This is a genomic window from Amycolatopsis sp. NPDC114504 (genome assembly GCF_055633595.1).
Window position 1 is genome coordinate 991665 of the sequence record NZ_JBVKDU010000003.1, and the last position, 186516, is coordinate 1178180.

The 186516-nt window shown below is 70.9% G+C and carries 171 protein-coding genes, 1 tRNA gene and 1 riboswitch; of the genes, 75 read left to right on the plus strand and 97 right to left on the minus strand.

What is annotated here, in order from left to right; all coding sequences use genetic code 11:
* Positions 1–163: 163 nt before the first annotated feature.
* Both ACZ7PG_RS26115 and ACZ7PG_RS26120 read right to left on the minus strand, forming a co-directional pair.
* Positions 164–1486 (minus strand): sensor histidine kinase, encoded by a 1323-nt coding sequence (locus tag ACZ7PG_RS26115; RefSeq protein WP_470241688.1) that lies wholly within the window; start codon positions 1484–1486, stop codon positions 164–166.
* Entirely contained in the window at positions 1483–2199 is a 717-nt protein-coding gene (locus tag ACZ7PG_RS26120; protein WP_470241689.1) for a response regulator transcription factor, read from the minus strand. The genes ACZ7PG_RS26115 and ACZ7PG_RS26120 overlap by 4 nt, the downstream gene beginning before the upstream one ends.
* Before the next feature lie 148 nt (positions 2200–2347).
* Here ACZ7PG_RS26120 and ACZ7PG_RS26125 point away from each other — a divergent pair, with 148 nt between their 5' ends.
* From ACZ7PG_RS26125 to ACZ7PG_RS26135, 3 genes are read left to right on the plus strand one after another with little or no spacing between them, the layout of a single operon-like run.
* Positions 2348–3442, plus strand: a complete 1095-nt coding sequence (locus tag ACZ7PG_RS26125; protein ID WP_470241690.1) for a LolA family protein — start codon at positions 2348–2350, stop codon at positions 3440–3442.
* Positions 3439–4425, plus strand: coding sequence for an ABC transporter ATP-binding protein (locus ACZ7PG_RS26130; protein WP_470241691.1), 987 nt, complete (start codon positions 3439–3441; stop codon positions 4423–4425). Before ACZ7PG_RS26125 ends, ACZ7PG_RS26130 begins: the two co-directional genes overlap by 4 nt.
* The gene (locus ACZ7PG_RS26135; protein WP_470241692.1) at positions 4422–5300 is read left to right on the plus strand and encodes an ABC transporter permease; all 879 of its coding nucleotides are present in this window, start codon (positions 4422–4424) and stop codon (positions 5298–5300) included. Before ACZ7PG_RS26130 ends, ACZ7PG_RS26135 begins: the two co-directional genes overlap by 4 nt.
* Positions 5301–5318: 18 nt before the next feature.
* Here ACZ7PG_RS26135 and ACZ7PG_RS26140 read toward each other — a convergent pair whose 3' ends face one another.
* From ACZ7PG_RS26140 to ACZ7PG_RS26150, 3 genes are read right to left on the minus strand one after another with little or no spacing between them, the layout of a single operon-like run.
* A complete protein-coding gene (locus ACZ7PG_RS26140; RefSeq protein ID WP_470241693.1) occupies positions 5319–6326 on the minus strand; it encodes an ABC transporter ATP-binding protein in 1008 nt (335 codons plus the stop codon).
* Entirely contained in the window at positions 6326–7951 is a 1626-nt protein-coding gene (locus ACZ7PG_RS26145) for an ABC transporter permease (protein ID WP_470241694.1), read from the minus strand. Before ACZ7PG_RS26145 ends, ACZ7PG_RS26140 begins: the two co-directional genes overlap by 1 nt.
* Complete coding sequence (locus tag ACZ7PG_RS26150; protein ID WP_470241695.1) at positions 7927–8979, minus strand: thiamine ABC transporter substrate-binding protein; 1053 nt, start codon at positions 8977–8979, stop codon at positions 7927–7929. The genes ACZ7PG_RS26145 and ACZ7PG_RS26150 overlap by 25 nt, the downstream gene beginning before the upstream one ends.
* 22 nt (positions 8980–9001) lie before the next feature.
* Positions 9002–9110, minus strand: a riboswitch (TPP riboswitch).
* 32 nt (positions 9111–9142) lie between these two features.
* Between ACZ7PG_RS26150 and ACZ7PG_RS26155 the strand changes: the two genes are divergently transcribed.
* Positions 9143–9427 carry a 4a-hydroxytetrahydrobiopterin dehydratase gene (locus ACZ7PG_RS26155; RefSeq protein WP_470241696.1) on the plus strand — a complete coding sequence of 95 codons (285 nt, stop codon included), beginning with the start codon at positions 9143–9145 and terminating at the stop codon, positions 9425–9427.
* Positions 9428–9502: 75 nt separating this feature from the next.
* Positions 9503–9631, plus strand: coding sequence for a hypothetical protein (locus ACZ7PG_RS26160; RefSeq protein ID WP_257926468.1), 129 nt, complete (start codon positions 9503–9505; stop codon positions 9629–9631).
* A gap of 201 nt (positions 9632–9832) precedes the next feature.
* Here the strand turns inward: ACZ7PG_RS26160 and ACZ7PG_RS26165 are convergent, their stop codons facing one another.
* Both ACZ7PG_RS26165 and ychF read right to left on the minus strand, forming a co-directional pair.
* Positions 9833–10183 carry a hypothetical protein gene (locus ACZ7PG_RS26165; RefSeq protein WP_470241697.1) on the minus strand — a complete coding sequence of 117 codons (351 nt, stop codon included), beginning with the start codon at positions 10181–10183 and terminating at the stop codon, positions 9833–9835.
* Entirely contained in the window at positions 10180–11262 is a 1083-nt protein-coding gene (gene ychF / locus ACZ7PG_RS26170; protein WP_470241698.1) for a redox-regulated ATPase YchF, read from the minus strand. Before ychF ends, ACZ7PG_RS26165 begins: the two co-directional genes overlap by 4 nt.
* A gap of 102 nt (positions 11263–11364) precedes the next feature.
* Here ychF and ACZ7PG_RS26175 point away from each other — a divergent pair, with 102 nt between their 5' ends.
* On the plus strand, positions 11365–12756 hold the full coding sequence (locus ACZ7PG_RS26175; protein ID WP_470241699.1) for an AlkA N-terminal domain-containing protein: 1392 nt from the start codon (positions 11365–11367) through the stop codon (positions 12754–12756).
* A gap of 7 nt (positions 12757–12763) precedes the next feature.
* On the opposite strand, the gene ACZ7PG_RS26180 is transcribed toward ACZ7PG_RS26175, so the two are convergent.
* From ACZ7PG_RS26180 to ACZ7PG_RS26190, 3 genes are read right to left on the minus strand one after another with little or no spacing between them, the layout of a single operon-like run.
* A complete protein-coding gene (locus tag ACZ7PG_RS26180; protein ID WP_329055352.1) occupies positions 12764–12955 on the minus strand; it encodes a DUF1737 domain-containing protein in 192 nt (63 codons plus the stop codon).
* Positions 12956–12964: 9 nt separating this feature from the next.
* Complete coding sequence (locus tag ACZ7PG_RS26185) at positions 12965–15916, minus strand: AAA family ATPase (RefSeq protein ID WP_470241700.1); 2952 nt, start codon at positions 15914–15916, stop codon at positions 12965–12967.
* Positions 15913–17064 (minus strand): exonuclease SbcCD subunit D, encoded by a 1152-nt coding sequence (locus tag ACZ7PG_RS26190; RefSeq protein WP_470241701.1) that lies wholly within the window; start codon positions 17062–17064, stop codon positions 15913–15915. The genes ACZ7PG_RS26185 and ACZ7PG_RS26190 overlap by 4 nt, the downstream gene beginning before the upstream one ends.
* A gap of 226 nt (positions 17065–17290) precedes the next feature.
* Between ACZ7PG_RS26190 and ACZ7PG_RS26195 the strand changes: the two genes are divergently transcribed.
* Both ACZ7PG_RS26195 and ACZ7PG_RS26200 read left to right on the plus strand, forming a co-directional pair.
* Entirely contained in the window at positions 17291–18205 is a 915-nt protein-coding gene (locus tag ACZ7PG_RS26195) for a DNA recombination protein RmuC (protein ID WP_470241702.1), read from the plus strand.
* Positions 18206–18441: 236 nt separating this feature from the next.
* Entirely contained in the window at positions 18442–19350 is a 909-nt protein-coding gene (locus ACZ7PG_RS26200) for a DUF6542 domain-containing protein (RefSeq protein WP_470241703.1), read from the plus strand.
* Between the two features lie 298 nt (positions 19351–19648).
* On the opposite strand, the gene ACZ7PG_RS26205 is transcribed toward ACZ7PG_RS26200, so the two are convergent.
* Entirely contained in the window at positions 19649–20644 is a 996-nt protein-coding gene (locus ACZ7PG_RS26205) for a 4-hydroxy-3-methylbut-2-enyl diphosphate reductase (RefSeq protein ID WP_470241704.1), read from the minus strand.
* A 151-nt stretch (positions 20645–20795) separates the two neighbouring features.
* Between ACZ7PG_RS26205 and ACZ7PG_RS26210 the strand changes: the two genes are divergently transcribed.
* The 6 genes from ACZ7PG_RS26210 (at position 20796) to ACZ7PG_RS26235 (ending at position 25299) form a co-directional block, all read left to right on the plus strand.
* Positions 20796–21533, plus strand: coding sequence for a lipid droplet-associated protein (locus ACZ7PG_RS26210; protein ID WP_470241705.1), 738 nt, complete (start codon positions 20796–20798; stop codon positions 21531–21533).
* Positions 21530–22777 (plus strand): exodeoxyribonuclease VII large subunit, encoded by a 1248-nt coding sequence (xseA, locus tag ACZ7PG_RS26215; RefSeq protein WP_470241706.1) that lies wholly within the window; start codon positions 21530–21532, stop codon positions 22775–22777. Before ACZ7PG_RS26210 ends, xseA begins: the two co-directional genes overlap by 4 nt.
* Before the next feature lie 32 nt (positions 22778–22809).
* Positions 22810–23181 carry a hypothetical protein gene (locus tag ACZ7PG_RS26220; protein ID WP_470242417.1) on the plus strand — a complete coding sequence of 124 codons (372 nt, stop codon included), beginning with the start codon at positions 22810–22812 and terminating at the stop codon, positions 23179–23181.
* Positions 23178–23405, plus strand: coding sequence for an exodeoxyribonuclease VII small subunit (locus ACZ7PG_RS26225; protein WP_439383565.1), 228 nt, complete (start codon positions 23178–23180; stop codon positions 23403–23405). The genes ACZ7PG_RS26220 and ACZ7PG_RS26225 overlap by 4 nt, the downstream gene beginning before the upstream one ends.
* 84 nt (positions 23406–23489) lie before the next feature.
* Positions 23490–24539 (plus strand): class II fructose-bisphosphatase, encoded by a 1050-nt coding sequence (gene glpX, locus ACZ7PG_RS26230; protein WP_470241707.1) that lies wholly within the window; start codon positions 23490–23492, stop codon positions 24537–24539.
* A gap of 10 nt (positions 24540–24549) precedes the next feature.
* Positions 24550–25299 carry a S1 family peptidase gene (locus ACZ7PG_RS26235; protein ID WP_470241708.1) on the plus strand — a complete coding sequence of 250 codons (750 nt, stop codon included), beginning with the start codon at positions 24550–24552 and terminating at the stop codon, positions 25297–25299.
* 1 nt (position 25300) lies between these two features.
* Here ACZ7PG_RS26235 and ACZ7PG_RS26240 read toward each other — a convergent pair whose 3' ends face one another.
* Both ACZ7PG_RS26240 and ACZ7PG_RS26245 read right to left on the minus strand, forming a co-directional pair.
* Complete coding sequence (locus ACZ7PG_RS26240; RefSeq protein ID WP_470241709.1) at positions 25301–26290, minus strand: NAD(P)/FAD-dependent oxidoreductase; 990 nt, start codon at positions 26288–26290, stop codon at positions 25301–25303.
* A 65-nt stretch (positions 26291–26355) separates the two neighbouring features.
* A complete protein-coding gene (locus ACZ7PG_RS26245; RefSeq protein ID WP_470241710.1) occupies positions 26356–26706 on the minus strand; it encodes a hypothetical protein in 351 nt (116 codons plus the stop codon).
* A 256-nt stretch (positions 26707–26962) separates the two neighbouring features.
* Between ACZ7PG_RS26245 and ACZ7PG_RS26250 the strand changes: the two genes are divergently transcribed.
* Positions 26963–28360 (plus strand): class II fumarate hydratase, encoded by a 1398-nt coding sequence (locus tag ACZ7PG_RS26250; RefSeq protein WP_470241711.1) that lies wholly within the window; start codon positions 26963–26965, stop codon positions 28358–28360.
* 4 nt (positions 28361–28364) lie between these two features.
* Here the strand turns inward: ACZ7PG_RS26250 and ACZ7PG_RS26255 are convergent, their stop codons facing one another.
* Positions 28365–29390, minus strand: coding sequence for an aldo/keto reductase (locus ACZ7PG_RS26255; protein ID WP_470241712.1), 1026 nt, complete (start codon positions 29388–29390; stop codon positions 28365–28367).
* A 99-nt stretch (positions 29391–29489) separates the two neighbouring features.
* Here ACZ7PG_RS26255 and ACZ7PG_RS26260 point away from each other — a divergent pair, with 99 nt between their 5' ends.
* The 5 genes from ACZ7PG_RS26260 (at position 29490) to ACZ7PG_RS26280 (ending at position 35667) form a co-directional block, all read left to right on the plus strand.
* Positions 29490–30350 carry a helix-turn-helix domain-containing protein gene (locus ACZ7PG_RS26260; RefSeq protein WP_470241713.1) on the plus strand — a complete coding sequence of 287 codons (861 nt, stop codon included), beginning with the start codon at positions 29490–29492 and terminating at the stop codon, positions 30348–30350.
* Between the two features lie 51 nt (positions 30351–30401).
* Positions 30402–32081, plus strand: a complete 1680-nt coding sequence (locus ACZ7PG_RS26265) for a PstS family phosphate ABC transporter substrate-binding protein (protein ID WP_470241714.1) — start codon at positions 30402–30404, stop codon at positions 32079–32081.
* Positions 32082–32121: 40 nt separating this feature from the next.
* A complete protein-coding gene (locus tag ACZ7PG_RS26270; RefSeq protein WP_470241715.1) occupies positions 32122–33654 on the plus strand; it encodes an ATP-dependent DNA ligase in 1533 nt (510 codons plus the stop codon).
* A gap of 135 nt (positions 33655–33789) precedes the next feature.
* Positions 33790–35082, plus strand: coding sequence for a S53 family peptidase (locus ACZ7PG_RS26275; protein WP_470241716.1), 1293 nt, complete (start codon positions 33790–33792; stop codon positions 35080–35082).
* A gap of 144 nt (positions 35083–35226) precedes the next feature.
* A complete protein-coding gene (locus tag ACZ7PG_RS26280; protein ID WP_470241717.1) occupies positions 35227–35667 on the plus strand; it encodes a hypothetical protein in 441 nt (146 codons plus the stop codon).
* 42 nt (positions 35668–35709) lie between these two features.
* Here the strand turns inward: ACZ7PG_RS26280 and ACZ7PG_RS26285 are convergent, their stop codons facing one another.
* The 3 genes from ACZ7PG_RS26285 to ACZ7PG_RS26295 all read right to left on the minus strand — a co-directional run bounded on the left by ACZ7PG_RS26285 (position 35710) and on the right by ACZ7PG_RS26295 (position 37481).
* Complete coding sequence (locus ACZ7PG_RS26285) at positions 35710–36084, minus strand: hypothetical protein (RefSeq protein WP_470241718.1); 375 nt, start codon at positions 36082–36084, stop codon at positions 35710–35712.
* A complete protein-coding gene (locus ACZ7PG_RS26290; protein ID WP_470241719.1) occupies positions 36081–36428 on the minus strand; it encodes a hypothetical protein in 348 nt (115 codons plus the stop codon). The genes ACZ7PG_RS26285 and ACZ7PG_RS26290 overlap by 4 nt, the downstream gene beginning before the upstream one ends.
* 168 nt (positions 36429–36596) lie before the next feature.
* Complete coding sequence (locus tag ACZ7PG_RS26295; RefSeq protein WP_470241720.1) at positions 36597–37481, minus strand: NBR1-Ig-like domain-containing protein; 885 nt, start codon at positions 37479–37481, stop codon at positions 36597–36599.
* Positions 37482–37559: 78 nt separating this feature from the next.
* Here ACZ7PG_RS26295 and ACZ7PG_RS26300 point away from each other — a divergent pair, with 78 nt between their 5' ends.
* From ACZ7PG_RS26300 to ACZ7PG_RS26310, 3 genes are all read left to right on the plus strand, one after another.
* On the plus strand, positions 37560–38192 hold the full coding sequence (locus ACZ7PG_RS26300; protein ID WP_470241721.1) for a Pr6Pr family membrane protein: 633 nt from the start codon (positions 37560–37562) through the stop codon (positions 38190–38192).
* Positions 38189–38812, plus strand: a complete 624-nt coding sequence (locus ACZ7PG_RS26305; protein WP_470241722.1) for an MBL fold metallo-hydrolase — start codon at positions 38189–38191, stop codon at positions 38810–38812. The genes ACZ7PG_RS26300 and ACZ7PG_RS26305 overlap by 4 nt, the downstream gene beginning before the upstream one ends.
* A 319-nt stretch (positions 38813–39131) precedes the next feature.
* Positions 39132–39560, plus strand: coding sequence for a hypothetical protein (locus ACZ7PG_RS26310; protein WP_470241723.1), 429 nt, complete (start codon positions 39132–39134; stop codon positions 39558–39560).
* Positions 39561–39624: 64 nt separating this feature from the next.
* Here the strand turns inward: ACZ7PG_RS26310 and ACZ7PG_RS26315 are convergent, their stop codons facing one another.
* Positions 39625–40140 (minus strand): hypothetical protein, encoded by a 516-nt coding sequence (locus ACZ7PG_RS26315; RefSeq protein WP_470241724.1) that lies wholly within the window; start codon positions 40138–40140, stop codon positions 39625–39627.
* Positions 40134–40601: a DUF309 domain-containing protein gene (locus ACZ7PG_RS26320; RefSeq protein ID WP_470241725.1), complete on the minus strand. Its 468-nt coding sequence runs from the start codon at positions 40599–40601 to the stop codon at positions 40134–40136. Before ACZ7PG_RS26320 ends, ACZ7PG_RS26315 begins: the two co-directional genes overlap by 7 nt.
* Positions 40602–40656: 55 nt before the next feature.
* On the opposite strand from ACZ7PG_RS26320, the gene guaB1 reads away from it, so the two are divergent.
* Positions 40657–42096 carry a GMP reductase gene (guaB1, locus tag ACZ7PG_RS26325; protein WP_470241726.1) on the plus strand — a complete coding sequence of 480 codons (1440 nt, stop codon included), beginning with the start codon at positions 40657–40659 and terminating at the stop codon, positions 42094–42096.
* Positions 42097–42145: 49 nt separating this feature from the next.
* Here the strand turns inward: guaB1 and ACZ7PG_RS26330 are convergent, their stop codons facing one another.
* On the minus strand, positions 42146–43438 hold the full coding sequence (locus ACZ7PG_RS26330) for a PhoH family protein (RefSeq protein WP_470241727.1): 1293 nt from the start codon (positions 43436–43438) through the stop codon (positions 42146–42148).
* A gap of 234 nt (positions 43439–43672) precedes the next feature.
* Between ACZ7PG_RS26330 and ACZ7PG_RS26335 the strand changes: the two genes are divergently transcribed.
* On the plus strand, positions 43673–43960 hold the full coding sequence (locus tag ACZ7PG_RS26335; RefSeq protein ID WP_470241728.1) for a hypothetical protein: 288 nt from the start codon (positions 43673–43675) through the stop codon (positions 43958–43960).
* A gap of 202 nt (positions 43961–44162) precedes the next feature.
* Positions 44163–44411, plus strand: a complete 249-nt coding sequence (locus ACZ7PG_RS26340; protein WP_470241729.1) for a hypothetical protein — start codon at positions 44163–44165, stop codon at positions 44409–44411.
* Positions 44412–44461: 50 nt separating this feature from the next.
* On the opposite strand, the gene ACZ7PG_RS26345 is transcribed toward ACZ7PG_RS26340, so the two are convergent.
* Positions 44462–45238, minus strand: coding sequence for an isoprenyl transferase (locus tag ACZ7PG_RS26345; protein ID WP_470241730.1), 777 nt, complete (start codon positions 45236–45238; stop codon positions 44462–44464).
* 113 nt (positions 45239–45351) lie between these two features.
* Between ACZ7PG_RS26345 and trhA the strand changes: the two genes are divergently transcribed.
* Positions 45352–45993, plus strand: coding sequence for a PAQR family membrane homeostasis protein TrhA (trhA, locus tag ACZ7PG_RS26350; protein WP_470242418.1), 642 nt, complete (start codon positions 45352–45354; stop codon positions 45991–45993).
* A gap of 27 nt (positions 45994–46020) precedes the next feature.
* Here trhA and ACZ7PG_RS26355 read toward each other — a convergent pair whose 3' ends face one another.
* The 9 genes from ACZ7PG_RS26355 to ACZ7PG_RS26395 form a co-directional block, all read right to left on the minus strand.
* Positions 46021–47256, minus strand: coding sequence for a tyrosine-type recombinase/integrase (locus ACZ7PG_RS26355; RefSeq protein WP_470241731.1), 1236 nt, complete (start codon positions 47254–47256; stop codon positions 46021–46023).
* Positions 47257–47281: 25 nt separating this feature from the next.
* The gene (locus ACZ7PG_RS26360) at positions 47282–47467 is read right to left on the minus strand and encodes a helix-turn-helix domain-containing protein (RefSeq protein WP_465449507.1); all 186 of its coding nucleotides are present in this window, start codon (positions 47465–47467) and stop codon (positions 47282–47284) included.
* Positions 47468–47479: 12 nt separating this feature from the next.
* Complete coding sequence (locus ACZ7PG_RS26365; protein ID WP_470241732.1) at positions 47480–49084, minus strand: replication initiator; 1605 nt, start codon at positions 49082–49084, stop codon at positions 47480–47482.
* A complete protein-coding gene (locus tag ACZ7PG_RS26370; protein WP_470241733.1) occupies positions 49084–49470 on the minus strand; it encodes a hypothetical protein in 387 nt (128 codons plus the stop codon). The genes ACZ7PG_RS26365 and ACZ7PG_RS26370 overlap by 1 nt, the downstream gene beginning before the upstream one ends.
* Complete coding sequence (locus ACZ7PG_RS26375) at positions 49467–51020, minus strand: FtsK/SpoIIIE domain-containing protein (protein ID WP_470241734.1); 1554 nt, start codon at positions 51018–51020, stop codon at positions 49467–49469. The genes ACZ7PG_RS26370 and ACZ7PG_RS26375 overlap by 4 nt, the downstream gene beginning before the upstream one ends.
* Positions 51021–51354: 334 nt before the next feature.
* Positions 51355–51606: an AMED_5909 family protein gene (locus tag ACZ7PG_RS26380; RefSeq protein ID WP_470241735.1), complete on the minus strand. Its 252-nt coding sequence runs from the start codon at positions 51604–51606 to the stop codon at positions 51355–51357.
* Positions 51587–51862, minus strand: coding sequence for a hypothetical protein (locus ACZ7PG_RS26385; RefSeq protein ID WP_470241736.1), 276 nt, complete (start codon positions 51860–51862; stop codon positions 51587–51589). The genes ACZ7PG_RS26380 and ACZ7PG_RS26385 overlap by 20 nt, the downstream gene beginning before the upstream one ends.
* A gap of 243 nt (positions 51863–52105) precedes the next feature.
* On the minus strand, positions 52106–52558 hold the full coding sequence (locus ACZ7PG_RS26390; protein ID WP_470241737.1) for a hypothetical protein: 453 nt from the start codon (positions 52556–52558) through the stop codon (positions 52106–52108).
* A 22-nt stretch (positions 52559–52580) separates the two neighbouring features.
* Entirely contained in the window at positions 52581–52805 is a 225-nt protein-coding gene (locus tag ACZ7PG_RS26395) for a hypothetical protein (RefSeq protein WP_470241738.1), read from the minus strand.
* 236 nt (positions 52806–53041) lie between these two features.
* Here ACZ7PG_RS26395 and ACZ7PG_RS26400 point away from each other — a divergent pair, with 236 nt between their 5' ends.
* Both ACZ7PG_RS26400 and ACZ7PG_RS26405 read left to right on the plus strand, forming a co-directional pair.
* On the plus strand, positions 53042–53785 hold the full coding sequence (locus tag ACZ7PG_RS26400) for a DUF5919 domain-containing protein (RefSeq protein ID WP_470241739.1): 744 nt from the start codon (positions 53042–53044) through the stop codon (positions 53783–53785).
* Positions 53786–53793: 8 nt separating this feature from the next.
* The gene (locus ACZ7PG_RS26405; protein WP_470241740.1) at positions 53794–54264 is read left to right on the plus strand and encodes an NUDIX hydrolase; all 471 of its coding nucleotides are present in this window, start codon (positions 53794–53796) and stop codon (positions 54262–54264) included.
* 65 nt (positions 54265–54329) lie between these two features.
* Here the strand turns inward: ACZ7PG_RS26405 and ACZ7PG_RS26410 are convergent, their stop codons facing one another.
* The 3 genes from ACZ7PG_RS26410 to ACZ7PG_RS26420 form a co-directional block, all read right to left on the minus strand.
* The gene (locus ACZ7PG_RS26410; RefSeq protein WP_470241741.1) at positions 54330–55274 is read right to left on the minus strand and encodes a hypothetical protein; all 945 of its coding nucleotides are present in this window, start codon (positions 55272–55274) and stop codon (positions 54330–54332) included.
* A complete protein-coding gene (locus ACZ7PG_RS26415; RefSeq protein WP_470241742.1) occupies positions 55271–56323 on the minus strand; it encodes a DUF262 domain-containing protein in 1053 nt (350 codons plus the stop codon). The genes ACZ7PG_RS26410 and ACZ7PG_RS26415 overlap by 4 nt, the downstream gene beginning before the upstream one ends.
* A 757-nt stretch (positions 56324–57080) precedes the next feature.
* Entirely contained in the window at positions 57081–57554 is a 474-nt protein-coding gene (locus ACZ7PG_RS26420; protein ID WP_364386490.1) for a carboxymuconolactone decarboxylase family protein, read from the minus strand.
* A gap of 297 nt (positions 57555–57851) precedes the next feature.
* Between ACZ7PG_RS26420 and ACZ7PG_RS26425 the strand changes: the two genes are divergently transcribed.
* Entirely contained in the window at positions 57852–58700 is an 849-nt protein-coding gene (locus tag ACZ7PG_RS26425) for a PRC and DUF2382 domain-containing protein (RefSeq protein WP_470241743.1), read from the plus strand.
* A 51-nt stretch (positions 58701–58751) separates the two neighbouring features.
* Here the strand turns inward: ACZ7PG_RS26425 and ACZ7PG_RS26430 are convergent, their stop codons facing one another.
* Both ACZ7PG_RS26430 and ACZ7PG_RS26435 read right to left on the minus strand, forming a co-directional pair.
* Complete coding sequence (locus ACZ7PG_RS26430; protein ID WP_470241744.1) at positions 58752–60641, minus strand: acyl-CoA dehydrogenase family protein; 1890 nt, start codon at positions 60639–60641, stop codon at positions 58752–58754.
* An 80-nt stretch (positions 60642–60721) separates the two neighbouring features.
* On the minus strand, positions 60722–62092 hold the full coding sequence (locus ACZ7PG_RS26435) for a glycoside hydrolase family 28 protein (protein ID WP_470241745.1): 1371 nt from the start codon (positions 62090–62092) through the stop codon (positions 60722–60724).
* Positions 62093–62264: 172 nt separating this feature from the next.
* Between ACZ7PG_RS26435 and ACZ7PG_RS26440 the strand changes: the two genes are divergently transcribed.
* Both ACZ7PG_RS26440 and ACZ7PG_RS26445 read left to right on the plus strand, forming a co-directional pair.
* Complete coding sequence (locus tag ACZ7PG_RS26440) at positions 62265–63401, plus strand: DUF6745 domain-containing protein (RefSeq protein WP_470241746.1); 1137 nt, start codon at positions 62265–62267, stop codon at positions 63399–63401.
* A gap of 18 nt (positions 63402–63419) precedes the next feature.
* On the plus strand, positions 63420–63863 hold the full coding sequence (locus tag ACZ7PG_RS26445) for a hypothetical protein (protein WP_470241747.1): 444 nt from the start codon (positions 63420–63422) through the stop codon (positions 63861–63863).
* A gap of 108 nt (positions 63864–63971) precedes the next feature.
* Here ACZ7PG_RS26445 and ACZ7PG_RS26450 read toward each other — a convergent pair whose 3' ends face one another.
* The 11 genes from ACZ7PG_RS26450 to ACZ7PG_RS26500 all read right to left on the minus strand — a co-directional run bounded on the left by ACZ7PG_RS26450 (position 63972) and on the right by ACZ7PG_RS26500 (position 73702).
* Positions 63972–64529 carry a hypothetical protein gene (locus ACZ7PG_RS26450; RefSeq protein ID WP_470241748.1) on the minus strand — a complete coding sequence of 186 codons (558 nt, stop codon included), beginning with the start codon at positions 64527–64529 and terminating at the stop codon, positions 63972–63974.
* Between the two features lie 78 nt (positions 64530–64607).
* Positions 64608–66575 carry a thioredoxin domain-containing protein gene (locus ACZ7PG_RS26455; protein WP_470241749.1) on the minus strand — a complete coding sequence of 656 codons (1968 nt, stop codon included), beginning with the start codon at positions 66573–66575 and terminating at the stop codon, positions 64608–64610.
* A gap of 22 nt (positions 66576–66597) precedes the next feature.
* On the minus strand, positions 66598–67320 hold the full coding sequence (locus ACZ7PG_RS26460; protein WP_470241750.1) for a hypothetical protein: 723 nt from the start codon (positions 67318–67320) through the stop codon (positions 66598–66600).
* Positions 67320–68465 (minus strand): hypothetical protein, encoded by a 1146-nt coding sequence (locus ACZ7PG_RS26465; protein WP_470241751.1) that lies wholly within the window; start codon positions 68463–68465, stop codon positions 67320–67322. Before ACZ7PG_RS26465 ends, ACZ7PG_RS26460 begins: the two co-directional genes overlap by 1 nt.
* Position 68466: 1 nt before the next feature.
* Positions 68467–69735: a hypothetical protein gene (locus ACZ7PG_RS26470; protein ID WP_470241752.1), complete on the minus strand. Its 1269-nt coding sequence runs from the start codon at positions 69733–69735 to the stop codon at positions 68467–68469.
* A gap of 15 nt (positions 69736–69750) precedes the next feature.
* Complete coding sequence (locus tag ACZ7PG_RS26475; RefSeq protein ID WP_470241753.1) at positions 69751–70623, minus strand: phage distal tail protein; 873 nt, start codon at positions 70621–70623, stop codon at positions 69751–69753.
* Positions 70624–72120: a phage tail protein gene (locus ACZ7PG_RS26480; RefSeq protein WP_470241754.1), complete on the minus strand. Its 1497-nt coding sequence runs from the start codon at positions 72118–72120 to the stop codon at positions 70624–70626.
* Positions 72121–72134: 14 nt separating this feature from the next.
* On the minus strand, positions 72135–72284 hold the full coding sequence (locus tag ACZ7PG_RS26485) for a hypothetical protein (RefSeq protein WP_284750608.1): 150 nt from the start codon (positions 72282–72284) through the stop codon (positions 72135–72137).
* Positions 72285–72343: 59 nt separating this feature from the next.
* Positions 72344–72760 carry a hypothetical protein gene (locus tag ACZ7PG_RS26490; protein WP_470241755.1) on the minus strand — a complete coding sequence of 139 codons (417 nt, stop codon included), beginning with the start codon at positions 72758–72760 and terminating at the stop codon, positions 72344–72346.
* Entirely contained in the window at positions 72757–73233 is a 477-nt protein-coding gene (locus ACZ7PG_RS26495) for a phage tail tube protein (RefSeq protein WP_470241756.1), read from the minus strand. The genes ACZ7PG_RS26490 and ACZ7PG_RS26495 overlap by 4 nt, the downstream gene beginning before the upstream one ends.
* A 46-nt stretch (positions 73234–73279) precedes the next feature.
* On the minus strand, positions 73280–73702 hold the full coding sequence (locus ACZ7PG_RS26500) for a minor capsid protein (protein ID WP_470241757.1): 423 nt from the start codon (positions 73700–73702) through the stop codon (positions 73280–73282).
* Between the two features lie 123 nt (positions 73703–73825).
* Here ACZ7PG_RS26500 and ACZ7PG_RS26505 point away from each other — a divergent pair, with 123 nt between their 5' ends.
* On the plus strand, positions 73826–75193 hold the full coding sequence (locus ACZ7PG_RS26505; RefSeq protein WP_470241758.1) for a 3' terminal RNA ribose 2'-O-methyltransferase Hen1: 1368 nt from the start codon (positions 73826–73828) through the stop codon (positions 75191–75193).
* Positions 75190–77679 carry a polynucleotide kinase-phosphatase gene (locus tag ACZ7PG_RS26510; protein ID WP_470241759.1) on the plus strand — a complete coding sequence of 830 codons (2490 nt, stop codon included), beginning with the start codon at positions 75190–75192 and terminating at the stop codon, positions 77677–77679. The genes ACZ7PG_RS26505 and ACZ7PG_RS26510 overlap by 4 nt, the downstream gene beginning before the upstream one ends.
* Here the strand turns inward: ACZ7PG_RS26510 and ACZ7PG_RS26515 are convergent, their stop codons facing one another.
* Both ACZ7PG_RS26515 and mca read right to left on the minus strand, forming a co-directional pair.
* Positions 77680–78006 (minus strand): hypothetical protein, encoded by a 327-nt coding sequence (locus tag ACZ7PG_RS26515; RefSeq protein WP_470241760.1) that lies wholly within the window; start codon positions 78004–78006, stop codon positions 77680–77682. It lies immediately after the preceding gene.
* Positions 78003–78914, minus strand: coding sequence for a mycothiol conjugate amidase Mca (gene mca / locus ACZ7PG_RS26520; protein ID WP_470241761.1), 912 nt, complete (start codon positions 78912–78914; stop codon positions 78003–78005). The genes ACZ7PG_RS26515 and mca overlap by 4 nt, the downstream gene beginning before the upstream one ends.
* Before the next feature lie 136 nt (positions 78915–79050).
* Between mca and ACZ7PG_RS26525 the strand changes: the two genes are divergently transcribed.
* From ACZ7PG_RS26525 to ACZ7PG_RS26535, 3 genes are all read left to right on the plus strand, one after another.
* A complete protein-coding gene (locus ACZ7PG_RS26525) occupies positions 79051–79494 on the plus strand; it encodes a DUF4307 domain-containing protein (protein ID WP_470241762.1) in 444 nt (147 codons plus the stop codon).
* Between the two features lie 195 nt (positions 79495–79689).
* Positions 79690–80193 (plus strand): transcription elongation factor GreA, encoded by a 504-nt coding sequence (gene greA / locus ACZ7PG_RS26530; protein WP_470241763.1) that lies wholly within the window; start codon positions 79690–79692, stop codon positions 80191–80193.
* A 50-nt stretch (positions 80194–80243) separates the two neighbouring features.
* Positions 80244–81056 (plus strand): MBL fold metallo-hydrolase, encoded by an 813-nt coding sequence (locus tag ACZ7PG_RS26535; protein WP_470241764.1) that lies wholly within the window; start codon positions 80244–80246, stop codon positions 81054–81056.
* 1 nt (position 81057) lies between these two features.
* Here ACZ7PG_RS26535 and ACZ7PG_RS26540 read toward each other — a convergent pair whose 3' ends face one another.
* Positions 81058–81534, minus strand: a complete 477-nt coding sequence (locus ACZ7PG_RS26540) for an Lrp/AsnC family transcriptional regulator (RefSeq protein ID WP_470241765.1) — start codon at positions 81532–81534, stop codon at positions 81058–81060.
* Between the two features lie 120 nt (positions 81535–81654).
* On the opposite strand from ACZ7PG_RS26540, the gene hppD reads away from it, so the two are divergent.
* From hppD to ACZ7PG_RS26570, 6 genes are all read left to right on the plus strand, one after another.
* The gene (gene hppD / locus ACZ7PG_RS26545; RefSeq protein WP_470241766.1) at positions 81655–82854 is read left to right on the plus strand and encodes a 4-hydroxyphenylpyruvate dioxygenase; all 1200 of its coding nucleotides are present in this window, start codon (positions 81655–81657) and stop codon (positions 82852–82854) included.
* Between the two features lie 123 nt (positions 82855–82977).
* Positions 82978–83538 carry a YbaB/EbfC family nucleoid-associated protein gene (locus ACZ7PG_RS26550; RefSeq protein WP_470241767.1) on the plus strand — a complete coding sequence of 187 codons (561 nt, stop codon included), beginning with the start codon at positions 82978–82980 and terminating at the stop codon, positions 83536–83538.
* Between the two features lie 11 nt (positions 83539–83549).
* Positions 83550–83858 carry a type VII secretion target gene (locus ACZ7PG_RS26555; RefSeq protein ID WP_470241768.1) on the plus strand — a complete coding sequence of 103 codons (309 nt, stop codon included), beginning with the start codon at positions 83550–83552 and terminating at the stop codon, positions 83856–83858.
* Positions 83858–87775: a hypothetical protein gene (locus tag ACZ7PG_RS26560; RefSeq protein WP_470241769.1), complete on the plus strand. Its 3918-nt coding sequence runs from the start codon at positions 83858–83860 to the stop codon at positions 87773–87775. Before ACZ7PG_RS26555 ends, ACZ7PG_RS26560 begins: the two co-directional genes overlap by 1 nt.
* Positions 87732–88625: a hypothetical protein gene (locus tag ACZ7PG_RS26565; protein WP_470241770.1), complete on the plus strand. Its 894-nt coding sequence runs from the start codon at positions 87732–87734 to the stop codon at positions 88623–88625. The genes ACZ7PG_RS26560 and ACZ7PG_RS26565 overlap by 44 nt, the downstream gene beginning before the upstream one ends.
* Before the next feature lie 2 nt (positions 88626–88627).
* Positions 88628–89473: a ferredoxin gene (locus ACZ7PG_RS26570; protein ID WP_470241771.1), complete on the plus strand. Its 846-nt coding sequence runs from the start codon at positions 88628–88630 to the stop codon at positions 89471–89473.
* Here ACZ7PG_RS26570 and ilvA read toward each other — a convergent pair.
* Positions 89458–90660 (minus strand): threonine ammonia-lyase, encoded by a 1203-nt coding sequence (ilvA, locus tag ACZ7PG_RS26575; protein ID WP_470241772.1) that lies wholly within the window; start codon positions 90658–90660, stop codon positions 89458–89460. The genes ACZ7PG_RS26570 and ilvA overlap by 16 nt on opposite strands.
* Before the next feature lie 95 nt (positions 90661–90755).
* Here ilvA and ACZ7PG_RS26580 point away from each other — a divergent pair, with 95 nt between their 5' ends.
* On the plus strand, positions 90756–91028 hold the full coding sequence (locus ACZ7PG_RS26580; RefSeq protein WP_470241773.1) for a hypothetical protein: 273 nt from the start codon (positions 90756–90758) through the stop codon (positions 91026–91028).
* 55 nt (positions 91029–91083) lie between these two features.
* Here the strand turns inward: ACZ7PG_RS26580 and ACZ7PG_RS26585 are convergent, their stop codons facing one another.
* The 6 genes from ACZ7PG_RS26585 to ACZ7PG_RS26610 form a co-directional block, all read right to left on the minus strand.
* Entirely contained in the window at positions 91084–92241 is a 1158-nt protein-coding gene (locus tag ACZ7PG_RS26585; protein ID WP_470241774.1) for a cystathionine gamma-synthase, read from the minus strand.
* Positions 92242–92275: 34 nt separating this feature from the next.
* On the minus strand, positions 92276–92719 hold the full coding sequence (locus ACZ7PG_RS26590; RefSeq protein ID WP_470241775.1) for a hypothetical protein: 444 nt from the start codon (positions 92717–92719) through the stop codon (positions 92276–92278).
* A gap of 43 nt (positions 92720–92762) precedes the next feature.
* Entirely contained in the window at positions 92763–93173 is a 411-nt protein-coding gene (locus ACZ7PG_RS26595; RefSeq protein WP_470241776.1) for a hypothetical protein, read from the minus strand.
* Positions 93174–93560: 387 nt separating this feature from the next.
* Positions 93561–95090, minus strand: a complete 1530-nt coding sequence (locus tag ACZ7PG_RS26600) for a hypothetical protein (protein WP_470241777.1) — start codon at positions 95088–95090, stop codon at positions 93561–93563.
* A gap of 129 nt (positions 95091–95219) precedes the next feature.
* Positions 95220–96590 carry a cystathionine beta-synthase gene (locus ACZ7PG_RS26605; RefSeq protein WP_470241778.1) on the minus strand — a complete coding sequence of 457 codons (1371 nt, stop codon included), beginning with the start codon at positions 96588–96590 and terminating at the stop codon, positions 95220–95222.
* Positions 96591–96934: 344 nt separating this feature from the next.
* Entirely contained in the window at positions 96935–97879 is a 945-nt protein-coding gene (locus ACZ7PG_RS26610; RefSeq protein WP_470241779.1) for a pentapeptide repeat-containing protein, read from the minus strand.
* 521 nt (positions 97880–98400) lie between these two features.
* Here ACZ7PG_RS26610 and ACZ7PG_RS26615 point away from each other — a divergent pair.
* The 14 genes from ACZ7PG_RS26615 (at position 98401) to ACZ7PG_RS26680 (ending at position 119882) form a co-directional block, all read left to right on the plus strand.
* Entirely contained in the window at positions 98401–100668 is a 2268-nt protein-coding gene (locus ACZ7PG_RS26615) for a VWA domain-containing protein (protein WP_470241780.1), read from the plus strand.
* Between the two features lie 28 nt (positions 100669–100696).
* Positions 100697–103819, plus strand: a complete 3123-nt coding sequence (locus ACZ7PG_RS26620; RefSeq protein ID WP_470241781.1) for a tubulin-like doman-containing protein — start codon at positions 100697–100699, stop codon at positions 103817–103819.
* A complete protein-coding gene (locus ACZ7PG_RS26625; RefSeq protein ID WP_470241782.1) occupies positions 103816–106029 on the plus strand; it encodes a hypothetical protein in 2214 nt (737 codons plus the stop codon). Before ACZ7PG_RS26620 ends, ACZ7PG_RS26625 begins: the two co-directional genes overlap by 4 nt.
* Positions 106026–107033, plus strand: coding sequence for a protein kinase family protein (locus ACZ7PG_RS26630; protein ID WP_470241783.1), 1008 nt, complete (start codon positions 106026–106028; stop codon positions 107031–107033). The genes ACZ7PG_RS26625 and ACZ7PG_RS26630 overlap by 4 nt, the downstream gene beginning before the upstream one ends.
* On the plus strand, positions 107030–108130 hold the full coding sequence (locus tag ACZ7PG_RS26635) for a P-loop NTPase family protein (RefSeq protein ID WP_470241784.1): 1101 nt from the start codon (positions 107030–107032) through the stop codon (positions 108128–108130). Before ACZ7PG_RS26630 ends, ACZ7PG_RS26635 begins: the two co-directional genes overlap by 4 nt.
* A 10-nt stretch (positions 108131–108140) precedes the next feature.
* Positions 108141–109754 carry a hypothetical protein gene (locus tag ACZ7PG_RS26640; protein ID WP_470241785.1) on the plus strand — a complete coding sequence of 538 codons (1614 nt, stop codon included), beginning with the start codon at positions 108141–108143 and terminating at the stop codon, positions 109752–109754.
* Positions 109747–110619: a DUF4231 domain-containing protein gene (locus ACZ7PG_RS26645; RefSeq protein WP_470241786.1), complete on the plus strand. Its 873-nt coding sequence runs from the start codon at positions 109747–109749 to the stop codon at positions 110617–110619. The genes ACZ7PG_RS26640 and ACZ7PG_RS26645 overlap by 8 nt, the downstream gene beginning before the upstream one ends.
* Positions 110616–111854 (plus strand): toll/interleukin-1 receptor domain-containing protein, encoded by a 1239-nt coding sequence (locus tag ACZ7PG_RS26650; protein ID WP_470241787.1) that lies wholly within the window; start codon positions 110616–110618, stop codon positions 111852–111854. The genes ACZ7PG_RS26645 and ACZ7PG_RS26650 overlap by 4 nt, the downstream gene beginning before the upstream one ends.
* A gap of 8 nt (positions 111855–111862) precedes the next feature.
* On the plus strand, positions 111863–112855 hold the full coding sequence (locus ACZ7PG_RS26655) for an AAA family ATPase (protein WP_470241788.1): 993 nt from the start codon (positions 111863–111865) through the stop codon (positions 112853–112855).
* A gap of 406 nt (positions 112856–113261) precedes the next feature.
* Positions 113262–113819, plus strand: a complete 558-nt coding sequence (locus ACZ7PG_RS26660; protein WP_470241789.1) for a hypothetical protein — start codon at positions 113262–113264, stop codon at positions 113817–113819.
* Positions 113810–116545: a hypothetical protein gene (locus tag ACZ7PG_RS26665; protein WP_470241790.1), complete on the plus strand. Its 2736-nt coding sequence runs from the start codon at positions 113810–113812 to the stop codon at positions 116543–116545. Before ACZ7PG_RS26660 ends, ACZ7PG_RS26665 begins: the two co-directional genes overlap by 10 nt.
* 128 nt (positions 116546–116673) lie before the next feature.
* On the plus strand, positions 116674–117894 hold the full coding sequence (locus tag ACZ7PG_RS26670; RefSeq protein ID WP_470241791.1) for an acetyl-CoA C-acetyltransferase: 1221 nt from the start codon (positions 116674–116676) through the stop codon (positions 117892–117894).
* Between the two features lie 37 nt (positions 117895–117931).
* The gene (locus ACZ7PG_RS26675) at positions 117932–119479 is read left to right on the plus strand and encodes a hypothetical protein (RefSeq protein WP_470241792.1); all 1548 of its coding nucleotides are present in this window, start codon (positions 117932–117934) and stop codon (positions 119477–119479) included.
* A gap of 58 nt (positions 119480–119537) precedes the next feature.
* Entirely contained in the window at positions 119538–119882 is a 345-nt protein-coding gene (locus tag ACZ7PG_RS26680) for a hypothetical protein (protein WP_470241793.1), read from the plus strand.
* Positions 119883–119926: 44 nt separating this feature from the next.
* Here ACZ7PG_RS26680 and ACZ7PG_RS26685 read toward each other — a convergent pair whose 3' ends face one another.
* The 4 genes from ACZ7PG_RS26685 to ACZ7PG_RS26700 all read right to left on the minus strand — a co-directional run bounded on the left by ACZ7PG_RS26685 (position 119927) and on the right by ACZ7PG_RS26700 (position 124695).
* Positions 119927–121462, minus strand: a complete 1536-nt coding sequence (locus ACZ7PG_RS26685; RefSeq protein WP_470241794.1) for a DHA2 family efflux MFS transporter permease subunit — start codon at positions 121460–121462, stop codon at positions 119927–119929.
* Between the two features lie 65 nt (positions 121463–121527).
* Positions 121528–122796, minus strand: a complete 1269-nt coding sequence (locus ACZ7PG_RS26690; RefSeq protein ID WP_470241795.1) for a YeeE/YedE family protein — start codon at positions 122794–122796, stop codon at positions 121528–121530.
* A gap of 167 nt (positions 122797–122963) precedes the next feature.
* Entirely contained in the window at positions 122964–123656 is a 693-nt protein-coding gene (locus tag ACZ7PG_RS26695) for an LppU/SCO3897 family protein (RefSeq protein ID WP_470242419.1), read from the minus strand.
* Between the two features lie 205 nt (positions 123657–123861).
* Positions 123862–124695, minus strand: a complete 834-nt coding sequence (locus ACZ7PG_RS26700; RefSeq protein WP_470241796.1) for a Bax inhibitor-1/YccA family protein — start codon at positions 124693–124695, stop codon at positions 123862–123864.
* A 320-nt stretch (positions 124696–125015) separates the two neighbouring features.
* On the opposite strand from ACZ7PG_RS26700, the gene ACZ7PG_RS26705 reads away from it, so the two are divergent.
* The 4 genes from ACZ7PG_RS26705 (at position 125016) to ACZ7PG_RS26720 (ending at position 130990) form a co-directional block, all read left to right on the plus strand.
* Positions 125016–126476: a collagen binding domain-containing protein gene (locus ACZ7PG_RS26705; protein WP_470241797.1), complete on the plus strand. Its 1461-nt coding sequence runs from the start codon at positions 125016–125018 to the stop codon at positions 126474–126476.
* Positions 126477–126940: 464 nt separating this feature from the next.
* The gene (locus tag ACZ7PG_RS26710) at positions 126941–127618 is read left to right on the plus strand and encodes a class F sortase (RefSeq protein WP_470242420.1); all 678 of its coding nucleotides are present in this window, start codon (positions 126941–126943) and stop codon (positions 127616–127618) included.
* Positions 127619–127718: 100 nt separating this feature from the next.
* Positions 127719–129713: an SDR family oxidoreductase gene (locus ACZ7PG_RS26715; RefSeq protein WP_470241798.1), complete on the plus strand. Its 1995-nt coding sequence runs from the start codon at positions 127719–127721 to the stop codon at positions 129711–129713.
* Between the two features lie 116 nt (positions 129714–129829).
* Positions 129830–130990, plus strand: a complete 1161-nt coding sequence (locus ACZ7PG_RS26720; protein WP_470241799.1) for a cell division protein DivIVA — start codon at positions 129830–129832, stop codon at positions 130988–130990.
* Positions 130991–131155: 165 nt separating this feature from the next.
* On the opposite strand, the gene ACZ7PG_RS26725 is transcribed toward ACZ7PG_RS26720, so the two are convergent.
* The 4 genes from ACZ7PG_RS26725 to ACZ7PG_RS26740 form a co-directional block, all read right to left on the minus strand.
* Positions 131156–132481 carry an amidase gene (locus tag ACZ7PG_RS26725; RefSeq protein ID WP_470241800.1) on the minus strand — a complete coding sequence of 442 codons (1326 nt, stop codon included), beginning with the start codon at positions 132479–132481 and terminating at the stop codon, positions 131156–131158.
* A 39-nt stretch (positions 132482–132520) separates the two neighbouring features.
* Positions 132521–133123, minus strand: a complete 603-nt coding sequence (locus ACZ7PG_RS26730; RefSeq protein WP_470241801.1) for a helix-turn-helix transcriptional regulator — start codon at positions 133121–133123, stop codon at positions 132521–132523.
* A 63-nt stretch (positions 133124–133186) separates the two neighbouring features.
* On the minus strand, positions 133187–133441 hold the full coding sequence (locus ACZ7PG_RS26735; protein ID WP_470241802.1) for a WXG100 family type VII secretion target: 255 nt from the start codon (positions 133439–133441) through the stop codon (positions 133187–133189).
* Positions 133438–133695 carry a WXG100 family type VII secretion target gene (locus ACZ7PG_RS26740; RefSeq protein WP_470241803.1) on the minus strand — a complete coding sequence of 86 codons (258 nt, stop codon included), beginning with the start codon at positions 133693–133695 and terminating at the stop codon, positions 133438–133440. The genes ACZ7PG_RS26735 and ACZ7PG_RS26740 overlap by 4 nt, the downstream gene beginning before the upstream one ends.
* 180 nt (positions 133696–133875) lie before the next feature.
* Between ACZ7PG_RS26740 and ACZ7PG_RS26745 the strand changes: the two genes are divergently transcribed.
* Both ACZ7PG_RS26745 and ACZ7PG_RS26750 read left to right on the plus strand, forming a co-directional pair.
* The gene (locus ACZ7PG_RS26745) at positions 133876–137124 is read left to right on the plus strand and encodes a BTAD domain-containing putative transcriptional regulator (protein ID WP_470241804.1); all 3249 of its coding nucleotides are present in this window, start codon (positions 133876–133878) and stop codon (positions 137122–137124) included.
* Positions 137125–137310: 186 nt separating this feature from the next.
* Complete coding sequence (locus ACZ7PG_RS26750) at positions 137311–140934, plus strand: BTAD domain-containing putative transcriptional regulator (RefSeq protein WP_470241805.1); 3624 nt, start codon at positions 137311–137313, stop codon at positions 140932–140934.
* A 137-nt stretch (positions 140935–141071) separates the two neighbouring features.
* Here ACZ7PG_RS26750 and ACZ7PG_RS26755 read toward each other — a convergent pair whose 3' ends face one another.
* Genes ACZ7PG_RS26755 through ACZ7PG_RS26775 form a run of 5 tightly spaced genes read right to left on the minus strand, consistent with a single transcriptional unit; the run spans position 141072 to position 146003 of the window.
* Positions 141072–142439 carry a GH1 family beta-glucosidase gene (locus ACZ7PG_RS26755; RefSeq protein ID WP_470241806.1) on the minus strand — a complete coding sequence of 456 codons (1368 nt, stop codon included), beginning with the start codon at positions 142437–142439 and terminating at the stop codon, positions 141072–141074.
* Positions 142436–143251: a carbohydrate ABC transporter permease gene (locus ACZ7PG_RS26760; RefSeq protein ID WP_470241807.1), complete on the minus strand. Its 816-nt coding sequence runs from the start codon at positions 143249–143251 to the stop codon at positions 142436–142438. The genes ACZ7PG_RS26755 and ACZ7PG_RS26760 overlap by 4 nt, the downstream gene beginning before the upstream one ends.
* Positions 143248–144153, minus strand: coding sequence for a carbohydrate ABC transporter permease (locus ACZ7PG_RS26765; protein WP_470241808.1), 906 nt, complete (start codon positions 144151–144153; stop codon positions 143248–143250). The genes ACZ7PG_RS26760 and ACZ7PG_RS26765 overlap by 4 nt, the downstream gene beginning before the upstream one ends.
* Before the next feature lie 5 nt (positions 144154–144158).
* Positions 144159–145415, minus strand: a complete 1257-nt coding sequence (locus ACZ7PG_RS26770) for an ABC transporter substrate-binding protein (protein ID WP_470241809.1) — start codon at positions 145413–145415, stop codon at positions 144159–144161.
* 9 nt (positions 145416–145424) lie between these two features.
* A complete protein-coding gene (locus ACZ7PG_RS26775) occupies positions 145425–146003 on the minus strand; it encodes a helix-turn-helix transcriptional regulator (protein ID WP_470241810.1) in 579 nt (192 codons plus the stop codon).
* 150 nt (positions 146004–146153) lie between these two features.
* Between ACZ7PG_RS26775 and ACZ7PG_RS26780 the strand changes: the two genes are divergently transcribed.
* The 3 genes from ACZ7PG_RS26780 to ACZ7PG_RS26790 are packed head-to-tail and all read left to right on the plus strand — an operon-like array spanning position 146154 to position 148661.
* Positions 146154–147338, plus strand: coding sequence for a glycoside hydrolase family 3 N-terminal domain-containing protein (locus ACZ7PG_RS26780; protein ID WP_470241811.1), 1185 nt, complete (start codon positions 146154–146156; stop codon positions 147336–147338).
* Positions 147339–147384: 46 nt separating this feature from the next.
* Positions 147385–148254, plus strand: coding sequence for an oxidoreductase (locus ACZ7PG_RS26785; RefSeq protein WP_470241812.1), 870 nt, complete (start codon positions 147385–147387; stop codon positions 148252–148254).
* A complete protein-coding gene (locus ACZ7PG_RS26790; protein WP_470241813.1) occupies positions 148254–148661 on the plus strand; it encodes a type III secretion system chaperone family protein in 408 nt (135 codons plus the stop codon). Before ACZ7PG_RS26785 ends, ACZ7PG_RS26790 begins: the two co-directional genes overlap by 1 nt.
* On the opposite strand, the gene ACZ7PG_RS26795 is transcribed toward ACZ7PG_RS26790, so the two are convergent.
* Complete coding sequence (locus ACZ7PG_RS26795) at positions 148639–150006, minus strand: MFS transporter (RefSeq protein ID WP_470241814.1); 1368 nt, start codon at positions 150004–150006, stop codon at positions 148639–148641. The two genes, ACZ7PG_RS26790 and ACZ7PG_RS26795, sit on opposite strands and share 23 nt — an antisense overlap.
* A 49-nt stretch (positions 150007–150055) precedes the next feature.
* Here ACZ7PG_RS26795 and ACZ7PG_RS26800 point away from each other — a divergent pair, with 49 nt between their 5' ends.
* Entirely contained in the window at positions 150056–151003 is a 948-nt protein-coding gene (locus ACZ7PG_RS26800) for an Lrp/AsnC family transcriptional regulator (protein ID WP_470241815.1), read from the plus strand.
* Positions 151004–151010: 7 nt separating this feature from the next.
* On the opposite strand, the gene ACZ7PG_RS26805 is transcribed toward ACZ7PG_RS26800, so the two are convergent.
* Positions 151011–151259 carry a hypothetical protein gene (locus ACZ7PG_RS26805; protein WP_470241816.1) on the minus strand — a complete coding sequence of 83 codons (249 nt, stop codon included), beginning with the start codon at positions 151257–151259 and terminating at the stop codon, positions 151011–151013.
* Positions 151260–151581: 322 nt separating this feature from the next.
* On the opposite strand from ACZ7PG_RS26805, the gene ACZ7PG_RS26810 reads away from it, so the two are divergent.
* The 3 genes from ACZ7PG_RS26810 to ACZ7PG_RS26820 all read left to right on the plus strand — a co-directional run bounded on the left by ACZ7PG_RS26810 (position 151582) and on the right by ACZ7PG_RS26820 (position 153831).
* A complete protein-coding gene (locus ACZ7PG_RS26810) occupies positions 151582–151758 on the plus strand; it encodes a zf-HC2 domain-containing protein (protein WP_470241817.1) in 177 nt (58 codons plus the stop codon).
* Positions 151759–151804: 46 nt separating this feature from the next.
* A complete protein-coding gene (locus ACZ7PG_RS26815; RefSeq protein WP_470241818.1) occupies positions 151805–152458 on the plus strand; it encodes a class I SAM-dependent methyltransferase in 654 nt (217 codons plus the stop codon).
* Positions 152459–152799: 341 nt separating this feature from the next.
* The gene (locus tag ACZ7PG_RS26820) at positions 152800–153831 is read left to right on the plus strand and encodes a chitinase (protein WP_470242421.1); all 1032 of its coding nucleotides are present in this window, start codon (positions 152800–152802) and stop codon (positions 153829–153831) included.
* Here ACZ7PG_RS26820 and ACZ7PG_RS26825 read toward each other — a convergent pair.
* The 5 genes from ACZ7PG_RS26825 to ACZ7PG_RS26845 form a co-directional block, all read right to left on the minus strand.
* Positions 153822–154577, minus strand: coding sequence for a thioesterase II family protein (locus tag ACZ7PG_RS26825; protein WP_470241819.1), 756 nt, complete (start codon positions 154575–154577; stop codon positions 153822–153824). The genes ACZ7PG_RS26820 and ACZ7PG_RS26825 overlap by 10 nt on opposite strands.
* 107 nt (positions 154578–154684) lie before the next feature.
* Positions 154685–155509, minus strand: a complete 825-nt coding sequence (locus tag ACZ7PG_RS26830) for a dioxygenase family protein (protein WP_470241820.1) — start codon at positions 155507–155509, stop codon at positions 154685–154687.
* Positions 155510–155587: 78 nt separating this feature from the next.
* On the minus strand, positions 155588–156406 hold the full coding sequence (locus tag ACZ7PG_RS26835) for a helix-turn-helix transcriptional regulator (protein ID WP_470241821.1): 819 nt from the start codon (positions 156404–156406) through the stop codon (positions 155588–155590).
* Positions 156407–156630: 224 nt separating this feature from the next.
* Positions 156631–157776, minus strand: coding sequence for a thioester domain-containing protein (locus ACZ7PG_RS26840; protein WP_470241822.1), 1146 nt, complete (start codon positions 157774–157776; stop codon positions 156631–156633).
* Positions 157777–157976: 200 nt separating this feature from the next.
* Entirely contained in the window at positions 157977–158603 is a 627-nt protein-coding gene (locus ACZ7PG_RS26845) for a TetR/AcrR family transcriptional regulator (protein ID WP_470241823.1), read from the minus strand.
* A gap of 59 nt (positions 158604–158662) precedes the next feature.
* On the opposite strand from ACZ7PG_RS26845, the gene ACZ7PG_RS26850 reads away from it, so the two are divergent.
* Positions 158663–159883, plus strand: a complete 1221-nt coding sequence (locus tag ACZ7PG_RS26850; protein WP_470241824.1) for a cytochrome P450 — start codon at positions 158663–158665, stop codon at positions 159881–159883.
* 1 nt (position 159884) lies between these two features.
* Here the strand turns inward: ACZ7PG_RS26850 and ACZ7PG_RS26855 are convergent, their stop codons facing one another.
* Positions 159885–162650, minus strand: a complete 2766-nt coding sequence (locus tag ACZ7PG_RS26855; RefSeq protein ID WP_470241825.1) for a toll/interleukin-1 receptor domain-containing protein — start codon at positions 162648–162650, stop codon at positions 159885–159887.
* 168 nt (positions 162651–162818) lie between these two features.
* Between ACZ7PG_RS26855 and ACZ7PG_RS26860 the strand changes: the two genes are divergently transcribed.
* Complete coding sequence (locus ACZ7PG_RS26860; RefSeq protein WP_470241826.1) at positions 162819–164591, plus strand: NAD-binding protein; 1773 nt, start codon at positions 162819–162821, stop codon at positions 164589–164591.
* 1 nt (position 164592) lies between these two features.
* Here ACZ7PG_RS26860 and ACZ7PG_RS26865 read toward each other — a convergent pair whose 3' ends face one another.
* The 7 genes from ACZ7PG_RS26865 to ACZ7PG_RS26895 form a co-directional block, all read right to left on the minus strand.
* Positions 164593–165063, minus strand: coding sequence for a hypothetical protein (locus ACZ7PG_RS26865; RefSeq protein WP_470241827.1), 471 nt, complete (start codon positions 165061–165063; stop codon positions 164593–164595).
* Between the two features lie 298 nt (positions 165064–165361).
* Positions 165362–165438 (minus strand) — tRNA-Leu (locus tag ACZ7PG_RS26870).
* A gap of 43 nt (positions 165439–165481) precedes the next feature.
* Positions 165482–165844 carry a hypothetical protein gene (locus ACZ7PG_RS26875; protein WP_470241828.1) on the minus strand — a complete coding sequence of 121 codons (363 nt, stop codon included), beginning with the start codon at positions 165842–165844 and terminating at the stop codon, positions 165482–165484.
* Entirely contained in the window at positions 165841–166833 is a 993-nt protein-coding gene (locus ACZ7PG_RS26880) for a hypothetical protein (RefSeq protein WP_470241829.1), read from the minus strand. Before ACZ7PG_RS26880 ends, ACZ7PG_RS26875 begins: the two co-directional genes overlap by 4 nt.
* Positions 166830–169172 carry a hypothetical protein gene (locus tag ACZ7PG_RS26885; protein WP_470241830.1) on the minus strand — a complete coding sequence of 781 codons (2343 nt, stop codon included), beginning with the start codon at positions 169170–169172 and terminating at the stop codon, positions 166830–166832. Before ACZ7PG_RS26885 ends, ACZ7PG_RS26880 begins: the two co-directional genes overlap by 4 nt.
* Positions 169169–170386, minus strand: a complete 1218-nt coding sequence (locus ACZ7PG_RS26890; protein WP_470241831.1) for a hypothetical protein — start codon at positions 170384–170386, stop codon at positions 169169–169171. The genes ACZ7PG_RS26885 and ACZ7PG_RS26890 overlap by 4 nt, the downstream gene beginning before the upstream one ends.
* Positions 170387–170425: 39 nt before the next feature.
* A complete protein-coding gene (locus tag ACZ7PG_RS26895; RefSeq protein ID WP_470241832.1) occupies positions 170426–171166 on the minus strand; it encodes a Crp/Fnr family transcriptional regulator in 741 nt (246 codons plus the stop codon).
* Between the two features lie 179 nt (positions 171167–171345).
* Here ACZ7PG_RS26895 and ACZ7PG_RS26900 point away from each other — a divergent pair, with 179 nt between their 5' ends.
* The gene (locus ACZ7PG_RS26900) at positions 171346–171876 is read left to right on the plus strand and encodes a Pycsar system effector family protein (protein ID WP_470241833.1); all 531 of its coding nucleotides are present in this window, start codon (positions 171346–171348) and stop codon (positions 171874–171876) included.
* Positions 171877–171882: 6 nt separating this feature from the next.
* On the opposite strand, the gene ACZ7PG_RS26905 is transcribed toward ACZ7PG_RS26900, so the two are convergent.
* The 6 genes from ACZ7PG_RS26905 to ACZ7PG_RS26930 all read right to left on the minus strand — a co-directional run bounded on the left by ACZ7PG_RS26905 (position 171883) and on the right by ACZ7PG_RS26930 (position 177467).
* Positions 171883–172572: a Crp/Fnr family transcriptional regulator gene (locus tag ACZ7PG_RS26905; RefSeq protein ID WP_470241834.1), complete on the minus strand. Its 690-nt coding sequence runs from the start codon at positions 172570–172572 to the stop codon at positions 171883–171885.
* A gap of 114 nt (positions 172573–172686) precedes the next feature.
* Positions 172687–174021 (minus strand): ricin-type beta-trefoil lectin domain protein, encoded by a 1335-nt coding sequence (locus tag ACZ7PG_RS26910; protein WP_470241835.1) that lies wholly within the window; start codon positions 174019–174021, stop codon positions 172687–172689.
* A 156-nt stretch (positions 174022–174177) separates the two neighbouring features.
* Positions 174178–174675, minus strand: coding sequence for an SLATT domain-containing protein (locus ACZ7PG_RS26915; RefSeq protein ID WP_470241836.1), 498 nt, complete (start codon positions 174673–174675; stop codon positions 174178–174180).
* A gap of 33 nt (positions 174676–174708) precedes the next feature.
* Entirely contained in the window at positions 174709–176043 is a 1335-nt protein-coding gene (locus ACZ7PG_RS26920) for an NAD(P)/FAD-dependent oxidoreductase (protein WP_470241837.1), read from the minus strand.
* Positions 176044–176127: 84 nt separating this feature from the next.
* Positions 176128–176811, minus strand: a complete 684-nt coding sequence (locus ACZ7PG_RS26925; RefSeq protein ID WP_470241838.1) for a uracil-DNA glycosylase — start codon at positions 176809–176811, stop codon at positions 176128–176130.
* Complete coding sequence (locus ACZ7PG_RS26930) at positions 176808–177467, minus strand: endonuclease V (RefSeq protein WP_470241839.1); 660 nt, start codon at positions 177465–177467, stop codon at positions 176808–176810. The genes ACZ7PG_RS26925 and ACZ7PG_RS26930 overlap by 4 nt, the downstream gene beginning before the upstream one ends.
* Before the next feature lie 31 nt (positions 177468–177498).
* Here ACZ7PG_RS26930 and ACZ7PG_RS26935 point away from each other — a divergent pair, with 31 nt between their 5' ends.
* On the plus strand, positions 177499–178992 hold the full coding sequence (locus tag ACZ7PG_RS26935) for a S10 family peptidase (protein WP_470241840.1): 1494 nt from the start codon (positions 177499–177501) through the stop codon (positions 178990–178992).
* Between the two features lie 15 nt (positions 178993–179007).
* Here the strand turns inward: ACZ7PG_RS26935 and ACZ7PG_RS26940 are convergent, their stop codons facing one another.
* The 7 genes from ACZ7PG_RS26940 to ACZ7PG_RS26970 all read right to left on the minus strand — a co-directional run bounded on the left by ACZ7PG_RS26940 (position 179008) and on the right by ACZ7PG_RS26970 (position 186384).
* Positions 179008–179778: a hypothetical protein gene (locus tag ACZ7PG_RS26940; protein WP_470241841.1), complete on the minus strand. Its 771-nt coding sequence runs from the start codon at positions 179776–179778 to the stop codon at positions 179008–179010.
* Positions 179779–179832: 54 nt separating this feature from the next.
* Positions 179833–180555: a hypothetical protein gene (locus ACZ7PG_RS26945; protein WP_470241842.1), complete on the minus strand. Its 723-nt coding sequence runs from the start codon at positions 180553–180555 to the stop codon at positions 179833–179835.
* A gap of 165 nt (positions 180556–180720) precedes the next feature.
* Positions 180721–182442 (minus strand): S8 family serine peptidase, encoded by a 1722-nt coding sequence (locus ACZ7PG_RS26950; protein ID WP_470241843.1) that lies wholly within the window; start codon positions 182440–182442, stop codon positions 180721–180723.
* Between the two features lie 73 nt (positions 182443–182515).
* On the minus strand, positions 182516–183514 hold the full coding sequence (locus ACZ7PG_RS26955) for an ABC transporter ATP-binding protein (RefSeq protein ID WP_470241844.1): 999 nt from the start codon (positions 183512–183514) through the stop codon (positions 182516–182518).
* Positions 183507–184502, minus strand: a complete 996-nt coding sequence (locus ACZ7PG_RS26960; protein ID WP_470241845.1) for an ABC transporter ATP-binding protein — start codon at positions 184500–184502, stop codon at positions 183507–183509. Before ACZ7PG_RS26960 ends, ACZ7PG_RS26955 begins: the two co-directional genes overlap by 8 nt.
* Positions 184503–184508: 6 nt before the next feature.
* A complete protein-coding gene (locus tag ACZ7PG_RS26965) occupies positions 184509–185462 on the minus strand; it encodes an ABC transporter permease (RefSeq protein WP_470241846.1) in 954 nt (317 codons plus the stop codon).
* Positions 185455–186384: an ABC transporter permease gene (locus tag ACZ7PG_RS26970; protein WP_470241847.1), complete on the minus strand. Its 930-nt coding sequence runs from the start codon at positions 186382–186384 to the stop codon at positions 185455–185457. Before ACZ7PG_RS26970 ends, ACZ7PG_RS26965 begins: the two co-directional genes overlap by 8 nt.
* Between the last annotated feature and the right edge of the window lie 132 nt (positions 186385–186516).

The following is a 186516-nucleotide window of genomic DNA, read 5'->3' on the forward strand; positions in this document are numbered from 1 at the left end:
ACCACCGAGCAGAGCCCGCCCGCCCTGGGGGTCCGCCCCGCTCCAGCGTATCGGGGCGGTCCGACGAAACCCGCTCGAAGATCGCCGCCGGTGCCCGGTTGTCCACATCACGGCGAGGCTGTGGGCAACCCGGCAACCCGGCAACTGCCGAGCACCCGGGCTCTCAGCCGGCCTCGCCGGCCGCGGCCGCGCGCCAGACGACCACGAACCGCGCTCCGCCGTCCGGCGACTCCCCCACCTGGACCCGGCCGCCGCGCCGACGGACCGTCTCCGCCACCATCGCCAGCCCCAGGCCCGTCCCACCCGACGACCGGGCCCGGTCGTCCGCGATCCGGTAGAAGCGGTCGAACACCTTCTCGCGGTGCTCCGGGGCGATGCCCGGGCCGTCGTCGTCGACCACCACCCGCACCGATGACCTCGACGCCAGCACCGACACCACGATCTCGCCGCGCGCGTAACGGCACGCGTTGCGCAGCAGGTTGTCCAGCACCAGCTCCACCTCGGCGTGCGCGGACGACGCCCAAGCCTGCGCGACCGCGTTGCTCACCCGCGTCTCCGGCGCCCCCGCCGGCAGCCGCGCCACCGCCGCGCGCACCTCGCTGACCAGCTCGACGGGCGAAGCCGGCGGCACCTCCCCCGCGTCCGACCGGGCCAGCGACAGCAGCCCGTCCAGCAGCGACGACAACCGCTCGGCCTCCGTGAGAATGTCCGACAACGTCTCCTGGGACAGCTCCGGATCCGGGTTCGTCACCGCCACCTCGGCCTGCACCCGGATGGACGCGACCGGCGACCGCAGCTCGTGCGCCGCGTCGCCGGTGAACCGCCGGAGCCGGTCGCTGGCCTGCTCCTGCCGCTCCATCAGCGCGTTGAACTCCTCCGCCAATGCGCGAAGCTCGTCGTGCGAGTCCGGCAGCGCCAGCCGCGCCCCCGGCGGCAACGCCCGGACCGAACCCCGCATGCGCGCCACCGGCCGCAGCGACAGCCGCACCACCAGCCACGTCGCGAGCCCCGCCACCAGCGCCCCGACCGACGCGACGACCACCAGCCACACCCCGCCGTAGTGCACCGCGGCGGAGAACCCCACCAGGCCGGCGCCCGCGACGACCAGCCGTTGCGACCCGTCGGGCGCGCTGACGACCGTGGCCAGGTACCGCGCGCCGTCGCGCTGGACCGGCTGCCCGGCCTTGAGCGTCGAGACGTCGTACGGTGTAAGGCCGGTCGGGGTGCCGCCGTCGACCGGCGTGCCCGCGGTGTCCAGCACCCGCAGCGTCACCGGCGCCGCGCCGGACAGCGGCCGCCCGGCGCTCACCTCGGCACCCGCCGGGCCCAGCGCGCCGGACAGCTCGCGGTCGACCGAGTCGATGAGCAACGGCGACAGCTTCGCCGCGGCCAAAGCGGCCAGCCCGAGCAGGCAGCCCAGGGTGATCGTCGCGGCCAGCACGGTGATCCGGACCTGCAGGGACCGGCCCCGCCACCAGGAGATCACGGGGTGATGACCTCGTCGAGCTGCGCGTCGGAGGCCAGGTAGCCGTGCCCGCGCACGGTCCGCAGCAGCGCGCCGGCGCCGACCGCGTCCAGCTTGCGGCGCACGTATCCGACGTAGACCTCGACGAGGTTGCGCGTCACGGCCTGCTCCTCGCCCCAGACCGCGCGCAGCAGCTCGTCCTTCGTGACGACCGTCCCCGCCCGGCCGACGAGCACCTCGAGCAGCGCGAACTCGCGCGGGCTCAGCCCGACCTCCTCGCCGTTCCAGTGCACCTGCCGCAGCCCGCGGTCGACCGCCAGCGCGCCGAGCCGCAGCGTCCCCCGGCCCGCTTCCGGGCCGGCGCGGCGCAGGGTCGCGCGGACCTGCGCGACCAGCACGACGAAGGAGAACGGCTTGACGAGGTAGCCGTCGGCACCGAGGTCGAGGCCGTCAGCCTGGTCGATCTCGCCGTCCTTGGCCGAGACGAGCAGCACCGGCGTCAGGACGCCGTCCTTGCGCAGCCGCTCCAGCACGCGGTAGCCGGACAGGCCCGGCAGCATGATGTCGAGCAGCACGACGTCGAACGAGCCGGTGCTCGCCAGCTGCAGCCCGGTGGGGCCGTCCGCGGCCGTGACCACGTCCATGCCCTCCGCGCGCAGCCCGCGTTGCAGCGCCTTCCGCACGCCCGGTTCGTCGTCGACCACCAGCACCCGAGGTTTCACGAGGTTCATCATGGCCGGTTTCCGCAGGTCGTGCGTCAGCTCTCAGCGCGATCTCAGCCGGAGAGGGAGAACCTTCAGGGGTATCTCAGTCTCGAGAGGGAAGCGTCGGAGCCAGGGAGCCGGGCACACTCGGGCTCGGGAACACCACAGGGAGAGACGCATGAAACCGAAGACGAAGGGCATCACCGCCGCGGTCGTCGGCACCGCGCTCGGTGCGGGCGGGCTCGCGTTCATCGCGATGCCGGCCAGCGCCGACGACAAGCCGGCACTGCCGCAGGTGAGCGCCGAGGACCTGGTCCAGTCGGTCATGAAGGCCAAGCCGGGCGCGTTCGACGGCACGGTCAAGATCAGCAACGACCTGGGGCTGCCGTCGGTGGGGAACGCGCTGCCGGGGGCGTCGGCGCTGAACATCGACTCGGCGCACATCTTCAGCGACGGCGCCGGCAAGAGCCGCCTGGCCGCCACGCAGGGGGCCAGCCAGGAGACCGTGGTCCACGACGGCACGACCGTCTGGGACTACAGCTCCAAGACGAACACCGCGACGAAGGTGACGATCCCGGCCGACGTCGCCAAGCAGAAGGGCGCGGGCAGCGAGAAGACGCCCGACCCGATCACCGCGTCGACCGAGCTGCTCGCGAAGGTCCGCGAGAGCAGCACGGTGTCGGTCGACGGCACGGCGACCGTCGCCGACCGCCCGGCCTACGAGCTGGTGCTGACGCCGAAGCCGAGCGAGCGGACGCTGCTGCGCGAGATCCGCGTCGCGGTCGACTCGCAGACGCGGATGCCGCTGCGGGTGTCGGTGCTGAGCAACGGCACGTCGACGCCGGCGCTCGAGGTCGCGTTCAGCGAGATCCAGTTCACGCAGCAGCCGGCCGACCTCTTCACCTTCACCCCGCCGAAGGGCGCCAAGGTGCAGGAGAAGACGCCGACGGTGGACGACAAGGACAAGGCCCTCGCCGAGCAGGCGAAGGACAACGTCAAGGTCGTCGGCGACGGCTGGGACACCGTCGTCACGGGCAAGGTCCCGGCCGACGCGCTGAACGCGGCGCCGAAGCAGCAGTCCGGCCGTGAGGGCCGCGGCAACGCCGACCCGAAGGCGCTGCTCGAGCGCTTCGCCAAGAAGGTCAGCGGCACCTGGGGCAGCGGCTACCTCGTCACCACGAAGGTGGGCACCGCGGTGCTGACCGACGACGGCCGGTTCGCCGCCGGTGCGGTGCCGGAGCAGGTCCTCTACGAAGCGCTGGGCCAGAAGTGACCAGCACCACTGTGGAGTCCGGGGCGGACGTTTCTTCGGAAGCGTCCGCCCCGGCGGTTCCCCTGGCGGCACGCACGCGGGGGCTGCGCAAGGTCTACGGCAGCACCGTCGCCGTGGACCACGTCGACCTCGACATCCCGGAAGGCGCGGTCGTGGGGATGCTCGGGCCGAACGGCTCGGGCAAGACGACCACCATCCGGATGCTGCTCGGCCTGGTCCGGCCGACCGAAGGCGAGGTCGAGCTGCTCGGGCGCAAGATGCCCGACGCCGCCGCGCACGCGCTGCCGGACGTCGGCGCGCTGGTCGAGGGGCCGGGATTCCACCCGTTCCTCTCCGGGCGCGACAACCTGCTGCGCTTCGCCGCGGCCGAACCGCGGCTCGCGTCGGCCGGGATCCCGGCCGCGGTCGACTCGGCGCTCGAGCGCGTCGGGCTGACCGTCGCCGCGCGCCGACGGTACAAGGGCTATTCGCTCGGCATGAAGCAGCGGCTCGGGCTCGCCTCGGCGTTGCTCGTGCCGCGGAAGATGGTCGTGCTCGACGAGCCGACCAACGGCCTCGATCCCGCGGGTACCAGGGAGATCCGCAGGATCGTCGCCGAGCTGCACGCTTCCGGCGTCACCGTGCTCGTGTCGTCGCACCTGTTGGCCGAGGTGGAGGCGACGTGCACGCACGTCGCCGTGCTGCAGTCCGGCAACGTCGTCGCGCAGGGCGAGCTGACCGAGCTGCTGGAGTCGGGGAACGCGGCCCTGCTGGTCCGCACGCCCGACGCGGAACAGGCCGTGGAAGTGCTGCGGGAGCACCGGATCGGCGTCCGGCTCACCCCGGACGGCGTCCGGGCCGACCTCACGGCGGCGGAAGCGCCGCGGGTGCTGCAGGTCCTGGTGGGCGCGGGGGTCGCGGTCCACGAGGCGACGCGGGCCCGCACCGGGCTGGAAGACCTGTTCGCCCGGCTGACGGAGTCCACTGTGGAGGGATCGGGATGACCGCCGTCCTGGAAGCACCGGCGGCCCGCACGGGCCACGACACGGTGCCGCTGACCCGGCTGCTCGCCGCGGAGCTGCGCTGGATCTTCCGGCGGCCGCGGACGCTGGCCGTGCTCGGGCTTCTCGCGCTGATCCCGGTGATCATCGGCATCGGCCTGACGCTGGTCGACGAGAACGCGGCGAACGGCGGCGGCCCGGACGAGGGCGGCGGCGCGCTGCTGGCCTCCGCCGTCAACAACGCGTTCGTGCTGCCGATCGCGGCGGTCGTGCTGTCACTGGCGCTGCTCCTGCCGCTGGCGTCGGCGATGGCGGGCGCGGACGCGATCGCCGGCGAGACGGCGCACGGCACCCTGCGCGGCTGGCTGATCGCGCCGGTCGGGCGGGGCCGGTTGCTCGCGGTGAAGGCGTTCGGCGTCGCGACGGTGTCGGTGGTCTCAGTGCTGGCGATGTGCTTCACCGGCGTGGTGACCGGGCTGATCATCAACGGCACGGACTCGCTGTTCACGCTCTCCGGCACGACGTTGACGCTGGGCGGCGCGCTGGCCCGGATCCTGCTGATGGCGGGCTGGGTGGTGCTCCAGCTGTGGGCGGTCGGCGCGGTGGCGCTGGCGATCTCCAGCTGGACCGAGCACCCGATGCTGGTGGTGGCGTCGGTGCTGGCGGCCGACATCGTGTTCACGATCCTCGGTTTCCTGACGTCGCTGGACTGGCTGCACCCGTTCCTGCTGACGAAGGACTGGTCGGTGGCCCCGGCGGAGGTCCTGCAGGACCCGATGGGCGCCCAGATGCTGGGCGAAGGCGCTTTGCGCGCGGCCTGCTACATCGTGATCGGCCTGTCGCTGGCCTACGCGCGACTGTCCACTCGCGACGGCTGAGTCTCCCGGACGGCGTCGTCAGCCCACCAGCGCGACGCCGTCCGGGTCGAACTCCAGCTTCACGGAGTCGCCCGCCCGCAGGTCCGACGCGGCGGGCGCGACGGCGTCCACTGTGGATTCCTCGAGCTTGACGACGAGCCGGACGTGCTCGCGGCGGTGCACCGCCGCGACGACCTCGCCCGCCACGCCGTCGGTAGCCACCCGCAGTGCGTGCGGCCGCAGCCCGAGCCGCACCGGGCCGTCGTCGACGTCCGGCAGCGCGACGTCACCCAGCTCCGTGTGCACGACCCCGCCGGCCACGACGCCGTCCACGAACGTCGTCACGCCGAGGAACCGGGCCACGTCGTCGTCCGCCGGGCTGCGCCACACGCGGCGGACCGCGCCCTCCTGGCGGACCTCGCCGGCGTCGAGCACCGCGACCCGGTCGGCCAGCGTGAACGCCTCCTCCTGGTCGTGCGTCACCAGCAACGCCGTGATCTTGCTGCGGCGCAACAGGTCCGCCAGGTCGATGGCCAGCTGCTCGCGCAAGCCGGCGTCCAAACCGGACAGTGGCTCGTCCAGCAGCAGCAGTCGCGGCTTCGGCGCCAGCGCCCGGGCCAGCGCCACCCGCTGAGCCTGGCCGCCCGACAACTCCGTCACCCGGCGCTTTTCGAAGCCGGAGAGGCCGACCAGCGCCAGCAGTTCGGCGACGCGCGGGGCCCACTGCGCGCGGGGTACGCCGTGCATCCGCAGGCCGAACGCGATGTTCGCGGCGACGTCGCGGTGGCCGAACAGCTGGCCGTCCTGGAACACCAGCCCGAACCCGCGCCGGTGCACCGGCACCGCGCCGAGATCGTCGCCGTCCCAGCTCACCGAGCCGCGGGCCGAGGGCTCCAGCCCGGTGATCGCGCGCAGCAGCGTCGACTTCCCCGAGCCGGACGGGCCGAGCAGCGCCAGCACCTCGCCGTCGGCGATGTCGAGCCGCGCGTCGCGCACCGCGGCGAACGATCCGTAGTGGACGGTCAGGTCCCGCACCGACAGCGCCATCAGAACTCTCCCACCCGGCCACGTCCCAGCCTGTCGATCAGCGCGACCGCCAGCACCGTCACGAGCATCAGCAGTGCGCACGCGGCGTACGCCATCTGGTTGTTCAGCTCCCCCGGCCGTCCCATCAGCGACGCGATCGCGACCGGCAGCGTCGGCGACGTCGGCCGGGCGAGGAAGCTCGTCGCGCCGAACTCGCCGAGGGCGACGACGAACCCGAACCCGGCCGCGGCGACGAGCGGCCGCAGCGTCAGCGGCAGGTCGATCTCCCGCCACACGCGCAGCGGGCTCGCGCCGAGCGTCGACGCGGCCTGCCGCAATCGGACATCGACCGAGCGCAGCACCGGCAGCACCATCCGCACGATCAGCGGGATGATCACCAGCGCCTGGGCCAGCGGGACCAGGTAAGGCGACGTCCGGAGGTCGCCGGGCAGCGCGTCGAGCGTCACGAGGTAGCCGAACCCGACGGTCACCGCGGACACCCCGAGCGGCAGCATCAGCACGGCGTCCATGGTCTCGCCCACGCCGCGAGCGGCCTTCGCGGGCGACCGGCGCAGCGCGACGAGCACCACGGACGCGAGCACGCCGACGACCATCGCGAGCAGCGTCGCGTCGATCGCCACCTTCAGCGAGTTCACCGCCGCGTCCCAGCCGGACACCTGCAGCGCGCCCTTCTCCCCGGTGCTGGTTAACGCTCGATAACCGGCGAGGCTCCAGCCGTCGGAAGTGGAGACCGACTCGACGAGCAGCGCGACGATCGGCGTCAGCAGCAGGGCCAGCACGGCGCCCGCGGCACCGACCACCGGCCACTCGCCGCCGCGCGGGCGCCGGGACGTGCCGACGCCGATCCTGGCGCCGTCCTTGCGCCGCCGGGCCAGCCCGCCGAGGACCAGGGTGGCGACCACGGCAGCGAACTGGATCAGCGACAGCGCCGCCGCGCCGGAGAGATCGAGGAGGTCGACGGTCCGCAGGTAGATCTCGGTTTCCAGGGTCCGGTACTTCGCGCCGCCGAGGATGAGGACCACGCCGAAGCTGGTGGCGCAGAACAGGAACACGACGGCCGCGGCGGACGCGATCGCCGGCGCCAGCGCGGGCAGCGTCACCGAGCGGAACGCCCGCCACGGTGACGCGCCCAGCGCGCGGGCGGCGTCGGTCGTGCGCGAATCCAGCCGCGCCCAGAGCCCGGCGACGGTCCGCGCGACGACGGCGACGTTGAAGAACGCGTTGGCCAGCACGATCGGCAGGACGCCGCCGTCCGGCCACAGCGCCCGGAACGCCAGGCCGACGACGACGGTCGGCAGCACGAACGGCACCAGCACCAGCGTCCGCGCGAGGCCGACGCCGGGCAGCTTCACCCGGGCCAGCAGGAACGCCACCGGCAGCCCGGCGAGCACCGCGACGACGGTCGACGCCGCCGCGCTGCCGACCGTGAACGCGGCGAGCTGCCAGGTCCGCGCGTCGCCGAGGACGACGTCGAGGCCGCCCGCGGCGAACCCGCGGCCGATGATCGCCAGCACCGGCCACGCGAAGAACACCACCAGGAAGCCGATCGGGACCAGACCCAGCAGCGCCAGGCCGATCCCACGGGCCGTCCTTGGCGGCGCTAAGACTGCACGAGCGTGCGCCATTCGCCGATCCACTTCTCGCGTCCGTCCTGGACCTGGTCCGCCGTCAGCGCCTGCGGCTTCTGCGGCAGCGGCGCGACCTGCGCCCAGCCCGCGGGCAGGTCGACGCCCTGGCGCGCGGGGTAGACGTACATGTTGGCCGCGACCGTCGCCTGGAACTGCTGGGAGAGCAGGAAGTCGACGACCTTGCGCGCGCTCTCGGCCTGCTTGCCGTTCGCCAGCACGCCCGCGTACTCGACCTGCCGGTAGCAGGTGTCGAGCAGCGCCTTGGTGCGCGGCTTGCCGTCGTCGCCGACCTCCGCCGCCGGCGAAGAGGCGTACGAGACGACGATCGGGCGCGGGCCCTTGCCGGACGAGCCGGAGAAGTCCTTGGTGTAGGCCTCTTCCCAGCCGCTGACGACCTTGAGCCCGTTGGCCTTCAGCTTCGTCCAGTAGTCCTTCCAGCCGGCCTCGCCGTACTTCGCGATGGTGCCGAGGAGGAACGCGAGCCCGGGCGACGCCGTCGCCGGGTCCTCGGCGACCAGCAGGTCCTTGTACTTCGGGTCGGCCAGGTCGTCGTACGACGCCGGCGCCGCGATGCCCTTGCTCGTGAAGTAGTTCGTGTCGACGTTGACGCAGACGTCGCCGACGTCGACCGCGGACAGCCGGTGCTCGGGGTCGACGGCGTAGCGCTGCGGCCCGCGGTCGGCCTCCGGGCTGGTGTACGGCTCGAAGACGCCTTCCTTGAGCGCGCGCGAAGCGAAGGTCGAGTCGACGCCGTACGCGACGTCGCCGATCGGGTTGGCCTTCGTCAGCACGAGCTTGTTGGTTAGCGAACCGGCGTCGCCCTGCTTGAGCACGGAGACCTTGATGCCCGACTGCTTCTGGAAGGCGTCGAGCACCTCCTGCGGCGCCAGGAAGGAGTCGTGCGTCACGAGGGTGACGGTGGGCGTCTGCTGCGTGGCACCGTCACCGTCCGACAGCGAGCACCCCGCGGCGACGGCGCTGACGACGGCGATGGCCGTCGCGGCGCGCACAGCCCTGCGTTTCATCTACCCCTCCTGCACTTCGCCGGACGAGGAGGGAAAGCCCTCCCTTCGCCGGCATGATCCGGTCAGGTGCGAACGGTCGCGGGTGACCCCGCCTCTCAGCCCGGCTCGACCGGACTCCCGTGGCAACCGTGCAGCGTAGTCCAGGACGTACGACCATGGAGACATGACGGAAATCTTGAGCGACTCCGAGGCCGACGAACGCTTGAGCGCGGACTGGACCAGGTCCGGGAAGGTCATCTCCCGCGAGGTGGAGCTGGCGAGCTTCCCGCAGGCGATCGAGGTGGTGGACCGCGTCGCGGTGCTGGCCGAGGCCGCCGACCACCACCCGGACATCGACATCCGCTGGCGCACGCTGACGTTCCGCCTCAGCACGCACTCGGCGGGCGGGTTGACGGCGAAGGACTTCTCACTGGCGTCGGAGATCGACGCGGTGCTTTCTTCTTTGTGATCCCGGTTACGCTGAGTGCACTTTTCCGCGGTTTCGACGTCTCTCGGTAAACGACTTTTGCTAGGAGAGACGGCTATGACGCAGGCGATCGTGGTAGGCACGGCGGCATTCGCGACGATGGTGGCAGCGGCCGGAGGTGTGCTCTGGTTCACCGTCCGGGGCCGTCGTCACCCGGATGCCGGTGAGTTCGATCACAGCCGCTAACAAACGGCAAGATCAGCGCGCTGAGCAGGGCGGAAGCATCGGATTTCGGCCCTAGGAAGCGCCATGAACAGCACCGCCACCGCCCCCCTCACCGCCGCCCAGCGCGCCTGGATCAACGCCCTCGCCCCCGCGGTGGTGCTGATCGCGATCGCGCTGATGGGCCTCCTCGGCTGAGTCAGCCTCGCGCCGTCGCCCTGATCTTCAGAGCGGCGGCGCATTCGTCTCCGGGCGCTCGATCCGATCCACGGACGGGAGCTCCCCCGGGACCTCGTCGCTCGTGGTCCAGTACTCGAGGCCGGACAGCCGCCCGTCGTCGGTGAACACGATGAGCCCGCCGTCGGGCGCGTCCGCCTCCACGACCACCCGTTCGGTGAGCCGGGCTGCCGGCAGCTTTTCGTCCACCGCGAGGTCGATCGTCGGGCACCCACAGCCACACCGGCCGGTGACCCACGCCGTTTCCGCCTGGGCCCGCAGTTCGGCCGCGCCCGGGACGTCGCCGGCGAGCAGGAAGGTCAGCACCTCCCGCTCGCGCGGCGTCAGCGGACGGCTCATACGTTGAAGCGGAACTCCACGACGTCACCGTCGGCCATCGTGTAGTCCTTGCCCTCCATGCGGACCTTGCCCGCCGCGCGGGCCGCCGCCATCGAGCCGTTGTCCATCAGGTCGTCGTACGAGACGATCTCCGCCTTGATGAACCCGCGCTCGAAGTCCGTGTGGATGACGCCCGCGGCCTGCGGCGCGGTCGCGCCCTTGGGGATCGTCCAGGCGCGCGACTCCTTGGGGCCCGCCGTCAGGTACGTCTGCAGGCCGAGCGTGTGGAAACCCGCGCGGGCCAGGGCGTACAGGCCCGGCTCCGGCTGGCCGACCGACTCGAGCAGCTCGCGCACCGACTCCTCGTCGTCCAGCTCCAGCAGCTCCGCCTCGACCTTCGCGTCGAGGAACACCGCGTCCGCCGGGGCGACCAGCTTGGCCAGCTCCTCGCGGCGGGCGTCGTCGGTCAGGATCGCCTCGTCGGCGTTGAAGACGTACAGGAACGGCTTCGTCGTGAGGAGGCTGTGCTCGCGAAGCAGCTCGAGATCGACGTCCTTCTGCGCGGAGAAGAGCGTGCGGCCGCTGTCGAGGATTTCCTTCGCCTTCTGCGCGGCCTCGAGCGCGGGCTTCGCTTCCTTCTTGGTCCGCGCTTCCTTCTCCAGGCGCCAGACGGCCTTCTCGAGGGTCTGCAGGTCGGCCAGGATCAGCTCGGTGTTGATCGTCTCGATGTCGCTCATCGGGTCGATCCGGCCGTCGACGTGGATCACGTCGGGGTCGTCGAACACGCGGATGACCTGGCAGATCGCGTTGGCCTCACGGATGTTCGCGAGGAACTTGTTGCCCAGCCCGGCACCCTCGGAGGCGCCCTTGACGATGCCCGCGATGTCCACAAAGGACACCACAGCCGGCACGATCTTCTCCGACTTGTACAGCTCCGCCAGCTTGTCCAGCCGCGGGTCCGGCAGCGGCACGACGCCGACGTTCGGCTCGATCGTCGCGAACGGGTAGTTCGCCGCGAGCACGTCGTTGCGGGTCAGCGCGTTGAACAGGGTGGACTTGCCGACGTTGGGCAGGCCGACGATACCGAGGGTCAGACTCACGATCCCGCAGTCTACGTGCCACGCCCGACCGGGGCCCAAGCGCCCAACGCCGCGTCGGATTTCCGCCAGCGACGGCGCTGACCTGCTGGCATGCTCGGATCCATGGTCACCGAAACGCTCGCACTCTGGCGGGACGCCGAGCGCTGCTACCGCGTGGTCACCGCCCGCGATCCGCGCTTCGACGGCCAGTTCATCATGGCGGTGCGCACCACCGGTATCTACTGCCGGCCGTCCTGCCCGGCGTCGACGCCGAAGGAGCGCAACGTCCGCTTCTTCCCGACGTCGGCCGCCGCGCAAGCCAACGGCTTCCGCGCCTGTCGCCGCTGTCTCCCCGACGCCGTGCCGGGTTCGCCGGACTGGAACGTGCGCGCCGACCTCGCGGCGCGGGCGATGCGCCTGATCTCCGACGGGACCGTGGAGCGCGAAGGCGTCCCGGGCCTCGCGCGGCGGCTCGGCTACTCGGAACGTCAGCTCGGCCGGGTGCTGACCGCCGAGCTGGGCGCGGGCCCGCTCGCGCTGGCCCGGGCGCACCGCGCGCACTCGGCCCGGCTGCTGATCGAGATGTCGGGGCTGCCGCTGACGGACGTCGCGTTCGCGGCCGGCTTCTCCAGCGTCCGGCAGTTCAACGAGACGATCCGCGAGGTGTTCGCGACGACGCCATCGCAGCTTCGCGCCTTCGCCGCGTCTCGACGTGGACGCCAGGGCGACGTCAGCGGGACGCGCCTCAGCCTGCGGTTGCCGTTCAGGCCGCCTTTCGACGCTGCCGGGCTGCTTCGCTTCTTCGCGACTCACGCCGTTCCCGGTGTCGAGGAGGTGACGTCGACGTCCTACGCGCGGACGTTGCTGCTCGCGCACGGCACCGGCGTCGTCCGGCTGACGCCGGAGCCGGACCACGTGCGCTGCGAGCTGCTACTGACCGACCTGCGAGACCTCGGCAGCGCGGTCAGCCGGGTGCGACGGCTGCTCGACCTCGACGCCGACCCCGCGGCGGTCACCCGGGTCCTCGGTGCCGACCCGGCGCTGGCCCGGGTCGTGACGGCCGTGCCGGGGATCCGCGTCCCGGGCACCGTCGACGGTGCGGAGCTGGTGGTCCGCACGCTGCTCGGCGACCGGGTTCCCGCGGCGCTCGGCGAGGAAGTGACGGGCGAGTGGGGCGTGACGCGCTTGTTCCCGTCGGCGGACCGGCTCGCGGCGGTCATGCCCGACCACCCTGGCATCGCCGCGCTGGCCGAAGGCCGCCTGGACGTGCACGTCGGCCGGGACGCGGCGGAGCTGCGCGCCGAACTGCTCGCGTGCCCCGGGATCGACGGCGCCACCGCGGACTCCGTGCTGATGCGCGTACTGGGCGCGCCGGACATCCTGCCGGCCGCGGACCCCGCCGTCCGGCGTGGCGCCGGGGCACTGGGCATCCCGCCGGACTCGCTGCCCGAGCGAGCCCGGGAGTGGACGCCGTGGTGCTCCTACGCCGGGATGTACCTCCGGCAGGCCGCCTGACGCGACGTCAGCCCTGCTCGCCGTGCCACAGCAGGGCCTGCGCGACGATCACCTGGGTGCCGTCGAACGTCGCGGCCGGCGAGCCGTGCAGGCGGTAGCCGAGGTCGAGCGCCTCACTGACGCGGTGGCAGAACTTCGCGTCGTCCGGGCCGGTGAGCAGGCGGTAGCGGGGCAGGCCGTTCGGCGGCTGGTCGGTCATGACTTCCACTCAACCGGCGCGCACCTCCACTGTCGAGCCGGTGCGGGACTTGCGGACCCGCAGCCGCGTCGGGATGCGCTGCCGCAGCTCCTCGACGTGGGACACCAGGCCGACCACCCGGCCGCCCGCGCGCAGCTCGTCGAGGATGTTCATCACGACGTCGAGGGTCTCGGCGTCCAGCGTGCCGAAACCCTCGTCGACGAACAGCGTGTCCAGCAGCGCGCCGCCGGTCTCCCCGGCGACGACGTCGGCCAGCCCCAGCGCCAAGGCCAGCGACGCGAGGAACGACTCGCCGCCGGACAGCGTCTTCGCCGGTCGGATGGTGCCCGAGTAGTCGTCGAGGACGTCGATGCCGAGCCCGCCGCGGGTGCCGCGGGCGCCGGCCGCGTCCGAGTGCACGAACGAGTACCGCCCCTGGCTCATCGTCCGCAGCCGGTGGGTGGCGGCGACCGCCACCTCTTCGAGCCGCGCCGCCAGCACGTACGACCGCAGCGACATCTTCCGGCTGTTCTGCCCGCGCCCGTTGACGACGTCCGCGAGCGCGCGCAGCTCGGCGTACGCTGCTTCGGCCGGTGCGAGGCCGGCGAGGGCCTTGCGCAGGAGGCCCGCCAGCCGGGTCAGCTCCTCGTGCTGAGCGGTCGCCACCCGCAGCGCCGCGTACGCGGAGTCGGCCCGCGCCCGGGCCAGCTGAGCCGCGTCGGCCGCGCGGTCGACGTCCGCGACGTCGTCCGGCGAGATCCCGAACAGGTCCGGCTCGGACAGCAGTGCCCGCGCTCCCGCCGCGGCCGCTTCGGCCTCGGCGATGCCCTGCTCGAGCTTCTCGATCTGCTCGTCCGGCAGCATCGCGGCCCGCGCCTTCTTCAGCGACGCGAACCCCTTCGCCTCGACCGCCGTCTCGACCAGCGCGCGCTGCTGGGCGACGCGCTCCCGGGCGCCCGCGACGGCCGTCCGGGCCTCGCCGACCCCTTCGAGAGCCTCGGCCAGCCCGACCAGGTGCTCCCGCCGGGCACCGACGTCCGCGAACTCACCGCGCCCGGCGACGAGCCGGCGTTCGCGCTCGGCCAGCCGTTCTTCCAAGGCCCGGACGTCGGTCGTGGCCTCGGTCGCCGCCTGCTCGGCCCGGCGGCGACGTTCGGTCCGCAGCTCCAGGTCGCGTTCCAGGAGGACGACCTGTTCGCCGAGCTTCGCCTTCCCGGCCGCCTGCTGCGTCAGCGAAGCGACCGACGCGCGGGCTTCGGCCAGCTCGGCCGTGATCGACTCGGCCGTGCGCTCGCCCAGCCGCTCCAGCAAGCCCGCCAGCCGTGCTTTCGCCTCTTCCAGCGCGACGACGACCCGCTGCCGCATCGCGTCGGCGGCCTGTTCGGCCTCCTCGGCGGCGCGTTCCTCAGCCGGGTCGACGAGTTCGACGTCCCGGTCCGCCGGCGCCGGGTGCTCGGCCGACCCGCAGACCGGACACGGCGCGCCGGCCGGCAACGCGGCGGCCAGTTCGGCCGCCATCCCGTCGAGCCGCCGCTCGCGCAGGTCGAGCCGGTGCTGCCGGGCCGCCTGATGCGTGTCGACGACCTCGCGCAGCTTCGCCTCGCCTCGCTCGACCTTCGCTCGCGCCTCGGGCAGCTCCGCCGCGTCACGCGCGAAAGCCCTCAGCTCATCGACTTTGGCTTTGGCGCCCTCGAGCTTCGCCTCGGCTTCGGCCGCTTTGACGGCGTCCGCCCGCAGCTTGGCGAGCTGGCCGGGGAGGGCGGCCAGCTCGGTCGTCAGCTCTTCGACCTGCTGCCCGGCCGTGACCGCGGCCAGCTTCCGGTCGTCGCGCCGCATGACGTCGAGCTGCTGCTGTTCGGCCTCGGCGACGAGCTCCGCGACCGCGCCGGCCTCTTCCCGCGCGGTGGCCGCCCGCGCCTTGAGGTCGCCGGTGGCCCGGGTGCCGAACTCCCGCAGGTCCGCGCCGCGTGCCTTCTCCGCCTGCTCGGCTTCGGCCAGCTCCGCCGTGCGCCGGTCCAGCAGCTCGGCCTCCACGGCGACCCCGGCGGCCCGCCGCGCGGCCGCGACCTCCTGGGCCCACTCGGCGCGTTGCGGAGCCTGCTCGGTGATCTCGAGGAGCCGCAGGTGCGCGGTGCGGACCCTGCGGATCTTCTCCGCGTCGGCCCGCTCTTCCTGCAGGTGGACGTCCGCGCGCTGAGCCGCCGCGCGCGTGCGCTCCTCCTCGGCCGCGACCTGCGCGGCACGTTCGGCGGACGCCGCCAGCACGGTGCCGACCCACTCACCGACGTCGGTTTCCGGTGGGTCCTGCTGAGCCTCCTGTGCGTAGCGCGCCAGCAGTTCCCGCACTTTTCCCTGCTGCTGGTCGAGTTCCCGGCCCCGCTCGACCCGCAGGTCGGCGAACCAGCGCTCGACGTCGGCGAAGCGCTCGGTGCCGAAGAGCCGCTCCAGCAGCTTCTCGCGCTCGGCGGTGTCCGAGCGCAGGAACCGGGCGAACTCGCCCTGCGGCAGCAGCACCACCTGGAAGAACTGGGCCGCGGTCATCCCGAGCAGCCGCTCGACGGTGCGCGCGACCTCCTCGATCCGGATCAGGCCCTCCGGCGGGAGCCCGCCCGGCGCGGCGCCGACCCAGCTCAGCGACACCCGCGCCTGCTGGGTGGTGGTGCCTTCGCCGCGCCGCTTCGGCCGCTGGTACTCCGGGTTGCGGACGATCTTCAGCCGGTGGCCCTGCACGGTGAGCTCCAGCGCGACCTCGGTGACCTGGTCGCGCTCGGCGAGGTCGCAGCGCAGCCGCTTGGCCTCGTTGCGGGCACCGGGAACCACGCCGAACAGCGCGAACGCGATCGCGTCGAGCAACGTGGTCTTGCCCGCGCCCGTTTCGCCGTGCAGGAGGAAGAGGCCGTCGGCGCCGAGCACGTCGAAGTCGACCACTTCGCGTGCGCAGTACGGCCCGAAGGCTTCGACCTCCAGCCTGTGCAGCCTCATTTCGCGAGGGCCCCCCGGTCGGCCGCTTCCAGTGCCTTGAACAGGAGCTGCTCTTCGCTCTCGGTCGGCGCCGCACCGCGGCAGTCGTCGAGGAAGCTGCGCGAGATCTCGATGTCCGACCGGCCGCGCACGGCGTCGGAGTAGCGCAGCGGGGCGCCGCTGTACCCGCCTTCGGGCTCCCATTCCAGGTGCACCGCATGGGGAAACCGCCCGCGCAGCCGCCGCATCGCGTCCACCGGGCGGACCGGGTCGGTGACCGTGACCGAGAGGAAGTGCTCGAGGAGCTCGTCGTGCGCCGGGTCGACGAGCAGGTCTTCGAGCGGCCCGCGGAGGGTCGCCAGCGCCCTCGGGACCGGCAGTTCGTGCCGGCGGACCTCGGCGAGCCCAGTCTCGTCCAGATCGACCAGCCAGACCGATTTGCGTTGCCGCGCCTCGGAAAACGAGTACGCCAGCGGGCTTCCGGAGTACCGCAGGTGCTCGGCGAGCGTCTGCGGGCCGTGGAGGTGGCCGAGCGCCACGTAGTCGACGCCGTCGAAGACCGAGCCGGGCACCTGCTCGACCCCGCCGACCGCGATCGTGCGCTCGGACTCGGTCGGTTCGCCGCCGGTGACGAACGCGTGCGCGAGCACGACCGACCGGACGCCCGGCCGGGTCTCGAGGTCCGCGCGGATCCGCCGCATGGCCTCGGTGAGCACGCCGGTGTGGCCGCGCGCCTCCGGCACGCCCAGCGCGTGGCGCGCCGGTTCCGGCTCCAGGTAAGGGATTCCGTAGACGGCGACCGGGCCGTGAGCGTCGTCCAGCAGCACCGGCTCGGCCAGCCCCGCGATGGTGGTGCGCAGGTGCAGCCCGCCGGCCGCGGCGAACTCCGCGAAAGCGCCGAGCCGCGGCGCGGAGTCGTGGTTCCCCGGGGTGACGACCAGCTGCGCGCCGGCGGCGCGGATCCGCGCGACCGCCGCGGTGGCCACCCGGACGGCCTCGGCCGACGGCACCGCGCGGTCGTAGATGTCGCCCGCCACCAGGACGGCGTCGATCGCCTCGCCGGCCACGAGATCGGCGAGGTGCCCGAGCACCGCTTCCTGTTCCGCGAGCAGATCGGCGCCGTGGAACGTACGGCCGATGTGCCAGTCGGAGGTGTGCAGGAATCTCACGAGGGCCAAGGTACGACCCGCCTCCGACGAAATCGCGCAGGCTCGCCGCCTCCTCACTCGAACGTGTGTACTAACACGAGAGTGCCGATTCGGACACGCCCTGCGTGGATTCGATTTGTTCGCAGGTCAGCTACCCAGAGCGACGGATCGGGTGCGGTTTTTGTCGGTGGGGTCCGCCATGATGTCTGCGCGGTCGGATCCAGGCGGCCCGGAGGGAGGAGGCGAAGTGGCGACAGTGCTGACCACCGCGGCGATCGTGCTCGCGGTCCTGCTGCTGTTCGCCGTCGCGGTGCTGTGGCGGCTCTACAACGACGGGATGCGCCGGGCGGACGCGGCGGCCCGGCAGGTGGCGGCCGAGCGGGCGAAGTCGGACCAGCAGCAGCTGGCGCTGCGCCGGTACGAGGTCGCGTTCGCCTCGATCAGCGGGCGCGGCGAACTGGGCGAGCAGGTGCTGGTGGAGACGGCGCGGGCGCTCGGGCTGCGCGAGAACCTGCACTTCACCCTGCAGACGGACGTCGGGGGCGGCGGCTCGGCGAAACCGGACATGGTGCTGCGGGTGGGCGGCGACCGCACGGTGCCGGTGGACGCGAAGGCGAGCATGGCGATCTGGGCCGAGGCGGTGGAGACCGACGACCCGGCCGAGCGGATCGACGCGTTGCGCGCGCACGTCCGCCAGGTCCGCTCCCGGGCGGCCGAGCTGGCGGGCAAGGGCTACCAGCGCTGGGCCGACGCGATCTACGGGACGATCATGTTCATCCCGTCCGACGCCGCCGTGGTCGCGGCGCTGGACACCGACCCGGAGCTGCTGCGCTGGCTGATCGACCGGCGGGTGTTCCTGTGCGGCCCGACCGGGTTCGGGGTGCTGGCGTCGGCGGCCCTGTTCGCGGCGAGCGACCGGACATTGGAGGCCGACGTCGAGCAGGTGCGAGCCGGAGCGGCGGCGGCCCACCGCGCGGCGGGCGGCGCGGTGGAGGCACTGAACCTGTCGAGCACGCACCTCCAGCGGTTCCTGTCGGCGCGACGGCGCGAGATGGAAGCACTGGAGACGTTCCGGGCGACGGTGGCACCGCTGACGGACGCGGCGGGCAGCCCCTCGGCGGTCCCCCAGGTGCGGAAGGGGGACGAACTGGCGGCCAGCTGAGCTCACCGCGCTCCTGCGCCGGCGGCGACCGACGCGCTGTCGCGAGCCTCCCACCTGCGACGATCCACGGACACCCGGCCACGTGAAGGAGACAAACCGGAAGCGCTCGCAAAGGACTGGACCACGTCACAGCAGCACCCGGCGGACCACTCGGGTCACGCCGCCGGGTGGCGATACACCCACGTCGGCGGCGGTGCTGGCAAGATCTTCACAACCACGAGATACGGTGTTGTGCTGTGACCGCGATTCGCGATCGCCAGAGCGATCCAGATGCCGACGACGTCCACGTGCCGTGGGACGAGCGTCCAGTCGTCGGTTCGAGGCGCGGGTTGCCGTGGTGGGCGGCGGTCCTGGTCGGCCTCGTCCTGGCGATCGTGGGTGCCCTCATCGGCAAGCCGAGCCAGACCAGCATCCCGGTGATCTTCACGGTCTGCTACATCGCCGGGGCCGTCATCGCGGTCTGCGCGGTGCGGCGCCGCGGGCTGTTCGGGCCGATGGTGATGCCGCCGCTCGTGCTGGCCGTGACCGTGCCCGGCGTGATCCTGCTGACCTCGGGCTCCGAGGGCGACGACATGCTCTCGAAGGTGCTGAGCATCGGCACCCCGCTGATCAACGGCTTCCCGATCATGGCGATCACGACCGGCATCACGCTGCTGATCGGGTTCGTCCGGATCTTCCGCGAACGCGACCCGGACGCCCCCAAGAAGGGCAAGGCGGCCGACCGCCGGTCGTCGGATGAAGACGACGAGAAGCCCTCGACGCGCGCTGCGGCGACGTCGGCGGGCGGTCGTCCGCGGCCGCCCGGGTCGAACCGCACCGGCCAGACACCGCTGCCTCAGGGCGCACGCCGCGGCCGGGACGGCGAACCGCCGCGACGCCCCCGTCCGCCCGCGGACGGCGAACGCCGCACCCCGCGAGCCGGCGCCCCGGCCGAACGCGACCGCGGCGCACGCAAGCCACCCCCGGCAGGCCGCCGCACACCACCGCCCGCGGAGAGCGACCCCCGCCGACGCGGCGACGCCCCCCGCCGACGCCCCCGCCCGCCCGAGGACGGCGGCCGCGACAAGCCACCGCCCCGCCGCCCCTCCGGCGAACGGGGAGCCCCACCCCGCCGCAATCGCCCCTGGGACGACGAAGAGCGCTGACGACCACCGAAGAGGCGGTCACCTTCCACGGAAGGTGACCGCCGTTTTGCGTCGCGAGTGATCGCCGACGGACCCGCGTGATCGAGGACCGAGCCGACGTGGCCGCGGACGGAACCGCGCGGCCGAAGACCGGACTCGCGGGCGCGAAAGCCGAGCCCTCGCGGCCACGGACGCAACCGCGCGCCCGAAAGCCGTACTCGCGTGACTGCGACCCGAACCAGCGTGATCAAAGACCGCACCCCACAACGCAGTCCGGCGGCGAGCCGCACCCGCGACCCGCCGCCGAACCGACCGAACCTCAGACCTTCCGAAGCTCCTTCGGCGGCGCGAAGGTGATCTTCTCGTTCGCGGTAGTCACCTCGTTGACGTCGCCATAACCCCGCTCGGCCAGCCAAGCGAGCAGCTCCATCACCAGCTCGTCCGGCACCGACGCCCCCGACGTCACCCCGACCGTCGTCACCCCGGACAGCCACGCCTCGTCGACCTCGTGGGCGAAGTCGACCAGGTACGACGCCCTGGCCCCCGCCTTCAAAGCCACTTCGACCAGGCGCTTCGAGTTGGACGAGTTCGTCGACCCGACCACCAGGACCAGGTCGCACTCCGCCGCCATCGCCTTGACCGCGACCTGGCGGTTCGTCGTCGCGTAACAGATGTCGTCGCTGGGCGGGTCCGCCAAGCCCGGGAAGCGCTCACGGAGCTGGTCCACGCGCTCCATCGTCTCGTCGACCGACAGCGTCGTCTGGGACAGCCAGATCACCTTCGACGGGTCGCGGACCTCGACCTTGTCGACGTCCTCCGCCTTGTCGACCAGCTGGACCTTGTCCGGCGCCTCGCCGGCCGTGCCCTCGACCTCTTCGTGGCCCTCGTGGCCGATCAGCAGGATGTCGTAGTCGTCCTTGGCGAACCTGTTGACCTCCTTGTGCACCTTCGTCACCAGGGGGCAGGTCGCGTCGATCGTGCGCAGGTTCCGATCGGCCGCCTCCGCGTGCACCATCGGCGAGACGCCGTGGGCGGAAAACACCACCAGCGCGCCCTCGGGCACTTCGGACGTCTCGTCGACGAAGATCGCGCCGCGCTCGCGCAGCGTGTCGACCACGTGGCGGTTGTGGACGATCTCCTTGCGGACGTACACCGGGGCGCCGTAGACCTCGAGCGCCTTCTCGACGGCGATCACCGCGCGGTCGACGCCGGCGCAGTAACCACGGGGTTTGGCGAGCAGCACCCGCTTGCCGGAAGCGGTGCCGGTGATCGTCGGGGTACCCGCGGGCTCGATTCCGGGACTCGCTGAACTCATGGCACCCAGCGTACGGGCAGTCCCGAGACGAACTCGAAGTCCCTTTCGGGTGAGCTTCGTCCCCCTACCGTGCTGTGCCCGGCGTCACGCAACGCGCCCAACTCCACCCGTTCGGTTGGGCAGGATGGCGGATATGCGGCAGGCTGGACGCATGAAGCCATTCCCGCTCCCCCTCCGGGTCGCCGCGGGCCTCGCCGTCTCCACCGCCGAGCGGGTTCGTGAGCTTCCCCGGCAGCTCGCCGGGCTCCCGGTGACCGTGGTCAGCCAGGTGCTGCAGGCCTCCATGCGTGTCCAGCAGCACGTCACCGAGCTGGCGATCAAGGGCGACAACGCCCTGTCGAGCCTGCGCCCCGTCGAGGACGCCCCCAGCTGGGCGACCTTCGACGAGGACCTCCAGCCCGACGTCCCGCCCCTGCGGCCGAACCTCGCGCCGGTCGCCGACGTGCCGGAGCCGCGCTCCGAAATCAACGGTCACATTCCGTCAGCGGCCGAACTCGAAGCGGAGTTGGGCGATCCGTGGGCCGAAGAGGAACGCGCGCTCGCCGAGGACCACGCCGACGGCGAGAACGACGCCGCGGAGGACGCGACCAAGCCGAAGCCCGGCACGCCCAAGATCGACAAGAAGGCCAAGGGCGACATCCCCCGGACCAGCGCCGGCGGGTACGACGGCCCGGCCGGGCTCACCGGCTACGAGCAGCTGACGCTCCCGCAGCTGCGGGCCCGCCTGCGCCAGCTCTCGATCCCCCAGCTCGAGACGATCCTCGAGTACGAGCGCGCGCACGCCGACCGCTCGTCGTTCACCGGGATGCTGTCCCGCCGGATCGCCAACGCGCGCAAGGCCGACCAGGCCAAGGAGAACGACGAGGAAAACGGCACGGAAGGCCGGTGAGCACCGAGTCCGCCGCGGCACCCTCGAGCACCGCCGAAAACCCGTGGCCGGTCCGGACGGTCGCGCGCAAGATCGGCGACTGGATCCACCGGCTCGGCAGCGTCTGGGTCGAAGGCCAGGTCACGCAGGTCAACTCGCGGCCGAACACGCAGACCGCGTTTCTGACGCTGCGTGACCCTTCGGCGGACGTCTCGATGTCGGTGACCTGCCCGAACTGGCTGATCCGCGAGATGGAGCCACCGCTGCGCGAGGGCGCGAGCGTCGTCGTGCACGCGAAGCCGTCGTTCTTCTTCGGCCGCGGCACGATCAGCCTGCGCGCCGACCAGATCCGTGCGGTCGGCATCGGCGAGCTGCTGGCCCGGATCGAACGCCTGAAGAAGCTGCTGACCGCCGAAGGCCTCTTCTCGGCGCAGCGCAAGCGGCCGATCCCGTTCCTGCCGAAGGGCATCGGGCTGATCACCGGCCGCGCCTCGGCGGCCGAGCGGGACGTGCTGGTCAACGCGCAGGCGCGCTGGCCGCACGTCCAGTTCAAGGTGTTCAACACCGCGGTGCAGGGCTCGCAGGCCGTCCCGCAGGTCATGCGCGCGCTGCGCATCCTGGACGCCGATCCCGAGGTCGACGTCATCGTCATCGCCCGCGGCGGCGGCAGCGTCGAGGACCTGCTGCCGTTCTCCGACGAGGCGCTGTGCCGCGCGGTGTCCGCGGCCGGGACGCCGGTGGTCAGCGCCATCGGGCACGAGCCCGACACCCCGCTGCTGGACTACGTCGCCGACCTGCGCTGCTCGACGCCGACCGACGCGAGCAAGCGGATCGTCCCGGACCACCGCGAGGAGACCGAGCGCGTCCGGCAGATGCGCGACCGCGGCCGGCGCGCGCTGCACGGCTGGGTCGACACCCAGACGCGGCTGCTCACGCAGCTCCGCAGCCGTCCGGCGCTGGCCGACCCGCTCGGACCCGTCCAGCGGCGCCAGGACGACGTCGACGTCCACCGGGAACGCGCGCGCCGCGCCATGCTGACGCTGCTCGCCAAGGACCAGGCCGAGCTGGCGAGCGCACGGGCCCGGCTCACCGCCCTCGGCCCGGCCGCGACGCTGGCCCGCGGCTACGCGGTCGTGCAGTTCCTCGACGCCGAAGGCAACCTCCAGGTACTCCGCTCCGTCTCCGAAGTCGAGGCCGGTGCCCAGCTGCGCGTGCGCGTGGGCGACGGTGCGATCGGCGCGGTGGCGGAAGGAGCACAGGGGTGACGCTGAAGGCGGCGACGTTCCTCCCCCTCACCATGGACGCGGCCCGGCGGTTGGGCTCGCGTCCGCTGCTGGACCAGGCGATGCGCACCGACCGGGCGGCCGCCGAGTGCTGGACGGCGCTGCTCGCCGGCTGCGGCGGCGCCGCGCGTCGCGAGCTGGGGCCGCAGCTGCGCCGGCTGTCCGAGGCGACGTCGACGCAGGTCGGCTCGCGCTGGTGGTTCGCCGAGGGCGCCGGGCACCGCAAGCGGGTGGCGGGCGCGCAGGAGAACCTCGAAGAGGCGATCGCGGAGGGTGACGGCCAGGAGTTCGCGCTGGCGTTCGTCGGGTACGACCACGCGATGGCCAGCGCGGTAGTGTGCGCCTCCAGCAGCGCAAGCCGGAAGGTCGGAGAACGCCCAGCGTGAGTGAAGCAGCCAGCGAGGAACTCGGCTACGAGCAGGCCCGTGACCGCCTCGTCGAGGTCGTCCGCGAGCTCGAAGCCGGTGGCCTGTCCCTCGAGCAGTCGCTCGCGTTGTGGGAGAAGGGCGAGAAGCTCGCGAAGGTCTGTGAGCGCCATCTCGAAGGCGCCCGCGAGCGCATCGAGGCTGCTCTGGCGTCCGTCGAGGACGAAACCAGCGACAGCCAGTGACGTTTGCCATGCTTTCGGCATCGGGAAACCGGACAGGGATCTGACAGACTGTTGACCCGCCAGTTCCACGATCCGGGAGGCCTGATGTCCACGGAGCAGCGCCGTCGTGAAGCACCCGACCGCAACCTCGCGATGGAGCTGGTCCGCGTGACCGAGGCCGCCGCGATGGCGGCCGGCCGCTGGGTCGGCCGCGGCGACAAGATCGGCGGTGACGGCGCGGCCGTCGACGCGATGCGCCAGCTGGTCTCGACGGTGTCGATGCGCGGGGTCGTGGTGATCGGCGAGGGCGAGAAGGACGAAGCGCCCATGCTGTTCAACGGCGAAGAGGTCGGCAACGGCGACGGGCCGGACTGCGACGTCGCGGTCGACCCGGTCGACGGCACGACGCTGATGGCCAAGGGCATGCCGAACGCGATCGCGGTGCTGGCGGTCGCCGAGCGCGGCGCGATGTTCGACCCGTCCGCGGTGTTCTACATGGAGAAGCTGGCCGTCGGGCCGGAGGCGGCGGGGAAGGTCGAGCTCGGCGCGCCGATCGCGGAGAACATCCGGCGCGTCGCCAAGGCGAAGAACAGCAGCGTCGGCGACGTCACCGTGTGCGTACTGGACCGCCCGCGCCACGACGGGATCATCAAGGAGATCCGCGACGCCGGCGCGCGGATCCGGTTCATCTCCGACGGCGACGTCGCGGGCGCGATCGCCGCGGCCCGCCCGAGCACCGGCGTCGACATGCTGATCGGCATCGGCGGCACGCCCGAGGGCATCATCGCGGCCTGCGCGATGAAGTGCCTCGGCGGCGAGCTGCAGGGCCGGCTCTGGCCGAAGGACGGCGCCGAGCGCGAGAAGGCCATCGGGGCCGGGCACGACCTCGACCGGGTGCTGCTGAACGACGACCTCGTGCGCGGCGACAACGTCTTCTTCTGCGCCACCGGCGTCACCGACGGTGACCTGCTGCGCGGCGTCAACTACCGCGAGGGCGGCGCCACGACGCAGTCCATCGTGATGCGGTCCAAGTCCGGGACCGTCAGAATGATCGACGGCTACCACCGGCTGGACAAGCTACGGGCGTACTCCTCGGTCAACTTCGACGGCCACCTGGACGCGCTCGACGACGACGTCGTTCCCCCGCTGCCGTAGAAGGAGATCCGTGACCAGGCGACTGCTGGCCCTGCTGGTCCTGATGTTCGCTCTGGTCCCCGCCACCGCGTCGGCCGAACCCGCCATCGTCGGGGGCGGGAACGCGGACCAGCCGTACCCGTTCGCGGTGTCGCTGCACTCCTCGACCGGCAAGCTGTTCTGCGCCGGCGCGCTGATCGCCCCCACCTGGGTGGTGACGGCCGCGCACTGCGCGTTCGACAAGGCCCCGGCCGGGATCTCGGTGCGGACGGGAACGAACGAGGTCGGCCAGGGCGGCGAGGTCGGCCAGGTCGCCGACGTCGTCGTGAACCCGGCCTTCAACACCGAGAGCCCGGCGGGCGACATCGCGCTGCTGCGCCTGGTGACGCCGGTGAAGGCGGCCCCGATCGCCGTGGCGGCGACCGCGGCGCCGGGCACGGCCACCCGGATCCTCGGCTGGGGCCAGACCTGCCCGAAGGTGAACTGCGGCCAGATCCCCACGACGCTGCAGCAGCTCGACACGCACATCGTCGAGGGCGCGAAGTGCACGTCGGTGTTCGACGGCACGGCCGAGCTGTGCACGGACAACCCCGGCGGCAAGTCCGGAGCGTGCTTCGGCGACTCGGGTGGCCCCGAGGTCGTCCGCGACGGCGACCACTGGCTGCTCGTCGGCGTCACGAGCCGGCCGGGCAACAACGACCCGGTGTGCGCGTCGGCGCCGTCGATCTACACGTCCGTCGTCGCGTACGCGCCGTGGATCGCGGAGAAGACGAAAGCCTGACCTACTCGGCGTTGCTGGAGTGGCCCGGGAACAGGTGGGCGTCCGGGTCGAGCGCGACGGCGATGTTGTTGACGGCCGTCGCGGCCTCGCCGAAGCCGGTCGCGATCAGCTTGACCTTCCCCGGGTACGCGGCGACGTCGCCGGCGGCGTAGACGCGCTCGCGCGGGGTCGCCATCGTCGAGTCGACCGCGATGGCGCGGTGGTCGATCTCCAGGCCCCAGCTCTCGATCGGGCCGAGGTCGGCGGTGAACCCGAGCGCCGCGACGACGGCGTTGGCCGGGAGCCGCTCGTCGCCGGCGCCCTTGATCGAGAGGTCGACGGCTTCGAGCGCGCCGCTCTCGTCCTCGACGAACCGCGTGACCTCGGCGTCGGTGATGATCCGGGTGCCGAGCTCGCGCGCCTGCCGGACGATCGACTCGGCCGCGCGGAACTTGGCGCGGCGGTGCACGAGCGTCACGCTCGCCGCGACCGGGTGCAGGGCGAGGATCCAGTCGAACGCGGAGTCGCCGCCCCCGACGACCACGACGTGCTGCCCGGCGTGCACCTGCAGCGACGGGACGAAGTGGACCATGCCGCGGCCGAGCCAGCCATCGCCGGCGGGCAGCGGGCGCGGGGTGAACTCGCCGATGCCCGCGGTGATGAGGACGGCACGCGCGCGAAGGGTCTCGCCGCCGTCGAGGGTCAGCTCGACTCCGTCGGCTTGGCTTTCCAGCTTCTCGGCCTTGCGTCCGAGCAGGTACTTCGGCTTGAACGGTGCGGCCTGCTGCACCAGGCCGTCGACGAGGTCGCGCCCGCGGACCTCGGCGAACCCGCCGACGTCGTAGATCATCTTCTCGGGGTACATCGCCGTGACCTGACCGCCGGGCTCGGGCAGCGAGTCGACCACCGCCATCGAAAGGCCGCGGAACCCGGCGTAGTAGGCGGCGAACAGGCCCGTCGGGCCCGCGCCGATGATCACGAGGTCGTAAGAGTCCCCAGAAGCTTCAGTCATGCTCGCTCCAGCCAGTGGTGGATGGCGGTGATCGAGAACACATCCGATCCTAGCGGGATCGGAGTTCACTCGACGTGGTGCGACACCGGCGCCCCGACGACCGGCGCCCGCCGTGGGGTGGGCGGCGGACGGCGCTGAGCGCGACGGCGGCGGTCGCGGCGCTGCTCGGCTGGCTGGTCCTCGCCGTGTGGCTGGGACTGCCGTCGGCCGAACCGGTCGGCTTCCTCCCGTTCGTCTTCGGCGCGTTCGCGGACCTCGCCGGGTTCGGCCGCCGGCCGGCGCGAGCGGGCCTCCTGCTCGCGCTCCTCGCGTTGCTGCCAGTGCTCGGAGCGTGGACGGCGATCGGCGATGAAGTCCTGCTTTCGCCGGGGGAGGGAACCGGTCGCAGCCGCGTTCGCGCACCAGCACAGAGGCAAGTTCGGCCACCGATCCACAACCTCGGACGATTGTGGACAAGTCGGCGGCCGGCCACCAGGAACGCCGGTTTTGCCGGTGACCGCCGGTAGACTGGCCAAGGGGACGCCCCCCGGAGAGGGCGGGGGTGGTCCTGGGCTCCGGCGCCGCGCACTGCCACCACTTCACCTACGCCTGGCCATCGGACCGAGCCGCGAGCGGCGCAGGGTGCGCAACGCCACCACGCGGTGACCCGCGAACAGGTCCAGAATCGGTGTCATGGCTGACCAGGAATACCGGATCGAACACGACACCATGGGCGAAGTCCGCGTCCCGGTCGACGCGCTCTACCGGGCGCAGACCCAGCGGGCCGTCGAGAACTTCCCCATCTCCGGCCGGGGCCTGGAGCGCGCCCAGATCCGCGCGCTCGGCCTGCTCAAGGCCGCCGCCGCGCGCGTGAACCAGAAGCTCGGCGTGCTCGACGCCGACGTCGCCGACGCCATCGCCAAGGCCGCCGACGAGGTCGCCGAGGGTGCCCACGACGCGCACTTCCCCATCGACGTCTTCCAGACCGGGTCCGGCACCTCGTCGAACATGAACGCCAACGAGGTCATCGCCACGCTGGCGAGCAAAACCCTCGGCCGGGACGTGCACCCGAACGACCACGTCAACGCGTCGCAGTCCTCCAACGACACCTTCCCGACGACCATCCACGTCGCCGCGACCGAAGCCGTCATCAAGGACGTCATCCCGGCGCTCGAGTACCTGGCCGGCGCGATCGAGGTCCGGGCCGCGGAGTGGGCCGACGTCGTGAAGTCCGGCCGCACGCACCTGATGGACGCCGTCCCGATCACGCTGGGCCAGGAGGCCGGCGCGTGGGCGTCGCAGATCCGGTTCGGCATCGAACGGCTGAAGTCGGGCCTGCCGCGCCTCGGCGAGCTGCCGATCGGCGGCACCGCCGTCGGCTCGGGCCTCAACGCGCCGGACGGCTTCGGCTCGAGCGTCGCGGTCGAGCTCGCCACCGTGACCGGCCTGCCGCTGACCGAGGCCCGCGACCACTTCGAGGCGCAGGCGACGCAGGACAGCGTCGTCGAGACGTCCGGGCACCTGCGCACGCTCGCCGTGTCGCTCAACAAGATCGCGAACGACCTGCGCTGGCTGGGTTCCGGCCCGCGCACCGGGCTGGCCGAGCTGGCGCTGCCGGACCTGCAGCCGGGCTCGTCGATCATGCCGGGCAAGGTGAACCCGGTGATCCCGGAGGCGACGCTGCAGGTGGTCGCGCAGGTGATCGGCAACGACGCGGCCGTGGCGTTCGCTGGCGCCGCGGGCAACTTCCAGCTGAACGTCAACCTGCCGGTGATCGCCCGCAACGTCCTCGAGTCGGCCCGCCTGCTCGCCGCCGTCTCGCGGCTGCTGGCGGACAAGGTCTTCGCGGGCATCACCGTGAACACCGAGCGCACCCGCACCTACGCCGAGGGTTCGCCGTCGATCGTGACGCCGCTGAACAAGTACATCGGCTACGAAGAAGCCGCGGCGGTCGCGAAGCAGGCGTTGAAGGAGCTGAAGACGATCCGCGAGGTCGTCCTCGAGCGCGGGTATGTGAAGGACGGCAAGCTCACCGAAGAGCAGCTCGACGAAGCGCTCGACGTCCTCCGCATGGCCCGCGGCGGCAAGTGACCCGCTACCGCCGGCGCAGGCGCGAATCCGCCAGCGCCGGCGGGGTGTAGTCCTTCTCGGCCGAGTTGAGGTCGGTGCCCGGCGGGACGATCTCGTCGATGCGGTCCAGCACCTCGTCGTCCAGCACCAGGTCCGCGCCGGCAATCAGGTCGTCGAGCTGTGCCGGCGTGCGCGGGCCGATGATCGCCGACGTCACGCCCGGGTGCGCCCGGACGAACGCCGTCGCCAGGTGCGTGAGCGGCCGGCCCAGGTCGTCGGCGATCTTCTTCAGCTGCGCGATGGCCTCGAACTTGACGGCGTTCTCCGGCAGCGCCGGGTCGAACTTGTGGATCTGCAGCGTCCGGCGGCCGTCGGAAAGGTCCACATCGGACGGTTTCAGGTACTTGCCGGACAGCCAGCCGCTGGCCAGCGGGCTCCACGTGAGCACGCCCATGCCGTACTTCTGCGCGGTCGGCAGCACGGCAGCCTCGATCGCCCGGTTGAAGATCGAGTACGGCGGCTGCTCGGCGCGGAACCGCGCCAGGCCACGCTTTTCCGCCACCCACTGGGCTTCCACGATCTGCTCGGCCGGGAAGTCCGACGACCCGATCGCGCGGACCTTGCCCTGCCGCACGAAGTCCGTCAGCACCGACAGGGTTTCCTCGATGTCGGTCGTGGGGTCCGGCCGGTGGACCTGGTAGAGGTCGACGTAGTCGGTGTCGAGCCGCCGCAGGCTGTCGTCCAGCGCCCGCGTCAGCCAGCGCCGCGACAGACCGCCCTGGTTGGGGTCGGCCCCCATCTGGAAGAAGCCCTTGGTGGCCAGCACGACCTCGTCGCGGCGGCCCTTCAAGGCCTTGCCGACGATCTGCTCGTTCTCGCCGTCGCTGTACATGTCCGCGGTGTCCCAGAAGTTCACGCCGGCGTCGAGCGCCGTGTGCAGCATCCGGACGCCTTCTTCGTGGTCCGGATTGCCCCACTTGCCCAGCATCATCGCGCCGAACGCGTACTCGCTGACCGAGATGCCCGTGCCGCCCAAAGTTCGTCGTTTCATGCCACCACTCTGGAAGCGGCGAAGCGGACGGACCAGGTCACGCCCAACCTGGGTCCGGCAGTACCAGGCGGGGAGCCGTGAGCCGGGGATACTGGAGGCATGAGTGACGCAGCCGAGCTGGGCGCCTTCCTGAAGGCGCGTCGCGCCGCACTGGACCCCGCGGACCTGGGCCTGCCGCAGGGGATCACGCAGCGGCGGGTGAAGGGCCTGCGCCGCGAGGAGCTGGCGCAGCTGTCCGGCATCAGCGTCGACTACTACACGCGGCTGGAGCAGGGCCGCGCGAAGAACGTCTCGGACGCGATCCTCGACGCGCTGGCCCGCGCGCTGCGGCTGAACGCCGGCGAGGAGTCCTACCTGCGCAACCTCGCCGCACCGAGGCGCCGGGACGAACGCGCACCGCAGCTGGTGCGGCCCGAGCTGCAGCAGCTGCTCGACGCCATCCAGGCGCCCGCGTTCGTCTTCGGGCGGTACATGGACGTGCTGGCCTGGAACGCGCTCGGCGGCGCGGTCGCGTTCGCCTTCGCCGACCTGGACGAGCGCAACATGCCGAAGCTCATCTTCACCGACGAGCGCGCGAAGCAGCTGCACCCGGAGTACGACGCCGTGTGCCGCGAGCTCGTCGCTAACCTGCGCGCGGAGAGCGGCCGGCACCCCGGAGACCCGCGGTTCGCGCAGCTGATCGGGGAGCTGTCGCTGGCCAGCGAGCAGTTCCGGAAGCTGTGGGCCGAGCACGCCGTGCTGGAGAAGGCGCAGGGGTGGAAGGTGCTGATGAACCCCGTCGTCGGCGAGCTGCGGCTGCGCTACGAGACGCTGCGCCTGCCGCAGGACCCCGACCAGGGCATGGTCGTCTACCACGCCGAACCGGGGTCGGAGACCGAACGTGCACTCGGCCTGCTGGCCAGCTGGGTCGCCGATGAACGACCGGTGAACACTCGGTCGTCGCAACCCCACGCCGGGTGAGCGCTCCTTAGGCTGCTTCACCTGGGGAGTCAGGGGTAGAGGAGCAGCACGGTGGGCGTCGGCGCGACGATGCAGTCCCTCGCCGAAATCCTGAGCTCGGACTCGGGCAGCCTCGTCCTGGGCCTCGCCGCGCTGGTCGCGATCGCCGCGCCGTTCATCGACCGCTACTTCATCCGTCGGCGCCGGCTGACGTTCCGGGTGCTCTACAACTCCAAGATCGGGTTGTCCCCGATCGACCTGCACGACGGCGAAAACGGCTCCGCGCAGGCGGCCCCGCAGCTGGAGCAGGTCGCGCGGCTGCTCGACCGGATGAGCATCGTCGTCATCCGGGTGCACAACACCGGCAGCTTCGACATCGCGCCGGGCGACTTCGAGATCCCGCTGTCGTTCACCTTCGGCAACCGGATCGTCTGGGACGCGCGCGTGTCCGATGCCACCGACGACGGCCTGCGCCAGCACGTCCGCGACGGCCTCGAGTTCTTCACCCGTGAGACGCCGCAGAAGCCGGTCGAAGGCGTGAAGCTGTCCCGCGTCCGCGCGCTGCTGCCGAAACGGTTCGCCGGGCTCGCCGCGGCCGAGGCACCACCCGAGGCGCCCGAGTGGCACGGCGTCCGGTTCGCGCGGCTTTCGTTGAAGCGCAAAGAAAAGTTCAAGCTGGTCGTCGTGCTGCGGGAGTCCGACGGGTACGAGGGCGAGATCAGCAAGGAGATCGACCACCACGCGCGGCTCGCCGCCGGCCGGATCAAGGACGACCGCAAGCAGCGCCGGTTCGGCTGGCCGGTCATCACGACGGCGGTCGGGGTGCTGCTGACCGGCGCCCTGCTGGCCACGCTGGTCGTCTCGTGGTCCCGGCCGGGCGACTCCGCGCAGTGCGCGACCGGCAAGCTCTCGGTCGAGGGCTCGAGCGCGTTCGTGCCGATCATCGACAGCATCGCCGCCGAGTACCACGGCCAGTGCGACGGCGCCGCGATCACGACCCGCGCGACCGGCAGCGTCACCGGCGTCCGCGCGCTCGCCCCGGTCGGCACGGCGGGCAAGGACGAGCTGGCGGTGCTCTCGGACGGCCGGTCCGGCGAGGCGGGCCCCGATCTGGAGGCGAAAGCCGTCGCGGTGGTCGTCTACAGCCTGGTCGTCAACCGCGCCGCCGGCATCGACAAGCTAACGACCCAGCAGGTCAAGGACATCTTCAGCGGCCGGGTGCGGAACTGGGACCAGCTGCGGCCGGGCCCGTCGGTGCCGATCGGGATCGTCGGGCGCGGGCAGGAGTCGGGCACGCGCAAGACGTTCGAGCAGAAGGTGCTCGGCGGCGCGGAGGACCGGCTGACGTCGGACTCGTGCCGCAAGCCGGAGCGCGACCCGGCCGCGGCGACCACGCGCTGCGAGCGCGGCACGACCGCCGAGGTGCTCACCGAGGTCGCCGCGGTGCCGGGCGCGATCGGGTACGCCGACGTCCCGGCGGCCAAAACAGCCGCGGCGCGCGACCAGCAGGTGACGGTCGTGCAGCTCGACGGGCACTACCCCGACGTCACGACCGTCGGCGCCGGGTACCGGTTCTGGACCGTCGAGTACCTCTACACGAAGGGCGTACCGGACGGCGAGAGCGTGCTGAAGCGGTTCCTGGACTACCTCGCGAGCCCGACCGCGCGGGCCGAGCTGCAGGACGCCGGGTACACCCCGTGCGTGACCAAGGACGGGCTGCTCGACCCCCTCTGCACCAGGCCGGACATCTAGACGTTCTGAAATTGTCGGTGGTCCGGGTCATGATGTCCGGGTGTTGCTCAGCGAGATAGTCCGGGCGTCCGCCGAACTGGCGGCGACGCGGTCCAGGAAGGCGAAGATCGCCATCCTGGCCGTTCTGCTGCGCGCGGCCGAGTTCACCGAGCTGGCCACGGTGATCGCGTACCTGACCGGGCAGACGGCGCAGGACCGGCTGGGTGCGGGCTGGCGCACCCTTGCCGGGCTCGGCGCGTCGCCCGCCGCGTCGCCGGTGATCACGGTGCTGGAGGTGGACGCGGCCTTGACAGAGGCCGCCGGCGTAGCCGCGGGCACCGGCTCTTCGACGCGACGGCAGGACGTGCTGCGGGCGCTGTTCGCCCGGCTCACCGAGGAGGAGCAGCAGTTCCTGTTCCGGCTGGTCACCGGCGAGCTGCGGCAGGGCGCGCTGGAAGGCGTGATGGTCGACGCGATCGCGGCGGCGGCCGAGGTGCCGGCCGTCGACGTGCGGCGGGCCTTCATGCTGTCCGGGAAGCTCGGCGTCACCGGCGTCGCGGCGCTGACCGGCGGGCAGGCGGCGCTGGCGGAGTTCCGGCTGACGCTGGGGACGCCGATCAAGCCGATGCTGGCGTCGCCGGCGGAGTCGCTGGACGAGGCCGTCGCCGAGCACGCCGAGGCGATCGTCGAGTACAAGATGGACGGTGCGCGGATCCAGGTGCACCGCCAGGGTGACGAGGTGCACGTCTGGACGCGGACGTTGCGCGAGATCACCGGGAGCGTGCAGGAGCTGGTCGAGCTCGTGCGGGCGCTGCCGTGCGAGTCGGTGGTCCTGGACGGCGAAACCCTGGCGCTGACCGACGCGGGACGGCCCCGGCCGTTCCAGGACACGATGAGCCGGTTCGGCAGCACGCGGGACGAGCAGGTGAAGGCGCTGCTGCTGCGGCCGTACTTCTTCGACTGCCTGCACCTCGACGGCGTCGACCTGCTGGACGCGCCGCTGTCCGAGCGCAACGCGGCGCTGCGCAAGGTCGCCGGGGCGCACGTGATCCCCGGCGAGGTGGGCGTTTCGCGCGCCGCCGAGGTGCTGGAGGCGGCGATGGAAGCCGGGCACGAAGGGGTGATGGTCAAGGACCTGGCGTCGCCGTACGCGGCCGGGCGGCGCGGGCGCGCGTGGCTGAAGGTCAAGCCGGTGCACACGATCGACCTGGTGGTGCTCGCGGCGGAGTGGGGCCACGGGCGGCGCACGGGCACGCTGTCGAACCTGCACCTGGGCGCCCGCGACCCGGACGGCGGCCCGCCGATCATGGTGGGCAAGACGTTCAAGGGCATGACCGACGAGATCCTGGCGTGGCAGACGACGACGTTCCAGGAGATCGAGACCCACCGCGACGACTGGACGGTGTACGTCCGGCCGGAGGTCGTGGTGGAGATCGAGCTGGACAGCGCCCAGGTTTCGACGCGCTATCCCGGTGGCCTGGCGCTGCGGTTCGCGCGGGTCGTCCGCTACCGCCCGGACAAGGAGGCGGGAGACGCGGACACGATCGACACGGTCCGCGGCCTGTTGCACGGCGACCGTTCGGAAGGGAGCTGACTACGAAAGTATCGATCACGACATCGGACGTCTCCGCGGTGCTTTCCTCCTAAAAGGAAAGACGAAAGTCGATGTTGCCTTCTCCCTCTGCTGAGCAGAGTGGCTGACGGAGTTTCCTTCGGCCAGGGAGAAAGCATGAGATTGCGCGCTGTGTCCGGCTTGCTCGCGAGCACCACCCTGCTCGTGACCGCGTTCGCGGCGCCCGCCGGCGCCTCGCCCGTGCCGAGCACGCCGAACGCCGGGCACCAGCCGTCGAAGCACCACTTCACGGCGGCCGCGCAGTCCTTCGTCGGCGCCGACACCGTGCAGAAGCGCGTCGCCAAGCTGGAAGCGGCGATGGCGTCGCTGCCGAAGGAGAGCACCGCGTACAACGCGACGAAGCTGTGGAACGCCGGCATAACCGGCGCGGGCAGCACTGTCGCGACGCTGGTGTCCTTCGGTGACGACCAGGTCAAGCAGGTCCTCGACACGTACTCGAAGAACCACGGCCTGCCGCCGGCGAACGTCGAGGTGATCGAGCCGTCCGGCGCGGTGCCCGCGTGCACCGACCCCGGCGTGGACACCGCCACCTGCCAGGGCTGGGGCGGCGAGACCGACCTCGACGTCACGATGATGCACGCCATGGCGCCGAACGCGAAGATCATCGTCGCGGCGACGCCGGTCGCCGAGACGCAGGGCTTCACCGGCCTGCCCGAGATGATGCACGCCGTCGACTACATGACCGAGCACAAGCTGGCCGACGTCATCTCGATGAGCTTCGGGACCACGGAAGAGAACTTCCCGTCGTTCGACTCGATCAAGACGCTCGACCCGGCGCTGGAGCGCGCGAGCAAGGCCGGCGTCACGATGGTCGCCTCCTCCGGCGACGACGGCCCGACCGGCGGCTACCTCTACGGCCCGGGCAACTACCCGTACCGCGTCGCGAGCTGGCCGGCGTCCGACCCGCGCGTCACGACGCTCGGCGGCACGCAGCTGCACCTCGACGCGAACGGCGCCCGCACCAAGGCCGACGACGTCGTGAACGTCGCCGACAACGGTTTCTCCGAAGGCGCCGGGCTGTCGAAGACCTACGCGCGGCCGAACTGGCAGGACGGCGTCAAGAAGATCACCGGCAGCAAGATGCGCTCGTTCCCGGACATCAGCATGGAAGGCGTCTACGGCACGTCGCAGTCCGCGCCGCTGTTCGCCGGCGTGCTCGCGCTCGCGGTGCAGGCCAGACACGGCAGGCTCGGCCAGATCAACCCGGCGCTGTACACGAAGCTCGGGCCGCAGGGCATGAAGGCGGGCATCGTCGACGTCACCGAAGGCGACAACAGCCAGGACGGCGTCACCGGATTCACCGCGGCGAAGGGCTTCGACGTCGCCAGCGGCTGGGGCACGGTCGACGCGTCGGTCTTCGTCCCCGCACTGGTGAAAGCGCTGCGCTGACAATTTCACCAGAATCGCCGAAGTTCGGTTTATTCGACGCGTGAAATGTCAGGAATTTTACCGACAGGACGAAGATCCGGTCACCGCTACGATGCTGCTCCCTGAAGACCCGCTCAGTCCCCGAGCGGTCATGGAGGAGCACAAGTGGCAAGCAAGGAAGAGATGAAAGCGGCGATCCACGCGGCTTTCGACGGGGCTGTCGCCGACGGGCCCGGTTACACCAAGGTGTACGGCGCGGAAATCAAGCAGAAGAACTTCATCGTTTTCCGCACCACCACCGTCAGCAATTTCGCGATCGGTTTCCGGCCGGGCTCGACCGACCTCGTGATCGTCCCGCTCGAAGAAAAGAGCGGGACGATCACGGCGGGCACCCCGCTGACGATCACGGACGCGAACCGCGCTTCGGTCAAGAAGCGCGACCTGCAGGGCCGGTTCGTCATCAAGACGACGGACGGGCAGAGCTTCAAGCTCAGCATCATCCCCTCCGTGCCGAAGCTCCTCGCCGCCAGCTACCAGCTGCCCGTCGAGCAGAAGGCCGAGTACGAGGCGTTCACCACCCTCCGGGACGCCCTCACCGCGGCCTGACGACCGAGCGCCCCGGTGCACCACACCGGGGCGCCACCGGACTCAGTAGCAGCGGTCCGACCTGATCGCGTACGTGTAGTTGTTGGACAGGTTGGACGTCACCTCGAACCGGATCTTGTGGTAGACGGGCGGGTCGCCGAGCACGCCGTGCGAGACCGTGTGCTCCTTGCCCGGGGCGATCGCGCCGCTCCACAGGCCCCGGTCGAAGACGTCTTCGACGATCTGGACGAGCATCCCGCGGTAGTCGCTGTTGTGCACCGTGATGTCGATCTTCTGCCCGGCGCTCACCTCGACGACCTTCGTCGCCCCGCCCATCAGCTGGCCGCCGCTGCACACCTTCGTCGCGGCGGACGCCGACGGCGCCACCAGCAGCGTCGCGGCCAGGGCCACCACCGGGACGACCAGCTCGCGGATCATCGGTTCCCCACCTTCGTCTTGACCACAGTGGACGTTTCGGCGATGTCGATGCCGAACTTCATCGAGCCGCCGCAGTAGGCGTGCTTGCCGTTCTTGAAGTAGAGCGTCAGGTCGCCCGCGCACTCGAAGACGCGGATGTCCCAGGTGCGCTCGCCCGGCCACAGGCAGATGGCGTCCTTGCCGGCCCGGCGCATCCAGCCGTGGTACCCGGATTCGCACGTGATGATCGGATCACTCGCGACGACCCCCGTCGCCGGAGCCGAGGCCGACGCCGGGCCGGCGGGCAGCAGTCCCGCGACGAGCGCGGCCCCCGTGACGGCCGCGACCCTCAGATACGGACGCATGGATTTCCTTCCCCTGCAAGAAAAGATGAAATGGATTCGCCCAGGAGATCCGGACACCGACGACGGTAAGGACCGCCGATGGACCGGGGAAGGGATGTCCTGGCCAAAAGCCAAAGCAGGACCGTCCGCGCAGGTCAGCGAATTGACCGGCGCCATTGAAAGCCAAATTCAGGGCACGACGGGCAGCGAGAAGAACACCGCGCGGGCGTCCGGCAGCAGCAGGTGCCCTTCGGCGTCGGCCATCTTCCAGTAGACCTGGCAGTGCCCGGGCGACGGCGGCGCCTGCACCTCGACGGAGATGCGCACGAGGTCGCCGGGGGCGGCGTAGGGCACCGGCACCCGGTCGGGCGTGCGGCACTCTCCGGGGCTGCCGAACGAGCCGGAGCGGACGAGGTACCGGCCGATCCATCGGACGGATCCGGCGTTGCGGAACTCCCAGGTCTTGACGAACCGGCTGCCCGCCGGGACGGGCGTGCCGTCCGGGTAGGTGACGTCGGCGACCAGCTCGGACACGTCACCGGCGCCGGCGGGCACCTCGGCGAACGCCCCGCCGAACACCAGCGCCAGCCCGCCCACCAGCACGACGGCGACCCCGGCGACCAGCCCGTAGACGGCCCGGCGCCGGCGTGGCGACGCGACCGGAACGTCGGCGAGCCCGGCCTCGGCAATCTCAGCGTCGGCGATCCCAGCACCGGCGAGCCCGGCGTCGGCGAGCTCAACGTCTTCCGGATCCGGCTCGCTCGCGGCCTCCCAGTACCCGCGCCACTCCAGCCGCGCCGATGTCTCGTCCTGGCCCAGCACCCCGACCGCCAGTACCCGCACGAACTCCCACGTCGTCTCCCAGCTCGGCAGGTGGCGCCCCCGGGCCGCCGCCGACAGGGCGGACTTCGACGCCAGCGCACCGAGCTCGGTGCGCATCCGGTCGTACGACGGGTCGCCCGCCGCGCGCTTCAGCTCCCACAACCGGCGGGCGAACCCCGCGACCGGCCCGGTTTCCTCCGCCGGGCCCAGCGCGGTCCGCCCGCGCCGCCCCGGCGTGCGTTCGACGTCCATCTCCGCCGACAATAGGACGCGCACCGGGTGACCGGCTCGACTCGATCGGGTGGTCCACAGTGGAACTATCCTCCGGACATGCGCAGCGAAAAGCTCACCCGCGCCTGGTTCGCGGTCACCACGCTGGTCGCGCTCACCGGTCTCGTCACCCAGGTGATCGCCACCGCGACGGATCCCGGCGGCCGGCTCGCGAACCTGCTCTGCTTCTTCACCATCGACTCGAACCTGCTGGTCGCCGCCACCTCGGCGCTCGTCGCCCTGGGTGCGGCCCGCAACAAGCTCTTCGCCGTCCTTTGGCTCGACGCGCTGGTCGGCATCATCGTGACGGGCATCGTCTACCAGGTCGCCCTCGCCGGCCTGTACGAGCTGCACGGGCTTCCGTTGTTCGCCGACACCGTGCTGCACAAGGTCACGCCGATCCTGTTCGTGCTCGGCTGGCTCGTCGCCGGCCCGCGCGGCGCCCTGACCTGGCGCACGGTCTGGTGGTCGCTGCTCTACCCCCTGGCCTGGCTCGCCTTCACGCTGCCGCGCGGCGCGATCACCGGCTTCTACCCGTACCCGTTCGTCGACGCCGGCGCGCTCGGCTACGGCCGCGTGACCCTCAACTGCATCGCCATCGGCCTGTTCTTCACCGCACTGGCCATCGGCGCGCTGCTCCTGGACCGCCGACTGTCGAACACCCGGCCTACCGCGTTAGGGTCGGGCGCATGACGGCGATCGTGCAGAACCTCGTGACGTCCGGCACCTTCCAGCTCGACGGCGGCAGCTGGGACGTCGACAACAACGTCTGGATCGTGGGCGACGACACGACGGTGATCGTGATCGACGCGGCCCACGACGCGAAGGCGATCGAGAACGTCATCGGCGAGCGGAAGCTGGCGGCGATCGTCTGCACCCACGCGCACAACGACCACGTCAACGCCGCCCCGGAGCTCGCCGCGGCCACCGGCGCGCCGATCCTGCTGCACCCGGACGACCGGGTCCTGTGGGACCAGACGCACCCGGACCGCGCGCCGGACGGCGAGCTGACGGACGGCCAGACGATCACGATCGCGGGCACGGCGCTGAAGGTCATCCACACGCCGGGACACGCGCCGGGCGCGGTGTGCCTGTACGCCGAAGAGCTGGGCGTGCTGTTCACCGGCGACACGCTCTTCCACGGCGGCCCTGGTGCCACGGGGCGGTCCTATTCGGACTACCCGACGATCGTGAAGTCCATCCGCGAGAAGCTGTTCACGCTCCCGGACGCGACGAAGGTGCACACCGGCCACGGCGATGGCACGACGCTGGGCGCGGAGAAGACCGCGTCGACCGGCTGGGACGAGGCCTAGGGGCTCGGCGGTGGGCCATCGCCACTCCCGCGAAGTGCATTTCAAGAAGAAAACGCACTATTCGACGCCGTAGCCGACACCGGTGACGCTGATTTCGCAGGTAGCGGCACGCCGCGCGGAGGTTCCGTTTCCAGGGACCCTTCGGGCACGGGTAAAACGTCCGGGGCCGGTTGACGCCGTCCAGTCACGGCTGGCACTTTCGGCCTGGCGAGAGCGTCTCGCCCGACTGGGGTGACGATTCCGGCGCTCTCGGCAACTGGGGTTGGTCTACAACTCGCCCGGATTTCCGTGTGCGAGTGCGAGAAATGGGAGTCACACAATGCGCAACAAAATCGCGGCCTTGGTCGCGACGACCGCTTTCGTCGCCGGCGGCACACTCCTGACCGCGACGTCGGCGTCGGCGACCGTGGACCCGCCCGGCGGCAGCTGGGACCACACGTGGACCACCACGGACGGCAACAAGGGTGGCACTGTCTACGTCGAAGAGAACGGCGACGTCGTGTCCGTCTGCGACTCGTTCGCCGACGGACTTGCTGCCCGGGCGCGTGTCTCCGTCCAACAGGGTTCGGGCGCCTACTACGAGCGTTACACGCTCGTCGCCTCCGGTGGACTGGGATCTTGCGCCACGGCCAGGGCTTCTGATGGCGGCACGCACGACCTCCCGGAACACGTGAGCATCGGCGTCACGGTCTACCTGGGTCCGGACTTCCAGCACGCGAGCGACCACTATTACCTCAACGATCACTAGGCAGCCCTGTCCGGACGGCCCGGCTGGTGGATCCCGGCCCGGGCCGTCCGTGCTGGTTGCGGTATCAGGACGTGTGCTTCCGGGCGACGAGGGCGAACTCCTCGATCGCCCGGTCGAACGCGGCACTGGCTTGCCGGACCGGCGCCGGCAGGAACTCCCGGTCGAACTTCTCGTCGGCGTCGAGTTCCCACCGGGTGTGGTGGAGCTCCATCTCCTTCTTGCGGAGCAGGTTCGCCTGCGCGACCAGCTCGTCCGGCCCGCTCATCACGAGCAGCCCGTAGAACGCGCGTATTTCGGTGCGGGCCGTGTAGTAGCCGTCTTCGAACTCGACCTCCCGCTGCGCGTCCGTCTCACGTTCCTTGCCGAGCGTCCGGCGGCGGTGGACCACGTTGATGTCGATGATGTGCTTGCGCGCCCGCGTCGCGGCCTCGATCAGTCCGGCGCAGCGGTCGGCGCGGTCCTGCCGCAGCTTCGCGCGTCGCGCCGCGTTGAGCTTCAGCGGTTCGAGCAGCGCGCCGAGCGTCACGCCGATCAGCGACGCCACCGCGGCGATACCCGCGGCCCCGGCCGCGGTCAGCACGTCAACCGCGGCGACGTCGGCGACACCCGCACCCGCTTCTTCGCCTCTTCGGCCAGCGTGAGGGCCCACTCCTGCAACCCGGCGACGTCGATCCCGTGCGGCGGCTCGCCTCGGTACGGCTCGATGTTCGCCGCGCCGCGCTCCAGCAGCGACGCCGCTCCGGCCGTGTTGCCGCGGGCCGCGTGCGTCAGGCCGACCGCGAGCTGGGCCATCCCGCGCCACAGCTCCCGATCCGGCCCGTCGGTCGTCTTCCACGCGTCCTCGAAGACCTCGTGCGCGTGGAACGGCTTGCCGTCGTCGAGCAGCTGCTGGGCCTCCGCAAGCGTTTGCGCCGGGGTCCGCGCGATGCCTTCCGGCTGGCGCTCGACGCCGTCGGCGCCGTACGGCAGCGGCCGGCCGAGGCCGTCGCGCGGCCGCGCGTTGCGGGCCCGTCCTTCGGTGTCCCGGTCACGGCGGCTCATGCTCCGATCCTCCCACGTTCGCCGTTCGCGCCCGGGCCACGTAGCCTGGGGACTCGTGCGTTTCCTCGACGGCCACCGGCCCGCCCACGACCTGACCTACGACGACGTGTTCCTGCTGCCGAACCGTTCGGACGTGGAGTCCCGCTTCGACGTCGACCTCTCCACCGCGGACGGCACCGGCGCGACCATCCCGATCGTCGTCGCCAACATGACCGCGGTCGCCGGCCGCCGGATGGCCGAGACCGTCGCCCGCCGCGGCGGGCTGGTGGTGCTCCCGCAAGACGTCGACACCCACGCCGTCGCCGAGATCGTCGGCTGGGTGAAGAGCCGCCACACCGTGTGGGACACGCCGCTGGTGCTGACCGGCGGCGACGCGGTGGCCGACGCCCTCAACCTGGTCCACAAACGTGCTCACGGCGCCGTCGTGGTCGTCGACGGCGAAGGCCGCCCGGTCGGCATCGTCGACGAAGCGGCCTGCGCGGGTGTCGACCGCTTCGCGCGTCTCGCCGACGTCGCGGAGCCGGCGGCTGTCGCGGTGCCGCTGACCACGCCGGCGCGTGAGGTCTTCGAGCGGCTCCACAGCCACGGCGCCCAGCTCGCCCTCGGCCTGGACGCGGAGGGCCGGCTCGCGGGCGTGCTCACCGCCGTCGGGGCGCTGCGCGCGGACATCTACACCCCGGCGGTCGACGGTGCGGGCAAGCTGCGCGTCGCCGCCGCGGTCGGCGTCAACGGCGACGTCGCGGCGAAGGCCGAAGCCGTGCTCGGCTCGGGCGTCGACGTGCTGGTCGTCGACACCGCGCACGGGCACCAGGAGAAGATGATCGCCGCGCTGAAGGCCGTCCGGTCGGTGTCGCCGCAGGTCCCGGTGGTCGCCGGGAACGTCGTCACGGCCGAGGGCACGCGCGACCTGATCCAGGCCGGCGCCGACGTCGTCAAGGTCGGGGTCGGGCCGGGCGCGATGTGCACGACCCGGATGATGACCGGCGTGGGCCGCCCGCAGTTCTCGGCGGTCGCCGACTGCGCGGCCGCGGCGCGCGAGCTGGGCAAGCACGTCTGGGCCGACGGCGGCGTCCGCCACCCCCGCGACGTCGCGCTGGCGCTGGCCGCGGGCGCGTCCGCCGCGATGGTCGGCTCGTGGTTCGCCGGCACCTACGAATCCCCCGGTGACCTGCGGTTCGACGAGCAGGGCCGGCCCTACAAGGAGTCGTTCGGCATGGCGTCGAAGCGCGCTGTCGGCGCGCGGACGCGCACGGACAACGTCTTCGAGCGCGCCCGCAAGGCGCTGTTCGAGGAGGGCATCTCGTCGTCGCGGATGTCGCTCGACCCGGCCCGCCCCGGCGTCGAGGACCTGCTGGACTCGATCGGCTCCGGCGTCCGCTCTTCGTGCACGTACGCGGGCGCGCGCACCCTCGAGGAGTTCCACGAGCGCGCCCTGCTGGGCGTCCAGTCGGCGGCCGGCTTCGCCGAAGGCCGCCCGCTTCCTTCCGGCTGGTAAACGCCGTGAAGGCCACCTCGAACCGAGGTGGCCTTCACGGACTTCAAGCTCAGCCGTGGTCCTCCAGCATCTCGGTGACCAGGGCCGCGATCGGCGAGCGCTCCGAGCGCGTCAGCGTGACGTGCGCGAACAGCGGGTGGCCCTTCAGCTTCTCGATCACCGCCGAGACGCCGTCGTGCCGGCCGACGCGCAGGTTGTCGCGCTGCGCGACGTCGTGCGTGAGCACCACCCGCGACGCCGTGCCGAGCCGCGAAAGCACCGTGAGCAGGACGTTCCGTTCAAGTGACTGCGCTTCGTCGACGATCACGAAAGCGTCGTGCAGCGAGCGGCCGCGGATGTGCGTCAGCGGCAGCACCTCGAGCATGCCGCGGTCGAACACCTCGTCCAGCACTTCCTGGCTGACCAGCGCGCCGAGGGTGTCGAACACCGCCTGCGCCCAGGGCTGCATCTTCTCGCTCTCGGACCCGGGCAGGTAGCCGAGGTCCTGGCCGCCGACCGCGTAGACCGGCCGGAACACCACGACCTTGCGGTGCTGACGGCGTTCCATCACGGCTTCGAGCCCGGCGCACAGCGCGAGCGCCGACTTGCCGGTGCCGGCGCGGCCGCCGAGGGAGACGATGCCGACGTCGGAGTCGAGCAGCAGGTCGAGCGCGACGCGCTGCTCGGCGCTGCGGCCGTGCAGCCCGAAGGCCTCACGATCGCCCCGCACCAGCCGGATGCGCTTGTCCGCCGTGACCCGTCCCAGCGCGCTGGACGTGCCCGCGAGCAGCCGCAGCCCGGTGTGGCAGGGCAGCTCGGAGACGTCGTCCATGCCGTACTCGACCGGATCGACCGTGGCGCCGCCGAACAACGTGTCGAGCACGTCCTGCTCGACGTCGACGTCCGCCATGCCGGTCCAGCCCGACGGCGTGACCTCCTGCGCGCGGTACTCGTCGGCTTCCAACCCGACCGCACCCGCCTTGACCCGCAGCGGGATGTCCTTGGTCACCAGGGTGACCGCCGGGAACTCCGCCGCCAGGTTGAGCGCGCAGGCGAGGATCCGGTGGTCGTTGGAGTCGGTGCGGAACCCGACCGGGAGCACCGTCGGGTCCGAGTGGTTCAGCTCCACCTGCAGCGTGCCGCCGTGGTCCCCGATGGGGAGCGGCGCGTCGAGCCTGCCGTACTGCCGGCGCAGGTCGTCGAGCATGCGCAGGGACTCCCGGGCGAACCAGCCGAGCTCCGGGTGGTGGCGCTTCGCCTCCAGTTCACTGATGACGACCAGCGGAAGCACGACTGCATGCTCGGCGAAGCGGGTCACCGCCCACGGGTCCGAAAGGAGGACCGACGTGTCGAGCACGTACATGTGCTGCTGGGATTCGGGCGAGGTCGAGGCTTTCTCCGGGCCAGGAACGGCACCGGTCGAAGAACGGCCAGAGGCCTTACGGGGCAAACGCTGCGCAGTCACGACGGCATCTCCCTCGAGGGCGTGTGCACCTCACGCCCGCACTCGCTGGGCCGGGCACCTCCCTGGCTGGACCACTCCCTCTGACCGGTGGGTCAGGTGGCGCGGCCACGAGGGCCGGGTGCCGGCCCCCTCGTGCGTCTCGTGGGCGGCTGCGCCGCCCCCTCGATCACCGTCACGACCAGGGCCTCCCGCGAGGACCCGCACGGAACGCGTGCCCTCACCTCGGAAGGTACCCACGAATCCGAGATCGCGCAGGGAGCCAACACGGTGATTCGCCAGATCGTCACCTCACTGTCGGTCGTCCGACATCGACAGCTGGTGATGGTCACCGTGGGTGACCAGGTCCCCATTCGATGCACACACGTCGGAATGATCTTGGGAAAATTGCTGACCCGACGTATTCACAAGATCAAGGGATGAGCTTTTACCACGTTCGGAGCAACGCCGCATTTTGCGCCACGAAGAGAGAACCGTACCGAGTGAAAGCGCCTGCGTCAGGCTCACACAATGGGCGTACAGGTCGTACGAGAAGCCCGATAAGCGAGTAATTTTTTGACTGCGGGACACACCACCGGTCCTCCGGTGCCCCGGATCCCAACAGTTCTACCTAGGAGTGTGCGAAGTGCTGAAGAAGGCTGGTTTCGTGGCCGCCACCGCTGCGGGCCTCATGATGATCGGCAGCACCGCGTTCGCCGCCACGGGCGACCACGGCGGCACCCCGGACCCGACGTTCGGCGACGCCTACGCCACGTTCATCGAGGGCGGCGGCGCCCTGGGCTACGGCGCGGCCTCCCTGGTCGCCGGTGCCTACGCGGGCATCGCCACCACCCCGGCGCTGATCCTGCACTCGCTGGAGCACCACCACCACTGAGTGTGGCTTGCGAAGGGCCCCGGAGTTCGCTCCGGGGCCCTTCGGCGTCTCTACGATCCGAATCGCCGGTGCCGCCAGGCGTAGTCGCGCATGGCGCGCAGGAAGTCGACGCGGCGGAATGCCGGCCAATACGCTTCGGTGAACCAGAATTCCGAATGCGCGGACTGCCAGAGCAGGAATCCGGAAAGGCGTTGTTCACCGGAAGTCCGGATGATGAGGTCCGGATCCGGCTGCCCCGAGGTGTAGAGGTGCTCGGAGATGTGGTCGACGTCCAGGATCTTCGCGAGCTCGTGAATGGTCGTGCCCTCGTCCGCGTGCTGGAGCAGCAACTTGCGGACTGCATCGGCGATTTCCTGCCGCCCGCCGTAACCGACCGCGACGTTGACCTCCATCCCGGTCCGCCCCTCGGTGCGCGCGGCGGCTTCGCTGAGTCGCTTCGCGACCTCGGTGGGTAGCAGATCGAGGGCGCCGACGATCCGCAGCTGCCAGCTCTTGCCGGGCGCGGCGAGCTCGTCGGTGACGTCGGTGATGATCTTCAGCAGCGGCGTGAGCTCGTCCGGGTCGCGGTTGAGGTTGTCGGTCGAGAGCAGCCACATGGTGACGACCTCGACGTCGGCCTCGTGGCACCAGCTCAGGAAGTCGGCGATCTTCTTCGCCCCGGCCCGGTGCCCGTCCGCGACGTCCGAAAAGCCGGCTTCACGGGCCCAGCGGCGGTTGCCGTCGAGCATGATGGCGATGTGCCGCGGATGCCGGCCGGCGGCCTGCTGGATGAGGCGCCGGCCGTAGGCGCTGTACAGGACGTCGGACAAGAAGGAGCGCACACTCACGTCGAGGAAGCCTACGCACCCGGTGTGAGGCGCGTGACTTGACCGCTGCCCGGGAACCTACGGTCCCGTAACCTGGTCGGGTGAGCCTGACGACGGAACCACCCGAGCCCGTAGTGGACCTCCGCCCCCGGCTGCGCGGGCACATCCACTTCTGGACGTTCTTCGGCGCCGTCGCGGCAGCGGCGGCACTGATCAGCCTGGCGGCGTCCACAGTGTCTTCGACCGCGGCACTGGCGACGTCGGTGTACGGCCTGACGGTCCTGGGGCTGTTCGGCGTGAGCGCGCTGTACCACCGCCGCCTGTGGAGCCCGCGAGCGTACAAGTGGATGAAGCGCGCGGACCACTCGATGATCTTCTTGTTCATCGCGGGCACGTACACCCCGTTCACCCTGCTGGCGATGTCCAAGCCGACGGGCTACGTGGTCCTGACGATCGTCTGGGGCGGCGCGGTTCTCGGCGTGGCGTTGAAGATGCTGTGGCCGCACGCACCGCGGTGGCTCGGAGTGCCGATCTACATCGCGCTCGGCTACGTCGCGGTGTTCGTGTTCCCCGAGCTTTTCACGCACGCCGGCGTGGCGGCGGTGGTGCTGCTCTGCGTGGGTGGGCTGTTCTACACCCTGGGGGCGGCGTTCTACGGGTTCAAGTGGCCCAACCACTGGCCGGATACCTTCGGGTACCACGAGTACTTCCACGCGTGCACCGTGCTCGCGGCGATTTCCCACTACATCGCGATCTGGTTGGCCATGTACGCCTAGCTGCGGTTTTACCCTTGTGGATCTTCCTCAGGCCGCCGCCAGGCCGTCTCTGAACAGGGCGTCGACGGCGTTGCGGGTGCGCTCGTGGCTGGTCGGGAGCAGGTGCGTGTAGACGCGCAGGGTGAAGCCCGGGTCGGAGTGGCCGAGGTAGCTGGACAGGGCCTTGATGGACTCGCCCGCGTCGAGCAGCACCGAGGCGTAGAGGTGACGGAGCGCGTGCATCCCGTCCGCCCGGGTCGGCTTCTCGACGCCGGCCTTCTTGAGCGCAGGTAGCCAGACGCTCAGCCGGAAACCGCCACGCCGGAACGGCAACCCGTCGTAGTCGACCATCAGCAGCTTCACGGTGACCGGCTTGCCCTCGGGATGCACCCACGGAAGCGTGATCTCAGTGGCGGGGAACCGCTCGGCGTACTCGTCCAGCGCGGACAGCAGCTCACCGCCGATAGGCACCTCTCGCGTCTTGCCCCGTTTCGGCGGCGCGAAGCACAGGACGTTGTCGACGATCCGGACCTGCCGCTCGATCTGGGCGATGTTCCGTTCCCGGTCGACGTCGTCCAGGGAGAAGCCGAACACCTCACCCTGCCGCAGGCCGATCCCAGCGGGAATCCGGACGACCGGCTTGAACCGGACGGGCAGCGCGTTCAAGACGGCTTGTGCCCGCCCCGGACGCCAGGGCTGCACCTGCCGCAGATCCGCCCGAGGCCGAGTCACGCTCGACGCTTGAGCCGGGTTGCTCACGATGAGCTTGTCCTCCTTCGCGAAGCTGAGAATGGACACGAGGTGGGTGAAGTACAGGACCCGCGAGCGCGTGCTCACCTCGCGATCCTGCAGCCAGCGAAGCCAGGCTTGGACGTCACTGGGCTTGACCGCCCCGATGGTCTTCGCCTTGAAGAACGGCTTCAGGTGGTTGGCGAGACGGCTGATTACCCGCTCCCGCGTCGTGTGATCGAAGGTCTGCGCCGCGACCCACCGATCCGCAACGACCGCGAACAGCGCGCGCCCGGCCTGTGGGTCGACGTACTTGCCTTCCCGCTTGTCCGACTCGACCTCGATGAGGAAGTTCTCCGCACGCTTCTTCTGCTTGTCCGCGAACGACTTCGAACGCTCGTTGTTGTCCGGATCGAGGTACCGCACCTTGTACCGCAGCCCGATGCCGTACAGCTCGGAGCGCTCCATGACCGGCTTGTCGTTGTCATTGAAGAGCAGCCGTCCGGTTTCCGGGTTCCGCGCCTGGCGGTACCACCTGTCCTGAATATGTCCCATGTGGACTTCCCTTTCTCGAAACTGGTTACGCGGCTTCGGTGGCCCAGGCCCGCACGGAGGCTGGGTTGTAGCGCAGGTGCCGGCCGATCTTCTTCACCGGCGGACCTTCACCGCGCCATTTCCACTGGTAGAGGGTCTTGACCGGAACGCCGAGATAGTCGGATACGTCGTCGACGGACCAGAGGCGTTCGATGCTGTGGACGTTGTTCATTGCTCCCCCTTGTCACGCTGCGAGCTGAGTTGCCGAAGTTTCCGGATCAGTCCCCGCTGGTCCAGAGGCGGCGAGTAGCGCCCGGTCGTACTCGGCCTTCCACGTGATCCGTTCCGCGATCGCGTGCATGACGAGGTGATCGCGGGGCGGGACGTGCGGGTCTCCGGGCTCGACCTTCCGCCAGGCCAGCCGGGCCGGGTCCGGTTGTGGCTTCTCGATCCCGATCGCCGCCAATGCCTGCTGGACGAAGGCCTTTCGGTCGGCCTTGTGGTCGTCGAGCGTCTTGCCCGACCACTTCCGCGACACCAGCACCCGCCGTCCCGGCAGCCCGAGCGTCGTTCGCCGGTGGGCCCGGCCCTTGCAGTGCCCCGGAGTGGTCTTGCTGCCCGCGCCCTTGGGCTGGACCCCGTACAGCAGCCACACCGCGCAGCGCGGCGAGCACGGCGTGACCGACAGCTCGGCGTGCAACCGGTCGTGGTGATCCCGCAACCGCGCCGTGTCCGCCTCCACCACCTCACCGGTGGACTTGGTGAGGTACTTCGTGAGGTAGCCGATATGGCGGCCGGCCTCTTCGGTGCCGCCGAGGATGCCCTTGGAGTGCACCTGCTGTCCGAAGGTGACGACGTGCGCGGGGGCCTCGACCTCTTCCACGGCGTCGTCCCAGGTGGTCAGCGGTTCGCGAGTGTCCGGGTCGAGGAACGTCCGGGTGTCGCCGTCCCAGACCGGCAGCCGATCGACGTAGACGACCTGGTCGTGCGACGGCCACCAAACCTGGTGATAAGTGGCTTCGGTGACCTGCCGGATGACGTCGTGCGGGATCGCACCGCGGATCGCCGCGTGCAGGTGCGGCGCGGTGCGCTTCTGGGGTTCGACGGTGGCGAAGTACTGGGCGTCCCAGCCGACGACCCGGCGGAGGTTCTGCCACCACCGATCGACCAGCGCCGAGAAGTGCACCGCATCCCGAGCCGCCCGCCGGTAGTCATACCGAGACGGGTCGACCGGGGCCCCATCGCGAACCGGGCCGTAGGAATCGCAGGTCAGGGTCACGAACATGGACGGCCGGAACTTCCCCGCGTACTCCCGCCCCACTGTGGTCTTGCTGACCTTTTGGCGCGGGAGGTTCGGTGCGTCCTGCCGCCGCTTCGTTGACCGCTTCACGCCCCGCTTGGTCGGGAGGTCGAGGGCGGGCAGTCGACCTCGCATCCCGAGTTGCCGAAGTTCCGCATCAACCCCGGTGATCTCCTCCCGCAGATCCTCGGTCTCCGCCTGGTCCTGCTCGACCACCTCCCGATAGGCCGCAACCAGATCGGCGCGGTAGGTCAGCAACTCCTTGTGATCCTCGGAGGGAGCTGCGGCGGTGAGGTTGGGTTCTTCGGTCATGTGCCAGCCCTCGCGGCACTGGGCCTGCCGAAGCGCCTTCGCCTTCCGCGCACACGGCAAGCACACCGACTCAACGGTGGAGCCGCACGGCACGGGTACGTAGCGCAGTTCGCCGGTTTCGGTGTCGCCGACCTCCATTGTGAACGGGCGGACGCAGACGCCGTGCTTCTCCGCCGTCGCCCGGATCACGTCAGCCGCCAGCGGTACCCGCATCCGTTCCGCGCGTGTCTCGCTCATCAGGCCGCCACCTCCCCAGGCGACGACCAGTCGCGCAGCAGGTACACCGGCATGTCCTGCTGCGCCCCAACCGGGAGATCCGGGAACGTGCTCGGGTCGAACTGCACCACACCGAACACCCGGACCGGGATGCCGCACGGCGTCCGCCCGGTGATCGACAGATGCACCCACCTCCCCTCACCCAGCCGCCACAACCGCGCCGAGACGTCCTCGAGCGTCTGCGCCCACACCAGCAACGCCCGCGAGACCTCGGGCAGGCCGTCCGCGTCGAGCTGGACCCTGATCGGGCTGGACCAGGCGTTGACGTCGACCGACGCGGCCGGCGGGAGCTGGTGGGAGTCGAGGTGATCGCGGATGGCGTCGAGGAAGATCATCAGCCGGTTCATGCGGCCACCCCCTCGCCGCCGTGCCGCAGATCCGCGACACCCCCGTTCGTCACGTACGCCTCCAGCGCCTTGACCGTGTCGTCGGAGACCCACCCGGCGCGGATCCGCAGCGGCTCGCGGATGCCTTCGCCCCAGACGTAGCCGACACCGGCCTCCGAGTCGCCGATGCGGTTCGCCCACGCGCCGCGCTCGTATGCGCCGTCACCGAGCACCATGCCCACGTGCGTCTTGGACGTGACTCGCAGGCACACTCGCCGGGTGAACAGCTCCCGGACCGGGACGGTGTCCTTCGTCGGCTCCTGGACGTAGCCGCGGACCGAGATCCCCAGCGCCCGCCCTTGCGTCGTCAGGAGCGCGACACGCTCCACAATGGCCTCACGGGTCTTGCGGTCGGTGTACTTCGTGAGCGCGCCGATCTCGTCGAACTCCAGTAGCTCCAACGGATACTCCGTCGACACCGGGATCATGCGCAGCCGACCGGCGAACGCGCGCTTGCGGGATTCCATCTCCTCCACCAGGCCGTCAAGGACTTCCACCGCGTCCTTCCCACCGACCGCGTAGCGGGAAAAGATCCCGCGTCCATAGGCGAGTTCCATGCCCTTCGGGTCGATACCGGACATCCGCACCACCCCGAACCTGATCGCCGACGCGGCGGCCACGAGCGGGCACCACATCACAGAGTTCTTGCCCGCACCCGACGCACCAGCGACGAGACAGTGCGCGCCCGAACCCAGCAGCGGCACCCGCCAGTCACACCCGTACTCAGTCCGCCCCGCCCAGACGTTGCGCAAGTCCACGCCGGTCGAGTCGACACCGTCAGGTACCTGGGGGCCGGTCACCCCGCCGCCGAGCAGGTCACGTCGCTGGAAGTCGATCGACACCACGTTGGGAGCCAGCTCACGCACCTGGCAGCGAGCGACCTTCCGCGCGACAGCCAAAGCGCGGGCGGCGTCGTCGAAGTCCTCCGGCTTCTGCCCGGCCACCAGCTCCACCCGCACCTCATCCCAGGAGGCGCGGGAGCGGACGCCAAGCACCCTCGGAGTCCGCGCGTTCGGCTGGTTCGAGGTCGAGCGGGACAGGGCGCGCCGTCGGCCGACGAGGTTCACGTTCACCACCACCGGCAGCGCCTCGTCCCGCACCGACAGGCCGCAGGCGTGCAGCCACTCCGGCAGCTTCCGCCCGTAGACCGCCCAGCGGGCCCACCAGGAGCGCAGGAAGCGCCAGCACCACTGGTCGAACGAGACAGGGCCGATCGCCCACCACGTCGCCAGGACTACCGCGATGCCGCCCAGGACCAGGGCGAGCGACAGCCAGCCCAGTAGGTCGCACCAGACATAGACGGCGATCACGGCGAGGCTTGTCCGCCACCGCGTCACCACCTGGGCGAGCATCCAGACGACGGCCTTGCACAGCCACCACAGGGCCACGAACACCACAGCCGCCGCAGCCAAGGCTTCCACCACCGAGGCCAGGGCGCGGCCGATCTTGTGCAGCACCCACACGCCGAGCCCCAGCCCAGCCAGAGCTACTACCGCGAAGCCGGGAGACATCACCGACTACCCCCGTTCACACGAAGATCCAGCGGCAGCATCCCCAAGCAGGGAGCGCACTGGGTTTCGCCGGGCAGCAGTTTGGCGAATCGTTTGCAGGAGGCGCAGCGCGTTTGGGTGACCCCCGTTGACGCTCGCCCGTTGTCATCGTTTAGCGTTGCCATTGTTCACTTCCGCTGGTTGTGGACAGCGCAGGAGCGGCAAGGTTGGTAGCCAGGTTCCGCTTCTGCGCCTTACGGATCACACGCACCCGAATCAGGACGTGCTTCATCGCCGCACGTCATCGCGTGCGTTTTTCGTTACTACTGTTGACTTTCCAGTCGTCTACATGCGACTACTCAGCAGACTTGCCTTTCGCCTGAAGTTCTGCTGAGATCTCACCCGCCTGCCGTTCCTCATATCCGGCCCAGTACAACGCCTCGTGGTGATGACCCCGGTCAACGTCCGCGATCGCCTTGTACAACCGCGCGTTGCCGAGCCGGAACGCCAACCACACCGACCGGTTCGCATCGTTCGGAGGGCGGCGGTCCATCACGACCTCGTGGGCGTCCCGCAGCGTCTTCGGCTCAGCCTTCCGCACGATCACGCCTCCCCGCGCGAGCTTCCAGCAGCGCCGCCAGTTCGTCCGCGTGGTCGCGGAGCTGCCGCAGGAACGCCACCGTTTCCGGCCACGTCTCCTGGTCCTGCGGAGGGACCAGCGTCAGCACGAAGGACACGCCGGCCAGTACCAGGACCGGTGGAGAAGACAGCTCCGGACCGGTCTCCTCCACCGTCACCTCGATGCCCGGGCCGACTGCCCAGCGCACTCCCAGCCCGTCCATCACCGCCGTGTCCTGCTTCACTTGCCCAATCCCTTGCCAGTTCTGCGAACCCCTCAGCCGCTGACTCCAACGCGGCCACACACCACCACGGCAACCCACGTGACTGCGCCAGCTCATGCCACGCCCGCGACACCCGCCGGGCAGCGTTCGCGGTGTTCGTCGCGCTCATCGGCGATAGCACCGCCCGGCCGTGTTCCCACGCGGCCATGTAGTCGCGGTACGCCTGCTCCCACGCTTCGACCTGCTCGCGGAAGCTCATGCCTCTCACGCTGCCTTCGTCGTCTCACCGGTCCCGCCGGACCGGGACGGCTTGGCATTGGTGGCGGCCTGCTTGAAGCCGGTCGCCCGGAAGACGTAGGACTGGTACTTGAACTCGCCCTGCCCAGCCACACGCGGCTCGGCCGTCAGGCCGTCCAGCTCGATCGGCCGCATCCCCGGCAACGCCTCCGACGTCGTCGGCACCGGCTGCACATCAGCGAGAAGCGTGATCTCGAACGAAGCACGCTTCGCCCGCGTCTCCGCCGGGTCGGTCACCATCACCTTCCACTGCCGCTTACCCGTGATCTCGTCGACCCGCTGCCGCACCGGGCGGTTCGCGGCCCGGTCTTCGCGCGACTGATACTCGTTGTCGGGCGACACTTCGCCTACCATGACGAGGCCCTGGGTGAACGCGTCGTCGAAGTCGATGCCGAACCGGTGTCCCTTGTCGATAGCCATGCTGAATCCCTTATGTCGTCGGTTAGTTGGTAGCTTCGGGCGTCTCTCCGCCTCGTGCCGCTGCGGCGTCCAGTGCCGCGCTGACCTTGTCCAGTTCCCTCCGCAGTACGGCGATGGCGTCGGAGTCCACGAGCAGGACCACTGGGAACGCCTTGCCGAACCGGACCTCCGCGCGGTTTGCGTACGTCAGTGCCCTGGCACGAATCGGCAGATCAGCCGTGACGTGGATCTGAACCGTGTCGCGCATGCCACGCCGCGCCTACGCCGCACGTCGGCGAGGTACCGCCCGCTTGTCCGAGCCAGCCGGCCGAACGGCGGTTTCAATGGTCACGCCTACCTCCTCGGTGTCCTGGCACCGGGCCTGCCCCGGCAACCTGACACCCAATCTCCGCCAAACCGCGGGACGTGATCACCACGTGGCGGGACATCTCGGGACGTCCCTGGTACCGTCGAAGACGTCCCTACACGTCCCAAGGGGTGCCGATGCCGAACGAACGCCTGCGCGACGCGCTACTGCGCAACGGCCTGACGCTGGAGCAGATAGCCAAGGCCGTCGGGGTCGATCAGAAGACCGTCGAGCGCTGGATCACCAAGAACCGGACGCCCTACCCCAAGCACCGGCACAAGATCGCCGCCATGGCGCGCGAGTCGGAGACCTACCTGTGGCCGGACTCCGTGGCCCCGGAGCGCAAGGCCGAGACAGCCGCCGCCGAGCTGGTGCAGGTCTTCCCGCACCGCAACGCCGTCCCTGTCGAACTGTGGGACAGGCTGATCAAGGAAGCATCGGAGACTGTCGAGATCCTGGTACACGCTGCGCTGTTCCTGGTGGAACGCCCGCGGTTCATCAAGGACCTGAACGCCAAGGCCGCGGCCGGCGCTCGAATCCGGCTCGTGTTCGGAGACCCCGAAGGCGACAGCGTCGCCCTGCGCGGCGAGGAAGAACAGCTCGGCGACGGGACGCTTGCGGCACGCATCCGCAATGCGCTGGCGTCCTACCGGCCGCTGGTCGGAGTCGACGGGGTGGAGATGCGGTTCCACAACACGACGCTCTACAACTCGATCTTCCGGTTCGACGACGAGATGATCATCAACACGCACGTTTACGGGTTCCAGGGAGCCCACGCCCCATCCCTCCACCTGCGGAGACTCTCCGCCGGGGACCTCTTCGAAACGTACTCGGAAAGCTTCGAATCAGTCTGGAACCTCGCCAAGCCGGCCACTTTCTAGGAGGCAGCATGACCCGAGTCGACTACTACAACGACCCGAACGCACCCAAGGCCAACAGCATCGCGGTAGCAGTATCGGCGTTCATCCAGGACAACGAAGGCCGGATTCTGATGATCAGGCGCACCGACAACGACCTGTACTCCATCCCAGGCGGCCAGCTTGAACTCGGCGAGACACTGGCCGAGGCCGCAGTTCGAGAGGTCCGAGAGGAGACCGGTATCGAATGCGAGGTCACGGGTGTGATCGGCCTGTACTCCGACCCCAAACACGTAATCGCCTACGACGACGGGGAAGTCCGCCAAGAGTTCTCGATTTGCTTTCGCGCCATCGCGACAGGCGGCAAGTTACACACTAGCAGCGAGAGCAAAGAAGTCTTTTGGATTGATCCGGCGAAGCTGTGCGACCTAACGATTCACGAGTCGATCCGACTACGGCTCAAACACGCCACCGAAGGTCGTTCGAGTCCACACTTCACGTGAGCGCGCCCCAGGTTCCTGGAGCTATACCACCGCACCGAGATGAACAGCTGACCAATAGGATAAACCTACAGTACGTCGGTGCTTCGCCAGTCCACTGGAACGCCCATCCCGTTTCTTCTAACAACAGCTTCCCGATTCACCGTCGCTCTGACTATCGCCTGCTTCCACGCTACATCGATACTATCACTCACCTTTACGGCACGCCCAGAACCTTCCTTTTTCTCACTAAACTTTCTGCCAGCCAGGTTGATGAATCGAAGGCCTAAGGTCGCCTGCAATTTCGTTTTCCCGATCAGGAAATTGCTGTCACCCTCATTTAGCAGCCTCGCTGCACGACTAGCAAGAAGGTCAAAGCTCATGGCGATGGCGAGGGCGTCGTTTGAAAAGGCTGTTAGATCGCTCGGCTGTATGCTTGCCCTAACATCATGCGCAGCGTTATTCCTGTTACGCTGAAGGGTCTCATAAGCTTGCCGCAAAGGCAGGCCACCAAATCCGCAGCGAGCCGCCAAATCCGACATCTCTCCCCACGGATCAGCTACGTGAAGCGCTCCCATGATCGACGAGACCTCGTCCGCAGTCACATTCGAACCGCTGTACCCAAAAGTATAGTGACTTAGCTGAAGTGCCCCAGTACCAGTACTAGCCACCGCCTCGGCAACCTTCTGCACAAGGGCGACTGGATCGCCGCCAACTTTACTCGCTAGCGAAGCCTGGAGTATTGTCGATCTGAAAGCTCCAATAGTGGCAGAATTCTGCAGGGACTTTGGCAAAGTTGAGAACTGAACGACCGTTCTACTTACGTGGTCCAACAGCTCAGCACTACGATTCCGCAAGAAGTCTTCGAGCGACGTGAATGCGACCACCATCAAACCGTTACGCAACAGCCCAGCTCGCCGATTATGTAGCAAATCCGTCAATGGTCCGTCGACGAGCCAGGTCTGACTAACAGCCTCGCGAACCGTGTCGATTCTCTCTATCAGCTTCTGCCGCGCGGGCGATGCCACACTCATTTCGCATGCGCCTTCAGCAAATCCGTCATTTTGGCGATGCGCAGCTTGACTCGAGCAGGAGTGTTTGTTGCAACGCGAACAGACGCCTCGAATTCAGGATCAGCGAACAGATCGCGCGTCGCCCTTACCACTTTACCGGAACGGGCAATCAGACTCTCGGCCTCACTTTCACTTAGCGAGTCGACAGCGACCATTTGTGCGTCGTACATACCCGCCAAAGCCTGGTCCCGCCAAGTGCCTTTATCAGGTCGCTTGAAAGCGTGCGGCCCCCAGATGGTTTGGCATATTTTTAAGCTTCGAAGGAAGCTAGCCGAGTACTCATCGATTCTCCCCTTGTCCGCCTTCTGATGCATCGCCATAAACCGATCCATTGATCGACGGAAATCCCCCGAGAAATTCCGCCATTGCTCCCTGAGCGTTAAGAACCTCAACACGAACTCGACATCGGTCATGTCGCGATAAGAACTCGACTTCTCGTCCCTTATTTTTAGTTGCAGCTTCAAAAACGACTGCGAGGAAAGGTGGAAGATAAGGTCATTAAGCGGACCCCTAAAGATGACGTTTCGAACCTCTTGGGCATTAAGTGGCTGACCACCTGAATTGAGACGATGAAAGACTTCGAACTTAGTAGCTTCATCAGACTGACGCAATATTGTAATAGCGCGAATATAAGGCCTTACTTCCAGGGCATTTCTGAGCTCATCCGGAAGTTGGCTATACTTGAGCCCCTCTAGCTCAGTGAATCTTTCCAGGGACGATAGCGCATACCGGTTGCGCATGAAGTCATGGATGGCCGTGATGCGCTGCTTTCCATCGATGACCGAGTACTTACCGAATTGCTGCTCAGCCAAATAGACTGGCGGAACTGGTATGTTCATTAAGAATGACTCGATCAATGAAGCCTGTCGAAATACGTCCCATCGCTCACGTCGCTGAAATAAAGGTGCTACGTCAATTGATTCTTTTTGCACCATCGCGGCAATGGTTTCCAGCGAAAGGTCGGAAGCTTGCAGAACCAATGCATTTTGAGCATCCTCAAAGCGCTTCACAATATCCTGCTTACTGACCGCCAAATCGCCCTCCGAAGTATAGTGTAGTTCTCAAACTTACCAGCCCACAGTTCCTGGGTCGCCGCTGACGATCCGCTCGCCGAATCAGTCCGTACTGACTGCCGAACTTGGCTCTATGGGATCAAGGGCGCGCCGCCGCCGGCGGCGCGCCTGTCGCCTATGTAGCCCCTCGCCTTGGCGGCCGCATCCGCTTCCGACACGGCGGGCTGCCGCTCCGCTCCGCCCGCCGGCCGGGCGGTGCGGCCGCCAGCGGGTCACCTGGCGCAGCGCCACGCGGCGGCGGCACACGAGTCCCCTGAGCCATCCCGGCCTCCTCGGCGAGCTACGAGCGGTGGTGACAATCGGGTCGCTTGGGAGTCGATCTCTGTTACGCACCGTCGTTGGGGACCTCCATCCCGAAGCCTGATCGTGACAACGGCCGGTAGCACCGCGTCAAGACGATGAAGCGTGTCTTGACCCGGCACCACCGGCCGCGTGGAGGCTTCGTATCGAGATGCAGGGCAGGTTGTGGCGGGGTCCGCCAGGCCGTCTCCAGGCCGTCAGAGGTCAGGAAGAGGCAAGCACCCGCGAGAACTGATGACAGATAAAACCGCAGCTCAGCGCACCAAGAGGCAGTAACGCCGAGGTCGAGCAGAACCCAGGAGCAGATCATCGCGATCTGGCTGGCCATGTACGCCTAGGCCGCCGCTGGGGACCTCCCCCTGGAAGTCCCCAGCCGAACGCCTTCGCAAAACCCTCAGCCGAACATGCCCGGCTGGTACTCGCCCGCCGGGTTGCGGGCGATCACGTTCAGGCGGTTCCACGTGTTGATCTCCGCCACCAGGCAGACCAGCGCGCCGATCTGCTCGTCGTCGTAGTGCTTGCGGATCTGGTCCCACGTCTCGTCCGTCACTCCGGTGTGGGTGTCCGCCAGGCGGGTTCCCTCCTCCGCCAATGCCAGGGCCGCGCGCTCCGCTTCGGTGAACACCACTGCCTCGCGCCACGCTGCCACCATCGCCAGGCGGACCGCCGTCTCGCCCGCCGCGGCCGCGTCCTTCGTGTGCATGTCCAGGCACATTCCGCAGCCGTTGATCTGGCTCGCGCGGATCTTCACCAGCTCCTGCGTCGCCTTGGGGAGCGATGACTCCTCGATCGGGCGCGACGCCGCGATCAGGCGCTTGAAGAACTTGCTCGTGACCTCGTTCTCGAACATGTTGAACCGCGCTTCCATGACCCGTTCCCTTCATCGTCCGCTGTCACCCCCTTGACGACGCGGGCCGCGGGGTTGTGACAGCTCGCCCGGTGGCGCCGGTCACATCCACACCTTCGCGCCATCCCCCACGCTGCCGGGCACGGCGAAGACACCCCACGCGACCTGCGGGAACGCGCCGGGCCTCGCCACTGCGTGGCGCTTCAAACCAGCACTTTCCGGGGTCACCCACGGGAGCACCACGACGGTTGCCGTGATCAACAGCGCGCCTCACCGTGGCTCCTACAGACACCGACGCGCGAAAGGAGCAGCACCGCGATGGCCAAGACCATGCAGCCCCAGGAGCTCATCGACAGTGCCGTGGTCGACCCGGCCGGAAACAAGCTCGGGAAGGTCGGCAACGTCTACCTCGCCGACGCCACGCACCAGCCGGAGTGGATCACCGTCAAGACCGGCCTGTTCGGCACCAAGGAGAGCTTCGTCCCGCTCTCGGGTGCGCACACCGACAAGGACGGCGTGCACGTCCGGGTCGACAAGAGCGCCGTCTCCGACGCGCCCCGCATCGACGCCGACGGGCACCTCTCCCCCGAGGAAAGCGCCCAGCTGTACCAGCACTACGGCCTGCCGATGCCGCGGACCTCGCCGGACGGGCGGATGGGTGACCGGACGCAGGGCCGGGACCCGGCCATGGGCGGCACCGGCCGCGGCAAGTCCGAAATGGACGCCGGTCGCGGCAAATCCGGCATGGACGCCGGTCGCCGGAAGTCCGAAATGGACGCCGGGCAGCGCGGGAAGTCCGAAAAGGACTCCGGCATGACGCGCTCCGAGGAGCGGCTGAACGTCGGCACCGAGCAGGTCGAGACCGGGCACGTGCGGCTGCGCAAGTACGTCGTCACCGAAGAACAGCAGGTCACCGTCCCGGTGCGGCACGAAGAGGTGCGCATCGAGCGCGAGCCGATCAAGGACGGCCAGGCCGGCGCCGAGATCGGCGAGGCCGAGCAGGACGTCATCCTCCACGCCGAGAAGCCCGTGGTGCGCAAGGAAGCCGTGCCGGTCGAGCGGGTGCGCCTGCGGACCGAGACGGTCACCGACGAGCAGACCGTCTCGGGCAAGGTCCGCAAGGAGCAGTTCGAGGTCACCGACGACGAAGGCAAGCACCGCAAGTAGGCCCCCGGTGGGTGGCCGGCCCCCGACGCCGGCCACCCACCGGTCAGCGGATCAGGAGCGCAGCATCGGTGCCGCGAGGAACTGCTCCGGGATCGCGAACGCGTCCACCAGCGCTCGCGCGTGGGGGCGCAGCTGGGCGCACAGGCCGTTCACCGCCGCGGTGACGGCCTTTCCGCGCGACGCCGTCAGGCGGCCGTGGCCCAGGAACCACGCCAGGTCCTCTTCGATCGCCGACAGCGCGTACAGGTCGCAGACGCGGTCGAGCAGCGTGCGGGCATCCGGATCCTCGCACCGTTCGATCGCCGCCGCGAACGCCTCCAGCACCAGCCGCTCGACGTGGACGCGGCCCGCCCGCAGCACGTGGTCCTGAGCCGCGTTGAACACCCCGAACGGGTCCGAACCCGCCTTGCGCAGGCGCTTCGCCACTCCCTCGACGACGTGCTCCTCGCGGTCTTCGAACAGCCTCAGCTGCCACTCGCGGCGGAAGAAGACGTCCGCGTCGGACCCCTCGGTGAGCGACTCGAGCGCCTTGCGCACGGACGTCCGCTCCAGGATCGCGCTCACCACCTGGTCGGTGAAGAACCGGGCGGTGGCCAGCGGCGACAGGTCCTCGAAGTCCTGCTTATAGCTGGTCAGCAGGCCCTTCGCGACCAGCTGCAGCAGCACCGTGTTGTCGCCCTCGAACGTCGTGAAGACGTCGGTGTCGGCCTTCAGGCCCGGCAGGATGTTCTCCGCCAGGTAGCCCGATCCGCCGCACGCCTCGCGCGCCGCCTGGATCGTCGCCGTCGCGTGCCACGTGTTGAGCGCCTTCAGCCCGGCCGCGCGCGACTCCAGCTCGCGCTGCTCCTCCTCCGGCGCCGACGAGTCGATGTCGTGCAGCTTCGCCACCAGCTCTTCCTGGGCGAACGACAGCGCATACGTCTTCGCCAGCGCCGGCAGCAGCTTCCGCTGGTGCCCGAGGTAGTCGAGGATGACGACCTCGTCGCCGTCGGGCGTCATGAACTGGCGGCGCTGCTCGCCGTAGCGGATCGCCAGGGCCAGGCCGCGTTTCGTCGCGGCGCCCGCGCTGCCGCCGACGCTCACCCGGCCGCGGATCAGCGTGCCCAGCATCGTGAAGAACCGGCGGCTGTCGCTTTCGATCGGGCTCGAATACGTCCCGTCCTCGGCGACGTCACCGAAGCGGTTCAGCAGGGCCTCGCGCGGGATCCGGACGTTGTCGAAGCTCAACCGTCCATTGTCTACACCGTTCAGGCCCGCCTTCGGACCGCAGTCTTCAATGGACACTCCGGGCATGGGCGCCCCGGACTCGTCGCGGATCGGCACCAGGAAAGCGTGCACCCCACGGGATTCGCCGCCGGTGACCAGCTGCGCGAACACCACCGCCATCCGGCCGTCGCGGGCCGCGTTGCCGATGTACTCCTTGGTGGCCATGGCATCCGGCGTGTGGATGACGAACTCGCCATCCGCGAAGGTCGCCGTCGTGCGCAGGTGCTGGACGTCGGAGCCGTGGCCGTGCTCGGTCATCGCGAAGCAGCCGAGCAGGCCGAGGTCCATGATCGCGCGCAGGTACGCCGCGTGGTGGCGCTCGGTGCCGAGCAGCTGGACGGCGCCGCCGAACAGTCCCCATTGGACGCCGGCCTTCACCATCAGCGACAGGTCGCCGTAGCCGAGCAGCTCGAACGACGTCACCGAGCCGCCGACGTCACCACCGCCGCCGTACGCCGGGTCGAAGCCCAGGCCGGGGCGGTCGCTCTCGGCCAGGGCGCGCAGCTGGTCGAGCACCTGGGCGCGGTGGTCCTCGATGCCGAGGTCCACCGGGTCCCGGAACTCCGCCTCGCTCATCTGCGCGCGGACCCCGCGGCGCAGCTCGGCCCAGCGCCCGTCGAGGACGGTGGTCAGCGCGTCCGGATCCACCTTCGACGGCACTTCGGGGATGTCCACGGCTACCTCCGGAAAGGACTGACGGCAGGCTTCCTACTCGTTGGTAGTAAGCCTGCCGCAGCCGCGCCGATCCTGCCACGTCAGATCGGCTTGCCGTTGACCCTCACATTCGTGAACTTGGCGTTGTCCACGTACTTCAGCGTGTTCGACGTGTCGGACACGCCGTCAAACGTGGAGTTCGCCACGCTGAACCCGTGCACGTGGGCGTTCGAAAGACCGCTCACGTCGAAGGTCTTGCCCGCGATCTTCGTGCTCGAGCAGTTGCCGATCGTGAACGGCCCGAACGACGGGACGTAACCGCCGGTCTGGCTGTTGTACGTGGACGTCACGTACACGAAGTTCCGCGCGAAGGTGCCGGAGACACTGTCGAGGTTGACGTTCTCCGTGAACCCGCCACGCAGCGTGTTCGACTTCACGTACAGCGCGAACTTCGTCTCACCCTTCACGGTGAGCTGGTACGCGTAGACGTTGCGGATCCCGCCGGTCTGCTCGCTGCCGCAGGTGATCGCGCCCCAGTTGCCGTTCATCACGCAGTTCACGACGACGAGGTTCTGGCACGGGACGTTCACGCGGCGCCCGTCGGCGTCGCGGCCGGACTTGATCGCGATGTTGTCGTCGTGCGCGCCGAGGGTGCAGTTCGCGATGACGACGTGGTCGCACGACTCGGGGTCGCAGCCGTCGGTGTTGGAGTGCGCGGTGCTGGGATCGGTGCTGACGCCGTCGACCGTGACGTTGCGGCACAGCGTCGGGTGCAGCTGCCAGAACATCGAATTCTTCAGCGTGATGCCTTGGATCAACACGTTTTCGCAGTCGTACGGCTCGACGAACGCCGACCGCATCGTATGCCCGGAACCCGGGACCACGCGCTTCTCCGGCGCAGTTCCTCTAGCCACCAACGTTTCCAGGTAAGCGCGGTCGCTGCCCTTGTTCCACGACGACGTCGCCGCCGCGTCGAGCGTGCCACTGCCGGTGAGGCCGATGTTCTTTTCGCGGTAGGCGTAGATCATCGGCGAATGGTTGACGCACTCGATTCCTTCGTAGCGCGTCAGGACGTTCGGGAACTTCGACGCGTCACCGCCGAACTTGAGCACGGCACCCTTTTCCAGGTGCAGGTCGACGTTGCTCTTGAGGTAGACCGCGCCGGTGAGGAAACTGCCGGCCGGCACGACCACGTGGCCGCCGCCGGCCGCGGCGCAGGCGTCGATCGCTTTCTTGATCGCCGCGGTGTTGTCGGTCTTGCCGTCGTTCTTCGCGCCGTACCCGGTGATCGGGAAACTCCGGTCCGGGAACGTGGGAATCGTGGTGTTCGCGACGATGTCGTTCGCCGCCGGCCACGGGAGCGTGGGGACGTCGACGCGGTACCGGTGGGGAGCCGGCGCCGGGATACCGGGCACGAGCGAAACCGCCAGTGTGCCCTTGATCAGCTGCCGACGGGTGAACCTGCCGTCCATGGACGCCATCCTTCGAGGGAAGACCCGGTGCGACGGCGGAACCACGGCACGGACCGTGGGCACGACGAACTCTAAGCGCGAACGCCCCCGCGGGTCCAGGCTTGCGCGACGGGCGAAATTGCTGTCATGATCGGTCCATGTCGATTCGAAAGGGCGTGCGCGCCCTCGCGCTTTGAGCGCCCCGCGACGGCCAGGCCGTCGCTTCCCCGGCCCCGAACTCTGGTCACGGGCCCTCGAAATCCGGAACTCCTGGCTGAGCCACGCGCTGAGCACCGAGCCGGCTGACCGTCCGGCCGCGGAAGCGGCCATCACCCGCCTTTACGAGCTGGCCGGCGCGTCGCCGCCGACGTTTTCGTGGGTGGCTTCCCCGGCCGCGGCCGTCGAGGTGGTGGCACCCGGGCAAGCGCTTTCCCTGGGCGGTGAGCTGCCGGTCGAAGCCCGCCTGGCGACGCTGGTGACGTCCCTGCGCGAGCGGCTCGACCAGCGGATCGGCCCCTGGCACGACCGGCGCGTGCGGATGGACCGGCCTCCACCGGACCCGCTGCGGGTTTCCCTGCGGACGTTGCTGAACAACGGCCTGGGACCCGCGCTGCGGCGGTCGGTCCGGGACTCCGTCGCCGGTGCCGTTCGCGGTGCGCTCACGACGCGGGCCGGGCTGCACTGGGACGGCCAGCAGGAGGCGCATTGGATCGCACTGTACGACCTCCACCGGCAGGTCGACGACGTGCGGTTCGACGCGGCCGACGTCGCCCAGCTCGACCTGTGGGCCACCCTCGCGCGGTCGTGCGGCTGGTGGTGGCCGCGGGAAGGTGTCTGCGTCATCGCCGAACGGCCGCTCGTCGTGCGCACCGAACGCGTCGACGGGGACTACGGCCAGGTCCGGCTGCACCACGCGACCGGCCCGGCCATCGCGTTCCCCGACGGCTGGACCGTGCACGCGTGGCGCGGGACGCGGGTGCCGTCCTGGGTGATCGACGCGCCGACGGCCGACCGGATCATGGCCGAGCGCAACGTCGAGGTGCGCCGCTGCGCGCTGGAACACCTCGGCTGGCCGGAGTTCGTGGCGGAGGCGGGGCTCGAGCTCCTCGACCGCGCCGACGACCCCGGCAACCCCGGGTACGAGCTCCGGCTCTACGACGGCCCGGCGACGCGCCTGCTGCTGGTGGTCAACGGCTCCGTCGAACGCGATGGCACGCGCCGGCACTACGGGCTGCGCGTGCCCGCCGAAATCGACCATCCTCTCGACGCCGCCGGCTGGACGTACGGGCTCACCGGAGCCCAGTACGCGCAGCTGCGGCGCCGGACCTGAACTCCTCGAGGTGATCCCATGTATTTGGCAGAACTGCTCGACAAGACCGGGCTCGACGTCCTCGCCCACCTCGACCGGCAGGTCGACGTCCCGGTGATCGACGGGCTCCAGGCCCAGGGCGACCTGATCGTGGTGCCGTGGGCGATGACCGGGCTGGCGGAAGCGCGCGGCGGCTGGCACGCGTTGCCGGCCGAGGGCGTCGAACTCGTCCAAGGCGGCGACGGGACCAACCCGCACACGCTGGTCGGCTCGTGCGACCTGACGAGGTGGGTGGCGGACCCCGAGGGGCTCGCGGTCGCGGTGGTCGACAACGCGGCGCCGGTGTACCTGGTGCACCCGGAGCACGGGGCGACCGGCATCGCCCCGGGTCGCTGGCTCGTGCGACGACAGCGTGAGGCCGGCGGCTTCCGGCGCGCCGGGGCGAGCTTCTACCAGGGCGGGCCGGTGCTGGTCGCCGACTGAGGGGCCCGTGGGGTGCCACCGAGGGGGCGGCACCCCACGACACCGGTCGTGAGTGGGAAACCGTGTTCTAACGCTGTTTCCCACTCACGACCGGCCGCGGCAGACCGCTCAGGCCAGGTCGGGACCCTTCGAACGCAGGTCGTCGACCTTGGTCATCGCTTCGCGCAGCTCGCCGAGCCAGCTGTCCGCGTGCTCGCCCACCAGCCGGACCGCCCACGCCAGTGCGTCCGAACGGGACCGGGCCACGCCCGCGTCCACCAGGGTGTCCAACACCAGGCGCTCCGGCTGGCGGAGCCGGGTCATCACCGGGGCCGAATGCGTCGTGAACAGCGCCGTCGTGCCGCCCAGGCGCGCTCCCCAGGCCACCTTGCGCTGGTAGCGGTGCTCTGCCTGGCGGGCGATCTCGATGCGCTCGTCGCGCGTCTCCTCGCGGTGGCGGCTTATCCGGCCCTCTTCGGCCGCCGCGCGGGCCGCGTCGTCCGCGTACTCCTCCGTCAGCGCCGGGAGCTCGCCCACCACGATGATCTCTTCACGGTCGACCGAGATGTCCGGTGCTCCGGTGAACCAGCCGTCGGGCAGGCGCCCGCCGAACCACGCCGCCGCGTCGCTCGCCGACGGCACCTCCGTCTGCTGCCAGCCGCTGCTGCCCTTCCAGCCACGTCCCATGTCCGCCACCTCCGCGATTACATGATTACAACGCTACTCAAGCTACGCCGGATACAGGCGGAAGAGCAGGCCGTTCACTCAGAGCTGAGCCGTCAGCTCCTCGGCGGAGGTGACCGGGCGGTCGCAGACGTAACCGCGGCAGACGTACGCCGCGGGCAGCCCGTCCACCAGCGGCCGGTCCGCCAGCAGCGGGACGCCCGGCGCGTCCGGCTCCCCGGCGAGCACGATGCCGCCGCCGTGCACCCCGCGCGCCGCGGCCAGCCGCAACGCCGGATCCGCGCCCACCACCGCGACCTGCACCGGGCCGGCCTGCAGCGCCTCCGCGACCGACAGCCAGTGCCCGGCGAACCGCGGCACCCGCCCGGCCAGCACGCCGACGCGCCGCAACGCCTGCTCGGCCGCCTCGCGATAGCGCGTCGCGGAGTCGTGCCCGGCCAGCGCGGACGCCGTCAGCAGCGCCCCGGCCAGCGCGGACGCTCCCGCCGGGCTCGCGTTGTCACCCGGGTCGGCCGGGCGCTGGACCAGCGTCTCGGCGTCGTCGGCGGTGTCGAAGTACGCGCCCGGGACGTCCGGGGACGCGAAGTGCGCCAGCGCCAGGTCGAGCAGCCCGGTCGCCTCGGTGAGCCACTTCGCGGCGCCGGTCGCCTGGTGCAGGGCCAGGAACCCGTCGGCGACGCAGGCGTAGTCCTCCAGCACCCCGGCCGACTCGCCGACGACGCCGTCGCGCGAACTGCGCCGCAACCGGCCGTCGACGACGTGCACGCGCAGCAGCAGCTCGGCCGCGTCCACGGCCCACTGGATCCACTGTGGACGGTCCAGCGCGACGCCCGCCTCGGCCAGCGCCGTGATCGCCAGGCCGTTCCAGGACGCGATCACCTTGTCGTCCCGGCCCGGCTGCGGCCGCTTCGCACGGGCCTTCAGCAACTGGACGCGGAGAGCCTCCGGCAGGTCCCCGAACAGGCGCAACGTCGAGGCACCCTCCTCGAACGTCCCCTCCTCGGTGACGCCGAACAGCGAAGCCGCGGAGTCGTCGCCGACGACCTCACGCAGCTGCGACGGCGTCCAGACGTACGTCAGGCCTTCGACGCCGTCGGTGTCCGCGTCCAGCGAAGACGCGAAGCCACCCTCGGCCGTCCGCAGGTATTCGAAGAGGAACTCCGCGGTCCCGGAAGCCACGCGCAACGCCGTCGCCGAACCGGTCCGCCGCCAGAGGTGTGCGTAGAACCGCAGGAGCAACGCGTTGTCGTACAGCATCTTCTCGAAATGGGGAACGACCCACGAAGCGTCCACGGAGTACCGCGCGAAGCCGCCGGCGAGCTGGTCGTACAGACCGCCGCGGGCCATCGCCTCGGCCGTCTGGTCCACAAGGGACAGTGCGTCGGCCGAGCCCGTCCGCTCGTGGTGCCGCAGCAGGAACTCCAGCACCATCGACGGCGGGAACTTCGGCGCGCGACCGAACCCGCCGTTGACGGGGTCCGCTTCCTGCCGCAGCTTCTCGACGGCGGCCGCGAGCACGGCTTCGTCCACAACGGACTCCTGCAGCGGGCCCGTCTGCTCGGCGATGTGCGCGACGATCTGCTTGGCGCCGTCGAGCAGCTCGTCCGGCCGCTCCCGCCACGCCTCGGCGACGGCGGCGAGCAGCTGCCGGAACGACGGCATGCCCGGCCGCGGTGACGGCGGGTAGTAGGTGCCGCAGTGGAACGGCTCGCCGTCCGGGGTCAGGAAGCACGTCATCGGCCAGCCGCCCTGCCCGGTCATCGCCTGCGTGGCGGCCATGTACACGGCGTCGATGTCCGGCCGCTCCTCGCGGTCGACCTTGATGTTGACGAAGTGCTCGTTCATCAGCGCCGCGGTGTCGGCGTCTTCGAACGACTCGTGCGCCATGACGTGACACCAGTGGCACGCCGCGTAGCCCACCGAAAGCAGGATGGGCACGTTCCGGCGCTTCGCCTCGGCGAGCGCGCCGGCGCCCCACTGCCACCAGTCCACCGGGTTGTCCGCGTGCTGGAGCAGGTAGGGGCTGGTCGCACTGGCGAGACGGTTCATGGCTCCCAGCGTAGGTGCGGGTTCACGTCTGGCGCTGGGTGGCGTCCATCGCGACGCCCACGACGTTGCCGGTGCCCGACGTCCGGCGGTAGTTCACCGCGACCCGCACCTCACCGGCGTAGGGCTGGCCGGGCAGGGCGTACGGGCCCCGCCGGTTGCGGCCGAGGCCGGGGCCCATCGACCACGTCTCCGCGACCCTGGCCTGCCCGGCGGCGTCGGTGATCACGATCTGGCCCTCGCCGTTGGTCGCGCCTTCGCACCCTTCGACGGTGAACAGCTGGATGAACGGGTGGGTCTTCTGGAAGTTGGCCTCCCACACCGTTTCGAACGACGCGTTGGTGATCTTCGGCCAGTCGGCGAACCGGACCTTCTCGAACGACACCGGGATCCACGGCCGCGCCAGGCCGGTGCCGGACACGGCGTCGTCGGAGGCGACGATGCCGCTGCCGCCGTCGGTCAGCGCCCAGAACTGGCGCCCGCTGTCGGTCGTGTACGTGTACATCACGTCCGAGCCGCCGTCACGGCGGATGCGGATGATCTGCTTGCCGTCGCCGCCCGGCCCGAAGTAGAGGATGAGGTGCCCGTCCGGGTCGACCATCCGGATCACGCCGTTGTCCTGCACGGTGAACGTGCCGCCGGAGATGGTCGCGTTGCCGATGCCGACCCGCTTGCGGAGCTCGTCGACCTCGCGGCGCAGGGCGACCACCTGGTCGACGATGTTCGACGGCTGGTTGATCTGTGCCATCAGGCCGCGTCCTCCAACAGGGGGTTCATGGTCAGGACCACGCCCTCGCGCCCATCGTCGCCGACGGTGACGTCGAGCGCGACGATCCGCATCAGCGTGTCGAGCCCGCCGGCGTGGAAGTCGTCCTTGATGATCACCCGCGCGTCGTCGCCCATCCCGATCTCGGCGACGGTCGGCGGGAGTCCGCCGTGGACGGTCAGGGTCGGCAGCACGACGGGCAGCCGGCTCACCGCCTGGTCCGAAAGCGCGTGCGAGGCCAGCTGCCCCGGGTCGGTGACGGAGCTGTAGCCGTACTCGGTCTCCAGCATCGGCCAGCCGTCGGGGTACCGGTCGCGGTCCTCGGCGACCGCGACGAGCATGCCGGTCTCGATCCCGTCGCCGGAGGCGAACGTCCGGGTGGCCATCCGGGTGCCGTCCGACGGCCAGCCGTACCCGAGCAGGTTGCCGCCGTACTCCCAGACGTGCGCGGAGCCCTGCTGCCCGAGCCTCGGCGTGCCGAGCCGCAGCAGCCGCGTCGGGCGCCCGTCGCGGTCGGGCGGCCCGACGTCGAACATCACGTCCGGACCGTCGTAGAGCTGGGAGAGCTTGCGCAGCGCGTCGCCGACGCTGACGTTCTGGTAACCGAAGTACGTCCGGTCGAGCCTGATGCCGGAGAGGTCCCGGTCGGGGAACGTGACGCCGATGTTCCCGCCGGGGTGGGACTGCGCCAGCTCGACCAGGTTGCGGGCGATCGTGTTCTGGTCGGTGTTCTTCCACTCGACCTTCTGCTTCGCCACGAAGTGCGGGTCGGTGAACGCGGCCGCCGGCAGCACCGGCAGCACCTTGCGGTGCTCGAAGTAGGACCAGAAGTCCCCGCACCCCAGGGAGATCTGCTGGGACGTCGAGTCGAACTTCCGCGTCCACACCGGCCCGCCCCACACCGGGCGGCTGTCGCGCAGCACGTAGACGACCCGGCGCCCGGGCGTGCTCAGGTCGTACGGGTCGATCGCGCGGATCCGCGGGTCGCCCAGGCTCAGCGTCGCGGACAGCGAACCCGAAGCGCCGAGCTTCTTCGAGTACTTGACGCCGGTGAGCGGGACCTCGGCGAGCGTCCGGTTCGTCACCAGGTCCGAGATCAGGTACGTGTGGACCGGGTCCTGGGCCATCTCAGGCCCGCAGCCAGGTCAGCGAGACGTGGTTGACGTTCGCCCAGCCCGCGTCGTGGACGCGGCCCGCGTTGTCGGTCCAGAAGATGACGCTGACCGTGGCCCCGGCGTTGAAGAAGTTCGTCGTGGCGCAGCTCATCGTGCCCGGCGAGGTGAGCAGCCAGCGCGACATCGTGTTCGCGTACCGGATCTCGACGTTGGCGCCGTCGGTGATCGCCATGTAGGTGTGGTACTCGCCGGTGCCCTGCGGCGCGGTCGTCCGGAAGCTGGCGGTGATGGTCCAGATCCCGGCCCGGTTGAGCGTGAACACGTCGTTGGCCGCCGAGGTCGTGACGTCCGGCGACCCGTAGACCATGGTCGGGAACCTGCTGCGGGTGTTGGTCTGGGCCGGGAAGGTCTGCACGTTGCCGCGGACCTCGTAGCGCGCCTCGTGCCGGGTGGCCGTCGGCGTCGTGCCGACCGCGCCGCCGCCCGCCGCGACCGAGCCGATCCAGTCCGCGCCGTTCCAGCGGTAGACCAGGTTGTCCTGCGTGCTGAAGGCCAGCTGGCCGGGCAGCGGGTCGGTGATCATCGCGCGGACGTCGGCGAGCGAGGTGCACACCGGGATGCTCGGCACCCGCCACTTCTCGCCGTCGTTGATCTCCAGCCAGCGGCGGTCCTGCCGGTAGGTGGTGAGGCCGTTGTAGCCGTGGGTGCCGTTGCGGTCGTCGACGCCCTTGCTCGGCATGATCCCGCCGAGCCCGACCACCCAGCCGGGCCGGCGGTCCTGGATCTGCTCCGGGGCGATCGACTTGGCGCCGGCCGGGACCCGCACGCTCGCCAGCAGCATGTAGTCGCCCGTCGGGGTCGGCTCCTGCGACGTCGTCGGGTCGCCGACGATCTGCTTGACCACGAACCCGTTCGCGGTGTCGCCGTAGAACTTGTCCGTCTGCTGCGCGACGATCAGGTCGATCCGCGCGTTGGCCGAGTGCGCCGGGTTGTCCTTGAGCAGGTCGAGCGTCTTCACGGCGTCCAGCGTCTGCACGTAGCTGCCGGCCCCGCGGCTCGCGCGCATGAACATCTGGAACGGCTGCACGGTCACCGTCCCGTCCGGCGTCGGCGACGCCGCGGCCACCCGGCCGGGATCGCCGTTGGCGGGTCGGATGCCGTTGCGGGAGAGCACCGGGCTCGGACCGGACTGCACGGCCGCGCTCAGCGCCAGCCGCGCGTCTTCGGTGGTGATGACGCCGTTCGGCGAGTCGGACACGGCCCACGAGTTGCGCTCGGCCATGGTTTCCCCCTCAAGTCAGATGATGGCGTGCCGCCAGCGCCCGGTCAGCGACGCCTTCGGGTCGTAGGACGCGGCGGTGAAGTCGACCTGGACCGCGCCGTTCGCGGGGATCGGGAACCAGCCGCGGGCGAGCAGCTTGTCGCTCCGGTTGACGCCGTTGAGCAGCACCGTCCGCGCGTCGGTGTCGATGGTCAGCACCTGCTCGTCCCCGACGGTGAAGGTGTCGTCGAACACCAGCCGTTCGCCGGTGTCCCGGTTGGCGATCACCGGGCCGGTGACCGGGCCGCGGATCTCCCACACCGGCCAGCTGGCCGCGCCGCCCGCGTTGACCGCGCGCAGCCGGCCGCCCTGCTTGCCGGTGCCGAACACCAGCGGGAAGGTGAGCGGGAACGCCAGGCCGTCGGCCGGCGGCGAGGGCAGGGCGGTGACGTCGCGCTGCTCCGCGACCGAGTACAGCCGCGGGTCCGTGGCCTGCCACTGGATCGCGCCGGTCGTGTAACCGAGCGCGTAGTACTTCTCGACGTTGATCGTCCGCCGGACGCACCGGGCGTTCGCCAGCCAGCTCTCGCCGTCGAGCCGCACGACGAGCGGCTCCTCCAGCGGCCGTTCCGACGGCGCGGTGATCTTCCGCAGGGTCGTGACGACCGCGCCGAAGTCCGCCGCCGGCACGCCCTTGACCAGGTACGACAGCGTGACCGTGCGCTGGCCGGCCAGCTGGTTGCCCTGGAACCCGCCGTGGCGGCCGGGCCGGTCGGGGTTGTCGGCGCGCATCTCCGGCAGGTCGAGCCAGCCGTCGAGCTTGGTCATCCGGAACGGGCTGCCCGAGCCGAGCAGCGTGTCCCGCCACTCCAGCTGGCCGTCGGCGGTGATCAGGTCCCCCGCGCTCACTCAGCCACCCCCTCGGGACATCCAGTCCAGGTCGCCCGCGATGTCGGCCGGGGTCTGGCTGGGTGTGGCGTAGAAGTTCTCGATGTGCACCACGGCCCGGTCCGGCTGCGGCCCGTCCGCGGCGAACCCGGCACCGGCGAAGGCAAGCGCGCTCGGGGACCTGGCGGCCGACAGGTCCCCGAGCCGGCTCGTCACCAGGCCGGCGAGCTGGGTGGACGCCCGGGACACGGCGGTGCTGGTCTGCTCGATGCCCTGGGCGAGCCCGAGCGGCACCCAGCGGCCGAGCTCGGCGGCCACCTTCGACGGGGAGTTGATGCCGAGGATCGACTTGATCGGGCCGGGGATGATGTCCTTGATCAGCCCGATGATCTTGTCCTTGATCCAGTTCGCGGCGTTCTTGATGCCGTTCCACAGGCCCTCGAGGATCGAGCTGCCGACGTCGAGCAGCAGGTTGCCGAGGTTGCCCAGCGCGCGCAGGATCATGCCGGGCAGGCCGCCGAGCCACGACAGCAGCTCGCCGAGCTTCCCGACCGCACCGCTGACGATCGAGCCGAACCAGCCGATCACCATGCCGGGCAGCTGCCCCAGCCAGCCGATCGCGGCGATGACGCCGTTGATCGCGACCTGGATCGCCGAGACGATCGCGTTCCACACCATCTTGAGGAAGTCCCAGATGGCCTGGAACGCGGCCTTCGTCCACGCGACGATCGTGTCCCAGTTGGCGATGATCAACGCGACGAGCGCGACCACCGCGGCGATGATGATCGGGATCGGGCCCATCGCCAGCAACCACGCGGCAGCCATCTTCGCCGCGTTCACCAGCGATTCGACGCCCATCATCACCCAGGCGGCGACGACCTGCGCGGCGCTGGCCAGCGCACTCCAGCCCATCAGTCCCCATTGGACGATCGCCACCGCGCTCTGCGCGAGGAACACCGCCGCCGACGCCACCGCCTGCGCGGCCATCGTCGCGAAGGACGCGATCGTCGCGGCCGCGGCCACCGCGGCCGCGATCCCCAACTGCACCAGCGCGGGCAGGAAGAACGTCAGGATGGCGCCGCCGACGATCATGATCGGGGTCTGGTTGGCCGCGATCCAGCTGCCCAGCGCCTGGAACGCCGGGACGAGCGTGCCGTTGATGAACGCGCCGACCGCGTCGAACGCGGGCTGGAGCTTCTCGCTAAGGAACGCGATCGCGGTCTGCAGCCCGGCTTGCAGACCGGTGGACAGCAGTCCCATCACCGGCCCGCCGACCAGGCTCAGCAGGCCGCCACCGAGCGCCGTGGCCGCCTGCACCCCGAGCCCCGCCGCGGCGCCGACCACCGGGCCCTGCGACTTGCCGAGCGCTTCGGCCACCTTCTTGCCGGCCTCGCCGGCCTTCTCGACGATCTTGTCCTTGGCCTTGTCGAACTCGGTCTGCATCTCGGCCAGCGTGTCCTTGAACATCTGGTCGTTGATCCCGAAGTTCGCGATGAAGTCGCCGACGGTCAAAGCCATCGCACACCCCCTCCCTACAGGTTGCCGATCACCGAGCGGGCCGTCTCCCCGTCGACCTCGACCGGCTCGTCCTTGGTCACCTGGCGCCACACGCTTTCCGGGGACAGCCCGGAAACGAGCGCGGCGAACTCCCACCAGGACAGACCGTCGTCGAGGTCGGCCATCAGGTCACGGCCGTACTCGCGCCGCCAGTCCGCGTAGAGCAGCCGCCAGTGGCGCAGGATCAGGCGGATGGTGTGTTCGCCGTCGCCCCCGCCACGCTCGCCGCGGGGGCCTGCCCGTTTCCCGGGGCCTGCTGCCGGTTCTGGTAGAGCTGCTGGCAGGTGCCGAGCACGTCGGGCAGGTCGTCGATCTCCAGGCCGCGGTTGAGGATGTCGACCAGGTTCTGCTCGCCGAGCAACGCGGACAGCATGTCGAACGCCTCCTCGGCGCTGACCTCGTCCGTGGCCGCCCGGCCGTTCTTCTTCGCCGACACCGCGAACAGGATCAGCTTGGCTGGCAAGGAATGCGGCAGCGTGTAGACCTTGCCGAGGATGCGGATGCGCGGCGCCACACGGGCCGCCTTGCGCTCGCGCCAGGCCTCGTCGAAGTCGTAGTCGACGGTGAGCTGCTCGTCGGAGACGCCGTTCGGTTCGGTCATTCGCCGTCCTCCGCGACGCTCGCGCTGACGGCGGCGGTGGTCGACGGACCGGACCGGGTGATCGTGGCGACCCAGGCGTACTTGTCGTTGTTGCCACCGCCGTGCTCGCCGAGGCTGAAGGTCGCGTTCCAGACCTTCCACTGCGTGTCCACCGGGTGCCGGAAGCGGATCTTGCCGACGCTGGCGAACCCGACCTGCGTGGCCAGCGCTTCGACCCGCGCCTGGCCCGGGTCCTGGGCGCCGTTCGCAGGATCCTTCAGCAGGAAGCCTTCCAGTGCGAGCGTCGCGCCGCGCTGGATGACCTCCTGCTCGTAGTTCCCCGCCGAGTCGAACGTCGTGGTGTCGACGACCTCTTCGTTCTCGCCGGCGTTGGGCACGGCGGAGTTGAGGCCCCCGACCGGCGTCCAGGTGGTGCCGTTCGTCTCGGCGACCTGGATGATGATGTCGCGGGCGTTGATCTTGACCGTGGGCATCGACGCTCCCCTCCTCGAAATGCTGATGCGGTGCGGAAAAGCCGGTTCAGGCGCGGTTGCCGACGGGGCGGTGCAGCTCCATCCGCAGCGCGACGGACCATTCGTCGCGGTCGCCGGCGTCGCGTCCGACGTAGACCGGACCGGCCTGCGTGCCGACGCTGGAGACGAGCCAGGTGTTGCCGGGCAGCCGCCGGTTTCCCAGTCCGTGCACGGCGTCGTAGACGGCCTGGGCCTTCGCCTCGGCCGTGACGGGGTTCTTCGGAGTACCGCGCACGCGGATCTGGACCACGGGTTCGTCGTAGGGAAGCCGTGCGTCGGACTCCGCGCCGGGAAGGCGGCTCAGCACCAAGACCGCGTCCGGGGTGGCGGGCATCGCGAGCAGGAAGACGTCCCCGCCGGCGCCGCCCGATTCGTAGTTCCCCAGCCCCAGTTCCTCAAGCAGCGCAGCGACTTCTTCAAGAAACGTCACAATGGCCCCCCGGCCTGCTCCCCAGCCCTGTCGCCATCGTGCCCGAGGTCCGAAGGATCGTCAACTGTCCGTTTTTGCCAAAATTCGACCGCACTCGCCACGGTTCTCGGCCACACTGGGCAGGTGCTGCTGACGATCACGACGACCCGGAACCCCGCCACCGACTTGGGTTTTCTCCTGCACAAGCACCCGGAGAAAGCGCAGTCGGTCGCGCTGTCCGCCGGTACCGCGCACGTCTTCTACCCGGACGCGGCGGAAAATCGCTGCACCGTCGCGTTGTTCGCCGAAATCGACCCGATCGAGCTCGTCCGCGGCGGCGGGACTTCGCTGACGCAGTACGTCAACGACCGGCCCTACGCCGGCGGCTCGTACCTCGCGGTCGCGCTGCGGGCCGCGTTCACGACGGCGCTCGCGGGCCGGTGCGCGACGCGTCCGGAACTCGTCGACGAGGTTTTCGAGCTGGAGATCCGCGTGCCGTCGCTGTCCGCGCGCGGCGGTGCCGAAGTGGTGCACAGGTTGTTCGAGCCGCTCGGCTGGCGCGTTGCCACCGAGCCGATCCCGCTCGACCCGCAGTTTCCGGAGTGGGGCGAGAGCCGCTATGTCGACTTGACGCTCACCGGCACCCACCGGGTCGTCGACGCGCTGCGCCACCTGTACGTCCTGCTGCCCGCGCTCGACGGCGGCAAGCACTACTGGGTCGGCCAGGACGAGGCCGACAAGCTGCTGCGCGCCGGCGAAGGCTGGCTCTCCGCGCATCCCGAGCGGGAGCTCATCGCGAACCGCTACCTCGAGCGGCGCCGCCCGGTGGTCAACTACGCGCTCTCGCGGCTGGCCGAGGCGGACGACGTCCCGGCGGAGGCCGAGGCGGTCGTCACCGAGCTGCCGGACAAGCCGGAGAGCCTCGCGTCCCAGCGCCACGGCAGCGTGCTCGCCGCGCTGCGGGCCGCGGGCGCGCGGCGCGTGCTCGACCTCGGCTGCGGCTCCGGCGCGCTGCTGCGCGTGCTCGAGAAGGAGCGTTCCTTCGTCGACATCGTCGGCGTCGACGTCTCCGCGAGCGCGCTCGCCATCGCCGAAAAGCGGCTGGGCGGGTTCACCCGGGTGACGCTGCGCCAGTCCGCGCTCACCTACGCCGACCCGGCGCTGGCCGGGTACGACGCCGCCGTGCTCATGGAGGTCGTCGAACACGTCGACGAGGAGCGGCTCCCGGCACTGGAACACGCGGTGTTCGGGGTCGCGGCGCCGCGCACGGTGCTCGTCACGACGCCCAACGCCGAGTACAACCGGCTGTTCGAGTTCCTGCCGATGGGGCATTTCCGGCACGCCGACCACCGGTTCGAATGGACCCGAGCCGAGTTCCGCGCCTGGGCGGACGGCGTCGCGACCCGGCGCGGCTACGACGTCCGGTACTTGCCGATCGGACCGGAGGACCAGGAATCGGGACCGCCGACCCAACTGGCGGTCTTCACCACCCAAAAGGAGGTGGCCGCGTGAAGCTGACCGTTCCCGACATGTCGCTCGTCGTGCTCGTCGGCGCTTCCGGCTCCGGGAAGTCGACGTTCGCACGCACGCACTTCGCGCCGACGCAGGTGCTTTCCAGCGACTTCTTCCGCGGACTCGTGGCCGACGACGAAAACGACCAGTCGGCGTCGGCCGAAGCGTTCGACGCACTGCATTACGTCACGGCGAAGCGGCTCGCGGCCGGGCGGATGACCGTCATCGACGCGACGAACGTCCAGCGCGCTTCGCGGGCGAGCCTGGTGAAGCTCGCGAAGGAGCACGACGTGCTGCCGACGGCGATCGTGCTCGACCTGCCGCTCGGCGTCTGTGTGGCGCGCAACGCTTCGCGCCCCGAAAGGGACTTCGGCGACCACGTCGTCCGGCGCCAGCGCGGCGAGCTGCAGCGGTCGCTGAAGTCGCTGGAGCGCGAGGGGTTCCGGCGGGTGCACGTGCTGCGGTCCGAGGCCGAGGTCGCCGAAGCGGAGATCGTCCTCGAGCCGCTGCGCAACGACCAGCGCGACCTGACCGGGCCGTTCGACGTGATCGGCGACGTCCACGGCTGCGCGGCCGAGCTCGAGGAGCTGCTGGCCGAGCTGGGGTACGTCGACGGCGCGCACCCGGACGGGCGGACCGCGGTGTTCGTCGGCGACCTCGTCGACCGCGGTCCGGACACCCCGGGCGTGCTGCGGCGCGTGATGGGGATGGCCGAGAGCGGCACCGCGCTGGTCGTGTGCGGCAACCACGAGCAGAAGCTGGTGCGCGCGCTGCACGGCCGCAAGGTCAACGCCGCGCACGGGCTCGCGGAGTCGCTCGAGCAGCTCGCCGCGGAGAGCGAGGAGTTCCGCCGTCGCGCGCACGAGTTCTGCGACGGGCTGATCGCGCACTACGTCCTCGACGGCGGCGACCTCGTCGTCGCGCACGCCGGGCTGCCCGAGCGCTACCACGGGCGCGCGTCCGGGCGGGTGCGGAGCATGGCGCTCTACGGCGACACGACCGGCGAAACCGACGAGTACGGCCTGCCGGTGCGGCTGCCGTGGGCGCGCGACTACCGCGGGTCGGCGATGGTCCTCTACGGGCACACGCCGACGCTGGAGCCGGAATGGGTCAACAACACGATGTGCCTCGACACCGGGTGCGTGTTCGGCGGGAAGCTGACCGCGCTGCGCTACCCCGAGCGCGAGGTCGTCTCGGTGAAGGCGCACCAGGTCTGGTACGAGCCGGCCCGGCCGCTCGACGCGTCACGGCCGTTGGGCGGGCGCGAGCCGGCGGTGCTGGAGCTGACCGACGTCACCGGGAAGCGGATCCTGCAGACCGCGCACCACGGCCGCGTCGGCGTCTCGGCGGAGCAGTCGGCGGCGGCGCTGGAGGTGATGAGCCGGTTCGCGGTCGACCCGCGCTGGCTCGCCTACCTGCCGCCGACGATGGCGCCGTGTTCGACGTCTTCGCGGGAGGACTACCTGGAGCACCCGGAGGAGGCGTTCGCCGAGTACCGCGCGGCGGGCGTCGAGTCGGTGCTGTGCGAGGAGAAGCACATGGGCTCGCGGGCCGTGGTGCTCGTGTGCCGGAACGACTCGGGTACCCGGCGGTTCGGCGTCGAGGGCGGCGGCGCGGTGTACACGCGCACCGGGCGGCCGTTCTTCTCGGCGGAGCAGAACGCTTTGCTCCTGGACGACGTGCGCTCGGCGGCCGGCGGGCTGTTCGACGAGCTGAAGTCGGACTGGCTGCTGCTCGACGCGGAGCTGCTGCCGTGGAGCGCGAAGGCGGGCGGGCTGATCGCCGGCCAGTACGCGGCGGTCGGCGCGGCGGCCCAGGCGGTGCTGCCGGCGGCGGTCTCGGCGCTGACGACGGCGTCCGCGCGCGGCATCGACGTCTCGGACCTGTTGCGGCGCACGGCAACACGTGCGTCCACAGTGGAGGCTTACCGGGACGCCTACCGGCGGTACTGCTGGCCGACGTCGGGGCTGGACGGGGTCCGGCTGGCGCCGTTCCAGCTGCTGGCGTCGGAAGGGGCGGCCTACCACGACCGGCCGCACTCGTGGCACCTCTCGGTGCTCGACGGCCTCACCGGCCCGCGCTTCCAGCGCACCCGGACGCTGCCGGTGGACCTGCTGGACGCCGCGTCGGTGGCCCGGGGCGTCGCGTGGTGGGAGGAGCTGACGGCGGCGGGCGGCGAGGGCATGGTCGTCAAGCCGTCGGCGAACCTGACCCGGGGCGCCCGCGGGCTGGTCCAGCCGGGCGTGAAGGTCCGCGGGCGCGAGTACCTGCGGATCATCTACGGGCCGGACTACACGCTGCCCGCGAACCTCGACCGGCTGCGCAAGCGCGGGCTGAGCCGCAAGCGGATGCTGGCGCTGCGCGAGTACGCGCTGGGGCTGGAGGCCCTGGAGCGCGTCGCGCGGGGCGAGCCGCTGTGGCGGGTGCACGAATGCGTGTTCGCGGTGCTCGCCCTGGAGTCGGATCCGGTGGACCCCCGGCTCTAGCTAACTGTCGGCTTTGGTGGTCGAGGAGTCCTTCGCGGGCTTCTCGGCCACCTCGGCTTCACCCTGCTCCGGAGCCTCGGCCTCGGCCTTCTCCTCGACCGGCGGGTCGTCGAAGCTGGCCGGGACGCGCTTCAGGTGCTTCGTCATCGAGCGGACCAGGAACGCCACCGCGATGAGGAACAGGATCAGCACCAGGAAGCCGACCGGCGAGGACTTGCCGAAGTCCTCGCCCTGCCCGCCGTTGTCGCCGTCACCCGGTTGCTGCGTCAGGACCAGGGCCGACGCGGTCACCGGAAGCGCCACGCCGGCCGGCAGCGTCAGACTCATGTGTTCACCTTCTCCTCGATGCCGATGCCGGCGAACAGGTCGTCCTCCGGCAACGTGCTGTCGACCTGCGACTTGACCAGCTCGTACTCCTCGGTCGGCCAAGTCTCGCGCTGGATCTCCAACGGGACGAAGAACCAGCGGCTGTTCGGGTCGATCTGCGTCGCGTGCGCCTTCAGCGCCTCGTCCCGCACCTCGAAGTATTCACCGCACTCGACGCGGGTCGTCACCCGCTCCATCACATCGGCGCGGTCGGGGTCCCACTTCGCCAGCCACTCGGTGTACGGCGACTCGATCCCGGCCTCCTTCAGCGCGGCGTCGAACGCGACCATCCGGGCCTTCGAGAAGCCGTGCATGTAGTACAGCTTCAGCGGCTGCCACGGCTCGCCCGCGTCGGGGAAGCGGTCGGGGTCCGGCGCCGCGTCCCACGCCGCCATCGACACCTCGTGCGTGCGGATGTGGTCGGGGTGCGGGTAGCCGCCGTTCTCGTCGTACGTCGTGATGACGTGCGGGCGGAACTCCCGGATCACGCGCACCAGCGCCTCGGTCGACTCCTCGAGCGGCACGACCGCGAACGAGCCCTCGGGCACCGGCGGCATCGGGTCGCCTTCCGGCAGGCCGGAGTCGACGAAGCCGAGCCAGCGCTGGCTCACCCCGAGGATCTTGGCCGCGCGGGCCATCTCCTCGCGGCGCACCTCGGTCATGTTCGCCAGCACCTCGGGCCGGTCCATGGCCGGGTTGAGGATGCTCCCCGCCTCGCCACCGGTGCACGTGACCACGAGCACCTCGTGACCTTCGGCGGCGTAGCGCGCCATGGAGGCGGCGCCCTTGCTCGACTCATCGTCCGGATGCGCGTGCACGGCCATCATCCGCAGGCGCGGCTTGGCGGTCTTCGTCAGCTGGTCCACCATGCTGCGAACGACTCCTTCTCTACCTGTATTCCGCGACCCACCTGCGGGCCGCCCACCCAGCGGGCGGATACTCGAAGCCGTACCCGCCCCACCATTGTCCCCGTGGGTACGACAAGAACGAGCAGGAGGCCCCGCGTTGGCAGGCGGACCGGCGGAAACGGCAGCGCCCGTGCTGCCCGAAGGCCGCTACGGCACCGCGCGCGCGAAGGCCCCCCGCCGCTGGCGGCGCTGGCTGTTCCTCGCCATCGCCCTGCTGGTCAGCGGCGTGATCGCGTGGGTCGCGTACGTCAACCTGGGTGCCGCGCCGATCGACGCCGAGCGCGTCGCGTTCAGCGGCGAACCGGGCAACGCGATGCAAATCACCATCAACGTGACGCGGGACGACAACAACCGGGCGGGCGTCTGCATCGTCCGCGTCCGCGACAAGACCGGCGCCGAGAGCGGCCGCAAAGAGCTCCTGATCCCCGCCGGCGCGAAGTACAGCAGGATGACCACGACGATCAAGAGCATCGGGGCACCGGTGACGGCCGACGTGTACGGCTGCGCGTACGACATACCAGACTACCTGTCAACCCCATAGCGGCCAACGGGGTGAACCGCGCGCCCAACGCCCACGGCGCGCGGAAATAACGGGCGTTGACCAGTCGCGCCGTGATAGTCTGACCCCTCAGCACGGCCCGCGACGGGCCGTGTTTTTCCTTTATCTCAGCCACGCGGGCACCTACGCCCACGTGGGCCGGCTTGAACACGCAAGCCTGGCAGGCCCGACGAGGAGATGGTGACCGTGAGCGACACCAAGGTGACCTGGCTGACCCAGGATGCCTACGACCGGCTCAAGCACGAGCTCGACGAAATGATCGAGAATCGTCCGGTCATCGCCGCGCGCATCAACGACAGCCGCGAAGAGGGCGACCTCAAGGAGAACGGCGGCTACCACGCCGCCCGTGAAGAACAGGGCCAGGCCGAGGCGCGCATCCGGCACCTGCAGGAGCTGCTGCGCTCGGCCAAGGTCGGCGAAGCGCCCGCGAACGACGGCACCGCCGGCCCCGGCAAGGTCCTCACCGTCCGGTACGAGGGCGACGACGAGGACGAGAAGTTCCTGCTCGCCACCCGCGAAGAGGGTGCCGAGGGCGACCTCGACGTGTACTCCCCGGAGTCCCCGCTGGGCAAGGCCCTGCTCGGCGCGAAGGAAGGCGAGTCGCGCGAGTACGAGCTGCCCAACGGCAAGCTCCAGAAGGTCACCCTGGTCAAGGCGGTTCCGTACACCGAGGCCAAGTAGATCGCGGCTAGCGTGTCCTCCCAGGATCCACACACTGGGAGGACACCGTCGTGAGCACCGAACCCATCTGCCAGGCCTGCGGCATGCAGTACGCCGTGGCCCGTGACGACTGCCCGGTCTGCGAGGACGAACGCCAGTACGTCCCGGCGGCCGGGCAGCAGTGGACGAACCTCGCGACCCTGCGCGCGAGCGGCACGTACACGCCGCGCGTCGAAGAGCAGGGCCGCGGCATCATCGGCGTCGGCTCGAACCCCGGCTTCGCGATCGGCGAACGCGCACTGCTGGTGCGGGCGCGGTCCGGCAACTTCCTCTGGGACTGCGCCGCGTACCTCGACGACGCCCTTGTCCAGCAGGTCCGCGACCTGGGCGGGATCACCGGCATCGCGATCAGCCACCCGCACTACTACACGACGATGGTCGAGTGGGCGCACGCGTTCGACGTGCCGATCTACCTGCACGAGGGCGACCAGCAGTGGATCGGCCGGCCCGACCCGGCGGTGAAGCTGTGGTCCGGCACGACGCTGGACGTCGCCGACGACCTGCGCCTGATCAACCTCGGCGTGCACTTCACCGGCGGCACGGTCCTGCACTGGCCCGACGGCGAAGACGGCCAAGGCGCCCTGCTGTCCGGCGACATCGTGCAGGTGATCCCGGACCGCACGCACGTCGGCTTCATGTACAGCTACCCGAACCTGGTCCCCGAGCGCCCGCACATCGTGCGCCGCGCGGCCGAGCTGCTGGCCGGGTACCGGTTCGAGGCCATCTACGGAGCCTGGTGGGACGCGATCGTGCGCACCAACGGCTTCGAGGTGGTGCAGCGGTCGGCCCGGCGGTACCTGGCCCAGGTCGTCGACCAAGCCTGAGTCACTCCTCCCGCGCGGTCCGCTCCAGCAAGGGGCGGACCCGCGGCGGCACCGGGGTCGACAAAGCGATCGACGTCGACGTCCGCTGCACGTCCGGGACTCCCACCACCTCGTCGATCACCCGCTGCAGGTCGTCGTTGCCCCGCGCCACCATGCGGACGAACAGGTCGCCCTGGCCGGTCGTCGCGTGGACCTCGCACACCTCGTCGATCGCCGAAAGCGCCTTCGCCACCTCCGCGCGGCGGCCCTGGGCGATCTCCAGCACCGCGAACGCCGTCAGGCCGTAGCCCATCGCCGCCAGGTCGAGCTCCGGCGGGAACCCGCCGAGGATGCCGCGTTCGGTGAGCCGGTCCAGCCGCGCCTGGACCGTCCCGCGCGCGACCCCCAGCCGGCGCGCGCTCTCCAGCACGCCCAGGCGCGGGGAGTCGGTGAGCAACAGCAGCAGCCGCGCGTCCAGCGCGTCCAGGTTTTCCGACATGGCCCACTCCCTGCACAAGTTGTCCACGATGACAGCCGATGTCCGTCAACTACCAAGCATAATGTCCAGGGAAAACTGAGACCATTGCACATCTTGCCGCACAGGCTGATCCTTCGAGGTATGACCCAGACTGCCGAACCTCAGGGCGCGCTCGACGACGTCAGCTATGACCAGCTGCGTCAGCTCGTCGGGCTCGTCGACCACGACGCCTCGACCGACCCGTTCCCGGTCAAGGCCATGGACGCGGTGGTGTTCATCGCCGGCAACGCCACCCAGACCGCCTGGTACTACCAGATCGCGTTCGGAATGCAGCTCGTCGCTTACTCGGGCCCCGAGACCGGCGACTTCGAGCGCAAGTCCTACGTCCTCAAGTCCGGCTCGGCCCGGTTCGTCATCACCGGTGGCGTGCGGCCGGACTCGGCGCTGCTCGACCACCACCGCAAGCACGGCGACGGCGTCATCGACCTGGCGCTGGAGACCACCGACGTCGACAAGTGCGTCGAGCACGCCCGCGCGCAGGGCGCGACCATCCTCGAAGAGCCGCACGACGTCTCCGACGAGCACGGCACCGTGCGCGTCGCCGCGATCGCGACCTACGGCGAAACCCGCCACTCGCTGGTCGACCGGTCGCGCTACACCGGCGTCTACCTGCCCGGCTACGAGCCGCGCGAGAGCACGATCAAGCGGCCCGAAGGCGCGCCGAAGCGGCTGTTCCAGGCCGTCGACCACTGCGTCGGCAACGTCGAGCTCGGCAAGATGGACTACTGGGTCGACTGGTACCACCGCGTCATGGGCTTCGTGAACATGGCGGAGTTCGTCGGCGACGACATCGCGACCGAGTACTCGGCGCTGATGAGCAAGGTCGTCTCGAACGGCAACCACCGGGTGAAGTTCCCGCTGAACGAGCCCGCCGTCGCGAAGAAGAAGTCGCAGATCGACGAGTACCTCGAGTTCTACGGCGGCGCGGGCTGCCAGCACATCGCGCTGGCCACCAACGACATCATCGCCACGGTGACCGCGATGCGCGCCGCCGGCGTCGAGTTCCTCGACACCCCCGACTCCTACTACGACGACCCCGAGCTGCGCGCCCGGATCGGCAACGTCCGCGTGTCGATCGAGACGCTCAAGGAGCACAGCATCCTGGTCGACCGCGACGAGGACGGCTACCTGCTGCAGATCTTCACGAAGCCGATCGGCGACCGCCCGACCGTCTTCTACGAGCTGATCGAGCGGCACGGCTCGCTGGGCTTCGGCAAGGGCAACTTCAAGGCGCTGTTCGAAGCCATCGAGCGTGAGCAGGAGCGTCGCGGCAACCTCTGACACAACTCGGCGAAGGCCACCATCGGGAACCGTCAGGTCCCCTATGGTGGCCTTTGACGTGTTCCGGGGAACCGATGGCGGCCCGGGACCGTCAGTGTGGAGAAGCAGAGAGAAGGGGCCGGGATGCCGGACAGCATCGACGCCAGCGACGCGATGATCGACAACTGGACCAAGCGGCTCGAAGAGAACGCCGCCCGGTACCAGGCGCTGGCCGATCGCATGCAGGGCCAGTCGGTCACCGAGCGGTCGAAGGACGGCACCGTCACGGTGACCGTCGATTCGCGCGGGCTGCTGAAGAACCTCGTCATCGCGGAGACGGCGGCCGGCAAGCGGATGGCCGAGGTGTCGGCGCAGGTGATGCAGCTGGTGCAGCGCGCGCAGGCCCGGATCCCGGAGCTGCTGCAGCAGGCCATGACCGAGACCACCGGCACCGGCGACCAGGCCGCGGTGGAGATCGTCCGCGAGGCGCAGAGCACCTTCCCGCAGCCGCCGCCGGAGCCCGAGCCGGCGTTCCCGGAGCCCGACCGCGTCCGCCGGTTCCTGCCGGAGGACAACGAAGAGCAGCCGCCGCGCACCCCACCGCCGCCGCCGCCCGCGCCGCCTGCTCCGCCGCAGCCGCCGCGGCGCCGGCGTCCGGCCGACAACGACGATGACGACGACTTCGGCGGTCCGATTCTTTCCTGAGGGGGAAACCGATGACGGATGTGGAACTCAGCACCGACCTGACGGCGCACGCCCACCAGCTCGACGCCATCGGTGACGGGCTGCAGCAGGCCGTCGACGCGGCGAACCAGGTCAGCATGCCGACCGACGCGTACGGCATCCTCTGCCAGCCGTTCCGGATGATGCTGGACCCGGTGGAGCAGTACGGGATCGACGCGCTGAAGGACGCGGTGCAGGCGATGACCGCGGTCTCCGGCAAGGTCCGCGAAGCCGCGGCGGCGTACCACAAGTACGAGGCCGGGGTGGCCGACGACCTGAACAAGTCCACGGGCGGTGCGTGATGCCCGAAGGCAACCCGCTCGTCGTCGACGCCAAGGCGGACCCGGACGGGCCGGGCGCGTTCACGGCCGGCAACGGTGACTACGGCTGGGCCGGCGGCATCGGCCTCGCCGAGTCGTCGATGGACGCGTTCAACGGGATCAAGGACGGCGACTGGGTTTCCGGCGGACTGGGCGCGCTCAGCCTGGCCGGCGAGATCGCGGGTGCGGCGATCGACCCGTTCGGCTACCTGATGTCGTCGGTGGCGTCGTTCCTGATGGAGCACATCCAGCCGCTGAAGGACATGCTCGACTCCCTCGCGGGCAACCCGCCGGTGATCCAGTCCTATGCGGACACTTGGGGCAACGTCTCGAAGGCCTTGGGCGAGCGCAAGACCGACTTCGACAACGCGGTCAAGAACGGAACCACCGGCTGGACCGGCGACGGCGCGGACGCGTACCGCAAGTTCGCCGCCGAGCACAGCGACGCCCTCTCCGGCGCGGCAACGGTGGCCGGCGCGATCAGCACGGTCACGATGATCATGGGCCAGGTCGTCTCGTTCGTGCGCGAGACCGTGCGGCAGCTGATCGCGGACCTGGTCGGCAAGCTGATCGCGTGGGTGATGGAGGAAGTCTTCTCGCTGGGCTTCGGCACCCCGGTCGTCGTCGCGCAGGCGTCGGCCGCGATCGCCAAGTGGGGCAAGAAGATCGGTGAGCTGCTGAAGAAGCTCACCGACACGATCCGCAAGGTGTCGCCGCTGCTGTCGAAGCTGGTGGACATCTTCGAGAAGATCGCGAAGGTCTTCGGCAAGGTACTGGGCAAGGTCAGCGGGCTCGACGGGCTGAAGGTCAAGGAAGGCGGCTTCGTCCACAAGATCCCCAAGGGGGAGGGCGGAGTCCACACCCGCGCCCACGGTGGCGACGGCGAGAGTTCGTCGACGGATTCCGGCGATCCTGCTCACACGGACGGGGATTCGCCGAGTTCCGACCCGATGAACACAGACTCGTCGCCGGACTCTGCCTCCCGCCGGAGTTCAAGCGGAGACGGTTCCCGTTCACCCGACGGAGACGGCTCACCGTCGACGCACAGCGGTGACGGCTCGCCGGATGGCAGCCCATCGGCGGTGCGCTCGGACGGCTCGCCTTCCCACACCGGGGACTCGAGCCCGTCGCGGGCGGGCGATTCGAGCCCGTCACCGACCCGCGGCAGCGACAGCACGCCTTCCCATGCGGGCGAAAGCAGTCCCTCTCCCACGCGCGGCAGCGACAGCACTCCCTCGCACGCGGGCGACAACACGCCTTCCCGCGCCGGGGACAGCAGTCCCTCGCCGACTCGTGGCAGCGACAGCACCCCCTCGCCCACGCACTCCGGCTCCTCGCCCGCCGCGCGGTCCGACGCGCCGTCGCACGCCGGGGACAGCAGCCCGTCGCCCACCCGCGCAGGCGACAACACGCCCTCGCACGCCAGTGACAGCAGCCCCTCGCCCACCCGCGGGGGCGACAACGGTCCCGCTCCAACGCACTCCGGCTCCTCGCCCGCCGTGCGATCCGATGCACCCGGTTCGCACGCCGGCACCGAAACCCCGAGCAGCGCCGCGCCCCCGCGAGCCGACGGCACCACCTCCGCCAGCGGCACCGCCCCGACCGCTCCGCGGACCGGCGACCCGGGCACCGTCCCGTCGCCGCGAGGCGGGGACGCTCCCGGTGTTCCGCCGCAGGGTGGCGCTCCGATGGGTGGTGGCGGGATGCCGCCCGGCGGTGGCTCCCCCGGCGGTGGCGGTCTCGGCGGTGGCTCCCCGCGCACCGGCGGCGGCGGTGGTGGCGGCTGGACCGGCACCCCGGGCAGCCCGGGCGCGCACACCCCGCACGTCGACGCACCCGGCCGGCCCCGCGCCGGCGGCGACCTGCCCTCGGGACGCCCGCGCACGCCGGACGCACCCGCCCCCGCGGCCCGCGGCTACGGCCCCGGCACGCACGCCCCCGACACCCGCCCCGGCGGCCACACGCCCGGCACCCGCCCACCGGGTGCCGACGGCAACGGCCACGCCCCCGGCACCCGCCCACCAGGCACCGACGGCGGCACCCCCAGCCACGCCCCTCACGAAAACGCACCGCACGAGAACGCCCCCCACGACCACAACCCCGCCGACCCGGACGGCGGCCCCCCGCACCACGACGACCCGCTGACCCCGGACGAGGTCAACGCCCGGCACTCGGAAAGCACCCCTTCGGGCAGCTCGTACCACGCCGGCGATCCCGACATGGGCGATCTGCCGCACCGCGTGCAGCCCGACCCGGACGGCCGCTACACCGTCGACGTGCACGTCACGCCCGATGGCCACGCCCGGATCGGCGACCGCCTCTACACGCCCGAAGAGTTCGCGGACATCCTGCGCCGCAACGGTGACTACGACGGCCGCCCGGTGCGGCTGATCGGCTGTGACGCCGGCTCGAACGACTTCGCGCACCGGCTTTCGCGTGAGCTCGACACCGAGGTCATGGCGCCGACGAAGCCGGCGTGGACCGACTCGCACGGCCGCGTCTTCTCCTCCGACTACGAAATCGGCCCGGATGGCCGGATGCGTCCGCGGATCCCGCCGGACGGCGAGTGGAACACCCACCACCCGGACGGCTCCACCCACCGGGCCGGCGACGACGGCTTCGCCCCGGACAGCCACCACGGCGACGCCCACGACGTCGACGCCGACAGTGCGCTCGCCCGGGGCAAGGAACACCCGGACATGCACGACGTCGAGGACGGCTGGCAGGAACCGGAGTTCAAGCGGCACGAAGACGTGACAGTCGGGCGGCACGAACGGTTCTACGATCCGGCGAACCCGCGGCACCTCGAACCGAACACGCGCTACGAGGTCACCGACCCGGACGGCCGCTTCACCCGCGTCTACACGAACGGCGACCAGCCGCCGCGGATCACGCACGTCGACGCCGACGTCCCGAACACGCGCGTCGGCAGCGACGTGGACCCGAGGCTCCAGACCGGCAACCCGGACGCCTCCCACCTGCTCGGCGACGTCGACTACCGGGTCAACACCGGCGAAGGACAGTTCGAGTTCCACACCGACGCGGACGGACGTCCCGAGCTCGACATCGACCGCTTCGACCCGCCGACCGACCCGGCGCCGACCGAACGCCGGATCACCGGCTACGACCCCGGCCACAAGGGTGACGGCCCCTTCGGCGCCACGCCGCGGGAAGACCTCGAGCCGAACAGCCGGTACGAGATCTACTCGAAGGCGCCCGACGGCACCGACCAGTGGCACGGCACCTTCTACACGAACGGGGAGAACCCGCCGGAGTTCACGCACATCAAGACGTGGCACGACAACGAACGCGGCATGATCAACCCGGAGACGGGTGACAAGCACACGATGCACGACCAGCACGCCGGGCGGCCCGAGGGCATGCCGGTGCGCGGCGTCAAGTACGAGATCGGCGCCGACAACATGCACTACCACGCCGACGCGCACGGCAACGCGGCGGTTTCCTGGGAGCCCGACTACACCAGCCCGGGAACGAAACGGGTCAACACCGACGTGCAGGAACGCACCGGCCACATCGGGCTGGCAGACCACCCGGGCAGCACGGTCAACCGCGGCGGGCACACCGCGGACCACCGGTCAGGCGGTCTCCAGGGGCGACTGGGCATGGCCCCGCAGGAGTACAACGAGAACCACCTCGTGGGCAACGAGCACAACTGGGCGCAGATGGAGACGGACCGCCGCACCTTCGAACGTCAGGGCGGGGACCACGGGCAGGTCCGGGTCTACGCCGACGAGCCGTCGACGCCGAACACCGAGACCCCCGACCGCCTGCACGTGATGTCCGAGAGAATCCACCCCGACGGCACCCGCACCTACAACTACAGGAGTTTCCGCAATGTCCCGCTCCCAGCCCCCGTGGTACCCCCCACCCGGACCTGATCTCCGGGCGGCGGACGAGGACCAGGTCGTCCGCTGGATCGGCGGCTGGCTGATGGACGCCGCCCCCGAAGGCTGGCTGCGGATCGACATGACCGTCCGGCTGACCGTGGCGGTCGAGGAGATCGCGCTGGCCGTCGTGATGCCGGACGGCGCGGCCACCCGCATGGAACCGCCGCCCGACGTCAGCCCGCTGCTGCACGAGCTGCGGAACAAGAAGTACGTGCGCGGCCGCGGCACCTGGCTGTCGCTGCGGTTGGTCATCGAGCCGGACGGCGAGTACCGCGTCTCCTACAACTTCGACCTCGACCCGCTGTGGGACCCACCGCTCGAGAAGGAGGTGTACGAGCAGGACTTCGAGGCGTTCCCCCGCGACGACGAGTGGATCCCCGACTGGTACCGGGAGCGCGTCACAGGCGAACCCGGCGGGAGGCGAACCCCCGACGAGCCCAACGCGCTGCTGAAGAACGTCGCCGACTACCTGAAGTTCACCCTGCCCGCGGGCTGGGACTACGTCCAGCTGCAGTACCGCGCGGTCGGCAGCTACGAGGAGTCCGGCGCGGTCGTCCACTCGATCACCGGCACGGTCTACCCGTGGACCCCGCCGGAGCAGGTGCTCGACCTCCTCCGCCGGCACCGGGACGCGTCGCTGTCCGACGGCCGGGGCACGTGGGTGAGCCTGACGTACGAAATGAAGTTCCCCGAGTCGGTCAAGGCGCAGTTCAACGCGACCGAAGACCCGGGCTTCCAGGAGCGGCCGCCCGCCGAGGCGTACGCCGAAGAGCTGCGCCGTTACCCGCGGTCCGAGCGGCGCACGCCCGACTGGCTGCGCCAAGGCGCCGAAGGGGCCTGACCATGACGCAGCCACCGGGGCCGCTGCGCCCGGACCAGCAGCAGGAGATCGTCCGGCAGATCGGCGCGGCGCTGACGGCGCAGGCCCCGCCCGGGTGGCGGCAGCTGCGGATCGAGTACCGCGCCGCGGGCCGGCACGTCGAAACCGAGCTGCTGGTGACAGCGCCGGACGGGCTGCCCCGGGCGGCGCAGCCGCACCCCGAGGCCGTGCGGCTGCTCGGGGTGTTGCGGTCGGGCATGTACCAGCCCGGCCTCGGCACCTGGCTGGGCGCGATCCTGGTGTTCGAGCCCGGGCAGCCACCCGACGTCGACTTCGTGCGGCCGGACCTCGAGCCGCCGTTCCGGCAGCAGCCGCCGCCGATCGGGTTCCAGGACGAGCTGCGGTTCTTCCCGCGGGCCGACGAGCACATCCCCGGCTGGCTGCGTGAGCGTGCCGGGCTGACCCCGCCGGCCGCCGCCGGCGAGGTCCGCACACCGCGGATCTACGACGGCGTCGACGCGTCGGGCAAGCCGCTCGTCCGCCGTCAGCAGCTGATCCCGGCCGAGGCCGAGCGGGTGCTGGCGTACCTCGACGCGGCGCCCGTCATCCTCGCTTCGCGCAGCAACGGCCCGGACGCGTTCGCGCCGGACCGGGCGGACGCGGTGCCGATGAACTTCCGCACCGACGGCGCGTGGGCCTGGCCCGGCGCGGTGGCGTACTACCTGCGTGAGCACGGGGTGCCGCCGGACCCGGACCTGGTCGCCCACATCCGGGCCCGCCGCTTCACCGCGCCGACCGACGTCCCCGAGCCGGCGAAGGACCTGGCCCTGGCGGCGATCACCGGAGAGCAGCCTCAGACGACCGTGTAACCCGCATTCGTCAGTGCGACTTCGAGGTCCTTGCAGTGCTCGGGACCGCGGGTTTCGAGCGCGAGGACGACATCGGCCTCGCCGAGGTCGAGGCTGCCGGAGATCCGGGAGTGCTCGACGTCGAGCACGTTCGCGCCCAGCTCGCTCACGCAGGACAGCACGCCCACCAGCGAACCCGGGCGGTCCGGGACCCGCAGGTGCAGGCGCAGGTAACGGCCGCCCGCCGTCATGCCGTGCTGGATGATCTGCAGGAGCAGCACCGGGTCGACGTTGCCGCCCGAGAGGATCGCGACCACCGGGGGCTCGAAGATGCCGGGGTGCTGCAGCAAGGCCGCGACCGGCGCCGCACCGGCCGGTTCGACGACCAGCTTGCGGCGTTCCAGGCAGAGCAGCACCGCGCGGGAGAGGGACTGCTCGGAGACCGTCACGACGTCGTCCACCAGTGACGCGACGTGGGCGAAGCTGACCGGGCCCGGCTCGCCGACCGCGATCCCGTCGGCCATCGTCGAGGTCGAGCCCAGCCGCACCGGCGAACCCTTGGCCAGCGACGGCGGGTACGCCGCCGCGTCCTCGGCCTGCACGCCGACCACGCGGACGTCCGGGCGCACCGCCTTCACCGCCGACGCGACCCCGCCGACCAGCCCGCCGCCGCCGGTCGCGACCAGGATCGTCTTCACCCCCGGCACCTGCTCGAGGATCTCGAGGCCGACGGTGCCCTGGCCGGCGATGACGTCCGGGTGGTCGAACGGGTGGATGAACACCGCCCCGGTCCGCTCGCCGAACTCGATCGCCGCGGCGAGGGTCTCCTCCAGCAGCGCGCCGTGCAGGTGGACGTCGGCGCCGTACCCGCGGGTGGCGGCCAGCTTCGGCAGCGGCGCCCGCAGCGGCATGAAGACGGTGGACTTGGCGCCGAGCAGCGACGACGCGAGCGCGACGCCCTGGGCGTGGTTGCCGGCGCTGGCCGCGACGACCCCGCGTTCGCGTTCGGCCGCGCTGAGGCCGTGGATGCGGGTGTAGGCGCCGCGGATCTTGAACGAGCCCGTGCGCTGCAGGTTTTCGCACTTCAGGTGCACCGGACCGCCGTGGAGCTTGCGCAGGTCACGCGCGTGCTCCATCGGCGTCACCCGGGTGACTCCGCGTAGGAGTTCCCGGGCGGCCTGGATCCGCTCGATGGTCACGAGTTCCATGGCCGGAGGTTATGCCACTCAGGAACTCCACAGGTTGACCGGACCGGGAGCCGGGTACCCTTGGCGTGTCAATACGCGGTAAACAGGGAGCAACCATGGCACGGGGGAACGACGCGGACGCCGCTCGACGGAGTCGCGCCACCCGGTCCGCCGGGCTGGTCCCGCTGGTCATCGGGCTGGCCTCGGCCGCGGCGCTGACCGGAGCCGCGTACTTCACGGTGGACAACGCCTCGTGCGGCTCCCCGGCCCAGTACATCCGCCACGACAGCCACGTCGAGCTGGTCGGCGGCTGCGTCGACGGCGCGACCCTGCCCGCGACGGGCACCCCGAAGTCGGGTGGCGTCGTGCACGGCAACTACAACCCCTGAGCAACGCGAAAACGGCGCCGGAGCAGCTCCGGCGCCGTTTTGCTGTGTCCGGGCCTCAGCCCAGCGCGGTCAGCAGGTCCGCGACCAGGTCACGGCCGTCTTCGATGCCGACCGACAGGCGCAGCAGGTCGGCCGGGACCTGGAGCGTCGAGCCCGCCGTGCTCGCGTGGGTCATCTTGCCCGGGTGCTCGATCAGCGACTCGATGCCGCCCAGCGACTCGGCCAGGATGAACAGCTTCGTGCGGGACGCCACCTCCAGCGCCGCCTGCTCGCCGTCCGCGTGGCTGAACGACACCATCCCGCCGAAGCGGCGCATCTGCTTCGCCGCCGTCTCGTGGCCCGGGTGCTCCGGCAGGCCCGGGTAGTAGACCTTCGCGACCTTCGGGTGCTTAACCAGCGCCTGCACGACCAGCTCGGCGTTGTCGCTGTGCCGCTCCATGCGCAGGGCCAGCGTCTTGATGCCGCGCAGCGTCAGCCACGCGTCGAACGGGCCGGGCACCGCGCCCGCGGCGTTGCGCAGGTAGAACAGCTGCTCGCGCAGCTCGTCCTCGTTCGTGATCACCGCGCCGCCGACGACGTCGGAGTGGCCGCCGAGGTACTTCGTCGTCGAGTGCAGCACGACGTCCGCACCCAGCGAGAGCGGGTTCTGCAGGTACGGCGTCGCGAAGGTGTTGTCGACCACCAGGCGGGCACCGGCGTCGTGCGCGACCCCGGCCAGCGCGGCGATGTCGGCGATGCCGAGCATCGGGTTGGTCGGCGACTCGCACCAGATCAGCTTGGTCTCGGGGCGGATGGCGGCGCGCACCTCGTCGAGGTTCGCCAGGTCGGCGACGGTGTGCTCCACGCCCCACAGGCTGAGCACCTTGTCGATCAGGCGGAACGTGCCGCCGTACGCGTCGTTGCCGAGCACCAGGTGGTCACCGGGGCGCAGGGTACTGCGCAGCACCACGTCGGAGGCCGCCATGCCGGAGGCGTAGGCCAGCGCGTGCCGGCCGCCTTCCAGCGAGGCCAGCGCCTCCTCCAGCGCCGAGCGGGTCGGGTTCGCGGTGCGCGAGTACTCGTAGTCGCCCTCGCGGGTCCCGCCCACGCCGTCCTGCGCGTAGGTGGAGGTCTGGTAGATCGGCACGATCACGGCGCCGGTGCGGGGGTCTGGCTTCTGACCGGCGTGGATCGCGCGAGTCTCGAATCCCAGTACGGAGTAGTCGTCCACCATGGGCTAAGCGTACGGCGAGGCCCCGACATTCCCGTCAGGTGGGATGGGTCTCAAAACCGCACCACCGGGCGGCCGGCGCGGACACCGCGAGCAGCAGCGTGACCAGTGCCGGCGGCGCCACCAGTGCCAGCGCGGTCAGCCCGCCCATCGCCAGGTCGCCGGGCCCGCCGATGTCCGCGAACGTCAGCCCGGCGGCGGCGAGGACCGCGGACGTCAGCGTCGCGAGCAGCGCCGCCGAGCTCCCGGCGATGCAGCCGATCCGGCCGGCCGGCCGGCGGCGCAGCAGCAGGACGCCGCCGGGCAGCAGCGTCGAGGCGAGCACCAGGTTCACGGCCGCGTGGACGACCACCCGGCCGGCGTCACCGGGGAACCGGACGAGCGCGACGACGTCCAGGACGAGCCCCGCCAGGTAGAGCAGCCCGCCGAGCAGGGCGAGCGCCGCGGCGGCGAGCGCCGTCCGGCCTTCGGTTCGGGTCACGGCAGCGAGGATAGGGTCGATCACCACGGGTGACCGGCGCGGGTCACCAGCTCCGGGACGAGTAGGCCTCCTGGCCCGCCCACATCGGCATCATCGGCGCGCGGTAGCGCAGGTAGCGGAAGGTCGGCGGCAGGAACGCCAGGATCAGGACCAGCACCGCGAGGCCGGCCAGGCCGACCCGGTCGACCATCGCGAAGCCGCCGTGGGTGAACATCGCGTCCGCGAACCGGCTCAGCGGGACGCCCACCGACAGCGGTTCCGTCAGCAGCGCCCCGACGGCCAGCAGCGCACCGAGGCCGAGCAGGATCGCCCCCGCCGTCGCCCGGAAGAACGTCGCCAGCGCGCCCAGCAGGAGCACGAGCCCGGCACCGAGGTAGGCGGCCAGGTCCACGAGCACCCAGCCCGGCAGGGCGCCGAGGCTGAATTCGGCGGGCATGTCGAGGAAGATCTTCACCGGCACATATCCCGCGGCGACGGCGGCGGCGAGTCCGAGCAGGCCAGCGAGTATCGCCGTTACTCCGGACGGACGAGTCGATGAATACGAATGCGAATGCGCCACCGGGTATCCGCGTGGACCGGTCACAACTCCCCCATCAGCAGAGCGGGACTACGGCGTTCACCCTAGTCGGCAAAGGGGGAAGTGACTCCGAAAGAGAACGGAATTCGGCCGGACGGCGGAACCCAAGATCATTTTCATGCGGTAGCGGCAGAAATGCTGTCACGCGATCCACACGGTCTTCGATACCACGCAATTGTCCTTTTCGGACAATTGCGTATTCGGCTGTAAATGCAGCGTGCCCCGGAGCCGAATGGGCTCCGGGGCACGCTGCGGTGTACTAGTTCACCACTGCTGCTGTTGCGGCGGCTGACCGGGCTGGCCGAACCCGCCACTGGGCGGACCCTGCTGGCCCGGGGGCTGGCCCCAGCCCTGCGGCGGCTGCCCCGGCTGCTGCGGGTAGCCCTGCGGCGGCTGGCCCGGCTGGCCGTAACCGCCCGGCTGCTGCTGACCCGGCTGCGGGAAACCGCCACTCGACGGCTGCGGGAACCCGCCGCTGGACGGGTTGGGCCCGCCCGGCTGGCCGTAGCCCGGAGGCTGGCCGAAGCCCTGCGGCGGCTGGCCGTAGCCACCCTGCTGCTGCCCGAAACCGCCCGGCTGACCGGGCTGGCCCGGCTGACCGAAGCCACCCGGCTGCTGCGGGCCGCCGAAGCCGCCCTGCGGCGGTCCGCCGAAGCCCTGCGGCCCGCCCGGCGCGGCACCGCCGGCACCGAGGCCGACGAACTGCTGCGTCGCCGGGATGAGCCCGAGGACACCCACGATGAGGATGAGCACGCCGATGATCAGCGGCGGGAGCCCGAGGCCGAACGTGTCCTTCTCGGACGCGGTCGACTGCGCGAGCGTCTCGGCGTTCGGCGTCATCCCGATCTTGAGCAGCAGCGCGAAGACCGTGAGGAGCGCACCACCCGCGGCGATCGCGATCGGGACGAACTTCTTGATCCCGCCCAGCTTGCCCACGAGCGCCAGCCCGACGCCGCCGGCGAGGGAGATCAGCGCACCCACGAGGATCATGATCACGTAGAACCAGACGAGGCCCGGGCCGATGATGCCGGCCGCGTCGAGCACCTTGTCGATCGCCGCCTGGTCCGGCGCGAGGTCGAAGATCTTCGAATAGTCGCTCGCGTCGCCCATGTAGCTGAACGAGATGATCAGCGCGATCAGGCCCAGCAGCGCGACGACGCCGCCGGCGATGTAGCCGAACAGGCCGTTGCCGCCACCCGCCGGCGCGCCGAACTGCGGCGGCTGACCACCGAAGCCGGGCTGCTGGGGGCCACCGAACCCGGGACCGCCGAAGCCCTGCGGCGGCTGGCCGGGCTGCCCCGGCTGGCCGAAGCCCGGCTGCTGCCCGAACCCGCCGGGCTGACCCGGCTGCCCCGGCTGGCCGAAGCCGCCCTGCTGGCCGTAGCCGCCCGGCTGCTGGCCGAACGCCGCGGCCGGGTTGTCGGCCGCGCTCGGCGGCGGGGTGTACGGGATCGCCGGCGGCTGGGAGCCCGGCGGAACCAGCTGCGTGGAGTCCGCGACCGGGGCGTCGCCGCCGCCGGCCGGGTTCACCATCTGCGTCGCGTTCGCGTCGACCGGCGGCATCGCCTGGGTCGCGCCCGCCCCGCCGTCACCCGGGTAAGACGGCTGGACGACCTGGGTCGGTTCGGGCGTCTCCCCGAACGGGGAACCGCCCTGTGGCTGGGCGGGCTGCACGACCTGGGTCGGTTCCGGGCTGCCGAACGGGTTGTCCTGCTGCGGCTGGGGGCCACTCGGCGGGCCCTGAGGTGGCTGGCCGCCACCCCACGGCTGGTTCGGTGGCTGCGGTGCACTCATGTGGGTCTTGAACCCCCTTGACGAGAACGCGAAAGTGTTCTATTTGCGCCCTACGCTATCGGATCACCCGGCAGGGCGCTCGTAACGCCCCGGCCGGGTCCGCCGATTAAGATTCTTCTCAGCCGCTGTTCAGCGACCGGCCAGGAAGCCGAGGAGGTCGTGCCGGGTGACGACCCCGGCCGGCTTGCCGTCGACCAGCACGAGCGCGCCGTCGGCACCCTCGAGCGCCGTCATCGCGGCACCCACCTGCTCACCGCCGCCGATCGTCGGCAGCGGCGGGGACATGTGCCGGTCGAGCCGGTCGGCCAGCTGGGCCTTGCCGGTGAACAGCGCTTCGAGCAGGTCACGCTCGTTGACCGCGCCGACGACCTCGGCCGCCATCACCGGCGGCTCCGCGCTGACCACGGGCATCTGGCTGACGTCGAACTCGGCCAGGATCGCGATGGCCTCGGCGACCGTCTCGTTCGGGTGCGAGTGCACCAGCGACGGCAGCGAGCCGCTCTTCTTCGTGAGCACGTCGGCGACCGTCGCGCCCGAGGAGTCGGGCGGCAGGAAGCCGTAGGAGGACATCCAGGTGTCGTTGAAAACCTTCGTCAGGTAGCCGCGGCCGCCGTCGGGCAGCAGCACGACCACGACGTCGTCCTCGGTGAGCCGCTCGGCGAGCTTCAGCGCGGCGGCGACGGCCATACCGCAGGAGCCGCCGACCAGCAGGCCCTCCTCCAGCGCGAGCCGCCGGGTGACCTGGAACGAGTCGGCGTCGGAGACCGGGATGATCTCGTCGGCGATGTTGCGGTCATAGGTCTCCGGCCAGAAGTCCTCGCCGACGCCCTCGACCAGGTAGGGGCGGCCGCTGCCGCCGGAGTAGACCGAGCCCTCCGGGTCGGCGCCGACCACCTGCACGCGGCCGTCGCTGACCTCCTTGAGGTACCGGCCGGTGCCGGAGATCGTGCCGCCGGTGCCGACACCCGCGACGAAGTGCGTGATCTTCCCGTCGGTCTGCTTCCACAGCTCGGGGCCGGTGGAGAGGTAGTGGCTCTCCGGGTTCTGCGCGTTGGCGTACTGGTTGGGCTTCCAGGCGCCGTCGATCTCGCGGACCAGGCGGTCGGAGACGTTGTAGTAGGAGTCCGGGTGCTCGGGGGCCACCGCGGTCGGGCACACCACGACGCGGGCGCCGTAGGCCTTGAGGACGTTGCGCTTGTCTTCGCTGACCTTGTCCGGGCAGACGAAGACGCACTGGTAGCCCTTGCGCTGCGCGACCATGGCCAGCCCGACGCCGGTGTTGCCGGACGTCGGTTCCACGATCGTGCCGCCGGGGCGCAGCGCGCCGGAGCGTTCGGCCGCCTCGATCATGCGCAGCGCGATCCGGTCCTTGACCGAGCCACCCGGGTTCAGGTACTCGACCTTGGCCAGCACGAGCGGCTTGAGCCCCTTGGTCAACGAGTTCAGCTTGACCAGGGGGGTGTTGCCCACGAGGTCTGCGATGTGCTCTGCGTACTCCACGACCACCAGCCTAAACGGCCGACCGGTGACGGTGTCCACGCACCGCGTCGGGGCAGGCCCCGGGCGGTCTCCGGGTGCGCGTCGGTGATGCCGGGTCGCGAGGGCGAGGTCGGACCGTGCGGTGGAGACCGCCGGCAGCCACCAAGCTGCTCGTCTACACCGGTACCGGCCCGAGGGCCGCCACTCGCCGAGCCGTCATCCCGTCCCGGAGGTTCCACCCGGCGCCGATCACGTCGCGGCACCCCGTCCGAAGGGTCGGAGACGCCCAGTGGGCGGCCCGTCTGATAATCATCGCCGGTTCACCTCCCGGTCAGGAATGGCGACCTTTCCTTGGTCGGACGATCTTATCGGGCGCCCGGTTGCCCCGGATCGTCCTTTCGTGTCAATTGTGACCAACCCGACCGGTCGGCGATCGGGCTTTCTTCCCAGCCCGCCGGCCAGGTCCGGCGAAAGCCCTGTTGCGCTTCGGCGCCCGCGAGCCCGGCTTCGGACTTCGTGCCGAAATCGGCCGGACCTGCGAAAACGGCGCCGTTGAAGCCGTCCTGCCTGCCACCGAAATCGGTACCGCGGAAATCGACGCGGTCGACGAAGTTCGCTTGATTGAAGTCCGCTTTCGTGCGGAATTCGGAGCCGCGGAAGGAAGTCAGTTCGAGGAACTTCGTTTCGAAGCACACGATCGACCGGATCGAACAGTGCGTGAGGGTCAGGCCGACGAGCGTCGCCCCGGAGAAGTCGAGGTCGACGTCCGGCCAGAAGTCACCGTTCGGCCGTTCCCCGGAGCCGGGCCGCAGGTGCAGCATCAGGATCCGCTGGGCGGCCTTGCGGACCTGCAGCTCCTCGGCGTTCTTCGGGAGGTGCTTGTACGGCATCCGCAGGTAGGCGCAGAGGACGTTGACGATGGTCTGCCGGTGCTCGGCGTACCCGCCGGCCAGCCGTTCGAGCGAGTAGAGCCCGGCGAGCCGCACCGGCGCCTTGTCACTGCCCAGCTGGTCGGCGGCCTTGCCGTAGATCTCGGTGATCCGCCGCTCGGTGGCATCGTGGTCCTTCTGGGCAAGGTCCAGCTCGGCCGACCGTTGCCGCCGAGCGGCCAGCAGCAGAGCGGCGGCACCCCCGGTCCCGACGACGATGTTGGCGGCGGTCTTGAGGGCATCCAGCCGAGCGGAGTCCTCCGGCCGGCCACCCCCGAGCAGGGTGAGCAGCAGGGTGGCCGCGACAGCGGCGATCACCAGGAGGCCGGCTCCCCACAGCAGGATCGTCCTCGTCCGCAGCACCCGCGCCTCGGTCCCCATCGGGCTGATCCTGCCAGCTCCCGGCGACCACCGGCGTTCCCGGATCCCGAAAAGGCGACGCCGGTTGTGACAAAAGGTTGGACGCCGCCGCATTCGACGTCACGCGACACAATCGGGTGAACTTGCTCAAGGAATCAAGATCTCCGGATTCACGGATACCCGGTGGGATTATTTCACGGAGCAGAAATGTATCAATTCGTTGCCTTTGTGCTCTGATCGGGTGACCGGTACCGGACAGCGGTAACAAGCCTCCCAATGGCGGCGTATATAGCCAGCGTTCGTTCCCGAAGCAAGAGACAAGACAGAAATGGCACGGGGGTCTCACAATGCCGAACGCGCGCGGAGGACGGGTGCGGGTCTTCCGTCTTCGCCGAGCTCACGGTCGCGTGGGTGCTTGTGCCACAAAGGATTCGGCGCACCGTCGACAGAGGCGAGGATCAGCCTTGGTGTTCAGAAAACGCGTCCGTCCCGGCCGCACGTCGCGTTCCACTCGTTCGTTACCGCTGCTGGCCTGCGCGATCGTGGCATTTTCCCATTTGACGGCGCCGGTGGCCGCGGGGCAACAGCAGAACGGACCTGAGCCGAGCGTCCGCCCCGTTCACCTGGCCGTGCTCGTCGACGAGTCCGGCAGCATCGACGACGCCGCGATGAACAGCGAAAAAGAAGCGGCCGGGCTGATCGCGCTCGGCGAGTTCGCCCCCGAATCCACCGTGTCCGTCATCGGTTTCGCCAGCGACAACGGTGGCGGAAATCCGGCGGTCGACCCGGTCTGCCCGGTGACCAAGGTGGCCACGCCCCAGGACCGCGAATCGCTCTCGACCTGCCTGCAGAAGCTGCGCAAGCGCCAGCCGGGCCAGGACGACGGAACCGACCACGCGACCGCCCTGCGCCAGGCACTGAGCGAGCTCGACTCGGCGCCGAAGGGCGACGCCAGGGTCTTGTTCCTGCTCACCGACGGCAAGCTCGACGTCAGCGACAGCCCGATCTACGGCAAGGACAACGCCGGCAACCGGCGCAACGTGGCCGCCCAGGAAGAGATCCACCGGCAGCTCAAGCGAGCCAACGCCGCCGACGTCCAGATCTGGCCGCTCGGGTTCGGCGGCCAGCTGGACACGGCCCAGCTGAACGGGTTCGCGGCGGGTGGTTCGCAGCGGACCTGCGGGGTGAACTCCCCCAAGCCCGAAGCGACCGTGGTGGACGGATCGAGCGCGGTGCTCCGAGCCATGGCCAAGGCCTACGGCTCCAGCCGCTGCGCGGGCGGCGGTGTCGTCAAGGAGACCCCGGTGGACCCGGGCGGCACCGTCGAAGCCAAGGTCGACGTCCCGGTGATCGCCACGGACGGGTCGATCATCGTCTTCCGCCGCGACCCGGCCATCACCGTCGAGTACATCGACCCGCAGGGGCGCACGGTGCCCAAGTCGGGTTCGCAAGGCGACTCCGGTTTCCAGGTCAGCGGTGGTTCCGGGCCGGTCGAGGCGCTGCGCATCGTGAACCCGGCGCCGGGCACGTGGACCATCCGGATCACCGCGCCCGAAGGCGTTTCCGCCCAGAGCGTGGGCACCACCGTGCTGTGGCAGGGCGCGGCGCGCGCGGTCCTTTCGGTCGACCCGCCCGCACCCGCGGCCGGTCAGACGGTCGTGATCGGCGTCCGGCTCCAGACCCGCCGGGACGTCATCGCCGATCCGGCTTCGCTGAAGGGCCTGACGTTCACCGCGCGGCTGGCCGGCGCCGGGTTCCAGCCGATCGACGTCCCGCTCTCCGACGACGGAAGCAAACCCGATACGGCCGCCGGGGACGGCCTCTACCTCGGCAGCGTGCCGGTGCCGAAGACGGCGACGGGCGGCCTGGTCTTCACCGGCGGGGTGTCCGGGGTCGGCATCCAAGGTGACGAACGCTCCCAGAACGGCGTCGTCGCGGGCGGCGTGGCCCAGGTCCGCGGGCAGATCCTGCTGACCGACCCCGCCGAGCCGTTCGTGCCGCCGGGCGGCAGCCGGGCCGGGACCCTAAGCGTCACCAACGACACCGGCCAGCCCAAGCGCGTCCGGCTGGTGATCGCCGACAGCGGGCCCAGCACCGTCGCGACCGTCTCGCCGGCGACCTTCGACCTGGCCGCGTCCGGCCAGGGCAGGTTCGACTTCTCGCTGTCGTTCGCCGACAACACCGTGGTCGGCGTCAACTCCGGGACCCTGCAGCTGGTCGACGACGCGAACCCGGCCACGGTCTGGTCCGCGCTGCCCTTCACCGTCGCGGTGTCCTACCCGCCGACGCTGCTGCAGAAGCTCATGTGGCTGTGGATCACGCTGGCCGTCCTGCTGGCCGCCGCGCTGATCTACCTGCTGCTGCGGATGCGTGCCCGTAGCCGTGGCCGCGACGTGCGCGGGCTGACCGTGCACGTGCTCTGCGGCGGGCAGAAGTTCTACCTGCCCGCGCCGGACGAACCGAGTGCGGTCTTCCGCTTCCTCGTCCGCGAGCGGGACGGCGCCGTGCTCATCGATCCGGCCAAGGCCGCGGACACCGGTGCGTACGAGCTGCGGCGGGGTGCTTCCGGCGGCGTCCTCCTGCGGAAGCCGGAGGGCGATGTGGTCGAGCTGCGCCGGGACGAGCCGGTGGAGATCGGTCCGGACATGACGCTGACGTTCCAGGACCAACGGCAGGCCGAGCCGCCGAAACCCGCGCGGTCGGCCCCCGTGCCCGAGCCGGTGCCGCAGCTCGAACGGGCCACCGGGACGGCTCCGCCGCCGCGAGCGGCCCCCGCGGACACCCACTCCGGCGAGGACGACCTGCTGTGACCGAGACCGGTGGACAGGGAGTGCGGAAATGAAGATCTACCAACCGGTGCTGTTCGTCGGGCTCGGCGGCACCGGCTGCCTGATCGGCGCGGAGCTGGAACGCCGGCTGCGCAGCGAACTGTGCGGTCCGGACGGCACCAACCTCCAGGAGCTGATGGGTGGCCGGGGCTTCCTGCCGTACCAGCTGCCGGCCTGCCTCCAGTTCGCCTACGCGGACCTGAGCGAGGACGAGTTCACCCGGCTGCAAGGCCGGGTCGTGCCGGGCGACGAGCACCTGAAGGCCGCCGAACGCACGCAGCACCTGGTGCGCGAGCTCGTGCCCCACCAGGACACCTATCCCGAGGTCGCCCGGAGCCTGCGGCTCAACGCCCGTGAAGCGGTGAGCTGGCTGCCGCCCACCGACGGCGAGCCCCGGGTCGGACCGCTGGCCAAGGGGGCCGGGCAGTTTCCGACGGTGGGCCGGGCCACGTTGTTCGAGACCCTCCGCCTCGGACTCGGCCCGGTGCAGAACTCGATCGTCCGGGCGGTCGGCGCGATCAACAACTCGGCACCCGAACTGACCCAGCTCGGCGGCAAGCTGGGCAGGTCGTGCGACGTGTTCGTGGCCTTCTCGGTGGCGGGCGGCACCGGCAGCGGCATCTTCTACGACTACCTCCACCTCGTCGGGGACGTGCTGGCCCGGGCCGGCTACCGCGCCCGCATCTACCCGCTGGTGCTGATGCCCTCGGCGTTCGAGGAGGGACTCGGTGGCGGCCGCCCGGCGCGGCTCAACGCGGGCCGGGCGCTGCTCGACCTCTTCCGCCTGATCGACGACCAGAACTCGCAGGCGGCGGGCATCGAAGTCAACGACACGGGGTTCGCCGGGGCGCTTTCGGTCCACTACCCCACGGGCGAAGAGCTGCGGTTGCGCGCGGGCACCGTGCAGACGGCCTTCCTGTTCAGCCGCAGCGCCGGCGTCGAGCGGGAGGACCTGCACCGGTCCGTGGTGTCGCTGATCTTCTCGCTGGTCGGAACCGGCCCGTCGGAGAACGCGCCGGCCGGGCAGGGCACGGACCGGATGTACCAGTCCTTCGCCGACGACTTCGTCAACCGCGCCGCCGAGCGTGAGCTGCCCTCACCGAGCGGCATCGGCAACCGCGGCGTCTCGACGAGCCTGGTCGCTTCCCTGACCGTGCCCGTCGACGAGCTCGCCGAGCTGGTCAGCTCCCGGCTGCTCGCCGAAGCCACGATCGAGCTCGCCGAGCCGCCACCCGGGCGGGCGGAGAGCAACCGGGAGGCCATCGAAGGGTTCTTCACGGCGTCCAATGTGGACGTTCTGCGCTCGCGCTCGCCGCTGGAGTTCGTGGAACCGTCGACGGTGTCCGGCGCGGACGCGATCCTCGCCACGCTGAACACCAGGGCCAGCCGGATGGAGGCGGCCCTGAACGCACTCGACCAGCAGCTCGTCCAGCGGGTGCCGAGGCTGGCCCAGGACTTCGACCCGGGCCGTGCCATCGACCTGCTGCTCGCCGAGTCCGACCTGTTCCGCGCGCACCGGGTGTTCGCCGGGCACCCGGCGCTGGCCGCCACCGCGGACCAACGGGGGTTCGCCCGGATCCTGGAGAGCAGGCGCGGCGCTCCCGACGCGCCGGACGGCCTCACCATCGCCCCGCCACAGCCGGCCCAGATCCGCAACCGCGTGCTGAGCCGGGTCAAGTGGGGGGATCCGCCGGTGCGCGCCGCGATCGACCGGCAGAACGCGTGGTACCGCTGGCGCGCCCGGCTGAGCTGGCACACCGCCTGGAACGAGCAGACCGTGCGCTGGGACCGGACCCTGCGGCGGGCCGGTGACGAGCTGCGCGCGCTCGTCGAAGCCTTCACCGACCACGCCCGGATGGACCGGGCCCGCTTCACCAGCCGCGCCAGGGAGCTGTACCGGCAGCGGGTCGGCGTGTCGTACCTGCTCCCACCGCAGGGCGGCGACCTCGAGCCGTTCTACCAGGCGGTACGACGACGGTTCGTCGAGATCCACGTGGCGCAGGGCCGGCTGCGGCCGACCGCGTCGGTCGGCGAACTGGTCAACGAGCTCCTCGGCGAGGAGGGCTGGCGGACGGCCTACCGCTACTCCCAGCAGGACGGGCCGGAGCGGGCCGTCAACGCGGTGCGGGACCGGCTCAAGCGCGAGGTGGAGACCCTGTTCCGCCACCGCGACTCCGACAGCCGTCCGTTGCTGCCCGCGTTGCAGGACCTGCTCAAGGCCGCGGCCGGGTCCGACACCGCCGCGGTCGGCGAAGACGACCTCAACCAGTTCCGGCAGAAGGTCGCGGGTCTCGTGCCGGGCGGCTTCTCGCCCGCGGGGGCCGGCCCGATGAAGGTCCTCTACACCTACCCGGCCGACAGCAAGAGCGCCGAGCTCGAGAAGTTCCTGCGGCAGGAGGTGAACGTGGACCGCGGTGCGGACACCGTCGTCGAGTTCCGCCCGACGAGCGCGGAATCGCTCAGCGTCGTCCTCTTCCGCACGTCGATGAGCGTGACCGAGGTGCCCGAGCTGCGCGAGGTGCTCCGCACCTGGGCCGACGCCCAGCGGCGGCCGCAGGACCAGGACTTCCTGCGCTGGCGGCAACGGACCGGGTACGACTACAGCTACCTGGCCACCGCCGAGGAGCACCGGACGCTGATCCTGCACCGGCTGCTCTGCGCGCTGTGGAACGGTCAGGTCGAGGTGGAGGGGGACCCCGAGTCGCCGGCCGCGATCGTCGTCCGGCTCGGCGGGCGCGACGAGGTCGCGATGCGGCTCGGCCTGGTCGAGTACTACCGGATGTCCTCCTGGGCCAGCGTCCTCACCGCGTACGAGGAGTGGACGCTGACCGACGACGAAGGCATCCGCCGCGACCTCGGTGCCCGGCTGATGGACTCGCTGCCGCACCGGCTCGAGGAGACCCCGGATCTGCCGTCGGACCTCTACCTGACGGTGGTCAAGGTCGCTCGCAACCAGGAGGCCGGACTGGCCGCCGCGCTCAGCGGGCTGGGTACGGCCAGCACCAGCCGGGTGAACCAGCTGAAGACGTTCTGGGGATCCACTTTCCCGGCCGCGCTGGACCTGCCGTTCCGCGGCGCGACCGCACCGGTGCAGGGCAACCTGCGCGACCTCGAAAGGTGGGTGGCCGGATGAGCGGCGCACCGGACGTGACACCGTCGCCGGGCCGGCCCGTCCAGCCGGTCCAGGTGCTGAACCTGATCGACGACTTCAGGCCGTGCCTGGCGTGGCTGCGGATGACCCGGCAGAACCCGGCCCGGACGCGCCTGCGGATCGTGCTGGTCGACCAGGCGGAGAACCTCGGGCGGAACTTCGCCGAGTTCCAGCACCTCTACCTGCAGCACTACGTGGTCTGCGTCGTCGTCGGCCAGGGCGAGGAGACCCCCTCGGGCCGGGTCCTCAAGCTGCCGAAGCAGCTTTTGCAGGATCGGGCCGCCGTGCTGTGGGTCAGCGACGCACAGGGCGTCTGGTGGGGCCCGGACCAAGGCCGCGCGCGGGCCGGGACCGCTCAGCTGACCGGTTCCGGTCTGGACGAGCTGCTGCAGGCGCTCTCCGTGGCCGAGGTGTTCGAGGAAGTCGTCAAGCACGCGCGGACGATCCCCGACGCCACGGCGAGCCCCGGCATCGAGCGCGTCTCGGGATCGCTGGAGCCGGGTGAGGTCACCAGCACGCTCCTGCGGGTCGTCCGGCAGGTCACCACCGAGTCCGGCGTGCCGTTCGACCTGGACCTGCGGACGACGGCGGCGGAGCCGTCCGGCGTCACCGGGCCGGCGATCGCCGAAGGCTCGGAGTTCGACCGAGCGCGCCGGGCCGCGGCCGCCGCCACCGGCCGGGCCGAGGAGTCGATCCGCCGTCTCGAAGGCGTCACCGGGCTCGTGGGCCGGGCGGCGGGAACCGCCGGCGCCCGGATCGTGGCCGCGGGGCAGTACCTGGACGCGTTTTCCGGGCTGGTGCGCGACGCCGCGGCCGAACTGGACGCGGGCGCCCGGTCCGACACGCTGGCCAGCAGCGGGCTCGCCGAGCGAGGGTTCGCGACGGCGGAGCGGTTCGAGCCCTCCGCCGTCGCCACGAGGCTGCGGACGGTGGTCGACGACCAGCTGCGGGGCGGCCGTTCCCTGGCCGATCTGGCGGCCGGGCTGCGCGCGCGGGCGACCCTGCTCGCACCCGGCGGCGCCGGTGGGGCCACCGCACGCATCGACGCCGGCTATCCGGCGGAGCTGTCGCGACGGCTGGCGACACCCCGGCCGTTCCCCCGATGGATCGTCTCCCCGGTGCTGCTGCCGTTGGTCACGGTCGCGACGGCCGCCTTCGCGGCGCTCCCGGGCGGGTTCTGGCTCGCCGGTGTGGTGCTGGCGTCGCTGTGGACGGCCGCGGTCGCCCGTGCGGCCGGCGCGGGCCCGGCTCGCGCCCGTCCGGCCGACCTGCTCCCGGTCGCCGCGCACGCCGCGGCCGCCGTGCTGGGGGTCCTGGTGGCGCGGGTGAGCGGGTTCGCCCCACCGGTCGAGGTCGCCGCTCCCTTGGGGGTGGCGTGCCTGCTGGCTCTGCCGGTTCTGCTCCTGACCTCCTGGAACCGCGGCGTGCGCCGCTGGCAGGCCGCCTGTGGAGTCGTCGAGGCAGCGCGAGCGGGGGCGCTGCTCGGCGACGTGCTCGAGGAGATGGCGCGCGAGCAGTGGCAGCTGGCCGACGAACGCCGGTTCGTGTCCGACACCGCGCGCACGGTCGCCGGCGAGCTCGACGACGTGGCGCGGATGTTGCGCACCATCGCCGAGGAAGCCGACGAGGCCGAGCCCGCCGGGGCGCCGCGAAGCCGGTTCCTGGCGCCGGCCATCGCCGACGACCTCGCCGACCTGAGCCTGGCCGCGCTGGCACCGCTGTGGAGCTCACTCGACGTGCGCCGGCCGGGGCGAACCGACGGCGGTGTGCGCGAGCAGGTGCAGAAGCTGTTCGGCGACTACAGCGTCCACCTGGTCGAGAACGGCATCCAGGAACCGCCGGAGTTCGGCCGCATGCACCGGCACCGCGAGGAGCTGATCTCCGACATCCTGCGCGAGATCCCCGAGATCGCCGAGCTGACCCGCCGGACCGGACACGAACCCATGCGGCAGTTGTGCACGTCGCAGGAGCTGAACCGGCTGGCCCGGTCCGGCGCCGAGTTCGCCGTCGTGCGCTTCGCCCCGCAGCTGGCGAGACCGGGGCTCACCGCGACGGGCGAGGTGCCCGTGGCGGACGAGGGGATGTGCTGGACGAGCGGCACCGTGTCCGCCGGCATCGTCCGCCTGGTCCCGCTGCAGCGGGACGGCATCGAGTCCTATTGGCCCCAGCAGCAGGAAGAAGTCGTCGGGTGAACGGAGCTTGGGAAACGCTGCGGTACCGGGACTTCCGGTACCGGCTGAGCACGGTCGAGGTCAAGGAGGTCGATCCGGAGGTGCCGGTCCGCACGGAGCTCACCGCGCGAACGCTGGAGACCGCGAACGGTGACCGGTTGGTGCAGAAGACCGTCCGCCGCGACGCCGGGCTGGCCGACCCGGAGCTCTACGACCTGCTGGACCGCGAAATCCGGGCCGGCGCGCGACTGCTGCGCCGGTTTTCGGAAGACGCCTACCCGGTCGAACTGTCCAAAATGGTCGGTTACGACATCGATCGCGAGGAACCCTTCGTGGTGCTGTCCCAGCTGCCCGGCGCACCCGTGCGCGGCTTGGCCGGGCAGCTGCTCACCGGTGAGCAGCACGCCTTCGAGGTCGGACTGTTCCGCGCGCTGCGTCACATCGAGGCGGCGAAGCTGGTCCACGGCGGGCTCAGCCTCGACTCGGTCTGGTGGGGTGACGGCCGGGTCCAGATCGCCACCTTCGAACACGCCGTCCTCGCCGGGGAGCCGCGGGTGCGCAACCGGCTGAGCGGCAGCTGCCCGCCCGAGCAGCGCACACCCACCGGAGCAGCCACGCCGCGCGACGACGTGTGGTCGGCGGGCGCGGTCGTGATGGCCGCGGTCACCGGACGCGATCCGGGACCCGCGCCGGACGCCGCCCGCTCAGGCCCGGCCTTGGCCGAGCTGCTGGCGATGGTGTTCGCGCCGGACCCGGCCTCGCGCCCCGGTTCGGCGGACCTGCTCCGCAGGCTGAGGGAGAGTGACCACATCCCGCCCAGACCCGACGACGTGGCGAAGGAGTTCGCCCGCTCGCGCAAGCGGTTCGACGACGTGCTCGTCGCCAAGAGAGCCGCGGTCGCCGGCGAGGTCCCCGCTTCCGAGCCGGCACCGCACCGGCGGACGACGGCGCTCTTCGTGGCGGCCGGGGTCGTCGCGGTGATCGTCCTGGTGACCGCCGGCTTCGCGCTGGGGGTGTTCCGATGAGCGCACCCGCCGAAGGCTCGGCGACGTGGATCCGGTGCCCGGTCTGCCTCGACCGGTTCGCCTGGCAGGAGAACGAGCTGTGGATCCCCACCAGCGAGCTCGGGGTGTACGAGCCGGTCGACCTGTCCGAGGTGAACGACCCGGTCAAGCGCAACGACATCCGCCGCAACTGCTACCAGCGCTGCCCCAACCCGTCCGGTGACGCCGACCCCCACCACCTGCCGGCGTCCTACCTGGACTACGGGCCGCCCGTGGTGATCGGCCTGGCCGGGCGGTCGGGCAGCGGGAAGACGCACCTGCTCACCGCGATGATCGCCGAACTGGAGCGAGGCGGGCTGAGCGCCGCCACCGGGCTGACGGTGCGGGCGATGGACCTCTTGCTGGACCGCCGGTTCCGCACCGAACACCTCAACCGTCTGCAGAACGAGGAAGAGCTCGACGGGACCAAGCACGGACTGAGCGGGTTCGCCAACGTGCTGACGCTGACCTCACCCTCGGGAACGACGCCGGTGACCTTCTTCGACATCTCGGGCGAGGACTTCCTGCGCGAAGGCGACCGCGGCCAGGCGGCCCGGTTCCTGATCGGGGTGGACGCGCTGCTGTTCGTCGAGACCCCCGAACACGCGCTCGGCATCCGGCACCTCGAGCCGGACGAGGGCGACCGGCGGGTCAACCTGGCGTTCAAACGGGTCGTCAGCCGGCTCGAAGACCTGGGCCTGGCCGGAAAGGTCCCGGCGGCCATCGTGCTGAACAAGTCCGATCGGCTGCGGTACGTACCGCCGGTCGACCGGTGGATCCGGCGGGCCGACGACGGTTCGCTGGACGCCGAGGCGATGCTGGAGGAGAGCCGGGACGTCTTCGGCTTCCTGCACCAGCACGGTGCCGACTCGTCGCTGGCCCCGTTCCACAGCTTCACCCGGTGCACGCTGCACTTCGCGTCGGCCACCGGCGCCGAGCCGGTCAACCGCAAGTTCGTGCGAGGGGTGCGGCCGATGCGGGTGCTGCGTCCGCTGCTCGCCCTCCTGGCCATGACCGGTGTGCTCACCGACCCCGAAGCGAGAAAGGTGGGCTGCTGGGATGTCCAGGCCGGCCGATGAACTGTCTACAGTGGATCAGATCGTGTTCGGGCACGGGCCGGACGGCGTGGCGGCCATGCGCAGCTCGCTCGGCACGGAGCACCGGACGGTCCTCTGGGACCAGCGGCTGCTCCCGCTGGCCCGGCTGGAAGCCTTCAGCGGGAATCCCGCTCCCGCGCAGAGCCTGTCGTACTTCGGCTTCGGCGCGGAGGTCGCGGTGGTCCGCCGGGTCGACAGCGGACGGACGAACGGGCGGAACGTCGCCCACGCGCTCGTGGGGTCGCCCCACGTCCTCGACCCGTTCCGGGCGCTCGCGCTGCGGGACTGGCCGGACTGGGTCGACGAGGTCCGGGAGGACACCACGGTCCGGGCGTTCGACGGCCGGGTCTTGCCGCCCGCGCCCGAACACATCCCGATCAGGTCGGAATACCTGATCGTCCTCGTGGCGGCCGCGCTGCGCGCGCCGGGACAGCGGCTGACGGTCGTCGGCGCAGGCCCGGAGAACCCCCTCTCCCTGCTGCAAGGGCTGCTGGACGTGCTGTCCCCCCTGTTCTCGGGGTCGGACCGGGACCGGCGGTGGACGTTCTCCGGTTACGAGCGCGAGGTTTCGGGGAGTTGCAAGAACGCCGCCGAGATCACCTTCATGCCCGTCTTCATCGACGGGGTCACGACGACGGCGGGACAGGTCGTCGACCTCGCGGGCGACCACAGTGAAGACTGGTACACGGAGGTGGCGAACCAGCTCGTCGACCGTTACTTCGAGGTGGGCAGCAACGAGCTCGCCGCCGAGCTCGTTGCCCGCGGCGCGACCACGCCCTATCCCTTCGACCGGCGGCTGGAGGCGCTGCACGGCTCCGGCCCGGAGGCGAAGCCCGTGCCGCAGCCGGTCCAGCACACCACGGCGGCGCCGGCCCGGGCTCTTCCGGCCGAAATCGCGCCCGCCGCCGCGACCGTGTCCCTCCCGCAGCCGACTCCCACTCCGGGACCGCGGCCGGGACCGGGGCGGTCGTCGGAACAGCCGTCCGAGCACCGGCAGCTGGTGCTCCGGCTCAGGCAGGTGCAGCGGCCGGCCGAGGCACCGGAGGTGGTGGGCCGGCTCGCCGAGCTGGGCCCGGCCGGCCGGGCGAGCGAACGCCGCTGGGTCCGGTCCGAGCTGCTGTCGGCGTCCTTCCTCGACACCCGGCTGGACGAACTGGGGCAGGCGGACGAACGGCTCTACCCGGTGGTCGTCACCCAGTCCTTCGGTGACCGGCTCCAGGACGTCCGGCGGGAGGACCTGTCCGTCTTGACCGAGCTCGGTCGCTTGGTGAGCCGGCACCACACCTCGCCGGTCCTGGTCCGCGAGCTGCTCACCCAGGCCGCTTCGGCGGGGAAAGCGGAACTGCTGCTGGCCGCCTACGGCCTGCGCGAGATGCGCTTGCGGGGACTGCTCGTGGCGGAACCGGACTGGGCGGCGCACTTCTGCCCGGACCCCCGCCGGCACCGCCCGATCCCGGCGGCGGGTGCCGGCGGCGCGAGGAAGGACTGGGCCGAGCCGGGTGTCCCCGCCGGCCGCGCCGTCTTGGAGAACTGGCTGGTCGTGGTGGTGACGCTGGTGCTGGCGTTCGTGCTCGGCCTCGTGGTGGGAGTGGTCAACCTTGGCTGAGCCGGACGGCACCCTCGGACTGGCGTGGCGACGCCAGCGCCGGTGGTCGAAGGCCGCGGACGCGGCGAAGGCGGCGCTCGGCCGCTGGCGGTTGGCGGCACTGGTCCTCGTGCTGACCGGCGCGGTCGTGGGTACCGCGGCGGCGCGGTTCGGGGACGACAGCTGGTGGGCCGCCGCCGTGGCGGTGCTGACCATCGGCCTCAGCCCGTGGGTGGCGGGCCAAGCGGGCAAGGACCGGATCCGGGACACGGCGCGCCTGCGTGCGGTGTCCGAAGCGCTGAAGGCCGAGGTCTTCGCCTGTTCGGCGGAGGCGCGCCCCTACGACGGCGCGGATCGGCTCGCGGTGCTGGACCGGCGGCTCGACGAGCTGACGGCCGGGCACGACCGGCTCCGCCTGCAGGTGAGCGCGGTTCCCGACAAGCCGAGGGACTTGCCGGAAGTCCACGACACGAAGTCCTATGTGGACATAAGACTGGACGGCCAGGTCGCGTACTACCGCGAGCGCGCCGCCGCCGAAGGCCGCCGGGCGCGGCGGTGCAAGGTGGCCCAGTACGTGCTGGCCGGCGTGGCGGGCCTGTTCGCCGCGGCCGCCGCGGTTCCGGCCACGCACTGGGCGTCGGCCTGGATCGGGGTGTGCACCACGGCCGCGACGGCGGTGGCGACCCACGCCGCCGCCGCGCGTTACGAATCGCACGTGGTGGCCTACGAAGGAGCGGCGGACGAGCTGGCCGCACTCCGGGCGCGCTGGGCCGACGGCCGGGCCGACGACGTCGTCCTCGACTGCGAGCGTCTGCTCGCCGGCCAGAACGACGCGTGGTTGATCCAGTGGAACGCGGGATCAGGCGGGAGGCCGGGCACACCGTGATCAAGGTTTTCATCAGTCACAGCACCCGCGGCCGGGACACACCGGCCGCCGAGATCCGCGAGGCCGTGTACAGCAGGCTCAAGGACAGCTACGACGTGTTCCTGGACGGGGAGAACATCGACGCCGGAGAGCTTTGGGCCCGGCGTATTCACCTCGAACTGCACGCGTGCCGGGCCGCGGTCGTCCTGCTGGACCAGAACGCGCTGGAGTCATCCCACGTGCGTGACGAGGTGGCCGTCCTGATGCACCGCCAGCACGAGGCCGTTCCGCCCGTGGTGCTGGCCGTCCTCATCGGCACGATCACCAGCGGCCAGGTCAAGGAAGCCGGCATCAACGATCTGGACCAGCGGCAGTACATCCGCGTCGAACGGCCCGGGGAGCGTTCCGTGGAGGAGGAGACCGAATGGATCATCGGCCGGGTCAGCGCCCAGTTCGCCCGCCTGCCCCCGCCCCGCGACGACCTGCACGAGGAGTGGGTTCGCCTCGTCGCCAAAAGACTGGAGCACATGCAGTGCGAAAACAGTGCGCTGCAAACAGCGGCCGAGGCGCTGGGAGTGAGCCGGAACAGCGAGTTCGCCACGATCGCGGGTGAGTACCTGCTGGCCATCAACCTGCTGGCGGCGGGCGGCGGGCACCCGGCCGTGCTCGCCGTCGAAGCCATCGGGCAGCAGGGAAGCGGCAGCCGCGATTTCAGCAGGCTGATCGCCTACCTCATGCCGAGCTGGGTGGACGCGTCGGCAGCCCGGAAGGCGATCTCGCCGTCCGAGGGGACCACCGGGTTGAGCGTGGTGCTGAACGTGCCCGATCAACCGCTGGCCGAGGACTACCTGTCCGCGGCGACCGGGTTTTCCGCGGCCAGCTTCGCGTTCGGCGCGGCCAGCACGGTCGTGGGCGAGGACCCCGTGGAGGAGCTGACGCACAGCATGCGGGAGGCGGTGAGCCACCTCGTCGCGAACACGGACTGGACCGAAATGTCGAAGAACCTCCCGCTGGGCGAGGAACGGAAGTTCATCCTCATCGTGTCCATAGTGGACCTTCCCCGGATGCCGGTGGTGCTCGAGGCCATTCAGAAGCTCCACGCCGACCTCCCGGAGGTCGTGGTCCTGCTGCTCACCGAAGTCGACCGCACGATCGATGTGCCCGAAGTGGTCAAGCTCGACCGGGTCACCGGAAAGATCATCTTCGACGCCAAGAAGTTCCGGAAGAAACTGCACGACGTCGCCAAGGCCGTCTGAGGAGATCGATGACGCACACCACCGAGATCATGGACGCCGCCGGGTACGACGGCTCGGTGTACCTGATGACCGACGAGCTGAAGATCGCGGTGCGAGTCGCGCTCGCCACGGGCCGGCCACTGTTGCTGCGCGGCGAACCGGGATCGGGCAAGTCGTCCCTCGCGCCCTTCGTGGCCCGGGAGAAGAACTGGCGGTTCTACCGGCACGTCGTGACCGCGCGGACGCAGGCGCAGGATCTGCTGTGGACGTTCGACCACGTCCGGCGGCTCGCCGACGCCCAGCAACGGGCCGCGGAATCGCCCGCGCCCTGGCGGGACTTCCGGTTCGTCGAACCGGGGGCGCTGTGGTGGGCTTACGCGCCGCGGTCGGCGGTGCTCCGCGGATCCGCGGAGAGCGACGGGCTGCCGGCCGAACACCACGCCGTCGACCCGCGGGCACGGGAGAACGAGGGACGGGACCGGAACTGCGCGGTCCTGCTGATCGATGAGATCGACAAGGCCGATCCCGACCTGCCCAACGGCCTGCTCGTCCCGCTCGGGGCCGGGGAGTTCGAAGTCACCGAGACCCGGCGGCCGGTGTGCCGGGAGCTGCCGCCGGCGCCCGGGGGCGCGCCGGGACTGAGCAACCACCTGGTGGTGGTGACGACGAACGAGGAGCGGGAGCTGCCGGAGGCGTTCCTCCGGCGGTGCGTGGTCGCCTGTCTGCCGCCGTCCCGCGTCGAACGGCTGGTGGACATCGCGCTGGCGCACCACAAGGCCGAGGGCACCACCCCGACCGACGCCGACCGGAACCTGGTGCTGGAGCTGGCGAAGCACCTCGACAAAGCCCGCGCCGACGTCACGGCGGGCACGCGAAGGGCACCGAGCACCGCGGAACTGCTCGACACCTACCGCGCTTGCCGTCGGCTCGGGATCGGACCGGAGCAGAAACCGGAATGGGAGTGGCTGCTGAGCCTCAGCCTCACGAAGCAGCAGCCCGGCGCGGCCGGCCATGCGCGCTGAGATCTGGCTCGGCGACGTGGTCCGCGCGCTCGGGCGGGCCGGGATCTTCGATGTCGCCCGCCGTCGAGCCGTCGCGGACCTTCTCGGGTTCTCCGAAGGCGAGCAAGTCCGGTCGCTGCCTCCGTCGGTTCCGCCGAAATCGGCGGCTTCATCGGATCCGGCGGACGAGCGTCCCGCACCGCCTCCCGAACCAGCGCCGACGGAGCCGCCCCCGGACGAACCCGAGCCTCCGGACATCCAGTCCGAGACGCCGGAGCGGGAAGACCACGGTTTCTTCGTCGGACCGCCGGCGCCGGGTGCACCGCTGGCAGCGATACCGATTCCGCGCGCCGGACACCGGTTCCTGACGGCGCGACCGCCGCACGAGGGGCTGCTTCCGCCCCGGTCGGAGCGGGCGATCCTGCAAATGCTGCTGTCCCGGCCGGTGCTCGACGGTCCCTTCGACCTGCCCCGGCTGGTGGACGCCCTCGCGCGCGGCGTCCCGTTGCTCGATCTGCCGAGGACGCGGGTGCCGACCTCACGGTTCGGCGTGCAGGTCCTGGTCGACACCGGCGCGGCGATGGCGCCGTTCGCGGCCGACCAGAACGCGCTGGTCGAGCGGGTGTGGGGCGTCGTCGGCAAGCACGTGACCGCCGTCGGGTACTTCACCGGGACGCCGCTGCTGGGGTGCAGCGAGGTCCGAGGCGCACCGCGGAAGCCCTACCGGCCGCCTGCCGCGGGTGGCCGGGTGCTCTTGTTGTCCGATCTGGGACTCGGCGGCGGGCGGTACGTGCACGACCGGCCGTCGGACGGCGACTGGAGTTCGTTCACCAGGTTCGTGCGCTCGCGTGGGTGCGAGCCGGTCGCGTTGCTGCCGGTGGGACCGTCGCGGCTGCCGCACTCGCTCGGCGCGGGGATACCGCTGGTCAGCTGGGACCGGACGACCACGGCCAGCCTGGTCCGGGTGGTGACGCCGTGGAGGTGAAGAGCCCGCTGGAGGAGCTCGAATCGATCTTCACCGACGAAGTCACGTTCGGCGGGCTGCGCCCGGACGTCCAGCTCGCCGTGGTGCTCAGCCCGGCCACCCGGATCGAACCCGAGCTGCTGCGCTCGATGCGGCTGGCCGTGTTGCCGCGGCTGGACGTCTCCGCCGAATCCGACCTGTGGTTCGCCGACTGGGTGGGCATGCACGGCCCGGCCGGGATCTCGCTGCGGCCGGAGCTGCTGCCGGTACTGCGGCAGCGGCTGAAGAGGCTCCTGCGCGAGTGCCCCGGTGACGCGCCGGTCCACGCTGTCTGGGCGGTGCTCGCGGCCGCCCACGACGAGTCACTCACCCCGTTGCTGCGGCTCGAGGAACGGATTTCGGAGCTGGCGCTCACCGGTCGTGACGCCGAGCCCGAACTGAAGCGGGTGCTCTACTCGCTGACCGTCGAGGGCCGGTCCGGCATCGCCGACTGGGCGTACGGCGCTTGGAAGCGGCTCCCGCGCGAGGTGCTGCGGACCCCGACCGGCTGGCAGCTGGAGCAGGTGGTCAACGGAATGCTGAAACCCGAGCGCGTCGCGTTCGTCGAGCCACCCGAGGGGCTGCGGCCCGAGCACGTCGTCCAGATCGCCGGTGCGCTCAGCCGCCGTGAACTCGCTTTCACCCGGCACGGCGACCGACTGCACATCGGCGGCGAGCCCGCGGGCGAGAGCCTGGTCGTCGAAGTGCCCGATACGGAACCCGCGCTGCTCGGGATCCTCGCCGGCGACGGCGAGCACTCCGTGGTGGTCCCGGCCGGCAATGGGGTCTGGATCGACGTGCCCGAGGACGGGTTCCACGGCCGGCTCGGGGACGGCCGGACCGTCGGGATCGCCGTCCCGCCGGACACACCGGTCGCGCTCGCCGCGGCGGACCGGCTGCCCGGCAAGCTCCTCGCCCGGGCCGAACGACTGGCCCCGGCCGGGTGGGAGGCCGACGTCGCCGAACTGGCCGCCTGGCTCGCGAAGGACGAGCCGAAGGCCGTGCGGCTGCTCTATAGCGAGCCCGACCGGGGGCTGCGGCAGCTCGCGCACAACCTCGCCGCGACCGCTCGAAAGAAGGGCTGGGCCGTCCTGCGGCCGTCGGCCTCGGAGGGCCTGACCGGGAACGTCCCGCGAGGCAAGGTGCTCGTACTCGTGGACGACGCGGCCTGGTGGTCACCCCGGGACCTGGCCGCGCTGGTCGAGAGCCTGCCGCGGTCCGGGCGCGCCCGGGTGCTCGTCCTCGACCGCGCGGCTTCGTCCTGGTGGGAGGCGGTCCAGCACTTCCTCGGCCGAGTCGCGGTCAGCCAGCAGCGGGTGAAGCCGCCCGGTTCCGCGGCGTCTGCCGTGGCCGCCTCGGTCGACGCGTTCTGCCGGATGCTCGGCCGGCCGTCCCGGCCCGCGTTGCCGAGGTTGCCGAAGGCCGACTCCGCGCCCGAAGTGCACCTCGCCGCGCTACTGGCCGTGTTACGCGGCTCACCGGCCTACGCCGAGGGGGTCGACGAACTGGCCGCCAGGGCGCTCGAGCAGGAGACGGCCACGTGGAGCTCGTCGGCCACGGACCGGTGGAGCATGGCCTCGGTGGTCCTCGTGGCCACGCTGACCTTCCCGCTACCGCGTCAGGAGGCAGCAGACCTCATCGTGCGGTTGCGCGTCGCACCGCACTTCGAAGGCGCGGACCGGCTGCTCGAGGCCTACGAACAGTGGTACCCGTCGCCGCGCACCCTGGCCCGGCCGGGACCCGGCTACCTGGCCGAAGCCGTGCTGCGGCTGGCGCTCGACGGCACCGGCTGCCTCGGGCTGCCCGCGGAAAACGCCCGCGCGCTGGTTACCCGTCTCCTGGCGGACGAGTCCGAACCGGCGCGGCGCGCGGCCGGGGCGCTGATGCTGGCCGTGCCGTCGTCACCGGTTCTCAGAGACGCGGTGCTGGCGCGTCCCGAGCTCGTCCGGGACGCCCCCGGCGCGGTGGCCGCGCAGTTCGTCGCGCTGGCCGGGCGGGAAGTCCTGGAAACCTTGGCGGAGCGGCGTAGCGCGGGGAACCCGCTCGTCACCGCGCTGGTGCTCGAGCGCATGACCCGGCTGACCGGCGACCGCCGCCCGGACGAGCAGCTGCGGCTGCGCCGGGAGCTCGCCGACCGGCAGGCCGCGGCGGGTCTCGTCCAGCGTGCGGTCGGCGAACTGGACGGGGTCGTGCAGCGCGTGCGGATGCGCGCGACCGTCCACCCGGCGGCCAACCGGCCGCTCCTGCTCGCCACGCTCGCGGACTTCAGCACCCACCTGCTGGCCGCGGGGAAGAAGGAGGAAGCGGTCACGGCGGCGCACGAAGCCGTGGAGCTGTCGAAGAAGATGGATCGGGCGACCCTCACCCGGCACCAGCGGAAACTCGCGCACGCGCTGCTGCGCTACAGCACCCAGCTGGTCGAGCAGGGTCGCGCGCAAGGCGCGGCGGAGGCCACCGCGGAGGCGGTGCGCATCCACCGGGACCTCCGGACGCTGGGCGACAGCCGGTACGAGCCGGAGCTGGCAGCGGCGCTGGTCGAGCACGCACGGGTACTCGTCGGGACCGGCCGGCCGGCGGAAGCGGCCGTCGCGCTGCGGGAGTCGGTGACCGTGTTCCACGGCCTCGCGGACCGGCTGGCGGCCGCCTACGCGGGTCCGCTGGCCGAGGCGACCCGGCTGCTCGCGGAGCTGGACTCACGGGAGGTGTGAACCCGGGTCGGGCGGATCTCCCCGGAGAAGCTCACACCTCCTCCGACTTTCTCCCGGGCGGGCGACACGGCACTATGGTGAGCAACCGCTTAGCACGCTTAGCTCGCGATACGAGGATGTGTCACGTCATGCCTGAAGCCGTCATCGTCTCCACCGCTCGCTCGCCGATCGGCCGTGCCGGGAAGGGGTCGCTGGTCAGCATGCGGCCCGACGACCTGACCGTGCAGATGATCCAGGCGGCACTGGCCAAGGTGCCGCAGCTCGACCCCACCGACATCGACGACCTGATGCTGGGCTGCGGCCTGCCGGGTGGCGAGTCCGGGTTCAACATGGGCCGCGCGGTCGCCGTCGAGCTCGGGTACGACCACCTGCCCGGGTGCACCATCACCCGCTACTGCTCGTCCAGCCTGCAGACCACCCGGATGGCGTTCCACGCGATCAAGGCCGGCGAGGGCGACGTCTTCATCTCGGCCGGCGTCGAGACCGTCTCGCGGTTCGCCAAGGGCAGCTCGGACTCGTGGCCGGACACGCACAACCCGCTCTTCGCCGACGCCGAGAAGCGCACCGCGGCGACCGCCGAGTCCGGCACCGACAGCTGGACCGACCCGCGTACCGACGGCACCATCCCCGACGTCTACATCGCGATGGGCCAGACCGCGGAGAACCTGGCGCGGCTGAAGGGCGTCACGCGCGAGGACATGGACGAGTTCGGCGTCCGCTCGCAGAACCTGGCCGAGAAGGCCATCGCGGACGGCTTCTGGGCCAAGGACATCACCCCCGTCACGCTCGCGGACGGCACGGTCGTCTCGAAGGACGACGGCCCGCGCGCCGGCGTCACCGTGGAAGGTGTCTCGGGGCTCAAGCCGGTGTTCCGCCCGGACGGCCGCGTGACGGCGGGCAACTGCTGCGCGCTCAACGACGGCGCGGCGGCGCTGGTCATCATGTCCGACACGAAGGCGCGTGAGCTGGGCCTGACGCCGCTGGCTCGCATCGTGTCGACCGGCGTGACGGGGCTTTCGCCGGAGATCATGGGCTACGGGCCGGTGGAGGCGTCCAAGCAGGCGCTGTCCCGCGCGGGGCTGTCGATCGGCGACATCGACCTGGTCGAGATCAACGAGGCGTTCGCGGCGCAGGTCATCCCGTCGTACCGCGACCTGGGCATCGACCTCGACCGCCTGAACGTCAACGGCGGCGCGATCGCGGTCGGCCACCCGTTCGGCATGACCGGCGCGCGCATCACGTCGACGCTGATCAACTCCCTGCAGCACCACGACAAGCAGTTCGGCCTGGAGACGATGTGCGTGGGCGGCGGCCAGGGCATGGCGCTGATCATCGAACGCCTCTCCTGATCGCTCGAGACGACGAGGGCCGCCACCCGGAGTCCGGGTGGCGGCCCTCGTGTTTCGGCTCGGCGCCGAACCCACTTCCGGCGGCCGAACGGGGTTAAACTCGGGCTACGAACCGACGCCACGACGTTTGGTTACACCGAACATCGGCGTCCGAGTTGACGAACGTCATGTTCGGGCGGACCATACAAGTATGGGCTCCGACTCGATCCTGCACGCGCTGCTCTCCTCGGGAGCGGAGCGCGGCCTTTCCGAACTGGCGTCAGCAGCGGACAAGCGGCTGCGCCGGGAAGCGCCGTCCTGGACGGTTCCGTCAGTGGCCGAAGCCCAGCAGCTCGTCACGCTCGCCGAAGAGCTGCTCCAGTTGACTGTGACCGTCGAGCGGGCCCACGGCACCTCCTGGGAAGAGATCGGGGGCTCCCTCGGCATCACCCGTTCGACCGCGCATGGCCGGTTCTCCGCCGGCAGTTCGGAGGCCGGCCTCGCCGATCCCGAGCAGGAGCTCGCCGGCAAGGTGGACGCGGTCTTCGATATCGCGGAGAAGGCGAAACGACCGGTCACCAACAGCGCGGCCCACCTCGGCTCCGCCGCCCGGAGTTCCTTGATGACCAGCCTCCGCCGCCTGGCGAACGACCACAAGACGGCTCCTCTTCCCCGGATGCGTGCGGTCGAGCTGATCACCGCGCTCGAGCCGGAGCTCGGCGAGAATTCGTTGCGGGAGCTGGCCGAGTCGTACCGCCACGCCGCGCGAGACCAGGACGAGCCCGGAATCCGCGCCATCGAAGGCTCGGCCTACGCCCGCTTCATGGAGCAGCTGCCCGCCCAGAGCAACGTCGACAGCTCGATGACCGGCCAGGAGGCCGACTTCCTGGTCACCGCCTACCGGGCCGTCTTGGACCGCGTCGCCGGGCACACCACGATGGCACACCGGGCAGCGGGAAACCTGGCGCGCGCACTCCGGGCTCGCTTCCGCGTGCGGGGCGAGACCAGCGACCTCGACGAGGCCATAACGCTGCTCGACACGCTCACCGACGAGCCCGTCGGCGAGATGGATCGCCACGACTTGCGGGTCTGGCTGGGTTCGGCGCTCTTGGATCGCTTCAAGATGACGTCAGACCGCGGCGATCTGATCCGGGCACGGGAGATCCTCCTGTTCGACCTGGCGTCGGATCGGATCCCTTCACGCATGGTGGAGTCCGACCGCCTCGTCACGGCATTGCAGACGCTGGCCACGATCTTCGCCACGATCGGCGACTGGGACGAATCCGAGCGAGCCATCCGCGAGGCGTTCTCGCACCTGAACAAGTTCTCGAGCCGCCGGACGGGCGCCCCGGCGATCGGCGTCCGTCTGATGCTGGCGTGCCTCCACGCCGAGCGGGGTGCTCTCGAGCTGGGCCGAGCGGAGGCCGAGCGAGCCCTCGCCGACGCCAGAACCAACCTGAACGAAGACCACCCGTTGACGGACCTGGCTCGTCAGCTCCAGGTCACGATCCTCCTCGGCCTGAACCGAGGCGTCGACGAAATCCCGGACATCCTGCGGGTGCTCGAAGATCTGGGTCGCGCCATCCGAGGGCCCCGCCACCGCTAGCAGCCACCAGCACGAGGAGGTAGCCCCACGAACCGATCCCACACCACCGAGATCTCGAGTGCGCCGCCGCCGGCCGGCGAAAGCAGAACGGCGGCGCACCCAGCGTTCAACCACGAAAGGATCGAACAACGTGAAGGATAAACCCCCCGACCGGAGATGGCCCGCGCTCTTCGAAGCCGTCGTGGCCCACGGCCCGACCGGTGTCATCGCGCTGGCCCTGATCGTGGTCCTCGCCTGTGTGGTCACCGGAGTCTCCGCCGCTTTCGTCTACGCGATCGCCGCCCTCATCGCGATGATGATCATTCTGATCATCGTTGCGGGCGTCGTCCTGCGGCGGACCCGAGGAGGCGATGACTCCGACGACGATGACGCACCGAAACCGACTGAGCGGCAGAACCGCTGATCCGGCTCACCCCGGGACGTCGAAGCGTCCCGGGGTGAGCTCGTTCAGTGGACCATCACCGGCGGGGTGATCTCGTCGCCGTCTTCCGAGACCGCCGGTGCTGCCGGGCGGGACTTCGGGAGGAACAGCGCCGGGATCACGCACAGCACCACCAGGACCAGCGACCAGACGAACGTCGTCGAGAACGCGTCCGCCGCCAGGCCCGTTGCCACGGTGTGCGTCGAGGGGTTCAGGATCGCCGCCGTCGCCGCCAGCTGGCCCTGGGCCGTCGGGACGCCGAACTTGCCCGCCAGCAGGGCCGCCAGGATCGTCGCCATCACCGCCGACCCGATCGCGCCCGCCGTCTGCTGGACGATGTTCGTCGCCGTCGACGCTCGGGCCATGTCCTTCGGCTGCAGCGTCTGCAGCGCCGACGTCGTGATCGGCATCATCGTGCAGCCCATGCCGAGGCCCATCACGAACAGCGCCGACAGCAGCACCCAGTACGGCGTGGTCGCGGTGACCTGGGTCAGCATCGCCATCGACCCGACGAGCAGCACCATGCCCGGCAGCACGATCTTGCGCGCGCCCACCTTGTCGGCCAGGCGGCCGGTGATCGGCATCATGATCATCGCGCCGAAGCCCTGCGGGGCCAGCAGCAGCCCGGCGTGCAGCGTCGTTTCGCCGCGCACCAGCAGGAAGTACGTCGGCAGCAGCATCATCCCGCCGAGGAACGCGACGAAGAACAGCGACATCGTCACCATCGCCACCGTGAACGACCGGTTCTTGAACAGCCGCAGGTCCACCAGCGGGTTCGGCACCCGCAGCGCCCGCACCACGAACGCGACCAGCAGGACCACCCCGGCCAGCACCGGCAGCCACACCTCGACGGCGCCGAACCCGCCCGCGGACGGGATCTTCGAGACGCCGAAGATCAGCGCCGCCAGCCCCGGCGACACCATCAGCATGCCCGCGAAGTCGAAGCGGGAAGCCGTTTCCGGCTCGTCCTTCGGCAGCAGCCGCCACGACAGCAGCAGCGTGACGACGCCGATCGGCACGTTGATGAAGAAGATCCAGCGCCAGCTCACCGCGTCGACCAGCCAGCCGCCGAGGATCGGGCCGCCGATCGGGCCGAGCAGCATCGGCACGCCCAGCACCGCCATCACGCGCCCGATCCGCTGCGGGCCGGCCGCGCGGGTCAGGATCGTCATGCCGCACGGCATCAGCATGCCGCCGCCGAAGCCCTGCAGGACGCGGAAGATGATCAGTGTTTCGATGTTCCAGGCCGCCCCCGCGAGCATCGAGCCCGCCAGGAACAGCACGATCGCGATCATGTAGAGCCGCTTGGTGCCGAAGCGGTCGGACGCCCAGCCGGTGACCGGGATCACGGTGGCGAGCGCCAGCAGGTAGCCCGTGGCGACCCACTGGATGACGTCGAACGACGTCGAGAACTCGATCGTCAGCTTCTGCAGCGCGACGTTGACCACCGTGGTGTCGAGGATCGCCATGATGGCGCCCAGGACGACCACGGAGGCCACCTTCAGGACACCGGCGTCGAGCGCGTCACCGTTCGGCGCCGAGCCGGTTCTTTGCGTAGTCATAAGGAAGAGGTCCCCCGGTTTCGTGGATTCGTCCGCGAGGGTACCGGGGGACCCCGACAAAAACGTCAGCAGATGCTGTCGGTGGGCACCGGGTTGGCCAGCCCGAACAGCGGCCGCAGCTTCAGCCCGACCCACGTGCCGCCGAGCGCGAACACGCCCCACAGCCAGCCGTGCAGGCTGCCGGTCGAGATCCCGCCGAGGTACGCGCCGATGTTGCAGCCGCCCGCCATGCGCGCGCCGACGCCCATCATGATCCCGCCGAGGACCGCGGCGACGGCGGTGCGCCACGGGATCGAGCTGTGGATCTTCCACGCGCCCGCGGCCGCGGCGGCCACCGCCGCGCCGATCATGATCCCGATGTCGGTGAGGCTGTTCTTGTCCTTCCAGATCGGGCCGGCCAGCGACGTCGCGTTCGACTTCTGCCGCCAGAACTCCCACGACTCCGGGTGCAGCCCGAACACCTGCAGGATCTTGGCGCCCCACAACGAGAACGCGCTCGTGACACCCCAGATCCCGCCGGAGACCAGGAACACCGCGCCGGCCAGAACGCCGAGCACGACCGCGCCGGCGAGGATCGGCCACGAGCCGCGGAAGATCCGCGCGAGCCCGTGCGCGGTCGGCACGACGTCCACCGGCGGCGGCGTGCGGCGGCGCTGCACCACGCGGGTGACCAGCACGATCCCGGCGAGCACGGCGATCGTGATCGCCCACGAGCCGAACCAGCCGACGTGGTCGGCCAGCAGCACGCCCTTGAGCTCGGGCCAGCCGCTCAGCGCCGGGTACGCCCAGGTGTAGAGCACGGACCCGGTGATGAACCCGCCCAGCGTCAGCACGATCGTCGACTGGCCCGAGCCGACCGCGAACAGCGTGCCGGACGCGCACGCGCCGCCGAGCTGCATGCCGATCGCGAAGAGCGTCGCGCCGACGAAGAGCGCGAGCCCGAGCGGACTGGCCGTCGGCGCCGGCTTGCTGCCGAAGAGCCCGGCGCCGGTGCCCGCGATCAGCGCGATCAGCGTCGCGGCGGTGCCGAGCAGGAGGGTGTGGGCGCGCAGGCCCTGGCCGTTGCCGACGGCGATCAGCTGCCGCCACGCCGACGTGAAGCCGAACCGCGAGTGGAACAGCGCCAGCCCGAGGCCGAGGCCGAGCAGCAGCAGGACGCCGAACTTGGCGCCCTGGCTCGCCCAGACGTACCAGGTCAGACCGGCCGCGAGGACGCCCGCGACGGCCAGCGGGACCACGCGGACAGGCTCCTCCGGCTGCGGGACGGGCGCGGCGCAGGACGTGGGGAAGTCGAGGAACTTCTGTTCACCGGCAGGGGATTCGGTCGTCGCCACCAGTACTCCAGGCTCGGGCGGGAAGGACGACCCAAGTTAGGTCCGGTCATCGGTCCGGCGCAGCTCGTCGCACAGTGTGGGACGAACGGAGCAATCCGGGTACCCCTGAACGCGTCGAAGGCCTCCTCGCGGATCGTGCGAGGAGGCCTTCGCCGGACAGCGTGGTGCTAGTTGGTCTTGACGCACATCGTCGTCGCCGGCTGCGGGTAGATCGCCACGCGCGTGGCGTCCGTGCCCTCGCACACGCTGTCGCTCGCCTGGCCCGCGACGACCTTCACGAGCTCGGCGTCCTTCGTCGGGTCGGTGCAGGGAACCTTCTGGTAGCCCTTGGTCTGCGACGAGAAGTTCGTCAGGCAGTCGCCCTGCTTCGCGTTGATCATCAGGCACAGCTTGTACGAGCTGCGGCCGCTGACCGAGTAGGTGTCGTAGCCGGCGTCGGCGCCGCCCGGGCACTCGTCACTGGCGCTTTCGAGCTTGACGCCGATCTTGACGTTGGCCTTCGGGTCGTTGCAGTCGGCCTTCGCCGGGTCGTCCCCGCCCCGGGTGAACTCGGTGATCGACAGGCAGTCGCCGGCGTTGGAGCTGGCCGGCGAGCTGTTGAACGACACGATCCCCACGACGATCGCGACGACCACGACGACGCCGATGACGGCGAACTTGACGATGGTGCCGGTCTTCGACTTCTTCGGCACGGCCGGCGGACCGGGCGGGAAGCCGGGCGGCGGGTACTGGCCCGGCGGCGGGCCGTACTGGCCGGGCTGGCCCTGCGGCGGAGTGCCGGGCTGGCCGTACTGGCCCTGCTGGCCGAACTGCTGCGGCTGACCGCCGGGAGGCGGCCCGTAGGGATCGGGCTGACCCACCGGCTGCTGGCCCCCGGGGGCCGGAGGGGGAACGCTCACTGTGAACCTCACACATGTGAAATGAAGAACCGACCCGGACATCAAACACGCAGGGTGAGCACAGCCACAATCGGGGTCCCCATATGCACGAATTACCCACAGAAAAGGCGCCCCGTCGGTTACGGAGCGCCTTCACTGCGTCGCCTATCGGAACGGTGAGCCAGGGTCAATCGCGGAGGTAGGACAGCAGCCGCAGGATCTCCAGGTACAGCCAGACGAGCGTCGTCATCAGGCCGAACGCGGTGTACCAGGCCCACTTCGACGGCATGCCCTCGCGGATCATCCGGTCGGCCTGGTCGAAGTCGAGCAGGAAGCTGAACGCCGCGATGCCGATGCAGAGGATGCTGAAGGCGATCGCGAGCGGGCTGCCGTCGCGCAGCGGGTTGAACCCGAAGGCGAACGAGCTGATCAGGTTGAACAGCATCAGGATCGCGACGCCGACGACGGCCCCGACGATCCACTTGGTCAGCTTCGGCGTCACCTTGACCGCGCCGGTCTTGTAGACGACCAGCATGCCGATGAAGACACCGACGGTGCCGATGATCGCCTGCAACGCGATGCCCGGGTAGATCGCTTCGAACACGCCGCTCAGCGCGCCGAGGAAGAGCCCTTCGGCGGCCGAGTAGACCAGCGTCAGCGGGCCGCTCGGCTTCTGCTTGAAGATGATCACCAGCGAGATGACGAGCCCGACGATCAGCCCGCCGATCATCGCACCGATCAGGGCACCGGAGAGCCGGCCGGTCTCGGCCAGCTGGTTCTGGGCCCAGATCGCGGTGACGATCCCGACGAGCAGCGCGACGCCGAGGCTCATGCCGGTCTTGACGACGACGTCGTCGACGGTCATCGGCCGGTCGTCGTCGCCGGAGGTGACCTGGCCGGGGCCGTACCCGGGCACGCCGCCCTGGGTCTGGTTGAAGCCCACCGGGGGCCCGTACTGCCCGTGAGTCTGGGTTCCGCCGCGGGGCAGGTTGCGGAACGCCGGGTTGCTACTGGAACGCACCTGATCCTCCTGGATCTGCTGCTTCGTGGATCGACGCTGCATGGGGTTCAACGACCGCCGGGTACGTGCGGTTCCCGTCGAGTAAAGGCGACTTTACTCGACGGCAAGCCCGTGGCCACGGCAGACACGGTATGCGATCGAGATCACGACCGTTCGGGCACCGCCACCCGAAGGGCGGTAGACAGCCGAACCCGGTTCGAGCGACGCTCACCAGGCGTGCCCGGATCTTCACCGTACGCGCGTCGGGGAGTTGATCAATCGTGTGACCTGCGGCGACGCCGTTGTCGTCGCCGCGTGTCCGACGAAGGAGCCTACACACCATGAGGTGGTCAACACGCCCGCGCGCGAGCCTTCGCGCGCTCACCGGCCTGGTCGCCGTGATCCTGCTCGGCCTGCTCTCCGTGGCCGGGGCGCCCACCGCGGACGCCGCGAGCCGGGAAGGCATCGGCTACCGGATCGGCGGGCAGCAGGACGACCCCGCCGCCGCCGTCTGGCTGGGGTCGTACGTCGTCGGCGGGCAGCAGGTGTTCTGCGTGAGCTTCGAGCTCAAGGCGCCGGACACCGACGAGGTGTACAAGCCCGGCGACGAGCTGCTCACGAAGTGGGGCACGAAGCTGCCGGCCGACGAGGCGGCGAACATTTCGTACCTGCTGCTGCGCTACGGCGACACGAAGAACCCGGACGAAGCGACCGCGCTCGCGCATCTGCTGCACTCGTGGACCGCGGCGCCCCGCACCCCGGCCGACCTCGACAAGAACCTGCCCGCGGACAAGATCGCCTACGACGCGCCCGGGCACCTGAAGGTCATGCGTGCCGATCACCCGGCCGCGGCCGACGCCGTCGAGCGGCTGAAGGCCGAAGCCGAGGCGAACCGCGGCCCGTGGACCGCTTCCGTGACCACGCCGAAGGGCGACCAGCACCTCGGCCAAGCCGCCGAGTGGACCGCCTCCGTGAAGAACGCCGAGGGCAAGGGCATTCCGGACGTCGAGGTGAAGCTGACGGCGACCGACGCGACCCTCGGCGACGGCACGAGCGCGGCCGACACTGGGAACGCGAGCCCGCAAGCCGCCGCGAAGGACGTCACGCTGAAGACGGACGCCGACGGAACCGTGAAGGTGCAGGTGACCCCGACCGGCGACCAGCCGAAGCTGGTGGCTTCGCTGTCCGCGCCGGCCGACCGGCCCTACGTGCGGCTGCCGGTCGACACGACGAAGCAGCGCGTCGTCTCCACCGGCGGCGAGAAGGAGCTGACGGCACAGGGCGTCGTCGCGGTCGCCAAGCCGGGCCAGGTGAAGGTGACGAAGACGGACGCGAACACGGGCAAGGGCGTCGGCGGCGCGGTCCTGCGCGTCACGGGTGCGGACAAGAAGTCGGCGGCGGTCGGCCAGGACGGCAAGCCGCTCACGGGCGCCGACGGCAAGCCCGCGGTGGTCACCACGGACGGCACGACCGGCGGCGTGACGGTCGAGAACCTCCGCGCACCGCAGGAGATCTGCGTGGTGGAGGCCGGCCCGCCCCCGGGCTACACGAACGCGTACGACCCGACGAACCCGCCATCGGCGTGCGGCACGGTGCAGCCGGGCGAGACGTTGGCGTTGACGGTGGCGAACAAGCCGAACGAGGTGCCCCGAGCGATCCCGGCCGGCGACGCACCGGTCGCGCAGGCCAGGGGCGTGGTCGAGACGAGCTATTCGGCGCCGGGCTTGGCCGGGCTGGGACTGCTGGTGCTGCTGGGCACAGGGCTGGTCGGCTTCGCCGCGCGGCGGGCTTCGCGCAGGTAACCGGAATGGCGAACAGGGACTGGCAGGAAGAAAGCTGGTTCATCGACGACTGGCACCGCGGAGATGAGCCGGCCGGCGGGCAGGTGGGCGGCGGCCGGGCCGACGCCGGCTCGGCAAGCGGCCACGCGGGCGGAGCGGGGGCTGGCCGGGCCGGAGCGGGCTCGGCTTGGGCGGCAAGCGACCCCGCGGGCAACCCGAGCGGAGCGGCACCCGGCTGGGCCGAAGCAGGTCCGGCCTGGGCGGCCGGCGCCCACCCGGCCCCGGCGGCAAGCGACCCCGCGGGCCGCGCGGGCGGAGTGGCACCCGGCCAGGCCGGAGCAGGCGCGGACTGGGCCGAACCCACCTGGGCACCAAGCGACCCCGCGGGCAACCCGGCCGGACCGGCACCCGGCTGGGCCAACCCAGCCTGGGCCGCAACCGACCCCACCGACCAATGGGCCCGCCCAAAACCGAAGCGCGGCCGCTTGATCGCCGGCTTCGCCCTCGGCGCCGCAACAGTCCTCGCGGTGCAGTTCGGCTCCACCGTCGTCACCTCGCCGCCGGTCGCCGTCGTGGCCGGGACCGCACTCCCCGCCGCCGGTGCCGCCGCGCCCGCGGCCGCTCCGACCTCACCCTCACCGACGACCACCCCGTCCGCCGCTCCGGCCGCGCAGACGCCGCCGCCGACGCCGACCGCGGCCGTCCCTCCCCCGGCACCTCCGCCCCAGCAACCCGGCACCGTCCGGCTCCCGGCCGGCGGTACCGCCGCGCTGGTGCGCAAGGACCTCGGCCCCGGTGGTGAACTGCCCGTCCCGAACGACCTCGGCCAGGCCACCTGGTGGGGCGCCGGGCTCGAGGCCGCCGGTGGGGCGAGCGTCTTCGCCGGGCACGTCAACTGGCGGGGCGCCACCGGCCCCTTCGCCGAGCTGTGGAGCGCGCGGATCGGCGGGGAAGTGACCATTGTGGACAGTGCGGGCAAGACCTGGCGCTACCGGGTCTCCCAGCTGGTCACGGTGCACAAGAACGACCTGCCCGCCCGCGCCGACGACCTGTTCGGCCAGTCCGGCCCGCACCGCGTCGTGCTGGTGACCTGCGGGGGCCGCTGGGTCGGCGGCTCGGACGGCTACGAGGAGAACCGGGTCGTCATCGCGGACCCCGAATAAGTTACTCGTGAGTAACTTCACGTTCCGGCAAGGTGGTCACTGACGGCCGCATGCAGCAGAATGCCCAGGGTCAGGGATGCGGGCGAGAGGTGTGAAGACGATGGCGACGTTCTTGGTGACCGGGGCGACCGGACTGATCGGGCGCCAGTTCACCCGGCTGCTGCTCTCCCGCCCCGACGACGACCGCGTCGCGCTGCTGGTCCGCGCGTCGAGCAAGGCGAAGCTGGCCGCGCTCGTCGACCAGTGGCCGCACTCCGACCGCGTCACGCTGGTCACCGGCGACCTCGGCGAGCCGCTGCTCGGCGTGTCCGAAACGGACCGTGAGGAGCTGCGCGGCAGCGTCGACCACGTCGTGCACCTGGCCGCGCTCTACGACCTCACCGCCGACGACGACGAAAGCATCAAGGCCAACGTGGACGGCACGCGCGCCGTCGTCGCCCTCGCCTCGGACCTGCGCGCCGGCTGCCTGCACCACGTGTCCTCGGTGGCCGTCGCGGGCGACCACGAAGGCGTCTTCACCGAGGAGATGTTCGACGCGGGCCAGCGGCTGGTCACGCCGTACCACCGGACCAAGTTCGAGGCCGAGAAGATCGTCCGCGAGCAGGACGAGGTGCCCTGGCGGGTGTACCGGCCCGCGGTCGTCGTCGGGCACTCCGAGACCGGCGAGATGGACAAGATCGACGGCCCGTACTACCTCTTCCCCGCGATCAACCGGCTCGCCGGGCTGCCGGACGTCCTGCCGCTCGTCGGCCCGGACCTCGGCGACACCAACATCGTGCCGGTCGACTATGTCGCCAAGGCGCTGCTGGAGCTGGTCGTCAAGCCCGGGCTCGACGGCCACGCCTTCCACCTGGTCAACCCCGAGCCGCAGCCGGTCGTCTCGGTCTACAACGCCTTCGCGAAGGCCGCGGGCGCGCCGACGATCACCGTGCAGCTCGGCGAGGGGCTCTCGAAGCGGATCGTCGGGCTGGTCAAGCTGACCGAGCACATCCCCGGCGTCACCATCGCGCGCGACGCCGTGATGGAGCGCTTCGGCATCCCGCCGGTGCTGCTGGAGACCATGGCGTTCCCGTCGGTGTTCTCCTCGGCCGAGACGCGCAAGGCGCTGGCCGGCAACGTCGAGGTCCCCCGGCTGGAGGAGTACGCGCCGACGCTGTGGCGCTACTGGCGCGAGCACCTCGACCCGTTCCGCGCGCGCAAGCACGGCCCGCGCGGCGAGCTGGACGGCCGTCGCGTGATCATCACCGGCGCGTCGTCGGGCATCGGCCGGGCGACGGCTCTCAAGGTGGCTGCCGCGGGTGGCGTCCCGCTGCTCGTCGCGCGCCGCCAGCACGAGCTGGAAGAGGTCCGCGACGAGATCGTCGCCGCCGGCGGCACCGCGTCGGTGTACCCGGCCGACCTCACCGACGAGGACTCGGTGCACAAGGCCGTCGACGCGATGCTGGCCGAGCACGGCCGGATCGACATGCTGGTCAACAACGCCGGCCGGTCGATCCGCCGCTCGATCAAGCTGTCGTACGACCGGATGCACGACTACGAGCGCGCGATGGCGATCAACTACTTCGGCGCGGTCCGGCTGATCCTCGCGGTGCTGCCGCACATGTCGGAGCGGAAGTTCGGGCACATCGTCAACGTGTCGTCGATCGGCGTCCAGGGCATCGCGCCGCGCTTCTCGGCGTACGCGGCGTCGAAGGCGGCGCTGGACTACTTCTCGCGCATCGCGGCGACCGAGACGCACGGCGACGGGATCACGTTCACCACCATCCACATGCCGCTCGTGCGCACGCCGATGATCCGCCCGACGAAGATCTACGACGCGTTCCCGACGAAGTCGCCGGAGCAGGCCGCGGACATGGTGATGACGGCGCTCCTCGAGCGTCCGAAGCACATCGGCACCCCGGCCGGGCAGGCGATCGGGCTGGCGTACACGCTCACGCCGGGCCTCACCGACGCCGTCGCGTACCAGGGTTTCCGGATCTTCCCGGATTCGACCGCGGCGGGCGGTTCGGGCGAGCTCAAGATCGGGCGTGGCGAGAAACACCTCTCGCGTGCGGCGATGGCTCTCGCCCGGCTGTCTCGCGGATTCCACTGGTGACGCAGCGTTTCCGGGGTGCGGCCATTCCGGCGACGCACCGCCGGGAGCGCGACACGTGTTGGTGATTTGTTAAGCCGAAGGGCGTAAGCGGACGGTGCCCGGGTACGGTCGGGCGCATGGTTCCTGAGCGCGACCCCGCCGCAACCGCCCTCAACGGCCTTCTCCCCCTTCGTCGTGAATACACGCAGGCCTGGCACGGCTTCGACCGCAACGAAGTGCGCCAGTACCTCGACCACGTCGAGGCCCAGCTGCGCCGCGTGCTGAGCGAGCGCGACGCCGCGGCTTCGCAGGCCGCCGCCGCGACCCGCGAGGCCGAGTCGGCCCGGTCGCAGATGGCGGCGCTGGAGGCGCGCATCGAGGAGCTGAAGAAGCCGCCGGAGCGGCTCGAGGACCTCGACGAGCGGATGCAGCGGACGGTCACGCTCGCGCAGGCCCGCGCGGACGAGATCATCAAGCGCGCCGAGGCCGCCGCGGAGAAGACGTGGGCGGGCTCGACCGAGGCGTCGACGAAGCTGCGTGAGCGGTACTCGCGGCTCGTCACGGAGCTGGACAAGCAGGCCGACCTGCTGCACTCGGAGCACGAGAACGCGCTTTCCGAGACGCGCGCGGAGGTGCAGCGGCTGACCGTCGAGGCGGCCCAGCGGCGCGAGCTGCTGGACAACGAGGCGGAGCGGAAGCGGCGGAAGCTCGAGCGCGAGTTCGAGTCGTCCCAGGCGGCCCAGAAGGCGGCGCTGGAGAAGCACGTCGCCGACCAGCGCACGGCGAGCAAGAACCAGGCCGAGCGCCGGCTCGCGGAGGCGACGGCCGAGGCGAATCGGCGGCTCGACGAGGCCACGGCGGAGGCCCGTCGCCGGCTCGACGAGGCGACCACGCAGGCGGCCCAGCGCACGACGGCGGCGAACCGCAAGGTCGAGCGGCTGGCGGAGATCCGCGAGCAGGCCCGCAAGAGCCTGGCGGCGGCGGAGGACATCCTCAACCGCAGCGAGACGCAGCTGGCGACGCTGCCGGAGGAAGCGGTGATCCCCCAGGCGTCCAAGCTGGTGGGCGGCGATTCTCCGGAGTCCGCGACCACGCCGTCGGCTCCGGTGGTGCCGGTGGTCCAGCCGTCGATCCCGGCTTCGGCCAAGCCGGCGGTGAAGGCCGCGGCGCCGAAGCCCGCTCAGGCGGCGAAGCCGGCCAACGCCCCGAGGCAGAACGGCCCGGCGACCAAGCCGGCGAACGGGAACGGAAACGGCGTGAAGCCGCTGTCGCCGACGGCGAGCAAGCCGGGTTCCTGAGTCTTTTGCGCTGAAGGCCGCCTCGAGTGCTTCGGGGCGGCCTTCAGCGCGTTCCGGGGCTGAGCAGCCCCCGTTTTCCACGCTACCGGCGGGCGCCGACGGTTCCGGCGGTCCGCGGGGTCCGGGAGCCGAGTTGTCCCCAGGGTGCGGTCGTTGTGGACAACGTCAGCCGCGGGCCGTCCTGGGCCAGGGGTTCGCCGCCTCCAGCTGGGCCGCCAGGCCCAGCAGCAGTGACTCCCCGCCCGGCTTCGCCACCAGCTGGACCGACGTCGGCAGTCCCGATCTCGCCGACCGGCCCACCGGGACCGTGATCGCCGGGTAGCCCGCCAGGTTCCACTGGCCCGTGAACCCGGCCAGGCGCGTCGACGGCAGCACGTTCGCCAGCCACCTCCGCTCGTGCCACCGCCCCGCCTTCACCGGCCAGTGCGACAGCGTCGGCGTCATCAACACGTCGTGGGACTCGAAGTACTCCGCGGCCCGCGAGACCCACCGGTCACGCGTTCGCGAGCGGATCAGGCCCGCCCGGGACAGCGCGCGGCCCACCCGGACGTGCGTGCGTGTCCGGCGCTGGAAACGGCTGAAGTCGAACCCGGTGGCCTGCTCGGCCGGGCCCGCGCACCAGCGGGCCGTCATGCCCAGGACCATCGTCGCCGGGTACCGCGGTGCCGACGGCGACACCGCATGCCCCGCCGACCTCAGCAATTCCGCCGCCTGTGAGACCGCCGCGACCAGCTCGCGGGGCACCGGCGTGCGCAGCAGCGGCACCGTCGTCGACGTCCCGATCCGGGAAACCGGCGGCGTCGGCACCTCAGCCAGCGAAGGCTCCGACGCCAGCACCGACACCAGCAGGGCCGCGTCGGCGACCGTCGTGGCCAGCGGGCCGTGCACCGACATGCCGAACCAGCCGCCCTCCGACAGCACGCCCGCGCCCGGCTTCAGCCCGACCAGCCCGCACATCGCCGCCGGCAGCCGGACCGAGCCCATGCCGTCCGTGCCGTGGGCCAGCGGGACCAGCCCGGCCGCCACCGCCGCCGCGCTGCCGCCGGACGAGCCGCCCGAGGCGTACGTCGGGTCCCAGGGGTTGCGGGCGATGCCGTCCGGGGTGTCGCTCATCGGCCAGACGCACAGCTCCGGCACCCGCGTCAGCCCGACGAGCACCGCGCCGGCCGCCCGCAGCCGGGCCGCGATCACGCCGTCCTCCGCGGCGGGCGACGACGGCCCGGCCAGCGAACCGTGCGACGCGTACTCGCCCTCGATCTCCGTGACGTCCTTGACCGCGACGGGCACCCCGGCCAGCGGCAACGACGCGAGATCGGGCCGCGCGGCAACCGAAGCGGCCTCCGCGAGAGCCTCCTCCGCCCGCACCCGGCGGAACGCGCCGACGACGCCGTCCGCCGCGGCGATCCGGTCGAGCGCTTCCTTCGTCACCTGCACCGGATCGAGGGTCCCGGCTCGCACCGAAGCCGCGATCTCTGCTGCCGTCGACACCATGATCGCGACCCTAGCCCACGAAACGCCGGAAGAACCGGCTCAGATCGCACCCGCGCGCAGGGCGTAGGCGACGGCGTGGGCGCGGTTGTTGAGGCCGCAGCGCGTCATCAGGCCGTAGAGGACGTTCTTCACGGTCCGCTCCGAGTAACACAGCTTCGCGGCGATCTCCTCGGTACCGAAGCCCTCGGCGACCAGCCTCAGCACGTCGCACTCGCGGGCGGCGAGCCCCGACAGCGTCAGCCCGTTCGGCTCCAGGACGTCCTTGCGCATCCGCTGGACCTGCGAAAGCAGCGCCCCCTGCAGCCGCGGCGGCAGGTTGGCCGTGCCGTCGCCCGCGGCGAGCACCGCCGTCACCAGCTCGGCGCCGCCCGTCTCGCGGCGGGGCAGGATCGCCACGACGCCGCTCTCCAGCACCGACATCAGGTCGCTCTCGCGGAAGTGCTCGACCACCAGCACGACGTGCGACGCCTTCGCCGCGCGGACCTCGCCCAGCACCGCCTCCGTGACGTGCTCCTCCATCACCAGCAACACGTCGGGCACGAGGTCGGTGATCCGGACGTCGGGATGGGATTCCAGCAGGGTCACCGCGCCGGCGTGCGTGATCGGGTCCGAGGCGAGGACGGTCACTTCGACGGGCTTCATGGCAGCAGTGTGACCGGCCGGTCTTCACGCCTTCCCTATTCCGTCTTCACGCGCGTGAAGACGTCACCGGCCGCCGCGGGCCAGCTCCCCGACGGCCTCCCGCGCGCGCTCCAGGCACGCCGGCATCCGCTCGGCCGCCCGGCCCCAGTCGCGCTTCGCGCGCAGGTAGTCCTCCCGCGCCTCGGCGGTCCAGCCGGACAGCTCCGGCTCCACAGTGGACTCCAGCTCGGCGAGCAGGTCGCCCAGCTCGCCGGTGATCTCCCCCATCCGGTCCAGCACCAGATCGGCGAAGCCGAAGTCGAGCTCGCGGCGCGTCATGACCGCCGCTGCCGCGGGACGCCGCCGCCGGTCAGCTCGAACAGCCGGACCAGCCGCGAGTGGATCACGTCGAACTCCTGCTCCCAGTCGCTCATCGCCTGGCCGAACCGCACCGACGCCTCACCGCGCCACGACGCCTGCGCCAGCGCCATCTCGCTGGTGACGTCGCGCAGGTGGGCGCCGGCCGCCTCGATGGCGTACGCGAAGCGGACAGCGGCCCGCTTCATGTCCTCCGTCGGCTCGGCTGTGGCCATTTTCGGGCTCCCTCGAGGTCTCGGCGAACCGAGCGTCGCGCACGCCACGGCCCGGCGGAACCCCGGCCGTCCGCCGTTGCCCGAATGTCCGCCATCCTTGCCTGCCGGTTCACGGTGGCCGCGTATGCTCACGTCAGGCATCCGGCGTGTGACGGTTCGTCAGCGCACGAAGGGAGACCGATGTCGGCTGCGGACGGCTCCGCACCGAGACTCCAGCTGCTGGGCCCGGTCAAAGCGTGGCACGGCGAAACGGAGCTCGACCTCGGTTCCGCACACCGTCGGACGGTTCTCGCCGCGCTGGCGATGAACCCGAACCGCACGGTTTCGCGCGAGGAGCTGATCGACGCCGTCTGGGGCGAAGCGCCGCCGCAAAGCGCGCAGGGCTCCATCTACACCTACGTCTCCGGCCTGCGGCGCGCGCTCGAACCCGGCCGCGCCAAGGGCGAGGGCCCGCAGCTGCTCGCGTCGATCGGGTCCGGCTACTCACTCCGCCTGGACGCCGGCGCGATCGACGTCCACCGGTTCGAAACGCTGCGGGAACTGGCCCAGCGCAAGCAGTCGGCCGGTGACCCGCGCGGTGCGCGCGAAGTCCTCGACGAAGCACTCGACCTCTGGCACGGCGTCCCGCTCTCGGGCCTGCCCGGGCCGTTCGCCGCCGCCCAGCGCGCGCGGCTGGCCGAGGTGCGGCTGGCGACGATCGAGCGTCGCGCCGAGATCGTGCTGGAGTCGGGCGGGCACGCCGAGCTCATCGCCGAGCTGACCGCGCTCACCCGCGAACACCCCTTCCGCGAGACGCTGCGCGGCCTGCTGATGCGCGCGCTGGCCCGCTCGGACCGGCGGACCGAGGCGATCGCGGTCTACGCCGACGTCCGGGACAGGCTCGTCGAGTCGTCGGGCACCGAGCCGGGCCCCGCGCTGCGGCGGCTGCACGACGAACTGCGGGACAAGCCGGCGCCGAAACCGCCGCCGACCGTGCGGGTCCCGCGCTCGCCCGTCACGTCGATGCCGGACCGCGCCGACGTCTTCGTCGGCCGGGAGGCCGAGCTGGCCCGGCTGTGCGAAGCCGTCGGCGAACTCGGCTCGGGCACCGGGCATTCGCTCTGGCTGGAAGGCGAACCGGGCAGCGGCCGGACGGCCCTGCTGGCCGAGCTGCTCGCCATGGCCCAGGACTTCCGGCCCGCCTTCGCCGCGGCGGACGCGCTGGACCAGCGGTTCGCCCTGCGGCCGCTGCTCGACGCGCTGGGCGTGCACCCGCGGGCCGCCGACGAGCGCCGCGCGAACCTGGCCGCGCGGCTCGCCGAGCGGTCAGGCGAGGACCCGGTGGACGCCCTGCTGGGGCTGGTCCGCGAGCTGTGCGCCGAGGCGCCGCTGGTGCTCGTGGTCGACGACCTGCACTGGGCCGACGACACCACGTTGCGCGTCTGGCGGTACCTGAGCCGGGAGACGCGGGAGCTGCCGTTGCTGCTGGTGGGCGCGAGCCGGCCGGTGCCACGACCGGCCGCGCTCGACGAGCTGCGTGCCGAACTCGACAACGATGTCACATCCGTCGTCACGCTGCCGCCGCTGACCGAGGCGGAGACGCACGAGCTGGCCCACGAGCTGGTGGGCGCGCCACCCGGCCCGGGACTGCGGGCGCTGGTGTCCTACGGGTCCGGAAACCCGCGCTACGTCAGGGAAATCGTCGAGACGCTGCTGGCGCAGTCGATGATCGTGCTCGACGGCGTCCACGCGCACCTGGACGGCAACTCGTTCCAGACCATCCCGGCGCCGCTGGCGTCGCGGATCACGCTGTACCTGAGCTTCCTCTCCAGCGGCACCCGCGACACGCTGCGCTGGGCCGCGCTGCTGGGCAGCGACTTCTCGCTGTCGGACATCGCCGTCGCGACCGAGCGGCCGCCGACGGCGCTGGTCGGCGCGGTCGACGAGGCGATCACCGGCGGCGTGCTCGTCGAATCGGGTGACCGGCTGGCGTTCCGGCACTCGCTGCTGCGCCGCGTGCTCTACGAAAAGACGCCCGCGGCGATGCGGGTGGCGCTGCACCGGCAGCTGGCCGAGGCGTTCGCCGCCGCGCGCGCCCCCGCCGACCGCGTCGCCCAGCAGCTCGCGGCCGCACCCGCGCAGGTCGACCCGTGGGTGACGACGTGGCTGCTGGACAACATCGGCGCGGTCGCCACCGAAACCCCGCGCGTCGCCGTCGACCTGCTGCGCCACGCCGTCACGCAGGGCACGCTGCCGCCGGACGCGCGGGAGACGCTGACCGCGACGCTCGCCCGGCTGCTGTTCTGGCTCGGCCGCGAGCCCGAGGCGGAGGCCCGCTCGGTCGTCGCGCGGACGTCCGACAGCAGGCGCGCCGCCGAGATGCGCTGGATCCTCGCGTACGTCTACTACCGCCGCGGCGACTTCGCCGAGGCGACGGCCGAGCTGAAGCGGACGCTCGACGACGCCGACGTCCCGGAGATGTGGCGCGGGCGCCACGAGTCCCTGCTGGCCACGCTGGAGCGGCTCGGCGACGAGACGGCACTGGCGCCGGCCGGGCTGCACCCGCTGGACGACGCGGCGCTGTCCGTGCCGACCCTCGACAGCCTCGAGAACGCCGCCGAGCCGCTGGAAGCCGCCCGGCGGATCGCCGCGACGCGCGCGGTGCCGGGCGAGATGCACCTGGCCGGCGCGGTGCACTACTACTGGCTGGGCCGGTGGTCCCAGGCGCTGGCCGAGCTGGACGCGGTGATCCGCGACGGCGCGGAAACGGCGTCGTACGTCCTGCGCAGCCCCGGTTCGGCGTTGCTGGTGCACGGCGTGGGCGCGCTGATCGCCGGGCACCGCGGCCAGCCGGTCGTGGCCGGGACGCACCTCGACGCGGCGGGCCGGCAGCAGTGGCCCCCGGGGCTCGAGCCCGACGGCGGCGACTTCCTGCTCGGGGCCCGCGCCCTGCTGGCCGAGCAGGACGGCAGGCCCGAGGCGGCGCTGGCCGCGTTGCTGCCGCTGCTGGAGGAGCACTACCCGCCCGCGGCCCGCCACCAGTGGCTGCCCGACCTGGTCCGGCTCAGCCTGTCGCTCGGCGAGTCCGACCTCGCCCACCAGGCGGTGCGCCTGCTGACCCCGGAGGGTGACGTCCCGCCGGCCCACGCGGCGGCGGCCGCGCACTGCCGCGGGCTGGTCACCGGGGATCCGGAACCGGTGCTGACGGCGGTCACGCACTACCGGATGGCTGGCCGGTTGCTGAAGCGGGCGAAGGCGACCGAGGACGCGGCGATCCTGCTGGCGGAGACGGGCCGCCTCGACGACGCGCGGACGGCGTTCCGGGTGGCACTGACGGCGTACACGGGGATGGGCGCGGTCTGGGACGTGCGGCGCGCGGAGAGCCGGATGCAGCCGTTCGGGATCCGGCGCGCGGGCTCGGCCCGGTCCCGGGCGGTCGCCGGCGAGTGACATCCGGAGCCGGAACGTCCCGCATTCCGGTGCCGCCCTACCGAAGTCGTAACCCGCGCAGGATCGGGCAACCCGGACAGGGCTTGCCACGTCAGTAAGCTCGCCGAAGTAGTCGGCACGAAAATCTCCGCCGGGGTCCTGGGGGCCCGCCCCCGGCGGGTTCGTCCCCTGAAGAACGGCAGGGACATGCGAGGGGAAGCGGACACCGGTCTGCGAGTGGGCTTGCTCGGCCCCCTGCGGGCCTGGCGCGGGGAGGCCGAAATCGGCCTGGGCCCCGCCCGTCAGCGCGCGATCTTCGCCGTGCTCGCGGTCAACGCCGGGCGGGCGGTCCCGCGGGCCGAGCTGATCGCCGGCGTCTGGGGCGACTCCGCGCCCGCCAGCGTCGAAGGCAGCGTCCACACCTACGTTTCCGGGCTGCGGCGGGCGCTCGAACCCGACCGGTCGCGCTGGTCGGCCGCCAGCGTCCTCGTGTCGGACCCCGCCGGGTACTCGCTGCTGCTCGACGACGACGCGCTCGACGCCGCCGTCTTCGAACGCCACCGCGAACGCGCGCAGCAGCACCTCGACCAGGGCGATCCCCGGGCGGCCGTCACCGAGCTCGACGCCGCCCTCGCGCTCTGGCAGGGGGAAGCGCTCTCCGGCGTGCCCGGCGGGTTCGCCGAGCGGCACCGCGAATACCTCGCCGAGCTGCGGCTGAACACCCTCGACCGGCGGGCCCAGGCCTTGCTGGTCCTCGGCGGGCACCTCGACCTCGCGCCGGAGCTGGCGGTGCTGGCCGGCGAGCACCCCCTGCGGGAGTCGCTGCGCGAGTCGCTCATGCTCGCCCTCTACCGCAGCGGCCGGCACGCCGACGCCCTCGACGTCTTCCGCGACGCCCGCGCCACCCTCGTCGGCGAGCTCGGCGTCGAGCCCGGACCGGCGCTGCAGCGCCTCCACCAGCAGATCCTCGCCCAGGACCCGGGCCTCGACGCGCCCGCGGCGCCGGTCGAGGTCACCGGGCACCGGCTCTTCGGGCGGGAAGCGGAGACGACCCGGCTCGCCGAGCTCGTCGCCGACGTCCGGGCCGGGCGCGGGCGGGCTGTGTGGATCGAGGGCGAGGCCGGCATCGGCAAGTCCGAGCTGCTCACCAGCACCCTGCCGGACGGTCCGGGGTTCCAGCGGCTCTGGGCCGCCGCCGACGAGCTCAGCACCCGCTTCCCGCTGCAGGTGATGCTGGAGTGCCTGAAGATCGACGCGCATTCGGCCGACCCGCAACGCGCGAAGGTGGCCAAGGAGCTCGCCGGTGAGGGCCCGGTGCGGCGCGGCCTCGGCCCGGCCGACCCGGTGCTCGGCGCCGTCGACCGGCTCCTGGCCCTGGTCGACGAGCTGTGCGCGCGCTCGCCACAGGTGCTGGTGGTCGACGACCTGCAGTGGGCGGACGAGGCGTCCGTGCTGGTCTGGCACCGCCTCTGCGCGGCGACCCGCCAGCTGCCGCTGCTGCTCGTGGCCGCGACCCGCCCGGCGCCGGACCGCGCCGAGCTCGCCCAGCTGCGCCGCGGCGTCCAGGCGCGCGACGGCGTGGTGCTCGACCTCGCGCCGTTGACCGGCGAGGACGTCGGACGGCTGATCGAGGACCAGATCGGCGCCGCCCCTGGGCCCGGGCTGCGCGAGCTGGCCGCTCGTGGCGCCGGGAACCCGTTGTACGTCAAGGAAATGGTCGACGTCCTGCTGCGCGCCGGTGCGGTCGAGGTGTCCGGCGGCGAGGCCGACGTCGACGACCCGGCGGAGTTCGAAGCGCCGCGCTCGCTGGTCGCCGCGGTCGACCGGCGGCTCGACTTCCTGCCCGCGCGGACCCAGGAGGTGCTGCGCTGGGGCGCGCTGCTGGGCATGGAGTTCGCCGTCGGGGACATCGCCGCGGTGCTCGGCACGCGGCCGTCGGACCTGCTGGAACCCCTGGAAGAAGCCGTCGCCGCGAACGTCCTCATCGACACCGGGACGCAGCTCGCGTTCCGGCATCCCCTGCTGCGCCAAGCTCTTTACGACCGGCTGCTCGCCGGGACGCGGGCGGCACTGCACCGGCAGGCCGCGGAAGCGCTCGCCGGGATCGGTGCCCCGGTCAAACGGGTCGCCGAGCAGCTGGTGGCGGCACCGGCCACTGTGGACGAATGGGTGCTGGACTGGCTCGCCGCGCACCACGCGGCCGTGTCCAACCGGGCGCCGCTGATCGCCGTCGAACTGCTGGAACGGGCACTGGCCGCGGGTGCCGGCGACCGGCGCGAAGTGCTGCTCGTGGCGCTGGTCAAGGTGCTGTTCCGGCTGGAACGCAACCCGGAGTCCCTGGCGCAGCAGGCCCTCGACGTCGCCACCGACCCGGACTCGGCCGAGGAGATGCGGCACGTCCTCGCGGCGCTGCACCACCGCCGGGGCGACACCGAGCGCGCGGTCGCGATCCTCGCCGCGTCGGCCGAGGACCCGGCCGTGCCGGAGCTCTGGCGGGTCAAGCACCGGCAGCTGCTGGCGAACTTCCGCCGCGGCGATCTGTCCGATTTGGACACCGCGGAGAAGGCCGCGTACGAGACCAAGTCGTTCGCCGGCGGCGACCGGTACCTGACCGCGCACGCGCTGCAGTCGTTGTGGCTGGTGGATTCCGTACGCCGCGAGCACGACTCCGCGCTCACGCACATCGACGCGGCGATCGACGCCGTCGGCGACGAGCACGAGCTGGCCGACCTGCACCTCGACCTGCTCGACAACCGCGTCTTCACCCTCCAGAACCTCGACCGGCTCGCCGAGGCGGACGCGGCGTTGCGGGCGGCGGGCGACATCGCGGCCCGGCACGCGATGCCGGTGGGGCTGCAGGTGTCGGTCGCGGTGCACCGGTACTGGGAAGGTCGCTGGGACGAGGCACTGGTCGAGCTGGACACGGTCACCGAGGACGGCCCGGCGATCACGTTCTACGGCCTGCGCGAGCCCGGCCCGGCGGCCCTGCTGCTGCACGGCGTCGCGGCGCTGATCGCGGGCCGCCGCGACGACCGCGCGCAGGCGGCGGCCCACCTCGACGCGGCGGAGGAGTACGCCCCGGCGACCGGCGCCGAGCGCGAGAGCTTCGACTTCCTGCTGGTCGCGGACGCGCTGGCGGCCGAGCAGCGCGGCGACCGGGCCCGCGCGATGGCCGTCCTCGAGCCGATCCTGAACCCGACGTACGCGCAGATGATGCTGCGCCACCAGTGGCTCCCGACGTTCGTGCGGCTGGCGATGGAGCAGGACGACGTCGTCCGCGCCCGCCGGGCGCTCGAGGTCTGCGAGGAGGAGGCGGCGAAGGAGCGGCGTCCGGCACGGGCGCACGCGGCGGTGTCGTGGTGCCGGGGCCTGATCGAGGAGGACCCGGCGGCGGTGCTCGCGACGGCGGAGCACTTCCGCGCGGTCGGCCGCCGCCCGGAGCTGGCTTCCGTGCTCGAAGACGCGGCGGAGCTGCTGGCCCGCGCGGGCCGCCTCGACGCGGCGCACGCGGCGTTCGAGGAGGCGGCGGAGCTCTACACGGCGCTGGGAGCGCGCTGGGACCTGCGCCGGGCGGAGACGCGGCTACGACGGCTGGGCGTCCGGCGCGGCGCGTTGTTCTCCCAGGTCCGGCCGGGCCACGGCTGGGAGTCGCTGACCCCGATCGAGGTCCGGATCGCCGGCCTGGTGGCCCAGGGCCGGTCGAACCCGGACATCGCGGCGGAGCTGTCGCTGCCGCGACGAACGGTCCAGGCCCACGTCACCCGGCTCTTGGGCAAGCTCGAGACGCCGTCACGCTCGGGCGTCGCCGACGCCTTCCGCCACCGCCCTTGACGCCGTGTCGTCCATCCAGGTACGCGTGTCGTCCGCTCAGGTACGCGTGTCGTCCATCCCGGCACGCAAGCCACGCACGCGAACGGACGACACGCGTATCCCGGCGGACGACACGCGTACTCGGATGGACGACACGGCTAGTCCGTCAGCGCGTTGGCCTTCGCGACCCGGCCCAGGAACCGGCCGGAGTCCTTGACCGTCCGGACCTGCGTGTCGAAGTCGACGTGCACCAGGCCGAAGCGTTGCGAATACCCCATCGCCCACTCGAAGTTGTCGAGCAGTGACCAGGCGAAGTACCCGCGCACGTCGGCGCCCCGGCGGATCGCGTCGTGCACCGCGCGGACGTGCTCGAGGAAGTAGTTCACCCGGGCCGCGTCGTGCACCCGGCCGGACGTCACCTTGTCCACAAAGGACGCGCCGTTCTCGGCCACCACCATCGGCAACCCGCCGGACCGCGCGGAGATCCAGCCCAGCAGGTCCGTGAACACCGCGGGCGCCTGCTCCCAGCCGAACGCCGTCAACGGGCCGACGGCCGGCAGCACGTCCAGGCCCCGCAACCCCGGCAGCGGGCAGTTGCCGTGCACCGAAAGGTCCTCGAGGGGCGTCACCCGCGCCGGCGCGTAGTAGTTCACGCCCAGCCAGTCGATCGCCGCCGCGATCGTGTCCGTGTCGCCGTCGCGGATCGACGCCGCGAACCGGCCGCCGTGGTGCTCCACATCGGCGACGACGTCCGATGGGTAGCCGCGGCCCAGCACCGGGTCCAGGAAGAACCGGTTGTGGATCCCGTCGAACTTGCGCGCCGCCTCCAGGTGCGCCGGCGACGAGCCGTCGGGCAAAGCGGGCGCGAAGTTCAACGCCAGCGAGAACTCCTGGCCCGGACGCGCCGCCGAGGTCAGCGCCCGCGTCGCCAGCCCGTGCCCGAGCAGCAGGTGGTGCGCCGCGACCAGCGCCGTGTCGTGGTCCTGGACGCCGGGCGCGTGCACGCCGCTGCCGTACCCCAGGAACGCCGCGCAGAACGGCTCGTTGATCGTCGTCCACTGGTTGACGCGGTCACCCAGGGCGTCGTGGACCACGGACGCGTAGTCCGCGAACCGGTAGGCCGTGTCCCGCGACGGCCAGCCGCCCTCGTCCTCCAGGGCCTGCGGCAGATCCCAGTGGTACAGCGTCAGCACCGGCACGACGTCGCGGCGCAGCAGCTCGTCCACCAGCCGGTCGTAGAACGCGAGCCCGGCGGGCGACGGCGTCCGGCCGTCCGGCATCACCCGAGGCCACGCGACCGAGAACCGGTACGCGCCCAGTCCCAGATCCGCGAGCAGCCCGATGTCCTCGGGAAAGCGGTGGTAGTGGTCGCAGGCGACCTCGCCGGACGCTCCGCCCAGGACAGCGCCGGGGCGAGCCGCGAACGTGTCCCAGATGGACGGTCCGCGGCCGCCTTCGGCGATCCCACCCTCGACTTGGTAGGACGCGGTGGCCGCGCCCCACAGGAAACCCACCGGGAAGGTCATACTGGCGCCCCTTTCAGGATCCCCCGGACGATGTGGCGGCCCAGCAGCAGGAACAGCGCGATCACGGGCAGGACGCCCACGGTCGCGCCGGTGAGCATGAGCGCGTAGTCGGTGTAGTAGCCGCTGGCCAGCTGCGACAGCGCGACCTGCACGGTCGGCGTCTCGCCGGGGTCGAGTACCACCAGCGGCCAGAAGTAGTCGTTCCACGCGGCCATGAACGTCAGCATCGCCAGCACCGCGGCCGCCGGGCGCAGCGCGGGCACCGCCACGTGCCAGTAGGTGCGCAGGGTCGAACAGCCGTCGACGGTCGCCGCGTCGACGAGCTCGGCGCTGATCGCGTTCTCGCACGCCTGGCGCATCCAGAACACGCTGAACGCGCTGAGCAGCCCCGGCACAATCACCGCTTCGAGCCGCCCGTACCAGCCGAGCTCGCCCACCACCAGGTAAAGCGGGATGACGCCGAGCTGCGCCGGCACCATCGCCGAGCCGACGACCAGCAGGAACAGCGTGTTGCGGCCGCGGAACCGCAGCCGCGCGAAGGCGAACCCGGCCAGGCTCGCGAGCACGACGTTGGACACCATGACGGTGCCGGCGACGATCAGCGAGTTGCCCAGCGCCAGCCAGAAGTCGACGGTGTCGAAGACGCGCCGCACGTTCTCGACGAGGTGCCCGCCGGGCAGCAGCAGCGGTGACGTCTCGCCGATCGCCGAATTGTCCCTTGTGGACACGACGAACGACCAGTACAGCGGGAAGATCGACGCGCCGAGCACCCCGGTCAGCACGACGTAGACCCAGCCGCCGGGGCGCCTCACGACGACCTCACGAACCGGCGCACCAGCCGGTAGTTGACCAGCGCGAACAGCGCGCAGATCACGAACAGCACCCAGGTCAGCGCGGCCGCGTACCCGGCGTCAAAGTGCGTGAAGCCCTTCTCGTACAGGTACATCACCAGCGTCTGGAACTGGCGGTCGTTGCCGCCGGTCCCGCCCGACCCGCCGGCGTCGAACAGCTGCGGCTCGGCGAACAGCTGCAGGCCGTTGACCGTGCCGGCGATCGCGGTGAACGCCAGCGCGGGCCGGATGCCCGGCACGGTGACCGACCAGAATGTCCGCCAGCGCGAGGCGCCGTCCAGCGCGGCGGCTTCGTAGAGGTCACTGGGGACGGCCTGCATCGCGGCCAGGTAGATCAGCGCGTTGTAGCCGGTCCAGCGCCAGAGCACCATCGACGCCACCGCGAAGTGCGACGTCCAGGTCCCGGACTGCCAGTTGACCGGCGCGACGCCGAACCAGCCCAGCACTTCGTTGACGACGCCGTAGTCCTTGCCGAACAGCTGCCCGAACACCAGCCCGATCGCGACGACGGACACGACGTTCGGCAGCAGGATCCCGGTGCGCCACCAGGTCGCGCCCCGCAGTGGCCGGTCGAGCAGTGCCGCGATGCCCAGCGCCAGCAGGAACTCCGGGACCGCGGCGAGCACGAAGATGCCGACGGTGTTGGCGAGCGCGTTCCAGAAGTTCGGGTCCGCCAGCAGCTCGCCGTAGTTCGCCAGGCCGAGGTAGCCCTGGTCGCCCTCCAGCAGGTTCCAGTCGTGCAGCGACACCCACGCCGTGTAGAGCAGCGGGAAGGCGCCGAAGACGACGAAGAGGCCGAAGAAGGGCGCGACGAACAGCAGCGGCGTGGCCTTGCGGTCGAAACGGGCGAGCCGGTGCTGCACGCGCGCTACTTCAGGGCGGCTTGCGCCTGCTGGACGGCTTCCGCCCAGGCTTGGTCGACGCCGTCGGTCTTGTCCTCGATCCGCCCGAGGGCGCGGCCGAACTCCGGCCGCACGTCGGCGTCGCGCAGGCCGCGGTAGTTGGGGCGCAGCTGATCCGCGGACGCGGCGAAGATCCGGCCGGTCGGCGCGTCCCCGAAGTACGGGTCGGCGTGCGCGACGACCTGCGGGTCCGTGTAGACCGACGGCTCGCTGGGCAGGATCCCGTCGGAGAGGAAGAGCTTCTTCTGCTGCTCCGGCGCGGTCAGCCAGCGCGCGAGCTCGTAGGCCTCCTTCGGGTGCGCGCTCTGCTTCGGCACGGTCAGGAACGAGCCGCCCTGGTTGCCGCTCCTGCCGGGCACGGTCGTGACGTCCCACTTGCCCTTGCCCGCGTCGCCGCCGGCTTCCTTGATCTGGCTGAGCATCCAGGCCGGGCAGGCCACGGTCGCGAAGGAACCCTGCTTGATCGCGACGTTCCAGGCCTGCGTGAACGTCGTCGCGGCCGCCGTCTCCCCCTTCGCGGCGATGCCGCCGGAGAGGTAGAACGCGGCGCGGACGCTGGGGTTGCGGTCGCCGATGAACGAGTCGTCCTTGGCCGAGAAGTAGTTCTCGGGCGACTGGTTGAGCATCGCCGTGTAGACGGTCCCGGCCGAGTCCGCGAACTTCACGCCCGGCGTCTTCGCCGCGAAGCGCTCGGCGGTGGCGGCGTAGGCGTCCCAGTCGGGCATCAGCTTCGCGACCTCGTCACGGTCGGTCGGCAGACCCGCGGCCTGGAAGAGGTCACGCCGGTAGCAGAGGGCGAGGCTGCCCATGTCGGTGCCGAGCCCGAGGACGAACGCGCCGTCGGTGCCCTGCGCCCACTTCCAGGGCGCCCACTGCTTTTCGAGGTCTCCCGCGCCGAAGGAGGCGAGGTCGACGAACTTGTCCTTCGCCTTCCGGTACTGCGGGATGTACTGCTCTTCGATCGCGACGACGTCGGCGGCACCGTGGCCGGTCGCGAGCTGCGTCGCGAGGCCCTTGTGGTGGGTGTCGAAGTCGGTGACGCGGTTCTGCACCGTGATCTCCGGGTGCAGCTTCTGGTACTCGGCGATCAGGGGCGCGTAGCCGAACTCGCCGAAGGTGGCGATGGTGAGCTTCGTCGGGCCGCCGGAGTCAGCGGGACTGCAGGCGGCGAGCGGGATCAACGCGGCGACCGCGACGGCGGTCCGGCGGACGATCGTGCGCAACGGGCTTCCTCAGATCACACCGGCCCGCACGGCGTAGGCGACCGCGTGCGGCCGGTTGCGCAGGTTGAGCCGGTTGGTCATGGCGTAGATGACGTTCTTCACGGTCCGCTCCGAGTAGCAGAGCTTGCCCGCGATCTCCGCAGTGTCCCAGCCTTCGGCCATCAGGCGAAGCACATCCACCTCGCGCGGCGTCAGCGCCGCCGACGAGCCCTCGTGCGCCAGTGCGTCGACCTGGTCGCGCAGCGGCGCCGTGCGCCCCCGTGCGGCGGCCAGCACGCTGTCGGTGAGCCGGTCGAGCGCGGTCCGCGGCAGCACGGCCGAGACGTGGCAGTCGGCGAGCAGGCCGAGGTGCCCGGGGTCGACGTGCCCGGCGACCAGCACGATCGCGGCGGGCGACTCGGCGGCGGCGGCCCGCAGCGCGGCGATCGCCTCGCGGTCGACCTGCCCGACGGCGAACACCAGCACCGCCGCCTCGCCCCGACGGGCGCGGGGCACGACCAGCAGCTCCGGCCGGGACTTCAGGTGGTTGATCAGCCCGGTGAGCGCGATCGGGTCCGAAGCCCACGCTGCCACTCGCACCTGGTCCATCGAGGCCCCTCCCCACTGTCCGTGTCCTTGTCGTGCCAGTCTGCTGAGGTCGCCTTCACGAATTCTCTAACCGCGGTGCAGCCCTTCTTCACATCGTGAAGCCGGGTCGTCGACTACCGTCGTGGGGCACGCCGACGAGTGAAGGGACCGATGAACCACCGACGTCCGGCCGCCTTGGGGGTGGCGCTCTGCATCGCTGTCGTGAGTTCCCTGGTCACGGGCTGCCAATCGGACACCGTGGCCGGGCTGGCGATCCCCCGGTCACCGGTTCCTCCCCCGTCTTCACCTTCCCGGACGGCCGCACCTTCTTCCCCGCCTCCGACGTCGAGCCTGACGCGGCCCGGCGACTGCGCGTCGCTGGTCAACGGCCTCGACGTGCGGAGCCAGGTCGCGCAGCTGGTCATCGTGGGGGTGTCCGGCGACAACCCGGGGTCCACGGTGTCCATGGTGCGCGCCAACCAGGTCGGCGGGATCTTCATCGGCGGTAACGCAACAGCGTTGTTGAAAGATCGTTCCCTGGACGCCGTCCAGGGCGCGGCCAAGCTGCCGGTGGCCGTGTCGGTCGACGAAGAGGGCGGCCGCGTCCAGCGCATCGACGACCTCGACGGCGAGATCCCGTCGGCCCGCGAGATGGCCGCGACGAAGTCCCCCGCCCAGGTCCGCGCGCTGGCCGCCGACCGCGGCCGCCAGCTGCGCGCCCGCGGGGTGACGGTCGACTTCGCGCCGGACACCGACGTCACCGACGCCCCGGACGACGACGTCATCGGCGACCGGTCCTTCAGCCCCGACCCGAACCGCGTGAAGACGTACGCGGCGGCGTTCGCGGCGGGCCTGCGCGACGGCGGTGTCCAGCCGGTGCTGAAGCACTTCCCCGGCCACGGCCACGGCTCGGGCGACTCGCACAAGGGCACGGTCGTCACCCCGCCGCTCGCGCAGCTGCGGACGCTGGACCTCGTGCCGTACCGGAACCTCGCGGACTACGGGCCGGTCTCGGTGATGGTCGGCCACCTCGACGTGCCCGACCTGACCGGCGGCGTCCCGGCGTCGATCTCCCCGGCCGCCTACCAGCTGCTGCGGACCGAGTTCGGGTTCACCGGCCTGGTCCTCACCGACGACCTCGGCGCGATGAAGGCCATCACTGCCCAGTACTCGCTGCCGGACGCCGTGCTGAAGGCGTTGCAGGCCGGGGCGGACGAAGCGCTGTGGTCGTCCGGCGGCCGCGTGGACGAGGTGCTGAACCGGTTGGAGCAGGCCGTGAAGTCCGGTGAGCTGCCCAAGACCCGCGTGCAGGAATCGGTGACGCGCGTGCTGCGTAGCAAGGGCACGTGCGGCTGATCGTCCCTAGACTCCTCGGCGGAACGCCACCTACCTGAGGAGCGGAATGGCAAACCTGGGCGGCACTTTCAGCCTCGGCGGGGAAGTCCCCGTGACCCGGATGGGGTACGGGGCCATGCAGCTGGCCGGCCCCGGTGTCTGGGGACCGCCGCGCGACCACGACACCGCGGTCGCAGTGCTGCGCGAAGCCGTCGAAAGCGGCGTCACCCACATCGACACCAGCGACTACTACGGGCCGCACACCGTGAACGCGGTGATCAAGGAGGCCCTCCACCCGTACCCGGAGTCGCTGACGATCGTGACGAAGGTCGGCGCCCGGCGGACGCCCGACAAAGCGTGGCCGCCCGCGTTGTCCGCCGACGAGCTCACCCAGGCCGTGCACGACAACCTCCGGAACCTCGGCGTCGACGCCATCGACGTGGTGAACCTCCGCCTGAGCAACGCCGCCGGCGACTACCCGGTGCGGATGTCGCTCGCCGAGCCCTTCGGCGTGCTCGCCGAGCTGCGGCAGCAGGGCCTGATCAAGCACCTCGGCGTCAGCCACGTCACCACGGAGCAGCTCGACGAGGCCAAGGAGATCGCGCCCGTCGTCTGCGTGCAGAACCAGTACAACCTGGCGCACCGCGAGAACGACGACCTCGTCGACAAGTGCGCCGCCGAGGGCATCGCCTTCGTGCCGTACTTCCCGCTCGGCGGCTTCAGCCCGTTGCAATCGGGCATCCTGGACGACTGCGCCACCAAGCTCGACGCGACGCCGATGCAGGTCGCGCTCGCGTGGCTGCTGCACCGGTCGTCGTCGATGCTGCTCATCCCGGGCACGTCGTCACTGGGGCACCTGCGCGAAAACCTCGCCGCGGCTTCGCTCGAACTGCCGGCCGACGTCCTGGCCGACCTCGACCGGATCGGGGCCGCCTGATGGCGAACTGGGGCGATCTGGTCGCTTACATCAGGCAGGAGTACCGGGTCGTGCGCGACGACCCGGACGAGATCCGCATCCGGCTGATCTTCGGCGACGACCCCGACACCGAGCAGCGGGCCCAGATCATGGTGATCGCCCACGAGATCCTCGACCAGCAGGAGGACTGGGTCCAGATCGCGACGCCGTTCGCCCGCCACGACGAGGTCGACCTCCTCGACGTGCTGACCGAGGTCGGCAACTCGACGGTCGTGGGCGGGCTCGCGGTGATGGGCGACCACCTGGTGCTGCGCCACTCGCTGCCGCTGATCCACCTGGACATCAACGAGTTCATCGACCCCCTCGAGCTGGTGGCGGGCGCGGCCGAGCTGCTGGAACAGCAGTTCACCGGCCGCGACGACTACTGAGCGGCAGCACGGCGATGGCGGCGGCCACGGTCAGCCCGGCGGCGACGCCGAAGGCCGGGGTCGCCGTCCCGCTGCGCAGGTAGAGACCGCCGAGCAGAGCGACGCCGAGGGTGCCGCCGAGCTGCTGCACCGCGTTGAGCAGCCCGGCGGCCGAGCCCGTCTCGTGCGGGCGGACGCGGTGCAGGGCGGCGGAGAAGAACGGCACCGTGAACGTCCCCATCCCGAGTCCGCACAACGCCAGCGCCGGGGTCACCCCGCCGGCGACCGCGAGGATCCCGGCCAGCAGCAGGCCCAGTCCGGCGAACATCACGCGGGAGCCGAACTTCGGCACCAGCCAGGAACCGGCGACCCACGACGACACCGCGAGCCCGGCCGATAGCGGCAGCAGCGTCAGGCTCGTGGTGCGGACGTCGACGCCCTCGCCGAGCTGCAGCCGCAGCGGGACGAGGAGCATCAACCCGGTCATCACCGCGAAGTACAGCAGCGACCCGGCGAGCGCGGCCGGGAACCCGCGGTGGGCGAACAGGCTCGGCTCGACCAGCGGCGCGGCCGTTCGGCGCTGCTGGCACCCGAACACGACGAGCAGCGCGGCACCGGCCGCGAGCAGCGGCCACGCCGTCCCGCCCGGGCTGATCAGCGGGTAGACGAGCAGGCCGGCCCCGGCGACGACGAGCACGGTGCCGATGACGTCGAGCTTCGGGCGCGTGGCCGCCTTGTCTTCACGCAGGAACCGCGCGGCGAGCAGGACCGCGAGGCCGAACGGGACGTTCACCAGGAACACCGCCCGCCACGACAGCGCCTGCGTCAGCAGCCCGCCGAGCAGCGGCCCGGTCACCGCGGACAGGCCCATCACCGGGCCGATGCTGCCGAGCGCCTTCGCGAGTTCGTCGCCGTCGAAGAGCGCGCGGATGAGCCCGATCGTCTGCGGGATGATCAGCGCCGCGGCCGCGCCCTGCACCGCGCGGGCGCCGATCAGCAGGCCCGCGTCCGGCGCGGCCGCGCAGGCCAGCGACGCGAGCACGAAGACCGTGACACCGATCTTGAACGCCCTCGCCCGGCCGAAGACGTCCCCGAGCCGACCGCCGGTGATCAGGAAGGCCGCGAACGGCAGGGTGTAGGCCGCGCTGAACCACGGGATGCCGGCGGCCGGTCCGGGCAGGCCGTCGTGGATCACCGGGCCCGCGACCTGGACGATCGTGGCGTCGAGCAGGTTCATCGCTTCGGCGGTGAGCAGCACGGCGAGTGCGGCCCAGCGGTGCCGGTGGCGGGTCGTGGTCGGCAAGAGGTGCCCCCTTTCGGTCTCGGCACCGACCTTGACCCGGGACTCCTCTCCGATTCCACTCACAGCGGTTTCTTGGTGGATTTCTTCCACGCGATGCGCTTTGGTGAGGGATATGACCGCACTCGACGACGTCGATCGCGCGTTGATCCACGCGCTGCACCTCGACGGCCGGGCGCCGTTCACGAAGATCGGAGACGTTCTCGGCGTCTCGACGCAGACGGTCGCGCGCCGCTATCGCCGGCTACGCGCCGAAGCGTCGCTTCGCGTCGTCGGCATCCCGGACCCGCAGCGCGCCGGACAGGCCGAGTGGATGGTCCGGCTGACCGCGACGCCGTACACCGCGCAGGACCTCGCGCTCGCACTGGCGCGGCGCGCCGACACCGCGTGGATCAAGCTCATGTCCGGCGGCACGGAGATCTGCGTGAACGTCTACACGCCGGCCGCGAGCGACCATTCCCTGCTGCTGCGGGACATCCCGCGCACGGTGAGCGTCACGGCGGTGTCCGCGCACCAGCTGCTGCACCGCTACTTCGGCGGCCCGACGGCGTGGCTCGGGCGCGCGAACGCCCTCGACGCTTCGCAGGTCGCCGCGCTGACGCCGGTCTTCTCCGGCGAAGGCAAGCCGCTGACCGGGGACGACGCCGCGCTGATGGCCGCGTTGCAACGCGACGGCCGGGCGAGCCTGGCCGAGCTGGCGACGGCCACCGGCTGGTCCGCGGCGACCGTCGCGCGCCGGCTGGCCGACCTCCAGGCCGGCGGCACGGTGTTCTTCGACCTCGAGGTCGACCCGGCCCCGCTCGGCGCGACGACGCACGCGCTGCTGTGGATGTCGGTCGCCCCCGCCCACCTCGACGACGTGGGCCGGGAGCTGGCCACCCACCCGGAGCTGGCGCTCGTCGCGGCGACGACCGGGCCGGCCAACCTGGTCGCGCACGCGCTCTGCCCGGACGCGGCGGCGCTGCACCACTACCTGACCAGGCGGTTGGGGGCGCTCGACGCCATCCGCACCCTGGAGACGGCGCCGGTGCTCCGGACGATCAAGGCGGCCGCGTCCCGCTGACGCGGGCTCACCTCGCCGTCGGGATCCGCACCCGTGCGCCCGGGGCCAGCTGCGCGATGCGCTGCAGCCGGGCCCGGCCCAGCCGGTGGAGCATTTCGCCGAGCTCCTCCGGCGCGATACTGCTTTCGAGGTCGAGCCGCGTCACCTTGACGACGCGGTCGATCTCCGCGGCGGGGAGCCGCCCCACGAACTCCCCGGTCAGCCAGACCCCGACTTCTTCGACGACGTGGTCCGCCCGCTGGCTTCGTACGGTCATCGTTCTCTCGCTCTCCTCGGTCCGGATCGCCTTCGCCCTGGTCGAGGCCGGAAAACTCCGGTCCGACGCAGGTCTGACGAGCCCGCCCGTGAGCCATGACGCGGAATCGCCGACATTGGGGGCAGAAAAGCTTTCCGTGTCCGGACCGGTGAGTACCGTGACGGCCCGCCGTCACTCACATGGGCTGTTCGCCGCCTCAAGTTGTCGGCCGATCGGGTGGAAAACGCGAGAACCGTGCCGGTGCGGCGTACGCGTCGGGACTCTGGAGACGTCCGGTAGTGCGGGCGTTCCCTTGCGGGACGCGGAAACGGAGACGCGATCCATGGGCCGGTACGACCGGACCGACCTCGGGGCGTACAGCCTGGGGCTGCTCGACGCCGCCGACACGGCACGGGTGGAGCGGCACCTTTCGGCGTGCTCGGACTGCCGCCAGGAGGTCCGGGAGTTCGAAGCCGTCCGCTCGATGCTGGACCACCTCGGCCGAGCCGAGTCCACATAGGACTGATCGCGGAAACTGTCGGTGCCCGCCGGTACCGTCCCGCGCCATGACCGACTTCCTGGCCACGACCCGCCACGCCTACTCGATCGTCGCCGAGAGCTACGCCCGGCTCACGTCCCCGATCGCCGAAGACGTCCAAGACAGCGCGCTGCTGACGGCGTTCGCCGACCTCGTCCGCGAAGACGGCGGCGGCCCGGTCGCCGACCTCGGCTGCGGAACCGGCCGCGTGACGGCGTACCTGGCCTCGGCGGGGCTCGAGGTGGCGGGCATCGACCTGTCGCCGGAGATGCTCGCCGTGGCCCGCCGCGACCACCCCGAACTGCGGTTTTCCGAGGGGTCGCTGCTGGGGCTGGACCTGCCGGACGGCGGCCTCGCGGGCGCGGTGGCCTGGTACTCGATCATCCACACGCCGCCGGCCCGGCTGCCGGAGGTGTGCGCGGAGCTGTTCCGGGTGCTGCGCCCGGGCGGCCACCTGCAGCTGGCGTTCCAGGTCGGCGACCTGCGGCAGCACCTGACCGACTGGCAGGGCCACGACGGCCTCTCGCTGGACGCCTACCGCCAGCCGGTGGAGCGGGTGGGCGAGCTGGTGACGAGCGCCGGCTTCGAGGTACTGACCCAGGTACTGCGCGACCCGGCGGCGCCGGTGCCGCACGGGCGGGTGCTGGCGCGGAAACCCGCCGGAGAGCCCGCGGCGGAGTAGCGCCGGCACCGAAGGTTCACGCGAGTTCGGCGCCCGAGGCAACGCATTCGGTCGCGACGGCGGCCGACTTCCACGCGACCGGGCGCCCGGAACCCCGCCCCGCACGGTTCAACTCGGGAGTCGTTCGCGCAGACCCCTTGCCCCGCCTGCCCGAATCCTTGACTGGACTAGACCAATCTGTTCTAGTGATCGGTGTCACCCTCGTTCCGGCCGGTCGAGCACACCCCCCTCCGACACCGGGCGCCCCCGCGTCCGGACTCCGTCGTGGCCGAAGGAGTGAGCCAGTCTTGAGAAGACGTCTTGTCGCGGTCCTGTCAGCATTCGCCGCCGCCGCCGCACTCGTGCTCGGCGTGCCCGCCGCCACCGGTCAGGTCCCGCAGGCGGCCGCCGCCGCCTGCAGCGGGCCCAACTGGGTCGCGGGCCAGTGGTACGACGTGGGCGCGGTCGTCAAGTACACCAACGGCAGCTATTACCGCGCCAAGAACGCCAACCCGGGCTACGACCCGATCATCAGCACCTGGTACTGGGAGCCCTACAGCTGCGACGGCGGAGGCGGCGGAACCACCTGCAACGCGCCGAACTGGGTCGCGGGCCAGTGGTACGACGTCGGTGCGATCGTGAAGTACACTAACGGCGGCTACTACCGGGCCAAAAACGCGAACCCGGGCTACGACCCGATCATCAGCACCTGGTACTGGGAGCCCTACTCCTGCGGCGGCGGCACCGACCCCGGCAACCCCCCGGGCAACCCGGGCTCGTTCGTCGTCAGCGAAGCGCAGTTCAACCAGATCTTCCCCGGCCGCAACGGCTTCTACACCTACAGCGGCCTGACCGCGGCCCTGTCGGCCTACCCCGGCTTCGCCAACACCGGCAGCGACACGGTCAAGAAGCAGGAAGCCGCGGCGTTCCTCGCGAACGTCAACCACGAGACCGGCGGGCTGGTCTACATCGTCGAGCAGAACACGGCCAACTACCCGCACTACTGCGACTACGGCCAGCCCTACGGCTGCCCGGCGGGTCAAGCCGCGTACTACGGCCGCGGCCCGATCCAGCTGAGCTGGAACTTCAACTACAAGGCCGCCGGTGACGCCCTCGGCATCGACCTGCTCGGCAACCCCTGGCAGGTCGAGCAGAACGCGGCCGTCGCCTGGAAGACCGGCCTCTGGTACTGGAACACCCAGAGCGGCCCCGGCACGATGACGCCGCACAACGCGATCGTCAACGGCCGCGGCTTCGGCGAGACCATCCGCAGCATCAATGGCTCGATCGAGTGCAACGGCGGCAACCCCGCCCAGGTGCAGAGCCGCGTCGACAAGTACCGCCAGATCACGTCCATCCTCGGCGTCGACCCCGGCGCCAACCTCTACTGCTGACCTGACGCGAGCGGCTCACCCGGCCACCGGGTGAGCCGCTCGCCGAGCAGGCGGCTCACCGCCTCGACCTGGTCGTTCAGGTAGAAGTGCGCGCCAGGGAACGTCGACAGCCCGAACTCACCGGATGTGTACGCCGCCCACTGGCGCGCCTCGACCTCCGTCACCCTCGGGTCACGGTCACCGAGGAGCGCGAAGATCGGGCAGCTCACGTCGGGCCCCGGCCGGTAGTGGTAGCTCTCCGCGGCCTTGTAGTCGTTGCGCAGCATCGGCAGCACCATGCGGACCAGCTCGGGGTGCGCCAGCACGCGGTCGTCGGTGCCGCCCAGCCGCAGGACGTCGGCGAGCAGCTCGTCGTCACTGCGGTCCCGGATCGGCACGGCCGCCGACGGAGCCCGCCGCCCGGACACGAACAACGCGAGCGGCCAGGATTCGAGCCGCCGCGCGACCTCGAACGCCAGGCTGGCGCCCATGCTGTGCCCGAAGAGCGCCATCGGCCCGTTGACCTCGGCGGCGAGCGCGTCCGCCAGCCGGTCGGCGAGCACGAACAGGTCGTCCACCAGGGGTTCGCCGTGCCGGTCCTGCCGGCCCGGGTACTGCACGGCCAGCACGTCGACCGCGGGCGCCAGTGCGGCCGAGAGCGGGTGGAAGGAACTCGCCGCCCCACCCGCGTGCGGGAAGCACACGAGCCGCGGCGCGTCGGGCGTGGCCGGATGGAAGCGCCGGAACCACGCTGCGGAAGTCGTCATGCCTGCCAATTTCCCAGGCCGGCGCGGCCGGGGTCGACGCCAATCGTGCGGAAGCCGGGCGGGTCCCGGCGCCCGGGGACCCGCCCGTTCCCTCCCTCCTCAGTGGGTCACTCCGCCCGCCACAGCGCGGGGACGGCCGGTGGTTCCCAGCCCGGCTGGGCGGTGTGTCCCTGCAGGCAGACGTAGCCCCGGCCGCCGTAGGTGACCCGGGTGCCCGCCGCGTAGCTCGTCCCCGCCGCCCAGGTGGTGCCCCCGGGCGGCGTCGACGTCGGCGGCGTGGACGTCGGCGGGGTCGACGTCGGGTTCTGCGGGACGTTCAGCACGAAGTCGAACGCGGCTTCCTTCGCCGAGCCGTTGTCCCGCACGGTCATCAGCAGCCGCGCGTCGAAGATCGTGTCGGTGTTGTTGCGCGGCTCGTTCGGGAAGTAGAGCTGGGTGGTCAGGATCGGCCGGCCGGGTGCCTGGACCTTGACGTGGATGTGCCGGGTGCGGCCGGGGTAGAGGCCGGGCACGATCGTCGAGAGCCGGAACGCGCCCTGGGCGTCGGTGTACTGGTGGCCGCGGAAGGTGTAGCCGGTGTTGTCGTACGCGCCGTTGACGTCCGCCTGCCAGAAGTCCAGCAGCACGCGGCCCACCGGCAGGCAGGCCCGCCCGAACACGTAGCCGGACACCGTCAGGCGCGTGCCCTGGGTGCCGGGCGTGACCAGGTCGGTCCGCTCCGGCGAGTTCGGCTTGAAGTAGGGGCCTTCGGTCTGCTCGATCGTCGGCTCGTCGCCGTCGTGGCACGCCGGGGTCAGTTCCGGGGCGGCACCGGTGGCGACGGTCGTGCGGGCGAGCGCCGGCCCGCCGATCAGGGCGACCGGCGCGGCGACGCCCGCGGCCAGCGCGGCGCGCAGCACCGTCTTGCGGCTGAGCTTGGTGTCCTCGTCCATGCCTGCTCCTCGTGGGGGCGTCGGGAATCCCCTCGAACGTAGGCAGCGGACCGGTTGGGCGGCGATGGACTGGCCCGGTCAGTCGTGGTGCTTCTCCCCGCCGCGGCGGAAGTCGCCGGGGCTCAGCCCGGTCTCGCGGCGGAAGAACCGGCAGAAGTAGGCCGGGTCGGCGAACCCGACGCGGGTCGCGACCTGGCGCACGGTGAGGTCCGTCCGGAGCAGGAACCGCTGGGCCTCCCGCGTCCGCGCCTCGCGCAGCAGCTGCGCGGCGGTGCGGCCGGTCGCGGCCTTCACGGCCTCGGTGAGGTGCCCCGGGGTGACGCCGATGCGGTCGGCGTGCGCGGACACCGACCACAGCCCGAGGTCGGGACGGCCGGCGAGCCGGGCGAACTCGGCCGCCACCGCTCCGGCGGGCGCGGGCGGCGGCGTCCCCAGCAGGCGCCCGGCCCGCGCGACCAGGACGTGGAGCAGCGCCCGCAGGACCGACTCGTCGCCGTGGCGGTGCTCCTCCACGAGGTCCGCGACCAGCCGCGTGACGCCGGCGTCGGCCTCCGGGTCCAGCTCCAGCAGCGGCTGTTCGCTCAGCCGTCGCAACAGTTCGCGGTCGGCCGGGTGGTCGAGGAGGAACTCGTCGGTGAACAGGACGACGTGGCCGGTCAGGCCGCGCACATCGGCCCACTGGTGCACCTGTCCCGGCGCGATGACGCCGAGGTGCGGCGGCCGCAGCGGCCGGCGCGTCAGGTCGACGACGTGCGCGCCGGTGCCGCCGGTGACGTGGACCAGCTCGTGGAAGGTGTGCCGGTGCGGGAAGTCCGCCCGCGAGAGCGGCCCGACCTCGTCGAACGTGCCGACGGCGAACGGCGGCGCGGGCGGCGCCGGCACCTCCAGCCGGTGCATCGGCAGCTCCCCCGCCCGCGTTGGCTGGCAGGGCGTCCCGGGCGGAACGGTCGTACCGCGCATGACGTCGTCCCTTCGCCGTCCGGGCGAAAAGTCTAGACCAATGCGCGTGCGGTTCGCCGCTTTTGCCCCGATGATCGCAATCCGATGGTCGGGTCCCCGAGCACACGAAAACGGGGCCGGTCCACTGTGGACCGGCCCCGTTCCCGGGTACTGACTGGTGCTTACGCGCGGCTGCGACGACGGTTCAGCAGCAGCATCAGCGCGCCGCCGCCGAGCAGCAGGCCGCCGACGGTGAACGGAACCGCGGCGTCGACGCCGGTGTTGGCCAGGTCGCCGCCCCCGCCGTTCGAGCCGGCCGGGGTGGTGCTCGGCGCGGTGGTCGGGACGCCGGCCTCGGTCCAGCTGGCGGCCGCGTTCGCGGTCACCTCGGTCTTCTCCGAGTCGGCGACGATCAGCGACTGCGCCGGCTTCTTCGCGTAGTTGTCCGCGACGAACAGGCGGCCGGTGTCCAGCTCGCCGGTGGCCTTGAGGGTGAAGGCGCCCTTGCCCGGCTTGGTGCCCGCGGGGACGTCGACGAACAGCTTGCTGCCGTCCTTGACGTCGGTGCCCTTCAGCTCCTTGCCGTCGGCGTCGGTGATCTTGACGCCCTCGGGCAGCTGGCTGGTCAGCGAGGTGATGTCCCCGCTGGTGGCGACGCTGTACGGGCCGATCTTGCCACCGGCCGTGCCCTCGGTCTTGTCCGCGGCGATGTTCAGCGTCGGCTTCGGCTGCTCGCCGATGCCCTTGTTCTGGTCACCGGTGAAGTACGCGTAGAGCGCGGCGACGTCGGCATTGGCGTCGGCCGAGTTCTCCTCGGCCAGCGGCTTGGTGGCGTCCAGGTTCACGCCGTCGCTGAAGTGCCACACGGCGGCCTGGGTCGCGGCGATGGCCTCACGCTCGGAGACGCCACCGTGGACCTCGACACCCTGCTTCTTCAGCGCCTTGCCCAGCGCGTCGAGGCCGGTGCCCGGGTAACCGTTGTGCAGCACCCAGTTGATCTTCGCGCTGTTCGTCTTGAACGGACCCTCGGCCGGGTACTTGTTCCAGGGGCGCTCGACCATGTCGACGTCGGTGCGCAGCCCGACGGTGATCTGCACGCAGTAGAGCTTCAGCGTGCTGCCGTTGGAGAGCTTCATCTCGAACAGCTCGGCGATGTAGTCGCCGCCCTTGCCGAGGTTGAGCCGGTAGCCGACCGTGCCGGCGTGCTCGTCGACGCGGCCGCGCGCGGCACCGTCGTCGGCGAGAGCGGCCGGAGAGCCGATCATGACCGCGGCGGCCGCGGCGAGAGCCGCGATCCCGCCACGCACGAGAGTGGACCTGACCTGCATAAATCTCCTATCCGAGCCCGAACCACGACGGGGGCAACCGCACACCCCGCAAGCGGCTACCGATTCGGGTGAGCGATCACCCAGTCAAGCGAGACCGGAGCTTACACGGACCCAACAAGCGCTACGCGGGGTGTCCCCATTAACTCGAAAGGCTTGAAAAATCGTATAAATCGGTCGCCTGAAAACGGCAAGGTCACGATTTAAACAACGCTCACTTCGCCGTTTGCAGGACGCAACCCCGACGCCATCTTCCCGATGACCGCGACGTACTCCGCCTTGAGCCGGGGCTTGTCCACTTCGGACGCCTCGGCCAGCGCCATCCCGGCCGTGCCGAGCATGCCGAACACCAGCCGCGTCGTGGTCTCCAGCGGCTGGTCGTCGATTTCGCCGTCGTCGATCAGGGCTTTGATCAGCTGCTCGACGAGCCCGTAGGCGTACTGCTCCTCGGCCGCCTGCCAGCGCAGCCAGCCGAGTGCCAGCGGCGCCTCCTGCCAGACGAGCTTGCCGTAGACGGGGTCGCAGCAGCGGTCGAGGAAGACGTCGAGGGCCGCGAAGGCCGCCGACCAGGGGTCCGCTCCCCGCGCCGCCGCGGCCGCGGACAGCTCCATCGCCTCGGTCTCGAGCTGCGCGAAGACCGCCTCGAACAACGCCGTCTTGCTGGCGAAGTGGTGGTAGATCGCGCCGCGCGTGGCCTGGATGTCGCCGGCGATGTCCTCCAGGGCCGTCCCGGAGAAGCCGTGCTCGGCGAACCGGCGGGTGGCCGCCGCCAGCAGGGCGGCCCGGGTGGCCTCGGAGTACTGCTCCCGCCGGCTCTTGACGGTCGACATGCGCAAAGCATAGGACATACACTGTGCATGTCACCGACACAGTGCATGTGGGGGTAGTCATGACCGACGTCGACGATCTGCTGTTCAACCCGTTCGCACCCGGCTTCTTCGAAGATCCGTACGCGCAGTACAAGAAGCTGCGCGACGAGGACCCGGTGCAGGAGCACCCGCTGGGCTTCTGGTTCGTCTCGCGCTACGAAGACGTCTCGGCGCTGCTTCGCGCCGGGCTCTCGGTGGAGGTCGGCAACCTGGCCCCCGGGCCGCTGCTCGACCAGGCCACCGCGCTCACCCCGGACGCCGACCCGGGCGCGCTGAACCTTTCGATGCTCGACCGCGACCCGCCCGACCACACGCGCCTGCGTTCGCTGGTGACGAAGGTGTTCACCCGCCGCGCGGTGGCGGCCCTGGAGCCGAAGATCGTGGGGCTCGTGGACGAGGCGCTGGACCGCATGGCGGAGAAGGGCGACTCGGACCTGGTCGAGGAGCTGGCGTTCCCGCTCCCGTTCGCGGTGATCTCCGAGATGCTCGGCATGCCCCCGACGGACCATGCCCGCATCCGCGAGCTGAGCGGAACCCTGGTCCGCTCACTGGAGATCGTGGCCGACGAGGAAACGGCCCGCGCGATCATGGCGGCGGACGCGGAGCTGAGCGCGATCACCCGCGAAGTGATCGCCTGGAAACGCGACCACCCGGCGGAGGATTTGCTGACGGCGTTGATCCAGGCGGAGCACGACGGCCAGGTCCTGGACGGCGACGAGCTGGTGGCCCAGGTGGTGTTGTTGTACGTGGCCGGCCACGAGACAACGGTCAACCTGATCGCGAACGGCGTGAACGCGTTGCTGCGGAATCCTGCGCAGCTGGAGTTGCTGCGAGCCCAGCCGGACCTGGCGTCGAACGCGGTGGAGGAGTTCCTGCGGTTCGACTCACCGGTCCAGCAGACCCGCCGTGTGACGACATCCCCGTACGAGGTGGCGGGCCGCGAGATCCCCGCGGGAACGTTCGTACTGGCGTGTCTGGGTTCGGCAAACCGCGACGAGAGGTTCTTCGGCCCGGACGCGGCCCAGCTGCGCCTGGACCGCCCGGAGGCCCGCCACCAGGTGTCGTTCGGCGCGGGTCCACATCACTGCTTGGGTGCGGCGTTGGCTCGTTTGGAGGGCCAGGTCGCGGTGGGTCGGCTGGCGCAGCGGTTCCCGGAGCTGGGTTTCGCGGGCGAGCTGGAGTGGAACGGCCGGATCAACTTGCGCGGGCCGTCGAAGTTCCCGGTGACGGTCCACGCCTGAGTCATCGATCGCACCTCAGGTCGCCCGGCGGCGGGGAGCCGGTGACGTTCTGCCACTCGTCGGCCCGGAGATCGCGGCCGGCGAGCTGGCAGGCGGAGCCGAGCCACGCGCGGACGTCGACCGCCCAGCGGGTCACGGTGCCGTCCGGGCTCGCGGTGAGCAGTTCGCCGGTCGCCGCGGAGCCGGTGATGGCCGTGGCCTCCCAGGGGGCGGTGGCGAACGACGTCGCCACCGGCAAGGTCAGGTCGCCGAGCACCACGCCCCGATCGATGTCGATGACCGTGACGACGCCGTCGTTGCGAACGCGGCCGACGAACGGGGTGCCGGGGACCGCGCTCAGCGGGTAGCCGAAGTCAGGACTGCCGGGAATCGACCGGAGGAGCTCGCCTCCGGTGACGTCGCGGACGTCCAGTGATCCGTCCGGGTGGGACACGAGCAGACGCCCGCCGGCGTAGTGGACGGACCGGGAGTCGCCCGGCACGGACTCGACCGTCTTGTTCTCGCTGTCCACGACGGTCAGCCGGCCGCTGTCCTCCGCACCGGCGGCGATCCACGCGGCGTAACGGCCGTCGTCGCTGATCGCGCCGAGGCCGGGCTCGTGCGCACCGCTGTACTTCGACAGCCGTTCGGAATTCCCCGGCATCCGGTCGAAGTACCGGCCGTCGCTGATCCGGCGCGTGCTCATTCCGCCGTACGCGCTCACGCAGACCAGCCTGCCGCCGTCGGCGGTGATCCGGGCGGCGACGTCCTCCTGTCCCTGGCCCGCCAGGATCTCCTCGGTCCGGCTGCCTCGGATCTTGTACAGGCCGCAGCCCACCTTCCCGATCAGGACGGGCGTGCCGTCCGGCAGCCACGCCGGGAAGACTCCTTCGACACCTGGGGGCAGCGTCACGTGCGTGCCTTCGGCCGGTCCCTGCCGCAAGTCGTGCAGCACGACGTCACCGAACCCGCCGACCAGGATTACACGGCGTCCGTCCGGCGAGATCGAGGCAAGGGTGGCGGGGCTGGAGGCCGGCGCCCCGGGCACCTTCCGCTCTCCGGTGTCCAGGCGCAACCGGGACACCGAAGTGGGGTCCCAGACGGACAGCGTGGCGCCGTTCGACGTGACGAGCCGGCCCGAGCCGCCGATGAACCCGAGGTGGTCGGCGCCGCCGGACCCGACCAGCTCCCTGGATTTGTACGGGCCGGTCTCGCCGCCGGTCTCGGCGAGCCAGAGCCGCCCACCACCGCTCACGGCGATCTGCTTGCCGTCGTCGCGGATCGCGAACACCCTCGGCGTGAACGCGCTGTCGATACCGGACATGTCCGGCTCGATCCGGCTGGTTCCGCTGTCGAACACCGCCGCCCCGCTCGCGTAGAAGCCGGTGAACGCACCGTTGCCGGAAGTCGCCGAGATACCACGATCTCCCGGCGCCATGAGCTCGTCCTGCCGCACGGTGACGGCGAGATCGGCGACACGCAGGCGTTGCCAGACACCGGCGCTGCCGGTCACCGCGACGGTGTCCTCGTCCGGCAGACCCAGCCCGTCCCAGTACGAATCGGAGAGCGGGACGTCGCCTCGCTTGGTTCCGGCCGTCGCCTCGAACGTCGCCAGCCGGTGGGCCGGGTTCAGAGGCGAAGTGAGCACGGCGACGGTCCGGCCTTCCGGGGACACCGCCACCTGACCGGGCGTGTCCTGGTGCAGGACGATGGGCTCGGCACCCGGTCGCCAGAGCACGGCCAGTTCGCCGTCCGTCGCGGCGACCGCGGACACGTCCTCGCTCAGCGCCACGTCGGACACCGGCCGGTCGCCGAGCTTCGCCTCGGCCGTGGCGCCGGTCGAAGGGTCCCACCGGATCAGCCGCCCGTCGCTCGTGCCGGCGACGACCGTCCCACCCGGTGCGGCCGCCAGAGCGGTCACGGGCGCGGGAGCGGTGTGCTGCCGGACCAGACCGGGATCGCCGTTGGCCACCTGGAACAGAGCGGCTTCGGTCTGCGGATCCGCGTTCAAGCGGTACCCCTCGGCGGCCAGCAGCTGCGCCCTCCCGGCGTCGACCGCGGCATCCTTCACGGCCGTCGACGCGGGCAGCCGGGCGGTCGCGATGCGCGCCTGATCCTCGGCAACGCTCTGCTGGTGGACGGCGACCACTCCGGCGACGCCGGCGAGCAGGAAGAGCACGGCGAACACGGCGACCGCCGTGATGAGGCGGCGGCGTTCGCGTTTCCGGCGGCGGACGTGCTCGCCGATGAGGACGTCCTTGTCGACGTCCCGGATGGGCGCGGCGAAGTCGGCCACCGCCTCCTGGACACGGGGATCGTCGTCGTCGAGGTCGTCCAGTCCGCGGATCGCCCGCAAGTCGATCAGCCGCGGCTCGACGTCGACCGCGTCCCGCAGGACCGGGTGCAGCGCGTTGTCCTCGTCCAGCGGGCCGTTCCAGCCGAGGTACCCGTGCGTCACACCGATCAGGATCCGGTCCGGGGACCGGTGCTCGAGCCACCACGCCAGTTCCTTGCCCACCCACGAAGACGCGGCCGACTCGGGAGAAGCCAGCAGCACGAACCACTTCGCGGACGCGAGGGCCCGCTCGATGCCCTGCCACAGGTCGGGATTCGCGGAAAGGTTCGCATCGTCGCGGAACACCCGCAGCGCTCGCGCGTCACGCCGGGATTCACGATTCTTCCTGGCGAACGCCTCCAGCCGTTGCTGGAACCGCGGTGCGAAGTCCTTGTCCCGGTTACGGCTGTAGGAGATGAACGCGTCGTACGCGTACTCCGCATCGCTGTTCATGCGTGATCGTTTTCCGTTCCCCTCGGGACTCCATCCTGATCGGCCGGGCGTTTTTCGTTGTTACAACGACCCGGGATTACCCGGACGGAGCAACCTGGATCCGTTTTCCGGTAACGTCGGCCGTCGCTTGCCGATAGGCGTTGAGTCATCCGGGAAGAGATGAGGGTCATGGCCGGCACCGTGAGCACGTCCGCTGACCGCAGGATTTCCGCGATGGGCGTCCGGTTGCTCGTGTTCGGATTCCTCGCCGTCGTGACGGTGGTCCTGGGTCTCGCCGGCTTCTCGGCCTACTTGCCGTCGCACCCGGAGTTCGGCCGCGGTTTCCCGGATCGGCTGTTCTACAGCATTCAGCTGTTCTTCGTCGCCGCCGAACCGGTGAAGAACGGCGGTCCGATGCCGCTGGTGCTGAACATCGCGCGGTTCCTCGGGCCGGTGGTGACGGCGTCGGCGGTGATCGAGGTCGTCGCCGCCGTCTTCGCCGCCCAGCGGCAGCAGTGGCGGGCGCGGTTGTCCCGGCGTCATGTAGTGGTGTGCGGGAGCGGCGGCGACGCGTTGCTGCTCGTCAGCCGGGTACGCGCGCGCGGCCCGGCGGTCGTGCTCGTCGACCCGCGCCCCTCCGACGAAGCGACGAACCTGTGCCGCCGGCTCAGGGTTCCCGTCGTGGTCGGGGATCCGACGGACCAGGCGGTGCTGCGCGGTGCGGGGACGGCGAACGCCGACACGGTCTACGCGATGGCGGCGGGCAGCGCGGTCAACACGTCGATCGCGGTCGCCGCCCGCGCGGTCACCGCCGACCGGAAGACCCCGCTGACCTGCTTCGCCCTGGTGCCCGACCGGGATCTGCGGGCCGCGTTGCTGGCCCGCGGCCTTGGCCGCAAGGGACACCAGGAGTTCCGGCTCGTGCTGTTCAGCACCGACGAGATCGCGGCCCGGGTGCTCGCTCAGGACAACCCGCTGGCGAACGGGACCGGCGGAGCGGCGCCGCACGTCCTCGTCGCCGGGCTGGACGACTTCGGCCAGACTCTCGCGCTCGAACTCGCGCGCCGCTGGCGGGTGCACGTCAACCTGGGGCGGCCCCGGCTGGTTCTCACCGTGGTGAGCCCCGACGCGGCGACGTTCGGCGCACGGTTGCGCCACCGGTTCCCGGCGCTCGACGCGGTTTGTGACGTCAGGTGGGTCCCGGCGCCGCTGACGTCGCTCGTCGACGAGCACGCCGACCTGCTGGAAGCCGCGGACCGGGTGTTCGTGTGCGCCGACGACGACCTCACGGGTGTCAAGATCGGCCTGTCCGTCCTGCGGGTGCTGCGTGACCACAGCGTCCACGTCACGGTTCGCGTCGGCGAGCGCGGCGCGGAACTCGACGAAGCGTTCCGTGGTGCGAACGGGCGGTTGTTCGACGACGTTTCGGGGTCGTTGCGGATCTTCGGCGCATTGGACGAGGCGTGCCGGCCGGACACGATCCAGGCGGGTGTCGCCGTCGAAGAGATCGCGCGATCGCTGCACGACGAGTACGTCGCCCAGGCCGCGGCGAACGGCGGCACGCCGTCGGCCAACCCGTCGATGAGCCCGTGGGAAGACCTCGCCGAAGACCTCAAGGACGCCAACCGCGCCCAGGCCGGGCACGTCGGGGAAAAGCTGGGCGCGATCGGGTGCATCGCGGTGCCCGTGTTCGACGGCACGATGTCGTTCACGTTCCGGACGACGCCCGACGAAGTGGCCCAGCTGGCGCGGCTGGAACACCAGCGGTGGGTCGCGGAGCGCCGGGCGCAGGGGTACACGCACGGCCCGAACCGCGAGGAGCGCAGGCACCCGAACCTCGTCGACTGGGACGAGCTCCCCGAACCGGCCCGCGAGAAGAATCGGATGTTCATCCGCGCGCTCCCGGCGGTCCTGGCGGGCGCGGGATTCCAGATCCTCCGGGTCCACGTCCCGGTGCGCTGACTCAGGGCCGGGCGGCCCCGTCCGGCCAGCAGACCTGGACCGGGCGGCCGATACTCCGGGCGTAGCTAACGGCGGCGAAGGTCCCCCCGGGCCCCCGGGGAGCCTGGCCGTCCCAGACAGCGACGAGCAGATCGCAGTGATCGGCCACATAGCGCCCGGCGGCCTCGTAGGCGAGCGGGCCGGGTTCGCCGAAGTCCAGCACGACGACTTCGGCCGCCGCGGCGAGCAGCCGCCGGTAGGTCTCGCCGTCCCGCACGGTGGTTTCGTAATCTTGGGCAGGGAGAACGACGTGCACGAGCCCTCCTGCCGCCAGGACGGCCTCGGCGAACAGCTGATCGGCACCATCGGCAAGGCTGGTCATGCCGACGACGGGTCGAGGTAGCCGACGCAGCACGTCGGCGACCTCCGCGCGCACGTGCGCCGTGATCGCGGCGGTCAGCTGCCGGTGCCCGGTCACTCCGACGATCGACATGTCCACCTCCCGCGCCCAGTATCCCGGACGGGGACAGACCTTCGGAGTGAAGCTGTCGGCAACGAGCTTTCCAGCCGGTCTCGGAGACGTCCTCGAAACACCGGGCGAGCAAGGCCGCGGCATCCGCCTTCAGTCCACTCGCGACGATCGCGTCTTCCTGCTTCTCGAGGTTTTCGGCGATCCGGCGACGGATCGCGGTTTCGGCGATCGACAACAGTTTCAACGCGGCGAGGTCCAGGTCGAGCAACGTCGACACCAACCTACGCGCGATCCCGACGGCGTCCGCGAAGAAGGTGAATGGTGCCCCCGACGGGGTTCGAACCCGCACTTTGTCGATTTTAAGTCGACTGCCTCTGCCGATTGGGCTACGGGGGCACCGCACACTCTAGGCGACCGGCACCCACCGCAGCTCAGAGGACTACGCCGCCAGTTTCCAGACCGCCGCCACGATGCCGACCACCAGTGGGTGGACCGTGACGGCCGCGCGGGCCAGGGATCGGAGGACCAGGACCACGCCGCGGTCACCGAGCCAGGCCAGGCGGGTCACGCCGTTGCCGTAGAGGTATGCCAGCTGCGGTGGCGTTCCTCCCGCGCGCCGGCGTGACCGGCTGACCCAGTACTCCGGCAGCACCAGCAGTGCCGCTACCAGCGTCACCGCGTCGCGGACCGGCTCGATCAACGTCCTCAACGCCACCGGTACGACGAACCGGACGACCACGCAGGCCACCGCCACCACCACGAACAGGCCCGGCAACGCCTGCGGGAGCAACGGCCACATCATGCACCGCTTCCCGAGCCGTTCCGCGCGGGCTCGCTGGTCCGGTCTTCGAAGCTCAGCTGCCGCGCCGCGTCCGTGCCGGTCAGGACCCGGTTGATCGAGGTCTGCATCCACTGCATCACGATCCGGACCTGGTCGTCGATCTGCCAGCGGTCCAAAGCGTCCGACTCGATGAGCCGCGTGATGAAGTCGAAGACCTCACGGCGGTGCGTGTCCCTTTCCTGGACGAGCGCGCGCACCACCGGTTCGACGTCCTTCGGGTTCTGCGCCAGCTGCAAGGCGAACTGGTCGAGGTCGCCGTCCTTGATGAGCTCCTTGAACGCCGCGACCTCGGCCTCCAGCCGGACGTTCCGTTCCTTCTGTTCGTCCATCCGCAGGCGCACCAGCACGTTCGTCCACAGTCCGTATTCCGACAGCAGCCAGTTGTTCGGGAACCGCGCGTTGACTGCCTTCTCCGCCGTCTCGACGTCCACGGCCATCAAAGCCCGGCTCGCCTCCCGCAGCCCGGCGAGCAACGGCGGGACGAGCACGGGCCGGATGTCCCGGAGCCCTTCGGCGACGACCAGTTTGGGCTTCTTCACCCGCCACTGGATGTCCGCTTCCGCGCGGAAGACGAAGGCGTCACCCATGCTCGGCAGCGCGATCTCCAGCGAAAGCCGCTGCAGCGAGAGGTCCACCTCGAAGACCGAGCGGAAACCGCCCCAGAGGAGCTCGCCCGCGGTCGGCTGTTTGCGCTGGTCGAAGGCGGACATCCGGCCGTCGCTCTGGACGAACACCCTCGCCACCCACGGCCGCATCGGCGTCCGGTTCCGCACGAAACCCAGCCGGCCGACGCGATCGTCGCTCACGATGGGCGCGTAGGCGGAGCCGTCGAGCGTCCTGACCGTCGGCCGGTCGCCCGAGTCCGGCACCGGCGATTCGGGCTTGTGCTGCTGTTCGACGTCGTCTTCTTCCTTCGGCTCCGCTTCTCCGGAGACCTTCTCCTCGGTCATACGACCACCCTCATTTCGGTCCGGGTACGGATCGACGCGGTCAGCTGGGCCGCCACGTCGGGCTCGAGCGGATCGGCCCAGTCCTTCGTGAGCCGTCCGATCAGGTAGAGGAGCCGTTCCGCGTCACCCTGCTTCTCGACGAGCTCGGCCATGAACCTCGCCAAGACATCGAGCAAGGTCGGCTCCCGTTCCGCGCAACGGATCCACCGGGAGAGGAAGTGCCTTGCCAGCGCGTCACCTTCGCGGGTCCGCAACGACTCGCGCAGCAACGAGGCGATCGGCTCGGTGAGAGCGGAGTCCTGCGAGTGCAAGGTCAGGAGCAGCGGCCACTGCTCGGCGCCGGGCGGGAGCACGGGCCTATCCTCTTTCCCCGCCATTTCGAGGTGGTCGAGCTCGAACCCGTAGAGATCCGTCAGGTGCAGCAAGCTCTGCAACGCGAGCCGGCGAAGGCTGGTCCGCTTGCTGTCGAGCCATCGGCGGAGGCACGCGAGCACCTCGGTCACCCGGCCGAACGCCAGCAGCTTCGCCACGCTGTAGCCGGTGATCCAGACGACGTCCCAGTCATCGCCTTCGTCCAGGGGTTCGCGGCCTTCCGAAGGAGTACCGAGAACCCTGAGCTCTTCGAGCGTCTTGTCGATGCGACGGCGCCCCAGTGCGAACCCATACGTCGCCGCGGCCGTCCAGCGCAGCGATCGGAGATCGGAGCGGCGCCAGTCCTCCAGCCGCTCGATGATGGCCGGTCGCAGGTTGTCGTCCTGCGCCGCCTGGTCCAGCGCGATCGCGGGCGACAAACGGCGGTTGCTCAGCAGCCACCCCCGCTCACCTTCGATGGCACGAGGCTTGATCATCTTCGTGTAGACGTAGACGAAGTCCCTCCGGCAGAGGTATCCCATCACCTGAGCGGCCCGGACCCACATCATCGGGCGGTCGTCTTCGGTCAGCTTCGTCAGCCACTCGTTGATCGAATCCCGCATCCGGTAGTGGTTCAGCCAGACGTGGTCGAGGATGGCGGTCGGGTACCGCGGATCGTGGAACCGCATCAGCGGCATCGGCACCTTTTCGCGGCCGAACGTCGCGTAGCCGTCGACGATCGTCGCTCGCAGCGCGGGGAGCCGGCTCACCTGGTCGTCGGCGAACAAGGACACCCGGCGCTTGTCGTCCTTTCCCGTCGCATTGACCAGCTTGTCGCCCAGCAGCTCAGCCGCTTCGGCCACCAGGTTGTACGGCGCCTCGTTCAGCACCGCCAACGCCACGCGGAAGGCGCTCAGCCGGAGCGCTTCGTCGAGTTCGGCACCTGGCTCCAAGCCCTGCGGAGCGACGAACCACTTCGCCACCTGGCGGTGAACCGCTTGAGCGGCCTCGCGCTCGACGTCCTCACGCGTGAGGACTCCTCGCGCGTGCTGGACGAGAAGAGTGGCCATCCGCACGGACTCCCATGGTCGCGGGCACGGGCCAAGGGCCTCGGCGGTCCACGGAGCCGCGCGCAGCTTCCCGAGAGCGGTTTCGAGGCCGGGCGGGTCCTCGGGCCGGATCTCGTGCCGCACGTACTTGTCGAGCAGAGAAGCCGGTTCCGGCGGCCGGTACTCGAACGCGTACCCGCCGAACACATCGATGAACCGGGAATCCTCGGCCGCGATCAGCACGCAGAACGACGACGCCTTCTTGAGCCGGTCGCGCAGTTCGTCGAGGTTCTGCTCGGTGAGTGCGCCGCTCACCCGGCGGGTGAGCTCGGCGAAGTACCCCGCGTTCTTCTCCGGGAATTCGGCACCGACGAGCGATTTGACGGTCTTTCCGCTGTTGAGCCCGAAGACCCTGCCTTCGGCCACCCGGTCGAGGAGGTGCAACGCCGTCGTGACGCGTCCGGTGCCCGGCTGGCCCCGCAAGAGGATGACGTTCCGCTGCCCGAGCACCTCGCGCATGTCGCTGTGGCCCGCCACGGGGAGGTACCGGGACCTGACCTGCGAGAGCACGTCTTCACGCACGGATCCGGACCGCCGGGAGATCTCTTGCCCGGCATAGATCTGAATTCGATCACCGACCTGGACCTCGCCGACCCGCGGCTCGTTGAAGTACGCGGTCGACGTGTGCTGCGCGAACTTGGGCGACAAGAAGTGGTCCCCTTGCCGGATGGCCTGGTTCACACCCCGGCTCTCGTCGTCGACCCGATCCTTCTCGTCCCCCGGGCTCGCCTTCTGCGGCGTCCCGCGCTTTTGCGTGCCGCTCTTCTGCGCGGTGCCGTTCTGTGGAGCACCACCCTCGGGCGGGCCCTTGGGCGCCGAGGCCGGAGTGGCCGGTGCCGGCGCTTTAGGCGATGGCGCTGCCGGGGTGGATTCGCTCATCGGCCGGCCCCGCGGTTGTCGTTCCACGCCCCGATGACGATCGGCGCGTGGAAGGTCCCGCCTTCGAAGTTCGACGCCGATCCGTGCACCACACCGATCCTGGGTGACGCCTCCGGTGTCACGACGTCCCGGCGACGCGGACCCGGCTCCGGCGGGACGGAGTAGCCGAGGACGCGGACCCAGGACCCCGGCTCGCCGCCGAGCCGCCGGTAGCTGTCCGGCATCACCATCCGCGCCGTCGAGCCGGCGACGAACTGCCGATGGACGCCGTCGGACACGGCCACGACGACGGAACTGTCCTCGACGCCGTCCGAATACCGAGCCGCGTCGGCAGCCGGCGCGCGAGCGTCCCCGAACGCCACTCCCACGGCGATCCGCACATCCGGCGCGTGCGCGGCGAGCGCCTCCTCCAGGTGGTAGAGCCAGACCCCCAGCACGCGTTCGCCCGGCGCTCCGCCGGGCAACGACACCGTGAGGTCATCGTTCACCTTTCCGGGCAACGGGATCCCGGCCGCGGCGAGGGACGCCACGACCACCCGATCCGCGAAGTCCGGGTCGGCGTCGCCATCGACACGGAGATCGAGCGCCAGCGGAGCCACGCCGGCGAGTTCGGCCACCGTCGCGGCGGGAACGCCGGGTACCCGGATCCAGGCGTCGGCGGAGAACCGCTTCTCCGGTTTGTCCACGCGGACGCGTACGAACTCGGCTTCGGAAACTTCGGGGAGACGCTGGCACACGCATCCTTCGAAGATCGGCTGGGACACGACCTGAACGAGGTTGGCCTCGGGCAGTGCCGCCAGGACCGCCCGCGCTTGTTCAGCGTCCAAGAGCCGGTTGACGTGCACCGGTCCGTCCGACGCGTAGCCGTGCGCGGCCGGCAGGGATCCGCCGTGGTGCATCGAAATGCGCAGCCTCAGGCGCGTTTCCGGCCGCCGGGCGTGGTTGAACCGCTCGAGCCGGGCATCGAGCTCCCGGACGAACCGGCCCACCAGCGCCGGCTCGGCGGAGCCGTCGTCGATGCGGGCGAAGAAGCCGTCGCCGCTGTCCTGCACCGCCCACGAGGCTCGATCGAGCCCGGCGATCTCGGCCGCGGCGGACACCGCGTCCGATAGGGCTTGCTGCAGTTCAGCCTGCTGCCGCCCGTCCCGGGTCCCGTATCGCCACATGTCGACGGCCAGCAGCAGCGCCCGTGAGAACTCGGTGTGTTCCGGCAACGCGGCCTCCTCCGGAAGATCGATCTGCTTTTCGATCCCCTAACTCTGAGCCACGTCCGCGTCGCCGACCCCGTATTGATACGGGTTTTGCCGGTCAGGAACCCCGAACCGGGCCAGCCGCTCGAGATCGTCGACTACGATCCGTCGATACTGCCGGCGCACCAGGCCCGACCGGTGCAGCAGCTGCAAAGCCTTCTCGAACGTCGCCAGTGCCACCCCGGCCAGGGACGCGATCTCCGTCTGGGTGAGCGACACGTCGAGGTCCCAGCCCTCCGTCGTGCGCACGCCGTGCCGGCCGACGATCTCGGCGAGCACCCGGCCGACCCGCAGGGGCGCCGGGCAGGCGACGAACTCGGCTCGCCGGTTGTTCGCCCAGTGCAACCGCGAACTGAGCGACGCGGCCATCGCGGCCCACGCGTCCGGATTGCGGTCGAGGAAGTTCTTCAGCTGAGCGCTCTTGATGAGCCTGACGTGAGCGGCGGTGCAGGTCGTCACGTTGGCGGACCGCCGCCGGCCTTCCAGAACCGACATTTCACCCAGCAGGTCACCTCGTCCACGCAGGCCCAGCAGCACCGGACGCCCGAACTCCGTTTCCACGAACACCTTCATGATCCCGTCGAGGACCACCAGTACGTGGTGGCTTTCCTCGCCCTGCCGGATGATCTGCTGGCGCGCGCCGTAGGTCACCGCCGTTCCCAGTTCGAGAAAACCGTCCTGGGTCCGCGCGGACATCCGGCCGAGCAAGCTGCCTTGGGGCCACGACTTCTGGTTCAGCTCCACTCCCCTCCTCGAGTGCGTGCGCCGCAACCACCGTTCCCACATGACGGCGCCGCGCACCACGTCAAAAGGCGGCTTTTCGCATTCGGAGGCGGCGAGTTCCGGTCCCGAAGCCGTCTTAGGACGAGAAGCCGGCGGCCCGGAACGGCGACGATCGAAGGGCGACCGGAAAGGGAGAGAACATGATCAGGAGAGCACCGGCGGGTACGAAAGTCGGACGTGGCGAGGTCGGGGACGAACTCGCCACGACGTTGACCACGGTCACGTTTTTCCAGGGCGCGGTCCAGCACGCCGACGAGAAGGCGCGCACCGTCGTGGCCGTCCAGACCATGATCACCGCGCTGGTGGCCACCCAGGCCGGCCTCCTGGGGAGTGTCAAGGCCGGCTCGGTGCCGCGGACGATCCTCCTCGGGGCGTTGATCTGCTTCGCCCTGGCGTACGCCTTCGCATCACTGCACGTGTTCCTGGCGATCCGGCCCCGGACGACGGCCCCGTCCGGGGCGAACCAGTTCGCGTTCCCGAGCGTCGCCGCCGGAACGGCAGTCACCGGACGCGGTAGTCAGCGAGAGCAGTCCGAACAGGCCCACGAACTCACCCGCCTGCTGGCCGCCTTGGCGATGCGCAAGCACCACCACGTGCGGTTCGCGCTGGCCGGCACCTGCGTGCTCTTCGCGAGCGCCCTGGTCTTGCTGGTCACCGCGGCGCTTCCGTGAGCGGGCTCAGCCGTCGGCGACGGCCGCCAGCCGTTCCTGGTCGCAGACGCACACCCGGCGGTAGCCGGTCTCCACGATTCCCTCCCGCCGCAACCCGGCCAGAGCGCGGTGCACGGTCGGCTCGGCGGCCCCCACCAGCGCGGCGAGTTCCGGCTGGGTGAGGGCGACACCGATCCGGAGGTGCGGGCCGGCGGCGACGCCGTACGACGTCGCGAGCTCACGCAAGACCCTCGCCAAGCGGATCCGCACCTCGCGGCTGCCGAAGTCGATCCGCCGCCGAGTTGCCCAACGGAGCTTCGCGCCGACGCTGCCGCTCACGGCGAGGGACACGTCCGGGAAGCCGAGGAGGAACCGGCGGAACTCGGCTTGGGAGATGAAGCGGGCTTTCACCCGGCCGGCGGTGGTCACGGTGGCGACCCGTGGCTGGCCGTCCATCGCCGCCAACTCGCCGACCAGATCGCCACCGACCCGGATGGCCAGCAGGGCGAGGTGACCCTCCGGGGTGGCACCGGTGACCTTCACACAGCCGTCGACCAGCAGGAAGACGTGCGTACTGGACTCTTGTTCGCGAAGGAGCACCTTCTCGGGCCCGAACTCCCGCGGGATGCCCAGCTCGAGCAGGGCGGCCCGCGCCGTCCGGGACAATCCGGCCAGAAAGCTGCCTCGCGGAAACCTCGCCTCGGCCGGACGGCTCACCGCCCCTCCCCTCGCCCCCCTGGATGGTAGGACGCGGCCGGCACCGGCGCCACCATCGCAAAACGACACGAGGCCGGGTCGGAGAAACGACCCGGCCTCGTGTCTACTGTGGACTCAGTGGAGCGTCCACGACTGGTTCGCCGCTCCTGTGCACGTCCAGATCTGCAGCGGTGTTCCGTCCGCTGAACTCGGGCCCGTCGCGTCCAGGCACTTGCCCGATGCCGGGTTCACCAGCTGGCTGCCCGACGCCGTCCACTGCTGCGCGCCAGTCCCATTGCAGTCGTACAGCTGCACGCGCGACCCGTTCGCCGTGCCTGCCGCGTTCACGTCCAGGCACTTGCCCAACGCCCGCAACGTGCCCGACGTCGCCGTCCACTGCTGCGCGCCGGTTCCGTTGCACGTGTACAAATCCACAACAGTGCCGTTCGCGGAAGAAGCTCCCGCCACGTCGACGCACTTGCCGCCGTAGCCCGTGATCGTTCCGCCGCCGGCCGGGGGCGGGGTCGTCGTGCCGCCGCCCGTGATCGCGTTAAAAATGCGCGAGTACGTGTAGCCCGTTGCGCGGTCGTAGTCCTGCAACTCCCAGAACGACAGCTCTGCCACTCCGTTGGACGCCGCGAACGTCTCCAGCTGCTGCGCGTCCGACTGGCTGAACTGCGCTCCGTCGTCGTTGCGGCCGGCGATCGGCGTCAGGCCCATCATCGCGTATGCCGCCGACGTCGAAATCCCGTACAGGCTTGCCAGCTGGGACGCCGATGCCCGCGCCGCCGAGAGGGCGTCGCCCAGGACCGGCTGGCCGTCGTAGAAGTCCATCACCATCAGGTTGACCACGCTGACCTTGACGCCCTTGCTCTTCGCGTCGCGCAGGAGGTCGAGCTCCTTCGAGGGCAGGCCCGTCGGGTCGACCGCCAGCGTGTAGTCGACCTGGACCGCCGGGTTCTGCTGCTGCAGCGCCGCCAGTGCCGAGTTGCGGCGCTGGTTGGACGCCGTGTCGTTCAGGACGCCGCCCTCGATGTCGAAGTCGAGGCGCGGCGTGCCGTAGGTGTTCACGACGTTGGCGTACGCCGCGGTCAGGCTCGACGTGGTCGTGCACGTCTGGGCCAGCTCGCCGCCTTCCGCGCCGCCGAACGACGGGATGACGTTGCCGCCCGCCGACTGCAGGGCGGTGATCTGCGACTTGAACGAGCCGACGCCGGTGCCGTTCGCCTCCCAGACCGGCGTGCAGCCGGACTGCGGGGTCAGGAACGCCAGCGTGAAGAACTTCGTGCCGGTCGCGTTCATGTCCGCGGCCATCTGGCCGGCGTCGCCGTCGCTGATCTGCAGGTACGGCGCCGCGTAGTGGGCGGGGAAGGCGGGCGTGGCCGCGGCGGCCGTGGACGGTGTCAGTGCGAGCGCGGCGACGACGGGCAGCGCCGCCACGAGTGCCGCTTTGGTACGGGAAAAGGGCATGGCAAAGCTCCAAGGGGGACCGTGGGGAGAGGAGCCGGAGCGGACTTATTCCGCGTTGTGAAGAAAGGGTTTACCCGCTCATCGGCCCAGTTGTCCAGACCATGTCGCTCACCGGCACACAGCCGGATTTTTCCCCGCAATAGCCCCAAAAAGCCCTTATCCGCCGCTTTTGCCGGACGCCTCGTCGGCGCGGCGGTACGCCAGCCAGCGCTGCCCGACCAGGTCCCAGACGCGCTGGTAGTCGTCGAACTTCGCGCGGATCACCTCGACGTCGAGCTCCTCCGGCGGCGTCGACGCGACGTAGAACCCGAGGTCGTCGCGCAGCCGGTAGAAGCGCGACTGGACCTCTTCCATCAGCACCCAGAGCGACCGCCACGCGAAGAACGGCTCGAGCGCGCTCACCACGGTGACGACCGCGACGAGCGCGAACGCCGTCCCGGTCCAGCCGTCGAGGTTCTGCAACCCGAGGATGATCGTCGACGTCGCCGAGAGCGCCAGCGCCACCAACCGGATCGACACCGCCCGCCGCCGGAAGCGGGACTTCCGGCTGCGGGCGTACTCGTTGGCGCGTTCGATCCGGGCCAGCACGTCCTGCGCGAGCTCCAGCGGATCGAGCCCCGGCTTCGGCGGGTCGGACTGGATCGGTGGCTTCACCGGACGGACATTACCGGCGCCACCCGGCCGGACTCAGGACTTCGAGACGCGCGCGAACTCGTCCTTCGGGTTGTTGATCTGCCCGAGCGAGATCACCTCACGCCGGAACAGCCCGCCGAGGATCCAGTCGAAGAGGATCCGGATCTTGCGGTTCCACGTCGGCATCGCCTTGAGGTGGTACGCGCGGTGGAAGAGCCAGGCCGGGAAGCCCTTGATCTTCAGGTTCAGCGCGTCGGCGACGCCCTTGTGCAGGCCCAGACTGGCGACCGCGCCGAGGTTCTTGTGGTAGTAGTCCTTCGGCTTGCCGCCGCGGATCACCTTGATGATGTTCTTCGCCAGCAGCGTCGCCTGGCGGACCGCGTGCTGCGCGTTCGGCGGGCACGTGGCCGTCGGGTCCTCTTCGGTGCGCGAGAGGTCCGGGATCGCGGCGTTGTCGCCCGCGGTCCACACCTCCGGGTGACCGACGACCTGCATCGCGGCCGTCGCCTCGAGGCGGCCGCGCTTGTCGAGCGGCAGGTCCGAGTTGGCCAGCACCGGGTTCGCCTTCACGCCGGCGGTCCAGATGAGGGTGTCGGTGTCGAACTCCGTGCCGTCCGAGAGCACGACGTGGCCGCCCTCGAACGACTTCGCCGCCGTCGACAGGTACACCTCGATGCCGCGCTTCTCCAGCTGCTCGACCGTGTACACGCCGAGGGTCTCGCGGACCTCGGGCAGGATGCGCCCGGCGGCCTCGACGAGCACCCAGCGGACGTCCGCGGGCTGGATGTTCGGGTAGTAGTTCTCGACCGCGAACCGGGTCATGTCCTCGAGCTCGGCCAGCGCCTCGATGCCGGCGAACCCGCCGCCGACGACGGTGAACGTCAGCAGGCGCTTGCGCAGCTCGGGGTCGAGCGTGCTGGCGGCCTCGTCGAGCTTGGTCATGATGTGGTTGCGGAGGTAGATCGCCTCGCCGATGGTCTTGAAGGCGATGCCCTGCTCGACCAGGCCCGGGATCGGCAGGATGCGGGCGACGGCGCCGAGCGCGACGACCAGGATGTCGTAGCCCAGCTGCTCGATGTGGCCGTCGGCCGCCTCGACCGTGACGGACTTCTTGTCGTTCTCGATCTTGGTGACGCGCGCGGTCAGCACGTGGCAGCGCTTGAGCACGCGGCGCAGCGGCACGACCACGTGCCGGGGCTCGATCGCGCCGGCCGCGGCCTCCGGGAGGAACGGCGCGTAGGTCATGTGGGGCTGCGGGTCAACGACGGTCACGGAGGCCTCGTTGGCCCGGAGCATCTTCTGGAGGCCGTACGCCGTGTAGAGCCCGACGTACCCACCACCGAGGACGAGGATCCGAGTCGGTTCCGACTTCGACTTCGCAGCAGCCATGTCCTCATGGTGACACCTTCCGGAGCGCCTCGCTCGGGGACCCCATCTCGCTGTGACCAGCGTCGCTGCGGTTTCCGTAACGATTCAGTTCGGACGTGTCACCGAGGTCGCGGCCCGGAACACGTCGACCACCATGGCGTGGGTCACGAGCCGAGTCTGGACATTCCGCGGCGACACGTGGTAGCAGCCGAAAAGTCGCAGGTCGTCCAGTTCGACGACGGCGCCGTGCGCGAACGCCGGACGCGGTCGGGGCACCGGCCAGCCGGCCGCGGCGAGCACGGGCAGTAACGCCTGCCAGCCGAACGCGCCGAGCACGACGATCGCGCGCAGTGTCGGACGTAACAGCGTGAGTTCCTCCGCGAGCCACGGACGGCAGGTGTCACGCTCGGCCGGCGTCGGCTTGTTGTCCGGCGGGGCGCAGCGCACGGGCGAGACGAGCCGGGTGCGGTAGAGCTCGAGGCCGTCGCCGAGCCGCTCCGACGTCGGCTGCGACGCGAGCCCGACCTCGTGCAGCACCCGGAAGAGGAAGTCACCCGACGGGTCGCCGGTGAACATCCGGCCGGTGCGGTTCGCGCCGTGCGCCGAGGGCGCCAGCCCGACCACCGCGATCGACGCGTCCGGCGGCCCGAAGCCCGGCACGGGCCGCGCCCAGTACTCCTCGCCGCGGAAGGCCGCCTTCGTGCCCACGACGCCTTCGCGCCAGGTCACCAGCCGCGGACAGGCGCGGCACCCGGCGACAGCGGCGTCCAGTTCCGCGAGCGACCTCATTTCAGCGCCGCCCGGGACAGCCGGTCGGCCTGGCGCGTCGTCTCGGGCAGGCGGTAGCGCGGGGCCAGTGCCAGCGTGAGCCGGCAGGCGTGCGCCAGGTCGATCCGGTGCCCGGCCGAGACGTAGACCGGCTTGACGCCGTCCTGGGTCCGCAGCACCGCGCCGACCTCTTCCCCGGCGTCGACCAGCGGCACCGAAGCGCCCCGGGACGCCGCGGGAGCGTCGTGCGTGCCGACGAACCGCGTCTTGCCGACGCCGAACGCGGGCCGGCCGGTCAGCACGCCGAGGTGGCAGGCGAGGCCGAAGCGCCGCGGGTGGGCGAGGCCGTGGCCGTCGCAGACCAGGACGTCCGGCTCGTGGTCCAGCCGCTCGAGCGCGGCCAGCAGCGGCGGCAGCTCGCGGAAGGCGAACAGGCCCGGCTCGTAGGGGAAGACGGCCCGCGCGCGGTGCGTCCGCCGCTCGACCACGGTGAGCCCGGTGGTCTCGAGGGTGACGACGGCCGCGGCGATCCCGTCGGCGCCGTCGTAGGCGACGTCGAGGCCGGTCACCGTCGGCGGCAGCTCCGGGAGGTCGTCGGTGAGATCGACCAGGCCGCGCAGCCGTTCCTGCACGGCGAGCGCGTCCTCCGCCGTCTTCGGCCAGTCCCCGGTGTGCACCAAGTCACCCTGCCACAACTAGGTTGGGTCCATGGCGGACACGACCCCCGAAGAGGCTCCCGAAAAGAAGGCTCCGGAAACGACGGAGATCCCGGCCGAGCCGACCGACGACATCGTCACGACTCGGCACACGATCACCGTGAAGCGGAAGAAGCTTTCCTACACGGCCAAGACGGGCCGGATCGTCCTCCGCAGGGAGATCGTCAAGGACGGCAAGTCGGAGGGGCACAAGGCGAAGGCGGAGGTGTTCCTCACCTCCTACACCCTCGACGACGCCGACCCGGGCTCGCGGCCGGTGACGTTCGCCTTCAACGGCGGCCCCGGCTCGTCGAGCATCTGGCTGCACATGGGCCTGCTGGGCCCGCGCCGGGTGCTCTCGGGCGACGTCGACGACCTCGTGCCGCCGCCGTACGGGCTGGCCGACAACCCCGAGACGCTGCTGGCGCACAGCGACCTCGTGTTCATCGACCCGGTGTCGACCGGCTACTCGCGCGCGTCCGAAGGCGGCGAGACCAAGGACTTCCACGGCTTCAAGGGCGACATCGAGTCGGTCGGCGAGATCATCCGGCTGTGGGTTTCGCGGCACCAGCGCTGGCTGTCGCCGAAGTTCCTGGCCGGCGAGTCGTACGGCACGCTGCGCGCCGCCGGGCTGGCCGCGCACCTGCAGGAGCGGCACGGGCTCTACCTCAACGGCCTGCTGCTGATCTCGTCCGTGCTCGACCTCGGCACGCTGCGGTTCACCGAGGGCAACGACCTGCCGTACTCGCTGTACGTGCCGACGTACGCGGCGATCGCGCACTACCACGGCCTGCACGGCGAGCGCCCGCTCGACGACGTCCTCGCCGACGCCGAGGACTTCGCGGCGAAGGACCTGCCGTGGGCCCTCTCCCGTGGCGCCCGGCTGTCCACGCGGGACCGGGCCGAAGCCGTGGCCACGCTGGCGTCGCTGACCGGGCTCACCGAGTCCTATGTGGACCGGGTGAACCTGCGGATCGAGCACGTGCGGTTCTTCACCGAGCTGCTGCGCGACCGCGGCCTGACGGTCGGCCGGATGGACGGCCGCTTCACGACGTGGGAGCCGGACGGCGGCCGCGAGCACATGAGCGACGACCCGTCGATCTCCCGCGTGATCGGCGCGTACGCGGCGGCGTTCAACCACTACGTGCGGGCCGAGCTCGGGTACGAGAACGACCTGCCGTACGAGCTCATCCACGAGGACACGTTCAAGGCGTGGTCGTACGCGGACTTCGAGGGCCGCTCGGTGTCGGTGGTGGACTCGGTGAGCGCGGCGATGCGCGCGAACCCGCACCTTCAGGTCCACGTGGCGTTCGGCCACTACGACGGCGCGACGGCCTACTTCGCGGCCGAGCACGTGCTGGCCCACCTGCAGATCCCGGAGGAGCTGCGCGACAACATCGACACGGCGTACTACCCGGCCGGGCACATGATGTACGTCCACGAGCCGACCCGGGTGCAGCAGGCCAAGGACCTCGCGAAGTTCGTCAAGAAGGCCTCGAACCGCTGACTGGCCGGCTGGTCTTCACCGGGACGCCGGTGGAGACCAGTCGACGGCGGTCTGCGGCGGGACCGGTTCGCCGTAGTGGCCGGGTGGCAGCGGACGGCGGCCCCGGACGTACGCGACCAGCTCCGCGGCCGTGACCAGCACGGCGTACGCGACCAGCCACGGCGTGTACGACGGCGGCAGCCGGTGGGCGACGACGTCCAGCAGCGGCGGAACCGCGACCAGGGCCGGCGCCGCGCTGTGGAGGTTCTCCGCCTGCACCTGCCGGTACACCGCGAACGACGCCTCGTCCTCGGCGAGGACCGGGCCGCGCAGGAAGCCGGTCAGGATCGCGCCCGAGCAGAGCGCGCTGATCGCGAGCAGGATCAGCCAGCCCGCGGCGTACCTCCCCGGGAGCAGCGAAACCGCGAGCGTCGCGCCGCCGCCGTAGGCCAGTACCCCCGACGCGACGAACCAGGCGTCGAGCGGTTTCGGCGCCGGACCGGGCCACGGCTGGGTGTGCTTCGCCAGCTGCGACTGCCGGGACCGGACGCCCCGCCAGATCGTCAGCTGGATGGCGAAGTAGGCGAAGTACACGGCCATGCTCAGAGGTGTGCCGAAGAGCTGCCCGAAGCCGAGCCCGCCGACGAGCGCGAGCACGCCGAACAGCAGGAACCACGGCAGGCTGCGGTTCGTGAAGGCGTTGCGGGTGAGCAGCAGCGCGTCGATGTACGGCGTCGGTGCCGCCACGCGCCGGCCGCGGCTCGCCAGCCAGCGCAGACCCATCTCTTGCTCGGCTCCGGTGCTCATGCCGTCTCCCCGTAGTAGCTGTCAGTGGCCAAACGCGCGGAGTGCCGCGACGGTTTACCGGCCGTAGAAACCCGGCGGCAGCTTCCGGAACCGCGTCCGCAGCCAGCCGGTCAGCTGCAGGCCCAGCACGACGACCAGGTAGGCCACCGCGAACCACTCGAACGGGCTGTGCACGGACTGGGGCATCACCACCACGCCGAACAGCGCCGACGGTGCGTAGCGGTAGGCGTCCTGGGCCCGGAGCTGGCCGTCGACGGCCAGTGAGGCGGGGTCCTCCGCGATGACCGGGGCGCGCAGGATCCGCCCGGCGATCGCCACGGTCGCGGCGGCTCCGGCCGCCAGCGCGAACGTCTGAGCGAAGGCGTCGACGGACGGCGCCACCACGATCTCGGCCGCGGACAGCGCGGCGCCGCCGAGGAACGTGATCGCCGCGGCGGCCAGGTACCACCCGCCCACCTGCCGCACCGCCTCCCGCGGCGCCGGCGGGGTACCGGTGCCCGCCAGGCGTTCGGCGAGCTCTTCGCGGCGGCGGATCTCCCGCGACCGGACCACCTGCACGACCGCGACGGCGGCGAAGAGCACCCCGAACCAGCCGGGCATCTCATGGAGGAGGGGGCTCACCGCGGCCAGCACGAGGCCGACGGCCACGCCCCACGGCGTCGTCTTGGCCGCCCACTCCCGGGACCCGAGGCGCAGGGCCAGCAGCCGGGTCGGGAGCCAGACCACCACCCCGCGGCGCCCCAGCCACATGCGCGCGGCGTTCACCTCCACGAGCATCGGTTCGCCCGGCAACCTCGGATCGACCGGTAACGCCGGTTCACGCACTTCCACCCGAAACCTCCCCCGCGTCCCGGTGTACACGCGCGACACCGGCCGAAGGTTGGCTGGCCGGAGACGCGAAACGGCCCACCCCCGGCGGAGGTGGGCCGTCGCGCGGGAGAACTACTTCAGGTACTGCGACCCGTGGGTCACCGCCGAGTACGCGTCGACCGCGCCGTGGCCGTAGAAGCCGTTGAACGACGGGTCACCCGTGCACGTCGCCGTGAACTCCGGTCCGCGGCCTTCGTCCACGTAGTCCACCGTGCGCGGCACCGGGCAGGCGATCTGCGACGCCGTGCCCTCGAGGACGCGCTGGACCTTGTCCGGGTCCAGGCCGAACTCGCCCTTGGTCTTCTTGCCGTACTGGGACACGATCAGCGCCGACACACCCGTCGCGTGCGGCGTCGCCATCGACGTGCCCTGGAGCCACTGGTAGTAGCCGACCCGGCCGTCGGCCGCCGTCGCCTTCTGGACGCCCAGTGCGACGCCCGCCGGCGTCACGTTGCCCGCCGCGTCGATGTTGCCCTCGGCGACACCCACGTTCTTCGGGTACGTCGAGAGGATCTCGTTCTCGACCGTGCGGAACCACGGCGTGCCGAAACCGTCGCGGAAGTACCCGCCCGGGCCGGAAACCGAAATCTGCTCGGTGCCGTAGTTCGAGTAGTCCGCCTTCGCCTGCGACGGGCCGAACGCGCCGACGCCGATGGTGTGGTTGCCCTCCACCGGCAGGCTCAGGCACGAGCTGTTGTCGACCGGACGCGGGTGCGTCGAGTTCGCCGGGTAGTCCGGGCTCGTGGTGTCCGGCTGCGGCGCGCCGAGGTCGGTGTGCTGGTTGCCCAGCGCGACCACCATCGTGACGCCCTTCTTGTGCGCGTAGTTCAACGCGCGCTGGGTCGCCTCGATGATCGTGCGCTGCTCGGCCTGCTCCGCGGCCGAGTCGGCCGGGTTCGCGGCGCAGTTGTACAGCCACGGGTCGGTGTAGAAGCTCATGTTGACGACGTCGATGCCCGCGTCGCCGGCGTAGGTCAGCGCGTCGACGGTCGGCTGCAGGAAGAAGTAGCCCGAGTCCTGGCCGGCGCGGATGTTCACCAGCGTCACGTTCGGCGCGACACCGGAGACGCCGAAGCCGTTGGCCGCGGCGGCGATGGTGCCGGCGACGTGCGTGCCGTGGCCGCCGTCGTCGTGGTTGACCGGGTCGACGCAGCCGCGGAACTCACACGGGCCGTCGACCTCGACGCCGTTGACGTCGAACGGGATGTCCTTGGTGAAGTTGCGCGAGTCGGCCGCGTCGAAGTTCGGCGCGATGTCCGGGTGCGTGCCGTCGATGCCGGTGTCGATGACGCCGACCTTGACCTGCTTGCTGCCGGCCTGCTTGGTGCGCGAGAGGTCCGAGCGGACGGACTTGAGGCCCCAGAGCTGGTCGTCCAGCGGGTCCATCCCGACGGCCTTGGTGGCGGCGGCCTTCTTCGAAGCGGCGCCGCGGCCTTCCTTCTCGGCGTTGTCGTTCTTGGCCTTCTTGCCGTTCTTCGGCAGCGAGCCGATGACCTGGGCCTTGGCCGCGCCGAACACGGCCCGGTTCGCCGAGACGCGCTCGGTGAACCCGGTGGCCGGGGCGCTGGCCTTGATGAGGCCGACGGCGGTGTTCGTCTCCAGCACGGTGCCGCCCGCGGCGCGGATGGCCTGCTGGGCGGTGCCGATGCTCTGCGTGTCCTTGGCGAGCACGGTGAACTCGGTCGCCGGGCCGGCCAGCGCGGGCTGCGCCGACGCGACCGGGACCGCGACGGCCGAGATCGCCCCGAACAGCGGGACGGCCAAAGCCGCGGCGAGAAGCCTGGGTCTGTGCACGATTCTCCTCCTCGGGAAAGCGGTTCCTGCACCGTATAGACCGGACAATGCAGCCACAACGGCCGAAAGGACGTTATGGAACAACCGACTTCTGTTCGGCGAAGTGACATGCTGACAAGTGGCCGTCGGTCCTCGGCACCAGCTCCGGGACCTCGGTGGCGCACCGGTCCTGCGCTTTCCAGCAGCGCGTGCGGAACCGGCAGCCGGACGGGGGATCCAGGGGACTCGGCACGTCGCCCTCGAGCCGGATGATCTGCCGCTGCCCGCGCACGGACGGGTCCGCCACCGGCACCGCGGACAGCAGCGCCTGGGTGTACGGGTGGGACGGTCGTTCGTAGATCTCCTCGTCCGTCCCGATTTCGACGATCTTGCCGAGGTACATCACCGCGACCCGATTGGACAGGTGCCGCACCACGGAGAGGTCGTGCGCGATGAACACGTAGGACAGTCCGAACTCGTCCTGCAGGTCGCCCAGCAGGTTCATCACCTGCGCCTGGATCGAGACGTCCAAGGCGGACACCGGCTCGTCGCAGATGATCACCTTCGGCCGCAGCGCGAGCGCCCGCGCGATGCCGATGCGCTGGCGCTGTCCGCCGGAGAACTGGTGCGGGTAGCGGTTGAGGTGCTCGGGGTTGAGCCCGACGACCTCCAGCAGCTCCTGCACCTTCGTGGCGCGCGATCCCTTGGGCGCCACGTCGGTGTGGATCTCGAACGGCTCGCCGACGATGTCGCCGACGGTCATCCGCGGGTTCAGCGACGTGTACGGGTCCTGCAGCACGATCTGGATCTCACGCCGCAGCTTCCGCAGTTCGGTGCCGCGCATCGCGAAGATGTCGCGGCCTTCGAACTTCGCGGTGCCGCCGGTCGGCTCTTCCAGGCGCATCAGGACCTGCGCCAAAGTCGACTTGCCGCAGCCGGACTCGCCGACGACGCCGAGCGTCTCGCCGGGCATCAGGTCGAACGAGACGCCGTCGACCGCCTTGACCTGGCCGACCGTGCGCTTGAACAGGACGCCGGTGCGGACCGGGAAGTACTTCTGGAGCTCGGTGACCGAAAGGATGGGTTCAGGCACGGGAGTTCACCACCTCTTCGGCGAAGTGGCACGCGCTGGTCCGCCCGAAGCCGATCCCGTGCGGGGCCGGGACCTCTTCGGAGCACCGGGCTTCGGCGCGTTTGCAGCGCGGGTGGAACGGGCAGCCCGGCGGGATGTCGAGCAGGCTCGGCGGCAGGCCCTTGATGGTTTCCAGCGTCTGTCCTTTGAGGTCGAGCCGGGGCAGGGAGTCCATCAGCGCGGCGGTGTAGGGGTGGGCCGGCGCGCGGAACAGCTCGACGACGTCGGCCTGTTCGACGATCCGGCCCGCGTACATCACCGCGATCCGGTCGGCGACCTCCGCGACCACGCCGAGGTCGTGCGTGATGAGGACGAGCCCCATCTTGCGTTCGGCCTGGATCTCGGCGAGCAGGTCCATGATCTGGGCCTGGACGGTGACGTCGAGCGCGGTGGTCGGCTCGTCGGCGATGAGCAGGTCCGGGTCCAGCGCCAGGGACATCGCGATCATCGCGCGCTGGCGCATGCCGCCGGAGAACTGGTGCGGGTAGTCCTTGATCCGCCGGTCGGCGGCCGGGATGCGGACGATGTCGAGCAGCTCGATCGCGCGCTTGCGAGCGTCCTTCTTGGACATCCCGAGCCGGACGCGCAGCTGCTCCTCGATCTGGAAACCGACGGTGAAAACGGGGTTCAGCGCGGACAGCGCGTCCTGGAAGATCATCGCGACCTCGCTGCCGCGCACCTCCCGGCGGCGGTCCTCGGACGCGGTCAGCAGGTCCTCGCCGCGCCAGCGCACCGTACCGCCGGTGATCACGCCGGGTGGCATGTCGAGGATGCCCATCACCGTCTGCGCGGTGACGCTCTTGCCGGAACCGGACTCGCCCAGCACCGCCAGGGTCTCCCCGGCGTGCACCGAGTAGCCGACGCCGTTGAGCACCTTGGCCACGCCGTCGGAGGTGCGGAACTCGACGTGCAGATCCTCTACTTCGAGCAGGAGTTCGTTGTCGGACAAGGGGATCTACCTCGACTTCGGATCGAGCGCGTCGCGGATGCCGTCACCCAGCATCACGAAGGCCAGCACGGTCAGGGTGACGAAGGCGCCGGGGAACAGCAGCATGTGCGGGTCCACCCGGAAGTAGTCCCGCGAGTCGCTGATCATCACGCCCCACGAGATCACCGGCGGGCGCACGCCGATGCCGAGGTAGGCCAGCGTCGCCTCGGCGCCGATGAACGCGCCGAGCGCGATGGTGGCGTACACCAGCACCGGGGCGAGGGTGTTCGGCAGCAGGTGCCGGAAGATGATCCGCGGGGTGCTCGCGCCGAGGCCGCGCGCGGCCTTGACGTAGTCGAGCTGCTTGGCCACCAGCGTCGCCGACCGCATGATGCGCATGGCCACCGGCCAGCTCAGCACGGCGATGGAGCAGACCACCTGGACGATGATCGTGACCGCGCCGGGGTTCGAGCCGGGCGCGTTGAACGTCGTCAGGATGACGATCGCGCCGAGCACGAACGGCAGGCCCGCGAAGATGTCGCCGAAGCGCGACAGGATGCTGTCGACGAACCGCCCGTAGTAGCCGGCGAAGATGCCGACGAGCGATCCGAAGAGGACGGTCAGCAGCGTCGAGAACACCCCGACCAGCAGGGACGCGCGGGCGCCGTAGATGGTGCGGGCGTAGACGTCGTAGCCCTGGTTGTCGTAGCCGAACCAGGCGTCCGCGGACGGGCCTTCGTTGGCGTGCGTCAGGTCGCTGAAGCCCGCTTCCCGCGAGCTGAACAGGCCGGGCGCGATGGCGATCAGCAGGATCAGCAGGATTATCACGGCCGAGATGACGAACGCCGGTTTGCGCCGGAGCTGGCGCCACGCGTCGTTCCAGAGGCTGCGCGGTTTCTGCGGGCCGGTGCCGGAGTCGTCGATACGGGACAGCTCGGCCGCGTCGGCCCCGCCGCCACCCACCAGGTTCGGGTCAGTCATAGCGGATCCTCGGGTCGAGAACGGCGTACAGCAGGTCGACGACCAGGCTCATCAGCAGGTACACCAGCACCAGCAGGACGACCACGCCGACGACGGTCGCGCTCTCCCGGTTCTGGATGCCGCGGAAGATGAGCCCGCCGAGGCCGTTGATGTTGAACACGCCTTCGGTGACGATCGCGCCGCCCATCAGGGCGCCCAGGTCGGTGCCGAGGAACGTGAGCACCGGGATCACCGAGTTGCGCAGCAGGTGGACACCGACGACGCGGCTCTGCGGCTGTCCCTTCGCGATGGCCGTCCGGACGTAGTCGGCGCGGCGGTTTTCGGCGATGCTCGTTCTCGACAGCCTCGCGACGTAGGCCATGGACAGGCTGCCCAGCGCGATGCCGGGCACGATCAGCTCGCCGACGCTGGGGTTGTCGGACACGCTGGCCTCGATCAGGCCGAGGCCGTTGCTGCCGAGGGCGAGCTGCAGCACGATCGCCGTGACGAACACCGGCAGCGAGATCAGGAACGTGGTCGAGACCAGGACGAGGTTGTCGAGGAAACCCTTGCCGCGCAGGCCGGTCAGCACGCCGGCGGTGAGCCCGATGAGGGCCTCGATGACCACGGCGATCACGGCCAGGCGCAACGTGATCGGGTACGAGGTGGCGATCAGCTCGCCCACCGACGTCCCGTTGAAGGTCTCGCCCCAGTCGCCGGTGAACAGGCTCCCGAGGTACTTGAAGTACTGGACGAAGAGGTTGTCGTCGAGGTGGAACTTCTCCGTCATCTGGGCGATGTAGGCCTTCGGGCAGGCGGCCTGGCCGCACTTGCCGGAGAACGGGTCGCCGGGCACGGCCCAGACCAGGACGTAGATGAGGAAGGTGGTGCCGAAGAACACCGGGATCAGCTGGAGCAGCCGTCGCAGGACATAACGGGTCATGACGTTCCTAGTGCGCGCCGGGCGTTGGGGGGGGGGGGGGGGTGCCCCCCCCCGCGACGGGGGGGGGGGTGTGGGAGGGCCGGGCGGTCACCGCTCCTTTCCTCGTTCACTGTGCTGTCGTCCGGCATCTTA

Excerpts from the sequence above, each read along its gene's own strand:
- ACZ7PG_RS26775 (WP_470241810.1), bottom strand. The coding sequence starts at position 146,003 with ATGGACCAGGTGCGAGTGGCAGCGTGGGCTTCGGACCCGATCGCGCTC.
- ACZ7PG_RS26660 (WP_470241789.1), top strand. The coding sequence starts at position 113,262 with ATGCTGCTGTCCCGGCCGGTGCTCGACGGTCCCTTCGACCTGCCCCGG.
- ACZ7PG_RS26145 (WP_470241694.1), bottom strand. The coding sequence starts at position 7,951 with ATGGCGCACGCTCGTGCAGTCTTAGCGCCGCCAAGGACGGCCCGTGGG.
- ACZ7PG_RS26405 (WP_470241740.1), top strand. The coding sequence starts at position 53,794 with ATGACCCGAGTCGACTACTACAACGACCCGAACGCACCCAAGGCCAAC.
- ACZ7PG_RS26450 (WP_470241748.1), bottom strand. The coding sequence starts at position 64,529 with ATGGGACGTGGCTGGAAGGGCAGCAGCGGCTGGCAGCAGACGGAGGTG.
- ACZ7PG_RS26460 (WP_470241750.1), bottom strand. The coding sequence starts at position 67,320 with ATGGCACAGATCAACCAGCCGTCGAACATCGTCGACCAGGTGGTCGCC.
- ACZ7PG_RS26840 (WP_470241822.1), bottom strand. The coding sequence starts at position 157,776 with ATGCAGGTCAGGTCCACTCTCGTGCGTGGCGGGATCGCGGCTCTCGCC.
- ACZ7PG_RS26740 (WP_470241803.1), bottom strand. The coding sequence starts at position 133,695 with ATGGCCACAGCCGAGCCGACGGAGGACATGAAGCGGGCCGCTGTCCGC.
- ACZ7PG_RS26725 (WP_470241800.1), bottom strand. The coding sequence starts at position 132,481 with ATGGTGTCGACGGCAGCAGAGATCGCGGCTTCGGTGCGAGCCGGGACC.
- ACZ7PG_RS26165 (WP_470241697.1), bottom strand. The coding sequence starts at position 10,183 with ATGAGCCGTCCGCTGACGCCGCGCGAGCGGGAGGTGCTGACCTTCCTG.
- ACZ7PG_RS26715 (WP_470241798.1), top strand. The coding sequence starts at position 127,719 with ATGGCGACGTTCTTGGTGACCGGGGCGACCGGACTGATCGGGCGCCAG.
- ACZ7PG_RS26480 (WP_470241754.1), bottom strand. The coding sequence starts at position 72,120 with ATGGCTTTGACCGTCGGCGACTTCATCGCGAACTTCGGGATCAACGAC.
- ACZ7PG_RS26540 (WP_470241765.1), bottom strand. The coding sequence starts at position 81,534 with ATGTCGGAAAACCTGGACGCGCTGGACGCGCGGCTGCTGCTGTTGCTC.
- ACZ7PG_RS26720 (WP_470241799.1), top strand. The coding sequence starts at position 129,830 with ATGGTTCCTGAGCGCGACCCCGCCGCAACCGCCCTCAACGGCCTTCTC.
- ACZ7PG_RS26160 (WP_257926468.1), top strand. The coding sequence starts at position 9,503 with ATGACGCAGGCGATCGTGGTAGGCACGGCGGCATTCGCGACGATGGTG.
- ACZ7PG_RS26810 (WP_470241817.1), top strand. The coding sequence starts at position 151,582 with ATGGGCCGGTACGACCGGACCGACCTCGGGGCGTACAGCCTGGGGCTG.
- ACZ7PG_RS26835 (WP_470241821.1), bottom strand. The coding sequence starts at position 156,406 with ATGCACCGGCTGGAGGTGCCGGCGCCGCCCGCGCCGCCGTTCGCCGTC.
- ACZ7PG_RS26785 (WP_470241812.1), top strand. The coding sequence starts at position 147,385 with ATGGCAAACCTGGGCGGCACTTTCAGCCTCGGCGGGGAAGTCCCCGTG.
- ACZ7PG_RS26435 (WP_470241745.1), bottom strand. The coding sequence starts at position 62,092 with ATGGACGGCAGGTTCACCCGTCGGCAGCTGATCAAGGGCACACTGGCG.
- ACZ7PG_RS26310 (WP_470241723.1), top strand. The coding sequence starts at position 39,132 with ATGCGCAACAAAATCGCGGCCTTGGTCGCGACGACCGCTTTCGTCGCC.
- ACZ7PG_RS26355 (WP_470241731.1), bottom strand. The coding sequence starts at position 47,256 with ATGGGACATATTCAGGACAGGTGGTACCGCCAGGCGCGGAACCCGGAA.
- ACZ7PG_RS26875 (WP_470241828.1), bottom strand. The coding sequence starts at position 165,844 with ATGATGTGGCCGTTGCTCCCGCAGGCGTTGCCGGGCCTGTTCGTGGTG.
- ACZ7PG_RS26465 (WP_470241751.1), bottom strand. The coding sequence starts at position 68,465 with ATGGCCCAGGACCCGGTCCACACGTACCTGATCTCGGACCTGGTGACG.
- ACZ7PG_RS26295 (WP_470241720.1), bottom strand. The coding sequence starts at position 37,481 with ATGGACGTCGAACGCACGCCGGGGCGGCGCGGGCGGACCGCGCTGGGC.
- ACZ7PG_RS26925 (WP_470241838.1), bottom strand. The coding sequence starts at position 176,811 with ATGAGGTCGCTCGCGGAACTGGACGCCGCTGTCGCCGGGTGCCGCGCC.
- ACZ7PG_RS26495 (WP_470241756.1), bottom strand. The coding sequence starts at position 73,233 with ATGCCCACGGTCAAGATCAACGCCCGCGACATCATCATCCAGGTCGCC.
- ACZ7PG_RS26330 (WP_470241727.1), bottom strand. The coding sequence starts at position 43,438 with ATGTACGTGCTCGACACGTCGGTCCTCCTTTCGGACCCGTGGGCGGTG.
- ACZ7PG_RS26425 (WP_470241743.1), top strand. The coding sequence starts at position 57,852 with ATGGCCAAGACCATGCAGCCCCAGGAGCTCATCGACAGTGCCGTGGTC.
- ACZ7PG_RS26970 (WP_470241847.1), bottom strand. The coding sequence starts at position 186,384 with ATGACCCGTTATGTCCTGCGACGGCTGCTCCAGCTGATCCCGGTGTTC.
- ACZ7PG_RS26940 (WP_470241841.1), bottom strand. The coding sequence starts at position 179,778 with ATGAGCACCGGAGCCGAGCAAGAGATGGGTCTGCGCTGGCTGGCGAGC.
- ACZ7PG_RS26375 (WP_470241734.1), bottom strand. The coding sequence starts at position 51,020 with ATGTCTCCCGGCTTCGCGGTAGTAGCTCTGGCTGGGCTGGGGCTCGGC.
- ACZ7PG_RS26205 (WP_470241704.1), bottom strand. The coding sequence starts at position 20,644 with ATGAGTTCAGCGAGTCCCGGAATCGAGCCCGCGGGTACCCCGACGATC.
- ACZ7PG_RS26565 (WP_470241770.1), top strand. The coding sequence starts at position 87,732 with ATGTCCCGCTCCCAGCCCCCGTGGTACCCCCCACCCGGACCTGATCTC.
- ACZ7PG_RS26275 (WP_470241716.1), top strand. The coding sequence starts at position 33,790 with ATGAGATTGCGCGCTGTGTCCGGCTTGCTCGCGAGCACCACCCTGCTC.
- ACZ7PG_RS26135 (WP_470241692.1), top strand. The coding sequence starts at position 4,422 with ATGACCGCCGTCCTGGAAGCACCGGCGGCCCGCACGGGCCACGACACG.
- ACZ7PG_RS26965 (WP_470241846.1), bottom strand. The coding sequence starts at position 185,462 with ATGACTGACCCGAACCTGGTGGGTGGCGGCGGGGCCGACGCGGCCGAG.
- ACZ7PG_RS26705 (WP_470241797.1), top strand. The coding sequence starts at position 125,016 with ATGAGGTGGTCAACACGCCCGCGCGCGAGCCTTCGCGCGCTCACCGGC.
- ACZ7PG_RS26585 (WP_470241774.1), bottom strand. The coding sequence starts at position 92,241 with ATGGTGGACGACTACTCCGTACTGGGATTCGAGACTCGCGCGATCCAC.
- ACZ7PG_RS26560 (WP_470241769.1), top strand. The coding sequence starts at position 83,858 with ATGCCCGAAGGCAACCCGCTCGTCGTCGACGCCAAGGCGGACCCGGAC.
- ACZ7PG_RS26865 (WP_470241827.1), bottom strand. The coding sequence starts at position 165,063 with ATGTCGATCGTCGGAGTGACCGGGCACCGGCAGCTGACCGCCGCGATC.
- ACZ7PG_RS26290 (WP_470241719.1), bottom strand. The coding sequence starts at position 36,428 with ATGCGTCCGTATCTGAGGGTCGCGGCCGTCACGGGGGCCGCGCTCGTC.
- ACZ7PG_RS26300 (WP_470241721.1), top strand. The coding sequence starts at position 37,560 with ATGCGCAGCGAAAAGCTCACCCGCGCCTGGTTCGCGGTCACCACGCTG.
- ACZ7PG_RS26365 (WP_470241732.1), bottom strand. The coding sequence starts at position 49,084 with ATGAGCGAGACACGCGCGGAACGGATGCGGGTACCGCTGGCGGCTGAC.
- ACZ7PG_RS26185 (WP_470241700.1), bottom strand. The coding sequence starts at position 15,916 with ATGAGGCTGCACAGGCTGGAGGTCGAAGCCTTCGGGCCGTACTGCGCA.
- ACZ7PG_RS26780 (WP_470241811.1), top strand. The coding sequence starts at position 146,154 with ATGAACCACCGACGTCCGGCCGCCTTGGGGGTGGCGCTCTGCATCGCT.
- ACZ7PG_RS26800 (WP_470241815.1), top strand. The coding sequence starts at position 150,056 with ATGACCGCACTCGACGACGTCGATCGCGCGTTGATCCACGCGCTGCAC.
- glpX (WP_470241707.1), top strand. The coding sequence starts at position 23,490 with ATGTCCACGGAGCAGCGCCGTCGTGAAGCACCCGACCGCAACCTCGCG.
- ACZ7PG_RS26490 (WP_470241755.1), bottom strand. The coding sequence starts at position 72,760 with ATGACCGAACCGAACGGCGTCTCCGACGAGCAGCTCACCGTCGACTAC.
- ACZ7PG_RS26250 (WP_470241711.1), top strand. The coding sequence starts at position 26,963 with ATGGCTGACCAGGAATACCGGATCGAACACGACACCATGGGCGAAGTC.
- ACZ7PG_RS26745 (WP_470241804.1), top strand. The coding sequence starts at position 133,876 with ATGTCGGCTGCGGACGGCTCCGCACCGAGACTCCAGCTGCTGGGCCCG.
- ACZ7PG_RS26685 (WP_470241794.1), bottom strand. The coding sequence starts at position 121,462 with ATGACTACGCAAAGAACCGGCTCGGCGCCGAACGGTGACGCGCTCGAC.
- ACZ7PG_RS26260 (WP_470241713.1), top strand. The coding sequence starts at position 29,490 with ATGAGTGACGCAGCCGAGCTGGGCGCCTTCCTGAAGGCGCGTCGCGCC.
- ACZ7PG_RS26935 (WP_470241840.1), top strand. The coding sequence starts at position 177,499 with ATGGCGGACACGACCCCCGAAGAGGCTCCCGAAAAGAAGGCTCCGGAA.
- ACZ7PG_RS26255 (WP_470241712.1), bottom strand. The coding sequence starts at position 29,390 with ATGAAACGACGAACTTTGGGCGGCACGGGCATCTCGGTCAGCGAGTAC.
- ACZ7PG_RS26635 (WP_470241784.1), top strand. The coding sequence starts at position 107,030 with ATGAGCGCACCCGCCGAAGGCTCGGCGACGTGGATCCGGTGCCCGGTC.
- ACZ7PG_RS26445 (WP_470241747.1), top strand. The coding sequence starts at position 63,420 with ATGTATTTGGCAGAACTGCTCGACAAGACCGGGCTCGACGTCCTCGCC.
- ACZ7PG_RS26370 (WP_470241733.1), bottom strand. The coding sequence starts at position 49,470 with ATGAACCGGCTGATGATCTTCCTCGACGCCATCCGCGATCACCTCGAC.
- greA (WP_470241763.1), top strand. The coding sequence starts at position 79,690 with ATGGTGACCGTGAGCGACACCAAGGTGACCTGGCTGACCCAGGATGCC.
- ACZ7PG_RS26220 (WP_470242417.1), top strand. The coding sequence starts at position 22,810 with ATGGACGCGGCCCGGCGGTTGGGCTCGCGTCCGCTGCTGGACCAGGCG.
- ACZ7PG_RS26240 (WP_470241709.1), bottom strand. The coding sequence starts at position 26,290 with ATGACTGAAGCTTCTGGGGACTCTTACGACCTCGTGATCATCGGCGCG.
- ACZ7PG_RS26805 (WP_470241816.1), bottom strand. The coding sequence starts at position 151,259 with ATGACCGTACGAAGCCAGCGGGCGGACCACGTCGTCGAAGAAGTCGGG.
- ACZ7PG_RS26860 (WP_470241826.1), top strand. The coding sequence starts at position 162,819 with ATGGCCGGCACCGTGAGCACGTCCGCTGACCGCAGGATTTCCGCGATG.
- ACZ7PG_RS26600 (WP_470241777.1), bottom strand. The coding sequence starts at position 95,090 with ATGAGTGCACCGCAGCCACCGAACCAGCCGTGGGGTGGCGGCCAGCCA.
- ACZ7PG_RS26735 (WP_470241802.1), bottom strand. The coding sequence starts at position 133,441 with ATGACGCGCCGCGAGCTCGACTTCGGCTTCGCCGATCTGGTGCTGGAC.
- ACZ7PG_RS26655 (WP_470241788.1), top strand. The coding sequence starts at position 111,863 with ATGACGCACACCACCGAGATCATGGACGCCGCCGGGTACGACGGCTCG.
- ACZ7PG_RS26900 (WP_470241833.1), top strand. The coding sequence starts at position 171,346 with ATGATCAGGAGAGCACCGGCGGGTACGAAAGTCGGACGTGGCGAGGTC.
- ACZ7PG_RS26410 (WP_470241741.1), bottom strand. The coding sequence starts at position 55,274 with ATGAGTGTGGCATCGCCCGCGCGGCAGAAGCTGATAGAGAGAATCGAC.
- ACZ7PG_RS26730 (WP_470241801.1), bottom strand. The coding sequence starts at position 133,123 with ATGAAGCCCGTCGAAGTGACCGTCCTCGCCTCGGACCCGATCACGCAC.
- ACZ7PG_RS26320 (WP_470241725.1), bottom strand. The coding sequence starts at position 40,601 with ATGAGCCGCCGTGACCGGGACACCGAAGGACGGGCCCGCAACGCGCGG.
- ACZ7PG_RS26125 (WP_470241690.1), top strand. The coding sequence starts at position 2,348 with ATGAAACCGAAGACGAAGGGCATCACCGCCGCGGTCGTCGGCACCGCG.
- ACZ7PG_RS26845 (WP_470241823.1), bottom strand. The coding sequence starts at position 158,603 with ATGTCGACCGTCAAGAGCCGGCGGGAGCAGTACTCCGAGGCCACCCGG.
- ACZ7PG_RS26750 (WP_470241805.1), top strand. The coding sequence starts at position 137,311 with ATGCGAGGGGAAGCGGACACCGGTCTGCGAGTGGGCTTGCTCGGCCCC.
- ACZ7PG_RS26885 (WP_470241830.1), bottom strand. The coding sequence starts at position 169,172 with ATGAGCGAATCCACCCCGGCAGCGCCATCGCCTAAAGCGCCGGCACCG.
- ACZ7PG_RS26755 (WP_470241806.1), bottom strand. The coding sequence starts at position 142,439 with ATGACCTTCCCGGTGGGTTTCCTGTGGGGCGCGGCCACCGCGTCCTAC.
- ACZ7PG_RS26570 (WP_470241771.1), top strand. The coding sequence starts at position 88,628 with ATGACGCAGCCACCGGGGCCGCTGCGCCCGGACCAGCAGCAGGAGATC.
- ACZ7PG_RS26670 (WP_470241791.1), top strand. The coding sequence starts at position 116,674 with ATGCCTGAAGCCGTCATCGTCTCCACCGCTCGCTCGCCGATCGGCCGT.
- ACZ7PG_RS26455 (WP_470241749.1), bottom strand. The coding sequence starts at position 66,575 with ATGAACCGTCTCGCCAGTGCGACCAGCCCCTACCTGCTCCAGCACGCG.
- ACZ7PG_RS26555 (WP_470241768.1), top strand. The coding sequence starts at position 83,550 with ATGACGGATGTGGAACTCAGCACCGACCTGACGGCGCACGCCCACCAG.
- ACZ7PG_RS26155 (WP_470241696.1), top strand. The coding sequence starts at position 9,143 with ATGACGGAAATCTTGAGCGACTCCGAGGCCGACGAACGCTTGAGCGCG.
- ACZ7PG_RS26175 (WP_470241699.1), top strand. The coding sequence starts at position 11,365 with ATGGTCACCGAAACGCTCGCACTCTGGCGGGACGCCGAGCGCTGCTAC.
- ACZ7PG_RS26515 (WP_470241760.1), bottom strand. The coding sequence starts at position 78,006 with ATGAGTCTGACGCTGCCGGCCGGCGTGGCGCTTCCGGTGACCGCGTCG.
- ACZ7PG_RS26420 (WP_364386490.1), bottom strand. The coding sequence starts at position 57,554 with ATGGAAGCGCGGTTCAACATGTTCGAGAACGAGGTCACGAGCAAGTTC.
- ilvA (WP_470241772.1), bottom strand. The coding sequence starts at position 90,660 with ATGGAACTCGTGACCATCGAGCGGATCCAGGCCGCCCGGGAACTCCTA.
- ACZ7PG_RS26390 (WP_470241737.1), bottom strand. The coding sequence starts at position 52,558 with ATGGCTATCGACAAGGGACACCGGTTCGGCATCGACTTCGACGACGCG.
- ACZ7PG_RS26140 (WP_470241693.1), bottom strand. The coding sequence starts at position 6,326 with ATGGCGCTGTCGGTGCGGGACCTGACCGTCCACTACGGATCGTTCGCC.
- ACZ7PG_RS26880 (WP_470241829.1), bottom strand. The coding sequence starts at position 166,833 with ATGACCGAGGAGAAGGTCTCCGGAGAAGCGGAGCCGAAGGAAGAAGAC.
- ACZ7PG_RS26150 (WP_470241695.1), bottom strand. The coding sequence starts at position 8,979 with ATGAAACGCAGGGCTGTGCGCGCCGCGACGGCCATCGCCGTCGTCAGC.
- ACZ7PG_RS26610 (WP_470241779.1), bottom strand. The coding sequence starts at position 97,879 with ATGGGGACCGAGGCGCGGGTGCTGCGGACGAGGACGATCCTGCTGTGG.
- ACZ7PG_RS26210 (WP_470241705.1), top strand. The coding sequence starts at position 20,796 with ATGAAGCCATTCCCGCTCCCCCTCCGGGTCGCCGCGGGCCTCGCCGTC.
- ACZ7PG_RS26850 (WP_470241824.1), top strand. The coding sequence starts at position 158,663 with ATGACCGACGTCGACGATCTGCTGTTCAACCCGTTCGCACCCGGCTTC.
- ACZ7PG_RS26790 (WP_470241813.1), top strand. The coding sequence starts at position 148,254 with ATGGCGAACTGGGGCGATCTGGTCGCTTACATCAGGCAGGAGTACCGG.
- ACZ7PG_RS26945 (WP_470241842.1), bottom strand. The coding sequence starts at position 180,555 with ATGCTCGTGGAGGTGAACGCCGCGCGCATGTGGCTGGGGCGCCGCGGG.
- ACZ7PG_RS26825 (WP_470241819.1), bottom strand. The coding sequence starts at position 154,577 with ATGACGACTTCCGCAGCGTGGTTCCGGCGCTTCCATCCGGCCACGCCC.
- ACZ7PG_RS26815 (WP_470241818.1), top strand. The coding sequence starts at position 151,805 with ATGACCGACTTCCTGGCCACGACCCGCCACGCCTACTCGATCGTCGCC.
- hppD (WP_470241766.1), top strand. The coding sequence starts at position 81,655 with ATGACCCAGACTGCCGAACCTCAGGGCGCGCTCGACGACGTCAGCTAT.
- ACZ7PG_RS26920 (WP_470241837.1), bottom strand. The coding sequence starts at position 176,043 with ATGGCTGCTGCGAAGTCGAAGTCGGAACCGACTCGGATCCTCGTCCTC.
- ACZ7PG_RS26400 (WP_470241739.1), top strand. The coding sequence starts at position 53,042 with ATGCCGAACGAACGCCTGCGCGACGCGCTACTGCGCAACGGCCTGACG.
- ACZ7PG_RS26830 (WP_470241820.1), bottom strand. The coding sequence starts at position 155,509 with ATGGACGAGGACACCAAGCTCAGCCGCAAGACGGTGCTGCGCGCCGCG.
- mca (WP_470241761.1), bottom strand. The coding sequence starts at position 78,914 with ATGGTGGACCAGCTGACGAAGACCGCCAAGCCGCGCCTGCGGATGATG.
- ACZ7PG_RS26910 (WP_470241835.1), bottom strand. The coding sequence starts at position 174,021 with ATGCCCTTTTCCCGTACCAAAGCGGCACTCGTGGCGGCGCTGCCCGTC.
- ACZ7PG_RS26620 (WP_470241781.1), top strand. The coding sequence starts at position 100,697 with ATGAAGATCTACCAACCGGTGCTGTTCGTCGGGCTCGGCGGCACCGGC.
- ACZ7PG_RS26625 (WP_470241782.1), top strand. The coding sequence starts at position 103,816 with ATGAGCGGCGCACCGGACGTGACACCGTCGCCGGGCCGGCCCGTCCAG.
- ACZ7PG_RS26285 (WP_470241718.1), bottom strand. The coding sequence starts at position 36,084 with ATGATCCGCGAGCTGGTCGTCCCGGTGGTGGCCCTGGCCGCGACGCTG.
- ACZ7PG_RS26470 (WP_470241752.1), bottom strand. The coding sequence starts at position 69,735 with ATGGCCGAGCGCAACTCGTGGGCCGTGTCCGACTCGCCGAACGGCGTC.
- ACZ7PG_RS26485 (WP_284750608.1), bottom strand. The coding sequence starts at position 72,284 with ATGGCCGACCTCGACGACGGTCTGTCCTGGTGGGAGTTCGCCGCGCTC.
- ACZ7PG_RS26360 (WP_465449507.1), bottom strand. The coding sequence starts at position 47,467 with ATGAACAACGTCCACAGCATCGAACGCCTCTGGTCCGTCGACGACGTA.
- ACZ7PG_RS26395 (WP_470241738.1), bottom strand. The coding sequence starts at position 52,805 with ATGCGCGACACGGTTCAGATCCACGTCACGGCTGATCTGCCGATTCGT.
- ACZ7PG_RS26180 (WP_329055352.1), bottom strand. The coding sequence starts at position 12,955 with ATGACCGACCAGCCGCCGAACGGCCTGCCCCGCTACCGCCTGCTCACC.
- ACZ7PG_RS26855 (WP_470241825.1), bottom strand. The coding sequence starts at position 162,650 with ATGAACAGCGATGCGGAGTACGCGTACGACGCGTTCATCTCCTACAGC.
- ACZ7PG_RS26120 (WP_470241689.1), bottom strand. The coding sequence starts at position 2,199 with ATGATGAACCTCGTGAAACCTCGGGTGCTGGTGGTCGACGACGAACCG.
- ACZ7PG_RS26580 (WP_470241773.1), top strand. The coding sequence starts at position 90,756 with ATGGCACGGGGGAACGACGCGGACGCCGCTCGACGGAGTCGCGCCACC.
- ACZ7PG_RS26305 (WP_470241722.1), top strand. The coding sequence starts at position 38,189 with ATGACGGCGATCGTGCAGAACCTCGTGACGTCCGGCACCTTCCAGCTC.
- ACZ7PG_RS26550 (WP_470241767.1), top strand. The coding sequence starts at position 82,978 with ATGCCGGACAGCATCGACGCCAGCGACGCGATGATCGACAACTGGACC.